We start from the raw sequence: 230,686 nt of genomic DNA on the forward strand, positions 1-230,686 counted from the left end.
TACACAGGAAATTCCACCACCCTCTACCATACTCTAGCTTGTCAGTTTTGAATGCAGTTCCCAGGTTGAGCCCGGGGATTTCACATCCAACTTAACAAACCACCTACGCGCGCTTTACGCCCAGTAATTCCGATTAACGCTTGCACCCTCTGTATTACCGCGGCTGCTGGCACAGAGTTAGCCGGTGCTTATTCTGTCGGTAACGTCAAAGCAGCAAAGTATTAATTTACTGCCCTTCCTCCCAACTTAAAGTGCTTTACAATCCGAAGACCTTCTTCACACACGCGGCATGGCTGGATCAGGCTTTCGCCCATTGTCCAATATTCCCCACTGCTGCCTCCCGTAGGAGTCTGGACCGTGTCTCAGTTCCAGTGTGACTGATCATCCTCTCAGACCAGTTACGGATCGTCGCCTTGGTGAGCCATTACCTCACCAACTAGCTAATCCGACCTAGGCTCATCTGATAGCGCAAGGCCCGAAGGTCCCCTGCTTTCTCCCGTAGGACGTATGCGGTATTAGCGTCCGTTTCCGAGCGTTATCCCCCACTACCAGGCAGATTCCTAGGCATTACTCACCCGTCCGCCGCTCGCCACCAGGTACAAGTACCCGTGCTGCCGCTCGACTTGCATGTGTTAGGCCTGCCGCCAGCGTTCAATCTGAGCCATGATCAAACTCTTCAGTTCAAACATCTTTGGGTTTTTAAGAAACCCTAAACTTGGCTCAGCAATCGTTGGTTACATCTTTGATTTCTCGCGGAGTAACTTGTGATGCTGATAATCTTGTTGACTATCAGTCTGACTCCACAAGCACCCACACGAATTGCTTGATTCAGTTGTTAAAGAGCGGTTGGTTAAGATCTTTCGTCTCAACCGAGGCGCGCATTCTACAGCAGCCTCTGTTGCTGTCAAGTGGTTATTTTCAGAAGTTTTCAAAGTTTCCTTTGCAACTTCAACCACTTGCGCTTCCGATCTCTCGTTAGCGGGAGGCGAATTCTACAGCGTTACTCGCTGCTGTCAACACCTCTTTTTCTCCGCTTTCGACCGAGAAGATCGAACCGTCAATCAAGCCCTACAACCTTGCCTGATCAACTCCTTCTGGGCTTCGATGACCTGAAGCAACTCGCTGTCGAAAACTGCGCAACCCTTTGTTTACCAAGGAGTTTTCCGTTTCGACTGCGCCGGAAGTGGGGCGAATTATAGACTTCCAGAATCTGCCGTCAACCCCTAATTTCAGCTTTACTCGGATTTGAGCGTAATACGCGCAAATGCCTTCTTTCCAGCCTGGCAAACATGGGTCGCGCCCAGTACGTATATAAAGGTGCGATCGACAACCTCACCATCTATACGCACACCACCGGAACCCAGAAGGTCTCGAGCGACAGCCGAGTTCTTGACCAAGCCCGCCTTATTAAGGACAGCAGCGATCGGCATATCTTCAGAAGCGGTCAATTCGATCTCTGGCAGGTCGTCCGGCAGCTCGCCTTCCTTCATACGATTGCCCGCCCCACGGTGAGCATTGGCCGCAGCCTCCTCACCATGAAAACGCGCAACAATCTCTTCGGCCAGCTTGATCTTGATATCTCGCGGATTGGCACCCGCCTCGACATCGGCACGGAATGCATTGATCTCATCCATGGAGCGGAAACTGAGCAGCTCAAAGTAGCGCCACATCAGCGCATCCGGAATAGAGACCAGCTTGCCATACATGACACCCGGCGCTTCCTGGATACCGACGTAGTTGCCCAAGGACTTGGACATCTTCTTCACGCCATCCAGACCTTCGAGTAGCGGCATCGTCAGGATGCATTGAGCCTCTTGACCATAACTGCGCTGCAGCTCACGCCCCATCAGCAGGTTGAACTTCTGATCGGTACCGCCCAACTCGACATCCGCGCGCAAAGCGACCGAGTCATACCCTTGAACCAGCGGGTAGAGGAATTCGTGAATAGCGATTGGCTGGTTGGTCGTGTAGCGCTTGTCGAAGTCGTCGCGCTCAAGCATGCGAGCCACGGTGTACTGCGAAGTCAGACGAATGAAGTCCGCCGGCCCCATCTGATCCATCCAGGTGGAGTTGAACGCCACCTCGGTCTTGGCCGGATCAAGAATCTTGAATACTTGGGTCTTGTAGGTCTCGGCATTATCGAGAACCTGCTCGCGGGTGAGCGGAGGACGTGTCGCGCTCTTGCCGCTCGGATCACCGATCATCCCGGTGAAGTCACCTATAAGGAAGATCACCTGGTGACCCAGTTCCTGGAACTGGCGCAGCTTATTAATAAGCACGGTATGACCCAGGTGCAAATCCGGCGCAGTCGGATCGAAGCCTGCCTTAATACGTAGCGGCTGGCCACGCTTGAGCTTTTCGATCAGCTCGGACTCGACCAACAGTTCTTCCGCACCACGTTTGATCAGCGCTAGCTGCTCTTCAACCGACTTCATAACAGACCCGCAAGGCTCGAATTCAAAGGGAACCAACCATACAAGATCACGCGTCAAATACAAAGTTTGGCCGGCGCAATGACGCCAATCCGCTGGCAGAGTGACCACGGACTTGCTTCAGAGATGATTTGGTTATATTTTATACAGTTATTTCATCTTCATCATGTCATTCATCTTTTCCAATTCATCTTTTTCAAAGTCAAAAATTACCTATGACCAAAGAATCGTCTAAAGCGCCACCGCTTTACCCGAAGACCCACCTGCTCGCAGCAAGTGGTATCGCCGCTCTTCTGAGCCTGGCGCTTCTGGTATTCCCTTCCAGTGATGTAGAAGCCAAAAAGACGACCCTGAGTCTTGAACTGGAAAGCCCTGCTGAACAACTGACACAAGATCAAGACGCTGCTGAAGCCGTTCAAGCCACAAATGAACCGGCAGCCTCCCCTTTTGCGCAGATCGAAAACAGCGCAGAAGAACCGCAAGAAACAGCCCAGGCCACTCCCGCGCCTGCGGCCGAAGAAAAGAAGGCCCCTAACCACAGGGAAGTGATAGTTTCCAAAGGCGATACCCTTTCCACACTATTTGCGAAAGTCGGCCTTCCAGCCACTTCGGTGCATGAAGTACTGGCCAGTGACAAGCAGGCCAAGCAATTCAGCCAACTCAAACACGGCCAGAAACTCGAATTCGAACTGGCCCCCGACGGCCAGCTGACCAACTTGCACAGCAAAGTCAGCGACCTCGAAAGCATCACTCTGACCAAGAGTGACAAGGGTTATACGTTCAATCGCATTACTGCCAAACCTACCGTGCGCTCCGCCTACGCTCATGGCGTGATCAACAGCTCACTGTCGCAGTCTGCCGCGCGTGCTGGCCTGTCCCACAGCCTGACCATGGACATGGCCAGTGTGTTTGGCTATGACGTCGACTTCGCCCAGGATATTCGCCAAGGTGACGAGTTTGATGTGATCTATGAGCAGAAAGTTGTCAACGGCAAGGCTGTCGGCAACGGTCCGATCCTTTCCGCACGCTTCACCAGCCGCGGCAAGACATACACCGCCGTGCGTTACACCAACAAGCAAGGCAACAGCAGCTACTACACCGCTGACGGCAACAGCATGCGCAAGGCGTTTATCCGCACGCCGGTCGACTTCGCCCGCATCAGCTCGAAGTTCTCCATGGGCCGCAAACACCCGATCCTGAACAAGATCCGCGCCCACAAAGGTGTGGATTACGCAGCACCACGCGGCACGCCGATCAAAGCGGCCGGTGACGGCAAGGTGCTGCTGGCCGGTCGCCGCGGCGGCTACGGCAATACCGTGATCATCCAGCATGGCAACACCTACCGAACGCTGTACGGCCACATGCAAGGCTTTGCCAAAGGCGTCCAGACTGGTGGCACCGTCAAACAGGGCCAAGTGATCGGCTACATCGGTACTACCGGCCTCTCCACCGGCCCGCATTTGCACTACGAGTTCCAGGTCAATGGCGTGCACGTCGACCCACTGGGCCAGAAGGTCGCGATGGCCGACCCAATCTCCAAAGCGGAGCGCGCACGCTTCCTCGCGCAGAGCCAGCCGCTGATGGCGCGCATGGATCAAGAGAAAGCCACCATGCTGGCTTCGAAGCGCTAATCCATGACGCTCTATATAGGTGTGATGTCCGGGACCAGCCTCGATGGGCTGGACATTGCGCTGATCGAGCTGACTCCGGCGATCAACCTGATCGCCACGCACTACACCCCAATGCCTGACTCCCTGCGCGCAGAGCTACTTGGCTTGTGCGCCAGCGGCTCGGACGAGATTGCCCGTTCCGCCATCGCCCAACAGAACTGGGTAAAACTGGCCGCGCAGGGCATTAACGCCCTCCTCCATCAACACAACCTGAAGCCCGAAGACATTCGCGCGATTGGCAGCCACGGCCAGACCATTCGCCATGAGCCGGCCCGCGGCTTCACGGTGCAAATTGGTAACCCTGCCCTGCTGGCCGAGATGACCGGCATCACAGTAGTCAGCGACTTCCGCAGCCGTGATGTTGCCGCTGGCGGGCAAGGCGCACCTCTGGTTCCAGCTTTTCACGAAGCCTTGTTTGAAGAACGTGCCGGCAATCGCGCAGTATTGAATGTTGGCGGTTTCAGCAACCTCAGCCTGATCGAGCCCGGCAAACCTGTCGCCGGTTTCGACTGCGGCCCAGGGAACGTCCTGCTGGATGCCTGGATTCATCAGCAACGCGGCGACAACTTTGATCGCGACGGCCAATGGGCTGCCAGCGGCAAGGTTGAACCGGTCCTGCTGCATGAATTGCTGAGTGATCCTTTCTTCGTCACCAAAGGCCCGAAAAGCACTGGCCGCGAAGTGTTCAACCTGCCATGGCTGACACAGCATCTATCGAAACTGCCACCCTTCGCCGCTGAAAACGTGCAAGCAACCCTGCTTGAGCTGACCGCATTGACCATCGTCGAGTCCCTGCAGCACGCCCAATCGGATACTCAGGAACTGCTTGTCTGCGGTGGCGGCGCACACAACGCCACACTGATGAAGCGCTTGGCCAGCCTGCTACCGAACGCGACGGTCAGCAGCACCGCCGCTTACGGCGTGGACCCGGACTGGGTCGAAGCCATGGCCTTCGCCTGGCTGGCCCATTGCTGCCTGGAAGGCATCGCCTCCAACCGCCCGAGCGTCACCGGCGCCCGCGGCCTGCGCGTACTCGGCGCCATCTACCCGGCCTGACTATCCAGATCAAATCCCACACAGCAAAACGCCGCAAAGCCCTGAAGCCATGCGGCGCTTGATAATGCGGTGAAACGCGATCAGATCGAGAACGAAGAGCCGCAGCCACAAGTGGTGCTGGCGTTCGGGTTCTTGATCACGAAACGCGAACCTTCCAGACCTTCCTGATAATCCACTTCAGCACCAGCCAGGTACTGGAAGCTCATTGGATCTACGACCAGACTCACACCTTCGCGCTCGACGATGGTGTCGTCATCGGCCACTTCTTCATCGAAGGTGAAGCCGTACTGAAAACCTGAACAACCGCCGCCCGTAACGAATACGCGCAGCTTCAAGCGATCATTCCCCTCTTCATCGACCAGGCTCTTCACCTTGTGCGCGGCACCGTGGGTGAATTGCAAAGCGGTGGGGGTGAAGGATTCGACGCTCATGCTGACTATCTCCCGGCGTTACGCCGCCATAATGCGTGATGACGCGCATTATCCGCTTCTCCTAGAAAATCGGTCAACTATTGTTACGGTATATCAATAAACCCGATTGCTGGCTCGAAACGCAAAAAGGCCCGTCAGACGGGCCTTTTTGCTGAGCGGACTATTGCCTTACGGCAGCATGCCGGCGTGGGACAGGCCCAGACGTTCATCCAGACCAAACAGGATGTTCAGGTTCTGCACCGCCTGACCCGACGCACCTTTGACCAGGTTATCGATCACCGACAACACCACCACCAGATCACCGTCCTGCGGACGATGCACGGCGATTCGGCAGACGTTGGCACCGCGCACACTGCGGGTTTCCGGATGGCTGCCGGCCGGCATCACGTCGACGAACGGTTCGTTGGCATAACGCTTTTCAAACAGCGCTTGCAGATCCACCGAGCGATCAACGACGGTCGCGTACAGCGTCGAATGAATGCCGCGAATCATAGGCGTCAGGTGCGGAACGAAAGTCAGACCGACGTCCTTGCCCGCTGCGCGACGCAGGCCCTGGCGGATTTCCGGCAAGTGACGGTGACCTTTGACGGAGTAGGCTTTCATGCTTTCCGACGTCTCGGAGTACAGCGACCCCACAGAGGCGCCACGGCCAGCACCGCTGACACCGGATTTGCAGTCAGCGATCAAACGGGTGGTATCGGCCAGACCGGCTTCGAGCAACGGCAGGAAACCCAACTGCGTCGCCGTTGGATAGCAACCCGGCACAGCGATCAGGCGTGCGTCCTTGATCTGCTCGCGATTGACTTCCGGCAAACCGTAGACCGCTTCTTCCAGCAGTTCCGGCGCACCGTGCGGCTGGCCGTACCACTTGGCCCACTCGACAGGGTCTTGCAGACGGAAGTCTGCCGACAGGTCGATGACCTTGGTCCCGGCCGCCAGCAGTTCGCCGGCCAGCGCATGGGCAACTCCGTGTGGCGTGGCGAAGAACACCACATCACAGGCGCCCAGAGTCTTGATGTCCGGAACGCTGAAGGCCAGGCCGTCGTAGTGGCCTCGCAGGTTCGGGTACATATCAGCCACGGCCAGACCGGCCTCGGATCGGGAAGTGATCACTACCACTTCAGCTTGCGGATGCTGTGCCAACAGACGCAGCAGTTCGACACCGGTGTAACCCGTGCCGCCGACGATACCGACCTTGACCATAAACCTGCCCTCAACGAACTCACTGGAAAGCCGTCGATAATAGGGCCCGCATCGTCCTGCGACAACCGCTTAGGTGACGTGCGGCCGCTCAAGCCTCTACTATTCGGGCTACCGTGAACCTGGGAATAACTAACAATGCTTTATCTGTGGCTCAAAGCGCTTCACATCGTCAGCATGGTCTGCTGGTTTGCCGGCCTGTTTTACCTGCCGCGCCTGTTCGTTTATCACGCCCAAAGCGAAGACACCGTCAGCAAGGAACGCTTCAGCATCATGGAGCGCAAGCTGTACCGCGGCATCATGGGCCCGGCGATGATCGCCACCCTGATTTTCGGTATCGCGCTGATCTGGCTTAACCCAAGCATTTTCAGTCAAGGCGCGTGGATTCACGCCAAACTGACCCTGGTGGTGATCCTGATCGGCTACCACCACATGTGCGGCGCACAGGTAAAGCGTTTTGCCCGTGGCGAAAACACCCGCCGCCATGTCTTTTATCGCTGGTTCAATGAAGTGCCGGTTCTGATATTGCTGGCTATCGTAATTCTGGTCGTCGTTCGGCCGTTCTAACTCCAATAGGCACAACTCACCGGGGTACTTCCAATGTCGCTGCCCGCTTTGCTCGAACAACGTTTGCGCCTGCCCGTGGTGGCAGCGCCGATGTTCCTGATTTCCAATCCGCAATTAGTGCTCGCCTGTTGCCGTAACGGCGTGGTCGGCAGCTTTCCTGCGCTAAACCAGCGTGAGAGCAGCGGCTTCAAGGCCTGGCTGGAAGAGATCGAAGCAGGACTGGCGTCACTGGAGAACCCGGCGCCTTACGCGGTGAACCTGATCGTCCACAACAGCAACCCGCGACTGCAAGCAGACCTTGCGATTTGCGTCGAGCATAAAGTGCCGATTGTGATCACCAGCCTCGGTGCCGTTAAAGAACTGGTCGATGCGGTCCACAGTTATGGAGGCCTGGTGTTTCATGACGTGACGACCCGTCGCCATGCCGAGAAAGCCGCCGAGGCCGGTGTGGACGGCTTGATTGCCGTGGCAGCAGGCGCCGGTGGACACGCCGGGACTTGGAGCCCGTTCTCGCTGATCGCCGAGATTCGCCAGTTTTTCGACAAGACCCTGCTGCTGGCAGGCTGCCTGAACCATGGCCACGAGATTCTTGCGGCGCAATTGCTTGGCGCGGATCTGGCCTACTTCGGTACGCGATTTATCGGCACCACTGAAAGCCATGCGCCTGACGCCTACAAAGAGATGTTGCTGACATCCAGAGCCGCGGACATCGTCCATACTCCGGCGGTCTCGGGTGTACCGGCGAGTTTCATGCGTCAAAGCCTGGAAGCTGCCGGTTTCGACATGAAGGCGCTGCAAGGCAAGGGCGAAGTCGACTTCGGCTCCAAACTCAAGCCCATCAGCGATGAAGCCAAAGCCTGGAAAACCGTGTGGTCCGCGGGCCAGGGTGTCGGGGAAATCGATGATTTGCCGAGCGTCGATCAATTGGTCGCACGGCTGGACGCGGAGTACCGCAAGGCCCTGGAACTGGCGGCACAGCTGCCTAAACGCTGGCCGCGCTGAGATGAAAGTTTGGCCAGCCCGCCCCGGCTGGCTTTACACTCCACGCCTGTAACATTTCCTCATTCAAAAACTCGCGACAAGGATGCCTCGCAATGAGCGACAACCGTTTCAAGATCGTGTTCGACGGCGCTCTGCTGCCAGGCGTTGACGTCACCACCGCCAAACAAAATCTGGCCGCGCTGTACAAAAGTGAGATCGCGGCTGTCGAGCGACTGTTCACTGGCAAGACGGTTACGCTCAAACAAGACCTGTCGCAGGTTGACGCGCAAACCTACCTTCAAGCGCTGAGGAAAACCGGCATCGATGCTCGCATCGAAAGCGAATCATCCATAGAGCTGAACCTGGCCGACGCCCGCGAACACGCGCCCGCCAACAGCCAACCGGTATTCGCCGACCCCGCATCTCCTTACGCACCGCCCCGGGCCACTGTCGGCGAAAGCCCGCCCGCGTATGCTCCACTCAAGCCATTCAGCGTCGATGGCCGCATCGGTCGTTTGCGCTATCTGGCCTGGACGATGTCCCTGACGCTGGTCACGCTGGCCGTCGGTTCGGTATTGGCCATTTTCGCCTTCGCCATCATCAGCGCCGATTCGACCGCAGGCCTGATTCTCGGTGGTCTGGTTGCGTTCATCCTGTTCATTGCCATGGCGGTCGTCAGCATTCAGATCAGCGTGCAGCGTCTGCACGACATCGGCTGGTCTGGCTGGCTCTGGTTGCTGAACCTTGTGCCGTTCGTGGGCAGCTTCTTCCCGTTTGTGATCATGATCGCTCCGGGCACCAACATTCCCAATCAATACGGCGCGCCGCCTCCGCCTAACACCACCGCAGTCAAGGTGCTGTCTTCGCTCTGGGTCGTGTTCATCGCGCTCGTTTTCATTGGCGCACTGGCCGGCGGCATTACTGCCATCCAGCAGGAATACGAAAGTGCTGCCGAAACCAGCTATGACAGCAGCTCGGTAACTACCGACGAAGTTGAAGTCGAGCCAGCGCAAGAGGCGGAGCAAGCAGCGGATTCCGCAGAGGAAGAAGCCGAATAAGCCCCGGCCCCTGTAGACTCTGCGAAAGAATGAACAGCGCTCCCCGCCCGTGACACCCGCGTCGCCGGCGCGGAGCTGTTGCGATGGAGAACTGCATGACCCGTTACGCTCTGATCACTGGTGCTTCCAGCGGCATCGGCCTGGCGATGGCCGAAGCGCTGGCCCGCCGTGGCCGTAGCCTGATTCTGGTGGCCCGACAACGTGATCAGCTGGAAAGTATTGCAATTGAACTGACCCAACGGTTTGGTGTGGAAGTCTTGTTCCGCGCCTGTGACCTCGGCGAGCCGTTGCGGCTGTCCGGGTTCCTGCTGGAACTGGAAGAAGGTGACCGGCAAATCGATTTGCTGGTCAACTGCGCCGGCATCGGCACCTGCGGGCCATTTCTGGCCCAGGACTGGATGACCGAGCAGGACCTGATCGAAGTGAACATCCTGGCCCTCACCCGCTTGTGCCATGCCATCGGCAACAGCATGGCCTTGCAGGGCGGCGGGCAGATTCTGAACGTCGCTTCAATGGCGGCCTTCCATCCTGGCCCGTGGATGAGCACGTATTACGCCAGCAAAGCTTATGTGCTGCACTTTTCCGAAGGGTTGCGCGTCGAGCTGAAGAAATGCGCGGTCAAGGTCTCGGTGCTTTGCCCCGGCCCGACACGCACCGGGTTTTTCCGCACCGCGCAATTGGACACCGGCAAACTGGCCGACAGCAAGCTGCTGATGAGCCCCGAAGAAGTGGCGCTGTATACCGTGCGGGCTATGGAGAAAAATCGCGCGATCATTATTCCGGGTCGCGGGAATCGCTGGCGCGCTGTTCTGCCGCGGCTCGGCTCTCGCTGGTTGATCCGGACAGTCGCAGGCATGGTCAACAAGGCCTACTGCCCGCGCTGACCAGACCTGAAGGTAAAAGGCTGGGCTCGGGGATAACCCATGAGTACACTCAGGCCAGCCCAAACAACGGAGAAAACAGCTGTGGATACTCTGTTCACCAAGATCATCAACCGGGAAATCCCGGCAAAGATCATCTACGAGGACGACCAGGTACTGGCCTTCCACGACATAAACCCACAGGCGCCGGTGCATTTTCTGGTCATTCCGAAAAAAGCGGTGCGCACCCTTAACGACCTTACCGAGGACGACAAGGCATTGGCCGGGCATATTCTGTTCACCGCCCAACGCCTCGCCCTGGAACTGGGCTGCGAAAAAGGCTTCCGCGTTGTCATGAACTGCAATGAAGAAGGTGGGCAGACTGTCTATCACATTCATATGCATGTGCTCGGTCAGCGCCAGATGCACTGGCCGCCGGGCTGATTGAGGCTCTGAGGGCTTTTGTGGCGAGGGAGCTTGCTCCCGCTGGGCTGCGTAGCAGCCCTGAAACCTGAGGACTCATTGGCCTTGATTGTGACTGCTTCGCAGTCCGACGGGAGCAAGCTCCCTCGCCACATGCCTCATTCTTGCAAATGACCCAGCGCAAACCTTCCCTCGGCCGATTGGGTTAAACTGGCCGCCGAGATTCTTCCCGGAGGTCAGCATGACTACCCAGCGTCACTACTCGCCGATTGACCGTCTTCTGCTGCAAGCCGATGCCGCGATGCGTACATTGCTGCCTTTCAGCGGCCAGCCGTACCGTCCGTCGCCCGCCATCGTGCAGCCGGATGCGCAAATGAGTGACGAAGACACCCGCCATGTTGCCGGTTTGATGCGCATCAACCATACCGGTGAAGTCTGCGCCCAGGCGCTGTATCAGGGTCAGGCCCTGACTGCCAAGCTGCCGCACGTGCGTGCCGCCATGGAACACGCTGCCGAAGAAGAAATTGATCACCTGGTTTGGTGCGAGCAACGCATCAAGCAGTTGGGCAGCCATACCAGCATTCTCAATCCACTGTTCTACGGCATGTCGTTCGGGATTGGCGCCGTGGCCGGATTGATCAGCGACAAGGTCAGCCTGGGTTTCGTGGCTGCTACCGAGCATCAGGTGTGCAAACACTTGAACGAGCACCTTGAGCAATTGCCGGCGGAAGACGAAAAGTCCCGGGCAATTCTTGAGCAGATGCGGGTTGATGAAGAACATCATGCCGAGAGTGCGCTGGAGGCTGGAGGCTTTCGTTTTCCGGCGCCGGTGAAATTCGGGATGAGTTTGATGGCCAAGGTGATGACCAAGAGTACCTATCGGATCTGATAGATGCACTGTCCGGGAGAGCCCTATCGCGAGCAGGCTCGCTCCCACAGTGACCGTGTTCAGGTAATAAAAAAGGCGACTGCCGTGAGGTAGTCGCCTTTTTTGTACCCGAAAATCTTAGGTCGGCATGTTGCGCGCGTAGAAGATTTCGAGCATTTCGTGTTTCACACGATCCGTCACTTGAGCACGCTGCTCAGGGGACAGGTTGTTGGTCGCGTCGCCGAACAGGTAGTTGTCCAGTTCGAAGTTCTTCAACAGCATTTTGGTGTGGAACAGGTTTTCCTGGTACACGTTCACGTCGGTCATCTGGTACGCGTCGCGGGTGTCGTCGGAGAGGTAGTTCTGGATCGAGTTGATCTCGTGATCGATGAAGTGCTTGTTGCCTTCAACGTCACGGGTGAAACCGCGCACACGGTAATCCACGGTCACGATGTCCGAATCGAACTGGTGAATCAGGAAGTTGAGCGCTTTAAGCGGTGAAATGACGCCACAGGTCGACACGTCGATGTCCACACGGAATGTCGCAATACCGTCGTCCGGATGGATTTCCGGGTAGGTGTGCACCGTGATGTGGCTCTTGTCGAGGTGGGCCAGGATAATCTCGGGCAACGGACCCGGCGACTCTTCGATCTGGCTGTCGGTCGGGGTTACCGGCTCTTCAGAGATCAGAATCGTTACGCTGGCGCCCTGCGGATCGTAGTCCTGACTGGCGATGTTCAGGATGTTGGCACCAATGATATCGACAACTTCTGTGAGGATCTGCGTCAGGCGCTTCGCGTTGTACTCTTCATTGATGTACTCAACGTAAGCCTGTTGGTCTTGCGGGGTTTCCGCATAGCAGATGTCATAGATGTTGAAGCTCAAGGTCTTTGTCAGGTTATTGAACCCGTGGAGCTTGAGTTTGCTTTTCACCGTTAAAAACTCTCTATGTATTGCGGCCCGGGCCGCGTGATCAAGCATGCCCGTCAGATGCGAACGACGCACCTGCGTAGGACGGTTAACACCTCTTCGCGATGGCGATTTTGGTTGTCTGTTCGGGTTCGCAGCCTGTCGATGACGGACCACGACCCTGAAAAAAGTGGCGCATTATGCAGACGTCAGCTTGGGATCGCCAGAGTCTGCACTGCTTTTATGATAGTTGAATGTCGATTCAACCGAGTTCGATGATCTCGTAGTCGTGGGTAATGGCCACGCCCGCCGCGCCCAGCATGATCGACGCCGAGCAATACTTCTCGGCGGACAGTTCGATAGCGCGTTTGACCTGGGCTTCTTTCAGGCCGCGGCCCTTGACCACGAAGTGCATGTGGATCTTGGTAAAGACTTTGGGATCTTCGGTCGCACGCTCGGCTTCGAGGAAGGCTTCACAGCTTTCGACGGCCTGACGGGACTTCTTGAGGATGCTGACCACGTCGAAATTGCTGCAACCGCCGACACCCAGCAGGACCATTTCCATCGGCCGGACACCCAGGTTGCGACCGCCTGCATCGGGCGGACCGTCCATGACCACGACGTGACCACTGCCGGATTCACCGAGGAACATGGCTTCACCAGCCCATTGGATGCGTGCCTTCATCGCCAGACTCCACTGCATAAAAAAGGGTCGCCAGCTTAGCACAGGGCCCCGGATTGACAGTGCCCGGCATTTGTAGGGCATAACCTTCCGAACCGTAGGTAAAGTCTCGAATATTGCAGGAAGTGTCTGTTAAGCTGGCGCCAATTCGCTGGCGCTTGGCCAGCCTTTGCCGCAACCGTCGTCTGCGACTCATAAAAAAACCAAACACACCGTGTAGTCTTTTCGGGATACAACCATGGTTGCTATTGCCCCAACCCCCAAAATCAAGAACCTCGACAAGCTGTTGATGCATTGCCAGCGCCGTCGTTATGCGGCCAAGAGCAACATCATTTGTGCCGGTGATCGCTCGGAAACGCTGTTCTTCATCATCAAAGGCTCGGTCACGATCCTGATCGAGGATGACGACGGTCGCGAAATGATCATCGCCTACCTGAACTCCGGGGACTTTTTCGGTGAGTTGGGTCTGTTTGAACAGGCTGGCCTGGAACAGGAGCGCAGCGCCTGGGTGCGCGCGAAGATCGAATGTGAAGTGGCGGAAATCAGCTACGCAAAATTCCGCGAGTTGTCCCAGCAAGATCCAGACATTCTTTACGTGCTCAGCGGACAAATCGCACAGCGTCTGCGTAATACCACGCGCAAGGTCGGTGACCTGGCCTTCTTCGACGTCACCGGTCGCGTGGCCCGCTGCCTGCTTGAGTTGTGCAAACAGCCGGATGCCATGACCCACCCGGACGGCATGCAGATCAAAGTGACCCGTCAGGAAATCGGCCGGATTGTCGGTTGTTCACGTGAGATGGTCGGTCGCGTGCTCAAGGATCTGGAAGAGCGCAACCTGGTAGACGTCAAAGGCAAGACCATGGTGGTCTTCGGCACGCGCTAAGCTCGAACACTCAAGCCCCGAGCATGTCTGCCAGCAACTGGCGATAAAGTGTGTCGAGCCGTTCCAACGCATCGGGGGCGGCATACTTTTCATGCAGGGCAATGTGGCTTTCGGCGCGTACCCGCTGTTCAAGACCGCACGCTTCATTGAAGCGATTAACCGCGGCGACCATCGATTCACGCTCGTTATCGAGTAACAAAGCACCGTGCACCAATCCCACCGGACGTTGGCCACCCTTGCTCTGGCGCCAGCGCTGAGCGGTGCCGACCATCTTGCGGCCGTCGAGGTTGACGTTGAAACGGCCATCGCAGAATGCGCCGTCGACTTCGCCCAAGGACGAAACACCGCCCAGCTCATCGAGTAACTGACAGATCGGGTCGCATAGACGGCGGTAAGCGGTTTCGATCCGATTCTGGTCGCCCTCGCGGCGTGGTGGCGCGTAGACCAGTGCGATGTTGATGGTGGAGGCCGATTGCGGCACTGGCTCACCGCCGGTTTCACGTAACAGCACTGGCCAACCGGCGGCGGCTGATACTTCACATGCAGCTTCGAAGCCTGGCAGACGGTTCAAGCGTCGGGGCATGACCAGTGCGCGGTCATTGGGTTGCCAGAACAGCAGACCAAATTCAGCGTCGCCGGCACAGACCGATGCCAGCAGATTCTGTTCGGCCTGTAGGCCGGCTTCGACAGTCAAAGAGACGATTGAGGTCATAAGGTAATCCATGGGGCATAAAGTCTGTGGTGCTACTTATGCCGCCATCGCGAGCAGGCTCGCTCCCACACTGGATCTGCGGTGCTAGTAGATCTCTTGTGGGAGCGAGCCTGCTCGCGATGGGGTCGACTCGGTCTGCGTTGAATCAGTCGAGCGTAGAACCGCTGACCGGACCGCCGCGTTCAGGGAAAAACAGACGTTGCAATTCGGTGCCCGGGCTCTCGGCGCGCATGAATGCCTCGCCCACCAGGAATGCGTACACGTCGCTGATTTCCATCAGTTCCACATCGGCCCGGTTGAGGATGCCGCTTTCAGTAATCACCAAACGATCACGTGGGATACGTGGCAACAGGTCAAGCGTGGTTTCCAGGCTGACGTCGAAAGTGTGCAGGTTGCGGTTGTTCACGCCGACCAGTGGCGTGTCGAGGGTTTTCAGGGCACGCTCCAGCTCGTTGCCGTCGTGGACTTCCACCAACACATCGAGACCGACGCTTTTGGCCACGGCCGCCAGCTCGGCCATTTTCACGTCATCCAGCGCGGAGACGATCAGCAGCACGCAGTCAGCGCCCAAGGCTCGGGCTTCGACGATCTGGTAAGGATCGATCATGAAGTCCTTGCGGATCACCGGCAGGCTGCACGCCGCCCGCGCCTGTTGCAGGTACGCATCGGCGCCCTGGAAATAATCGATGTCGGTCAGCACGGACAAGCAAGTCGCGCCGCCCTTCTCGTAGCTTTTGGCGATGTCGGCGGGAACGAAGTTCTCGCGGATCACGCCTTTGCTCGGCGAAGCTTTCTTGATTTCGGCAATGACGGCCGGCTGTTTCAGCTTGGCCTGAGCAATCAGTGCCTTGGCGAAACCACGGGGTGCATCGGCCGCCTTGGCCAGACTTTCCAGCTCCGCCAGACTCACACGAGCGCTACGCTCGGCGACTTCCTGGATTTTGCGGGCCAGAATGTTTTCCAGAACCGTCGGTACACTCATCCCTCATTCTCCACTTTGAATACCGCGGTAAATGCACCCAACTCCTCAAGTTTTTCCCGAGCGAGGCCTGTGTGCAGCGCATCGTGCGCCAGGGCAACGCCTTCTTTCAAACTGCTCGCCAGGTCGGCGGCGTACAGCGCCGCGCCGGCATTGAGCACGATCATCTCGGCGGCTTTCTGACCGCTCTCGGTCTTGCGCTTGCCCAGGGCATCGCGAATCAGCTCAAGGGACGCCGCCGGACTTTCCACTGCCAGGCCGTGCAGGCTCTGGCTCTTCATGCCCAGGTCTTCTGGCTCGACCCAATATTCGGTGATCTGGTCATTCTTCAGCTCTGCGACAAAGGTTGGCGCCGCCAGACTGAATTCGTCCAGGCCATCCTTTGAATGCACCACCAACACGTGCTTGCTGCCCAGTCGTTGCAAGACCTCAGCCAATGGCCGGCACAACGCCTGACTGAACACGCCCACCACCTGATGTTTCACACCGGCCGGATTCGTAAGCGGGCCGAGCATGTTGAACAGGGTACGCAGGCCAAGATCCTTGCGCGGGCCGGCGGCGTATTTCATGGCACGGTGATGGGTCTGGGCAAACATGAACCCGATGCCGACGTTGTCGATGCAGCGCGCCACCTGGATCGGGGTCAGGTTCAGGTAGATACCGGCCGCCTCCAGCAGATCGGCGCTGCCGCTTTTGCCCGACACCGCACGGTTACCGTGTTTGGCCACGGTGCAACCGGCTGCCGCCACCACGAAGGAGGAAGCGGTCGAGACGTTGAAAATGTTCGCACCATCACCGCCGGTGCCGACCACATCGACTACGCCGTCCAGGGTCTTGAGTTCGACCTTGTCCGCCAGCTCGCGCATGACCGACACCGCGCCGACGATCTCGTCGATGCTTTCGCTCTTCATGCGCATGGCCATCATGAACGCGCCGATCTGCGCATCCGTGCATTGCCCGGTCATGATTTCGCGCATCACATCGCGCATCTCATCGGTGCTGAGGTCGAGGTGGTCGACGATACGGCTCAGGGCTGTCTTGATATTCATGAAAAGTCCTTAGCGCGTGCCGCCGGTTTGTTTGAGGAAGTTAGCGAACAGCTCGTGGCCCTGCTCAGTGAGGATAGACTCGGGGTGGAACTGCACACCCTCGATGTTCAATGTCTTGTGGCGCAGGCCCATGATTTCATCGACCGAGCCGTCTTCGAGCTGGGTCCACGCGGTCAGCTCCAGGCAATCCGGCAGGGTTTCGCGCTTGACGATCAGCGAGTGATAGCGCGTTACCGTCAGCGGACGATTCAGACCTTCGAATACACCCTTGTCCTCGTGGAATACCGGGCTAGTCTTACCGTGCATGACTTGCCGGGCGCGGACCACATCACCGCCAAAGGCCTGGCCAATGGACTGGTGACCAAGGCAGACACCGAGAATCGGCAGCTTGCCGGCGAAATGCTTGATCACGTCGATCGAGACACCGGCTTCGGTCGGGGTGCAAGGACCGGGGGACACGACGATTCGCTCTGGGTTGAGCGCTTCGATTTCAGCAACGGTAAGTTCATCGTTGCGCACGACTTTGACCTGGGAGCCGAGCTCACCGAGGTACTGCACAACGTTGTAGGTAAAAGAGTCGTAGTTATCGATCATCAGCAACATGGCGTTTGGAACCTCTTGAATTCACTGACTTTTAAGACAGCCTTCGAATGATTACCCGCAGTGTCCTGCGCTTTGTCAGTCGCTGGGTGCGCCAGCAAAGCGGTATGTCGTACGGGTGAAGAAGGCAAAGCGGTACAGGTCCGGCGGGGCCGGCAAAAGAATTCAGGCGCGCCAACGCCAGCGGGCGTGTGCCTTGATGACTTGATCCAGAAGTTTGCTGATGATCAACACGGGGAAGGTCTCATTCATACGTCTTGGCACAGTAACTTAGCTGGGCAGAGCGTGCAATATGGCCGGCGTGACTGGCCGCGAAACAATTGAAGGGTTCGCGACCGATGGCAAAAGGCCGGAAGTTTTTGGTACTGTCGTTTCGTTCACTACAACAATAAATAAACGGACTTGCTCATGATCAAACAGACGTTGTTTGTACCGCTCGCAGGATGCTTGCTCGCCATGGCCTGCGCCCAGGCGATCGCCGCGCCCAATCCTTACACCAATTTCGTCGTCTTCGGCGACAGTCTCAACGATGCCGGGACCTTTGCCGACACGGGCGGACCGGCCGGTTCGACCCAGCGCTTTACCAACCGGACGGGGCCGGTTTACCTGGATGGCAGCGGCGAAGTCCGCTCGCTCAACTCCACGCAGATTCTCGGTGGAAAACTAGGGTTCTCGGCGGATCAGACCGCCTCATCGTCTTCGGCGGTACGCGCCAACAATGGCCAGCCCGATGGCAACAACTGGGCCGTCGGCGGTTATCGCACCGATCAGATTCTCGATTCGATCACCAGCACCTCCGCCACGGGCGATCGCACCCGCGCGGGCTACCTGCCGTCGAACAACTTCCGCGCCGACCCGAATGCGCTGTATTACCTGTCGGGCGGTGGTAACGATTTCCTGCAAGGTCGCGTGACCAGCCTGCCCCAGGCCAGCGCCGCCGCCGATCGCCTGGTCAGCAGCGTGCAAACCCTGCAACAGGCCGGTGCCCGCTACATCATGGTCTGGTTGCTGCCAGACATCGGCTTTACCCCGGCTTTCAACGGCACCCCACTGCAAGCATTCACTTCCCAACTCAGCACTCAGTTCAACACCGAACTGGTGAGCCAGCTGCAGAACGTCAATGCCAACGTCATCCCGCTCAACATTCCGGTTCTGCTCAAAGAGACGTTCGCCAACCCGGCCCAGTTCGGCCTGGCCACTGACCAGAATCTGAGCGCCACCTGCTTCAGCGGCAGCAGCTGCACCGAAAACGCCCGTTACGGCATCAATAGTGCTACGCCGGACCCGACCAAGCTGATCTACAACGACTCGGTGCACCCGACCGAGGCCGGGCAACGTCTGATCGCCGATTACGCCTACTCGCTGCTGTCTGCGCCATGGGAAGCGACCCTGCTGCCGCAAATGGCCCAAGGGACTTTGCGCTCCCATCAGGATGAATTGCGTAACCAGTGGCTGGCGGATTGGCAAAACTGGCAAGGCGTCGGCCAATGGCGCGCGATCGTCGCCGGCGGAGGCCAGCATCAGGATTTCGACAGCCAGCGCAGCGGCGCCAGTGCTGATGGTAATGGCGCCAACCTGAACATCGGTGGCAGCTACCGGCTCAACGATGCCTGGCGCGTTGGCCTGGCGGCAGGCTTCTACAACCAGAAGCTCGAAGCAGGCGATCACGACTCGGATTACAAGCTCAACACGTACATGGGTACGGCATTCGCCCAGTACCAGCAAGACCGCTGGTGGGGTGACGCGGCAGTGACCGCCGGGCATCTGGACTACGACAGTCTCAAACGCAAATTTCAGCTGGGGGTTAATGAACGCGGGGAGAAAGGTGATACCGACGGTTACCTGGTCGCTATCGGCGGCCGCGTGGGTTACGACATCGCGCCAGAAGCGTCCAGTCCTTGGCACCTGTCGCCGTTTGTCAGCGCTGACTTCGCCAAGGTTGAAGTCGACGGCTACTCGGAAGATGGCGCTGACTCCACCGCGCTGACCTTCGATGACCAGTCGCGCATCTCCCGGCGGCTGGGTCTCGGGATCCAGGGCAAGTACCAGATCACTACGCAGACCCAAGTGTTTGGCGAACTGGCCCACGAGCGCGAGTACAACGACGACACCCAAGACGTGACCATGAGCCTCAACAGCCTGCCGAACAACCGCTACGCCTTGGCCGGCTATACCCCACAAACCAACCTCAACCGTTTGAACCTGGGTGTGAGCCACAACCTCACCAAGGATTTGGCTTTGCGGGCCAGTTATGACATTCGCAAGGATGATGACTTTACCCAGCAAGGCATTAACGTCGGGGTTGCACTGGACTTCTAAATCGCAGGCAACAAAAAACGCGGCGCCCTCGCAGGCGCCGCGTTTTTTATGGTGAACACTTATTGTGGCGAGCGAGCTTGCTCGCGCTCGGCTGCGAAGCAGTCGTCGATTGGGCCTGCTACGCAGGCCAGCGGGAGCAAGCTCCCTCGCCACAAAGGCTCGCGCCCACAGGTTTTGTGTGAACTCAGGCGTCCGGGGTTTGTTCGGCCAGGGCCACGGCGCGGAACATGGCGCGGCGCTTGTTCAGGGTTTCCTCCCATTCCAGCGCCGGCACCGAGTCAGCGACGATGCCGCCGCCGGCCTGCACATGCAGTTCACCGTTCTTGATCACTGCGGTGCGGATCGCAATTGCGGTGTCCATGTTGCCGTTCCAGGCGAAGTAGCCCACCGCTCCGCCGTAGACGCCACGCTTGACCGGCTCCAGTTCGTCGATGATTTCCATCGCACGAATCTTCGGTGCGCCCGACAACGTGCCCGCTGGCAGGATCGCCCGCAGCGCATCCATCGCTGTCAGCCCGGCCTTCAATTGGCCAGTGACGTTAGAGACGATGTGCATCACGTTGGAATAACGCTCGATGACCATCTTCTCGGTGAGCTTCACCGAACCGATCTCCGAAACCCGACCGGTGTCATTACGGCCCAGGTCGATCAGCATCAAGTGCTCGGCGATTTCCTTGTGGTCCGACAGCAAGTCTTTTTCCAGCGCCAGATCCGCCTCTTCGTTGGCACCCCGTGGACGGGTGCCGGCAATCGGGCGCACGGTGATCAGGTTGTCTTCGACCCGCACCAGCACTTCCGGCGAACTGCCGACGACGTGGAAGTCGCCGAAGTTGAAGAAGTACATATAAGGCGTCGGATTGAAGCAGCGCAGCGCACGGTACAGATCGATCGGCGCAGCCTTGAAGTCGATCGACATGCGCTGGGACGGCACGACCTGCATGCAGTCACCGGCCAGGATGTATTCCTTGATGGTGTCGACGGCTTTTTCGTAATCGTCCTGGGTGAAGCTCGAACGGAAGACAGGATCAGCCGACTGTTGCTTGCTGAAATCCAGGCCACGACGCGGGGTGATCGGCTGACGGAGTTTTTCCAGCAGCTCTTCCAGGCGTGCCTGACCTTGTTCGAAGGCATCTGCCTGCGATGGATCGGCCAGCACAATGGCGTGCATCTTGCCGGCGAGGTTGTCGAACACCACCACCGCGTCGGACACCATCAGCAGAATGTCCGGCACGCCCAGCGGATCCGGGTTCGGGCACTTGCCCAGACGCTTCTCCACATAGCGCACGCAGTCGTAACCGAAATAACCCACCAGACCGCCATTGAAGCGTGGCAGGCCCGGGATGGTCGGCACGTTGTAGCGGGCTTTGAATTCTTCGACGAAGGCCAACGGATCTTCGGCTTCATGGCTTTCGATTTCGACGCCGTCGTGGGTCACGCTGACGTGATGATCGTGAACCCGCAGCACGGTGCGGCACGGCAGGCCGATGATCGAGTAACGGCCCCACTTCTCCCCGCCCTGTACCGATTCCAGCAGGTAGGAGTTCGGCTCGTCAGCCAGTTTCAGGTAGATCGACAGCGGCGTGTCGAAGTCGGCCAGGGTTTCGCAGGCCAACGGGATACGGTTATAGCCGGCAGCGGCCAAACGCAGGAATTCTTCGCGGATCATGGGGTAGCCTCGTGGCTTGAGGTGCTAACAGTCAGGTATGCAAACGCGCCGGAAAACCGGCCAGAATCGAGTCAGGCGCGCCAACGCCAGCGGGCCAGGGCCTTGATGACTTTCATCCAGAGTTTGCGAGTGACCACCACGATGGCGTTTCCAGAAGGGGGTTGGACAGCGTCGGGCAACGTTATCTCAGCGGCCGGATCCAGGCAACCGGGAATTAGCTTGCGCAGATCGTCGATCACCAGCGCCGGCGACTCTTCCGAAATCGGCCGGCCATGGTTGTAGCCGTAGCTGAGGGCCACGCACTTGACCCCCGCCGCTTTCGCCGCCAGCACATCGCTGCGCGAATCGCCGACAAACAGCGATTGCGAGGCCGGGATGTTGGCCATTTTCATCACGAAAAACAGCGCGGCCGGGTCAGGCTTCTTCTGCGGCAAGGTGTCGCCGCCGATGATCCACTTGAAGTAACGGCCGATTTTCATCTGATCCAGCAGCGGCGCGACAAAGCGCTCCGGCTTGTTGGTGATCAGCGCCATCTCGACACCCTGCTTGTGCAGCCACTTCAGGGTGTCACGCACGCCGGGATAGACCACGGTCAGATCATGGCTCTCGCTGTAAGCCTCCATGAAAATCTCCAGCGCGCCCTCGGCTTCACCGTCGTCGACCGTCGAATGGTCGATGCCACCGGCCAGCGCACGGCGAACCAGCACCGGCGCGCCATTGCCGACCCACTCACGCACCGACTCGATGCCGGCAGGGTCACGCCCCAGTTTGAGCAGCATGTTATCCACAGCCACCGCGAGGTCGGGGACCGAATCGACCAGCGTGCCATCCAGGTCGAACATCACCAGCCGCGGCAGACGCCCCGGGAACAGCTGCTCAAAGCCACTCATGGACGAGCCAACGCCAGTTCGGAACGCATCTTTTCAATCACCTCTTGGTAGTTCGGTGCATTGAAGATCGCCGAACCGGCGACGAAGGTGTCCGCACCCGCCGCAGCGATTTCACGAATGTTGTTCACGTTGACGCCGCCATCGATTTCCAGGCGGATGTCCCGGCCGGAGGCATCGATCAGCGCGCGTGCTTCACGCAGCTTGTCGAGGGTGCCGGGGATGAACTTCTGCCCGCCGAAACCCGGGTTGACGCTCATCAGCAAGATCATGTCGACCTTGTCCATCACGTACTTGAGTACGTCCAGCGGCGTCGCCGGGTTGAACACCAGGCCCGACTTGCAACCGCCCTCGCGGATCAGTTGCAGGGAGCGGTCGACGTGCTGCGTGGCTTCCGGGTGGAAAGTAATGTAGGTCGCGCCGGCCTCGATGAAGTCACCGACGATGCGGTCCACCGGGCTGACCATCAGGTGCGCGTCTATCGGCGCGGTCACGCCGTACTTGCGCAACGCGGCGCAGACCATCGGGCCGATGGTCAGGTTCGGCACGTAGTGGTTGTCCATGACATCGAAGTGCACGAAGTCGGCGCCGGCGGCCAGGACGTTGTCCACTTCTTCACCCAGGCGGGCGAAGTCGGCGGAGAGAATCGACGGAGCAATGACGAAGGGCTGCATGACGCACCTTTTTTGAGCAAAATCACGATGGCGCGCATTGTATACCTCATGCTTTGACGCGCGCACTGTGACCGCGATGATTGGGCCTGCCTTCGATCAATAAGTCACGAAAGGCTCTAGAACGCCGCTCGGTAGATTTTCTCGATATCGACGGCGCTCAATTTGCGAGGATTGTTGCGCATCAGGCGTTCGATCCCCGCGGCTTCCACGGCCATGGCCGGGATCGCATCCTCGGGCACACCGAAGCTGCGCAGGCCTGGCGGGATCTCTACCGCCGCACACAACGCGGTCATGGCCTCCACGGCTTTGTCCGCCGCTTCATTGGCGCTCAGGTGCGCAGTCTTGACCCCCATGGCTTCGGCAATATCCTGCATGCGCTCCACGCAAGCCATCTTGTTCCAGGTCATGACGTACGGCAGCAACAAGGCGTTGCTGACGCCGTGGGCGATATTGAAACGCCCGCCCAGGGGATACGCCAACGCATGCACCGCGCCGACCCCGGCATTACCGAATGCCATGCCGGCCATCAGGCTGGCGGTGGCCATGTCTTCCCGGGCTTGCAGGTTGGACGGATTGGCGTACGCCTTTGGCAGCGCGCTGGCGATCAGCTTGATGGCGCCGATGGCCAAGGCATCGGTGATCGGCGAGGCGTTCAGCGACAGGTAGGATTCGATGGCATGCACCAGCGCGTCGACGCCACTGGCCGCGGTGACACTGCGCGGGCACGTCAGGGTCATCTGCGGACTGACCAGCGCCACGTCCGGCAATAGATAGTCGCTGACAATGCCCTTCTTCAGTTGCGCAACCTTGTCGGAGAGGATCGCCACGTTGGTCACCTCCGAACCGGTGCCGGCCGTGGTCGGGATGGCGATCAGCGGCGGGCCTTTGCGCGGCACCTGATCGATGCCGAACAAATCCTCCAGCGCACCGTGGTAACCGGCGTAGGCCGCGACGCTTTTGGCGATGTCGATGGCACTGCCACCGCCGAGGCCAATCAGGCCGTCGTGCCCGCCCTCACGGTAAACCCGCATGCAGTCTTCGACGATGGCGATTTCCGGGTCTGGCAGCACACGGTCGAAAATCTCGTAGGTCCGATCTCCCAACTGCGCCAGCGCCAGCTCGACCGTGCCGGACTTGACCAGTGCAGCGTCGGTGACGATCAGCGGGTTGTCGACATCCAGACGCGTGAGTTCGGCCGCCAGTTGCTCGATGGCACCTGCGCCGGTGATCAGTTTGTGAGCGATTTTGAAAGAGGAAAGACTCATCGTGCGCAGCCTCTTATAAGTAGGGGAGCTGGGCACAATAGTAGCTGGGGATTGGGGTTTGTCTGCTATTCAGGTTGTGAATGACACAACATCCCGAAAACACCATAGCCCCCTGTTGCCGATCGTTCCCACGCTCCGCGTGGGAATGCAGCCAGGGACGCTCTGCGTCCCAAGAGCGGACGCGGAGCGTCCAGTGAGGCATTCCCACGCGGAGCGTGGGAACGATCATTGCGTGAGGGTCAGACCTGCGCGGTGCGCAGTTTTTCGCTGCGGCCACGCAGCCATTCCAGGGTCAGCAACAGGATCACCGAGAAGGCGATCAGCAGCGTCGCGGCGGCGGCGATGGTCGGGCTGAGGTTTTCGCGGATGCCGCTGAACATCTGCCGAGGCAACGTCGCTTGTTCGGGACCGGCGAGGAACAGCGTCACCACCACTTCATCGAACGACGTCGCGAAGGCAAACAGCGCACCCGAGATCACACCCGGCGCAATCAGCGGCAACGTCACCCGGCGGAACGCCGTCAGCGGCGAAGCCCCCAGACTGGCAGCGGCACGCACCAGGTTATGGTTGAACCCCTGCAAGGTCGCCGACACGGTAATGATCACAAACGGCACGCCCAACACCGCATGCACCACGATCAGCGAGAAGAAGCTGTTGCCCAGGCCCAGTGGCGCAAAGAACAGATAACTCGCCACACCGATGATCACCACCGGCACCACCATCGGCGAAATCACCAGCGCCATCACCAGCGCCTTGCCCGGGAAATCACCGCGAGTCAGGCCGATCGCCGCCAGCGTACCGAAGATCATTGCCAGCACCGTCGCCGCCGGGGCAACGATGATGCTGTTCTTCAGCGCCCGCATCCATTCCGCCGAGGCGAAAAAGTCGTGATACCACTGCAGCGAGAAGCCTTGCAGCGGATACACCAGGAAACTGCCTGAGTTGAACGACAGCGGAATGATCACCAGCACCGGCAAAATCAGGAACAACAGAATCAGGCCGCAGAGAATCCGCAAGCTGTAGAACCACACCCGTTCGATGGGCGACATATAAGGACTCAGCATTTCATTCTCCCCTTAGCTCAGGCGCAGGCGACTGGCGCCTACCAGCCAGCTGTAAATCAGATAAAGCACCACAGTCGCCAACAGCAGCAGCCCACCGAGTGCGGTCGCCATGCCCCAGTTGATGCTGGTGTTGGTGTAGAAGGCGACGAAGTAGCTGACCATCTGATCGTTCGGGCTGCCCAGCAAGGCCGGGGTGATGTAGTAGCCGATGGCGAGGATGAACACCAACAGGCAACCGGCGCCGACGCCGGCATAGGTCTGCGGGAAGTACACCCGCCAGAAACTGGCGAACGGATGGCAGCCCAGGGAAATCGCGGCACGCATGTAAGTCGGCGAGATGCCTTTCATCACGCTGTAGATCGGCAGAATCATGAACGGCAGCAGGATGTGCACCATGGAGATGTAAACCCCGGTGCGGTTGAACACCAGCTCCAGCGGTTTATCGATGATGCCCATCGCCATGAGGCCGCTGTTTATAAGCCCGCCGGATTGCAGCAACACAATCCACGCGGCCACCCGCACCAGGATCGAGGTCCAGAACGGCAACAGCACCAGAATCATCAGCAGGTTGCTTTGACGTGATGGCAGGTTCGCCAGCAGGTAGGCCAACGGATACGCCAGCAGCAGGCAGATCACGGTGATGATCAGGCCCATCCAGAACGTGCGGGCGAAGATGTCGAGGTAGATCGCCTGATCAGGGGTGGCCGGGGCGACTTCACCGAGGTCGTCGATGCGGTGATCGACGGCCGCCAGCAAGTAGTACGGCGTGATGCTGCTGGTGTTGCGGCGCACCGCTTGCCAATAGGCCGGGTCACCCCAGCGTTCGTCGAGGCCTTCCAGTGCTTCTTTATAGGAGGCCGGCTCGGTGGCGAACGGCAAGGCGCGGGCGGTTTTGGTCAGCAGGCTACGATAGCCGGCCAACTCCATGTTCAAGCGCTTGGACAGATCGCCCAGGGTCTGATTCTTGCGAGCCTCAGCGAGGTCTTCGCTGGCTGCCTTGTAAACCGGTTCAGCGGGCAGGCCTCGGCCGTCCCAACTGGCGATGGCCGCCACGGTGCGCGGCATGCCGCCGACCACTTCCGGGTTACCAACGCTTTTGTAGAGCAGCGCCACGATTGGCACCAGGAACACCAGCAACAGAAACAGCACCAGGGGCGCGATCAAGGCCTGAGCCTTCCAGCGGTTGATCCGCTCGGCGTGCTTGAGCCGCTGCTTCAAGGTGGGGTCAGTGCCCGCGTTCAGGGGAATGGCGGTGGCCATGGCGTACTCCGGAAATCTTTGATCGTTACAGAGGCGGAAAACTCCACCTCGAACTTTTGGTACTGATCGTTCCCACGCTCTGCGTGGGAACGCATCCAGTGACGCTCTGCGTCACAGGGACGCGGAGCGTCCCGGGCGGCATTCCCACGCGGAGCGTGGGAACGATCATCCGGCGAACCGTCGTCCTGTGTGACTTGCTTATTTGGCAGCCCAGGAATTGAAGCGCTGCTCCAGTTGCTCGCCGTTGTCAGCCCAGAAGCTGACGTCGATCTGCACCTGGTTGGCGATGTTTTCCGGGGTGGTCGGCATGTCTTTCAGGACATCCTTGGACAACAGCGGTACGGCTTGGGTGTTCGCCGGGCCGTAAGCGATGTTTTCCGAGTAAGTCTTCTGCTGCTGCGGAGCCACCGAGAATGCGATGAATTTCTTCGCCGCTTCGGCGCGCTTGGCGTCCAGACCTTTTGGAATGGCCCATGCGTCGAAGTCGTAGATGCCGCCGTTCCACACGACTTTCAGATTGCTTTCTTTCTGCACGGCAGCGATCCGGCCGTTGTAGGCCGAGCTCATGACCACGTCACCGGAAGCGAGGTATTGCGGCGGTTGTGCGCCGGCTTCCCACCACTGAATGCTTGGCTTCAGCTCATCAAGTTTCTTGAACGCACGGTCCTGACCGTCCTTGCCGGCCAGCACTTTGTAGACGTCTTTCGGCGCTACGCCGTCGGCCATCAGAGCGAATTCCAGGGTGTACTTGGCGCCTTTACGCAGGCCGCGCTTGCCCGGGAATTTCTTGGTGTCCCAGAAATCCACCCAGCTGGTCGGTGCGGAGGCCAGCTTGTCGGCGTTGTAGGCCAACACGGTCGACCACACGAAGAAACCTACGCCGCAGGGCTGAATCGCGCCTTTGACGTAATCTTCGGATTTGCCGAACAGCGCAGGGTCAAGTTGCTCGAACATGTCCTCGTCGCAACCGCGAGACAGTTCTGGCGATTCAACTTCCACCAGGTCCCAGGACACGCTTTTGGTGTCGACCATGGCTTTGACCTTGGCCATCTCGCCGTTGTATTCGCCAGCCACGATCTTGCCGTTGCCTGCCGCTTCCCACGGTGCGTAGAAGGCTTTGACCTGCGCTGCCTTGTTCGCCCCGCCAAAGGACACCACGGTCAAATCCGGGCCCGCCGCCATCGCGTGTGCCGCACCGATCATGCCCATGACCAAAGCGGTGAATTTCAGGGATCTCAACATTTATTGTTCTCTCCACGTGCAGGGTTGGTGTTGTTGAAGCCGGGGCGATCAATTCGCCTCTAGAAGTGGGTCGAGCGCGCGAACGTGTTCGACCTGCCAGCCAAGCGGTACCACATCACCGACGGCGAGCGCGGGATCGAGCTCGGCAATCGGTTGTTTCACGAAGAAGTCGGTCTTGCCGCAGACTTCCAGGCGAACCCGGACGTGGTCGCCCAGATAGATAAATTCCGCCACCCTCCCTGAGAAGCGGTTGACGCAGGATTCGCTGGAACCGTTGAGGCTCACGCGTTCCGGGCGAATCGACAGCGTGACGGGCTCGCCGGTCTTGCCAACATTGACCGCCAGGGCTTCAACCTTTTCACCACGACCGAGTTCGACGATGCAGCGGTCGCCGGTCTGACTGTGCAAGCGGCCATTGAGGCGGTTGTTCTCGCCGATGAAATTGGCGACGAAGGTGTTTTTCGGCTCTTCATAGAGGGTGCGCGGCGCGGCGATCTGCTGGATTTCGCCTTGGTGGAACACCGCCACACGGTCGGACATGGTCAGGGCTTCACCCTGGTCGTGAGTCACGTAGACCACGGTCACGCCGAGGCGCTGATGGAGGTGTTTGATCTCCATCTGCATGTGTTCGCGCAGTTGTTTGTCGAGTGCACCGAGGGGTTCGTCCATCAGCACCAGCTGCGGCTCGAACACCAGTGCCCGGGCCAATGCCACACGCTGTTGCTGACCGCCAGACAGTTGCGCTGGATAGCGTTGGGCGAAGGCGTCGAGCTGAACCATGCTCAGGACTTTCTTGACCTTGTCGCTGACATCGTTCTTGTTCAAACCGCGCACGGTCAGCGGGAACGCCAGGTTCTCGGCCACGGTCATGTGCGGGAACAGTGCGTAGTTCTGGAACACCATGCCGATGTCACGCTTGTGCGGCGGCACGTTGTTGATGGAGCGTCCGGCCAGCTGGATTTCGCCAGCGGTCGGCGTTTCGAAACCGGCGAGCATCATCAGACTGGTGGTCTTGCCGGAGCCGGACGGCCCGAGCAAGGTGAGGAACTCGCCTTTGCGAATCTCCAGGTTGAGGTCTTTGACGATCAGGTTCTCGCCGTCGTAGCTTTTTTGCACTCCACGAAAGCTGACCAGAATATCGCTGGCCCCTGCGTTTGAATCGACCTGGCTCATACCCACACCTTTTTTGTTGATGACTGCTGTGGACTAAGCCTAGTGGACACTGCTGGCCACGCAAATCGGGGCGCAGGAGAGAATCGCCTCAGCCGGATGGAAGGTTGGGGGTAGGGATTGCCCTACAAGGATGGCGGGGATGGATAGGGGCAGTGGCGAGTTTCAAGCTGCGACCTGCGAAACCGGACAAAAGCGAGGTTAGAGGGATGTCGCAAATGGATATGTCACCGAGATCCCTGTGGGAGTGAGCCTGCTCGCGATAGCGGTGAATCAGGCAAAGCCATACCGACTGATACACCGCTATCGCGAGCAGGCTCGCTCCCACAATCGGACGGTGGTGGTTTTTAGAGGAGTTTGTGTTCCATGGCGTACTTCACCAGTTCAGCCAGGGAGGTGATGTTGAGTTTCTGCATCAGCCGCGCCTTGTGGGTGCTGATAGTCTTGCTGCTCAGGGCCAGTTGCTGGGCGATGTCGTTGACGTTGGCGCCCTGGGCCAGACGTTCGAACACCGAAAATTCGCGCTCCGAGAGCAATGAATGCAACGGTCGCGAATCGGTCAGGCCAACTTCAAAGACCATGCGGTCGGCCAGGTCCGGGTCGATGTAACGCCCGCCCGCCGCGACCTTGCGGATCGCCGTCAGCAGCAGCGCCGGATCGCTGTCCTTGGTCGCGTAACCGGCAGCGCCGACCTTCAGCGCTCGGGCGGCCATTTGCGCTTCGTCGTGCATCGACAACACCAGGATGGCCGGCGGATTGTTCAGCGCGCGAATCCGCGGGATCGCTTCCAGGCCATTGACGCCCGGCATGGAGATATCCAGCAACACCACTTCGCAGGGTACATGCCGCAGGGTTTCGAGCAACTGCTCGCCATTGCTCGCCTCCCCCACCACCAGCAAGTCCTTGGCCAGGCCAATCAATTGCTTGATGCCTTCACGGACGATGGTGTGGTCTTCGGCTACCAGTACACGGATCACAGTCTTCTCCATTCTTCTTATGTCAGAGCCAAGATCTATCGTCGGAACGCCGCCCGGAGCAAGCCTGCTCCCACAGGGATTTCGGGTGTATCACTATCTGTGAATTTACCCAAGAACCTGTGGGAGCGGGCTTGCCCGCGAAGGCGTCAGTACAGACACCACAAATACCTCAGGCCTCATCTACCGGCACCCGCACACTCAACGTCGTGCCCTCCCCCGGCTCACTCTCCAGCGACAACTGCCCGCCCATGATCAACACCCGCTCACGCATGCCAACCACCCCGAAAGATGTTGCCCTACCGGTGGCAGGAACAAATCCTACGCCATCATCGCTGACCGTCAGACACAACTCGTCGCCTTCCAGCGCCAATGTCAGTTCGACAGTATGCGCCTGGGCATGCCGCATGACATTGGTCAGCGCTTCCTGAAGAATCCGGAACAGTCCAATCGCCTTGGCATCACTGAGCACCGGCAGATTCTCCGGCACCTGCACCAGACACGGAATCTGCGTGCGCGCCTCGAAACGCCGGGCCTGCCACTCGATGGCCGAGGCGATCCCGGCATCGAGAATCGGCGGTCGCAACGCGGTCGCCACATCACGCACCAGCTGGAACAGCTGAGCGATCAGGCGTTTCATGCTGTTCAAGCGTTCATTCAGACCGGGGTCGAGCTGGGCGTAGGCCAATTCGCACATGGAGGTTTCCAGCTTGAGCACGGTCAACATCTGACCCAACTCGTCGTGAACTTCCCGGGCGATGCGCGCTTTTTCCTCTTCCCGCACGCTCTCCAGGTGAGCGGACAGCTCACGCAGTTGCTCACGGGAACTGGCCAGTTCAAGTTCGATGCGCTTGCTCTCGCTGATGTCCCAGACAATCCCGTCCCAGACATAAGCGCCGTCTTCGAGCCGACGGGTGATGGCCTTGATCTCGGCCCAGCGTTGCTCGCCCGAACGCGTGAGTATCCGCCCCTGCCACGACCAGTCACTGTCCGTATCCAGCGCATGGTCCTGAGTCTGGTGATAACTGGCCTTGTCATCCGGATGCACCAGGCTGCGCAGGCCTTTGTCGCGATGGGCCAGGGTCGCCGGCGAGTAACCCACCAGACTCTCGCTGCCTTCACTGATGTAGGCAAAGTCGATCTGCCCTGTCACCGGCGCCCGCTCCAGGCGAAAGACTAATCCCGGGACGTTGGCGGCAATCCCCTGCAACCGGGCTTCGCTTTCCTGCAACGCAGCCAGGGCGCGACGACGCTCAGTGACGTCGTTGAGGTAGACCACCAGATACTCCCCTCCGCGAAAGCGCATAAAGCTCAACGAAACATCGGTTGGCAAGATGCTGCCATCCGCTCGCACGCAATTGGTTTCGAAACTTTGCGGCCCTTCTTCGCTGGCCCGGGCGCGCTTCCACAGGTTCAGCCAGCGGTCCATGTGCAGGCCCGGTTCGAAGTCGATCAACGGCCGATCAATGATTGCACCGGCCGGATAACCGAGCATGGTTTCAGCCGCGCGGTTGGCGTAGCGCACGTGACTGTCCCAGTTGACCCAAAGGATGCCGACGGTGCTCTGATCGATGGAAAACTGCGTCAGGCGCAACGCCTCTTCACTGGCCTCGCGCAGGGCAATGTCCTCACGCGCCGCCAATAGACGCTGCTCCAGGCTGTGCTGCTGGCGGCGTTGCCAGAACACGATGGCCATGCTGCTCAGCGTCACCACCACCATCAGCAGGCAGAGGTTTTGCCAGAATCCCGGGGATTCGGTCAGGCGCGGATACTTGGGTTGCAGCCATTGGTTGTGCAGGTGCTCCAGGTCCTTGGCCGGGATCGCCCGCAGTGCGCTTTCAACGATGCCGGCCAGTTCCGGCTGGTCCCGGCGCGTGGCCACACGCAGCAATTGCGGCAGGCCGATATCGCCCACCACGACCAGCCCGGCGAACTCAGGCTCTACGGACAAGCGCCCCAATTGCGCTTCATCGACCACGGCGTAACCGGCCTGCTGGCTCAGCAATAGCTGCAGTGCCTGGCGCTCCATCGGGACGCCTTGCAGGTTCAGATGGGGATAGTTGCCGCGCAGATAGTCGGCCGTCGCACTGGGCATGCGCACAGCGACGCGGGTTTGGCTGTCGAGTTTTTCCAGCTCCACTACACCAGTGCTTTTCTGATCGCTGACCACCAATTGCGGCACCCGCATGTAGGGGTCGGAGAATTGCCAGAGTCGCAGGCCGGCGGGAGTTTGGGTCAGCCCGGGGGCGATGTCGATTTCACCCTCGCGTGCGGCAGCTTCCAGTTGCTCAAGGTCAGGGAAATTACGCCAGCTCAGCTCGACCTTGAGGGCCTTGGCCAGCCATTTCATCAACTCGACGTTAACCCCGGACAAGCGCTGCAAGCGGCGATCGTATTGCGCGTAAGGCGCTTGCAACACCAGCCCCACGCGCAATTCGCCATGGTCTGCCAGCCACTGTTGTTGCTTGGGCGACAAGGGCGCGACGTGCGTCGGTGGCGCGGAAGCCGCCCAACTCATCAAGGGAAACCACAAACAGCCGATAACCCACAGGCAGCGAAAACGCATCATTGAAGTCTCACACACTGACAAATACTGACCAACCCATTAGGCTGCCGGAATAACTTCTGGCCTGGAATATCCGATGCCCCCTGTCTACCGCCTGGCACTGCCAGCATTGTGCCTGTCGCTGATCCTGCCTTGCGCCTTTTCCGTCGAGGCGGCCGACCCGGCACCTGCCGCTGCGGAAAAACCCGCGGAAGAAAAACCGGTCGAACGCCAGCCACTGCTTGAGCGTAGTCAGGAAGAAGCGACAGCACTTGAGCGACAAATCCCTGCGCAGGAACAGCAACAACTGCAAGCCGGCGCCGACACCTTTCTGGCTTTGTGGAAACCGGCCAATACCGCCGAGCCCAAAGGCGCGGTGATTATCATCCCGGGCGCCGGTGAAACCGTTGACTGGCCGCAAGCAATCGGCCCGTTGCGTAATAAATTGCCCGACGCGAAGTGGAGCAGCCTGAGTATCACCTTGCCGGACCTGCAAAGCGATGCCATTGCGCCCCGCGTCGTGGAAATGCCGCCAACGCTCAAGGCGCCGGAAACCGGCAGCAAGGACTCGACCACGGCAGCACCCATCGAGCAAGCGGCCGGTGGTGAAGCGGAAGTTGCCGACAAGGCCATCGCCGAAACCACCGAGGAGCAGTCCAAGGCCGACGCCGATCGTATATTTGCGCGCATCGATGCGGCCATCGCGTATGCCGAACAGCAAAGCGCTCGCAGCATCGTCGTGCTGGGGCATGGCACCGGTGCTTATTGGGCCGCGCGTTACCTGAGCGAGAAGCAGCCGTCGCAAGTGGAGAAGTTTGTGATGGTGGCGGTGCAGACGCCCGCTGCGGCGAAACCCGACCTGGCGCAATTGACGCCAACGTTGAAGCTGCCGACCGTCGATATTTTCTACATGGATAAGCCGCTGGATCGCAACGCAGCGCTGGAACGGATGCAGGCCAGCAAGCGCTTGAAGGCTTCGGCGTTCAGCCAGGTTTCGCTCAAGGCGTTGCCCGGCAATGCCAAGGCCGAGCAAGAGCAACTGGTGCGCCGGGTGCGCGGGTGGTTGAATCCGCAGAATGCGGCGGACTGATAGACCACATCACGGCCATCGCGGGCAAGCCACGCTCCCACAGGATTCGAGTCGTACGCAATTTATGCTACCGACACAAAATCTGTGGGAGCGTGGCTTGCCCGCGATGGCGGCCTGACAGGCCGCACAACACTCCCTATCGAAAATCCCGCCGCTCACGAATCAACGTGTAGGCCGTATGCAGTTCGCGAGTCTTGTCAGTCGCCTCACGCACCTGCAACGCCGTCGCCCCGGTTCCGGCAATCTTGTCCGGGTGATGGCGACTCAGCAGGCGTCGATAGGCACGCTTGATCTGCGCCGGCTCGCTGGTCGCCGACACGCCCAAAAGCCGCAGTGCCTCTTGATAAGTCAGCGCAGTGCTGACTTGCGGCCGCAGATGCGGCTCATAGTCCGCCGCCAGCGCCTGCACCTGATGCCGCGTCCAGCCCAGCCACTTGCCCCATTGCGCAATCAGTTCACGCTCGGCATTGCCCGCGCGGCCATCGGCCCAAACCATCCGCCAACACGCGCGCAGTACACCTTCCGCTGCATGCGGCTGAGCACTCAAGCGCCGCAGATAGCCGCGCAACCGGTCGTTGCCTGACTTGCCGCGATTGAATGCAGCAATCGCCCGACGCTTTGCCGGCTCGGTCATTTCCAGCGAATGCATTTCCTGACGTGCCTGCAGGATATGTCCCTCCCCCACTCGCCCATCGCTCTTGGCCAACCGCCCCAGCAACACGAACAACAGCTCATCGTTGCGCAGCATCGGGCGACCGCCGAGCTTTTCACGCAAATGCCCCCAGCTTTGCAGGTGCAATCGCCGATCCAGCGCCTGTCCCAACAAAGCGCCGAGCATGGCCCCCGGAATGCTGGCTATGGCAAAGCCCGCTCCGGCTCCAATCAGAGTCCCTGGCCACAGCATGTCAGCGTCTCGCTTCTATCAAGGTTTCAACTTCAGCCAGGCGTTCGTGCGTGCCGACATCCACCCAGTGTCCATTCAGGCGTTCGCCGGTTACTTGTCCATCGGCCATGGCTTTGCGCAGCAACGGAGCCAGCTTGAAGGCACCGGCCGAACAACCATCGAACAACTGCGGATGCAGCACGGCAATGCCGCTGTAGGTCAGATTTGCGGTGTCCGGCTGACCGTCACGCACTTGCCCGTCGGCCAGCGTGAAATCGCCGGTCGGGTGATGGGCCGGGTTGTCCGCCAGCACCAAGTGCGCCAACCCGGCGATGGGTTGATGCAGCACGCTGAAGTCGTAGTCAGTCCAGATGTCACCATTGACCACCAGAAAAGCCTCATCGCCCAGCAACGGCAAAGCACGGAAGATCCCTCCACCGGTTTCCAGTGGCTCACCTTCTGCTGAGTACTGGATACGCACGCCGTACTGCGAACCGTCACCCAGGTAACTTTCGATCTGCTGACCGAGCCAGGCGTGATTGATCACGATCTCGGTAAACCCGGCGATCGCCAGGGCTTTCAAGTGGTACTCGATCAGAGGCACGCCGCCGGCACGAACCAGCGGTTTTGGTGTGGTCAGGGTCAGCGGGCGCATGCGCTCGCCTTTGCCGGCCGCCAGAATCATCGCCTTCATGCATGGGCTCCAGCACGCAGACTCAGCAGCAACACATCCAGCTCAGCCAGTTCAGGGCGGCGGGCGACCACCGCTTCTATATAAGCAAAGAAGCGCGGCACATCGGCCAGGTAACGCGGCTTACCGTCGCGATGGCAGATACGGGCAAAGATGCCGATCACTTTCAGATGACGCTGCACGCCCATCAGGTCGCTGGCCCGCAGGAAGTCTTCAAGATCAGGCTGCACGGGAATACCGAGATCGCCGGCTTGCTGCCAGTAGTTTTCCAGCCATGCACGCACACGCTCCTCGGGCCAACTGAGGAAGGCGTCCTTGAACAGGCAGGTCACGTCGTACGTCACCGGGCCATAGACCGCGTCCTGGAAATCCAGCACGCCCGGGTTCGGTTCGCTGAGCATCAGGTTGCGCGGCATGTAGTCGCGATGCACCAGCACTTTTGGCTGGGCCAGGGCGCTGTCGATCAGCAGCTCGGTTACGTTCTGCCAGAGCATCTGCTGCGCCGAATCAAACTCGATGCCCAGCTCGCGTTTCACGTACCACTCGGGGAACAGTTCCAGCTCGCGACGCAGCAATGCCACGTCATAACTTGGCAGCGGTGCAACCATCGGCAACTGTTGAAAAGCCAGCAATGCTTGCAGGGCATCCTTGAACAAATCGTCGGCGTTTTCGCTGTCGATTACGTCCAGATAAGTCTTGTTGCCAAGGTCATTGAGCAAAAGAAAACCGCGCTCGAGGTCTTCGGCATAAATTTTCGGAACATTTATTCCGGATTTCGCCAGCAAAAAAGCGATATCCACGAAGGGTTTGCAGTTTTCCTGGGGCGGTGGAGCGTCCATCACGACGAAACTTCGGCCCTCGCCTTCCCATCGGAAATAGCGTCGAAAACTCGCATCGCTACTGGCCGCGGTCAATGTGGCCGGGGGTACGGCGCCCCAACCTTGTTCTGCAAAGAGGGTTGCCAATTGCTCATCGAGCCAAACTTTCAGGTGTTGCAAACGTACATCTTGGTCAGGCATTGCAAGGGTCTCCGACGGCGCTAGCCGTCAAGCGGGTCATGCTTTATTATCCAGCATCTTTTTCAGACCATCGAGAGGCGTGCGGCCCACACCGCGGGCAGATGGCACGCAGGAAGCCCGGACTAATAAGATGGCATTGAAATCCCCCGCGTTTCGTAAAAAATTTCCGTTGTTGGTTACCGGCAGTCTGCTGGCCCTTCAACCTCTAGCCACTTCATTCGTGGTCGCCGCGGAACAGTATGACTGCTCAGTCTCTGCTTCGGGTGCCTGGGACTGTGCGCCAAAAGCGCCAGCGGCGGCATTGCCACCGCGTCCCGTCCATGACGGCAGCGCAGTTTCCGCCACCGGCGAACCTGCGACCGAGAATGGCACCAGTGAAGACACCGGCGCCAAGCCTGTTCTGGTTACCGAGTCCAAAGGCCGCGGCCTGAAGTCGCGTAGTGCAGACTACAGTCACCTCGACTGGGTTCCGCGCGAGAACCTCACGGCGGCGCAACTGGCCGAGACCGGCCCTTACTGCTCTGGTTCCTATATCGAACCGATTCGTCCTGGCATGAATGACAAGACGGATAAAAGTGACGCACCGACCTTTATCGGCGCGAAAGCCTCCCGCTATAAGCAGGAAGAGCAAGTCGCGACCCTGGCTGGTGACGTCGTCATGCGCCAGGGCAGCATGCAGGTCGAAGCCGACGAAGCGAATCTTTACCAGGCCGAGAGCCGTGGCGAACTGAGCGGTAACGTGCGTATTCGTGACAACGGCGCGCTGATCGTGGGCGACCACGCCGACGTGCAGCTCGATACCGGTGAAGCCAAGGTTGATAACGCCGAATACGTGATGCACAAATCCCGTATCCGCGGTAACGCGCTGTATGCCAAACGTGCTGAGAACGCGATCATCCGCCTCAAGGATGGTACGTACACCACGTGCGAACCGAACAGCAACGCCTGGCAGCTCAAGGGCAACAACATCACCTTGAACCCGGCGACCGGCTTCGGTACCGCGACCAACGTGACACTGCGGGTCAAGGACATTCCTGTCCTGTACACGCCGTACATCTATTTCCCGATCGACGACCGTCGCCAGTCCGGCTTCCTGCCGCCGACTATCGGCACCGGCAGCGATACCGGCTTCATGCTGGTGACCCCGTACTACTTCAACCTGGCACCAAACTACGATGCCACGTTGTATCCGCGCTACATGGGCAAGCACGGCCTGTTGATGGAAGGCGAGTTCCGCTACCTGACCCCGTCCAGCGAAGGTCAGTTCGGTGCTGCGTACCTCAACGACGAAGACACCGATCGCAGCAAGCAGACCGACTACCAGAAAAACCGCTACATGTATAACTGGCAGCACAAGGGTGGCCTCGATTCGCGCGTTTACACGCAAGTCGATTACACCAAGATCAGCGATCCGTATTATTTCCAGGATCTGCAGACCGACCAGATTGGGGTGAAAGGCGAAGATTACGTGAACCAGCAGGGTTCCGTTACGTACCGTGGAGACAACTACACGGCTCGACTCAATGCCCACGCCTATCAGCTGGCGACCGTTTCCAACGTCACTCCGTACGACCGCCTGCCGCAGATCACCTTCAACGGTGCGCTACCGTACCACCCTGGCGGTCTTGATTTCTCCTATAACACGGAACTCGTGCGGTTTGACCGAGACCTGAAAAACGGGAATTTTACCGACGAAGATGGCAATGTAACGCCGCGACTCGACAGGAACGTTACCGGGTTGGCACGTGCTACCGGTGATCGCCTGAATGTCGCCCCAGTTGTCAGCTATCCGATGAATGCCAGTTATGGCTTCTTGAAGCCATCTCTGAAGTACCAGTACACGCAGTACCAACTGGATCTGGACGGGATCGGCAAAAGCCAGATCGCCGCACAGACCGCAGAGCAAAACAAGCTCAACGGAACCTTCGGTAGCAACCAAAACCGTGGTGTGCCGATTGCAAGTATTGATAGCGGCCTGTATTTCGACCGCAATACCCAATGGTTCGGTAAAAATTATCGCCAGACGCTCGAACCTCGCCTGTTCTACCTGTATGTCCCTGAAACAGATCAGGAAGACATTCCGGTTTTCGATACTAGCGAATACACCTTCAACTACTCGTCGTTGTTCCGTGACAACCGGTTCTCGGGCTCCGATCGCGTGGGTGATGAGAACAAGCTCTCCCTGGGCATCACCAGTCGCTGGATTGAAGACAACGGTTTCGAACGTCAAACCATCAGCGTCGGTCAGGCCTTGTACTTAAAGGATCGTGAAGTCCAGTTGCCAGGTATTGATGCAAAAACCCGCGACGATGCGCACTCCAATGTGTCGCCATATGCGCTGGAATATTCTTTCCGTTTCAACCGCGACTGGCGAGCCACGGCGGACTACAACTGGGACCCGGACAGCCGCAGCCCTCGTTCGGGCAGCGCAATGTTCCATTACCAGCCTGAAGATAATCCGAACAAGATCATCAACGCCGGCTATCGCTATCGCAACGACCAGGTCCGTTACGACCAGAACACGGGTAAATGGGCCGTGGGCGGTGGCGACTACGGGGTCGAAGGTCAACCTGGCTTCGTGAAGGACTACTACAAGATTCAACAGCACGACTTCTCGGTGATGTGGCCGATCGTGCCGCAATGGAACCTCATCAGTCGCTGGCAGTATGACTACAACCGTAACCGTACCCTGGAAGCCTTCGGTGGTTTCGAGTACGACAACTGCTGCTGGAAACTGCGCTTGATCAACCGCTACTTCGTCGATTACGACGAATTCAGCCAAGACGCCCCGGAAAACGAAAAAGGCGACCATGGCATCTTCCTACAAATCGTTCTGAAGGGACTCGGCGGCCTTACCGGCGCCAAAGTAGAGAGTTTCCTCGACAAAGGCATTCAAGGTTATCGTGCACGTGAAGACCAAGCTTTCTGATTGTCTGCGCCCGCTAGTGCTGGGCGCGCTGTTCCTGGGTACCGCGGCCAACGCCGCGGTACAGTCCATCGATAAAGTGGTGGCCATTGTCGACAACGACGTGGTCATGCAGAGCCAACTGGACCAGCGCGTTCATGAAGTTCAGCAAACCATCGCCAAACGCGGCGCTGCGTTGCCGCCGGCCGGCGTGCTGGATCAGCAGGTGCTTGAGCGCCTGATCGTCGAAAACCTGCAACTGCAGATCGGCGAGCGTTCCGGCATCCGCATTACCGATGAAGAACTGAACCAGGCCGTTGGCACCATTGCCCAGCGCAATAACATGTCGATTGAACAATTCCGTGCCGCCCTGACTCGCGACGGTCTGTCTTACGACGACGCCCGTGAACAGATTCGCCGCGAAATGATCATCAGCCGTGTGCGTCAGCGTCGTGTGGCGGAGCGCATCCAGGTGTCTGAACAGGAAGTGAAGAACTTCCTCGCTTCCGACCTCGGCAAAATGCAGCTGTCGGAAGAATTCCGTCTGGCCAACATCCTGATTCCTACGCCGGAAAGCGCCAACTCCGACGCGATTCAGAACGCAGCCAAACAGGCTGATGCGGTTTACCAGCAGCTCAAGCAAGGCGCTGACTTCGGTCAGTTGGCAATCGCCAAATCCGCCAGCGAAACCGCACTGGAAGGCGGCGACATGGGCTGGCGTAAAGCCGCTCAACTACCTCCTCCGTTCGATCGCATGCTGAGCACCATGACCGTTGGCGACATTACCCAGCCAATGCGTACGCCGGGCGGCTTCATCATCCTCAAGATCCTCGACAAGCGTGGCGGTGAAACCCAGACGCGTGACGAAGTGCACGTGCGTCATATTCTGGTCAAACCTAGCCCGATCCGCGACGAAGCAAAAACCAAAGCCCTGGCTGAATCGCTCTACACCCGAATCGAAGCGGGCGAAGATTTCAGCGAACTGGCGAAAAGCTTCTCGGAAGATCCGGGTTCCGCCCTCAACGGTGGCGACCTGAACTGGATCGACCCGAACGCATTGGTGCCTGAGTTCCGCGAAGTGATGGCCAAGACCCCGCAAGGTCAGCTGTCCAAGCCGTTCCAGACCCAATACGGCTGGCACGTACTGGAAGTCCTTGGCCGTCGCGCCACCGACAGCACCACCCAGGCCCGTGAGCAGCAAGCGATGACCGTACTGCGTAACCGCAAATACGACGAAGAGCTGCAAACCTGGCTGCGTCAGATCCGTGACGAAGCGTACGTAGAGATCAAACTCCCTGGTGCAGACCAGGCAGCGCAGTGAAACCCAAGCGTTTCGCGCTGACACCCGGCGAACCGGCCGGCATAGGTCCTGACCTGTGCCTGCTGCTTGCCTCGCAAGCCCAGCCACATCCCCTGATTGCCATTACCAGCCGCGACCTGCTCCTCGAGCGGGCCGCGCAGCTGGGCGTGGTCGTCGATTTACTCCCGGTTGCTCCGGACAGCTGGCCGGATGCTCCGGCACCCGCCAACAGCTTGTATGTCTGGGATACCCCGCTTAATGCACCGGTCACCGCCGGGCAACTGGACAAGGCCAATGCGGCTTTCGTTCTGGAAACCCTGACCCGTGCGGGCCAAGGCTGCCTCGACGGGCATTTCGCCGGCATGATTACCGCCCCTGTGCACAAGGGCGTGATCAATGAATCCGGAATTGCCTTCTCCGGGCACACCGAATTTCTTGCTGACCTGACCCATACCGCACAAGTGGTGATGATGCTTGCCACCCGCGGCTTGCGCGTGGCGCTGGTCACCACCCACCTGCCCCTTCGAGAGATTGCCGACGCGATCACGCCGGAGCGTCTGGAACGGGTCACACGTATTCTGCACGCAGACTTGCAACAAAAGTTCGGCATCGCCCAGCCACGTATCCTGGTTTGCGGGCTAAACCCGCACGCCGGTGAAGGCGGACACCTGGGCCATGAAGAAATCGACATCATCGAACCTACATTAGAGCGCCTGCGCAGTGAGGGCATGGACCTTCGTGGCCCCCTGCCCGCCGACACTCTGTTTACCCCCAAATATCTGGAGCACTGCGACGCGGTGCTGGCGATGTACCACGACCAGGGCCTGCCTGTGCTGAAATACAAAGGCTTCGGCGCGGCAGTCAACGTGACCTTGGGCTTGCCGATCATCCGCACGTCGGTCGACCACGGCACTGCCCTGGATCTGGCCGGCAGCGGCAAAATCGACACCGGCAGCCTCCAAGTCGCCCTGGAAACCGCCTACCAGATGGCCGAGACCCGTTTATGACCGAGCATTACCAACACCGGGCGCGCAAGCGTTTCGGCCAGAACTTTCTGCACGATGCTGGCGTTATCGACCGTATCCTGCGCTCCATCCACGCCAAGCCCGAAGACCGCCTGCTGGAAATCGGCCCGGGCCAGGGTGCATTGACCCAAGGCCTGCTGGGCAGCGGCGCGCAACTGGACGTGGTGGAGCTGGACAAGGACCTGATCCCGATCCTCAATCAGCAGTTTGCCGGCAAGAGCAACTTCAACCTGCATCAGGGTGACGCGCTGAAGTTCGACTTCAACAGCCTGAACGCAGCACCTGGCAGCCTTCGGGTTGTCGGTAACCTGCCGTACAACATCTCTACGCCGCTGATTTTCCACTTGCTGCATAACGCCAGCCTGATTCGCGACATGCACTTCATGCTGCAAAAGGAAGTGGTGGAGCGCATGGCGGCAGGTCCTGGCGGCGGCGACTGGGGTCGCCTGTCGATCATGGTTCAGTACCACTGCCGGGTTGAGCATCTGTTCAACGTTGGCCCGGGCGCGTTCAATCCGCCTCCGAAAGTCGATTCGGCTATCGTGCGCCTGGTGCCTCATACGGTGTTGCCGCACCCGGCCAAGGATCACAAGCTGCTGGAACGTGTCGTGCGCGAAGCCTTCAACCAGCGCCGCAAGACCCTGCGCAACACCCTCAAATTGCTGCTGAGCAATGACGAAATCACCGCCGCCGGTGTCGACGGCAGCCTTCGTCCAGAGCAGCTCGACCTCGCCGCCTTCGTGCGCCTGGCCGACAAGCTCAGCGAACAAGTCCTGCAATCCCCTGCCGCTGACTGACAGTTGGCGAGCGTGATCGGGTAGGACACCAGCCCTCATGTCTGGTTTACTACCCGATACTTGGCCTAGACTGATTCAATCAGCTACGCCCCGCGTCCCGCTTCGTTTTTAAGGCCTCTTGCATGTCCGATCCTCGTTATCAGGTCGACGTCAGCGTCGTCACCCGCTATCTGGCAGAACAATCGCAACCCGAGCACAACCGCTTTGCCTTCGCCTACACCATTACCGTGCACAACAATGGCGAGCTGCCGGCCAAACTGCTTTCCCGGCACTGGGTGATCACCGACGGTGACGGGCATGTCGAGGAGGTCAAGGGTGCGGGTGTCGTGGGCTTGCAGCCATTGATCCAGGCCGGTGAAAACCACACTTACAGCAGCGGCACCGTCATGACCACCAAGGTCGGCACGATGCAAGGCACTTATGAGATGGTCGCTGACGACGGCAAACATTTTGACGCCATCATCGCTCCTTTCCGCCTGGCGGTGCCCGGAGCCCTGCACTAATGGCGACGTACGCCGTCGGTGACCTTCAAGGCTGCCTTGAGCCGCTGCAGTGCCTGCTCAAACAAGTCTCCTTCGACCCTGCAAAGGATCATCTGTGGCTGGTGGGCGATCTGGTCAACCGTGGCCCGCAGTCGCTGGCAACTTTGCGCTTCCTCTATAGCATTCGCGAATCGCTGGTGTGCGTACTCGGCAACCATGACCTGCATTTGTTGGCGGCCGGGCAGAACATTGAACGCTTGAAGAAAGCCGATACCCTGCGCGAGATTCTCGACGCACCCGATCGCCCGGAACTGCTGGAGTGGATGCGTCAGCAAAAGCTCATGCACTACGACGAACAGCGCAACATTGCCCTGGTCCATGCCGGTATCCCGCCACAGTGGTCGCTGCGCAAAGCCTTGAAATGCGCAGCAGAAGTCGAAGAAGCCCTGCGCGACGACAACCGCTTCCCGGCCTACCTTGACGGCATGTACGGCAACGAACCGGTGAAATGGGACAACGACCTCAAAGGCGTGACCCGCCTGCGCGTGATCACCAACTATTTCACCCGCATGCGCTTCTGTACCAGCGAGGGCAAACTCGACCTCAAGGGCAAAGAAGGTATCGACACCGCCCCGCCGGGTTATGCGCCGTGGTTCAAGCACAAGGATCGCAAGACCAAGGGCCTGAAGATCATCTTCGGCCACTGGGCGGCACTCGAAGGCCAGTGTGATGAGCCAGACGTCTTCGCGCTCGACACCGGATGTGTCTGGGGGGGCTCCATGACCCTGATGAACGTCGACACCGGTGAACGCCTGCTGTGCAAATGCGACGAACATGGCAACACCCTACCGCCAGTCACCCCCTCCATCCCCGAACAAACGTCAGCCAGCGCCCAGCGCTAGACTGCGCTTTCAGCCGAGCCACAGGAGCCCGCCATGAGCGAATTCAAACGCATCCCCCCAGAACAGGCACAAGCCCTGCGCGAACAAGGCGCAGTGGTGGTCGATGTCCGCGACCCTGCTACTTATGCCGCGCTGCACATCAGCGGCTCCAAGCATCTGGACAACGTTTCCATTTCCGATTTCATCCGCGCCGCCGACCTTGATGCCCCTACGGTAGTGGTCTGCTATCACGGTAACTCCAGCCAGAGTGCCGCCGCTTACCTGATCAGCCAGGGCTTCTCCGACGTGTACAGCATGGATGGCGGTTTTGAGCTGTGGCGCACGACTTATCCTGCGGAAACGGCGCAAGGCACGTCCGAATAATTTTTTTGTAACGTGCAAGCCCCGGCCCCCGTGGGCTCGCGCGGTGGCAGACGAACGGTCTGCCACAACTAATTACGTATCTCGCCTTTACCTCCCGAATTCCCAACTATCCTTAAGCGCAGGCCATCCAAAACAGGGGAGAGCCGGTACACCGGCGCGCGGGTCATCGGGAGTAGCTTTCGGGGTAGTCAGCTCTGAAAGAGTTCTGGGGGGTAAACAGCAACTGCATATCCGGTTGCTGCCAGCATCGACTGAATGATCCGGCGTCGGCTCCACGTATCGAGCGAGGTGACGTCATGAGTATCTTTAGCCACTTCCAACAACGCTTCGAGTCCACACGCCAGGAAGAACTCTCGCTGCAAGAGTATCTTGAGCTGTGCAAACAGGACCGCAGCGCCTACGCCTCCGCCGCCGAGCGTCTATTGCTGGCCATCGGAGAACCGGAGCTGCTCGACACCTCGGCCAACTCGAGACTGTCGCGAATCTTCTCCAACAAGGTGATCCGCCGCTATCCGGCCTTTGAAGACTTCCACGGGATGGAAGAATGCATTGACCAGATTGTGTCGTATTTCCGCCATGCCGCTCAGGGCCTGGAAGAGAAGAAACAAATCCTCTATCTGCTCGGCCCCGTCGGTGGCGGTAAATCGTCCCTGGCCGAGAAGCTGAAACAGCTGATCGAGAAAGTGCCCTTCTACGCGATCAAGGGCTCGCCGGTATTCGAATCGCCGCTGGGTCTGTTCAACGCCACTGAAGATGGCGCGATCCTCGAAGAAGACTTCGGCATTCCACGGCGCTACCTCAATACCATCATGTCGCCATGGGCCACCAAGCGCCTGGCCGAATTCGGCGGCGACATCAGCCAGTTCCGCGTGGTGAAACTCTATCCATCGATCCTCAATCAGATCGCAGTGGCCAAGACCGAACCGGGCGATGAAAACAACCAGGACATCTCGGCGCTGGTGGGCAAGGTCGATATCCGCAAACTGGAGGAATACCCACAGAACGACGCCGACGCCTACAGCTACTCGGGCGCTCTGTGCCGGGCCAACCAGGGCCTGATGGAATTCGTCGAAATGTTCAAGGCGCCGATCAAGGTGCTGCACCCATTGCTGACCGCTACCCAGGAAGGTAACTACAACAGTACCGAAGGCCTCGGGGCGATTCCGTTTACCGGGATCCTGCTGGCTCACTCCAACGAATCGGAATGGCACACCTTCCGTAACAACAAGAACAACGAAGCCTTCATCGACCGGATCTACATCGTCAAAGTGCCGTACTGCCTGCGGGTCAGCGACGAAGTGAAGATCTACGACAAGCTTCTGTTCAACAGCTCCCTGGCCAAGGCCCATTGCGCGCCTGACACCCTGAAAATGCTCGCCCAGTTCACCGTGCTCTCACGCCTCAAGGAGCCGGAAAACTCCAACATCTACTCCAAGATGCGTGTGTATGACGGCGAGAACCTCAAGGACACCGACCCGAAAGCCAAGTCGATCCAGGAATACCGCGACAACGCCGGTGTGGACGAGGGCATGAACGGTCTGTCGACCCGGTTTGCGTTCAAGATCCTGTCCAAGGTCTTCAACTTTGATCCGCACGAGATCGCCGCCAACCCGGTGCACTTGCTCTATGTGCTGGAACAACAGATCGAACAGGAACAATTCCAGGCCGAGACCCGCGAACGGTATCTGCGCTTCCTCAAGGAATACCTGGCACCGCGTTATATCGAATTCATCGGCAAGGAGATCCAGACTGCCTACCTCGAGTCTTACAGCGAGTACGGCCAGAACATCTTCGATCGCTACGTGCTGTACGCCGACTTCTGGATTCAGGATCAGGAATACCGCGATCCGGAAACCGGCGAAATCCTCAACCGCGTTGCGCTGAACGAAGAGCTTGAGAAAATCGAAAAACCGGCCGGTATCAGCAATCCGAAGGATTTCCGCAACGAAATCGTCAATTTCGTCCTGCGCGCCCGGGCCAACAACAATGGCAAGAACCCGACCTGGCTCAGCTACGAAAAACTGCGGGTGGTCATCGAGAAGAAAATGTTCTCCAACACCGAGGACCTCCTGCCGGTCATCAGCTTCAACGCCAAGGCCAGCAAAGAGGATCAGCAGAAGCACAACGACTTCGTCACACGGATGGTCGAGCGGGGCTACACCGACAAACAGGTACGACTGCTGTCCGAGTGGTACCTGCGGGTCAGAAAATCCCAGTAACCCGCTGCCGGTCAGACCGGTTGTCGTCAGCCAGAGGCCTGTTTACGCATTTTCTGTTACACAGACCTCTGGAAGGTGTTCGAAAGTCGGTAGCGAGGTTCAGGCAGCATCCAAAGCGCTTGGGGGAGCGTGAACATCCCTTGGCACTCGGCACGATGCTGCATAACCGCTCGCCCCTTTCAGGACAGCTTCTAAGGAGCAGTCATGAGCTATGTGATCGACCGACGTCTCAATGGCAAGAACAAGAGCACGGTGAACCGTCAGCGGTTTCTGCGGCGTTATCGTGATCACATCAAGAAAGCCGTCGAAGAGGCGGTCAGTCGGCGTTCCATTACCGATATGGAACACGGCGAACAGATCAGCATCCCCGGCCGCGACATCGACGAGCCGGTGCTTCACCACGGACGCGGTGGCAAGCAGACGGTCGTGCACCCCGGCAACAAGGAATTCACCAGCGGAGAGCACATCGCGCGCCCACCCGGAGGTGGCGGCGGCAGAGGTCCAGGCAAGGCCGGCAATTCGGGCGAAGGAATGGACGAGTTCGTCTTCCAGATTACCCAGGAAGAATTTCTCGAATTCATGTTCGAGGACCTTGAACTGCCGAACCTGGTCAAGCGCAACCTGACCGGCACCGACACCTTCAAGACCGTGCGCGCGGGTATCAGCAACGAAGGTAATCCGTCGCGAATCAACATCATCCGAACCCTGCGCTCGGCCCATGCCCGGCGGATCGCCCTGTCCGGCAGCAGCCGGGCAAAATTGCGCGAAGCCAAAGACGAACTGCTGCGACTCAAGCGGGATGAGCCGGATAACTTCGGCGATATTCAGGAAATCGAAGCAGAAATCGAAAAACTCAGTGCGCGTATCCATCGCGTACCGTTTCTCGACACCTTTGACCTCAAGTACAACCTGCTCATCAAGCAGCCGAACCCAAGCTCCAAAGCAGTGATGTTCTGCCTGATGGACGTGTCCGGCTCCATGACCCAGGCGACCAAGGACATCGCCAAGCGCTTCTTCATCCTGCTGTACCTGTTTCTCAAGCGTAACTACGACAAGATCGACGTCGTGTTCATCCGCCACCACACCAGCGCCCGCGAAGTGGATGAGGAAGAGTTCTTCTACTCTCGTGAAACCGGCGGCACCATCGTCTCCAGCGCCTTGAAACTGATGCAGGAGATCATGGCCGAGCGTTATCCGAGCAATGAATGGAATATCTACGCAGCCCAGGCGTCCGACGGCGACAACTGGAACGACGACTCGCCGATTTGCCGCGATATTCTGATCAACCAGATCATGCCGTTCGTGCAGTACTACACTTACGTTGAGATTACCCCGCGCGAACACCAGGCCCTGTGGTTCGAGTACGAACGCATTGCCGAAGCCTTCTCTGACACTTTTGCCCAGCAGCAACTGGTCTCGGCCGGGGATATCTATCCGGTCTTCCGTGAACTCTTCCAGCGCAGGTTAGTGACATGACCGCCAAAGAGCAGAAGCGCCAACCCATTTCCACCGGCTCCGAATGGACGTTCGAGCTGATCCAGGCCTACGACAAAGAAATCAGTCGTCTGGCGGCTCGTTATGCCTTGGATACCTATCCCAACCAGATTGAAGTGATCACCGCCGAGCAGATGATGGACGCCTACGCCTCCGTCGGCATGCCGCTGGGTTATCACCATTGGTCCTACGGCAAACACTTCCTCAGCACGGAGAAGTCCTACAGCCGTGGGCAGATGGGGCTGGCCTACGAGATCGTGATCAACTCCGACCCGTGCATCGCGTACCTGATGGAAGAAAACACCATCTGCATGCAGGCGCTGGTGGTTGCTCACGCCTGCTACGGCCACAACAGTTTCTTCAAGGGTAATTACCTGTTCCGCACCTGGACCGATGCCAGTTCGATCATCGATTACCTGGTCTTCGCCAAGCAGTACATCATGCAGTGCGAAGAGCGCCATGGCATCGACGCGGTCGAGGATCTGCTGGATTCCTGCCATGCGCTGATGAACTACGGAGTCGATCGCTACAAGCGCCCCTATCCGATATCGGCTGAAGAAGAACGCCGTCGGCAGAAGGATCGGGAAGAGCATTTGCAGAAGCAGATCAACGATCTGTGGCGGACCATTCCAAAAGGCGCGGACAAATACAGCGACAAAGACAACGCGCGCTTCCCCGCCGAACCTCAGGAAAATATCCTGTATTTCATCGAAAAACACGCGCCGCTGCTGGAGCCATGGCAGCGGGAAATCGTGCGGATAGTGCGCAAGATCGCCCAGTACTTTTATCCACAGCGTCAGACGCAGGTGATGAACGAAGGGTGGGCCACGTTCTGGCACTACACGCTAATGAACGACCTGTATGACGAAGGCCTGGTCACCGACGGCTTCATGATGGAGTTTCTGACGTCTCATACCAGCGTGGTCTATCAACCCGGCTTCGACAGCCCCTACTACAACGGCATCAATCCCTACACCCTGGGTTTTGCCATGTACCGGGACATCCGGCGCATGTGTGAACACCCAACCGAAGAGGACTACCGCTGGTTCCCTGAGATTGCCGGCACCGACTGGCTATCGAGCATCAAGTTCGCCATGAGCAGCTTCAAGGATGAGAGTTTCATCCTCCAATACCTGTCACCCCAGGTGATCCGCGACCTGAAGCTGTTCAGCATTCTCGATGACGACCAGAAGGACGATCTGCTGGTGCCGGCCATTCACGATGAGCCGGGCTACCGGACTATCCGTGAAACCCTGGCGGCCCAGTACAACCTCGGCAATCGCGAACCCAATATTCAGATTTACAGCATCGATCGACGCGGCGACCGCTCTCTAACCCTGCGTCATCAGCAACATGACCGCAAACCACTGGGCGAGTCCACCGAGGAAGTGCTCAAACACCTGCATCGCCTCTGGGGCTTCGACATTCACCTGGAAACCCTGCAAGGCGACCAGATCATGAAAGTCCATCACGTTCCACCCAGAAGTGAACACGCCGAGGGGGATTACGGCCGGTTGGACTTGGCTGTCATCCATCTTTGATCCTGTTTCTGCCTCCGCAAGTTCGACGCAACGGTTATTCTGTCGGACTAATGGAGGTTTTTTATGCGGATTTATAAAGTCGGCGGTGCGGTACGCGATCGCCTGCTGGGCAAGCCTGTCACCGATATCGACTGGGTCGTGGTTGGTGCGACCACTGAAGAAATGCTCTCCTTGGGCTATCGCCCCGTGGGTGCTGACTTCCCGGTATTTCTTCACCCCAAGAGCGGTGAGGAATATGCCCTCGCCCGTACCGAACGCAAAAGCGGACGCGGTTACGGCGGCTTTACCTTTCACGCCAGCCCTGAAGTCACCCTCGAAGAAGACCTGATCCGTCGCGACCTGACGATCAACGCCATGGCCGAAGACGATCAGCAAAACCTGACCGATCCTTATCACGGCCAGCGCGACCTTGAAGCTCGCCTGCTTCGCCACGTTTCCCCCGCGTTCGCCGAAGATCCGCTCAGAGTTTTGCGCGTTGCCCGCTTTGCAGCCCGCTATGCCGGACTGGGTTTCACCGTCGCGCCTGAAACAATGGAGCTCATGCGCCAACTCAGTGAGTCAGGCGAACTGGAGGCATTGACGGCGGAACGCAGCTGGAAAGAGATTTCCCGTGCGCTGATGGAAGATCAGCCACAGGTGTTCATCGAGGTGCTGCGTGAATGCGGAGCGCTCAAGGTGTTGATGCCGGAAGTCGACGCCCTGTTCGGCGTGCCACAACCGGAAATCCATCACCCGGAAATCGACACGGGCGTGCACACCCTGAGCGTGCTCGAACAAGCCGCGCTGCATAAACAACCGCTGACCGTGCGCTGGGCGTGCCTGCTGCATGATCTGGGCAAAGGATTGACCCCCGAGGAAGAGTGGCCACGGCACATCGCCCATGAACACACGGGCCTGAAGCTGATCAAAGCGGTCAACGAACGCTTCAAGGCACCGAAGGATTGTCAGGAGCTGGCATTACTGGTGGGCCAATATCACACGCATGGCCACCGTGCCCTGGAGCTGAAGCCCTCGACGTTGCTGGAGTTGCTGCAGAGTTTTGACGTTTACCGTCGACCACAGCGGTTTGAAGAGTTCATTGCGGCGTGTGAGATGGACGCGCGGGGACGGAAAGGGCTGGAAGAGAGAAGTTATCCACAGGCGGGTTATTTGCGCGGGGCGGCGACGGCGACCCGGAGCGTAGCGGTACAGCCGTTGCTGGAGAAAGGATTCAAGGGGCCGGAGCTGGGTGAGGCGATCAAGCGCGAGCGGCTGAAGGCGCTGAAGGTCTACAAAGAGGCGTCGTCAGCCTGAAAAGCTTCGCGGGCAAGCCTCGCTCCTACAAGGTCCAGGTCGCCTGCCGATGGAGTGAACGACGCAAAACCTGTGGGAGCGGGCTTGCCCGCGAAGGCGTCATCCGCCTCACAACAAATTCGAAGGGGTCAGCTGCTCTCCGCGCCACTCAAACGCCACAGGCGCCAACACCTGATCAATCTGCGCCTCACGCCACAACGTCGCAAAGCTTTTGCCTACGCCTGGATGCACTCTGTCCGGCGCAATCAGCGACAGCGGCCACAGCACAAAGGCATTTTTCAGAATCTCTGCCCGCGGCAGGATCAATCCGTCGAAATTGCCCACCAGATCACCAAACAGCAGCACGTCGATATCCAGCGGCAAGCCCTTGCGGTCGGGCGCATAACGGCCATTGTCCGCTTCGATGAATTTCAATCGACGGTCCAGCTCCATCAGCGGTAGATCGGTGTAAGCCGAGACCACGAAATTGAAGAACGGGCCGCTCTTGATCCCCACTGGCTGGCTTTCGAACACCGCCGAGCAATGAATATCCACCAGGAAACCCGCAAGGGCTTCGAGGCCAGCCTGCAAATGGGTTTCGCGCTCGATATTGCTACCGAGCCCGAGATACACCTGAGTCAGCGACATCCGCGCTCGATCTCCACGCCCACACCACCGGTGGCCGCCGGGACGGCGCCAGGCTTGGTCAGCTTGAGGCGCATCCAGGTGATCTTGAATTCGCTCATCAACACTTCAACCAGACGCTCGGCGAAAGTCTCGACCAGCTGGAACTGCGCCTGCTCGGCAAACGCCTGAATACGTGACGAAACGCTCGCGTAGTCGAGCGCCAGGGTCAGGTCATCCCCGGCAGCTGCCGGGCGATTATCCCAGGCGAAGCTCAGATCAAGTCGCAGGCACTGTCGGATGCCTCGCTCCCAGTCGTAGGCACCAATCACGGTGTCGACTTCCAGGCCCTCGATAAACACTCTGTCCAAGCACTTTTCTCCGCTGCACGACAAGGGCGCAATGCGCCGTTAGAATCAGGGCGTCCTCGCCCGGAATAGTTAGCATGTTTTGGTTACTGGCGACTCTCGCCTACCTGCTCGGCTCGCTGTCCTTCGCCATTTTGCTCAGCCGCCTGACCGGTAACCCCGATCCGCGAATGAGTGGCTCGGGCAATGCCGGTGCCACCAACATGTTGCGTCTGGCCGGCAAGAAACTCGCCATCCTGACCTTGATCGGCGACCTCTGCAAAGGCCTGCTGCCGGTACTGATCGCAGGCCTTGCGGGGCTTTCGCTGCAGGAACAGGCCTGGATCGGCGTCTGCGCCGTCATCGGCCACCTGTTCCCGCTGTACTTCCGCTTTCGCGGTGGCAAGGGTGTCGCCACCGCTGCCGGAATGCTGCTGGGCCTGTACCCGCCTGCGGCTTTGCTGGCGGTCTGCGCCTGGCTGCTGACATTTTACCTGACCCGCACCAGCTCACTCGCCGCGCTGATCGCCACGCCGTTGACCCTGCCACTGCTGGCCTGGCAGGAACCGGCGGCACTGCTGCCCATGAGCGCACTCACGGGGCTGATCGTCTGGCGTCATCGCGGCAATCTACGCGACCTGTTTGCCGGGCGCGAACGGCATTTTTAAATACCGGACATGAGCACCGCTCATCACAGTGCCGACAATTGCTCCATCGGCCAGCGCGCCTGCACGCTGATTGCCAGGCTTTCGTGCTGACCGGCCTGCAAGCGCTGGCAACCGGCAAACGCAATCATCGCGCCATTATCGGTACAGAACTCAGGACGGGCATAAAACACATCGCCTTTCATGTCGCCGAGCATTTTTTCCAGGGACGTGCGTAACGCCTTGTTGGCGCTGACGCCCCCTGCGATCACCAGACGCTTCATGCCTGCCTGCTTCAGGGCGCGCTTGCACTTGATGGTCAAAGTCTCCACCACGGCCTGCTGGAACGCCAGCGAGATGTCGCAACGGGCTTGCTCGCTGTCGTCCCCGGCGCTGACGCTCTGTTGCCAGGTGTTGAGGGCGAAGGTTTTCAAGCCACTGAAGCTGAAAGCCAGGCCCGGACGGTCACACATCGGACGCGGAAAGGTGAAACGTCCTGCAACGCCCCGCTCGGCCAGTTTTGCGATTTCCGGACCGCCCGGATAATTGAGGCCCATCATCTTCGCGGTCTTGTCGAACGCTTCACCGGCGGCATCGTCGAGGGTCTCGCCCAAAAGCGTGTAGTGACCGATCCCGTCGACCTGAACCAGCTGCGTATGTCCGCCCGACACCAACAAAGCGACGAACGGGAATTCCGGCGGTTGCGCCTCCAGCATGGGCGCCAGCAAGTGACCTTCCATGTGGTGCACACCCAGCGCCGGAATGCCCCAGGCGAAGGCCAGTGCCTGAGCGCAGGAAGCGCCCACCAGCAAGGCACCGACCAGGCCAGGACCCGCGGTATAAGCGATGGCGTCGATCTCGGTCGGCACACAGTCAGCTTCGGCCAACACCTGACGGATCAAGGGCAGCATGCGTTTGACGTGGTCGCGCGAGGCCAGCTCCGGCACCACGCCGCCATAGGCGCGATGCAGGTCGATCTGGCTGAACAGCGCGTCGGCCAGCAGGCCGCGTTCACTGTCATATAATGCGACACCGGTTTCGTCGCAGGAGGTTTCTAATCCCAGTACTAGCATGGGTTTGCGCCTTGTTTAGGCTGAATTCGAAGGCGCGCATAATAGTCGCCATGGGATGCCCCGACTAGCGGTTTTCGATCAGAGGCTTTGCATTCCGGTCGATGAGGAGTTAACATCCGCAACCCTTAAAAACCGACGTCTTCAAGTGCTCTTTTGCCACGAGGATGTTGACCCCGGTAATGAATGAAGGTAGCTCTGGATGCCAGCCGTCAAAGTAAAAGAGAACGAACCCTTCGACGTAGCTCTGCGTCGTTTCAAGCGCTCCTGCGAAAAAGCCGGTGTACTGGCTGAAGTTCGTAGCCGCGAATTCTACGAGAAGCCTACTTCTGAGCGTAAACGTAAAGCAGCAGCCGCTGTTAAGCGTCACGCCAAGAAAGTACAGCGCGAACAGCGCCGCGCCGTTCGTCTGTACTAATACACAGACGTTCGTAGCAAGCTTCTGCCAAGCCCGGCCCTCAGCCGGGCTAATGGCATTTGCGGAAAACGCTTGATGCTTCACCGTCAAAGCCGCAGACGCGACCAAGACAAACCTGCTTCACAGCGTCAGACCTGGCTCTTTTGCCAGCGGTGCACGTCTTTTCTGACGAGCCTTCCAAGGCTACTGACGAGCACACCCACTGATTCCTCTCACGACGATCAGCCCAAGGCACCTTCTTGCGTGCCCGCTTATGAGCTATCCGAGGCCCTCGACTGGCCGCAGCCGGATTCAGCGAAACACTTTCATATAGTCGAATACTGATTGGTACTAACGTCAGTGGATTTTCGGCAGATACACTTCCCGACAGCGATTACGCAGACGACACCGGTCGAGCCGCACATTTTGCGCGCCTCAAACAACGACCCGCGTTCGGCCGCTCTTCGTTTTGGGTCCATTTAAGCGCAGATGACGAGAACGCCATGGCCGGGCTAATTCCCCAGAGCTTCATTGACGACCTTCTGAACCGCACCGACATCGTCGATGTGGTCAGCTCGCGCCTGCAAATGAAAAAGGCCGGCAAGAACTACACCGCCTGCTGCCCTTTTCATAAAGAGAAAACCCCGTCCTTCAGCGTCAGCCCCGACAAACAATTCTATTACTGCTTCGGCTGCGGCGCTGGTGGCAACGCCCTCGGCTTCATGATGGACCACGACAACCTGGATTTCGTCCAGGCTGTCGAAGAACTGGCCAAAGCCGCCGGCATGGAAATCCCCCGCGAAGAAAGCGGCCGGCCGCACAAACCGCGGCAGCCGACCGATTCGCCGCTGTACCCGCTGCTGACTGCGGCCGCCGACTTTTACCGCCAAGCCCTCAAAAGTCATCCATCGCGCAAAGCCGCTGTGGATTACTTGAAAGGTCGCGGCCTGACCGGCGAGATTGCCCGGGATTTCGGCCTCGGCTTCGCCCCGCCCGGCTGGGATAACCTGTTCAAGCACTTGAGCAGCGACACCCTGCAACAGAAAGCCATGGTCGATGCCGGCCTGCTGATCGAGAACGCCGAAACCGGCAAACGCTATGACCGCTTTCGCGATCGCGTGATGTTCCCGATACGCGACAGCCGCGGGCGCATCATTGCTTTTGGCGGCCGGGTACTGGGCGATGACAAACCGAAATACCTGAACTCACCGGAAACCCCGGTATTCCATAAAGGCCAGGAACTCTACGGCCTTTATGAAGCACGCAAGAACAACCGCAACCTCGACGAAATTATCGTCGTCGAGGGCTATATGGACGTCATCGCCCTCGCCCAGCAAGGCCTGCGCAATGCCGTCGCGACCCTGGGCACCGCCACCAGCGAAGAGCACTTGAAGCGGCTGTTTCGCGTCGTGCCCAACGTGCTGTTCTGCTTCGACGGCGACCAGGCCGGCCGCAACGCGGCGTGGCGCGCACTGGAAGCGGCGCTGCCATGCCTGCAGGACGGACGGCGCGCGCGCTTTCTGTTCCTGCCCGAAGGCGAAGACCCGGACACGCTGGTCCGCTCCGAAGGCACTGACGCGTTCCGCGCGCGAATCAACCAGCACGCCCAGCCATTGGCGGATTACTTCTTTCAGCAGCTGACCGAGGAATCGGACCCGCGCTCGCTCGAAGGCAAGGCCCACATGGCCACCCTCGCTGCGCCGCTGATCGACAAGGTCCCGGGCGCGAACCTGCGCATCCTGATGCGTCAACGCCTGACCGAAATTACCGGGCTTAGCGGCGAAGCCGTGAGCCAGTTGGTGCAAAGCGCTCCTCAGGATGCGCCACCCGCCTACGACCCGGGCGTCGATTACGACGCCATGCCGGATTACAGCGACTACCATCAGCAGCAGGCACAAGAGATGTATGTGCCGCAGCAGGAATGGACGCCGAAGAAACCCGGCGCCGGCGGCAAGAAATGGGACAAGAAGCCGTGGGACAAGAACAGCAAGCGCGGTGGTGATCGCGACCAGCAAAGCGCACCACGCACACCTATCGCTGTCGAAGCGCCAACGCTGATAGCACTGCGCACTCTCATTCATCACCCGGAACTGGCGGGTAAGGTAGAAACCGCCGATCACTTCGCGAATGAGAGCAACACATACGCGCAACTGCTGGTAGCCCTCATCGGGGCGGTGCAGAAAAATCCTAAGCTAAACTCTATTCAGTTGATGGCCCGATGGCACGGGACTGAACAGGGCCGATTGCTCAGGGCTTTGGCAGAAAAGGAATGGCTGATTGACGGCGACAACCTTGAACAACAGTTTTTAGACACCATTACTAGGTTATCGGCAAGTCAACATACGGATAGCCTGGAAGTACTTATCAGGAAAGCAAGGCAGCCAGGATTGACTGCGGAGGAAGCAAATCAGATCGCAAATCAGATGCGCGACCTATTAAAACGCAATATGGCTGTATCAACCCCGACCTCAACTGGCGCGTGAGGTCATAGCTCAGGTATAATCCTCGGCTTGTTTTTTGCCCGCCAAGACCTTCAGTGGATAGGGTGTTATGTCCGGAAAAGCGCAACAGCAGTCTCGTATCAAAGAGTTGATCACACTTGGTCGTGAGCAGGGTTACCTGACTTACGCGGAGGTCAACGACCACCTGCCGGAGGATATTTCAGATCCGGAACAGGTGGAAGACATCATCCGCATGATCAATGACATGGGGATCAACGTATTCGAGGTTGCGCCAGATAAGGATTCCCTTATGCTGGCCGACGCCGATACCGACGAAGCCGCGGCCGAAGAGGCAGCAGCAGCGTTGGCAGCGGTCGAGACCGACATTGGTCGCACCACCGACCCAGTGCGCATGTACATGCGTGAAATGGGTACGGTAGAGCTCCTCACTCGTGAAGGCGAAATTGAAATCGCCAAACGTATTGAAGAGGGTATCCGTGAAGTGATGGGCGCAATCGCGCACTTCCCTGGCACGGTTGACCACATTCTGTCCGAGTACACTCGCGTCACCACCGAAGGTGGCCGCCTGTCCGACGTCCTGAGCGGTTATATCGACCCGGACGACGGCATTGCGCCGCCTGCTGCAGAAGTGCCGCCGCCTGTCGATCCGAAAGCCGTGAAAGCGGACGACGATACCGACGACGATGACGCCGAAGCGACGACTGATGACGAAGAAGAAGCCGAAAGCGGTCCGGATCCGGTCATCGCAGCTCAGCGCTTTGGCGCTGTCTCCGATCAGATGGAAATCACCCGCAAGGCGCTGAAAAAGCACGGTCGTGGCAACAAGCTGGCAATTGCCGAGCTGGTGCTGCTGGCTGAGTTGTTCATGCCGATCAAACTGGTTCCGAAGCAATTCGAAGGCCTGGTCGAGCGTGTTCGCAGTGCCCTGGATCGTCTGCGTCAGCAAGAGCGCGCGATCATGCAACTTTGCGTTCGTGATGCCCGCATGCCGCGTGCCGACTTCCTGCGCCAGTTCCCGGGCAACGAAGTTGACGAAAGCTGGACCGATGCACTGGCCAAAGGCAAAAGCAAATACGCTGAAGCCATTGGTCGCCTGCAACCGGACATCGTTCGTTGCCAGCAAAAGCTGACCGCACTGCAAACCGAAACCGGTTTGACGATCGCCGAGATCAAGGACATTAACCGTCGCATGTCGATCGGTGAGGCCAAGGCCCGCCGCGCGAAGAAAGAGATGGTTGAAGCGAACTTGCGTCTGGTGATCTCCATCGCCAAGAAGTACACCAACCGTGGCCTGCAGTTCCTCGACCTGATCCAGGAAGGCAACATCGGTTTGATGAAAGCGGTAGACAAGTTCGAATACCGCCGCGGCTACAAATTCTCGACTTATGCCACCTGGTGGATCCGTCAGGCGATCACTCGCTCGATCGCCGACCAGGCCCGCACCATCCGTATTCCGGTGCACATGATCGAGACGATCAACAAGCTCAACCGTATTTCCCGCCAGATGTTGCAGGAAATGGGTCGCGAACCGACCCCGGAAGAGCTGGGCGAACGCATGGAAATGCCTGAGGACAAAATCCGCAAGGTATTGAAGATCGCTAAAGAGCCGATCTCCATGGAAACCCCGATCGGTGATGACGAAGACTCCCACCTGGGTGACTTCATCGAAGACTCGACCATGCAGTCGCCAATCGATGTCGCCACTGTTGAGAGCCTTAAAGAAGCGACTCGCGAAGTTCTGTCCGGCCTCACTGCCCGTGAAGCCAAGGTTCTGCGCATGCGCTTCGGTATCGACATGAATACCGACCACACCCTCGAGGAGGTTGGTAAGCAGTTCGACGTGACCCGTGAACGGATTCGTCAGATCGAAGCCAAGGCGCTGCGCAAGCTGCGCCACCCGACGAGAAGCGAGCATTTGCGCTCCTTCCTCGACGAGTGATCACAGAACCCCCGGCCCAGGCCGGGGGTTTTGCTTTGTGCAGATTAAATCCCCCGCACCTCCCCCCCGCCGAATTGCCCGTCTACACTCGAAACATTCCCCCGAGCCATAACGAGACCGTTATGCCCAGACTGCCGACCGTGCTTTTTTTGCTGTCGCTGATGACCTGGACCGCAACGGCTGGCGCGCTGACTCTGACCGACGAAGAACGTAGCTGGCTGGCGGCTCACCCGGACTTGCGCCTGGGTGTCGACGCGTCCTGGCCGCCGTTTGAATTTCGTGACGACCAGGGCCGTTACCAGGGCCTGGCGGCGGACTATATCAACGTGATCCGTCAACGGCTGGGCACCAAACTGACGCCTATCGAGCCGGTCAGTTGGACCGAAGTCCTGCAGCAGGCCAAGCAAGGAAAACTCGATATCCTACCGGGCATCATGTCGACCCCGGAGCGCCAGTCGTACCTGTCGTTCACTCGCCCCTACCTGGACTTTCCCATTGTCATCCTCGCCCATGTCGGAGGCCCACAGCCGCACAAACTCGAAGAGCTCTACGGACTGAAGATCGCCGTGGTGGAAAACTATGCGCCCCACGAACTGCTGCGCACACACCACCCTGATCTGAACCTGGTGGCGATGCCCAATGTCAGCTCGGCCTTGCAGGCGCTGGCCACCGATGAAGTGGACGCGGTCGTGGGCGATCTCGCCTCCAGCGTCTGGAGCCTTCGTCAGCTCAAGCTTGACGGCCTGTATGTCAGCGGTGAAACGCCCTATCGCTATCAACTGGCGATGGCCGTGCCCCCGAACAACAAGATGCTGGTCGGTATCCTGGACAAAGTCCTGGCGGACATGACCACCAGTGAAATCAACGCCATCCAGGAACACTGGGTCGGTAATGTCCTGGATCATCGAACCTTCTGGTCGGATTTGCTGGTTTACGGTCTGCCAGGGCTGCTGTTTCTGATGATCATGCTGGCGGTGGTCATCCGGATTAACCGCCGCTTGAGTTCGGAAATTGCCCGGCGAGTCGATCTGGAGCAAGAACTACGCAGCAGCGAATACCATTACCGCGGGCTGGTAGAGAGCCTTTCCGCGATTGCCTGGGAAGCGCGGATCAGCGATTTCACCTACAGCTATGTGTCACCGCATGCCGAAGACCTCCTTGGCTATCCTCTGTCCCACTGGCTGATTCCGGGCTTCTGGCGCAACATCATCCACCCTGCGGACCTGACCCGGGCCCAGACTTTCTGCGACCACGAAGTGTTGGCCGGGCGCGATCACAGTATCGATTACCGGGTGATCACCGCCGATGGCCGCTGTTTGTGGGTGCGCGATATCGTCAGCCTGATCGAGCATGGTCATGAGCCGGTGATGCGCGGATTGATGATCGACATCAGCGAAGCCAAGCGCACTGAAGAGGCGCTGAGCCTGTCCGAGCAAAAATTCGCCTCCGTATTTCAGCAATGCCCGGACATCCTGGTGATCGCGCGGCTTTCCGATGGCTGCCTGATGGAAGTCAACAAGGCGTTCGAAGAACAAATTGGTCTCAAGGCCGAAGACGTTATTGGCCAGACCGCCACCGACCTGAACATCTGGGGTATCCCCGGCGTGGGTCCGGGTTTGCTCCAGCGCTTGCAAGCCGGCAGCATCCGCAACCTGGAGATGCCCTTTCGCCGCAACAATGGCCAAGTGTTTACCGGCCTGATTTCCGCCGAGCCGTTCGACCTCGATACGACCCCCGCCCTGGTCGTCGTGGTGCGCGATATCAGTCAGCTCAAGGAGACCCAGCAACAACTGCAAACCTCCGAAGAAAAATTCGCCAAGGCCTTCCACGCCTCCCCGGACGGCTTGCTGTTGTCCCGGCAGAGCGACGGGTTGCTGCTGGAGGTCAACGAGGGTTTCAGCCGCATCACAGGCTTCAACAGCGCGATGTCCGTGGATCGTTCCGCCCTGGAACTGGGGATATGGGTCAATCTCAACGAACGTAAGCAAATGCTCGATTTGCTGCACCGGGACGGGTTCGTTCGCGACTTCAGCTGCCACATTCGCCGCAGTGACGGGCAGATCCGACTCTGCGAGGTTTCAAGCCGTCCGCTGCCCATCGGCGATGAGGACTGCATGCTGACCATTGCCCGGGACATCACCGAGCGGCACCTGATGCAGGAGAAACTGCAACAGGCCGCCACGGTCTTCGAGAGCACCGCCGAGGGGGTGTTGATCACCGATACCCAACAACACATCAGCGCGGTCAACCGAGCGTTCACCGAGATCACCGGCTACAGCGAGAGCGAAGCACTGGGCCACACCCCTCGTCTGCTCGCCTCCGGCCTGCACGACAGCGCGTTCTATGCGGCGATGTGGCATCAACTGACGGATGAAGGTCACTGGCAAGGCGAGATTTCCAACCGACGCAAGAATGGCGAGCTCTACCCGAGCTGGCTGACCATCAGCGCCGTGCGCAACCGGGAGAAGTTCATCACCCACTTCGTGGCCGTGTTCGCGGACATTTCCAGTCTCAAACACGCTCAAGCCAAACTCGACTATCAGGCGCATCACGATCCGCTGACCGGCCTGCCAAACCGCACGCTGTTCGAGAGCCGACTGCAGACCGCGCTCAACACCCAACAGGAAAACGGCGGCCAGGGCGCAGTGCTGTTCCTCGACCTGGACCGTTTCAAACACATCAACGACAGCCTTGGCCACCCGGTGGGCGACCTGCTGCTCAAAGGCATCGCCGTGCGCCTCAAAGAGCAGCTTCGCGATATCGATACCGTTGCGCGCCTGGGTGGCGACGAATTCATCATCCTACTGCCCGGCCTTCAACAATCCAGCGATGCCGACAACATTGCCACCAAGCTGCTCAATTGCTTCGCCGCACCTTTCCAGGCCGGCGAGCACGAGTTTTTCATCAGCGCCAGCATCGGCACCAGCCTGTATCCCAAGGACGGCTGCGACGTCGCCACGCTGGTCAAGAATGCCGATGCCGCGATGTATCGCTCCAAGGCCAAGGGCCGCAACCGGGTGGAAAGTTACACCCGCGACCTCACCGCCCAGGCCAGCGAGCGCGTGGCGCTGGAACATGAATTGCGGCGCGCCATTGAGCGCAATGAACTGTTTCTCTATTACCAACCGAAAATCAGCCTCGCCGACCATCGACTGGTCGGCGCCGAAGCACTCATTCGCTGGCATCACCCGACCTTCGGTGCGGTGCCACCGGAACACTTCATTCCCTTGGCAGAAGAAAACGGCATGATCCTGCAAATCGGCGACTGGGTGCTTGAGACGGCCTGCCGGCAGATGTTTGAGTGGAATCAACTCTACGAAAGCCTGGGGCCGTTGTCGGTCAACCTTGCAGGGGCCCAATTGCGCCAGCCGAATCTGCTGGGCCGGATCGAACAATTGCTCAAGGACAACGGCCTCAGACCCGATTTTCTGCAACTGGAAATTACCGAAAACTTCATCATGAGCCAGGCCGAAGAAGCGCTGGCAGTGCTGCACCAACTCAAACAACTGGGCGTGCAGTTGGCGATCGACGACTTCGGTACGGGCTACTCGTCCCTGAGCTACCTCAAGCGTCTGCCGCTGGACATCCTCAAGATCGACCAGTCCTTCGTCCGCGGCCTGCCTGACGATCCCCACGATGCGGCCATTGTTCGCGCCATCATCGCACTGGGGAGCAGCATGCAATTCACCATCATTGCAGAGGGCGTCGAGACCCTGGCACAGCAACAATTCCTTGCCGAAGAAGGCTGCGAACAGATCCAGGGCTACATCGTCAGCCTGCCTCTTCCCCCCGATGAATTCGCCGCGACGTTTCTTCGTATAGCCGTATCGGATTTTTCGGATAGCACAGCCGAGAAACCATCGCTATAATCCGCGGCCTACTGAGGGCCTATAGCTCAGTTGGTTAGAGCAGAGGACTCATAATCCTTTGGTCCACGGTTCAAATCCGTGTGGGCCCACCAAACAAGAAAGCCGCGCTGATGCGCGGCTTTCGTGTATCTGGCAGTTAGGTTTCCGAGGGGGTTTTTCTTTAGACGCAGCCGAAGTGTCCAAAACGTGTCCACCTCGATTCGCCACCGCCCCTCGGGTAAGCCTTGCGTCACTAGAGGCACGACCCTTTCCAAGCCTCCCGATCAGCTGTGCGAAGTAGGTGACAAAACAACTGTACGTCTATACAGTAAAAATAACAAAGCGTGCTAGCCATGGTCCTACCGGAGAGGATGCAAGGAGAGCGTATCGGGAATATATGCGCTATACATTCCCCTATATGGATTTGTGCGAGGTATAGTCGCCTCGCAATGCTCATGGAGGTATACATGACCGTGAAACACACCCCTGTCAATGCCGCGGACGTTGCAGCCTTTGTCCTTGAGAAACAGGGAGAAATTACTGCGATGAAGCTGCAAAAGCTTGTCTATTACAGTCAGGCATGGTCCTTGGTTTGGGATGAGGCACCGTTGATCCACGAGAAAATTCAGGCCTGGGCGAATGGCCCGGTTGTCCCAGAACTCTACTTTGCACACAAGGGCAAATACACGGTGGCTCCTGGCGAAATAGAAGGGAACCCTGCCGCTCTCGATGAAGATCAGCGTGAAACTGTTGAGGCAGTCCTTAGCCACTACGGTGATAAGCACTCTCAATGGCTGAGTGATCTCACGCATGCAGAAGACCCTTGGAAGTATGCTCGCAAAGAAGCTGGTCTTCCCGATGGCGCACGTGGAACCACAGAGATCACCCAAGCGGCGATGGCTGAGTATTACAGCTCACTGTGAGGCTACATGGCTAAGGGAAATGGCAAAAAGATAGCTAAACACAAACCATCTCAGACTCCAGCCGAAAAACCAGCCAAACAACCTCATTCCCGTCAAATCCCTGCCAGCGGCATATCCTGGAGATTCAGTCGTGCAGATAAGGGGGGGCCCTTTGCTTGGAGTGGTTTGGCGGATGCTGCTGACTACAAAGCTGTAATGGAGCGACTTCACTGCTTTGAAACGATGAGCCTTGAAGAGATAGCCAAAAGCGGATCCCATGACATTGAGCTGAGTAGACTTTCAAGAGATGCCCAGCAGCGTCTTCAAGAGATACAACAAGACGATATCGATTCTCTTATGTCATTTCGAGTGACTGGCCCCAAGAGGGTCTTCTGTATACGGGAAAGAGAGGTAATGCGGGTACTTTGGTTTGACGCGGACCATCAAGTTTGCCTTGCTCCGAAAAAACATACCTAATGCCCCTCCATCCTAGCTACAAATCCAGCCGTAGAAAAATCTCTCTGTAATTAGAAAGAGTGTCTAGCCCTGAAACGGGTGTAAACACTATTCAGGACGAGTCACACCAAGCAAAAAGCCGCGTAAATACGCGGCTTTTTGCTTACTGAGATTGGCAAAGAAATTAGGCCAGCGGAAGCACCAAGGTAACGACAACATAGGCCACCAGGGCCAGCGCGGCATCGAGCCCAAACGGCAGTAGGATCGCACGGGTGGCAGTCGGAGCTGGGCACCGCATGTCTTCGGCCCAGGCGGCCACGTCACGGTGCAACTGTTCAATGCTGGCTTGAGTCGTGGGTGGTGTGGACATATTGCGTCTTCCAGTGTGGATCACGGGTCGTGCCGTATGCGCGGCTCCGCAGCAGGCGTACGTCATTTTTCTTGTCTGCTGCCTAGGTTAAATTTTACGCACACATCGGTTTATCGGATGACGTCCGTCAAGGTTGTAGGCAAACTCCGAGAATTGCGTAGTGGGTACTTTTGGGCACTTTGCCGCCTTGTTGGCATTCTCTTCGACGGGATACTCTCCGGACATCGCTGCAAATGTAGCGATCGGGTGTGGTAACTCGGTGAGGCTAAGCGCAACAGCGAGCAAAAAAATGAACAAAACAAATCCATCCGCAATTTCAGACCTGAAAACCATCGGTTTTACCCCACTCATCTACTGCTCGGATCAGACGTTGTTCAACGTCCGCGCTGGCGTCCCCATCGTCGAAGCATTGGCACAGGCCTCCGATCTGCTGTTCCTCGCCAAATCATTTGCCGAGGACGCAGCCTACGCAAGAGACACAGACCGACACGCCTGGGCTGCGCACTATCTGACGGCGATGGGTAAGGCGGTGATTGATGATGTGGTGAAGGTGCTGACACCGCGACCCGCTCGGACTGCGACGGAATCCGAGGAATAGCAACGAATGATTCCTGATGGGCGCCCCGTTTTACGGGGCCCCATCGCTGAGGGATACCTGCTGGAGGTTTTTTGTAGATCTGTACCGCCCTTACCTTGACGGATTCCCGCTTATCCCGCGCCGCGCAAATGCGCGGCTTTTTCGTTTCTGGAGTTCAGGTTTTCCAAGCGATTTTTCCGTCAGAAGCATCTGAATTACCCAAACCCAGTTCACCTCGACTTGCCAGCAAACTAAAGTCGAGGGCCAAAAAGAAAAGGTGGATTTTATGTACCACTACGTAGAAAGCAGCCTACCGAACGTATGGCTTAGCAACGGCTTCGTGGTGAAACAGACCGCATTTTGCGAGTCTGTCGCCATCACGGATGTTAAGGGCCTACATGACGTAATCGGTAAGGCTATCGCTGAGAAGCCTTCAGTGCTGACGGGGGCTGAGTTTAGATTTCTGAGAAAAGAGCTTGGACTGTCTCAGGAAAGCCTCGCCGAGATTGTCGGCTTGACGAGCCAGGCCGTAGCGACTTGGGAGAAAACGGACAAAATCCCAATGGTGAACGACCGCTATTTTCGAGGCCTTTATCTTGAAGCCAAAACTGGCGAAGCGGATCTGATGGCGGCGATCAATACCATCAACAAATTGGACCACGGCCTCTACAAACTGAATCTAGAGTTTGAAGGCAAATGGCACAATCAAGCGAAAGCATTCGCTTGAGCCTGAATGCTGCAATTAAGCCCGGCAAAGAGGTCGGGCTTAATGATCCCTGGCACTCAACACAGGAATCCCCTGCACCAACCCCATCCGCTCAAGCTCCTCCCTCGTCAACACCCCCTCATACGTATCCGCCGCCCTGCCCCATTGCTCGACGATACCCATGGCATCTACCAACGCCTCGCCCAATCCGGTAATCGTATCGGCCAATGCCTCGACGATTGTTTGAGTCCGGCCCCACAGGCTATCCGTAATCTCTTTCAGCTCGGCCGTTACGCGTTCAGACGAGTCCGGATTCGTATCGGGGTAGGTGATGTTGCGCAGCAAGTGCCGTAACTCCCTGATTTTTGCGTAGTCCTGTTCCGCCCCAAGCTCTCCCCTCAGGATGGCGGCCGCTTTCGGCTTATCGACGCGTTTGCCGGGCGAACGCTTTGAAGCCAATGCCTGCGCCATGGCGCCCGCAAAGAGGACCATGATCCGGGCTTGCAGATGCTCCCTCATCGCCTCAATCGTCGTAATTGAACGCGCCAAGGTAATGGAAGCGCCCGCTTGATGCCTCAAGTCCATGGTCACTGTCAGGCTCACATCACCCGTTTCAAACCCCAGGGCTCGGGCAACGACGTAATGCCCCATTTCGTGACGGGCAATCTGCACTGCGTGATCCCGGACAGCGGGAAGCATCTTCTTCGTCATTTTGATCACCTCGCATCCCTCGATTTCTCATTCGACTATGACTGACGGCTGGTGTCCATCCTGTCTTCCGCACGCCATCTGATGTTCTGAAAACAGATCAGACATCTGCTGTGCCAGCCGTGCTGTAACATGCCAACTCACTGATTTGTGTTGCCGGAGACGCCCCTTGCCTGACACCCGCCCGCCCGTTCTTGACGAGATCGACCGCCAATTGATCGCGGCCTTGCAGATCAATGCCCGCGAGAGCGTGGCCATGCTTGCTCGCCAATTGGGGATCGCACGGACCACGGTGACTTCACGTCTGGCGCGACTGGAGAAGGCCAAAGTCATCACCGGTTACGGCGTGCGTCTGGGTCAACGGGTGGTGGACGGCGGATTGCAGGCGTACGTCGGGATCACCGTGCAACCACGGTCGGGCAAGGAAGTGCTGCGTCGGCTCAGCGCCATGGCCCAGGTGCAGCAGTTGTGTGCCGTGAGTGGCGAATTTGATTATGTGGCGTGGTTGCGCACGGAGTCGCCGGAGCAGCTGGATCAGTTGCTTGATCAGATTGGCAGTGTGGATGGGGTGGAGAAGACGACGACTTCGATCATCTTGAGTAGCAAGATTGATCGGGGGCAGCCGGTTTGAGTTTTGGCCGCGAGCTATGCGGTGCCTGGACGGACCTCATCGCGGGCAAGCCCGCTCCCACATGGACAGTGTGTAATGCTAGATCGTCATATTGATCGTTTAATTGGCAAAACGACGACACATTGCGTCTTATTAACGTGTTCTACGCTCTCTAGAATGGCTGCCATCTTTTCCTATACTCAGATGCGCATTCCGCGTCGGGTCGCCAGTAAGGTCAGCCATGAACAAGAACAATCGCCATCCTGCAGACGGTAAAAAACCAGTCACCATTTTCGGTCCGGACTTTCCTTTCGGCTTTGACGACTGGATCGAACACCCGGCCGGCCTGGGCAGCATTCCTGCGCACAATCATGGTGCTGAAGTGGCGATTGTCGGCGCGGGTATTGCTGGCCTGGTGGCGGCTTACGAGTTGATGAAACTGGGCCTCAAGCCCGTCGTCTACGAAGCCTCGAAAATGGGTGGCCGTCTGCGCTCCCAGGCGTTCAACGGGACCGATGGCATCGTCGCCGAACTGGGCGGCATGCGCTTCCCGGTGTCGTCCACGGCGTTTTACCACTATGTCGACAAGCTCGGTCTCGAGACCAAACCTTTTCCCAATCCGCTGACGCCGGCCTCTGGCAGCACCGTGATCGACCTGGAAGGCAAAACCCACTACGCACAGAAACTGGCGGATCTTCCTGCACTGTTCCAGGAAGTGGCTGACGCGTGGGCGGATGCGCTGGAGGCCGGCTCGCAGTTCTCCGATATCCAGCAAGCGATCCGCGACCGTGACGTGCCGCGTCTCAAAGAGCTCTGGAACACGCTGGTTCCGCTGTGGGACGACCGCACCTTCTACGACTTTGTCGCCACCTCCGAAGCCTTCGCCAAGCTCTCGTTCCATCACCGCGAAGTGTTCGGCCAGGTCGGTTTCGGCACGGGCGGCTGGGACTCGGACTTCCCGAACTCGATGCTGGAAATCTTCCGCGTCGTGATGACCAACTGCGACGATCACCAACATCTGGTCGTCGGCGGCGTCGAACAAGTGCCACAAGGCATCTGGCGCCATGTGCCGGAACGTTGCGTGCACTGGCCTGAAGGCACCAGCCTCAAGTCGCTTCACAGAGGCGCGCCACGCTCCGGGGTCAAGAAAATCGCTCACGCCCCGGACGGCCGTTTTGCAGTAACCGATAACAACGGCGACACCCGCGAGTACGCCGCAGTACTGACTACCTGCCAGAGCTGGCTGCTGACCACCCAGATCGAATGCGACGAAACCCTGTTCTCGCAAAAGATGTGGATGGCCCTCGACCGCACGCGCTACATGCAATCGTCGAAAACCTTCGTGATGGTCGACCGGCCATTCTGGAAGGACAAGGATCCGGAAACCGGCCGCGACCTGATGAGCATGACCCTCACCGATCGCCTGACTCGCGGCACCTACCTCTTCGATAATGGCGACGACAAGCCGGGGGTGATTTGCCTGTCGTACTCGTGGATGAGCGATGCGTTGAAAATGCTGCCGCACCCGGTGGAGAAACGCGTTGAACTGGCGCTGAACGCGTTGAAAAAGATCTACCCGAAAGTCGACATCGCCGCGCGGATCATCGGCGATCCGATCACCGTGTCGTGGGAAGCCGACCCGCATTTCCTCGGCGCGTTCAAAGGCGCCCTGCCCGGCCACTACCGCTACAACCAGCGCATGTACGCGCACTTCATGCAGGACGACATGCCGGCCGAGCAACGCGGGATATTCATCGCAGGCGACGACGTTTCGTGGACGCCGGCGTGGGTTGAAGGCGCGGTGCAGACCTCGCTCAATGCGGTGTGGGGCATCATGAAACACTTCGGCGGTGAAACTCACGCCGAGAACCCGGGTCCAGGTGATGTGTTCAATGAGATCGGTCCGATCGCCCTGCCCGAGTAAGAGGAATCCTAAATGCGCGTAGCCCTTTACCAATGTCCGCCGCTGCCCCTGGACGTCGCCGGCAACCTGCAACGCTTGCATCAACTGGCGCTGGAGGCCAAGGGCGCAGACTTGCTGGTGCTGCCGGAGATGTTCCTGACCGGCTACAACATCGGCCTCGATGCCGTCAGCGTGCTGGCAGAAGTGCATAACGGTGAATCGGCGCAGCAGATCGCGCGCATTGCCAAGACGGCCGGGATCGCCATTTTGTATGGCTACCCCGAGCGCACCGATGACGGGCAAATCTACAACGCCGTGCAGTTGATCGACGCCAACGGCGAGCGCCTGTGCAACTACCGCAAGACTCACCTGTTCGGCGACCTCGATCACTCGATGTTCAGCGCCGGGCAGGGAGAGTTTCCGTTGGTGGAACTCAATGGCTGGAAACTCGGCTTTTTGATCTGCTACGACCTGGAGTTCCCGGAAAACGCCCGACGCCTGGCCCTGGCCGGCGCCGAGTTGATCCTGGTGCCGACGGCGAACATGATTCCCTTCGACTTCGTTGCCGACGTCACCGTCCGTTCCCGGGCCTTCGAAAACCAGTGTTATGTGGCCTACGCCAACTACTGCGGGAATGAAGGCGAAATCAATTACTGCGGCCAAAGCAGCATCGCCGCGCCGGATGGCAGCCGCATCGCCCAGGCTGGCCTGGATGAAGCGCTGATTGTCGGTGAGCTGGATCGTCAGTTGATGGTCGATTCCCGTGCCGCCAATCGTTACTTGATCGATCGCCGCCCAGAGCTTTACGGCGACCTTAACAAGCGCTGATCCATCGTTATCCGCTAGCATTGGCACTTCTCTGTTCTGGAAGTGCTCATGCCTGCGCTGAATCACCCTAGCCCCCACACTGAAACCCTGGCCAACGGCCTGCGGGTGACGCTGCGTCACGCTCCCGATTTGAAGCGCTGCGCTGCGGCGTTGCGGATTTTCGCGGGCAGCCACGACGTGCCGCTGGCGTGGCCCGGCCTCGCGCATTTTCTTGAACATTTGCTGTTTCTCGGTACGGAGCGTTTTCCCACAGGGCAAGGGCTGATGGCCTACGTGCAAGGTCACGGCGGACAGGTCAATGCACGCACCAGTGAACGCACGACCGACTTCTTCTTCGAACTGCCGCCTCAAGCATTCACCGATGGGCTGGAGCGTCTGTCAGACATGCTCGCTCATCCACGTCTGAATCTGGACGATCAGCGGCGGGAACGGGAAGTGCTGCACGCTGAATTTGTCGCTTGGTCCCGGGATGCCACGGCTCAGCAGCAGTTTGCGTTGTTCGACGGGCTCTCGGCCGTTCACCCGCTTCGGGCGTTTCATGCGGGCAACCGGTACAGCTTGCCGGTGCCGCAGCCGGAGTTTCAAAACGCGCTGAAGGATTTCCATCAGCAGTTTTATCAGACCGGGCAGATGACATTGAGCCTGGCCGGCCCGCAAAGCCTCGATGAGTTGAGGGCAATGGCTCAGCGCTTTGGCGCGGCTATTGCCGTCGGGGAAAAGGTCGCGCAACAAGCGCCTGCACCGCTGATGGATTCTTCCGGAAAAAGTTATCAACAGGCTGGCGAGCGTCAGCTCGATCTTTTGTTCGCGTTCGAAGCGTTGCCCGACTCATCGCGTGAAGCTTTAGCGTTTCTGTGCCATTGGCTGAACGCCGCGAAACCTGGTGGTCTGCTGGCTGAATTGCGCACACGCGGGCTGGCGGAAAGCCTGAAGGCCGCACCGTTGTATCAATTTGCCGGGCAAGCCTTGCTGCACATTGAACTCACCACAGTTCAACCGGGGAACGCGATCCGCGAGCAGCTTTTGGATTGGCTGGGTTTTTTCGCCACTCAGCAAAACTGGGCCGAGTTGCGCAAAGAGTACGCCGCCCTGCTCGACCGTCAGCAACAAGTCAGCAGCGCCCTGCAACTGGCCCGACTGGACAGCGAGCAGCTCGAAGCCGGCTTATCCGAACAGGGCGTTCTAGCGCTCAACGACATCCTGAAGAAAATCGGTGCTGTGGATAACTTCACCGGCGAATGGCAATTGCCGACGCCCAACCCGTTTTTACGTGCTGAAGCACCTGCGGCCAATGCCGGGCTGATTCGCGGCCAGACCAGCAAACACCGAGGTCTGCGGACATTTGCCCAGGATCGCTCGCGCAGCCGTCGCGAAAACTCCCCGATGCAGTTCAGCCAGGCATTGCCGGACAACACGGACGAAGGCGCGATTTATCTACGTTGGCGACTGCTGGCCAAACCTCATCCCCGTCTTCGGTCGAGTCTGGAAAATCGCCTGTCGCCTCTGCGTGAGGACGCCCGTCAGGCAGGCGTCGACTTTTCTTTCAGTGCATCAGGCAACGAATGGTTGCTGAAGATGACAGGACTGCAGGAGCCGATGCCGACCGTCCTCGAACATGCGCTGAAAGAGCTGACAACACCTGATGCTGGTTTCCCACAGGAAGAAACGACCAGCGTGCCGTTGATGCCGATAAAACAGCTGCTGAAGACGCTGCCCGAGCAATGCCTTGAGCGCACCGCTGACACCAATGACGTGCAGCAGTTGTGGGCGAGCGCACGCTGGCAAGGACTGGCGACAGGCCTGTCAGCGCAGACTCAAGCGGCGATGGGCCTGGCACTGAGCCGCGTGCCCGGAGTTGCGGACGACCAGCCGTCACCGCCCACCCCGATAAACTCGCTGCACCTCTGGAGCGCTATCGAAACGGGCTCCAGCGAACACGCGTTGTTGCTGTTTTGTCCGACGGCCACACGGGACATCGCGGACGAAGCCGCGTGGCGTTTACTCGCCCATCTGTCCCAAACGCCGTTTTATCAGCGCCTGCGGGTTGAGCTGCAGTTGGGTTATGCCGTGTTCAGCGGCTTGCGTCAGATCCATGGGCAGACCGGGCTGCTGTTCGGCGTTCAATCACCGAGCGTTGCCCCGCAGGATTTGCTGGAACACATAGAACGCTTCTTGAGCGAACTGCCCGCCATGATTGAAGGCATCGCTGACGCGACCTTCATCGCCCAGCGCCAGGCCCTGGCCGATCAATTCCACAGCAACGCACTGCCCCACGCACAGGCAGCTGAACTGCTTTGGCAGGGCAAACTGGCCGGCCACTCGTCGGATTATCTGGAACGTCTGCCTGAAGCGATCCTGATGATCGATCGCGAAGCGTTAAAAGCCACAGCCCGACAACTGAATCAAGCCGAAGGAGGATGGCGCTGCCTGGCCAGCAGTGCTTGCGCAAAGACTCCTTGGCAAGCGGCAAAATGATCATTACCGACGCTGCAATTAGCTTTCTCAAAGATTCGCGGCCAATCGCTCGGAAATTTTGAGTAACATAGCCACCTAACTATCTGAACATCTCCGGCTGGAGGTGGACTATATGTATAGATCTCAACTGTTTTATCACCTGAAGGAGCGCTCCCATGTCCTGGTCCAAACCTGCTTACACCGACCTGCGTATCGGCTTTGAAGTCACCATGTACTTCGCAAGCCGCTAAGGTTGTCGTGTGGTTCAGCGCCTCGGTATTGCCGAGGCGTTTTTATTTTCAGCGTTGAAATGATGGAGCGCCCATGTTTGTCCAGATTCTAGGTTCCGCCGCCGGCGGCGGTTTCCCCCAGTGGAACTGCAACTGCGTGAACTGCGCAGGTTTTCGCGACGGCAGCCTGAACGCCAAGGCGCGGACCCAGTCGTCCATCGCAATTTCCGATGACGGCGTGAACTGGATCCTGTGCAACGCGTCGCCGGACATCCGTGCCCAACTCCAGAGCTACACCCCGATGCAACCGGGCCGCGCCCTGCGCGACACCGGCATCAGCGCGATCATCCTGATGGACAGCCAGATCGATCACACCACCGGCCTGCTCAGCCTGCGCGAAGGTTGCCCGCATCAGGTCTGGTGCACCGACATGGTCCACGAAGACCTGAGCACCGGTTTTCCGCTGTTCAAAATGCTCACCCACTGGAACGGCGGGCTGACCTGGAACCGCATCGAACTCGACCGCAGCTTCACCATCCCGGCCTGCCCGAGTCTGCGCTTCACCCCGCTGCCCCTGCGCAGCGCGGCGCCGCCGTACTCGCCGCACCGCTTCGACCCGCACCCGGGCGACAACATCGGCCTGATCGTCGAAGACCTGAACACCGGCGGCAAACTGTTCTATGCGCCGGGCCTGGGCAAAGTCGATGCGCCGCTGCTGGAAATCATGGCCGGCAGCGATTGCCTGCTGTTGGACGGCACGATGTGGGATGACGACGAAATGCAGCGCCGTGGCGTCGGCACGCGTACCGGACGGGAAATGGGCCATCTGGCGCAAAACGGCCCCGGCGGCATGCTCGAAGTGCTGGAGCAGTTGCCCAAGCAGCGCAAGGTGCTTATCCACATCAACAACACCAACCCGATACTTGATGAGGATTCGCCGGAGCGGGCTGAGTTGGCTCGGCGCAATGTTGAAGTGGCCTACGACGGCATGAGTCTTGTGTTGTAAGCAGCTGAGACCGCTGCGCGGTCTATCGCCAGCAGGCTGGCTCCCACAGGTGAATGCGATCACCTGTGGGAGCCAGCCTGCTGGCGATGAGGCCGGTCCAGACACCACAGAATCCACCGGTTGTACCCGGAGAACCGCAATGACTGACACCCCAATGTCCCCCGCCGAATTCGAAGCGGCCCTGCGCGCCAAGGGCGCCTACTACCACATCCATCACCCCTATCACGTGGCGATGTATGAAGGCCGGGCGACCCGCGAGCAGATCCAGGGTTGGGTCGCCAACCGTTTCTACTATCAGGTGAACATTCCCCTGAAGGATGCCGCGATCCTCGCCAATTGCCCGGACCGCGAGATCCGTCGCGAGTGGATTCAGCGCCTGCTGGATCACGACGGCGCCCCCGGCGAAGACGGCGGTATCGAAGCCTGGTTACGTCTGGGCCAGGCGGTCGGCCTCGACCCGGATCATCTGCGCTCGCAGGAACTGGTATTGCCCGGCGTACGTTTCGCCGTGGACGCCTACGTCAACTTCGCCCGCCGGGCCAGTTGGCAGGAAGCCGCCAGCAGCTCGCTGACCGAGTTGTTCGCGCCGCAGATCCACCAATCGCGCCTGGACAGCTGGCCGCAGCATTACCCGTGGATCGACCCGACCGGTTACGAGTATTTCCGTACGCGCCTCGGCCAGGCACGCCGGGATGTGGAGCACGGTCTGGCGATCACGTTGCAGCATTACACGACGCGTGAAGGCCAGGAGCGCATGCTGGAAATTCTCCAGTTCAAACTGGACATCCTTTGGAGCATGCTCGATGCCATGAGCATGGCCTACGAATTGAACCGCCCGCCGTATCACAGCGTGACCGAAGAACGGGTCTGGCATAAAGGAATCACCTTATGAGTTTTGATCGCAGCAAGACCCCGACCTGGCGTCAGGGCTACCGCTACCAATACGAACCGGCGCAGAAAGGTCATGTGCTGCTCTACCCGGAAGGCATGATCAAACTCAATGAAAGCGCCGCGCTGATTGGCGGTTTGATCGACGGAGAACGCGATGTCGCGGCGATCATCGCCGAACTGGACACGCAGTTCCCCGGCGTGCCCGAGCTCGGTGAAGACATCGAGCAATTCATGGAGGTTGCCCGTGCTCAGCACTGGATCGAACTTGCCTGATTCTGCGTCAGACAAGTTACCGCCCAAACCAGAAATCGGACTGCCCTTGTGGCTGCTGGCCGAGCTGACCTATCGCTGCCCCCTGCAATGCCCGTACTGCTCAAACCCGCTGGATTTCGCCGAGCAGGGTAAAGAACTGAGCACCGAACAGTGGATCAAGGTGTTCCGGGAAGCGCGGGAGATGGGCGCGGCGCAACTGGGCTTTTCCGGCGGTGAGCCGCTGGTGCGCCAGGACCTCGCCGAGTTGATTGCCGAGGCGCGAAAGCTGGGCTTCTACACCAACCTGATCACCTCCGGCATTGGCCTCACCGAGCAGAAAATCAGCGACTTCAAGAAGGCCGGTCTGGACCACATCCAGATCAGTTTTCAGGCCAGCGACGAGCAAGTGAATAACTTGTTGGCCGGTTCGAAAAAGGCCTTTGCGCAGAAGCTTGAAATGGCTCGCGCGGTGAAAGCCCACGGTTATCCGATGGTGCTGAACTTCGTGACCCATCGGCACAACATCGACAAGATCGACCGAATCATCGAGCTGTGCATCGCCCTTGAGGCCGACTTCGTCGAACTCGCGACGTGCCAGTTTTACGGTTGGGCACAGCTCAATCGTGTCGGCCTGCTGCCAACCAAGGAACAATTGGTCCGCGCCGAGCGCATCACCAATGAATACCGCGCAAAACTTGCAGCCGAAGGACATCCGTGCAAGCTGATTTTCGTCACACCGGACTACTACGAAGAACGCCCGAAAGCCTGCATGAACGGCTGGGGCAGCATTTTTCTTACGGTCACGCCGGACGGAACCGCACTGCCCTGTCACGGCGCCCGACAGATGCCAGTGAAATTTCCCAACGTACGCGACCACAGCATGCAGCACATCTGGTACGACTCGTTCGGCTTCAACCGCTTCCGCGGTTACGACTGGATGCCCGAGCCGTGCCGTTCCTGCGACGAGAAAGAAAAAGACTTCGGCGGCTGTCGCTGCCAGGCATTCATGCTCACGGGGGACGCGAGCAATGCCGACCCGGTGTGCAGCAAGTCGGAACATCACGGCGTGATTCTCAAGGCCCGCGAAGAAGCCGAGCACGCGACCCAGACCATCGAACAACTGGCCTTTCGCAATGAACGAAATTCACGACTCATCGCTAAAAGCTGAACCCTTCAGCGCCTCCCGGGCCGTCGCGGCCGGTATCGACTTCGCCGAATTGCTGGTCGGCAAGCATGGCCTGTTCTGGAACGAATACCGACCCGAGGATGCTGCTTGCAGGATCTGGCATTGGCGCGATGGTCAGGCCCATTGCCTGACGCCGGTAGGCTTCAGCGTGCGCAGTCGAGTGTACGAATATGGCGGTGGCGCGTTTTGTCTGACCGATGACGGGATTGTGTTCGTCAACGAAGCAGATCAACAACTCTATCGACAATCGCTGGCGGGCGAGGCGCCTGAGGTACTGACCTCAGGGGAATGCCGTTACGGCGATCTGCAGTTTGCCAATGGCCAGGTGCTCGCGGTTGAAGAGAACCGTGATAGGCATCGACTGGTCGCCATCGACGTGGCTGACGGCAGGCGTCATCTGCTGGCCGAAGGCGCCGATTTCTACGCCGCGCCGACACTGAGCCCTGACTCGCAACGATTGGCGTGGATCGAATGGAGCCGCCCGGATCAGCCATGGACCGCAACTCGCCTGATGGTTGCCGAACGCCAGAACGATGGGGGCTTTGCTCGACCGCATTGTGTGGCTGGTGAGGGTGTTCAAGAGTCGCTGCAACAACCTCGTTTCGATGGCGGCCAACTGTTTTGCCTGACGGATCGCGGCGGCTACTGGCAGCCATGGGTGGAATCCGCAGAGGGCCTTAGCCCATTGGCGAGTGCCGCCGCTGATCACGGGCCGGCACCGTGGCAGTTGGGTGGCAGCACGTGGTTGCCGCTGGGCGAAGACAGCTTCCTGGCCAGTTGGACCGAAGGCGGGTTTGGCAAGTTGGGGCTTTGCGGTGACGCCGCTGAAGATTTCACCGGTGATTACAGCCGCTTTCGACATATCGCGCTCGATGAACAATACATTTACTGCATCGCGGCATCGCCGGTCAGTTCTTCGGCGGTCATTGCCATCGACCGCGAGACCCGACAGGTCACGGTATTGGCCGGCGGGCTCGCACCGTTACCGGCTGAGAAGATCAGCGTCCCGCAAACCCTGCGCTACCCGAGCGGGTCGGGCGAGGCTCATGGCTTCTTTTATCCGGCGATGACCGGCGAGGCGAAACCGCCGCTGGTGGTGTTCATCCACGGCGGTCCGACCTCGGCCTGCTACCCGATGCTTGATCCACGCATTCAATACTGGGCGCAACGCGGCTTCGCCGTGGCCGATCTCAACTACCGCGGCAGCAGTGGCTATGGCCGGGCTTATCGCCAGGCGTTGCATTTGAGTTGGGGCGACGTCGATGTGGAGGACGCCTGCGCAGTCGTCGCGCATCTCACAGAACGGGGCTTGATCGACGGCGACAAGGCGTTTATTCGCGGTGGCAGTGCCGGTGGTTACACCACCCTTTGTGCGCTGGCCTTTCAGCAGGTGTTCCGCGCCGGCGCCAGCCTTTACGGTGTCAGCGATCCCGTTGCACTGGGCCGGGCGACCCATAAGTTTGAAGGCGATTATCTGGATTGGCTGATTGGCGATCCGCTACAGGACGCCGAGCGCTACGCCGCGCGCACTCCGTTGCTACATGCGAGCAACATCAGTGTTCCGGTGATTTTCTTTCAGGGCGAACTGGATGCCGTAGTGGTGCCGCAACAGACCCGGGACATGGTCAAGGCGCTACAGGACAACGGCATTCTGGTTGACGCGCATTACTACGCGGACGAACGCCATGGCTTTCGCAAGGCCGGTAACCAGGCCCATGCGCTGGAACAGGAGTGGTTGTTTTATCGGCGGGTGATGGAGTTCGCGGACTGAAGGCTGCGTTCCGTGCGGAAATTGCGGCGCCGCATTCGCGAGCAAGCCCTCTCCCACAGGGATTTCTGTACACCACAGATCCAATGTGGGAGTGAGCCTGCTCGCGATTTCGATCTATCTGGCGACGCGAACCTCAGCGCTTGGCAATGATGTACACCGCATGCACGATCCCCGGAATGTAACCGCACAACGTCAGCAGAATATTCAGCCAGAACGCGCCGGCAAAACCGACTTGCAGAAACACACCCAGTGGTGGCAACAGAATGGCGATGATGATGCGAATGAAATCCATGGGGCAGCTCCTGATTGAAGTGGACTCGTGTGAGCCCTACTGCTAATCGACACGCGCCGTTCGTCAGGGTTCAGCGCGGTTCTTCACGCCAGTATCTCTAGACCGTGTTTCTGAACGATGCTCAGCAACTTGAGCGCCATACCACTGGGCAGTCTGTCACCGGCCTCCCATTTTTTAACCGTCGAAGCGCTGGTGTTCAAATAACAGGCGAAAACCGGTTGGCTGACATTGTTGCGCTCGCGCAGCTGTTTGATCTGCTCCGCATGAATGGCCTCCGGTACAGGAGCCAGACAAAGTTCCTCGAACTCGCGCAAGGTAGTCTTGCTAATTGCACCGATGGAAAACAAGGCACTGGCAGACTCGTATACAGATTCCGATACCTCACTTCTAAATTTCTTACTCATAAGGGATCTCCACAAACTCCTGATATCCGGGAAGTAGTGGACTTGCACCTAAAAAGCCACTGATCGCGAAATCACTCAAGCGCTGATTGCATGTGGCAAAACGCAGAGACAAAAAAACGCCCCACGCGAAAAGAATCAAACGTGGGGCGATGCGTTATTACCGCGAGACGGTTCGGGAATTCGTGTGAGAAAGGTCTGATCAGACCGCAATCCCTTTGCGGCACTGCAGTTGCGCGGTGCGTACGCGGGAAAAGGCGCGGGACAGGCGCAGGAGCATTTCGTCGATGTTGGCTTTGCTGACAGTGAGGGCCGGGGTAAAGCGCAGGCAATCGGGTTGCGGGGCGTTGAGCAACAAGCCTTCGTACAACGCTGATTTGACGACGGCATCAGCCGAATCGTCGGACAGGGTCAGTCCCCAGAGCAGCCCTTGCCCGCGCAATTCGCCGTGGCCATAGCGATGGGCCAGACGACTCAGGCCTTCGCGCAGGTGCTGACCGGTTTCGCCCACATGCTCGAGAAAACCCTTGTCGTGAATCGTATTGAGCACGGCAAGACCGGCCGCTGTCATCAGTGCATTGCCATGATGAGTCCCAGTCAGATCGCCCACCTCGAAACAGCAGGCCTTGCCGCGCGCCAACAACGCGGCCAATGGCACACCACCGCCCAGCCCTTCGCCGAGGACGACGATATCTGCCCGAACGCCATAGGATTGCTCGGCAATCAAGGTGCCGCAGCGACCGAAACCCGTTTGTACTTCGTCTAGGATCAACAAAATGCCCAGGTCCCGGCACAGGCGTTCGACACCCTTGAGGTAGGACGCGGTGGCCGGAATCACCCCGGCTTCGCTCTGGATCGGTTCGAGCATGATTGCCACCGTCCGGGCATCGACCGCTGCGTGCATCGCTGCAAGATCATTGAAGGGAACGTGGTGGAAGTCCGACAGTGAAACCGTCCCGGGACTACGGCCATGGCAGCCGTTACTCGCAACGATGATCCGTGAAGCCCCGCCGCGATGTCGTTGTCCCCATTTACGTGCCAGTTTGATCGCGGCTTCACAGGCTTCGGTGCCACTGTTGAGCAGGTACGCCTGATCACTGCCGGTGCTGGTGCAGAGCCGCTCGGCAAGGTTGAGCATGCCGCGGTTATGCAGACCAAAACCGGGGTTGATTAGCGATTGAGCCTGTTCCGAGATCGCGTTGACCAGCACTGAAGGGCTGTGGCCCAGGCTATTGGCGCCGCCACCCTGCGAGAAATCCAGGTAAGCGCGGTCATCGCTGTCCCACAACCATGAGCCTTGGCCGCGGACAAAAATCTGTTTCGGCCGCTCGACACTGGGCATCAGGCACTCGCTGGAAAGGTTGTCGCTTCTGGACGACTGGAAAGTGTCTGCGACCAAGTCATCGAGGCTCGGTGGAGTGCGACGCAAGTTGAACAGAGTCATCGGGACAAATCTCGCTTGAGGTTTTTTGCCTTACCTATGCAAACACCATCGACGTAAACGGTATTCATCGTGCGCTCTGGCCCTGTAAGCCTTGTGAATGCGGTTAGACTAGGCTCAGGCAAGGCGTTGAGCCATTTCGATTTCCCAGCATTTTCGATAAGCGCACCTTATGGATTTCAAGCAACTGCGTTATTTCGTCGCGGTCTACGAAGAAGGCCATGTGGGCCGGGCGGCCGAGCGACTGTCAATCTCCCAACCGGCACTGTCCCAGCAGATCCGCCAGCTCGAACAAAACCTCGATGTGAGCCTGTTCGAACGCAGCAGCAAGCGTCTGCTGCCCACGCTGGCTGCCCATACTTTGTACAACCACGCCCTGCCCTTGCTCGATGGCCTGCAGCGGGCGCGCGAAGCCTTGGGCAACTTCAAGGGTCAGGCTTTGCGCACCTTGGCCATTGGCGTGTTGCAGACGGTTCACACCAGCCTGGTGCCGCAAATGCTCGAACGCGTGCGCAAGGCCCAGCCACATCTGGTGGTGCAGATCTATGAATTGACGGGCCTGGAAATCGAGCGAAGGCTGCTCAATGGCTCCCTCGACATCGGCATCAGCTACCTGCCGCCCCGTCAGCCGGGTTTACATGGTGTCTTGCTGTACGAAGATGAACTGACCCTGGTCATCCCGGCGGACCATCCGCTGCGTGAATTCAAGAAGGTCTCGATGAGTCAGGCCGCCGAATTGCCCATGCTGTTGCTGGGTGAAGAATTCCAGATACGGCAGATCTGGCAGACACAACTGGCCAATCTGGGACGGCGTCCGCAGGTGCAGGCAGAACTGAACAACATGGCGGGGATTCTCGACAGCCTGCCCCACACTCGGTTGGCCACCGTCCTGCCTGGGCGCTCACAAAAGGCGCTCGGCAATAACGAACTGCTTTGGAAACCGCTGACCGAGCCGCGAGTGCCGCTGAAAGTCGGATTGGTGTGTCGGGATGTGCAACGGCAACAAGCCTCGCTGGCCTTATTGCGTACGCTGTTGGAAGAAGTGATGAACCGGCCGGACGAGCGCTTGAACAGCTCGACTACGCTCGACGGGCTGAGCTGACTACTTTTCTGCAGGCAAAAGAAAACCCCGCCGAAGCGGGGCTTTGCAGACTGTTTCCCTGACATCCATTTCACTCCGCCGTCCTGGCAGAATCCTACGTGTCCGTGTTGTTGCTTTGCGCTTCCTGCGCGACGTCCATGTGAAGTAGATTAGCTCTGGATCCAATCGACGCCTATGGGAAAACAGCAGCACGTCACGTAAGAGAATGCTTACATGGCGCGGCTTCGTCAGAACTGTGCAGCGTCCAGCAGGAACAGCGACTCGCTACCTGCCTTCACCGAAGCACTCAACGAGTGAATACGCGGCAGCAGACGTGCGAAATAGAACCGCGCCGTGCCCAACTTGCTTGCGTAGAAATCGTCCTGCGCTTCTTTGCCGATAGCCGCCTTGGCCATCAATGCCCACATGTACGCGTACGCCACGTAACCGAAGGTTTGCAGGTACTCGACCGATGCGGCGCCGATTTCGTTCGGGTTGTTTTTCGCCCGGTCCAGCAACCACGAGGTCAGTTCGTCGAGGGTGGTGACGGCATCGTTCAGCGGCTTGGTGAATTCAGCCAGATCATCGCTGGCGGTGGCGGTGAAGTGACGGATCTCGTCAGCAAACAGGTTATAGAACGCCCCGCCGGTACCCACGATCTTGCGTCCTACAAGGTCCAGCGCCTGAATGCCGTTGGTGCCTTCGTAGATCTGGGTGATGCGCACGTCGCGCACCAGTTGCTCCTGGCCCCACTCACGGATGTAACCGTGGCCGCCGAAAACCTGCTGGCCGTGAACGGTGGTTTCCAGACCGAGGTCGGTCAGGAACGCCTTGGCCACCGGCGTCAGCAGTGCAACCAGATCTTCCGCTCGTTTGCGGGTGGTCGCGTCTTCGCTGAACTTGGCGGTGTCCAGTTGCATGGCCACGTAAGTGGAGAATGCACGGCCGCCTTCGTTCGAGGCTTTCATGGTCAGCAGCATGCGACGCACGTCCGGATGGACGATGATCGGGTCGGCAACCTTGTCTTTGTTCTGCGCGCCGGTCGGCGAACGGCTTTGCAGGCGATCGCGGGCGTATTCGACGGCGTTCTGGTACGAGCGCTCGCCGGTGGCCAGGCCTTGGATACCGACGCCGAGACGCTCGTAGTTCATCATGGTGAACATCGCCGCCAGGCCTTTGTTCGGCTCGCCGACCAGGTAACCCACGGCTTCGTCGAAGTTCATCACGCAGGTCGCGGACGCCTGGATGCCCATCTTGTGTTCGATCGAACCGCAGTTCGCCGGGTTGCGCGCGCCCAGGCTGCCATCGGCATTGACCATGAACTTCGGCACCAGGAACAGCGAAATGCCCTTCGGCCCCGCCGGCGCGTCCGGCAGTTTGGCCAGTACCAGGTGGATGATGTTTTCGGTCAGGTCGTGCTCACCGCCGGTGATGAAGATCTTGGTGCCGCTGACCTTGTAGGAACCGTCGGCCTGAGGATCGGCCTTGGTGCGGATGATCCCCAGGTCCGTGCCGGCGTGCGGCTCGGTCAGGCACATGGAACCGGCCCAGACCCCGGCGTACATGTTTGGCAGGTACGCGGCTTTCAGCTCTTCGCTCGCGTGGGCGTTGATCGACAGGCAGGCGCCGGCGGTCAGCATCGGGTACAGACCGAATGACAGGCTGGCGGAGTTGACCATTTCTTCGACTTGCGCCGAAACAGCCTTGGGCATGCCCATGCCGCCGTAAGTCGGATCGCCACCGACACCGACCCAACCGCCTTCGGCATAAGTCTGATAAGCCTGTGGGAATCCTGCCGGCGTGGTGACGGCACCGTCCGCCCAATGGCAACCTTCTTCGTCAGCCGCACGGCTCAGGGGTGCGATGCTCTTGCTGGTGACCTTGCCGGCTTCTTCGAGAATGGCCTCGACCGTTTCCGCATCGACGGTTTCGGCCAGCGCAGGCAGCTCGGCCCAGAGTTTGGCGACCTCGAAAACTTCATTGAGGACGAAGCGCATATCGCGCAGGGGCGCTTTGTAGTCAGCCATGGCAAACCTCGCAAGATCTAAACAGGTGAATCGTGGGAATGATTTTTTCGTTGGGTTCGAGTGTAACCCAACAACTTTTGCGACACATAGGGTCAGCCAGTGACCGTTTTGTAATGTTTAGTCACTGACTATTCAGTCATGAAAAAGCCCGCAACAACGCGGGCTCCTTTGTCACTGGATTTAGAGACTAAAGCGCAAACATCTCCGCCGGCAGCTGCATCAAGCAATCACTCCCCGCCTCAATAGCCGCCCGATGAGCGGCGGTGCGCGGCAGCAAACGCTTGAAGTAAAACTCGCTGGTTGCCAGTTTGCCCCGGCAGTAATCCGCATCGCCGCTGCCCGCGTCGAGTTGTGCCTGGGCCACCAACGCCATGCGCAGCCACAGATAGCCGAGGATGATGTAACCGCTGTACATCAAGTAATCCACCGACGCAGCACCGACTTCATCCGGATTCTTCATCGCGGCCATGCCGACCTTGGTGGTCAACTCGCCCCACTGCTGATTCAGGCCATTGAGTTGCGCCACATAGCTGGCAAGTTGTGGGTGCTCGGCATTCGCCGCGCAGAACTTGTGGACGATTTTGGTGAAGCCACGTAGCAGTTTGCCCTGGCTGCCAAGCACTTTGCGCCCGAGCAAATCCAGCGCCTGAATGCCGTTGGTGCCTTCGTAGATCGGCGCGATCCGGCAGTCGCGAACCAACTGCTCCATGCCCCATTCACGGATAAAGCCGTGACCGCCAAACACTTGCATCCCGAGGTTGGTGACTTCCAGACCGGTGTCGGTCATGAAGGCTTTGCAGATCGGCGTCAGGAACGCCAGCAGGTCTTCGGCGTCCTGGCGCGCGGTTTCATCCGGGCTCAGATGCGCCACGTCCAGCAGCTGCGCGGTGAAATACGTCAGCGCGCGGTTGCCTTCGTTGAAGGCTTTCATGGTCAGCAGCATCCGGCGCACGTCAGGATGCACGATGATCGGGTCGGCAGCTTTTTCCGGCGCTTTCGGGCCAGTGAGCGAACGCATTTGCAGGCGATCGTTGGCGTATTTGATGGCGCCCTGGAAACTCGCCTCACCCAGACACAAACCCTGCATGCCGGTCCCGAGCCGCGCGTGGTTCATCATGGTGAACATGCAGTTCAGGCCCTTGTTCGGCTCGCCGATCAAGAAGCCTTTGGCCTCGTCGAAGTTGAGCACGCAGGTGGCCGAGGCCTTGATGCCCATTTTGTGTTCGATCGAGCCGCAGGAAACGCCGTTGCGCTCGCCGGCTTCACCCTGGGTATCGGGTAGGAATTTGGGAACGATGAACAGGGAAATGCCCCGGGTGCCTGCCGGAGCGTCCGGCAGTTTGGCCAACACCAAATGAATGATGTTGTCGCTCATGTCGTGTTCGCCGGCCGAGATGAAGATCTTGCTGCCGGAAATCGCGTAGCTGCCATCAGCTGAAGGCACGGCGCGGGTTTTGATGATGCCCAGGTCAGTGCCGCAATGAGCCTCGGTCAGGCACATGGTGCCGGTCCATTGGCCGGCGGTCAGTTTGCTCAGGTAGGTATTCTTCTGCGCTTCGGTGCCGTGGGCGTGGATGGCCGACATCGCGCCGTGGGTCAGACCGGGGTACATGCCCCAGGACGTATTGCTGGAGCCGACCATTTCACTGATGACCAGGCCCAGGGAGCTTGGCAAACCCTGGCCGCCGTAAGCCGGATCAGCTGCCAGACCGTGCCAGCCGCCTTCCACGTATTGTGCGAAGGCCTGCTTGAAACCTGTAGGAGTGGTCACCACGCCATTGTCGAAATGGCAGCCTTCTTCGTCGCCGCTGCGATTCAGCGGCGCCAGAACGTTCTCACAGAACTTCGCGCCTTCTTCGAGGATCGCATTGACCATGTCCGGGCTGGCATCGGTGGCGCCCAGCGCGGCGTAGTTGGTGTGGAAGTCGAAGACGTGGTCGATCAGAAAGCGCATGTCGCGCAGGGGGGCTTTGTACTCAGGCATGGTCGTTTCTCCGTCAGCAGATCGTTCAAACCTACTGCCGCCCACCCTGCCTCACAATCACAGTCCAGACGCTGAATGCGCCATCATCACTCAACCCGCAGCGGCGTCCATCCGCACCGCGCCACGGCGAGTCTGACCGAATGCCACCACACAATTTCGCCCCGCGCCTTTGGCGCTGTAGAGCGCTTCGTCAGCGGACTTGAGCACTTTTTCCGGGGTTCGCTGCTCCACGCGTTCGGCGACGCCGATGCTCACGGTGACCGACACACTTGAAGCGCCCGGGCCGGCGCGCCGCTGGCGACCTTGCTGGTCGTCCTGCGGTCGGGCGTCTTGGTTGCGCAGTTGAATGTTGTACGTCGCGATGGATTCGCGGATGACTTCCAGGTGCGGCATGCACTCTTCAAGGGTTTTGCCCGCAAATACCAAGGCAAATTCCTCACCGCCATAGCGATACGCCCTACCGCCTCCGCCGATTTTCGACAGCTTACTGGCGACAAGTCGCAGTACTTGGTCGCCCACATCGTGACCGTGGGTGTCGTTGAATTTCTTGAAGTGGTCGACGTCGCTCATGGCCAGCACGTAATTGCGCCCCAAGCGTTGCATCCGCTCGTTCAAGGCGCGGCGCCCCGGCAGGCCAGTTAACTCGTCGCGGAAGGCCATTTGATAGGCCTCGTGGGCGACCGCCGCCGCAATCATCAACATCACCTGACTGCACATGATGTTCAGGGTGAACGGCAGGATGAACGTTTTCGGCAGCGCCCAGAACAACCCGAGCAAACCCACCAGTTGTGCGGCGTGCAAAGGTCTCGGGTTACGCCAGTATTGCCAGCTCAGCAGCAGGAACGAAGCGATGAATACGGGATAGGACAGCTGGATCAGGCTCATCCAGGCGCCATGCAGCGCCGGCCAACGGATTTCCGACAGCCACATCAGCAAGGCTTGTGGGTAACTTTGCTCCAGCCCCAACGCGACACTGCCGACGGCCAGCAACACCGCGAAGCGCGCCACCATGTCTTGAAACAAGTGCGTGCGTTCCTGCCAGGCAGCGAACACGCCGAATAACAGCGGCAACAAAAGACAACACAGATGGAAAACCACGGCTGCGTCATCACGGACCTTGCCGTTGTCGCGGTAATAATCGGTCTGGGTATCGAGCAGAAAGTAGGCGATGTACACCGTCACCATCAGAAACAGCTCGCGCTGTCGTCGGTAAACCGCACAGTACGCCCCGCCGAGCAACAGCACCAGGGTTGGCAGCACGTTGAACAGCGAGGTGAAGAAGACGTTGAGATCCTTGATGTAGGCGGCCGCAAGCCCCGCAAGTAAAAGCAGTAACGACGGTAGGAAATGGCTGAAACGTACAGCGGAAGAACGCGGCAAGGGTAAAGCTCCGACCGTCATGACAATAGATGGCATTGTGCCCACCTACTGTAACGGCAGAAATGCGGACTTACTGAGTCAATTGTCAGGTTTTTTTATCGGCTGCGTCAGTGGCTACAGACCAGATGGGCAGTGCCTGGATCCCATCAAAGATCGCGGGCGACAGCTTTTACTTTTCCCAAGAACAAAAAAGCCGCTACCCCCGAAGGGATAGCGGCTTTGTGAGGAACGGCGTTAAGACTTAGTAGCCCAACGCGAAGTTTTCTTCTTTCATGTCCATCAAGTTATTGGCACCCGACAGCATGGTTGCAACGTGAGTGCGGGTACGCGGCAGGATGCGCTGGAAGTAGAAGCGCGCAGTCTGCAGCTTGGCGGTGTAGAACGCCTCTTCGGAAGTGCCGGCAGCCAGTTTCTCGGCAGCCAGGCGCGCCATGTCAGCCCAGAAGTAGGCCAGGCAGGCGTAACCGGAGTACATCAGGTAGTCCACCGACGCCGCACCGACTTCTTCACGGTCCTTCATGGCCGCCATACCGACCTTCATGGTCAGCTCGCCCCATTCTTTGTTCAGCGCAGCCAACGGCTCGACGAACTCTTTGACGGCTTCGTTGCCTTCGTTGGTCTGGCAGAACTTGTGGACGATCTTGGTGAAACCTTTCAGGGCCTCGCCTTGAGTCATCAGCACTTTACGGCCCAGCAGGTCGAGTGCCTGGATACCGGTGGTGCCTTCGTACAGCATCGAAATGCGGCTGTCGCGAACGTTCTGCTCCATGCCCCACTCGGCGATGAAGCCGTGGCCGCCGTAGATTTGCACGCCGTGGTTAGCGGATTCGAAGCCGACTTCAGTCATGAAGGCTTTGGCGATTGGAGTCATGAACGCCAGCAGTGCGTCGGCTTTCTTCTTCTCTTCTTCGTCTACGCCGTATTTGACGACGTCGACTTGCTTGGCGGTGAAGTAAACCATCGCGCGGTTGCCTTCGGCGAACGCTTTCATGGTCAACAGCATGCGACGTACGTCAGGGTGCACGATGATCGGGTCAGCGGCTTTTTCCGGCGCTTTCGGGCCAGTCAGCGAACGCATTTGCAGACGATCACGAGCGTACTTCAGGCCGCCCTGGAAGCCGATCTCGGCGTGGGCCAGACCTTGCAGCGCGGTACCCAGACGTGCGGTGTTCATGAAGGTGAACATGCAGTTCAGGCCTTTGTTCGCCGGGCCGATCAGGAAACCGGTGGCCGCGTCGAAGTTCATCACACAGGTGGCGTTACCGTGGATACCCATTTTGTGTTCCAGGGAACCACAGGTCACGGCATTGCGAGCGCCGATCGAACCGTCAGCGTTCGGCATGAACTTCGGAACGATGAACAGCGAAATGCCTTTGGTGCCAGCTGGTGCATCCGGCAGGCGTGCCAGCACGATGTGGACGATGTTGTCGGCCATGTCGTGTTCACCGGCCGAGATGAAGATCTTGGTGCCGGAGACTTTGTAGGAACCGTCGGCCTGAGGTTCAGCCTTGGTGCGCAGCATGCCCAGGTCGGTGCCGCAGTGCGGTTCGGTCAGGCACATGGTGCCGGTCCATTCGCCGGAAACCAGTTTGGTCAGGTAAGCCTCTTGCTGCTCAGGCGTGCCGTGCTCGGAAATGGTGTTCATCGCGCCATGCGACAGGCCCGGGTACATGCCCCACGACCAGTTGGCTTCGCCAACCATTTCGCTGACAGCCAGACCCAGAGACTCCGGCAGGCCTTGGCCGCCGTGCTCTACGTCGTGGGCCAGGCTTGGCCAGCCGCCTTCAACGAATTGCTTGTAGGCTTCTTTGAAGCCAGTCGGGGTTTTAACGCCGGACTCGCTCCAGGTGCAGCCTTCGGTGTCACCCACGCGGTTCAGCGGAGCCAGCACCTGCTCACAAAACTTGGCGCCTTCTTCGAGAATGGCGTCAACCATGTCTGGAGTTGCGTCTGCACAAGCCGGAAGGCTCTGATAGTGCGCTTCGTAGCCGAGCAGTTCGTCACGAACGAAGCGAATATCACGCAAGGGGGCCTTGTAGTCAGGCATAGCGATAAACCTCTGCTGATGTAACCGGGAATGAACGACCGTGTTGATTTGTTGTGACGGTCAAACAGTTGTTTGAAACATACGTTTACGACCAAATCTTGTCAAGCGCCGATCTTTTGCCGTTCGTCATCACGTTGCGAAAATTCCAGACACGCAGCCGCGCAGCCACCGTTGACAACGCAACAGGCCATGCAGAAAAGATTAGTTGAGGGAGAAGGACTTACGCACAAAAACGCCGCGAATATTCGCGGCGTTGGCAGGGCGGATTCAGCGTGGGATCAAGCGAAAGTATCGATCAACGTGCCCAGCATTTCATCGGAAGCCTTGGCGACTTTGGCGCCAGCCTCAACCTGAAACTTGCCCTGTGCCATCTCGACCATATTGCTGGCCAGGTCCGATTGCTGGCTGCGGTCGACCGAACGCAGGCGGTCCACCTGAAACTCGGAAGACTGGCTGGTTACCGAACGCTCAATGGTGCTGCTGGCGATCTGGCTGGAAGCCTGATCGACACGGTTCTGCCCTGTCTGAATAGTGCTCAGACCGGCATAGAAAGCGGTGTTTCCTGAGATTTCCATAGGGGAACTCGTCCTACAAGGGATCAATGACGGCCATTGAACCAGACCTGATGGCAAAAGGCCCGACAAAAACACTAATGGCACAGTGCCTTGTCATAGGCAAAACCTCAATCCAGCAAATCCAGTTGCAGATGTTCCGCCACCGCTTCTGCGCTCACCAACTTGAGTTTCGGCACTCGTCCAAGGCAAGGCGCGGGAATCCGTTCGGCGAGGGTCGCGAGGTTTTCTTCCAGCCGCGAGGTCTTCGGATCGATGATATTGGCCACCCACCCCGCCAACTGCAAACCGTCCTGAGCAATCGCCTCGGCCGTCAGCAGCGCATGATTGATGCAACCCAGGCGCACCCCGACCACCAGGATCACCGGCAGACCCAGCGCCATCGCCAGATCCGACAGATTGTCTTGATCCGCCAACGGTACGCGCCAGCCGCCCGCCCCTTCAATCAGAGTGAAATCCGCCTGCATATCGAGAATCTCGAGCATCGGCGCCAACAGTGATTGCACCGTCAGCACCACGCCCGCTTCCCGTGCAGCCAGGTGCGGTGCGATCGGCGGTTCGAACGCCACCGGATTGACCTGGGCATAAGTCAAAGGCACCGAGCATTCGGCCAGCAGCGCAAGCGCATCGGAATTGCGCAAACCCTTGGGTGTCACATCACAGCCGGAAGCGACCGGCTTGCCCGCCGCCGTGCTCATGCCCGCCGACCGCGCGGCATGCAACAAGCCAGCAGCAATGGTGGTCTTGCCGACATCAGTGTCTGTGCCGGTGATGAAATAGGCAGCGCTCATACGGGTTTCTCCAACACGGCGTAGACCACCTGATAAGTCGCTGGCAATCCATTGGCCTGACGAAACTGCTCATAAGCCTCGATCAAGCCGAGGATTCGCGCCCGACCGGTCAACCCACCCGGTCGACCGGGGTTCAAGTTGTGCGCGCCCAGCGCCTTGAGTTCATGCGTCAGGCTGCGCACGTCCGGGTAATGCAACACATGCGGACGGGTTTGCAGGCTGACAACCTTCAAGCCGCTGGACGCGCACAACTGTTGATAAACACCCAGCTCGCGGAAGCGGTTGACGTGCACCATGCCATCCACCTGACGCCAGCTGTCACGCAACTCAAACAACGTCCCTACACAAAGACTAGCAAACGCGAAAATCCCGCCCGGTTTCAGTGCCCGATACGCCTCACTGAGTACCGATTCAAAATCCGCGCACCACTGCACCGCCAGGCTGGAGAAGATCAAATCACAAGTCGAATCCTGCAGTGGCAAACGCTCCGCATCCCCTGCGATGAAATGGGTGGCGCCACCCAATGGCCGGGCGTGATTGAGCATGCCTTCGGCGATGTCCATTGCCAGTCCGTTACTTGCAGAAAACCGCTCGCCCAATGCCCGACTGAAATGCCCGGTGCCGCACCCCAGGTCCAGCCAGACACCCGGCACAAAATCACCCGGCAAACGGCTCAACAACTGGCTGCCGACATCGCGCTGCAATTCGGCCACGCTGTCGTAGCTCGCCGCCGCGCGGGAAAAGGAAGCCGCCACCTGGCGCTTGTCGGGCAAACCGCCGGGTAAAACGGGAAGGGATAAATCAGTCATCACCGGACTCGTGCAAAAAGGCCTGAATCGCTCCCGCCACACCGTGGGGGTCTTCCAGAAGAAACGCGTGGCTGGCCTGTTCAATCAGGCCGATTTCGACGTCCGGCAGCAAGGCCAGAAGCTCGCCCGCCGCTTCGGCCGGGACCAGGCCGTCGAGCCCGGCGAACAAATGCAGTTGCGGACCGCGAAATGCTTGCAACGCTTGACGAGTATCCAGTTGGGCGAGCACTTCCAGACCGCTCATCAGCACCGTTTCAGAGGTGTGCGGCGCGCCACCGAGCAACAAGCGCGACAGTCCGCGCGGGTCTTCTGACCCTTGAGCGCAGAGAAGTGAAAAGCGCTTCAACGTCATCCGCGGATCGGCTTTGCAACCGGCGAGAAACGCGTCGAAGGTTTCGCCGGGCATCGCGCTCGGCCATTGCTCCTGGGCAACAAAAGAAGGATTGCTGGCCAAGGTCAGCAAGCCGCAGCACCGATCACCGCGACGCGCCGCCAGCTCAGACGCGAGCATGCCGCCGAGGGACCAGCCACCGAGCCAGGCGTCTTGCGGGATCGTCGAATCCAGCTCATCGAGCCATTCTTCAAAGTCGCTCGATTCCAGTTCCGGCAACGGTTCGATCTCGACCCGCAGATGCTCATCCAGCCCCTGCAAGGCGGCCGCTAACGGTTCCAGCGGCGAGATTCCGAGGCCCCAACCGGGTAGCAGAATCAGTCGATCACGCATGGCTTGGCTCCGGTCCAAGTTGTTGGAAACAATCGGCCAGTCCATTCAACAATAGCTGCACCTGCGCCTCGCTGTGGGCGGCGGTCAGGGTCACGCGCAGACGGGCACTGCCGGCGGGCACGGTCGGCGGACGAATCGCCGTAACCATCAGCCCCCGCTCGCGCAGCATCTGCGACAGTCGAACCGCACGCCCGGCATCGCCGATCATGATCGGCTGGATGGGCGTGAAGCTGTCCATCAACTCAAGCCCGATCTGCTCGGCGCCATGACGGAACTGGCGGATCAGCGTCTTCAGGTGATCCCGTCGCCAATGTTCGGTGCGCAGCAGTTCGAGGCTTTTCAGCGTCGCGCAGGCCAAGGCCGGTGGCTGGCTGGTGGTGTAGATGTAGGGGCGAGCAAACTGGATCAGGCTTTCGATCAGCTCTTCGCTACCGGCCACAAAGGCACCTGCCGTGCCGAACGCCTTGCCAAGGGTGCCGACCAGTACCGGGACGTCTTCCTGGCTCAGGCCGAAATGCTCGACGATCCCGCCGCCATTGGCGCCCAGCGGACCGAAGCCGTGGGCGTCGTCGACCATCAACCACGCGCCTTTGGCCTTGGCTTCCCGGGCCAGCGCAGGCAAGTCGGCAATATCGCCGTCCATGCTGAACACGCCGTCGGTGACCACCAGCGTATTGCCGATGGCCTTCTCCAGACGCTTGGCCAGACTGGCCGCGTCGTTGTGCAGATAACGATTGAAACGCGCACCGGACAACAAACCGGCATCCAGCAACGATGCGTGATTGAGGCGGTCTTCCAGCACCGTATCGCCCTGCCCGACCAGCGCGGTGACCGCGCCGAGGTTGGCCATGTAACCGGTGGTGAACAGCAACGCACGCGGGCGTCCGGTCAGGTCGGCCAGGGCTTCTTCCAGCGCGTGATGCGGGGTGCTGTGGCCGATGACCAGGTGCGACGCCCCGCCACCGACGCCCCAACGGGCAGCGCCGGCGCGCCAGGCTTCGATCACTTGCGGGTGATTGGCCAGGCCCAGATAGTCGTTGTTGCAGAACGCCAGCAACGGCTGACCGTCAACCACCACTTCCGGGCCTTGAGGGCTTTCGAGCAGTGGGCGCTGGCGGTAGAGGTTTTCGGCACGACGGGCAGCAAGGCGTGCGGCGAGATCGAAAGACATGCAGGCCTCGTGGATCAGAATTCAGTAGCGATCGCAGTACCTGTGGGAGCGAGCTTGCTCGCGATAAGGCCATGACATCCAACATCTTTGTTGAATGTAAAATCGCTATCGCGAGCAAGCTCGCTCCCACAGGGTTTTGCATTCCTTCAGAAGGATCAGTGGAGCTTTAAACAGCCGCGTTGTAGAACTGCTCGCTGCTCTTCTGCTCGACCAACGCTTGTTCGATCGCGGCTTGATGCACTTCGTCCGCATGCTCTTCCCGCGCTTCCGGCAGGATCCCCAGGCGCGAGAACAGTTGCATGTCCTTGTCGGCCTGCGGGTTGGCGGTGGTCAGCAGTTTGTCGCCGTAGAAAATCGAGTTGGCACCGGCGAAGAACGCCAGGGCCTGCATCTGCTCGTTCATCGCTTCGCGGCCGGCGGAAAGGCGCACGTGGGATTGCGGCATCAGGATGCGCGCGACCGCGAGCATGCGGATGAAATCGAACGGGTCAATGTCTTCGGCATTTTCCAGCGGCGTACCGGCGACTTTCACCAGCATGTTGATTGGCACAGACTCCGGATGCTCCGGCAGGTTGGCCAGCTGGATCAGCAGGTTGGCGCGGTCATCAAGGGACTCGCCCATGCCGAGGATGCCACCGGAGCAGATCTTCATCCCCGACTCACGCACGTAGGCCAGGGTTTGCAGGCGCTCGCTGTAGGTGCGGGTGGTGATGATGCTGCCGTAGAACTCCGGCGAGGTATCGAGGTTGTGGTTGTAGTAATCGAGGCCAGCGTCGGCCAGCGCAACGGTCTGGTCCTGATCGAGACGACCGAGGGTCATGCAGGTTTCCAGGCCCATGGCTTTCACGCCTTTGACCATTTCCAGCACGTAAGGCATGTCTTTGGCCGATGGGTGTTTCCACGCCGCGCCCATGCAGAAACGGGTAGAACCGATGGCCTTGGCGCGAGCGGCCTCTTCGAGGACCTTCTGCACTTCCATCAGTTTTTCTTTTTCCAGGCCGGTGTTGTAGTGACCGGACTGCGGACAATATTTGCAATCTTCCGGGCATGCGCCGGTTTTGATCGACAGCAGGGTGGACACCTGGACGCGGTTGGCGTCGAAATGCGCGCGGTGCACCGTCTGCGCCTGGAACAACAGGTCGTTGAATGGCTGTACGAAGAGTGCTTTGACTTCGGCCAAAGACCAGTCATGACGCAGGGTTGCAGAGGTGCTGGCGCTCATGGGTGTTTCCTTTGTTTTATGCTTTGCACGCGGCTGGGGAATGGAATACCCACAGACGCGACACGGATGTTCGGCATATTTAAGGAAGAGCGATGCGCTGTCAACCTCGATACGTAGGACTGGTTTACAACTGGTTAAACAATAACCAACACTGCTTACTCTGCAACGAAGCCACCGAAGAAGTCAGGCCCATCTGCATGGCCTGCGAAACCGACCTGCCCTGGCTGGGTGATCACTGCCAAACATGCGCCCTGCCCTTGCCTTCGGCAGGCCTGACGTGTGGCCAGTGTTTAAAGCTACCGCCGGCCTTCGAACGGGTCGCCGCGCCGTGGTCTTACAGTTTCCCCGTGGACACGTTGATCACGCGCTTCAAACACAGCGCCAAGTGGCCGTTTGGCCGCTTGCTCGCCGAACTTCTCGCTCAGTTCCTGCAACATCGCTTCGATGAGGATCTTGATCGGCCTGACGCTCTGATTCCTGTTCCGCTGGCCGCCAAACGCCTGCGCCAACGGGGTTTCAACCAGGCCGCGATGCTTGCCCGCTGGCTCAGTAGCGGCCTCGACATTCCTTGCGAGGAAAAACTGCTGCTGAGGATTCAGGACACCAGCGCGCAGCAGGACCTGAATGCCGACGCGCGCAAAAAGAACCTGCGTGGTGCCTTTGCCTTGGTGCCTGATGCACCAATCAAGGGGCGACATCTGGCGATCGTGGACGATGTGCTGACAACCGGCGCCACGGCTCAGGCCTTGGCCCGGCTGTTAATGGACGCCGGAGCGGCACGGGTCGACGTCTATTGCCTTGCCCGCACGCCAAAACCCGGCGACGCGGTCTGACTCAAGAACAAAAAACCTGTGGGAGTGAGCCTGCTCGCGATGAGGTCATTACAGGCAACATTGATGTGACCGATGCATCGCCATCACGCCCTGAGCCTTTCCGTCAACGCGATTTTGCTGTGTTCAGCTCGCTGGTCAACGGCGAGCCGTGCCGGAGCAAGGCCTGTAAATAAACCTTTTCGTCGTACACGGTGCTGGTCTTCCAGCACCGATAAACGATCCGGATCCACTTGAACGCCAAGGCCCTGAGGGCGGCTTGGTAAGAGCAGCCTTTGGCCCTTTGCTGGCGATAATAAGCTTCTGCCCACACCGATTGATTGATGCTGTGTGCAGCCCACTCAACAAAGGTCTGGCGCAAAAAAGTTGCGCATTGATAGCGCCAATGAACGACTTTTTTCTTGCCGCTACGTTCGGTAACCGGTGCGATCCCGGCGTATCGCTGCATCGAACTGGCATCCTTGAAGCGATCTCGCTGCTCACCAAAAGCCACCATCAACCGTGGCGCAAGCTGCTGCCCCGCGCCGGGCAAGGCCTGGAAGAGGCGGTAGTCGGCCAGGGTATTGGCGGTTTTTTCGATCTCCCGATCAAAGTCTTTGATCGCCGTGATGACCCCTTTCAGTTGCGAGACCAGGGCCAGCACATACAGCGCTGAAGGACTGACCACGCCTGGATCTTCAGTCAACGGCATGGCTTTGGTGATCAACGCCAAACGCTGCTGATTGAGTTCAGCATGGCGAACATTATGCGCGTGAAGGAACTTCAAAACGCTGGCCGGCCGAGCGCGCTTAAGCACTTCAAATGTCGACCAGCGCGCCAAAAACTCACAGAAAACCAGCGTGTCATGGTCATGAAACAGCTCAAGAGCCAACGGATAATACTGTTTGAGCATGCAGACCAGACGGTTGCTGATCTTGACCCGGTCATCGACCAGCCCACGGCGATGTTCGGTCAGACTGGCGAGCGAACGCATGGCGGAGCTTTGCTGGACCAGTTGAGGAAACCGTTCTGGGTGATTCAGCAACAGCTCAAGCGCCCATTGAGCATCCGTTGGATCATCCTTGGCGCCACTGGGGACGAAGGTTTTACGGTGCCGGGCCAAGGTGCTCGGATTGATCGGAAAGATACAAAAAAACTCATATTTTTGCAGAGCCGCTATCAGTGGCCCTTTGTTCAGCTCCACGGCGACCGCGATCGGGCCACCGTAACGTTGATGCAGCGACTTGGCCCAGCGATCAATCGACTCGGGCTTGTGGTCGATGACCTCGAAACTCCGCTGAGCCTCTCCAGTTATCTGCAAACAGATGTCGTGCTTGGCATCTGCCCAATCAATTCCGATATAAGCAGTGAACCTCTGAGACAGGAGCGTTTGCATGGAACACCTCCACAGGCGCTAAAGTACATGCAGGGACATGCATGCTTGCGTCCAGCGAAGGCGATATAGAGAGCCGTGTCGGGCTTTCCCTGAGAATTCGTTAGAGGGCGCAAGCGCACCTGTGGGCTCGAAGGTGATGGCGTAATCATCGAGTGCTTCGCGAGCATATTCGTAGCCCGCAGGTGCATGTTCCTTCCTCGCCGACAGCGAACTTCCAGCGAAGTCAGTATGGAAGAGAAAGGAACGGACTACCTATATCGCGAGCAGGCTCACTCCCACAAGGACGTGGCCTGACTTGACTCACAGGCTTCCAGCCGCCAACGTCCTCCCATCGCCACAGCCCAAAGCCTCTTGCCATGTCCCTGCCTACTTTGTTGTCCCAGCACATTGTCCGTCGCCCGCAGCGCATCGCGTTGCTGCAGCACATCGCCGAACAAGGCTCGATCACCCGCGCCGCCAAAAGCGCGGGGCTGAGTTACAAGGCGGCATGGGACGCCATTGATGAGCTGAACAACCTCGCGCAGAAACCACTGGTGGAACGCAGCGTCGGCGGCAAGGGTGGCGGTGGGGCCAAGCTGTCCAGCGAAGGTGAGCGCGTGCTGCGCCTATATCAAAAACTGCAAGCCTTGCAGGCCCAGGTTCTGGAAGCCGCTGAGGATGCCAGCGACCTTGACCTGCTCGGTCGGCTGATGCTCCGAACCAGTGCGCGTAATCAATTGCACGGCAAGGTCGTGGCGATCGACAACCAGGGGCACAACGATCGGGTCCGTCTTGAACTGGCCGAAGGCTTGACCCTCGATGCGCAAATCACTCACGACAGCACCCTGCGCCTGGAGCTGGACACTGGCACCGAAGTCGTGGCCCTGATCAAGGCCGGTTGGCTGGAGTTGCTGGGCATCGACCAACAAGCAACACCCGGCAACAACTGCCTCAAGGGCATCATCGAAGCCATTCTCGATGCCGAAGACGGCCCCAGCGAAGTGCGCATCGGCCTTCCCAACGGCCAGACCCTCTGCGCATTGGCCGAGCCGCTGCACTTGAGGACCCTGGGTCTTGCCGCTGACAAACCGGTGCTGGTGCAGTTCGCGCCGTCCAACGTTTTGCTCGGCACTCCGCTCTGAAACAAAAGCTTCATCGACGCTCTTTAAGGTGGCTGCAAAACCAGCAGGGAGCCTGATGTGAGCCTATTAGAAGAAAACCAGTCCACCGACCTCGAAAAAATGGTCGGCCTCAGCCGTCGTGGCTTCATCAGCGCCGGCGCCCTCTGCGGTGCCGCAATGTTCCTCGGCGGCAACCTGCTGAGCCGCAGCGTGCTGGCCGCGAGTGTCAGCGCAGGCTCCAGCAAACTGTTGGGTTTTGACAGCATCCCCGCCGCCACCAGCGACGCCATCAGCCTGCCGCCAGGCTACAAGTCCTCGGTGCTGATCAGTTGGGGCCAGCCGTTGCAGAAAAACGGCCCGGCGTTCGACCCGAGTGGCAACGGCACCGCCGCGCAGCAGGAAGTCCAGTTCGGCGACAACAACGACGGCATGAGCCTGTTCGAATTTCCCGGTGAAAAAGACCGGGCGCTGATGGCGATCAACAACGAATACACCAATTATCGCTACCTCTACCCCCACGGCGGCATGCCGCAATCGGCCGATGACGTGCACAAAGCCTTGGCTTGCGAAGGCGTGTCGGTGATCGAAGTGCAGCGCAAGAACGGGCAGTGGCAATTCGTCCAGGGCTCGCGCTTCAACCGCCGCATTCACGGCAACGCGCCGATCAGCCTCAGCGGCCCGGCCGCCGGTCACGCCCTGGTGAAAACCAGCGCCGACCCCCAAGGCAAGAATGTGCTCGGCACCTTTCAGAACTGCGCCAACGGCAAGACGCCGTGGGGCACTTACCTGACCTGCGAAGAGAACTTCACCGATTGCTTCGGCAGCAACAATGCCGAGCAGAAGTTCGACGCCGCGCAGAAGCGCTACGGTGCAGTAGCGACCAGCAAAGAGATCAACTGGCATCAACACGATGAGCGGTTCGACCTGGCGAAGAATCCGAACGAGCTCAATCGTCACGGCTGGGTCGTGGAAATCGACCCGTTCGATCCGCAATCGACCCCGGTCAAACGTACTGCTCTGGGTCGCTTCAAACATGAAAACGCTGCCCTGGCCGAAACCAAAGACGGTCACGCCGTGGTGTACATGGGCGACGATGAGCGCGGCGAATTCATTTACAAGTTCGTCAGCCGCGACAAGATCAATCACAAAAACCCCAAGGCCAACCGCGACTTGCTGGACCACGGCACCTTGTACGTGGCGCGCTTCGATGCGGGCGACAGCAACGCCGATCACCCGAAAGGCCAGGGCGAGTGGATCGAACTGACCCACGGTAAAAACGGCATCGACGCCAGCAGCGGTTTTGCCGATCAGGCCGAAGTACTGATCCACGCGCGTCTCGCGGCCAGCGTGGTGAAGGCCACCCGCATGGACCGTCCGGAATGGATCGTCGTCAGCCCCAAGGATGGCCAGGTCTATTGCACGCTGACCAACAACGCCAAGCGCGGTGAAGACGGTCAACCCGTGGGTGGGCCGAACCCGCGTGAGAAGAACGTCTACGGGCAAATCCTGCGCTGGCGCACCGACCGTGACGATCACGGCTCGAAAAGCTTTGCCTGGGATCTGTTTGTGGTCGCTGGCAACCCGGGCCTCCACGCTGGCACGCCGAAGGGCGGCTCGTCGAATATCACGCCGCAGAACATGTTCAACAGCCCGGATGGCTTGGGCTTCGACAACGCTGGGCGGCTGTGGATTCTCACCGATGGCGATTCGAGCAACGCGGGCGACTTCGCGGGCATGGGCAACAACCAGATGCTGTGTGCCGATCCGGTGAGCGGGGAGATTCGCCGGTTCATGGTCGGGCCGGTGGGTTGCGAGGTCACGGGGATCAGCTTTTCGCCGGATCAGAAGACCTTGTTTGTGGGGATTCAGCATCCGGGGGAAAACGGTGGATCGACGTTCCCTGAGCATCTGCCGAATGGCAAGCCGCGGTCTTCGGTAATGGCGATTTCCCGGGAGGATGGCGGGATCGTCGGCGCCTGATCGGGCCCCATCGCTAGCAGGCTAGCTCCCACAGGGGATTTGCAGAGTGTCGCAGATCCAGTGTGGGAGCTAGCCTGCTAGCGATGGCAACACCACTCATCTCAAGCCTTAACACTAAAGATGCCCCGTCTGCGCTACCATGCTTGGCCGGACGCGGCAGCCTGCTGCGCGCAGGAGTCAGCATGGCCCACCCGTTTGCAACCCTCACCCCAGACCTCGTGCTCGATGCCGTCGAAAGCATCGGCTTTCTCAGCGACGCGCGCATTCTGGCGCTCAACAGCTACGAGAACCGTGTCTACCAAGTCGGCATCGAAGACTCCGAGCCGCTGATCGCCAAGTTCTACCGTCCGCAGCGCTGGACCAACGAAGCGATTCTCGAAGAACACCAGTTCACCTTCGAGCTCGCCGAGTGCGACGTCCCCGTGGTCGCGCCGATGATTCACAACGGCGCCAGCCTGCACGAACACGCCGGTTTTCGTTTCACCCTGTTCCCCCGCCGTGGCGGCCGCGCGCCGGAGCCGGGCAATCTCGACCAACTGTATCGCCTTGGCCAATTGCTTGGCCGCCTGCACGCCGTCGGTGCGACCAAACCGTTCGAACACCGCGAAGCGCTGGGCGTGAAGAATTTCGGTCATGACTCGCTGACCACCTTGCTTGAAGGCAATTTCGTACCCAAAAGCCTGCTGCCGGCCTACGAGTCCGTGGCCCGCGACCTGCTCAAGCGGGTGGAAGAGGTTTACAAGGCCACCCCGCACCAGAACATCCGCATGCACGGCGATTGCCACCCCGGCAACATGATGTGTCGCGATGAGATGTTCCACATCGTCGACCTCGACGACTGCCGCATGGGCCCGGCGGTGCAGGACATCTGGATGATGCTGGCAGGGGACCGTCAGGAATGCCTCGGTCAGTTGTCAGAGTTGATGGACGGTTACAACGAGTTCCACGACTTCGACCCACGGGAATTGGCCCTGATCGAACCGCTGCGCGCCTTGCGCCTGATGCACTACAGCGCCTGGCTCGCGCGCCGCTGGGACGACCCGGCGTTCCCGCACAGTTTTCCGTGGTTCGGCAGTGAACGGTATTGGGGTGATCAGGTGTTGGCGTTGCGCGAGCAATTGGCTGCGCTCAACGAAGAACCGCTGAAACTGTTCTGACCCTTTGTAGGAGCCGGCTTGCTGGCTCCTACACAAGATGTGACACATCTATACAATCCCCTCTTTGTTAGCTGCCTAAGCAAGGATTCTGCATGCAAGCTGCCAACCCGCGTCGCGGGTACATCCTGGGCCTGAGTGCCTACATCATCTGGGGCCTGTTCCCGATCTACTTCAAAGCCATCGCCAACGTGCCCGCCGTGGAGATCATCATCCACCGCGTGCTTTGGTCCGCGCTGTTCGGCGCCTTGCTGCTGATGGTGTGGAAGCATCCGGGCTGGTGGCGCGAGTTGCGTGACAACCCGAAACGGCTGGCGATTCTGGCCCTGAGCGGCACGCTGATTGCGGCCAACTGGCTGACCTACGTCTGGTCGGTGAACAACGGGCGCATGCTTGAGGCCAGCCTCGGTTACTACATCAACCCACTGGTAAACGTGCTGCTGGGCATGTTGATCCTCGGCGAGCGGCTACGGCGCATGCAGTGGATTGCCGTGGCACTCGCGGCGGTCGGCGTCGCGCAACAGGTTTGGCAAGTCGGCAGTCTCCCTTGGGTGTCGTTGGTGCTGGCGTTGACGTTTGGCTTCTACGGCCTGATCCGCAAGCAAGCGCCCGTTAAAGCGCTGCCCGGCCTGGTGGTGGAAACCTGGATGCTGGTGCCGATTGCCATTGCCTGGCTGCTGTTCAATCAGACCGCCACAAGCGCTCAGCCCGAGTTCTGGACCACATCCGAAGCCTGGTGGCTGGTGGCGGCCGGGCCGGTGACGCTGGTGCCACTGGTGTGTTTCAACGCTGCCGCACGGCATTTGCCTTACACGACACTGGGATTTCTCCAGTACCTGGCGCCGACGCTGGTGCTGCTGCAAGCCGTTCTGCTGTTTGGCGAACACCTGTCTTCCAGCACACTGGTCGCATTCATCTTTATCTGGGCGGGCCTGGCGGTTTACAGCGTTGATGCGTGGATAAGTCTGCGCCGCCGCAACTGATCAAAAAACGTACAAAACTCTGCAGGCCACGTTGTTCGTGGCCTGCATTGATCCTTCCCAAGGTTATCCACAGCGTGATCCCCGCCGTTTGTGTGCAACTTGTTGAAACTGCTGGTTTTTTGATCAGATCCTGAAGAAGCCCGGCCGGCGTGGGCTGGCGGGCTGTCTCTACAGGTTATCCACAGGCAGGTGCACGTATAACTTGGATAACCCTGTCACGGTTCGCTGCGCAGTACCAATTCGACCATCAAATCGTCGGCCAGGGTTTCCAGTCGTGACTGCAACACGTCCAGGGACAAGGTGAGCGGCACCGCCAGAATCGCTTCGGCATGGAACAAAGGTTCGCTGCTCATTGGCGCCGGCCGTACTTCGGTCACCAGGCGCTCCAGGTTCACCCCTTGCTCACTCAGCAGGCGAGTGATGTCACGGACGATCCCCGGGCGATCATTGCCCACCAATTCCATGGCAATCGGTTTCCAGGTGCAGGATTGCTCGATGCCGCTTTCTGCGATCAACACGCGAATACCGTGGGCAGATAACGCCTTCAAAGCATCGACCAGCTCATCGTAGGCCTCGGCCGGCACGCCCACCCGAAGAATCCCGGCGAACTGACCCGCCATGCGCGACATGCGGCTCTCAAGCCAGTTGCCGCCGTGCTCGGCAATGCACTGGGCAATGCGCTCGACCTGTCCTGGCTTGTCCGGAGCGAATACAGTGAGTACGAGGTGGTCCATGGCGCAGCCCTCTAGTCATGACTTTTGTTATAGAAGACCAAGTATAGGCAGGGGTTCAATTCAGCGCGGTACTGCTTTCATGTGGCGAGGGAGCTTGCTCCCGCCGGGGCGCGGAGCGGCCCCCTGCATTATTCAGACAAACCGCATTGGCTGATTTTACGACTGCTTCGCAGTCGAGCGGGAGCAAGCTCCCTCGCCACAAAAACCACAGCCCATAGCAGTGCAAGGAAGATTATGTGTACAACTTCTTATATTTAACTGGAACAATCTCATACTTTTTTGAGAACATCCCTATCCCCGACGTGACCGCAATGCGTCATGGGGTCGCAGAACGACGTAATTAGTCTAATTTTCACAAGCGCAATTCATCATGTAGTATGCCGCAGCGCGCACTACATAACGTTGGATCGATGTCTGCCACCGGCATAGTCGCAGCCCTGAAAGCCCTATCAGCAAGGCCTCAACGCCGTTGATCGGTTCCATTCCAGCCGCCCGAAATGGCATGTACTGGTGGAAGGGGTTTGTGGTTTAAATAGCCAGAGGCTTCATTGTTAATTTGAAGAGCTGAAAAGCGAAATAGCTGAGCAGAGTGAGGCAAGCAATGACTGAACACGTTCAAGTCGGTGGCCTGCAGGTCGCCAAAGTCCTGTTCGACTTCGTGAACAACGAAGCCATTCCCGGTACCGGCCTCACCGCCGATAAGTTCTGGGCCGGTGCCGACAAGGTCATTCATGACCTGGCGCCGAAGAACAAAGCCCTACTCGCCAAACGCGATGATTTCCAGGCTCGTATCGATGGCTGGCACCAATCCCGTGCCGGTCAACCACACGACGCCGTGGCTTATAAAGCCTTCTTGCAAGACATCGGTTATCTGCTGCCAGAAGCGGCCGATTTCCAGGCAACGACGCAAAACGTCGATGACGAAATCGCCCGCATGGCCGGTCCACAGCTCGTGGTGCCGGTAATGAATGCCCGCTTCGCGCTCAACGCCTCGAACGCCCGCTGGGGTTCGCTGTATGACGCGCTCTACGGCACCGACGCCATCAGCGAAGCCGACGGCGCGGAAAAAGGCAAAGGCTACAACAAGGTCCGTGGCGACAAGGTCATTGCCTTCGCCCGCGCCTTCCTCGACGAAGCGGCGCCATTGGCGGCCGGCACTCACGTCGACTCCACCGGCTACAAGATCGTTGACGGCAAACTGGTGGTCGCCCTTAAAGGCGGCAGCAGCTCGGATTTGAAGAGCACGGGCCTGCGCAACGACGCTCAGTTGATCGGTTTCCACGGCGATGCGGCTGCACCGACCGCGATCCTGCTGAAAAACAACGGCCTGCACTTCGAAATCCAGGTCGACGCCAGCACCCCGGTCGGTCAGACCGACGCTGCCGGTATCAAAGACATTCTGATGGAAGCCGCGCTGACCACCATCATGGACTGCGAAGACTCCGTCGCCGCCGTCGATGCCGATGACAAAGTGGTGATCTACCGCAACTGGCTCGGCCTGATGAAGGGCGACCTGTCGGAAGAAGTCTCCAAGGGCGGTCAGACGTTTACCCGCACCATGAACGCTGATCGCACTTACACCGGCGTCGACGGTAAAGAGCTGAGCCTGCACGGTCGTTCGTTGTTGTTCGTGCGCAACGTCGGTCACCTGATGACCATCGACGCGATCGTCGATAAAGACGGCAACGAAGTGCCGGAAGGCATTCTCGACGGCCTGATCACCAGCCTTGCGGCGATCCACAGCCTCAACGGCAACAGCTCACGCAAGAACAGCCGTACCGGTTCGGTCTACATCGTGAAGCCGAAAATGCACGGTCCTGAAGAAGCCGCGTTCACCAACGAGCTGTTCGGTCGCATCGAAGAAGTGCTCGGTCTGCAACGCAACACGCTGAAAGTCGGGATCATGGACGAGGAGCGCCGGACCACGGTCAACCTCAAGGCGTGCATCAAGGCAGCCAGCGAGCGCGTGGTGTTCATCAACACCGGTTTCCTCGACCGTACCGGCGATGAAATCCACACCTCCATGGAAGCCGGCCCGATGGTGCGCAAGGCCGACATGAAGGCTGAGAAGTGGATCGGCGCCTACGAGAACTGGAACGTCGATATCGGTTTGAGCACTGGCCTGCAAGGTCGCGCCCAGATCGGTAAAGGCATGTGGGCGATGCCCGACCTGATGTCTGCGATGCTCGAACAGAAAATCGCTCACCCGCTGGCCGGTGCCAACACAGCGTGGGTTCCATCGCCAACGGCGGCTGCGCTGCACGCGCTGCATTACCACAAGGTCGATGTATTCGCCCGCCAGGCCGAGCTGGCCAAGCGCACTCGCGCTTCGGTTGACGACATCCTGACCATCCCGTTGGCCGTGAACCCGAGCTGGACCGCGGAACAGATCAAGAACGAACTGGACAACAACGCCCAGGGCATTCTCGGTTACGTGGTGCGCTGGATCGACCAGGGCGTCGGTTGCTCGAAAGTGCCGGACATTAACGACGTCGGCCTGATGGAAGACCGTGCGACGCTGCGTATTTCCAGCCAGCACATCGCCAACTGGCTGCGTCATGGCATCGTCACCGAAGATCAGGTCATGGAAAGTCTCAAGCGCATGGCGCCGGTGGTTGACCGTCAGAACGCCAACGACGCGCTGTACCGCCCGCTGGCCCCGAACTTCGACAGCAACATCGCCTTCCAGGCGGCGGTCGAACTGGTGGTCGAAGGCACCAAGCAGCCGAACGGCTACACCGAGCCGGTCCTGCACCGTCGCCGTCGCGAGTTCAAGGCTGCCAATGGCCTGTAACTGAGCGTTTGCGCCGGACAAAAAAAGGCCCTGATCGAAAGATCAGGGCCTTTTTGTTTCAAATCGGTTCTTGCTCTTCCATTATTCCCAACTCATGTTTGACCAGCTCCAACAGCTTGCCGGTATCGACAGGTTTGAGCAGGAAGTCGACCACGCTTAGATGCATCGCGGCGATCGCATCCTTCACGTCGGCGTCCCCGGAAACAATGATGAACGGCATCGCCGCCCGAGCTGACTCTCGCACCTGGCGGATCAGGTCCAGGCCATCGATGTGGCCCATACGCAGATCAGTAATCACCAGGCCAATCGAAGGTTTTTCGCTCAACATCTTGAGTGCAGTCTCGCCACTGGCCGCCGTCATGCAACGAATACCGTCCAACGCAAGAATCTCTGACAACAGCTCCCGCGCGTCTTTATCGTCATCAACGATCAGCACCCGCTGCGCCGGCAGGTCAGGTTCCAGCATGACGGCACTCAGCGCCTCGCGCTCGGCGTCACTCAAAATATCGTGGTCGGACATGGCTTTCTCTACGTTTTCATTTCAATTCCCTAGCACATCCGTCAGACATCGCTAAGCAGACCTTCAATGTGCACTTCGTCGGAAAGTTTTCCTATAGCCAATGTAGGAGGTTTTTCCTGCATTTGCGTCAGACATTTCCTAACTTCCGACGCCTGCAACGCCCGACCTAGACAAACGTCCAATGGGCACCCTGCGCGCAGGGGCCGACCATGGCTGAGTCATCCGACAACAACAATTCAAAAAAGACTGCGGTCATGGTTATGAGTAAAGCGGACGCCTTCACACAGGCAGGGAAAACCGCGGTGTTGCAGAACATCCAGGGCACTTTGCAATTCCTTCAGCGCTTCCCGCCCTTCAATCAAATGGAACACGCCCACCTGGCGTACCTGGTTGAACAATGCCAGATGCGTTTCTACGGCCCCGGCGAGAGCATCATCAAACCTGCCGATGGGCCGGTTGAGCACTTCTACATCGTCAAACAAGGCCGGGTCGTGGGTGAACGCCCGCATACGGCCAAGGGCGGCACCGAAACCACCTTCGAAATCACCACCGGCGAGTGTTTCCCCCTCGCCGCGCTGCTGGGCGAGCGCGCGACACGCACCGAACACCTGGCCGCCGAAGACACCTTTTGCCTACAGCTGAACAAGCTGGCGTTCATCAAACTGTTCGCACTTTCCACCACGTTTCGCGACTTTGCCCTACGCGGTGTCAGCAGCCTGCTGGATCAGGTCAATCAGCAAGTCCAGCAAAAAGCCGTGGAAACCCTCGGCACTCAATATTCGCTGAATACGCGACTGGGCGAATTGGCCATGCGCCATCCGGTGACCTGCAGCCCCGCCACGCCGTTGCGTGAAGCCGTGACCCAGATGCACGAGCAGCAGGTCGGCAGCATCGTGATTGTCGACGAGCAGAAAGCCCCGCTGGGTATTTTCACCCTGCGCGACCTGCGCCATGTGGTGGCCGAGGGCACTAACGACTTCAACGAAGCGATCGAGCGCCACATGACCCAGGCGCCGTTTTTCCTGTCGCCGGACCACAGCGCCTTCGATGCGGCGATCGCCATGACCGAGCGACACATCGCCCACGTCTGTCTGGTGAAAGACCATCGCCTGTGTGGCGTGGTGTCCGAGCGGGATCTGTTTTCCCTGCAACGGGTCGACCTGGTGCACTTGGCGCGGACCATTCGCAGCGCGCAGAAACTGGAAAACCTGGTGGCGATGCGTGGCGAGATCGGCCAACTGGTCGAGCGCATGCTGGCGCACGGTGCCTCTTCGACCCAGATCACCCACATCATCACGCTGCTCAACGACCACACCGTGTGCCGGGTGATCGAACTGACCCTTGCCGAGAAAGGTGACCCCGGCATTGCGTTCAGCTGGCTGTGCTTTGGTAGCGAAGGCCGCCGCGAACAGACGCTGCACACCGATCAGGACAACGGCATTCTGTTCGAAGCCCGGGACGCGGCCCATGCGGCGGAAATTCGCGGCAAACTGCTGCCCATCGCCCAGCAGATCAACCAGAGCCTGGCGCTCTGCGGCTTCACGCTGTGCAAGGGCAACATCATGGCCGGCAACCCCGAACTGTGTTTGTCCCGGGCCGAATGGGCGCGGCGTTTTGCAGCGTTTATTCGTGAGGCGACGCCGGAGAACCTGCTGGGTTCGAGCATCTATTTCGACCTGCGCGTGGTCTGGGGCGACGAGCAAGGTTGCGATCAGCTGCGTCAGGGCATTCTCGATCAGGTGAATGACAACCGGCTGTTCCAACGGATGATGGCTGAGAACGCCTTGCGCAACCGTCCACCGGTAGGACGTTTCCGTGAATTCGTGCTAGCGCGCAAGAATGGCGAGAAAGCCACGCTGGATCTGAAGGTCCAGGGGCTGACGCCGTTCGTTGACGGCGCGCGATTGCTGGCCCTGGCCCATGGCATCGAGGCCAACAATACCCTGGAGCGCTTTCGAGAATTGGTGGCCAAAGAGGTCATTGAACGGCTGGACGGTGCCGCGTACGAAGAGGCTTATCACTTCATCCAGCAAACCCGCATGCAGCAACATCAGCTACAGACCCGTGAGAACTTGCCCTACTCCAACCGGGTCGATCCGGACAGCCTCAATCATCTGGATCGACGGATCCTGCGTGAATCCCTGCGCCAGGCTCAACGCCTGCAAAGCAGCCTGACCCTGCGGTATCAGCTATGAGCCTGTTTTCATGGCTACGCCCGGCCATTCCCATCCTGCCCGGCGAGCTGCAACAACGCCTGGAACGCTTGCCTGTAGTAGCCGAGCTGAGCGAATGCAGCTTGCGCGAGCAGCGCTGGGTGGTGCTCGACCTGGAAACCACCGGGCTGAACCTGAACAAGGACCGGGTGTTGTCGATCGGCGCGGTGGTGATCGAGGACGGAGCGATTGATTTCAGCCAGCAGTTCGAACGCACGCTGCAATGCGTCGATATGAAGGTGGGCCCCAGCGTGTTGATTCATGGCCTGGGGCCGAGCGCGATTGCCGCCGGCAGCGATCCGGGGCTGGCGCTACTCGAACTTATGGAATTCGTGGGCGACAGTCCGGTGCTGGCGTTTCATGCGCCGTTCGATCAACACATGCTTGGGCGCTCGCTGAAAGACCATTTGGGCTACAAATTGCAGCATCCGTTTCTGGACGTGGCGGACATCGCGCCGCTGCTGTGTCCTCAGGCGCACATTCGCGATGCCGGGCTGGATGAGTGGATTGACTGGTTCAAGCTGGAAGTCTTTGAACGCCACAATGCCAGTGCTGATGCGCTGGCGACGGCGGAGCTGGCGTTGATTTTGTTCAGCCGGGCGCGGCAGCAGCAGATTCATAGTCCGTTGAATCTGCAGCAGCGGATCAATAAGTGGAAACGCAGACAGCGCGCGCCTTCCTTTTAGCCCTCACAAAAATCCCTGTGGCGAGGGAGCTTGCTCCCGCTGGGGCGCGAAGCGACCCCTTGCATTTGTCCAGACAGCCCGTATCGCCGGTTTTACGACTGCTGCGCAGCCGAGCGGGAGCAAGCTCCCTCGCCACAGGTTCACTTTACGCATGCCCTGATATCCACCTGACCAGTGGCCAATTGCTTACATCCCCCGCCTCTGCCACAATCGCGAACAATTCTCGTTAGTTAACACTTCCCAATCGGTGATGCTGCGTGTCGTCAGTCCAAAGCCCCCAAAGTGAGCTCGTTGGTGCGTTGTATCGCGACCATCGCGGTTGGCTATTGGCTTGGCTGCGACGCAATGTGGCCTGCCCGCAACGGGCCGAAGACCTGAGTCAGGACACTTTCTTGCGTCTGCTGGGCCGTGATGAACTGAAGGAGCCTCGCGAACCGCGGGCGTTTCTGGTGGCAATCGCCAAGGGCTTGTTGTTCGACTATTTCCGTCGCGCAGCGCTGGAACAGGCCTACCTCACCGAATTGATGCTGATCCCCGAAGGCGAACAACCGTCGGTGGAAGAACAGCAGCTGATCCTCGAAGACCTGAAAAACATCGACCGCCTGCTCAGCAAGCTTTCAAGCAAGGCCCGAGCAGCGTTTCTCTATAACCGTCTCGACGGGCTCGGCCATGCGGAAATCGCCGAGCGTCTGGGCGTGTCGGTGCCTCGGGTTCGTCAGTATTTGGCCCAAGGCATTCGTCAGTGCTACATCGCGTTGTACGGTGAGCCGGTATGAGCCCGGTCAGTTCCAAACCGGTATCAGCCCAAGTGCTGGATGCCGCAATTGCCTGGCAATTGTCCCTGGATTCCGGCAACCCGGTGGAGCGCGAAGAATTCGCCAAATGGCACGCCGCCCACGAGGAACACGCTCGGGCGTGGCGTCAGTTGGGCATGCTCGACCAACGTTTCAGTGTCGCCAGCGGCCCGGCTCGCACGGCGTTGCTGCAATCGCGCGAAAGCATTCGCCGACGGGTACGCAAGCTCGGCAGCGGCCTGGCCAGTATCGTCGCGGTGATCGGGTTGGCGCTGTTCGCCGGTGATCGTTATCTGCCCATCGACTATTGGCTGGCCGACCAGCGCACCGCCACCGGCGAGCAGCGCACCCTGCGCCTGACCGACGGCACGCTGATCAACCTCAACACCCACAGCGCTGTGGACGTGCGCTTCGATGAGAAGCAGCGGCTTATCATCCTTCAGGAAGGGGAAATTCTCGTCGAAACCGGTCATGGCGATGCCCGGCCGTTTATCGTCGAAACCCGCGAAGGCCGCATGCGCGCGCTGGGCACGCGGTTCCTGGTCAAGCGCGAGGATGAAGGCACGCGACTGAGCGTGTTGCAGTCAGCGGTGGCCGCCCATCCGCAGTCGAGTCCTGAAGAGCAGATCCTGCGTGAGGGCCAGCAAGTGCTGATGCGCAGCAATGGCTTGGGGCCAATCGTCGCGCTGAACCTCGGCGCCGATGCCTGGACTCGCGGCATGCTGGTGGTGGACAACGCACGACTGGAAGATCTGGTGCACGAACTCGGTCGTTATCGACGCGGGCACTTGGGGGTTGCACCTGAGATCGCCGACCTGCGGATCACCGGCAGCTTCCCGCTGCACGACACCGACAAGGCTCTCAGTGCGCTGCTGCCGACCCTGCCGGTACAGATCGAACAGCACACGCCGTGGTGGGTAACGGTAGCGAAGGCTGAAATCAAGCCCTGAGATGATCGTTCCCACGCTCTGCGTGGGAATGCAGCCCGTGACGCTCCGCGTCACATGCCGAAACGGACGCAGAGCGTCCATTGAGGCATTCCCACGCAGAGCGTGGGAACGATCATCATAGAAATTCATCTTGTTTACTGAATCGAAATTATTTTCATCCAGCCCTATCACTTTTGGATTCTCGTTCGGCACCTAGGCAATTGAGAAATATTTCCATTCAGGAGCCGCTGTATGTCCCGTTCGCTAGACACCTTGTTGCGCCCCAGCTTGTTGGCAGTCGCCATTGCCCTTTGCACGCCGTTGGCCAGCACCCAGCTGATCGCCGCTGAACAAGCGTCCAGCGTTCGCGCCTACAACCTGCCGTCCGCACCATTGGCCAGCACCTTGAACCAGATCGCCAGCCAGGCGGGCCTCGCGCTGTCGCTGAATCCATCGCTGGCAGCGGGCAAGACCTCCGCGCCGGTCAAGGGTCAGTTCGACGCGCCCGGCGCACTGCGTGAAGCCTTGCGCGGCACCGGTCTGCAACTGGAACAGAGCAGCGCCGGCACCTACAGCCTGGTCGCCATTCCCGAGGGCACGCTGGCCCTGCCGGAAACCGCCGTCATCGGCGTCGAGAATACTGAAAGCGCCTGGGGCCCGGTGGAAGGCTACGTTGCCACGCGCACCGCCGCCGGCACCAAGACCGACACCGCGCTGGTCGAAGCGCCGCGCTCGATTTCGGTTGCGACCCGCCAGCAAATGGAAGATCGCAATGTGCAGAACCTCGATGACGCCGTGCGCTACATGCCCGGCATCGTCGCCAGCAGCTACGGCAGCGACACCCGCGCCGACTGGCTGCGGGTACGGGGTTTCGAACCGACCCAGTTCCTCGATGGCCTGCCTCTGCCAAAAGGCACGTACGCCAACCCGAAACAGGAAACCTGGAACCTCGATCGCCTCGCCCTGCTGCGTGGCCCGGCTTCTTCGGTTTACGGCCAGACCCCGCCAGGCGGCCTGCTCGACATGGTCAGCCGCCGTCCGACTGCCGAAGACAGCCATGAGATCCAGCTGCAATACGGCAGCGACAATCAGCGCCAGATCAACTTCGCCAGCACCGGCAAGATCGATGACGAAGGCCAGTTCCTCTACAGCCTGAGCGGCGTGGTGCGCGACAGCGGCACGCAGATCGACCACGTCGACAACAAGCGCTACAACATCGCGCCGAGCCTGACCTGGAACATCGACGAAGACACCAGGTTCACCTTGCTCACGCAATTCACCCGCGACGATACCGGCATTACCAGCCAGTTCCTGCCGGTGCAAGGCACCAAGATCGACATGCCGTTCGGCAAGGTTTCTCATCACAAGAACCTCGGCGACCCGGACTGGGAATACTACGACCGCACCTACTACGCGCTGGGTTATGCGTTCGAACATCGCTTGAACGACGTCTGGCAGTTCAAGCAGAACCTGCGTTACACCAAATCCGATCTGTCGTTCCAGGGGCTCACTGTCGGCTCGTATCCGTTCACCCAGGTGGATAACGAAGGTAACGTCGGACGCACCAGCACCATCGTCGATGAAGACATCAGCCAGTTCGCTGTGGATAACAATTTCCAGGCCGACTTCGCCACCGGCGATGTCCGTCACACCCTGCTGCTGGGTCTCGACCACCAGCGCAGCAACACCAACTACACCTCGATTTTCGGCGACGGGTTGACCACCAACGTCAACAACCCGATTTATGGCCAGCCAATCGTTCGTCCGCCGCGCTCCACCGCGTTCTACGACTACAACCAGAAGACCTACCAGACCGGCCTGTACGTGCAGGATCAAATGGCCCTCGACCAATGGCGCCTGACCGTCGGCGGACGTGAGGATTGGGTCCACACCAGCACCGAGTTCTTCAACAAGGGCGACGCCACCAACACCGAGCGCGACAAGGCCTTCAGCGGCAACGCGGCGATCAGCTATGTGTTTGACTCGGGCTTCGTGCCGTACTTGTCGTACGCCGAATCCTTCCAACCCACCACCGGCGCATCAGCCTCGACCACCGAATCGTTCAAGCCAACCGAAGGCAAGCAGTGGGAATTGGGCATCAAGTACCAGCCACCGGGCAGCAATACCCTGCTCAGTGCGGCGGTGTATGACCTGACCCAGAAAAACGTCTCGGTCACCACCACTGTCGGCGCCACACCGATCACCAGCCAGACCGGCGAAGTGAAGGTCAAGGGCCTGGAGCTGGAAGCGGTGTCCGACGTCACCGAAAACCTGAAGATCATCGCGGCCTACACCCTGGCCAAGTCCGAAGTGCAGAAAGGCGACAACAAGGGCAACCGGCTGCAATTGATGCCTAATCAACAGGCTTCGTTGTGGGCCGATTACACCTGGCACGCCGGCGTGCTGGATGGCTTCGGGATTGGTGCCGGCGCTCGCTACACCGGCAACACCTACGGCGATCAGGCCAACACCTGGCTGGGCAAGGCCGATGCCTATACCGTGTTCGATGCCGCCGTCCATTACGACCTCGGCCGTCTGGACAACAGCCTCAAAGGTGCGTCGCTGGCACTGAACGCCACCAACCTGCTGGACAAGGATTACATTTCCACCTGTGACAGTTTCTACTGCTACTACGGCGACCAGCGCAGCGTCGTCGCCAGTGCAACTTACAAGTGGTAATTGCCTGAGCTGAAACGCTCCAAGACCCAAGCCGTCCTTCGAGGACGGCTTTGGTATTTCTAAGGGCCATGAAATGAAAAGTAAAACAATTCGCCGCTGGTCGTTCGTCCATACCTGGACCAGCCTGATCTGCACGGTGTTCCTGCTGATGCTCGCGCTGACCGGCCTGCCGTTGATCTTTAGCCACGAGATCGACCATCTGCTGGGCGATGCCGCCGAGTTGAAGCACATGCCGGCGGACACCCCGCAACTGAATTTGCAGCAGTTGGTGCAGGCGGCTGAAAAACATCGCCCCGGCGAAGTCATGCAGTATTTCGGCTTTGACGAGGAAGAGCCCAACGCAGCGATCGCCATCATGGCGGCCACCGCCGGTACCGAACCCAATTCGTCCCACACCTTCATGCTCGACGCCCGCACCGGCGAAGCGCTGGAGATGCCGTCGGCCAACGGCGGCTTCATGATGGTGATGCTGCGCCTGCACGTGGACATGTTCGCCGGACTGCCGGGCAAATTACTGCTGGCGTTCATGGGGCTGATGTTTGTCGCGGCCATTGTTTCCGGGACGGTGCTGTACCTGCCGTTCATGCGCCGCTTGAAATTCGCCACCGTGCGCCAGGACAAGTCCACTCGCCTGCGCTGGCTCGACCTGCATAACCTGATCGGCGTGGTTACCCTGACCTGGGCGCTGGTGGTCGGCGTCACTGGCGTCATCAGTGCCTGCGCGGATCTGCTGATCGCCGCCTGGCGCAACGACGCCCTGAGCGCGATGATCGCGCCGTACCGCGACGCACCGCCGCTGACGCACCTGGCGCCCGCGACCCGTTTGCTCGACATCGCCAAGGAAGTCGCGCCGGGGATGCAACCCGATTTCATTGCCTTCCCCGGCACCCGGTTTTCCAGCGAACACCATTACGCCGTGTTCATGAAGGGCAGCACCCACCTGACTTCGCACTTGCTGACGCCGGTGTTGATCGACGCCAGTACCCTGCAAGTCACGGCGGTGGCCGAACGACCGTGGTACATGGACGCCATGGGCATGTCGCAACCCCTGCACTTCGGTGATTACGGCGGCATGCCGATGAAAATCCTCTGGGCGACTTTGGATGTGCTGACCATCATCGTGCTGGGCAGTGGGGTTTATCTGTGGGTGGTGCGGCGCAGGGCGGCGAAAAAACCTGAGCTCGAACATGCGGAGGCGCAAGCATGAGGCCGCGACAGTCGAACTTCTGGAAGGTCTTCGCCACGCCCACCGTGATCGCCCTGCTCAGCGCCGCAGGGTTGTTCGCCGCGCTGCTGGGCGATGGCGTGTGGGATGCCTTGAGCTGGCTGGGCCTGGGCGTCCCTGCCGTCCTTGCCCTGCGCGGCCTGCTGCAACGCTGCTGATTTACATCGCTTCGCGGACCACCGCTGCTTCAAAGAAATTCGCAAATCCTTGTAGCAGCTGTCGAGCCCCAGCGAGGCTGCGTTCGGTCGCGCAGCGGCCGCAGTCCGGCAAACGCGGTGCGCCTGAAAGATCACTGTTGCAGGATTTACGACTGCTTCGCCCGAACGCGGACCGAGCCGGACGCAGCCTCGCTGGGGCTCGACAGCTGCTACAGAACTCCGACCAACACGGCAGTTATACGACAACACGCAGCCAACTGCCTGAACCTGCTCCCACAGGTTTTTGAACCTTCGCTGGTCGTCTTGAGCTATTGCTTCAACGCGCTATGCTGCCCAGCACTGCCCAATACCGAGACGCTGCCATGTCCGCCCCCAGCATGACCCTGTTCCACAATTCGTTATCGCCCTTCGTTCGCAAAGTCATGGTGCTGTTGCACGAAACCGGTCAGACCGACCGCGTGGCGCTGCAAGACTGCGTACTCACGCCGGTGAGCCCGGATCAGACGCTCAACGAAGACAACCCGCTGGGCAAGATCCCGGCCCTGCGTCTGGCCGACGGCAACGTCATCCATGACAGCCGGGTGATCCTCGATTACCTCGACCATCAACACGTCGGCAACCCGCTGATCCCCCGCGAAGGCTCGGCCCGCTGGCGCCGTTTGACCCTGGCCTCCCTGGCCGACGGGATCATGGATGCTTCGGTGATGGTTCGTTATGAAGTGGTCCTGCGCGCGCCCGAGAAGCATTGGGACGAATGGCTCGACGGCCAGCGCGACAAGATTCGTCGCGCGCTGGCGCTGTTGGAAAAGGACGCAATTGCCGAGCTGACCAGCCATTTTGACGTGGCGGCTATCAGCGTGGCGTGTGCGTTGGGTTACCTCGACTTGCGCCATCCGGATCTGGGATGGCGCGAGGCGAATCCGCAGTTGGCGGCCTGGTATTTCGAGGTGAGTCAGCGGCCTTCGATGGTGGCGACGATGCCGAAGGTTTAGATCTTCGCTGACTGTTCCGGCCTCATCGCGGGCAAGCCCGCTCCCACAGGGTCCTTGGCGTGCGCGAAATTCGTGTTCGCAGAAGATCCCTTGTGGGAGCGGCGGCGGTGCGGCGATCCGACTTGCTCGCGATGGCGGCACACCGGATCCACAGGAAACAACACCGCAATCAACGTCGCCAATACCTCTCCTTCCCGCTGATCCTCACGCAACCCCAGCGACCGGCTCATTCCACCGCTCCAATATCAAACGCCAGCGGTTTGGCCGGCTTCGGCCCGATCCCGTACCAGTCCAGCTTGCGGGTCAGCACCATGAACACGCCGAGCAAGCCAAACAGCAACAACGAGCCCATCAACAGCGCGTAATCCTCTGCACTCAGCAGGCCATAGAGCAAGCCATACAACGCCGCCAACCCCGCCGAAAAGCTCAAGCCGTGGCGCACGCTGCGCAGCACATGGCAGACATAGAACCCGATCAGCAACACGCAACCGCCCGCCGACAACAGATAGGCCAGGGCAAAACCGATGTGCTCCGACAGCGACAGCAGCAATAGGTAGAAGAACGCCAGCGCCACGCCCACCAATGCATATTGCACCGGGTGCACCGCGAGGCTTTTCAGCACTTCGAAGAGGAAGAAGCCAGCGAAAGTCAGGACGATGAACAGCAACGCATATTTGATTGCCCGATCGCTCTTCAGGTACTGGTCCACCGGATCAATGAAACTCACGCCAAAGCTGCGGCCGTTGTACGCCTCGCAACCACCACCGGACACGCAACTGCTCAGCGCTTCTTGCAGGTTGGTGGAGAAAAACGAGGTCTGCCAGTTAGCGGTAAAACCCTGATCGGTGACTTCACGCTGGGCCGGCAGGTAATTGCCGATGAAGCTTGGGTGCGGCCAGTTGGCGCTCAGCGACACTTTGCTGGTCTTGCCCACCGGCAGGATCTGCAACTGACCGGTGCCTTGCAGACGCAAGTCGAAACCGAAGGTCAATTCCGTGGCTTGCTTCGCATCCAGCGCCGGCAACGTTACGTGCACGCCTTCGCCTAACCAGCCCACCTGACTGCCCGGTACAAAGTCCAGACGCTGGTCGTCGAGTTCGAGTTTCAGGGCGTTTTCGATACCGCGAATGTCGCTGATACCGACGGCCAAAAACGGCTGATCGAACTGGTAATCGGCGAAGTCTTCCTTGATGCCCAGTTGTGCCGGGACCGAGAAATGCCCGCTGATGCGGTTGTCGGCGTGGAACAGCCGCGCCTCATAAATGCCTCGGGAACGCAGTTCGGTCTGCACCTGGCCGTCGAGCTCGAAGCGTTCCGGAAGGAAATACAGTCGACCGCGTTCTTCACCGACTTCCTGGTAGCGCTCGTTGGTTTTCTCGTTGAGTTTCCAGGTGCGCACCACTTTGCGGTACGGCACCACCATCAGCGGCCCGCTCAATTGCTGGCTGTAGCTGGAACTGCGGGCAATGTCTTCGAGCACACCGTCGCGCAGTTGCTGGCGGTCCTGGATGACGCCGTTGATCATCAGCAACGGGATGAGCAATAACAGAATCAGAAGGGCAATGGCCCCGAGTTTTATGGTCAGGCTGCGGTTCATGGGACTCTCCCTGTTTGGATGGGCAGAGTCTGGAATGGGTGTGTGGGGAATTTATGAGGAGAATATGGAGATTTGTGGAGACTGGGCTGGCCCCATCGTCGGAGCGCCGCCCGGAGCCGGCTCACTCCTACACTGGAGCTGCAGTGTTCGCAGATGTTGTGTTCACCATAAATCCCCTGTGGGAGTGAGCCTGCTCGCGATGGCGGCGACTCGGTCCTAAGCCAAGCGCAATACGACTTCCACCCCACCCTCGACATTGCCAATGCTCAACGACCCGCCATGCAACTTGACCACTTCTTCCACAAAGTTAAGCCCCAACCCGGTGCTCTTGCGCCCACTGTCCGGACGCGGCAGCGAGTAAAAACGCTCACTTAAACGCGGCAACGCATAATCGGGAATCGCCTCGGCCTGGTTGAACAGCCTGAACTCGATCTGCTCCCCAACGCGGTCGGCGCTGAACCGCAGCACACCGTTGGCAGGTGTGAAATCCAAAGCATTCTCCAGCAGATTCCCCACCGCCTGGCGCAACAGAAACGGCTCGCCATGCAGATTCATGTCCGGAGAAATCTGCTGTTCCACACGCAACTTTTTACCTTCGATCCGCGCAGCTTGGGCGTTCAGCAACTCATCGACCAAACCCGCCAACGGCACCGCCACCCGCTCTTCCAGCCCTTGGCGCTGTTCAACCTGGGCCAGGTTCAGCAGCCGTTCAATCAACTGCTGCATCCGCACACTTTCGCTGTCGATGTTGCTGACGAAACGCTGCTGTTGAGCCAGCGGCATTTCACCTTGCAGCAATTCCGCCGCCCCCCGAATCGCCGCCAACGGGCTTTTCAATTCATGGGTCAGGGTGTGCACATAACGCTCGACGTAGGCTTTGCCTTCCAGCTGGGTTCGCATCTGCTCCACCGCCGTCGCCAGTTGCTCCAGCTCCCCGCCACGATAATGCGGTACCTCAACGCGCCGCCCTTCACTCACCGCCTGCGCATAAGCCGTCAACCGCCGCAGCGCCGCGCTCAACCACCACGACAACAGCGCGCCGAACAGCAGACCCAGACCGATCAGCCCCGCGCCATAGGCGAGCAATCGACGCTCTGTGCGATCAACGTAAGGCTGCAGTGAACTGTTGGGCTTGGCCACGGTGACCACGCCGATGATCTGACCGTTGTCGCGAATCGGCGCGCCGACGTGCATCACTGAGGAGTTCGCATCGTTCGGATCGCTGCGGGTGGAACGCGCGCCATATTCACCGCGCAACGTCAGGTAGACGTCGTTCCAGCGCGAGTAATCCTGCCCCACTGCTGCGCCACTGGAGTCCAGCACCACGATGCCTTTGGCGTCGGTGACGTAGATGCGGTGGTTGACCTGATTCTTCGGCAACCCCCAGATGCTTGCCTTCGGCTGCCGTTCGCCGTAGGCCCTGAGCAGTTCGGGCCAGCGGTTCTGATTGAGGGTGCCGGCCTTGAAGTCGTCGCGCAGGATCTCGGCCATCAGGTTGGCGGTGTCGACCAGTGTTTCTTCCGTGGACTGACGCACGCCGGGGCGGATTTCTTCCATCACGGTGTTGAGCACGAAGTAACCGGTCAGGCCGATGAACAGCACGTAGACCAGGAAAATCCGGATCCCCAGCGGCATCAGCTGCTCCCCGGGCTGTAGCTGTAACCGAGGCCGCGGTGGGTCTGGATCGGCTCGGCATCGGCCTTCACCAGACGCAATTTGGCACGCACGCTTTTGATGTGGCTGTCGATGCTGCGTTCATAACCGGCATCGGCGGCGACACCCAGCGCATCGAGTAATTGTTCGCGGCTGAAAATGCGTTCGGGTTGTTCCAGCAAGCATTGCAGGAGTCGAAATTCGTGGCGGGTCAGGCTCAGTGGCTGATTGCGATAGCTGATCTGCACGCGTTCGCTGTCAATACGAAACAACGCCGATGAGGCTTCAGTCACTGGTCTTGGCGCCATACGCTTGAGAATCGCCCGGACCCGCGCCGCGACTTCCCGGGGGCTGAACGGCTTGACCACGTAGTCGTCGGCGCCAATTTCCAGACCCACCACGCGGTCGATTTCCGCATCACGGGCGCTGAGGAAGATCACCGGCACTTCGCTGAAACGCCGCAGTTGCTTGCAGGTTTCGAAGCCGCTGATGTCCGGCAGACCAATGTCGAGAATGATCAGGTCGGCCGGGGTCTGGCGCTGATGCTCCAGCGCAGCCGCGCCGAGGCTCAACCAGGTGGTGGTGAACCCCTCGCCCTGCAACGCGAATATCAGGGTGTCGGCAATCGCCGCTTCGTCTTCGACTATCAGGATATGAGGCATGGCGTCCGAGCCCGGCAGTTAAGTGGGCGAACGGTGCCCCAAGCCTCACATTCCGTCAATCAGCAGTCAGGTTTGTCTGCTGTGAAACGTCGCGCTGGGTTTACCGCTGCGCCGAATTCACGCAAGGCCTTGGCACCGATCAGCAACGGATAATTGAAGCTGCTGCGGTCGGTGAGGTTGACCTCGACAGTGCGCTTGACGTTGCCCAGGCACAGTTCCAGATCGACCACTGGACGCTTGGTGGGCTCGATGGCTTCCTTGTCATCCTCGTCTTCTTCGGAGCGGGTCTTGATCTTGCTGATCCGCGCGACCTTGTGCTCGTAGACCTTGTTGCTCGCATCTTTGGTGGCGAGGCGGAAACGCACCCACTCGTCGCCGTCGCGGGTGAAGGTTTCGATGTCCTTGGCCGACAGCGATGCCGTCAGGGCGCCGGTGTCCATTTTGGCTTTAAGGACTTCGCCGCCGATTTCCGGCAGCGCAATGTATTCGTAACGCCCGTACAGCGTCGGCTCAGCGGCCAAGACCGGCAGGGCCACGAGGGAAAGCAGTGCAAGGAGGGATTTCACGTAATGGGCATCCATAAGGAGTGGGCAGCAGGATTTTAGACCGTTGTACGCATGATCGTTCCCACGCTCTGCGTGGGAATGCCTCATGTGACGCTCTGCGTCACGCTTCTGGGACGCAGAGCGTCCCGGGCTGCATTCCCACGCGGAGCGTGGGAACGATCAATTCGCTCAAGCATAGCTACGCAAAGGTGAAACATTCGTCACCGCCGATTTGGCCTGTCGCCCGAAGCTGCTTATCATTGCGCGCCCAAATGCTTTCAAGAGTTACTTATGCGCCGCCTCCTCACCGGCTGTTTCGTTACCCTGCTGCTGTTACTCAACACCCTGGTCCTGTTCGGGCCGCTGATGGTGTTTGCCCTGCTCAAACTGATCCTGCCCGGGCGTTTTCGCGACTACGCCTCATGGTCGGTGATGTGGATCGCTGAAACCTGGGCCGAGATCGACAAGCTGATATTCCGGCTGTGCATCCCCACCCAATGGGACATCCGTGGCGGTGATGACCTGCGCCGCGATACCTCGTACCTGGTGATCAGCAACCATCAATCCTGGGTCGATATCCCGGCGCTGATCCAGACACTCAACCGCCGCACGCCGTTCTTCAAATTCTTCCTCAAGAAAGAACTGATCTGGGTGCCGTTTCTGGGCCTGGCGTGGTGGGCCCTGGACTATCCGTTCATGAAACGCTACACCAAGGCATTCCTGGCGAAGCACCCTGAGCTGGCTGGCAAGGACCTGGAGATCACCAAAGCGGCGTGCGAGCTGTATAAGCGTCAACCGGTGACCGTGGTCAACTACTTGGAAGGCACCCGATACACCGCAGCGAAAAGCGCTCAACAGCAATCACCGTTCACTCACTTGCTCAAGCCCAAGGCTGGCGGCGTGGCATTCGTACTGGCAGCGATGGGCGAACAGCTGGACGCCGTTCTCGATGTGACGGTGGTGTATCCGCAGCAGCAGATTCCGGGGTTTTGGGACTTGATCAGTGGCAATGTGCCGAGGGTCATCATCGATATCAAGACCCGCGAACTCGACCCGGCGCTGTGGCAAGGCGATTACGAAAACGATCCGCAGTTTCGCGAAACGATCCAGAACTGGGTCAACCAACTCTGGATCGAGAAGGATCAACGCATCGACGCCTTGCGCGCCGGGCGCCGCTGAATCAACTGCCGGTGCCGGCGCCCCAGATCCCGCCAAGGCTTTCCAGCAGCGAACCGCCGACGCCCTGCTGACCGAGGTATTGCAGAAGCACCGGGGCAAACTGGCCGATCATGCCGCTGTCCATGCCCAATGCGCTGAAAGCATTGTTCAGATCATTAGTGTTCTTTACGGCGCCCAGGGCATTGTCCAGACCCGCCGCCTTGCCGGAAGACCCGAGCAAGCCCGCGAGGGCACCCAGCTCACCGCCGCCAGACAACTTGTCGATCCCCGGAACGCTTTTGGCCAGTTCCGAGTAATCGGTCGAGCTCAATTGATTTTTTGCCAGCCCCAGCATCGCTCCTGTTCCGCCAACGGCCTGTTGTGGCGTTACGTTCAATTGGCTTAGCGCGCTCAGCAAACCGGCTGTTTCTGAAGTTGGCGCAGCCGCTGCGGCCGCATCCCCGCCCTGCATGCTCGAGGCCGCTTTGGTCACATCTTCCAGGCTGAAACCGGCGAAGACCGGGCTGGCCGCGAGGGTCATCAGCGAAGCCAGTGCAAAACCGCGTGAAATCTTCATCGAGACAACCTCTTTAGGCATAAACCGCCCACCCATGGGCGGCGAAAAACTGTGCGTTCGACTGGCATCCCCGGGGATTGTTCCCAACTCCCACAAGGATCATGTTCGTCAAAAAAAGTTTTCCCTGAGGCTGCATCCAGTCTAACCCCGCCTGCGTATATCAAGCACGGACAGACTTTCCTGGCCGATTCCCTGCACAAGGATCATCACCATGAAATGCACTTCGATCAAAATGCCGTTGATTGCCAGCCTGCTGACCCTGGCCCTTGGCGGCGGATTCGCCCTGAACACCGTGCAAGCAGCCACCATGAGCCACGACTCGGTCATGGTAGGCGGCCAGAGCATGCTGCCGAGTAAGGACATCATCGATAACGCCGTGAACTCGGCCGATCACACCACCCTGGTCGCCGCCGTGAAAGCCGCAGGCCTGGTCGACACCCTCAAGGGTAAAGGCCCGTTCACCGTGTTCGCCCCCGTCAATTCGGCCTTCACCGCCCTGCCCGCCGGCACCGTCGACACTCTGCTCAAACCCGCCAACAAGGCAACCTTGAGCCACCTCCTCACCTACCACGTGGTCGCCGGGAAACTCGACATGATGACCCTGGCCGAGAAGATCAAGGCCGGTGGCGGGAAAGCCGAACTGACCACCGTCGCGGGCGGCAAGCTGTGGGTGATGATGAACGGCCCGCATAACATCACGGTCAAGGATGAAAAAGGTGACGTCGCCGACATCACCACCTATGACGTGTACCAGTCCAACGGCGTGATTCAGGTCATCGACAAAGTGCTGATGCCCAAAAGCTGAGCCGTGCCGCCGGCTCTGCGCATCAGGGCCGGCAGTTTTGTGAGGTGTCCACCGTGAATGGAACAACAGCGCGCCGTGAACTAACCTCTGCCTGCAACCGGCACCATGCGCAGTCCACGTCGACTGTCTGGAGAACCGTTATTCCCATCGCCGACGCCGATCAGCTCAGGCAGCTTCTGGCCCAGTGTTCTCTGGGCGACCGCCGCGCTTTCGAGACGCTTTACCGCAGCGTCGGTCCACGGCTGCATGGCGTAGCACTGCGTTTCATGAAGCGCCCCGACCTGGCGGAAGAAGTCCTGCAGGAAAGCTTCGTACGCATTTGGAACAACGCCTCGCGCTACGAACCGCACCTGTCGGCACCGTTAACCTGGATGATCAACATCACCCGCCATCAAGCCATCGACCAGTTGCGAAAACATCGCGACCGATCGTTGAGCGAACTCGAAGAACAGGCGCTGGTGGATGAAAGCCCATCGGCCCATGAACAATTGAGCAGCGCCCGCGAGGCCAGCGCCTTGAACCGCTGCCTGGAAAGCCTCGAAGGCATGCAGCGCCAATCCATCACCGTGGCGTACTTTCAGGGGTTGTCGTGCTCTGAACTGGCCGAATATCTGGCCGCGCCCCTGGGCTCGGTGAAATCCTGGATCCGCCGCGGTATGGAGCGCCTGCGCAGGTGCCTTGAGTCATGAACTATCAAACCCCGACCCTGCGCCGCGCCCTCGCTGCCGACTACGCCATTGGCTTGATGCCTTCGGCCGCTCGCCGACGTTTCGAACAGTTGCTGCTGGAGGATGCGGCCCTTCGCGCAGAACTGGCGCAGTGGCAGGAAAGCCTGGCCACGTTGACCGATGCATTGCCCGAACAACCGGTACCGGATCGCGTCTGGCAGGCCATTACGGCGCGGATTGAGCCGCAAGTACTGCATGTGCCAGAGAAACGTCCGTTCTGGAATTGGCTGCGAGTGACGGCGGCGGTATGTTCGCTGGTGATCGCAGTGACGCTGGGCGTGCTCTACAACCGCGACAATGCGCGTTACAGCGCCACATTGCTGAGCGCCGACGCGCAGCCTGCACTGAAGGTCGAAGCGCATGAGGATTATCTGAAAGTCGAACCGCTGACGCTGGCAGCGCTTGATCCGGGTCGCAGTCTGGAGTTGTGGGCAATCCCGGCGGACGGCAAGCCGATTTCTCTTGGGGTGATCCCGGCGGGCGGCAAGGGTCGCGTAGAACTGAGCGATGCGCAGAAGGGGCTGATTGGCAAATCGATTGCGTTGGCGGTGAGTCTTGAACCGAAGGGCGGTTCACCGACCGGGCAACCGACGGGGCCGGTGTTGTATCAAGGGGCGTTGGCGGCTCTGTAAACCACCCACCCTGGCTTCTCCCTACAGCCAGGGGTGGCTCTCAGACTCACCAACAATTCCAGCCCAAAAAATCATTTTCTCGTTACACCTGTCAGATCTGACAGTAGCCAACGTGAAACACCAGCGCGACTATGGAGAGCCGAAAAATGTAAAGGAATACGCACAATGTTGATTAAGACAATCGCCTGTGTTTTCGCGGTTATGGCTTTGGCAGGCCACGCCTATGCGGACTCCTGTCCTGATGCTGGCAACATTTATCAGACAGATAAAGGTTTTGCTGCCAAGGATAAGTCTGGCCGCATCTGGGAAGGCGAAGATCCGGGACAACCCGTCGACGTTAAGACTTTGGTTTTTGAAGACGCGGCGTATATCACCGAAGACGAAACCGAAAACGGGCCAGTAAAAGTCAGTCAGTTGAGTTGCCGTTATCAAGACCTGGCTTTGGTTCTGGACAAAGTGGTCAATTGGAAAGCGACATCGACTGCCTGGGACGAATCGAATCGCTGTTCGAAATCCATCAATGACTGCTCATTCTCTCTAAGCAAATAGGCGTCACCGGACAGTGTCGATTCCTGAAATAGGTTTACACCTGTTTCACCCCAACGCCCGATGCATCACATCGGGCGTTTTGTATTTCAAAGACAGGTGCGGCCAAACTGCCGGTTTGACCGGGTATAGGTCTGCATGCTCAGTCAGTAGGAGACCTGTGTCCTTGCACAATGCGTCTCTCTTTAGCGCACTTTCATCTGAGCCAGCAGCGCATTATTTCTAACCGAGCTAAAAAACTGTCATTTATGTCAGTTGGATACGGAAGCAAGAGAAAGGAACATCTGAATTCAAATCAAGTAATGGAGTACAAACGATGAAGCTGAAAATTGCCGCCGGCGCCCTGGTTTACCTGGCTATGGCGAGTACCACCTTTGCCGCGACTTGTCCGACTCTCTCGGTAACCCATTCTCAAAATGCCGAAGATCTGACATTCACCTCTGCACGCATAAAAGACAAAAGCAGTCCCAATTCCGTTGTCATTTGCCGATATGAAGGTAAAGACGATCTTGGAGCCTCAACCGGCTTCAGGGCCGGCACTCCGGTTCAAGGCACTGGAAGCAATTGGAAAGGCGATGATTGTGCAGTCACCGACGGTGACGCCGCTAAGTGCGCATTCAAGTAGTCAGTTTGATTTAAAAAAAAGAGCAACCCGACGGGTTGCTCTTTTTTATGGGTGCAACTTACGCCGCACTAAACAACTTATGCGGATCAATCACAAACTTCTTCGGCACGCCCGCATCGAACTCGCCATACCCACGTGGCGCATCATCAAGGCTGATGACTTCCACGCCAACAATGTCGGCGATGTGAATGCGATCCCACATGATCGCCTGCATCAGCTGGCGGTTGTACTTCATCACTGGCGTCTGGCCGGTGTGGAAGCTGTGGGATTTGGCCCAGCCCAGACCGAAGCGGATGCTCAGGCTGCCCATTTTTGCCGCGGCGTCGACTGCACCTGGATCTTCGGTCACGTACAGGCCCGGGATACCGATTTTACCGGCCACACGGACCACGCCCATCAACGAGTTGAGCACGGTGGCCGGAGCCTCGTGTTTCACGCCGTCATGGCCGTGGCCGCGCGCTTCGAAGCCTACGGCGTCGACGGCGCAATCCACTTCTGGCTCGCCCAGCAGTGCAGCGATTTGTTCATGCAGCGGGGTGTCCAGGGACAGGTCGGCGATTTCGAAACCCTGGGCCTTGGCGTGTGCCAGGCGGACGGTGTTGACGTCGCCGATGATCACCACCGCAGCGCCCAACAGGCGAGCGGAAGCGGCAGCGGCCAGGCCGACCGGCCCGGCACCTGCAATGTACACGGTGCTGCCTGGGCCAACGCCGGCCGTCACTGCGCCGTGGTAGCCGGTTGGCAGGATGTCGGAGAGGCAGGTCAGGTCGCGGATTTTTTCCATCGCGCGATCGCGATCAGGCAGTTTCAGCAGGTTGAAGTCGGCGTACGGCACCATCGCGTATTCGGCCTGGCCGCCGGTCCAGTCGCCCATGTCGACATACCCGTAGGCACCGCCCGGACGCGCCGGGTTAACGCTCAGGCAAACGCCGGTGTGCATCTCTTTGCAGGAACGGCAGCGCCCGCAAGCCACGTTGAACGGTACGGAAACCAGGTCGCCGATTTGCAGGTTCTCGACGTCGCTGCCCTTCTCGATCACTTCACCGGTGATTTCGTGGCCCAGCACCAGACCGGTCTGAGCGGTGGTACGACCGCGCACCATGTGCTGGTCCGAACCACAGATGTTGGTGGAAACCACGCGCAGGATGACAGCATGGTTAATCTTCCTGCCGCGCGGGTCCTGCATTTTCGGATAGTCGATTTTCTGTATTTCGACTTTGCCATTGCCGAGATACACCACACCACGATTGCCAGACATGCTTTCACCTCGCTGTTGTTTTTATGTAGCGGTCGCGTCGCCATGGAGCGGCGGCGCGTTGATTGCTCTGGGTATTGCCTGTGTGTCTTTGTGTTGTCTGTCAGGGCCTCATCGCGGGCAAGCCCGCTCCCACAGTGATTTGGGTGAACACAAGGTCTGTAAACGACAAAGAACCCTGTGGGAGCGGGCTTGCCCGCGAAGGCGATCTAAAGAACGACGGTACGATTGGCGTTCAAAAACACCCGTCGCTCAATGTGATAACCAACCGCTCTGGCCAACGTCAACCCCTCGATATCCCGCCCCTTGGCGATCAAATCTTCCGGGTAATGACTGTGATCCACCACCTCTACGCCTTGGGCGATGATCGGGCCTTCATCCAGGTCGTTGTTGATGTAGTGCGCCGTGGCGCCGACCAGTTTCACGCCCTTGTTGTAGGCCTGGTGATAAGGCTTGGCGCCTTTGAAACCCGGCAGCAGGGAGTGATGGATGTTGATCGCCTTGCCGTCGAGTTTGCGGCACAGCTCCGGCGACAGGACTTGCATGTAACGGGCAAGAATCACTAGCTCGGCGCCGGACTCTTCGATCACCTGCAACACCTGGCGCTCCTGCGACGGCTTGTCGTTCGGGTCCAGCGGGAAGTGGTGATACGGAATCTGGTGCCAGTCGGCCAACGGTTTGAGGTCCGGGTGGTTGGAGACCACGGCGGCGACGTCCATCGACAACTGGCCGATGCGCTGGCGGTAGAGCAAATCGTTGAGGCAGTGATCGGCCTTGGAGACCATGATCACCACTTTTGGCCGATGGTGCGGCGGGGTCAGTTCGAAGATCATGCCGAAGGCCTGACCACGTTCTTCGAGGCCCGCGCGGAAGGCTTGTTCGTCAAAGCCGTCGGGCTGGCGGAATTCCACGCGAATGAAGAAACGGCCCGAGAGCCGATCATCGAAGGAATGGTGCTCGGTGACGTAGCAGCCCTGCTCGAACAGAAAGCGGGTCACCGCGTCCACGGTGCCGAGGACGCTTGGGCAGTCGGCGGTCAGAATCCATGTGTCTGGGGCGCGGCTCATAGTGCGGTGACTCCTGTTGATCGTTCCCACGCTCTGCGTGGGAATGCCGCCATGGACGCTCTGCGTCCGCTCTTGGGACGCAGAGCGTCCCGGGATGCATTCCCACGCAGAGCGTGGGAACGATCATCCGTGTCAGGCCTGAACACTCAGGCCGTATTCGGCAGCAGCATCCTGCAACCACAACCACCAGTAATCCGAGAAGCTGCGACGGATCAACAGTTCCCAGGTGTCCTCTGCGGTATGGCGGATCACCAGTTGCGACTTGGCGAAGACGGTGCCCACAGCCTTGCCCACCGGGAAGCTGTTGGGGTGCACGTCGTAGCTGGTGGACTTCATCAGCACCTGGCGCACGTTCGGGCCGCTCAGTTCGAGGAGCTGCTGTCCGCCGCTGACGTTGGTGATCGCGATGTGCAGATCGCCCAGCGCTTCACGCAACTTTTGCTCGGCGGCGAATTCTTCGCCGGTCGGCACAATCAGCAACCATTCATCCGGCCCCATCCATTGCAGGCTGGTTTCGCCTTTGACGACGACGGTCAGCGCGCCCGGCAATTCGATACCGAGGGCTTTGTGCACGCCGGCAGCAAACGCAGCATCATGGCCATCACCACGAATGGTCAGATGGCCGAGGAGTTTTTTCTCACGCACGGTCACGCCGGCGCTTTTGCGGCCCTTGCCCACCAGGCTGGCGAGGTCGGCGTGATGCAGCGACGACTCGGCCTTGGCCCCAGTGGTTGGGCGTTGTTGGTAAACATTGGCTGTGGTCATAAAGCACCTTTCCTGAATTCTTGATCGTTCCCACGCTCTGCGTGGGAATGCCGCCATGGACGCTCTGCGTCCGCTCTTGGGACGCGGAGCGTCCCGGGATGCATTCCCACGCGGAGCGTGGGAACGATCAGTGTCAGATATTCTGGCGATCACCCTTCGGATCGAAGAACACCGAAGAAACGATTTCCGCCTCGATCACGCTGCCATCCGCCAGCGGTGCGAACACTCGCTCACCGATGCGCTTCAAACCGCCCTTCACCACGCCCATGGCAAACGAATAGCCGAGGGAGTTGTGCAGGTAGCTGGAGGTGACGTGACCGACCATGGTCATCGGGATCGTCTGCTTGGTGTTGAACACCAGTTGCGCACCTTCCGGCAGCCATTTGGTCGGATCGATCGGCTTCAGGCCCACCAGCTGTTTGCGCTGGTCACGCACGCAGTCTTCACGGTTCATGCCACGCTGGCCGATCCACGAGAACGGTTTGGTGCGACCGACACACCAGCCCATGTTCAGGTCGTCCGGGGTCATCGAGCCGTCGGTGTCCTGACCGACGATGATGAAGCCCTTCTCGGCCCGCAGAATGTGCATGGTTTCAGTGCCATACGGCGTCAGGTTGTACTGCTTGCCGGCCTCGACGATTTTCTCGAGCACGCCCATGGCGTAGTCGGCTTGCACGTTGACTTCGTACGACAGCTCACCGGTAAACGAAATCCGGAATACCCGCGCCGGCACTCCGCCGACCAGGCCTTCTTTCCAGGTCATGAACGGGAAAGCTTCGTTGCTCAGATCGATGTCGGTGACTTCGCTGAGCAGCTTGCGGCTGTTCGGCCCGGACAGGGTCATGGTTGCCCAGTGATCCGTCACGGAAGTGAAGTACACCTTCAGCTCTGGCCATTCGGTCTGGGAGTAGATTTCCAGCCATTGCAGCACACGTGCCGCGCCGCCGGTGGTGGTGGTCATGACGAAGTGGTTGTCGGCGAGACAGGCGGTTACGCCGTCGTCGAAGACCATACCGTCTTCTTTGCACATCAGGCCATAACGGGCCTTGCCCACATCGAGCTTGGTCCAGGCGTTGGTGTAGATGCGGTTGAGGAACTCGCGCGCATCCGGGCCTTGAATGTCGATCTTGCCGAGCGTCGAGGCGTCCAGCAGGCCGACACTGTCGCGCACGGCTTTGCATTCGCGTTTGACGGCGGTGTGAATGTCTTCACCGTTTTTCGGGAAGTACCAAGGGCGTTTCCACTGACCGACGTCTTCAAACTCGGCGCCGTTCTTCACGTGCCAGTGATGCAGCGCGGTGTGACGCACAGGTTCGAAGATATGCCCACAGTGACGGCCGGCCACGGCGCCGAAAGTAACCGGCGTGTAGTTCGGACGGAACATGGTGGTGCCCATCTGCGGGATGGTCACGTTCAGCGAACGGGCGGCGATGGCCAGACCGTTGACGTTGCCGAGCTTGCCCTGATCAGTACCGAAGCCCAATGCGGTGTAGCGTTTGACGTGCTCGACCGACTCGAAGCCTTCGCGGGTCGCCAGTTCGATGGCGGCCGCGGTGACGTCGTTTTGCAGGTCGACGAATTGCTTCGGCGCACGTGCGGTGTTCTTTTCGTGTGGCACCTGAAACAGTGCCAGAGTCGGCTCTTCGAGACGGCTCAGGGCTTTCGGCAACGTGCCTTCGACCACACTGAAACCGGCTTCGCTGGCTGCGCGAGCGCCGCCCTCAAAACCATCGGCCAACGAATCGCCGAGGCCATAGACGCCGTTGATGCCACCGACGCACACGCGTTTCTGCGGTGCTTCGCCCGGTACGAAACCGAGGATGTCTTCACGCCAGATCGGCTTGCCACCCAAGTGCGAAGCCAAGTGAACCACCGGACTGTAACCGCCGGAACTGGCGACCAGGTCGCATTCAAGCCACTCACCAGGACTGGTCACGGCGTGGGCTTTGACATCAATCGCGGCGACGCGAGCGGCGGTCACGTGCTTGCTGCCACGGGCCTCAATCACGGCGCTGCCAGTCAGGATACGAATGCCTTTGGCGCGTGCTTCTTCAACCAGCGCACCGCGCGGATTGCTGCGCGCATCGGCGATGGCCACGACTTGCAGGCTGGCGTCGAGCCAATCCAGAGCAACGCGATAGGCGTGATCGTTGTTGGTCGACAGCACCAGTTTTTTGCCCGGTGCCACGCCGTAGCGACGAACGTAAGTCGACACTGCGCCGGCGAGCATGTTGCCCGGCACGTCGTTGTTGCCGTAAACCAGTGGACGCTCGTGAGCGCCGGTCGCCAGCACCACACGTTTGGCGCGAACCCGGTGGATGCGCTGACGCACCTGGCCAATCGGTGCGCGGTCGCCGAGGTGATCGGTGAGGCGCTCGTGAATGGTCAGGAAGTTATGGTCGTGGTAGCCGTTGACCGTGGCGCGCGGCAACAGCAGCACGTCCGGGGTGTCTTTCAGTTCGGCGATGACGCTGGCGACCCACTCGGCCGCTGGCTTGCCGTCGAGGCTTTCGCGGGAGTCGAGCAGGCTGCCGCCGAACTCTTCCTGCTCATCGGCGAGGATGACGCGAGCACCGCTGCGAGCTGCTGCCAATGCGGCGGCGAGGCCTGCGGGGCCACCGCCGACGATCAGCACGTCGCAGTGCTGGTTCATGTAGTCGTAGGTGTCCGGATCGTTCTCGGTCGGCGAGCGGCCAAGACCGGCGGCCTTACGAATGTACTTCTCGTAAGTCATCCAGAACGATTGCGGGTACATGAAGGTTTTGTAGTAGAAGCCCGGTGGCATCAGCTTGCCGCCGACCTTGCCGAGAATCCCCATCATGTCGTTGTTTACGTTCGGCCAGCCGTTGGTGCTGGTGGCGACCAAACCTTGATACAGCGCTTGTTGGGTGGCGCGGACGTTCGGGATCTGCGTGGCTTCGGTGGCGCCAATCTGCAACACGGCGTTCGGCTCTTCGGCGCCCGCAGCAAAGATGCCGCGCGGACGGGAATACTTGAAGCTGCGACCGATGATGTCGACACCGTTGGCCAGCAAGGCAGCGGCCAGCGAATCACCTTCAAAGCCTTTGTAGACCTGGCCGTTGAAAGTGAAGCTCAGCACTTTGTTGCGGTCGATCCGTCCGCCGTTGGACAGGCGATTGATCTGGCTCATACCTTCTCTCCCAGAGCCGTCGTGGCCGCTTTCGGGCTATCGGTCTTGTCGGTGAACTGCGGCTTGGCGCCGATCTTGTAGGTCTCGAGAATCTCGTAGGTCACGGTGTCGCGGGTGGCGTTGAAGTACTGACGGCAACCGGCGACGTGATCCCACAGCTCGTGGTGCAGACCGCGAGGGTTATCGCGGAAGAACATGTAGTCGCCCCACTCCTCGTCGGTGCAGGTCGTCGGATCCAGTGGACGCGGGATGTGCGCCTGGCCGGATGCGTGGAATTCCTCTTCGGAGCGCAGTTCGCCGCAGTGAGGACAGAAGATATGCAACATGGGGATTTCTCCTGTTAGTGGGCAACCGCAGCAGCGCCGTGTTCATCGATCAACGCACCGTTGTGGAAACGGTCGATGGAGAAAGGTGCGGCCAATGGGTGCATTTCGCCCTTGGCCAGGCTCGCGGCAAATACGTTGCCCGAGCCAGGTGTTGCCTTGAAGCCACCGGTGCCCCAACCGCAGTTGAAGAACATGTTCGGTACCGGGGTTTTCGAGATGATCGGGCAAGCATCCGGGGTGGTGTCGACGATGCCGCCCCACTGACGGTTCATGCGTACGCGGGACAACACCGGGAACATCTCGACGATGGCCTGGATGGTGTGCTCGATCACCGGGTACGAACCACGCTGGCCGTAGCCGTTGTAGCCGTCGATACCGGCGCCGATCACCAGGTCGCCCTTGTCGGACTGGCTGATGTAACCGTGTACGGCGTTGGACATGATCACGCTGTCGATAATCGGCTTGATCGGCTCCGACACCAGCGCTTGCAACGGGTGGGATTCGATCGGCAGACGGAAACCGGCCAGTTTGGCCATGTGCCCGGAGTTACCGGCGGTCACCACACCAACGCGCTTGGCGCCGATGAAGCCTTTGTTGGTTTCAACGCCGATGCACACGCCGTTTTCCTTGCGGAAGCCGATCACTTCGGTCTGCTGAATCAGGTCCACGCCCAGTGCGTCGGCAGCACGGGCAAAGCCCCACGCCACGGCATCGTGACGGGCGACGCCGCCGCGACGCTGGACGGTTGCGCCCATCACCGGGTAGCGGGTGTTTTTCGAGCAGTCGAGGTACGGGATCTCGTCGGCCACTTGCTTGGCATCGAGCAGTTCACCGTCCACGCCGTTGAGGCGGTTAGCGCTGACCCGACGCTCGGAATCACGAATGTCCTGCAGGGTGTGGCACAGGTTGTAAACGCCGCGCTGGGAGAACATCACGTTGTAGTTCAGGTCCTGGGACAGGCCTTCCCACAATTTCATCGCGTGTTCGTACAGGTGCGCCGACTCGTCCCACAGGTAGTTGGAGCGAACGATGGTGGTGTTGCGCGCGGTGTTACCGCCGCCCAGCCAGCCTTTCTCGACCACGGCCACGTTGGTGATGCCGTGCTCTTTGGCCAGGTAGTAGGCGGTCGCCAGACCATGCCCGCCACCGCCGACGATGACCACGTCATAGACCTTTTTAGGGGTCGGCGTGCGCCACATTTTCTGCCAGTTTTCGTGATGGCTGAGGGAGTGTTTGAAGAGGCCGAAGCCCGAGTACCGTTGCATAGTCATTTACTCCAAAACCGCGCTCAGCGATAAACCGGGAAGTCCGCGCACAGGGCCGAAACTTGCTGCGCAACATTGGCCTCTACGTCGGCGTCGCCGAGGTTGTCGAGGATGTCGCAGATCCAGCCGGCAAGCGTGACGCACTGGGTAACCTTAAAGCCGCGAGTGGTCACCGCCGGGGTGCCGATGCGCAGGCCGGAGGTCACGAACGGCGACTGTGGATCGTTCGGGACAGCGTTCTTGTTCACGGTGATGTGGGCGCGACCGAGTGCTGCATCCGCCTCTTTGCCGGTGAGGCCCTGACGGATCAGGCTGACCAGGAACAGGTGGTTATCGGTGCCGCCGGACACTACATCGTAGCCGCGTTTGATAAATACGCCGGCCATGGCCTGGGCGTTGTCGATCACTTGTTGCTGGTAGGCCTTGAAACCAGGCTCCAGCGCTTCCTTGAAGCACACCGCTTTACCGGCAATCACGTGCATCAGCGGACCGCCCTGGGCACCCGGGAAGACTGCCGCGTTGAGCTTCTTCTCGATTTCTTCGTTGGCCTTGCACAGGATCAGGCCGCCACGCGGACCGCGCAGGGTCTTGTGGGTGGTGGTGGTGACCACGTCGGCGTACGGCAGCGGGTTCGGGTACAGGCCGGCAGCAACCAGACCTGCAACGTGAGCCATGTCGACGAACAGCAGCGCACCGACCTTATCGGCGATCTGACGGAAGCGTGGGAAGTCGAGGGTCTTGGAGTAGGCCGAGAAACCGGCAACGATCATCTTCGGCTTGCACTCGACGGCCAGGCGCTCGACTTCGTCGTAGTCGATCAGCCCGGTTTTGGTGTCGATGCCGTACTGCACGGCGTTGTACAGCTTGCCCGAGGACGACACTTTGGCGCCGTGGGTCAGGTGACCACCGTGGGCCAGGCTCATGCCGAGAATGGTGTCGCCGGCTTGCAGGAGGGCCAGGTAAACGGCGCTGTTGGCCGAGGAACCGGAGTGCGGCTGCACGTTGGCGTAATCGGCGCCGAACAATTGCTTGGCGCGTTCGATGGCCAGGGCTTCAACCTTGTCGACGTGCTCGCAGCCACCGTAGTAGCGCTTGCCCGGATAACCTTCGGCGTATTTGTTGGTCAGGCCACTGCCTTGCGCTTCCATGACGCGTTTGCTGGTGTAGTTCTCGGACGCGATCAGCTCGATGTGATCTTCCTGGCGTTGCTCCTCGGCATTCATCGCCGCCAGCAGTGCATCGTCGTAACCCTGGATCTGGTCTTGCTTGCTGAACATCGCGTCTCTCCCAGCGGCATCTATGCGCCATTCGTCTCGGTAAGGCACCGGTGTTTCGGCAGTGCCCTTTGATGCGATGGTATGACCGGCGCAGACAGGCCAAATGCCTACGGACGCCACGCAAAGGTGCGTTTACGACATGGAGGGAAATGACAGGCCAAGCCCCGTTCTCAAATCAGCGAGAAACCCTGTGGGAGCTGGCTTGCCAGCGATGACGGCGTCACATACAGCATTGATGGTGGCTGGCCCACCGCTATCGCTGGCAAGCCAGCTCCCACAGGGGTCAGGTGGTGATCTGGCGGACGAGTAATAGCAGCAGGAAATGCAGTGGATAAAGGGCGTACGCCCAACGCCGCATCGGAGGTGGCTTCAGATGTCGGGCATGTCGCAACAAGACCAGCCCCAGCAATGGCGCAATCAGACAAGTGGCAATGCCAAGGACGGCCGCACTGTTACCCAACCGGGCGGAGTAAAACAGCACTTCCCACTGATTCGCCGCCAGGCACACCAGCCCCGGCAACAAGCTGAAATACCAGGGCCGCCTGATCACCACCAGCATTGCCAGCGGCAACAGGACGCCGAAGAAACCAAACATCAGCCACTCCGGAAACAGCGCCGCCAGCGTCAGGGATCCGACTGCGAGCAGACGCGATTGCAGCGTCTTGTCCTGCCAGCCACGCGCCACCAACAAACCCAGGGCCAACGTGGGCATCACGTTCAAGGTGTCGGGGTCTGGAATGTACATCCGATACGGAATTTCACTGATGGCGCTGAACAACAGCAACCAACCCAGATAACGCCACTGGCCGTCGGTCGTCACTGCACGACTCCGCGACAGATTGGCCGCCATCGCCAGGCAGAACCACGGGAATGCCAACCGTCCCGGCACATACAGCAGATCGACGGAATAACCGATATATCGCAGGTGATCGAGCACCATGCTCAACAGCGCCAGCCACTTGAGCAGATCCAGTGCCCCATCCCTTTGCGTCATGTGCATAATTGCCCGTCGTCTTTGTATTTTTCTGTCAGACACATCGCGTGTGCTCACCGGATGATCTTCGGTAAAGTGCGCACCATCATTGACCACGAGGCTCTTCACCATAGGAGTCTCGACCACGGAAAGCAGGGCCATGACCGATAAGAGCCAACAATTCGCCAGCGACAACTATTCCGGTATCTGCCCTGAAGCCTGGGCTGCCATGGAACAGGCCAACCACGGCCACCAACGCGCTTACGGCGACGATGAATGGACCGCGCGCGCGTCCGATGATTTCCGCAAACTGTTCGAAACCGACTGCGAAGTGTTCTTCGCCTTCAACGGCACCGCGGCCAACTCACTGGCCCTGTCGTCGCTGTGCCAGAGTTACCACAGCGTGATCTGCTCGGAAACCGCCCACGTCGAAACCGATGAGTGCGGCGCGCCGGAATTCTTCTCCAACGGTTCCAAGCTGCTGATTGCCCGTACCGAAAACGGCAAGCTGACCCCGGAATCGATCCGCGAAGTCGCCCTCAAGCGCCAGGACATCCACTACCCGAAACCCCGCGTCGTGACCCTGACCCAGGCCACCGAAGTCGGCAGCGTCTACACCCCGGAAGAAATCCGCGCCATCAGCGCCACCTGCAAAGAGCTGGGCCTGAACCTGCACATGGACGGCGCACGCTTCTCCAACGCCTGCGCATTCCTCGGCTGCTCCCCGGCCGACCTGACCTGGAAGGCCGGCGTCGACGTACTGTGCTTCGGCGGCACGAAAAACGGCATGGCGGTGGGTGAGGCGATTCTGTTCTTCAACCATAAACTGGCTGAAGACTTCGATTACCGCTGCAAACAGGCCGGGCAGCTTGCGTCCAAGATGCGCTTCCTCTCAGCCCCCTGGGTCGGGATCCTGGAAAACGACGCCTGGCTCAAATACGCCCGCCACGCCAACCACTGCGCGCAGCTGCTGGCTGAACTGGTCAGCGACATCAAGGGCGTGGAACTGATGTTCCCGGTGCAAGCCAACGGCGTATTCCTGCAACTCTCGGAACCGGCCATCGCAGCACTGACTGCCAAGGGCTGGCGCTTCTACACCTTCATCGGCAACGGCGGCGCACGCTTCATGTGCTCGTGGGACACCGAAGAAGAACGCGTGCGGGAACTGGCTCGGGATATCCGCGAAGTGATGTCCCACTAATCCCCCGACATGATCGTTCCCACGCTCCGCGTGGGAATGCCTCTCGGGACGCTCCGCGTTCCTGCCTCACCGCTGATGTAATGCCGAGCACCGTTGTGACGCGGAGCGTCACGGGCTGCATTCCCACGCGGAGCGTGGGAACGATCATAAGTGGCGCGTCGTAATTTCCCACTGACTCCTCAGCGCTTTCCGCTAGCACCAACACATTACCCCGCTCACCCTAGTCATTCCCCTGCAAAGGAATGCATCCATGGGCCGAAGCCGCTACACCATCACTGACCCCGACAAACCGCACTTCCTGACCTGCACGATCATGGAATGGCTTCCACTGTTCATCCGCCCCTACATCGTCGATCACTTGCTCAATTGCTGGCGTTATCAACAAACCCATCAGGCGTTACAGCTATATGGCTATGTAGTGCTGGAAAACCATCTGCACTTTGTCGCGCAAGCACCAGACCTGAGCAAATGCCTCAGCCAATTCAAATCCTTCACCGCACGACAAATCATCGACGACCTTCAAAGCAAGGGAGCTGAACGCGCGTTGCAGCGCCTGCGTTTCAGCAAACGTGCGCACAAACAAGACCGGGTGTACCAGCTATGGCAGGAAGGTTCGCATGCGGAAATGGTTTACAGCGAAACAGTGATGCGCCAGAAGCTGGATTACATTCATTACAACCCGGTGAAACGTGGGTATGTGGATTCTCCGGAGCACTGGAGGTATTCAAGCGCCCGAAATTACGCGGGTATGGAAGGACTGATTGAAATTCAGCGCTGGTATTGAGGTGCAAGCCCCCCAACTGATCGTTCCCACGCTCCGCGTGGGAATGCCTCTCGGGACGCTCCGCGTTCCTGCCTCACCGCCGATGCAATGCCTGACACCGTTGTGACGCAGAGCGTCACGGGCTGCATTCCCACACGGAGCGTGGGAACGATCACTGGTGACAAGTTGGTCTACATTGATTGGCGAGCCGCTTCTATCCGCTCAGATAACAATAATCAGGAGCGTACGCATGTCATTACATGGCAAAACCCTGTTCATCACCGGCGCCAGCCGCGGGATTGGTCGCGAGATCGCGCTGCGGGCTGCGCGGGACGGGGCCAATATTGTGATAGCCGCCAAAAGCGCCGAGCCCCATCCAAAATTGCCGGGGACGATTTTCAGCGTGGCACAGGAAGTTGAAGCCGCGGGAGGCAAGGCCCTGGCGTTGCAGGTGGATGTACGCGATGAGGTCGCGGTGCGTGAAGCGCTGGCCCAGGCCAACGAACATTTCGGCGGTATTGATGCGCTGATCAACAATGCCGGGGCGATCAAGTTGACCGGGGTGCAACACATCGAGCTCAAACGCTTCGACCTGATGCACCAGATCAACACCCGCGCCGTGTTGCTGTGCAGCCAGGCGGCGCTGCCTTACCTGAAGAAGAGCAACGGCCATATTCTCAACCTGTCGCCGCCGCTGAATCTGGCGAGCAAATGGTTCGCCCAGTACAGCCCCTACACCGTGACCAAATACGGCATGAGCATGCTGACGGTGGGCATGAGCGAAGAATTTGCCAGTTACGGCATCAGCGTCAACTCCCTGTGGCCGCAGACGATGATTGCTACCGCTGCCATCGAGTTTCAGCTGGGGTCACGGGAGTCCTTCAAGCATGCGCGTACGCCCGCGATCATGGCCGATGCTGCACACGTCATTCTGGACAGCAGCGGTCGCAGCATTACCGGGCGGTTGCTGATTGATGAGGAAATTCTGCGGGAGCACGGCGTGACCGAGTTTGATCATTACCGCTTCGAGCCCGGCAGCAGCGACAAGCTGATGCCGGATCTGTTTATCGATTGAGATATCCACAACCTTTGTAGCCGCTGTCGAGTGAAACGAGGCTGCGATCTTTTGACCTTGAAACTTGAAGTCAAAAGAACGCAGCCTCGTTTCACTCGACAGCTGCTACAGGGTCATTGTGCGACCATTAAAACTCGATGCGAACATCACCCTTCGGCACGCTGCAGCACGACAGGATGTAGCCCTCAGCTTCGTCTTCCTCGGTAATCCCGCCGTTGTGGTCCATCTCGACCTCGCCTCCCAGCTTCAACACCTTGCACGTGCCGCAGATGCCCATCCCGCAGGCCTTCGGAATCAGCAAGCCGAGCTTGGCCGCCGCCGCATGCACGGTTTCACCCGGGGCCACGCGAATGCTCTTGCCGGATGAGATAAATTCGACTTGATGCAGATCCGCCAGATCGACTTCCGGCGCGTCGGCTGCAATTTCGGCCTGCTCCACCGCATCCGCACGGGCTTCCGGCGGCGTGGCACCGAACGATTCCTCGTGATAACGCGACATGTCGAAGCCGACCGCTTCGAGCATGCGCTTGACCGCGTTCATATACGGCGTCGGGCCGCAGCAGAACACTTCGCGCTCCATGAAGTCCGGCGTCATCAGTTCGAGCATCTTGTGATTCAGGTAACCACGATAACCGGCCCACGGCTCGCCCAGGCCATGCTTTTCGCAGATCAGGTGCAGGCTGAAGTTTTCGATCCGCGACGCCATGTGCTCCAGCTCGCGGTGGTAAATGATGTCTTTGGGCGAGCGGGCGCTGTGGATAAACACCATGTCGACGTTGCCGTTGGTGTCGTAGAACCAGCGCGCCATGGACATGACCGGCGTAATGCCGACGCCACCGCTGAGGTACAAAACCTTCGGCGCAGTGAAGTCCATGGCGTTGAACAGCCCGACCGGCCCGTGTACCGCCAGTTCCTGACCTTCATGCAGGGTGTCGTGCAGCCAGTTCGAGACCTTGCCGCCCGGCACACGTTTGATCGTGACCGAAAAGCTGTACGGCACCGACGGCGAGCTGGAAATGGTGTAGGAGCGCATGATCGGCACGCCTTCGATTTCCAGCTCCAGGGTGACGAACTGCCCAGGTTTAAAGAAGAACAGGATCGGCTGGTCGGCCATAAAGCAGAAGGTGCGCACATCCCAGGTTTCCTGGATGACTTTGACGCAACGGACGATGTGTCGACCGTTGGCCCAGGTCTGGGTGGTTACCGGATTCAGGAAGCTGTTGGACATGCTGTTCTCCACCGCCGATGGTCGGCCTTATGTTGGCGATTCTGCGTATAGCGCGAGCCACCCATTTACCTATCTGCGACATTCACATACTTATCGCGACCAGCCCCCAACTACCGGGGGTTGCGCGTCGGGAACAGATTGGGCCATGTCGCCCATGGATAAGGTTCTGGCAAGCGCCGGCCCCACACTCGCTCCACACAACGACAGATTCTTTACACCTTGCGTAGCAAACCTGATTAGCCACTTTTCGCCGGCCACACAGAATGGCCTTGAGGATCAAATCGATGGACGTCACCGCAAAAATCAGCCTGGGCGATCCGCTGGAACCCGCACGCAAGGCCACCGCGCAGATGCTGCAAGAACGCGAGCGTACTTTCTCGCTGCCGCAGCCGTTTTACTCTGACGAGCGGCTGTTTGATATCGACATGCAGGAGATCTTCCAGAAAGAGTGGTTGATCGCCGGCATGGCTTGCGAAATACCGACCAAGGGCAACTACCTGACCCTGCAAGTCGGCAAGAACCCGATCATCGTGATTCGTGGCGCCGAAGGCGTAATTCATGCTTTCCACAACGTCTGCCGTCACCGCGGTTCACGGCTGTGCACCAGTGAAAAAGGCAAGGTCGCCAAACTGGTCTGCCACTACCACCAGTGGACCTACGAGCTGGACGGTCGCCTGCTGTTCGCCGGCACCGAAATGGGCGCCGACTTCGACATGAAGGAGTACGGCCTCAAACCGGTGAACGTGAAAACTGCCGGCGGCTACATCTTCATCAGCCTGTCGGAGAACCCGCCGGCCATTGATGACTTCCTGTCGACGCTGAACCATTACATGGAACCGTACGACATGGAGAACACCAAGGTGGCGATTACCACCACCTTGATGGAAAAGGCCAACTGGAAACTGGTGCTGGAAAACAACCGCGAGTGCTACCACTGCAACGCGTCGCACCCGGAATTGTTGAAAACCCTGCTGGAATGGGACGACGTCACCGACCCGCGTGCCGACCAGGCCTTCAAGGATCACGTCGCCGCCTCCGCCGCTTCCTGGGAAGCCGAGAAGATTCCTTACGCCCACGCCAGCTTCGGCCTGCGTAACCGCATCGTGCGCATGCCGCTGCTCAAGGGCACCGTGTCGATGACCCTCGATGGCAAACAGGGCTGCGCCAAACTCATGGGTCGCATCAAGAACCCGGACCTGGGCTCGATGCGCATCCTGCACCTGCCGCACTCGTGGAACCACTGCATGGGCGACCACATCATCGTCTTCACGGTGTGGCCGATCAGCGCCCAGGAAACCATGGTCACCACCAAGTGGATCGTCCACAAGGACGCGGTTGAAGGCGTGGACTACGACGTGGACCGTATGCGTCAGGTCTGGGATGCGACCAACGATCAGGACCGTCGCCTGGCGGAAGAGAACCAGCGCGGGATCAACTCCACGGCGTATCAGCCAGGGCCTTACTCCAAGACCTATGAGTTTGGGGTGGTGAACTTTGTGGACTGGTACAGCGAGCGTCTGCTGAACAACCTTGGGGCAGAACCTGCGCCTTACCTCAAAGGCGTGCCGGTTCAGGGCTGACCGATCCGCCGAGACAAAAAACCGCGAACATGTTTCGCGGTTTTTTATTGTTCAAATTTCGATCAATCGCTTTAGAGCTGCCGCTGGCTAGGGGCTGTAGAGATTCGCGAACAAGTTATCCACACCTCCACCCACAGCTAATGGGGACAACTCTGCTTTTACTGAAAACTTTCGTCTCGAAAAGTGAATAAAATTCGTGACTTATCCAGAAGCAGGGTTTTCAACAGCGATTGATCGTTTTTTGATCGAAGACCTGTAAGGCACGTAATACGTGGCTTGTAGCGGATGGCGAACACCTTATCCACAGAAGCGCCAACAGACTTTGGGGGCAACTATTGCAGATCTGTGGAAAACCCTCGGAAACCGCGATACATCAGGGTTTTAGAGTGATTTATCGCGGTAAACCGGTGATTTGATCGTTTTTTGATCACGCACCTGATAAGCCCATTTTATAAGGCCTGTAGAGGACAGCGAACATATTATCCACAGATGCGCTAACAGAGATTGGGGGCAAGTATTGGTACGCGCGCAAAGTTATCCTCTGGAAAAAGCTTGAAAAAACCGTGAGTTAGCCTGGTTGTTTTTTGTACGAAGGGTTGCAGGGCTTGATTTGTATGGGGTGTAGCGATGGGTGAACATGTTATCCACAGAAGCGCTAACAGGGATTGTGGGTAACCCGATCAGATTAAGTGGCCGATGTGCTTTTCTGCAATCGGTCACCGCTAGACACTCTCGTCAAGGACGGCCTACGTTCGTTTTGGGGCAGCGATTACGACCAACCCAATTACACCAAAATAAAGGCTTATGCCCGCGATTCCAGAAAACGTTCCGAGAGCATACGAGCCAATTACAAAAATACCCATTAACGAGGCAAGCAAAAGGAGGAGGTTCGAGATAAAAAAAACAGAAAGCCCTATACCAAACGATTTCGGCTTTATCTTCGGCGCGACAAGCATTCCCAGCCCTGTAAATATGATAGCTAACAGGCCTATGACTTGAAGAGCCACCGTGTAAATTATTATTGCGGGCAAACCTCTCGTGTCAGAAAGGTCATCCACGTTTTCTGGAGAGTCAACCCCTGCCGACAACAAGCAGAACCAAGCACCAATGAATAATAAAATCGCAATTAATAATTGTCGATATTGGTGCATGAACAGTACCTCTTCCAAAGAAAATTTAACTGGTCGCCAGGGTATGCACGACCAATACAGATTCATAATACTAAACGATTAGCTATTCTGCGAACGCCTTCATTAATGACTAACGCTCAATGAATATCAAATTTGTTCCTTTAAGGGAAATCTCATACGGGGTAGCATTCAAATATTTCTCGACAGCAGAAAGCACGCTAGTCGCATTTTCACCCACCGCACTCCTAAAAGTGCTTGGATTCGCATCGTAGATGTCATTATATGCTCTTGCACCCCCATTAAAGTTCATCCTTCCGTTTTCTTGTTTGATCATTGTCCCTTCTATTTTTAAAGTAATATTTCCTAGCCAGGATGCAGTCATCCATGAATCCGAAGACGTATTGTAAGGCACCTTATCCAAGGTAATTACAGTTCTCCCTATGGGTGCCGCAGCAAATGCAGCCTCCAGCATCGGGATTGGTGTTCTAGACAGATTTAGCCCTAGGCTATTGATGTTGGCCTCAGCAGATGCCCCGTTGCCATAAAGAAAATGCCCCAAGGCAGCAATTGGAGTTATAACGCCACCCGATAAGCCAGTGGACTCAGGTACAGAACCCGCCTTGAAGTAACGCGAGGTATAATGCAAAGCTTGTGCTGGCGACATATTAGGGTTCAAACAAATGTAGTTATCCGCAAAGGGAATAGCCTGCATGTCTCGCACAACGGAAGCGACAAGACTGACAGCAACTCCATTTCTAATAGAAGCCTGTTGCTCATTAGTGATCTTTATGATCATCTCTCGCCACAAACCTTGACTGTAAAATTGGTTCCGCTCTTGTTGCTGAGCAACAAAAATCAATGCGGGGTTAGGAGCGGGCCATGCGCCGCCAGCTGCTGGCGGAGTGTAACCAGGCGCGGTTGCAGTAATATCAAGAGGTGGGAGTACGATTCCATTCATATATAACTCCTACGAAGTTTGATGATCTTTCACAGCAGATGCTGTATGTATTTCGCTCGTAGGCGATCGCTCGAGACTCTGGGCCTTCACATGATTCAATGTGCCACATCGAGAACACTTTATCTGGAGCTCGGTAAACTCCCCGATTTTTACAAGAAGTCGTTTGCAATTACCACATCTGCATTCCTTCAACATCGGCAAAGCCTTATGGTTTCTGTATACACACGAATCTTCGAACAACTTATTCAGCACACTTTAAAAGCTGATTCAATAGCCACCATGTAACAGCGCTCGAAAAAATATAGCTCAACAAAAATCATTGAACAAGCCCTCAATTATCTAATCCGCAGGTCCACTCCGGGGCATTGTAGGACGCTATCAGATTGAATTTAAACAGCTGCAAACTCTGACAAAACAAAGGCAAGTCATTGATATATAAACAAGTAAACGTCAAAGAAACCGAAGATAATTAGCAATACTTGCGCCCAATAAATATCTGAAGACATGCACTATAAGAAAGGAGTTACGCCAATAACCAATAGAGCTGACAGATAATATTCTTTTTTCCTACGAAAAAATCTTAGCCATAATCAGCTCCTGTTGAAACACGACCGGCCCGAGTCGATGTCCAGATTGAGCTCATAGTCGTCGAATGCCCGCCACCCGAACAAAATCGAAGGCACGTACCGCCCCGCCAATATCGACGATGGGATCGTAAAGCTCGGATAGTGTTTATAAGTGACCGTTGCTGTATGCCCTGACAGATTCAACTCGCCCTGGAAGGTTTGGGAGTGGGGCTTGGTGGCGACGTGAATGGGTGTGTTGCCCGGCGCGGCGGATGTCAAGTAATCAACGTTGCCGGTATCAATAATCGCCAGGGTTGCCCGACGATCCAGTCGTGCGGCGATGGTCAATCGTTGATTGATGTCCATGCGCGTGTGCGTGATCGGCGAATCACATCGGGCGGGAGGCTGGGCGTTAAGCTCCAGGGTTTTCTTCGTTATTTTCAGGCGCCCCAACTTGCCGATCAGGTCCAGCCCCAACAGGTTGTCCCGGTCACTGACAAACACCAGCACATTCCTGAATTCACTTTCGCCGATCTTTAACGACTTGAGTATCCCGAGTTTGGCCGACAGGTCGCGCTCACCATAAAACGTGCTGTAGCCGTAATGAGAGTCGGATAACAACTTGATCCCCATTCGCTTCGCGGTTGCGGCGTTGACTCGGGTTTGAGGGGCACCCGTGTCCAGGATGAAGCGTGACGAGAAACCATTGGCCGCCGAGACATCGATGTAGGGCAGGACCTCCTCAATCACGTAACCGTCACTGGCGTAAGGGTAAATCGCCAGGACTTCGTGACGCTTCGTTCTCTCCACGGAAAAATCGGCGACCTTGCGCAACGTCGCGATCGACTGGCTGCCGAACATGGAAAATAACACGTTGAGTTCGGGGTCGATCGCGATTGCCCGGGCATGACGACGCTTGATCGCCATATAGTAGTCGGGAAGCTGGTTGGCGGCTTTGGCCTCGAATATTCGGGCGAACACGGACACCGAACAATTGAGGTTTTCAGCAGCCGCCAACACCTTGTCGCACTGTTGCTGCATCTGCGCCAGGGAGGCTGTTTGTCCCTGTTCCGACGCCAGCCAACGGTAAAAATCCGGTTCTTCTTTGCTGGCGCCAGCTGTCGAACACGTGGACATAAGCACCATCACGGCACAGATCAGACATGTCTCACGCTGACTGACCGCGTTCATGGTCAACCCATTGTTGAACACGCGTTTTATGAATTAGCGCTGCTGCCGCGTTGGGCAACTCATAGTGAAATGTAGCTCACTAGGGCCGATACATCAGGTAGGCCTCGCCCGTGACTCGAATCATCGGATGGGGTGTGATCTGGCAGGTGTCGACGATTCGGAAGCCATGGCGCTCGTAAAACCGGCGAGCGCCGGTGTTGGCGGCGTAGTCGATCAGGCTCAAGCCATTGAGCCCAAGCTCGCTGGCACGGTCGTAAGCGTAGGCGAGGAATTGCTTGCCCAGGCCCTGGTTCCGCCAGCCCTCATGCAGCGCCAGGCTGGAGATGTAGAGAGTGTCGGGGATTTCCATCTTTGCGTAGGGCGCCAGGACCGGATCGGTCGTCGGTTCTGCCAGGGGATCGTGACGCATCACGTAGCTGTGCAGCATGCCAATGACGTTGCCATCGGACTCGGCGATCAGGCAGTTCTGCCATGAAAAATCCACATCGTCGCGGGCGTAACGGATGGCGCCGACGTCCAGCAGATCCTGCCCGGGCTGCGCCAATTGGCTCCAGATGTAATCGGCAGCCCCCTCTGATGTGATTTGAAACAGACGCGCAATCTCACGCGCATCCGCGCGCACTGCCGAACGAAATTCAACTGCCATTGTTTCCCCATAAATGTCGGTAACACCCGCCCCTGTGGGAGCGAGCTTGCTCGCGATAGCGGTCTTTCATTCAGCATTTATGTTGACTTATACACCGCCATCGCGAGCAAGCTCGCTCCCACAGTGGATAGTGGTGAAATTGAGTTAGCGGACCACGCCTTCTTCGACCAGCAACTTGAGGATCGCCTCAGCCCCCGCTTCAGCGCTCAACCCCTTGAGCACCTGCCCGCCACCGCCACTGGCCTTGGCCGTCGCGGCTTTCATCCGGTCCGCGCCGCTCTTGGCCTTGATCACTTTCAAGCGTTTAGGCCGTGGCTTGGCCGGTTGCAGCGTGGCGACGGCCAACAATTCATCGTCAATCACTTCGACTTCATCAGCCTGCAAAACACCACGACGGGCCGGCCCATAAGCGCTCTGCCGAGGCTTCGGCGCGGCGTTATCCACCGTCGCGAGAAACGGCAGCCGAACCTTCAAACGACGACGCTGACCACGGGGCAAAGCTTGCAGCACCAGCGCCGAACTGCCATCGATGGATTCCACCTGAGCGAGCCCGACCACCAACGGCCAGCCGAGGCTTTCCGCCAGCAGGAACGGCAACATGCCCGAGCCTTCACCGGTTTCCGCCTGGCTGCCGGTCAGCACAACCTGAGCTCCGGCGTCGCGCAAATACGCGGTCAATGCCGGCAATGCATCGGCGCCTGAAGGTTGCTCCAGCACATGCAACTGCTCCAGGCCCATGCCCAGATAAGCGCGCAGCGCCGGTTCCGCGACGTCGCCGGCATGCAGCACTTGCAGGTTATCCCCAGCCAGTTGCAGGCCCAGTTCCACCGCGCGCGCATCCTGCTCCGCGCGACGTGGCCGGCCAGAGGTCGGGTGGGCGCCGATGGACACCAGGCTGATGATTTTCGTGCTCATAACCCTTTCCTTTCCTTAAGCCGCATCGCGCTTGGCTTCGTTGCGGTAAGCCTCTACCGCCACGATCAAGGCTTGAAGAATCTCGGCACTCTCGCCGATCACCGACAGGTCGGCCCGTTTGATCATGTCGCAGCCCGGATCGAGGTTGATCGCCACCACCTTGTCGCAGGCACCGATGCCTTGCAGGTGCTGGATCGCCCCGGAAATCCCCACGGCCACGTAGACCCGTGCGGTGACCCAGGTGCCGGACGCGCCGACCTGACGGTCACGAGCCATGAAGCCATCGTCCACCGCCACACGAGATGCGCCTTCGGTAGCGCCCAGCGCTTCGGCCGTCCTGTGGAAAAGTCCCCAGTCCTTGACCCCGTTGCCGCCGGAGAAGATGAATTCGGCTTCGGCCATCGGAATCGCCGCCGGGTCCACTGCCACCGCGCCCAAATCTTCGATCCGCGACAAACTGCGCGCGACCGCTGTGGATAACTCCACCGGCAAGGCTTCGTGACGGGTTTCGCTGACCGGTTCGGCGCATTCGACGGCGGCCAGAATCAACCGCGCAACCGGCCGCGCAAGGTCCTGTAACCCGGCACCGGCGCGGCCGATGCATTCCTGATCCTTGACCTGCCAGACCCGCGTAGCCGGACGCTCGCCCAGTGCAGCGGCAAAGCGCCGACCCAGTTCACCGCCACCGCTGCGGCTATCGGGCAGCAGCCAATGACGCGGGCTGAACTGGTTATCCACAGCCCGCAGGCCCTGAACCCGTTGTTCCGGTGCATAACCGCTGAATTCGTCGCCATCCAGTGCCAGCAAGCGATCGACACCCGCGGTGGCGAAGGCGTTTTCCTTGTGTTCGCCGAAGACCACGGCCAATACCGCACCGTCCTTGCCGGCCAACTGGTGGGCCAGGCCCAGCAAGTCCTTGTCGTGGCTGCTCAAGCGGCCGCCGACCATGTCCGGCACCACGCTGATGTAGAACGCCGGTGCAGGCACTTGATGCAGCGGCAATTGCACTTCAACGGCGGCCGAGCGTTTGGTCGCCCCGCCCTGCTGAGCACCGCTGCGGTCAATCCGCTTGATGCCGTTGGGACCGATAAAACCGATGCCATGCAGGTTCTTGCGGATGACGCCATTCGGCCCCATCCAGCTGTGTTGCGCCGGTTGCATGGCCGCGTGCAGCGGGTGCAGGCGGTTACGGGCAATCCATTCAGCGCGGGGGTCGCGGCGGATAATGTCGCTCATCAGTGGGCCTCCGCAGGTTCACGTTGGGCCGGTGTTGATGGTTTGCTTGGCGCTGCGTCTTCAAGCAACGCGTCGGCCACCAGCTCGGCGATGTCCTTGATCAGCGGACGGGGTTCGACCACGCCTTCAAGCATCGCGGTGCATTGTGGACAACCCACGGCCACCAGTTCGGCGCCGGTTTCGCGGATGTCTTCCATGCGCATGTCGGGGATCCGTTGCTTGCCGGGAATGTCGGTGATCGGCGCGCCGCCACCGCCGCCACAGCAGCGCGAGCGGAAACCGGAACGTTGCATTTCTTTCACTTCAATTCCGAGGGCGCGCAGCACTTCACGCGGCGCCTCGTATTCGCCGTTGTAACGGCCGAGGTAGCACGGGTCGTGATAGGTCACGCTGCTGCCTTTGTGCTGGCCGAGGTTCAGGGCGCCAGCGCCGATGATTTCGGCCATGTAGGTGCTGTGGTGCTGCACGAGGTAGTTGCCGTCGAAGGCACCGTATTCGTTTTTCAGCACGTGGAAGCTGTGCGGGTCGCAGGTGACGATGCGGTTGAAGCTGTACTTGGCCAAGGTCTGGATGTTGCGTTTGGCCAACAACTGGAAGGTCGCCTCGTCGCCCAGACGTCGGGCTACGTCACCGCTATCGCGCTCTTCAAGACCCAGCACCGCGAAGTCGACCTTGGCCGCTTTCAGCACTTTGACGAAGGCGCGCAACGTGCGCTGGTTGCGCATATCGAAGGCGCCGTCGCCGACCCAGAACAGCACGTCGACAGACTTCTTCTCGCTGAGCAGATTGAGATTCAAGTCCGCCGCCCAGTTCATCCGTCCGCCCGGCGCGAAACCGCCCGGGTTGTCGGTGGCGATCAGGTTTTCCAGGACTTCGGCACCCTTGTTCGGGGTCGCGCCTTTTTCCAGGGTCAGATGGCGGCGCATGTCGACGATGGCATCGACGTGCTCGATCATCATCGGGCATTCCTCGACGCAGGCGCGGCAAGTGGTGCAGGACCACAGGGTTTCGGCGTCCACCAGACCGTTGACGATCGGTTGATGCGGATTGCCGGCGTGTTCGCCGATGGCTTTGCCCGGATACGGGCTGCCGGCAAACTTCGCATCGGTGCCACCGGCCAGGCCGACGACCATGTCTTGAATCAGTTTTTTCGGGTTCAGCGGCTGGCCGGCGGCGAACGCCGGGCACGCGGCTTCGCATTTACCGCACTGCACGCAGGCGTCGAAACCGAGCAGCTGATTCCAGGTGAAATCCTTGGGTTTTTCCACGCCCAGTGGCGCGGTCGGGTCGTTCAGGTCCAGCGGTTTCAAACCGGTGGAACGGCCGCCACCAAAACGCTCGGCGCGTCGGTGCCAGGCCAGATGCAAAGCACCGGCGAAGGCGTGCTTCATCGGTCCGCCCCAGGTCATGCCGAAGAACAGTTCGCTGACGCCCCACAGCACACCGACGAAGAGGATCGCTGCCACCACCCAACCGCCGAAGTTTTCCGGAAGGATGCCGGCGACCGGCAGGGTCAACAGGAAGAAGCTCGCCGAGAACGCCAACAGGCTTTTCGGCAGGCGCATCCACGGCCCTTTGGACAGGCGAGCCGGCGGATTGCGACGACGCAGGTACACAAAGATCGCACCGACGAACATCACCACCGTCATCAACAACAGCGCGTAACCGAGAATGCGGTTATGCAGGCCAAACCCGTGAACCAGAATCGCCAGCACGATGGACGCCACCGCGCCACCGGCCGTAGCCACGTGGGTGTTGGCGATGTATTTGTCCCGCGCGACGACGTGGTGCAAATCGACCATGTAACGCTTGGGCATGGCGAACAGGCCGCCGATCAGGTCGACTTTCGAAGCCCGGCCTCGACGCCACATGGCCACCCGCCGCAACGCGCCGAGGACAGCGAGGCCCAGGGCTGCGAACAACAGGATTGGAAGAAGGGTGTTCAACATGGTGGAGCTCCCAAAGACCTCGGGGTCATGTGCGCGCCGATGAGAGCGACGCACCTACTTGTGGCGAGGGAGCTTGCTCCCGCTGGAGCGCGAAGCGCTCCCAAAACAGTCCAGGTGCATACCTGATACACCTCGACTGCAGGTTTTGGGGCTGCTTCGCATCCCAGCGGGAGCAAGCTCCCTCGCCACAGGTGATGGTGGTGATCTGTTAGAAATCCTTGCACAACCGCAGGGCGTCGTAGATCGCCGCGTGTGTGTTGCGTTGCGCCACGCAGTCGCCGATGCGGAACAGCAAATAGCCATCGCCCGCCTGACTCAACGAAGGTTGCGGCTTGATCGCGAACAGGGCTTCGATGTCCATCTGGCCTTTGTTGCGTGAGCCTTCCTTCATGGCGTAGTAGATTTCTTCGTCCGGACGCACGCCGTTTTCGACGACGACCTGGTCCACCACCCGCTCCTCTTTGGCGCCGGTGTATTCGTTTTCCAGCACCGCCACCAGCTTGTCGCCTTCGCGGTAGACCTTCTCCAGCATCATGTCCCCGGTCATGATCACTTCTTTCGGGTACATGCTGCGGTAGTACGTCGGGAACGAGGTGCCGCCAATCGCTACGCCCGGCTTGATGTCGTCAGTGACGATCTCGACCTGGCTGCCCTTGTCGGCGAGGAAGTCGGCGGTCGACATCCCGGTGAATTCGCAAATGGTGTCGTAGACCAGCACGTTCTTGCCCGGTGCGACCTTGCCATCGAGGATGTCCCAGCTGCTGACCACCAGGCCTTCAGCCGCGCCCCAGTGCTCGTTCTGCTCCAGGAATGGATGACCGCCGACGGCGAGTACCACCACGTCCGGACGCAGGTCGAGAATGGTCGCCGCATCGGCCGCCACGCCCAGACGCAGATCGACTTTCAGACGCGCCAGTTCCAGCTGAAACCAGCGAGTGATACCAGCGATCTGGTCACGCTGCGGGGCTTTCGAAGCGGTGGTGATCTGCCCGCCGATGAATTCTTTCTTCTCGAACAGGGTCACGTCGTGGCCACGTTCAGCCGACACGCGAGCCGCTTCCATTCCGGCAGGGCCGGCACCGACCACCACGACCTTGCGCTTCACACCGGTCGATTTCTCGATGATGTGCGGCACGCCCATATATTCACGGGACGTCGCGGCGTTCTGGATGCACAGCACGTCCAGGCCCTGGTACTGACGGTCGATGCAGTAGTTGGCGCCGACGCATTGTTTGATCTGGTCGACTTGGCCCATTTTGATCTTGGCGATCAGGTGCGGGTCGGCGATGTGGGCGCGGGTCATGCCGACCATGTCCACGTAGCCGCCTTCCAGAATACGGGTCGCCTGGTTCGGGTCCTTGATGTTCTGGGCGTGCAGCACCGGCGCCTTGACCACTTCCTTGATACCGGCCGCCAAATGCAGGAACGGCTCCGGTGGATAACTCATGTTGGGGATAACGTTGGCCAGGGTGTTGTGGGTGTCGCAACCCGAACCGACCACGCCGATGAAGTCGATCATGCCGGTGTCGTCGTAGTACTTGGCGATCTGCTTCATGTCTTCGTGGGACAAACCGTCCGGGTGGAACTCGTCACCGCACAGACGGATGCCGACGCAGAAATCCGGGCCGACTTCAGCCCGCACAGCCTTGATCACTTCCAGGCCGAAACGCATGCGGTTTTCGAAGCTACCGCCCCATTCGTCGGTACGTTTGTTGACGCGCGGGCTCCAGAACTGGTCGATCATGTGCTGGTGTACGGCGGACAGTTCGACGCCGTCGAGGCCACCGGCCTTGGCCCGTGCCGCAGCGCTGGCGTAGTTGCCGATCACCCGCCAGATTTCTTCCGGCTCGATGGTTTTGCAGGTCGCACGGTGCACCGGTTCACGGATGCCCGACGGCGACAGCAGGGTTGGCCAATGCTCGCCGTCCCAGCGGGAACGACGACCCATGTGGGTAATCTGGATCATGATCTTGGCGCCATGCTTGTGCATGGCATCGGCCAGGTTCTGGAAGTGCGGAATGATCCGGTCGTCGGCCAGGTTGACCGACTTCCACCAGCCTTGCGGGCTGTCGATGGCCACGCTGGAGGAACCGCCGCAAATCGCCAAGCCGATCCCGCCCTTGGCTTTCTCTTCGTAATACTTGACGTACCGGTCGGTGGTCATGCCGCCGTCGGTCGCGTAGACCTCGGCGTGCGCGGTGCTGAGCACGCGGTTGCGGATGGTCAGTTTGCCGATCTGGATCGGCTGGAACATTGCTTCGAAAGCCATGGCGGGTTCCTCGACTTACAACGGCTTGACGGTGAACAAACCGTCGTCGTGGCCTTCTTCGGAGCCACCGTAAACCTGTTCGGCAACGGTGCGGATCTTGCTGCCGCGGGCCTGCAGAATCTGGTCCATGGCACCGGCAAACCAGCCAGTGAACATGTAGTCGACCTTGCGCCCGACCTTGCCGTACACGTAGACGAACGCCGAGTGTTCGAGTTTGACGCTGGCGGTGCCTTTGTCGAGGTCAATGTCCTGGATCTTGAACAGCCCCCAGCCGCGCTGCGACAGGCGCTTCATGTAGTGCTCGAACACCGCGACGCCTTCCAGACCGTGGCATTCAGCTTCTTTTTCACACCAGTGCCAGGCGGATTTGTAGCCGGCCTTGTAGAGAATCTCGGCGTAGGCTTCCGCGCCCAAAACCTCTTCGATGCCCATGTGGTTGTTGACGAAGAAGTGACGCGGTACGTACAGCATTGGCAGGGCGTCGGAGGTCCAGACACCGGTTTCGCTGTCGACTTCGATTGGCAATTGCGGGGCGATCTTGGCCATGGGTAAAACTCCGGAATTCATAATGTTGAGGCGATAGGTAGCCGTAGCAGCTGTCGAGCCTGCGAGGCTGCGTTGGGCGGCGAAGCGGCCCCCGAGGGCGGTCCTGCGGACCGCAACGCAGCCTCGTGCCTCGGCAGCTGCTACAGGAATCGTTGTTTCAAAGGGGTTTATTCGCCCCAGACGTCCTTGAGAACGTTGACCCAGTTCTCGCCCATGATCTTGCGGACCACGCGCTCGGAGTGGCCGCGCTTGAGCAGGGTTTCGGTCAGGTTCGGGAACTCGCCGACGGTGCGGATGCCCAGCGGGTTGATGATCTTGCCGAAGCTGGTCAGACGGCGGGCGTAGCCCTTGTCATGGGTCAGGTATTCGAAGAAGTCCTGGCCATGGCCCTGGGTGAAGTCGGTGCCGATGCCGATGGCGTCTTCGCCGACGATGTTCATGGTGTATTCGATGGCTTCGGCGTAATCGTCGATGGTCGAGTCAATGCCCTTGGCGAGGAACGGCGCGAACATGGTCACGCCGACGAATCCGCCGTGATCGGCAATGAACTTCAGTTCTTCATCGGATTTGTTGCGCGGGTGGATTTTCAGGCCCGACGGCAGGCAGTGGGAGTAGCAGACCGGCTTCTTGGATTCGAGGATGACTTCTTCGGAAGTTTTCGAACCGACGTGGGACAGGTCGCACATGACCCCGACGCGGTTCATCTCGGCAACGATTTCGCGACCGAAACCCGACAGGCCGCCGTCGCGCTCGTAGCAACCGGTGCCCACCAGGTTCTGGGTGTTGTAGCACATCTGCACGATACCGACGCCGAGCTGCTTGAACACCTCGACATAGCCGATCTGGTCTTCAAAGGCGTGAGCATTCTGGAAGCCGAAGAGGATGCCGGTCTTGCCCTGCTCCTTGGCCTTGCGGATATCGGCGGTGGTGCGCACCGGAATCACCAGGTCGCTGTTTTCGCGGATCAGTTTCTGGCTGGCAGCGATGTTGTTGACGGTGGCCTGGAAGCCCTCCCACACCGACACGGTGCAGTTGGCCGCGGTCAGACCGCCCTTGCGCATGTCTTCGAACAGCTCACGGTTCCACTTGGCAATAATCAGCCCGTCGATAACGATGCTGTCGGCGTGCAATTCGGCTGGGCTCATCAGGCTGTCCCCTATTAGCGATTCATGCGCCGAATCGTGTGCCGGCGCTTTGGGGCCAGCATATGCCTGAGTACCGGTGCAGCCGGGTGCAAAAACGACAGGGGGTTTGCCGAAAGCGTCAATCCGCGACAAAGGGTCGTCGATGGGCGCAATCGCCCACCTGTTCAAGGGCTGCTGCATGGGCCAGAATTCGCTGTATTACTGAATAGGCACTGAAAAATAGGGGCTGCGTCGCAATGAGAACGATCTTCCTGGCTTTGGCACTGATAGCGACCGGCGTACACGCGGTTGAAGAGGCCGACGACAACCCCTGCGACAAGGTCGAAAACGAGGTCCAGACCCTGGAATGCTCCGCCTACAGCCGAACCACCGCCGAAGACCTGCTCAAAGACAACTACCAAAGCCTGAACGAGCGGATGCAAATGGCCTACGGCAAGAATCAGGCGCAATTGGCCGACATCACCGCCAAGCTCAAGGCTGCACAACAGCAGTGGCTGAAGACCCGGGATGCGGATTGCGCGGTTGAAGCGTTTCCGGCGACCAGTGGGAGCAAGGCGTTTACGATTGCGCAGAATGATTGCGTGGCGCGGATGAGTGATGAGCGGTCGGAGTTTTTGGAGTCGATTGGGCAGGAATAAGGCGTTAGAGCGCCTGCCACACTGACTCAAGCGCGGTCAGCAGTTTTTTGCTCGCCGCTTTATCGATCTCCAGATCGGCGCAACAGATACTCCACTCGGAAAAAGCATTCAGTGTTTGTTCGATGTAACGTTCGGGCTCAAGGAAACTGAAAGGTTTGCACACCTCAACAAGCACCTTGCGTGTGGGCATGCCTTTTCCCGCGAATGCCGTGGTGTGTTCGTTGCCACGCCCTGCAGTGCTGGAAAAGGTCAGGTCGTAGGCCGGCGCCATTGTCCAGCCGTCCTTGTCGCCAAAAAACGAGAAGTTCTTCGCATGATCGTCGTGGTTATGAGCGAGCGCGTTAAAGACCATCAACCGGGCCATTTTCTCGACCTCGACCGCGTTCTTGGTCATTGCCCAAGTCGCTCGCAGTAAATCGCTGTAATCGAGGCTCGGCGCACGGAAATCGGCGTATAGAATCGCCGCAGCGGTAAGCATGTGGCGCTTGGAACCGTCTTGCCGATCGAAGCGTTTCGTGGCGAAGAATTGTTCTGCACCTTTGGTGGTATCTACCTGAAACAACTTTGACTCGGAAATTTCGACCCCGGCCCGACGAGCCATCAGTGCATATGCCTGCTCAATAGCACCGCTATCACGATGCTCTTCTTCACAGCGGAATTTGATCAACCAGTGCTCATACCCCTCGGGCATTTCACCGAATGACGAAACGGCGCGCCGCTTGTCCGGCGAAAGACCAATGACCGCTTTGGGCCGGGCACCACCGGGGGAGCCGCCCGCCAGTCGCAGAGAATTGATGACCTCGTCAGCGCTGCCTGAAAGTATCGTTTGTGATGCCTCGTAGAGGGCGGCCAGATCGAGGTCTTCGTCTGTTTCAACGGTTTCGAACATCGGCACGTATTCAAGCGCACCCATGCTGCGATTGCCCATGTAGGCCAGGCGATCCAGCGGTCCGATTGCGTGTCGCTCGATTCTCAACTGACTTAGGAAGAATCGATCCATGAGCAGCAATCCCCAGCCATCGGGCAGCGAATCGCTGAAGGCACCGTGCAGGCCGTCAAACAGCAGCGGGTCAGCCGCCCTTTGGGGTTTGACCGAGAAATCCATATGAAACGGCGCAAGGTTGAATCCTTTCGCCAACCAGCCCGGGTCATAGGAAAAGAACACACCCTGACGAGGAATCGCGACCAGTTCACCGACCCGTGATCCTTGAAGCATGACGCTGAGTGCGTTGACGGATTTCATTGTCGGCCACGAGCCCTTTCGTAGTTTTTCAGTTCTTGAAGCGTCAGCGACTGGGTCGAGGCGAACAAATTGGTCAGCGGCCCTTCTGCCCCGAGGCAGATCGAGATCAGTAACAACCCATCCAGCGAAATCTTCCCGGTCGTTTCAAAGCGCTTGATATTCGACTCAGGGACACCTGATTTTTGCGAGAGCGTACGTCGCGAAAGGTTCTTGCTGAGTCTCAGACGCTTGGCATTCCCGGCAATCTGCAAAGCGATCTCTCCGGGGGAATAGAGGATATGGGTAAGGGCCATGAGTCGACCTCATTTGGAGTGTGAGCAAGTGTAGCAGTGCGAGATAATCATTAGATTTAATAGACTATATTTAATCTTTTATTAGACAAATTACTTATTAAAAGACAACATTTTATCTTTTATGTATAAATTTTTCCTACCCGCTCTACCGGACAAGCGCCTCGGCCAAGCCGTAAACAATCGCGGTCAGAAAATCATCGGGGCTTTTTGCATCAGGGCGGATCAACTTAAGCTGTAAGCTGCACATCACCATTCGGGGAAGGATTGAAAATGAAAATCTGCGGCATCGAAATCAAAGGCAGCGAAGCGATCATCGCCGTGGCTTCCCTGGACGGTCAGACGCTTGGCCATGTCGCCCTGGCCACCAAGAAAATCGCCCTCGACGATGACGACGAAGCCGCGAACGTCAAAGTGTTTGCCGCTCAGGTTGCGTCGTTTGTGCGCGAGAATTCCATCGACCGGATCGCGATCAAGAAACGCAGCAAGAAAGGTGAGTTCGCCGGCGGGCCGACCACGTTCAAGATCGAGGGCGTTTTTCAGTTGCTGGAGAGTTGCGAGGTGACGTTGCTGTCGCCGCAGACGATTAATGCGCAGAACAAGAAGTTTGATTTCGCACTGCCGGAGACGCTGAACAAGTATCAGCATGAGGCTTATAAAGCGGCGTGTTCGGCCCTGATGAAGAAGTAACTCAATTATCGCCGACACATAGAACCTGTGGGAGCCGGGCTTGCCCGCGATTGCGGTGTGTCAGTCAACACCAATGTTGAAAGTGCCGGCCCCATCGCGGGCAAGCCCGGCTCCCACAGGTTTCTCTGCTGTTCATGCTTTCGCAGTACGCCGGTCTTCCCTTGGACACCGTTCAAACCGCGCCCGATAACTGCGGGTGAAATACGACGGCGATTCAAACCCGCAAGCAATGCTCACTTCCAGCACACTCATGTCCGTTTGCCGCAACAACTGCCGCGCCTTCTCCAGCCTTAACCGCAGGTAGAAATTGCTCGGTGTGTCGTTCAAATGCAGGCGAAACAGGCGCTCCAGCTGCCGCCGCGTCACCTTGATCGATTCGGCTAACTCAAGCGTGCTCAGCGGCGGTTCGCTGTGCTGTTCCATCTCGCCGATCACGTGAACGAGTTTCTTGTTGCTGATGCCATACCGCGTGGCGACTTCCATGCGCTGGTGGTCTTTGCGTGGGCGGATGCGGCCGAGTACGAATTGTTCGCTGACCTGGATCGCCAGTTCCGGGCCGTGGGCCTGGGCGATGAGGTCGAGCATCAGGTCGATGGATGCTGTGCCGCCCGCAGAAGTGATGCGGCGGCGGTCGATCTCGAACAGTTCCTGGGTAACGCTGAGCTGTGGATAAGACTCCTTGAACGCGTCGATGGCTTCCCAGTGCAGGGTCAGGCGATGGCCGTCGAGCAGGCCGGCTTCGGCGAGGACGAAACTGCCGGTGTCGATGGCGCCGAGGGTCACGCCTTCGTTGTCCAGGCGGCGTAGCCAGTGTTCCAGCGCAGGAGTGGCGAACTTCAGCGGTTCGAAACCGGCGACCACCAGCAGGGTTGCACCTTTCTTCAGCGGCTCCAGCGCCGCATCGGCGTTGACCGACATGCCGTTGCTGGCCAGCACTGCCCCGCCGTCCGCGCTCAGCACATGCCAGCGATACAACTCGCCGCGAAAGCGATTGGCGACCCGCAGCGGCTCGATGGCCGAGATGAATCCGATGGCCGAGAAACCCGGCATCAACATGAAGTAGAAATCCTGGGACATGGTGCGCACTCGATTGGCAGGTAGCGAGAGGGCGGGGAGCGTGTGGACGTTGATACGCCACTTGCCGACGGCATTCAAGAGCGCAGGTCGCTGCAGTGCAAGAGCTGGTCGCCGTAGTGCGCTTTGACGGGCTTCAAGCTGCGTAACTTGGGCATCACCGGCGCACGAAGACGACCGGACCCACAATAACGAACTGCCGAGGAAACCTGAGATGAAACGACTGATCAGCAGCTGTGTTCTTGCACTCAGCGGTACCGCTTTCCTGAGCGCCAGCGTCATGGCCGCCGAACCTGCCTCATGCCAGAACGTGCGCATGGGTGTAGTGAACTGGACCGACGTAATCGCCACCAGCGCCATGACCCAGGTCCTGCTCGATGGCCTCGGCTACAACACCAAACAAACCAGCGCTTCCCAGCAAATCATCTTCGCCGGGATCCGCGACCAGCGCCTGGACCTGTTCCTGGGCTACTGGAACCCGCTGATGACCCAGACCATCACGCCTTTCGTCGACGGCAAGCAGGTCAAAGTCCTTGAAGCGCCAAGCCTGAAAGACGCTCGCGCCACTCTTGCCGTACCGACCTATCTCGCCGACAAGGGCCTGAAAACCTTCGCCGACATCGCCAAGTTCGAAAAAGAACTGGGCGGCAAGATTTACGGCATCGAGCCGGGTTCCGGCGCCAACACCCAGATCAAGGCGATGATCGCCAAGAATCAGTTTGGCCTCGGCAAATTCCAGCTGGTCGAATCCAGCGAGGCCGGCATGCTCGCCGCGGTAGATCGCGCCGTGCGCCGCAAAGAGGCTGTGGTGTTCTTCGGCTGGGCGCCACACCCGATGAACGTCAACGTGCAGATGACTTATCTCACTGGCAGCGAAGACGCGCTGGGCCCGAACGAAGGTATGGCCACGGTCTGGACCGTCACCTCGCCGAACTACGCGCAGCAATGCCCGAACATTGGCAAATTGCTGAGCAACCTGACCTACACCGCCGAAGACGAGAGCCGGATGATGCAGCCGCTGCTCGATCACAAAGACGCCTTCGAATCGGCCAAGCAATGGCTGAAAGATCACCCGCAAGACAAGCAACGCTGGCTCGAAGGCGTGACCACCTTCGATGGCAAACCGGCGGCCGAAAACCTGAAACTGACCACCAAATAAAACCCGATTGAACCACCGAATCGCAGCCCGACCGGGCTGCGAACGGAATCATCACGCCTGCAAGGAAACCGCCCCATGAACCACGACGTCATCATCACCTGCGCACTTACCGGTGCTGGCGACACGACCAGCAAGAGCCCACACGTGCCGGTCACCCCGAAACAAATTGCCGCCGCCGCGATAGAAGCCGCCAAGGCCGGCGCCACCGTCGTTCACTGCCACGTGCGCAACCCCGAAACCGGCAAGTTCAGCCGTGACGTGGCGCTGTACCGCGAAGTGATGGAGCGCATCCGCGAAGCCGACGTCGACATCATCGTCAACCTCACTGCCGGCATGGGCGGCGACCTGGAAATCGGCGCGGGCGAGAACCCGATGGAGTTCGGCCCGAACACCGATCTGGTCGGCCCGCTGACCCGTCTGGCCCACGTTGAAGAACTGCTGCCGGAAATCTGCACCCTCGATTGCGGCACCCTGAACTTCGGCGACGGCGACACCATTTACGTGTCCACACCGGCCCAACTGCGGGCTGGCGCCAAACGCATTCAAGAGCTGGGCGTGAAGGCCGAGCTGGAAATATTCGACACCGGTCACCTGTGGTTCGCCAAACAGTTGATCAAGGAAGGCCTGCTCGACAACCCGCTGTTCCAGCTGTGCCTGGGCATCCCGTGGGGCGCCCCGGCCGACACCACCACCATGAAAGCCATGGTCGACAACCTGCCAGCAAACGCAGTATGGGCCGGCTTCGGCATCGGTCGCATGCAGATGCCAATGGCGGCGCAAGCAGTACTGCTCGGCGGCAACGTGCGGGTCGGTCTGGAAGACAACATCTGGCTGGACAAGGGCGTGCTGGCGACCAACGGCCAACTGGTCGAACGCGCCTCGGAAATTCTCAGCCGCCTTGGCGCCCGCGTTCTGACGCCGGCGGAAGGCCGGGCAAAAATGGGCCTGACCAAGCGCGGCTGACCCCACCACACTTTCCCCCTGTAGGAGCGAGCCTGCTCGCGATGGCGGTATTCCTGCCGCAGATGATGCATCGGATGTACCGGCGCCATCGCCGGCAAGCCGGTTTCGCTCCCACAGTTTTTCCGAGCTAAATTCAGGAAATCGCCATGAGCTTTATCACCGAAATCAAAACCTTCGCAGCGTTAGGCAGCGGTGTCATCGGCAGCGGCTGGGTATCTCGCGCCCTCGCCCACGGCCTCGACGTTGTCGCCTGGGACCCGGCGCCAGGCGCCGAAGCCGCGCTGCGCAAACGCGTCGCCAATGCCTGGGGTGCGCTGGAGAAACAAGGCCTGGCGCCTGGCGCCTCGCAGGATCGGTTGCGCTTTGTCGCGACGATTGAAGAGTGCGTTCGCGACGCGGATTTCATTCAGGAAAGCGCCCCGGAACGCCTCGATCTGAAACTGGAACTGCACAGCAAAATCAGCGCAGCGGCCAAGCCCAATGCCTTGATCGGTTCCAGCACCTCGGGCCTGTTGCCGAGCGAGTTTTACGAGAGCTCGACGCACCCGGAACGCTGCGTGGTCGGGCACCCGTTCAACCCGGTTTACCTGCTGCCGCTGGTGGAAGTGGTCGGCGGCAAAAACACCGCACCTGAAGCGGTTCAAGCGGCGATGAAAGTGTATGAATCCCTGGGGATGCGTCCGCTGCATGTGCGCAAGGAAGTGCCGGGCTTTATCGCCGACCGTTTGCTCGAAGCGCTGTGGCGTGAGGCGCTGCACCTGGTCAACGACGGTGTGGCAACCACCGGCGAAATTGACGATGCAATCCGCTTTGGCGCGGGTTTGCGCTGGTCGTTCATGGGTACGTTCCTGACCTACACCCTGGCGGGCGGCGATGCGGGGATGCGGCACTTCATGGCGCAGTTCGGCCCGGCATTGCAGTTGCCGTGGACATACCTGCCGGCACCGGAACTGACCGACAAGTTGATTGATGATGTGGTGGACGGGACAAGTGATCAGCTGGGCAAACACAGCATTTCTGCGCTGGAGCGCTATCGTGATGATTGCTTGCTGGCGGTGCTGGAGGCGGTGAAAACCACTAAAGAGAAGCATGGGATGACCTTCAGCGAATAACCCTCCCCCCTGATCGTTCCCACGCTCTGCGTGGGAATGCAGCCCGGGACGCTCCGCGTCCCAAGAGCGGACGCAGAGCGTCCATTGAGGCATTACCACGCGGAGCGTGAGAACGATCATGCCCGATCATGCCTGGAGAGAATCATGCCCACCCTCACCACCTACCAAACCCGAATCATCCCCGACTGGGTCGATTACAACGGCCATCTGCGCGATGCCTTCTACCTGCTGATTTTCAGCTACGCCACCGACGCGCTGATGGATCGGCTAGGCATGGACAGCAACAACCGCGAAGCCAGCGGCAATTCGCTGTTCACCCTCGAACTGCACCTCAATTACCTGCACGAAGTGAAGCTCGACGCCGACGTCGAAGTGCACACCCACATCATCGGTCACGACAGCAAACGCCTGCACCTCTATCACAGCCTCCATCTGGTGGGCGATGACAAGGAACTGGCGGGCAACGAGCAAATGCTGCTGCACGTCGACCTCGCCGGGCCAAGCTCCGCACCGTTCAGCGAACAAACCCTGGGCAAGTTGCAAGCCATCATCGCCGAGCAAACTGACCTGCCCGCCCCCGCCTACATCGGCCGAGTGATCGCATTACCCCCTAAAAAATAACAAGGAGATCGCCATTGAACACCGCCGCTTTTGCCGACTTCCGTACCTACCCGTTGATCAGCGCGTTGACCGCCGTGCAAACCCTGGCAGATCGCATTCAAGTGAAGTGGGCCGACGGTCGGGTCAGTCCCTTTCATCATCAATGGCTGCGGGACAACTGCCCTTGCCAGCAATGCGTCTACACGGTGACCCGCGAGCAAGTGCTGGAAATCGTCGATGTCGCAGAAGACCTGACGCCGGCAGCGGCAAACGTCGATGCCGAAGGTTGCCTCAGCGTCGAATGGCAGGACGGCCACCTCAGCCGCTTCGATCCGGGCTGGCTGCGGGCTCACGCCTATGACGATGAATCCCGCGCCGAACGTCGGGCAGGCAAGCCAAAGTCCAGGTTGTGGAAAAGCGATTTACAGCTTCCGGTATTCGAATACCAGGCGTTGATGAACGACAACGACGCCTTGCTGCAATGGCTGCTGGCAGTGCGCGATATCGGCCTGACGCAAGTGCGCGGCGTGCCCACCGAACCCGGTTCACTGAAGCTGATCGCCCAGCGGATTTCCTTCATCCGCGAGAGCAATTTCGGCGTGTTGTTCAACGTGCAATCCAAGGCTGATGCCGACAGCAACGCCTACACCGCTTTCAACCTGCCGTTGCACAGCGACTTGCCGACCCGAGAGTTGCAACCGGGGCTGCAGTTTTTGCATTGCCTGGTCAATGACGCCGACGGTGGCGAAAGTATATTCGTCGACGGCTTTGCCATCGCCCACGCGTTGCGCGAGGAAGATCCCGAGTCATTCAAAGCCTTGAGTGAAATCCCCGTGGAGTTCCGCAACAAGGACCGCCACAGCGACTACCGCTGCCTGGCACCGATCATCGCCCTGGATGCATTGGGGCAGGTCTCGGAAATCCGCATGGCGAACTTTCTGCGTGGGCCGTTTGATGCGTCGATCGAGGACATGCCCAAGCTGTACCGGGCTTATCGCCGCTTTATTGCCATGACCCGTGAAGCGCGATTCCGGGTGATGACGCGGCTCAATCCCGGTGAGTTGTGGTGCTTCGACAACCGCCGCACCCTCCACGCCCGCAACGCCTTCGACCCCACCAGCGGCGCCCGGCATTTCCAGGGGTGCTATGTCGATCGGGATGAATTGTTGTCGCGCATCCTCGTATTGCAACGCTAGACCGCGTCATCGTTCTTCGCGGGCAAGCCCGCTCCCACAGGGATATGCGATCACTGTGGGAGCGGGCTTGCCCGCGATGGCGTCGGCACAGGCAACACAAAAAACACGATTCACAGACAAAAAAAACCCCGATCAAGCCGTGACAAGATCGGAGCTGAGGAGGGTACTGTTGAGGAGCCGTTGCGCGAGGGTGACCAAACCTTCGTGAAGCCAGCTGAATCCAGTGTGCCCACTCTCACCTCCGGCAAGTTAGCCGAAAACGACCTGTTCATAGGTATCGCGGCCATTGCGACAAATCGTCCTTGCCGACGCTAACGGCCCCTACGAGAATCGAACCACGACACCGTTCCCTGAAGAAGGATTGCGTCATGATGTACGCCGATTTGATAGACCAGGAAGACCTGCTGGGCCAACTCAAGGCGTTGGGATTTGCCGTGCCCCCAGGCGCCACCGCTGAGCAGGCCTGCGAATGCGCGGTACGGGGTTTGAACAACGAACGGGCAATGGAACTGCGGACCATGGTCAAGCAGATGTACACCAGTAGCGCGACCATCCTGCCGGCCGTGCGCCAGGCCATTGACAGGCAGTTGCTGCCTGCGTTGGCGGAGTATCAGCAGAGTCGTAGCGCCTGACAGTGATCGTTCCCACGCTCTGCGTGGGAATGCAGCCCGGGACGCTCCGCGTCCCTGCCGAAGCGGACGCAGAGCGTCCATTGAGGCATTCCCACGCAGACGGTTCGACGCCTCGACGTGGGAACGATCAGAGCATTAGAGCCTTACGCTGGCAAACGTCGATTCATTACGCGCCTGACTCAACGCCGACAACGGCCCGGACAGCGGCGACAGCACCAGCGCTTGCGGCAGCGGCATCATCGCCACCTGTTGCGTGGTGTTGGAACCTACGCGCTCGTCACGTGGCGGAATGCCGAAGTATTCGCGGTAGCACTTGGAGAAGTGCGGCGTGGACACGAAGCCACAGACCGACGCCACTTCGATGATCGACATCGGCGTTTGCTTGAGCAACTGCCGGGCACGGATCAGGCGCAGTTTGAGGTAGTAACGCGACGGCGAGCAGTGCAGATACTTCTGGAACAGGCGCTCCAGTTGACGGCGCGAAACAGCGACATACACCGCCAGTTCATCGAGGTCGATCGGCTCTTCCAGGTTGGCTTCCATCAGCGCGACGATTTCCTGCAATTTCGGCTGGTTGGTACCGAGCATGTGCTTGAGCGGCACGCGCTGGTGATCCTGCTCATTGCGGATGCGCTCGTAGACGAACATTTCCGAGATCGCGGCGGACAGTTCACGGCCGTGATCGCGGCTGATCAGGTGCAGCATCATGTCCAGCGGTGCTGTACCGCCAGAACTGGTGAAACGGTTACGGTCCAGGGTGAACAAGCGTGTGCTCATGGCCACACGCGGGAACGCTTCCTGCATCGAGGCCAGGCATTCCCAGTGCACGCTGCAATCAAAACCGTCCAGCAGGCCGGCGCAGGCCAGGGCCCAGCTGCCGGTGCAGACCGCACCGAGACGGCGGGACTGACGCGCCTGGCTTTGCAGCCACGACACGTGTTCGCGGGTAACGGTGCGCTGGATGCCGATGCCGCCGCAGACAATGATGGTGTCCAGAGGGGGCGCTTTGTGCATGGAGCAATCGGGGGTGATCTGCAGACCGTCACTGGCCCAGACTTGACCGCCATCCACGGTGAGTGTGGTCCAGCGATACAGCTCGCGACCGGACAATTGGTTGGCCATGCGCAGGGGTTCGACTGCGGAGGCCAGAGAAATAAGCGTGAAATTGTCCAACAGCAGAAAGCCGATGGATTGAGGCGCACGGTTCTGGGGTTGGGCCCCGGAGTTGGACGTCGTCATCGCGGTATCTCCTCACACAAAGCGGGTGATGGCCTCAGGCGGAGGCTCTTGTTATTGCCATCGTTCTCGCGTGGGAGACGGGCTTTGTAATGACAGAGCAATTGCCATGCCTAAAGTTGAATGGCCATTCAATAACTCCTGAAAACGACGTCGCGGCGTGTCTATATAAGCCACGTCGCGAGTGGGGGTTATAGGTGCCATTATCGACTGGAGGCGCTCTGCCCTGTTGGGCTTGAGCAAATCGGTAGCACTTGTGGGAACAGGGCTACAGCGACCTGGCGGAGAGTGTCACCGCAAGCACAGGTGACAGGCGGTAATGGCCAACCTGGATCCCTGATCTGGGAGAGGGCGCTTATCTGTAAGCGACGCGCTAAAAGGTGGCGCGTTTCGATTCGGGTGTTCACTTAGCGCGCAGTTTTGACTGGTCTTCTCTGGCAGATGATCATTCTGTGGCGAGGGAGCTTGTCGGGGCGCCGCATCGTCCCGCTGGGGCGCGAAGCGACCCTAAAATCTTTACGACTGCTGCGCAGCCGAGCGGGAGCAAGCTCCCTCGCCACAAGGTCAACCCGGTATCAGCACTCAACCGCGCTAACCGCCAACCCACCCCGCGATGTCTCTTTATATTTGTCATGCATATCGGCGCCGGTATCACGCATGGTGCGGATCACCCGGTCAAGCGAGATAAAGTGCTGACCATCCCCGCGCAGCGCCATCTGCGCCGCGTTGATGGCTTTCACCGCAGCAATCGCATTGCGCTCGATGCACGGCACTTGCACCAGCCCGCCCACCGGATCGCAGGTCAAGCCGAGGTTGTGTTCCAGACCGATTTCCGCGGCGTTGCATAGTTGCTCGGGCGTGGCACCAAGAATCTCCGCCAAGCCGGCCGCGGCCATCGCGCAGGCCGACCCGACTTCACCCTGACAACCAACCTCCGCACCGGAAATCGAAGCGTTCTTCTTGCACAGAATCCCCACCGCTGCGGCGCTGAGGAAATAGTCGACGACATTGGCGTCCGTCACCACCTCGCTGAACTTCATAAAGTAATGCAGCACTGCCGGAATGATCCCCGCCGCGCCGTTGGTCGGCGCCGTAACCATACGCCCGCCGGCAGCGTTCTCTTCGTTGACGGCCAGGGCGAACAGGTTGACCCACTCCATGGCGCTCAAGGTCGAGCCGATCACGTTTGGCTTGCCCAACTCTTGCAGGCTGCGGTGCAACTTGGCCGCACGACGGCGCACGTTCAACCCGCCGGGCAAGATGCCCTCGTGCTTGAGGCCTTGCTCCACGCAATCCTGCATGGCGCGCCAGAGTGTCATCAGGCCTGCGCGGATTTCCTCTTCGCTGCGCCAGACTTTCTCGTTGGCCATCATCAACTCTGCAACGCGCAAGTTGTGCTGCTTGCAGAGGCTGAGCAGCTCGACGGCGCTGGAGAAATCGTAAGGCAGCACGGTGCGATCCAGATCGACCACACCGCTTGAAGCCTGTGCCTCATCGACGACAAAACCGCCGCCGATGGAATAGTAGGTGTCGCGATGCAGCTCACCGTCATCGCCTTCGGCAATCAGGGTCATGGCGTTGGGGTGGAATGGCAGGTTTTCGTCGATCAGGCGCATGTCGCGAGCCCAGATAAACGGCACCGACAGGCGACCGTCGAGCAACAGCGTGTGGGTCTCGCGCAGGGTTTCGATGCGAATGCCGATTTGCGACGGATCGATCGCGTCCGGCCACTCGCCCATCAGGCCCATGATCACCGCGTTGTCGCTGCCGTGACCGATGCCGGTGGCCGACAGCGACCCATAAAGCTGAACTTCGACGCGCCGCACTTGTTCCAAAAGACCCTGCTCACGCAAACCTTGCACGAACAGCGCGGCGGCCCGCATCGGTCCCACGGTGTGCGAACTGGAAGGGCCGATGCCGATTTTGAACAGGTCGAAAACACTGATAGCCATTACTGCCGAACTCCTGGATGTGCCAACTCCAGGCGCAAAAGCGCCCAGTGACGGAGCTGCTACGCTCAAGCTGCAATCCGCCGAGATGGCCGCATCATCAGGCTTTTGCGGTGTCGTTCGACGTCTCACACCGACGCACTCATGCTCACCAACGCCGCGGGCGTTTTACGCTGCGTTTTCGCCGTTTTTTTGCGGATCAGAGGGATAAAGGGGGCTGAAAAAAGCTGTAAACGACGTCACCGACACTGGATGCGACCATCCCTGTACTGGTTACGACGCACCCTGTAGGCGTCAGATTTTCACTGGTACATGATCGTATCGACTCGATTGCAAGGCGCCGTGGTAGAGCTGTCTCCAAAACGCCATCCAACCGCAACCTATAAGTGCGGTGGTCCAGTCGGAACACTGCCAAAAAAAACACCAAGGAGTCCATCCATGAAAGGTTCCCCGTCGTTGTTGTTGGCCGCCATGCTGAGTCTGCCGTTACTGGCTCAAGCTGCAGATCCCGCTCAGTGCAGCACCGTAAACTTCTCCGATGTCGGCTGGACTGACATTACCGTCACCACCGCCACCACCAGCGTCGTTCTCGATGCCCTGGGCTACAAAACCAAAACCACGATGATTTCCGTTCCGGTGACCTACAAATCCCTGGCCGACGGCAAGAACATGGACGTGTTCCTGGGTAACTGGATGCCGACCATGGAAAACGACATCAAGGCCTACCGCGATGCCGGCACCGTGGAAACCCTGCGCGCCAACCTGGAAAACGCAAAATACACACTCGCCGTGCCCGAAGAGTTGTATAACAAGGGTCTGAAGGATTTCGCCGACATCGCCAAGTTCAAGAAAGAACTCGACGGCAAGATCTACGGCATCGAACCAGGCAACGACGGTAACCGCCTGATCCAGAGCATGATCGACAAGAACGCCTTCGGCCTGAAAGACGCCGGCTTCAAGGTGGTCGAGTCCAGCGAGGCAGGCATGCTCTCGCAAGTCGATCGCGCCCAGCGCCGCAACACCGCCGTGGTGTTCCTGGGCTGGGAACCACACCCGATGAACACGCGCTTCAAGATGAAATACCTGACTGGCGGCGACGACTTTTTCGGCCCGAACTTCGGTCAGGCGACCATCTTCACCAACACCCGCAAGGGCTACGCACAGGAATGCAGCAACGTTGGACAGTTGCTGAAAAACCTGGTGTTCACCCTCGACATGGAAAGCACGCTGATGGGCAACGTCCTGGACGACAAAATGAAGCCTGACGCGGCCGCCAAGGCCTGGCTGAAAAAGAATCCACAAGTCCTCGATACCTGGCTCGCTGGCGTGACCACCATTGACGGTAAACCAGGCCTGGAGGCCGTGAAAGCCAAGCTCGCCGAGCCTTTGAAACAGTAAGATCGGTTATGCCGGGCGGGTGCGCCCGCCTGGCTGTTTATTTCCTTGCATGCGGACGTTCACTACCATGCTGATTGATCAGAAAATACCTCTAGGCCAGTACATCGCGGGCTTCGTTGAATGGTTGACGCAACACGGCGCCAACACCTTCGACGCAATCGCTGTGTCACTGGAAACGATGATCCACGGCGTGACTTTCGCGCTGACCTGGTTCAACCCGCTGGCATTGATCGGCCTCATCGCGCTACTGGCACACTTCATTCAACGAAAGTGGGGCCTGACTGTTTTTGTCATCGCCTCCTTCCTGCTGATCCTCAATCTGGGGTACTGGCAGGAAACCATGGAAACCCTCGCCCAGGTGTTGTTCGCCACCCTGGTCTGCGTGGTCATCGGCGTGCCGTTGGGCATCGTCGCCGCGCACAAACCGATGTTCTACACACTGATGCGGCCGGTGCTCGATCTGATGCAGACCGTGCCGACCTTCGTGTACCTCATTCCTACCCTGACCCTCTTCGGTCTGGGTGTGGTCCCGGGACTGATCTCGACGGTAGTGTTCGCGATTGCCGCGCCTATCCGCCTGACTTACCTGGGTATCCGTGATGTTCCCGCAGAACTGATGGACGCCGGCAAAGCCTTCGGCTGCTCACGCCGTCAACTGCTCGCACGCATCGAACTGCCCTACGCCATGCCAAGCATCGCGGCCGGTATCACCCAGTGCATCATGCTGTCGTTGTCGATGGTGGTGATCGCGGCACTGGTGGGCGCCGACGGCCTGGGCAAACCCGTGGTCAACGCACTGAACACTGCTGATATCGCCTTGGGCTTCGAAGCCGGCCTGGCGATCGTATTGCTGGCGATCATGCTCGACCGTATCTGCAAACAACCCGACGCTAAAGTAGGGGGTGACGCATGAGCATTATTCGCTTCGAAGACGTCGACGTAATCTTTTCCAAAGACCCGCGAGAGGCGCTCAAGCTTCTTGACCAAGGCATGACCCGCGACCAGATCCTGAAAAAGACCGGGCAGATTGTCGGCGTTGAAAAAGCCAGCCTGGACGTCGAAAAAGGTGAAATCTGCGTATTGATGGGCCTGTCCGGCTCCGGCAAATCGAGCCTGCTGCGCTGCATCAACGGCCTCAACACCGTCAGCCGCGGCAAGCTGTTCGTCGAGCACGAAGGCAAGCAGATCGATATCGCTTCCTGCACCCCGGCAGAACTGAAAATGATGCGCACCAAGCGCATCGCGATGGTGTTCCAGAAGTTCGCCCTGATGCCTTGGCTGACAGTGCGCGAGAACATCAGTTTCGGTCTGGAAATGCAGGGTCGCCCGGAAAAAGAACGGCGCAAACTGGTGGACGACAAGCTTGAGCTGGTGGGCCTGACCCAGTGGCGCAACAAGAAACCCGACGAGCTCTCCGGCGGCATGCAGCAACGTGTGGGCCTGGCCCGCGCGCTGGCGATGGACGCCGACATTCTGCTGATGGACGAACCGTTCTCGGCACTCGACCCACTGATCCGCCAGGGCCTGCAAGACGAACTGCTGGAACTGCAAAGCAAGCTGAACAAAACCATCGTGTTCGTGAGCCACGACCTCGATGAAGCCCTGAAGCTGGGTAGCCGTATCGCGATCATGAAAGACGGCCGGATCGTCCAGTACAGCAAGCCGGAAGAGATCGTGCTGAACCCGGCGGACGACTACGTGCGCACCTTCGTCGCGCACACCAATCCGCTGAATGTTCTGTGCGGTCGCAGCCTGATGCGCACCCTGGACAACTGCAAACGCATCAACGGCTCTGTGTGCCTCGATCCGGGTGGCGATTCGTGGCTGGACCTGGCCGAGGGCAACACCATCAAAGGCGCCCGCCAGAACGGCGCGAGCCTGGACCTGCAGAACTGGATTCCGGGGCAAGCGGTTGAAGGTTTGGGTCGTCGGCCGACGCTGGTGGACTCGAACATCGGCATGCGCGATGCGCTGCAGATTCGTTATCAGACGGGCAACAAGCTGGTGCTGCACGACAACAACAAGGTTGTCGGGATTTTGGGTGACAGCGAGCTGTACCACGCGTTGCTCGGCAAGAACCTGGGGTAAGGCAGCAGACACAAAAACGCCGCGAGAGGATCGCGGCGTGATCGTTCCCACGCTCCGCGTGGGAATGCATCCGGTGACGCTCCGCGTCACGATTCAAAAGCGGACGCAGAGCGTCCGGGGCGGCACTCCCACGCAGAGCGTGGGAACGATCAACGAGGCACAAAAAAGGGGCTCAACTTGAGCCCCTTTGCGTTCCTACGCAGAGCGCAGGAACGATCATCGCGTTACTCAGCTATAAACCCGGCCAAGGAGCTGCCGATGGCTTTCAAACTGATCGAGCACGTCACGGGTGATCTGATCCTGAGTGAAGCCCATCAAGTCATAGTCCTGGCTGCCGTTGTGCAGGTACACCTCGGCGCGGTAGTAACGTGCGCGCGGTTCATCAGCACTTTCAGCCGAAACCGTGTCGCTCGCCGCCGCCAGATAGCCATCCAGGCTCACTTCGTAGACAAAAGGGTTGCCCTCTTCCATCTCGATCCGCACGCCCATGCAACGCTTGGACTTGCCCAGCAACGTTTGCACGTCCAGACCCTGGGTACGCAATTGCACGGCCGCATCTTCCAGCGCCGGGCTGACTTGTTTGTCCATGAAACGCTGGACGATCGACTGGTTCGGTTGCAGGTCCAGCTGCGTCAGACGCTCACTGAAACCACGACGACCGCGTGCCGCCAGTTCCGCTTGCTCCTGTTCGATCTGCACGTCCTGGCGCATCGCCTTGTGCAAGCCGAACATAAAGAACACCAGCACCACCGAGAACGGCAGACCGGCCAGCACCACCATGGTTTGCATGGCTTCGAAGTTACCGGCGAACAGCAGGCCGATGGTCACCAGCGTGATCACCGCCGACCAGAAGATCCGCAGCCAGTGCGGAGCGTCTTCGTCGACGTTACCGCCCTTGCACGAAAGGTTGGCCATCATCACCGCGCCGGAATCCGCCGGGGTCAGGAACAGCACGAATCCGACGAAGATCGACACGCCGATCACAATCTTCGACGCCGGGTAATGCTCAAGCAATTGGTAAATCGCCATCGACGGCTGTTCGAGCGCCGTCTTCCCGAGCTCCACCGCCCCATGGTTCATCACCAGGTCCAGGGCCGAGTTACCGAAGATCGACAGCCATGCCAGGGTGAAGCCCAGCGGAATCAGCAGCACGCCGGCCACCAGTTCACGCACGGTGCGACCGCGGGAAATACGCGCGATGAACATGCCTACGAATGGAGCCCAGGAAATCCACCAGGCCCAGTAGAACAGAGTCCACAGGCCCATCCAGCGCTCGCTCTTCTCGCCACTGCCTTCGTACACATAGAGGTCGAAGGTTTTCAGCACGATACCGTTGAGGTAGTCGCCGACGTTCTGCACGAAGCCGTTCAGCAAGTGCAGCGTCGGGCCGAACAGCAGCACGAAAATCAGCAGGCCGCTGAACAGCACGATGTTGAGGTTGGACAGACGGCGAATGCCGTTTTCCACGCCGGACACGGCGGCGATGGTCGCCACGGTGCTCATCACGATGATCACGATCAGCAGGTTGGTGTTGTTGTGCTCCATGCCGAACAGGTTTTCAAGGCCCGAGGACACTTGCAGCGAACCAATCCCCAGGTTCGTCACCAGACCCAGCAGGGTCACGAACATGCCGAAGCCGTCCACGGCGTGACCGGCCGCGCCTTTGACCCAACGCTCGCCTACCAGCGGATACAACGCCGAACGCAACGCCAGCGGCTGGTTATGACGGTAAGCAAAGTAAGCCACGGCCAGGCCGACCAACGCGTAGATCGCCCAGCCATGCAGGCCCCAGTGCAGGAACGTCAGCTGTACCGCCTGACGTGCGGCAAGGTTGCTGCCGGCCACGCCTTCCGGCGGATTGAAGTAGTGATCCAGCGGCTCGGAAGCACCGAAGTACAGCAGCGAGATGCCGATACCCGACGAGAACAGCATCCCCGCCCAGGCGCCGTAGCTGAAGTCCGGGGTGTCATCCTTGCTGCCCAGCTTGAGTTTGCCGTAGGACGAAAACGCCAGGCCAACGACAAATACCAGGTAGGCGGCGATCACCACCATGTAGTACCAGCCGAAGCTGCGGGACAACCAGGCCTGGGCGATGCCGAGCAATCTGCCGGCCTCTTGCGGGGCGATGATCAGAATGGCGGTCAACAACAGGATCAGCGCGGTAGAGGTGTAGAACACCCAACCGTTGACCGTCACCTTCTCGGGTGGGGTCTTTATAAGAGAGGCAGAACTCATGGCACAGATGCTCCAGGCAGTGCGAGAGAAGAACACAAGGCAACGCGGTACCCGACTAATCGGTTAGTTGGCAGCCGACCGACGGGTGATATAAAGACACCCCGAAAAAAGCCCGAAGCCCGGGAGCGCCATTGCGCGTGGGTTTCGAGCGATTTCGGATGTCGTTTTTCCGCCCACTACACGTAGGAAAAACCTGTAGGCAGCGACGATTTGTCGCAGATCTTATTCTTTGTTGATTGAACGTTCAATCAAAACAAAATAGACTGGCCCTCAATCCGATAGACGTTTGACGCCCATCGGAAGGCCTAAGGAGATGTGCAAGATGCCCAAGGTCGGTATGCAACCCATCCGCCGCCAGCAATTGATCGAAGCCACATTGCAGGCCGTCGATCAGGTCGGAATGGGGGACGCCAGCATTGCGCTGATCGCCCGTTTGGCCGGTGTCTCGAATGGCATCATCAGTCACTATTTTCAGGACAAGAACGGCCTGATCGCTGCCACGGCGCAGTACCTGATGAGTGTCCTCAGCGAGAACGTCACCGCGCGCCGTCAGGCGCTGACAGATGACAGCCCGCGGGCGCATCTGCAGGTGATCATCGAAGGCAACTTCGACGCCAGCCAGGTCAATGGCCCGGCAATGAAAACCTGGCTGGCCTTCTGGGCCACCAGCATGCACCACCCGTCTTTGCACAGGTTGCAGCGGATCAACGATCACCGCCTGTATTCCAACCTGTGCTGCCAGTTCCGCCGCGTATTGCCGCTCGATGATGCGCGCAGTGCAGCCCGGGGCCTGGCAGCCCTCATTGACGGTTTGTGGTTGCGCGGCGCGCTGTCGGGAGATGCTTTCGACACCGGGCAAGCGCACCAGATCGCTTACGAATACATGGATTTTCAACTGGCCAAGCAGGTGAGTTAGAGCACACATAACCGCTCAACCCCTGAACCGCCACTGATCAGCGTTGCCCAAAGCTATAGGGCACGCCCGGTGGCCAACGCCAACCACTTATGCACTTGCGAGGACTTTATGGCCCGTTTCGAACTGCAAAAACTCTACATCGATGGCGGCTACAGCGACGCCAGCAGCGACGCCACTTTCGAAGCCATCAACCCGGCTAACGGTGAAGTCCTCGCAAAAGTACAACGTGCGACCAAAGAAGACGTCGAGCGCGCCGTTGTCAGCGCCGAAAAGGGCCAGAAAATCTGGGCCGCGATGACCGCCATGGAGCGTTCGCGCATCCTGCGCCGTGCCGTGGACATCCTGCGCGAACGCAACGATGAACTGGCCGCCCTGGAAACCCTGGACACCGGCAAGTCGTACTCCGAAACCAAGTACGTCGACATCGTCACCGGTGCTGACGTGCTGGAATACTACGCAGGCCTGGTCCCAGCCATCGAAGGCGAGCAAATCCCTCTGCGCACCACTTCGTTCGTCTACACCCGTCGCGAGCCGTTGGGCGTTGTGGCCGGTATCGGCGCGTGGAACTACCCGATCCAGATCGCCCTGTGGAAATCCGCCCCTGCCCTGGCAGCCGGTAACGCGATGATCTTCAAGCCAAGCGAAGTCACTTCCCTGACCACGCTGAAACTGGCCGAGATCTACACCGAAGCAGGCCTGCCAGCCGGCGTGTTCAACGTCCTGACCGGCAGCGGCCGCGAAGTCGGCACCTGGCTGACCGAGCACCCACGCATCGAAAAAATCTCCTTCACCGGCGGCACCGACACCGGCAAGAAGGTCATGGCCAGCGCTTCCGCGTCTTCGCTGAAAGACGTGACCATGGAACTGGGCGGCAAATCCCCGCTGATCATCTTCGACGACGCCGACCTCGATCGCGCCGCCGACACCGCGATGATGGCCAACTTCTACAGCTCCGGTCAGGTCTGCACCAACGGCACACGCGTATTCGTGCCGAGCCACCTGAAAGCGGCTTTCGAAGCCAAGATCGCTGAGCGCGTTGCCCGCATCCGTATCGGCAACCCGGAAGACGAAAACACCAACTTCGGCCCACTGGTCAGCTTCGCCCACATGGAAAGCGTGCTGGGTTACATCGCCAAAGGTAAGGAAGAAGGCGCTCGCGTTCTGTGCGGCGGCTCCCGCCTGACCGAAGGCGAATTCGCCAAAGGCGCATTCGTGGCACCAACTGTGTTCACCGACTGCACCGACGAGATGACCATCGTTCGCGAAGAAATCTTCGGCCCGGTGATGGCGATCCTGACTTACGACACCGAAGAAGAAGTGATCCGTCGTGCCAACGACACCGACTTCGGCCTGGCCGCTGGCGTCGTCACCAAGGACCTGAACCGCGCTCACCGCGTGATTCATCAACTGGAAGCCGGTATCTGCTGGATCAACGCCTGGGGCGAGTCCGACGCGAAGATGCCGGTTGGCGGCTACAAGCAGTCGGGCGTGGGCCGTGAGAACGGCATCAGCTCGCTGAACAACTTCACACGCATCAAATCGGTACAGGTCGAACTGGGCGATTACGCCTCGGTGTTCTAAGCCCCGAGTTTTGTATTGCCTGTAAGGCCGCCTTCGCTGGCAAGCCAGCTCCCACAGGTTTGGTGTCGCCCACCAAATCTGTGGCATCCCCAATCCCTGTGGGAGCTGGCTTGCCAGCGATTCGAGTGCGCAGCACTCGCCGAGGCCCGACCTGGACCACTATCAAAGAGGGTGCATTTAATGTCCCAAGAATTCGATTACATCATCATCGGTGCCGGCTCGGCCGGTAACACCCTGGCGACCCGTCTGACTGAAGACGAAGGCGTCACCGTCCTGCTGCTCGAAGCAGGCGGCCCGGACTACCGTTTGGATTTCCGCACGCAAATGCCAGCGGCATTGGCGTTCCCGCTGCAAGGTCGTCGCTACAACTGGGCCTACGAAACCGATCCAGAGCCACACATGGACGGTCGCCGGATGGAGTGCGGTCGCGGCAAGGGCCTCGGCGGTTCTTCGCTGATCAACGGCATGTGCTACATCCGCGGCAACGCGATGGACTACGACAACTGGGCCAAATTGCCAGGTCTGGAAGACTGGGATTACCTGAACTGCCTGCCGTATTTCCGCAAGGCCGAAACCCGCGACATCGGCCCTAACGACTACCACGGTGGCGACGGTCCGGTCAGCGTGACCACCCCGAAAGCGGGCAACAACCCGCTGTTCCACGCGATGGTTGAAGCAGGCGTGCAAGCCGGTTACCCGCGCACCGAAGACTTGAACGGTTACCAGCAAGAAGGCTTCGGCCCGATGGACCGTACCGTGACGCCGAACGGCCGTCGCGCCAGCACCGCTCGCGGTTACCTGGACACGGCCAAGAAGCGTTCGACCCTGACCATCGTCACTCACGCCCTGACCGACAAGATCTTGTTCGACGGCAAGCGTGCAGTCGGCGTGCGTTACTTGATCGGCGCCGCTGAAGAGCGCGTTGAAGCCCGCGCCCGCAAAGAAGTGCTGCTGTGCTCCGGCGCCATCGCTTCGCCGCAGATTCTGCAACGCTCCGGTGTCGGCCCGGCCGAACTGCTGAACAAGCTCGACATCCCGGTGGTCCATGACCTGCCAGGCGTCGGCGAAAACCTGCAGGATCACCTCGAGTTGTACCTGCAGTACGCCTGCACCCAACCGGTCTCGCTGTACCCGTCGCTGCTCTGGTACAACCAGCCAGCCATCGGTGCCGAGTGGCTGTTCAACGGCACCGGCATCGGCGCCAGCAACCAGTTCGAAGCCGGCGGTTTTATCCGTACCCGCGAAGAATTCGATTGGCCAAACATCCAGTATCACTTCCTGCCGGTTGCGATTAACTACAACGGCAGCAACGGTGTGAAAGAGCACGGCTTCCAGGCGCACATGGGTTCCATGCGTTCGCCGAGCCGTGGTCGCATCCAGGCCAAGTCCAAGGATCCGCGCGAGTACCCGAGCATCCTGTTCAACTACATGGCCACCGAGCAGGACTGGCAGGAATTTCGCGATGGCATCCGCCTGACCCGTGAAATCATGCAACAGCCTGCACTGGACGCTTTCCGTGGCCGCGAAATCAGCCCGGGCATCGATGTGCAAACCGATGAGCAGCTGGACAAGTTCATCCGCGAGCACGCCGAAACCGCGTTCCACCCGTCCTGCTCGTGCAAGATGGGCACCGACGACATGGCCGTGGTCGATGGCGAAGGTCGTGTGCATGGCATGCAAGCCTTGCGTGTGGTCGATGCCTCGATCATGCCGATCATCACCACCGGCAACCTGAACGCGCCAACGATCATGATCGCCGAGAAAATCGCCGACAAGATCCGTGGTCGCCAGCCGTTGCCGCGTAGCAAGGCTGACTACTTCGTGGCCGGCGATGCGCCGGTGCGTGGCAAGCCGTTGCGGGATGTGAGCCTGACTGCCCAGTAACCTCCTCTGATCGTTCCCACGCTCTGCGTGGGAATGCATCCCGTGACACTCTGCGTCACAAAGCGGACGCAGAGCGTCCATGGCGGCGTTCCCACGCAGAGCGTGGGAACGATCACCACACCTTCGTAATCCCTTCCTACACCGCTCCGCCCTTGATCCTACCCCCCGCCCAGGCCTAATCTAGCGCCACGCAAACGTTTCACCCCCCCTTCGCAACACCGTTACACCGCCACTCCATACCAAGGAGGTTCCCGAATGTTCGATTTCCACCCCCAGCTCAAGCAGCGCTTCGCTGCCTTGCGCACGGGCGCTGAATTCTTTTCGCTGCGTTATGTGCGCGAGTCCGGCCAGTACCTGTCGGTGCGCAAGAATGTCGCCGAACCTCCAAGCCTGAGCCGTGACGAAGGCGCGATGCTGACCGTGCGCGTCAACGGCGTCGAAGCCTACGCCGCGACTAACGACCTGTCGCAACAAGGCCTGCAAGCCGCGCTGGAAAAGGCCGAGCAACAAGCCCGCCGACTCAAGCCTCACGCATTGCTCGACCTGAGCGCGCAGATCGTCTCCAGCGATCGCGCCGACTACTTCTCGCCGAACTTCGACCAGCCCTTCCCGTCCCTGAGCGATTGCTACCAACTGCTCGGCGCCGAATCCGCGTCCGTGCCAAAGGACGAGCGGCTGGTGAACTGGCAGGTCAGCATCGGCATCACCAACGTCGAGCAGATTTACCTCAGCAGCGCTGGCGCCGAACTGCGTCAGGCCCAGCGTTTCGTCTACCCGAGTCTGGAAGTCACCGCCTACGACGGCAGCGACAGCCAGACTCGCACCCTCGGCCGCGAGAACTTCGGCCAACAGGGCGGTTTTGATGTGATCAGTCGCTGCGGCCTGGTAGGTGCCGGCCCGAAAATCGCCGATCAGGCGCTGCAATTGCTGTTGGCACCCAACACTCCACAAGGTCCGCGCGACCTGTTGCTGATGCCCGACCAGATGATGCTGCAGATCCACGAGTCCATCGGCCATCCGCTGGAACTCGACCGCATCCTCGGCGATGAACGCAATTACGCCGGCACCAGTTTCGTCAAGGCAGAAGACTTCGGCCATCTGCAATACGGCTCCAAACTGCTGAACGTGACCTTCGACCCGGACATCCCCGAGCAGCTCGCCAGCTACGGCCATGACGACGACGGCACCGCTGCGAGCAAGCAATTCCTGATTAAAGAAGGCCTGCTGCTGCGTCCGTTGGGCGGCGCGCTGTCGCAATTCCGAGCCGGCATGGACGGTGTCGCCAACAGCCGCGCCTGTGGCTGGAATCGCCCGCCGATCGACCGCATGGCCAACCTGAACATCGAGCCCGGCGATCAGCCGCTGGAGCAACTGATCGGCAACATCGAGCACGGCATCATGATGTCGACCAACCGCTCGTGGTCCATCGACGATGCGCGCAACAAGTTCCAGTTCGGTTGTGAATGGGCTCAGTTGATCGAAAACGGCGAGCTCAAAGGTGTGGTGAAAAACCCGAACTACCGGGCGATTTCCGCGCACTTCTGGAAGAGCCTCAGCGCCGTCGGCGACGCCAGCACCTCCAAGGTGCTGGGCACGCCGAACTGCGGCAAGGGCGAACCGAATCAGGTCATCCGCGTCGGCCATGCCTCGCCGGCCTGTGTGTTCAGCAACGTGGATGTATTTGGGGGAGACGCCTGATGAGTACTTCGAACAATCAGGCCGAGTCGTTCAAGGCTTTGGTCAACTGGTTGCGCGATGCGATTCGCGAGCCTGAACAGTTCACCCTCAGCTACGCCGCCGAGTCCTCGGCCTTCGTGCGCTTCAACCACGCCAAGGTGCGCCAGGCCGGCCAGGTGCAGCAAGCGAGCGTCGGTTTGAAATTGATCAACGATGGCCGGCACGCCGACCTCAACATCACGCTGGCCGGCGATGCAGAAGTCGACCTTCAGCGGCTGGCCGAAGGTCTGCAACAGCTGCGCGAGACCTTGCCATTGCTGCCGCAGGATCCCTACCTGCTGCTCAACCACAATGGCTGGCAGAGCAAGAACGTGCAGGATCATCCGCTACCGGACACCGAGCAGGTGGTGGCCGAAATCACCCAGGCGGCCGAAGGGCTGGATCTGGTCGGCTTCTACGCCGCCGGCCCGATCAGTCGCGGTTTCGCCAGTTCTTCGGGCGCGTTCGGATGGCATCAAGCCAACAGCTTCAATTTCGATTTCAGTCTGTTCCACGAAAATGGCCAAGCGGTGAAGGCCAGCTACGCCGGGCACGACTGGAACAGCGAAGGGTTTGCCAAGCGCTTTGCGCAGGCGCGCGAGCAGTTGGCATTCCTGGGCAGACCGCAACACACCTTGGCGCCGGGTCAGTACCGCGCCTATCTGGCACCGGCAGCCTTGGGAGAAATCATGGACATGCTGGGCTGGGGCGGTTTCTCGGCGCAGTCGATTGCCAGCAAAAACAGTCCGCTGCAGAAGCTTTACGCGGGCGACAGTGCGTTCAGCCCGTTGGTATCGGTCGATGAAAAGGTCAGCGGTTCGTTGAGCCCGGCGTTTTCGGGCGAAGGGTATCCGCGCAGCGATCTTGGCTTGATCGTCGACGGCAAGGCCGGCGCGCAGATGGTCAGCTCACGCAGTGCCGCCGAGTACGGCCTGACCGCCAACGGCGCCAGCGGTGGTGAAATGCCGAGCGCCGTGAACATGGCGGCGGGTGCGTTGCCTGACGCAGAGATTCTCAAGCAACTGGGCACCGGTTTGTACATCAGCAACCTCTGGTACCTGAACTACTCGGACCAACCGGCGGCACGTCTGACCGGCATGACGCGGTTTGCGACCTTCTGGGTCGAGAACGGCGAGATTCAGGCGCCAGTCAGCACGATGCGCTTTGATGACAGTGCTTACAGCTTGCTGGGTTCGCAGCTGGAAGCGTTGACCGAAGAGCGCGAGCTGATGTTGTCGGCCAGCACGTACAGTCAGCGGGCAACGGCGTCGGCGTTGCTGCCTGGAGCGCTAGTCAGCCGACTGACCTTGACCCTCTGACCCGATCGTTCCCACGCTCCGCGTGGGAATGCAGCCCGGGACGCTCCGCGTCCCTGCCGAAGCGGACGCGGAGCGTCCATTGAGGCATTCCCACGCGGAGCGTGGGAACGATCATCTCCGACAACAAGAGGTTCCATGCCCAACCGCCCGCCTCTCGACGCTGTCACTGCCCGCTGGGTGCCGTGGGTCGTCGCCATCGCTTTTTTCATGCAATCCCTCGACGGGACCATCCTCAACACCGCCCTGCCCGCCATGGCCCGGGACCTGGCCGAAGATCCGCTGCGCATGCAGGGCGTGATCATTGCCTACATGCTCACCGTCGCATTATTGATCCCCGCCTCGGGCTGGATCGCCGATCGTTTCGGCACCAAGAAAATCTTCTTCGGCGCCATTCTGCTGTTCAGCCTCGGCTCATTGCTCTGCGCGTTGTCGAGCACCCTGAGCATGCTGATCGGCGCGCGGGTGATCCAAGGCCTGGGCGGTGCGCTGATGCTGCCGGTCGGGCGGTTGGTGGTGCTGCGCGCCTACCCGCGCTCGGAGCTGGTGCGAATCATGGGCTTCATTACCATTCCCGGATTGCTCGGCCCGTTGATCGGCCCGACCATGGGCGGCTGGATGGTCGAATACCTGACCTGGCACTGGATCTTCCTGATCAACCTGCCGGTGGGCGCTGTCGGCTGCTACGCCGTGTGGAGGTTCATCCCCGACCTGCGCGGCAGCGAACGCACGCGTTTCGACAGCCTCGGCTTCTTGCTGTTTGGCGCGGCGATGGTGCTGATCACCATCGCCATGGAAGGCCTCGGCGAACTGCACCTGCCGCACTTGCGCGTGATGCTGTTGCTGTTCGGTGGCATGGCGTGTCTGGCGGCGTATTGGTTGCGGGCCGGGCACATCGATAATCCGCTGTTCGCGCCGTCGCTGTTCAAGACCCGAACGTTTGCCGTGGGCATCCTGGGCAACCTGTTCGCCCGTTTGGGCAGCGGTGCCTTGCCGTTCCTCGTGCCGTTGCTGCTGCAAGTGGCGCTGGGTTACTCGCCGTCACAGGCCGGGATGAGCATGCTGCCGCTGGCGGCTGCGGCGATGGTCGCCAAGTCGGTGGCGCGGCCGTTGATTGAACGCCTGGGTTATCGCATCGTGCTCACCGGTAACACTTTGGCGCTGGGACTCATGCTGGCGAGCATGGGCCTGGTCAGCGAACAGACACCGTACTGGCTACTGCTGGGGATGCTGGCGATTCTCGGCGCGATCAACTCCTTGCAGTTCACCGCAATGAACACCGTGACCCTGATCGACCTCGACGACGCCAGCGCCAGCAGCGGCAACAGCCTGCTGTCGGTGGTCGCGCAATTGTCCCTGAGCCTCGGCGTTGCCTGTGCCGGCGCCTTGCTCGGCGGCTTTACCGCAGAGATCGGCAACGACGGTGTGGACACGGTTCTGAGGGCCTTCCAGCTGACGTTTGTGACGGTCGGAATCATGGCAATGCTGGCCGCGACGATCTTCTCGCAGCTTTCACCAAAGGATGGCCGACGGACGGTCAGCCGCGAGCACGATATAGAGCACTGACTTGTAGCAGCTGCCGAGGCACGAGGCTGCGTTGCGTGTCCGCAGGACCGCCCGGGGTCCTCGGGGGCCGCTTCGCAGCCCAACGCAGCCTCGTGCCTCGGCAGCTGCTACAGGGCTACTCGTCCAGAAGTTGCAGGTGGAGCGCGCGGGACTGATACACTGCGCGACATTTTGTTTTGCAGGCCAGTCCCGTGACCACCATCGCCACCGCTTTTAATACTTTGCCGCTGTCCGCCGCCATGCTGGCTAACCTCGACTCCCTCGGTTATGCCCAGATGACGCCGATCCAGGCGCAAAGCTTGCCGGTGATCCTCAAGGGGATGGACCTGATCGCCCAGGCCAAGACCGGCAGCGGCAAGACCGCCGCCTTCGGTATCGGCCTGTTGAACCCGATCAATCCGCGCTTCTTCGGTTGCCAGGCACTGGTCATCTGCCCGACTCGCGAGTTGGCTGACCAGGTCGCCAAGGAACTCCGTCGTCTGGCCCGCGCCGAAGACAACATCAAGATCCTGACCCTGTGCGGCGGCGTGTCCTTCGGCCCACAGATCGGCTCGCTGGAACACGGCGCGCACATCATCGTCGGCACCCCGGGCCGCCTGCAGCAACATTTGCGCAAAGGTTCGCTGGTGCTCCATGGCCTGAACACGCTGATCCTCGACGAAGCCGACCGCATGCTCGACATGGGTTTCTACGATTCCATCGAAGAAATCATCGCCCAGTGCCCGGAGCGTCGCCAGACCCTGCTGTTCTCCGCCACGTACCCGACGGGCATCAAGCAGTTGGCCGCGAAGTTCATGCGCAACCCTCAGATCGTGAAGGCCGAGGCGTTCCATGACGACACGCAGATCGAGCAGCGTTTCTACGAAATCTCTCCGGAAGAACGCATGGACGCCGTGGTCAAAGTCCTTGCGCATCACCGTCCGGCGTCCTGCGTGGCTTTCTGCTTCACCAAGCAGCAGGTTCAGGAAACCGTCGATCACCTGACCGCCAAAGGCATCTCCGCCGTCGGCCTGCATGGCGATCTGGAACAGCGTGACCGTGACCAGGTGCTGGCCATGTTCGCCAACCGCAGTACTTCTGTGCTGGTTGCCACCGACGTCGCCGCGCGCGGTCTGGACATTGATGCACTGGACATGGTGATCAACGTCGAGCTGGCCCGTGATTCGGAAATCCACATTCACCGTGTCGGCCGTACCGGTCGTGCGGGCGAGAAAGGCATCGCGATCAGCCTCGTTGCGCCGTCCGAAGCGCACCGCGCCCAAGCCATCGAGCAACTGCAGAATTCGCCGTTGAGCTGGGATCAGCTGGACAACCTCAAATCCCAAGGCGGCGGTCCTCTGCTGCCGGTGATGAGCACGCTGGTCATCGGCGCTGGGCGTAAAGACAAGGTGCGTCCGGGCGACATTCTTGGCGCACTGACGGGCGATGCCGGCATTCCGGGTGCGCAGGTCGGCAAGATCGCGATTTTCGATTTCCAGGCTTACGTGGCTGTTGAGCGCGGAATCGCCAAGCAAGCCTTGCAGCGCCTGAACGACGGCAAGATCAAAGGCCGTTCGCTGCGCGTTCGTATCCTGTAAGGATCTTTCTGATCGTTCCCACGCTCTGCGTGGGAATGCATCCCGTGACGCTCCGCGTCACATAACGGCGGACGCAGAGCGTCCATGGCGGCATTCCCACGCAGAGCGTGGGAACGATCATTGTGTGAGGACACCGTTTTGCGCTCTACCGAAGTCGTGATCATTGGCGCTGGCGCCGCAGGGTTGATGTGTGCGCTGACCGCCGCCGGGCGTGGGCGCAAGGTGATGCTGCTCGACCATGCGAACAAGGCCGGCAAGAAAATCCTGATGTCGGGCGGTGGCCGCTGCAATTTCACCAACATGTACACCGAACCGGGCAATTTTCTCTCGCAGAACGAACACTTCTGCAAATCCGCACTGGCGCGCTACACCCAGTGGGACTTCATCGGGATGGTCGCCAAGCACGGCGTGCCGTACCACGAGAAAAAACTCGGCCAGTTGTTCTGCGATAACAAATCCAGCGACATCCTTGAGATGCTGCTCAATGAATGTGATCAGGTTGGCGTGAGCCTGCACCTGGACACGTCGATCCAGACCATTGAGAAGCTCGAAAGCGGTTACTTGCTGGACACCACGCTCGGTCAATTGACCTGTGAATCCTTGGTGATCGCAACGGGCGGTCTGTCGATCCCGACGCTGGGTGCGACGGGTTTCGGTTATCAGGTCGCCAAGCAATTCGGCCACGACTTACTGCCGACCCGCGCCGGCCTGGTACCGTTCACCATCACCGATCAGCTCAAGGAGCTTTGCACCGAGCTGTCCGGGACTTCGGTGGATTGCCTGGTGAGCTGCAACGACCAGAGTTTCCGCGAAAACATCCTGTTCACCCATCGCGGCCTCAGCGGGCCGGCAATTTTGCAGATTTCCTCGTTCTGGGAATCCGGCGACACGGTAGAGATCAACTTGATGCCGGACCACGACGCGTCGACCTGGCTGCAACAGCAGCAAGCCGAACGTCCGAACAGCGAGTTGAAAACCCTGCTGGGGGAAATCTTCACCAAGAAGATGGCCAACCTGCTGGCGGACAACTGGTTCGTCTCCAAACCGATGAAGCAGTACACCCACGCAGAAATCGCCGACATCGCCGAGAAACTGGCGAGCTGGAAAGTGGTTCCTGCCGGCACCGAAGGCTATCGCACTGCCGAGGTGACGCTGGGCGGCGTGGATACCAACGAGGTGTCGTCCAAGACCATGGAATCGCTGAAAAGCCCTGGCTTGTACTTCATCGGCGAAGTGCTCGACGTGACCGGGCATCTGGGCGGCTTCAACTTCCAGTGGGCCTGGGCCTCCGGTTACGCTGCCGCGCAATTCGTCTGATCCCACAGTTCTCTAATGTGAAATGCAATCACTGTGGGAGCTGGCTTGCCAGCGATGAGAGCACTGCATCCAACATTTTTGTTGACTGTCAGACCGCTATCGCTGGCAAGCCAGCTCCCACAGGGTTCTTTGCCAATCTCAAAGATTGCGGTCGGCACAGGCAGTCAAAGGAACAGATTTTGCTGTCAGATGTGATCGACGCCATTGCGTCGGCGTCATTACTGGCTCAATTTAGCGGCATTGCCTCGGAAGGCCTTCGCACTTCATGTCATCGACCTCATTTCGTCAGTCTCTGCGCCGCCTCTGGGCGCTGGATAAATTCAGCTACAGCGTGCGGGTGTTCATCGCCCTGACCGGCAGCATGGCCGTCTGTTGGTATCAGGATGAAATGGGGCTGCTGATCCCGTTGTTCCTTGGGATTATCGCCAGCGCCCTGGCCGAGACCGACGACAGTTGGCAGGGCCGCCTCAACGCATTGGCCGTGACGCTGGTGTGTTTCCTGGTCGCCGCGCTCTCGGTCGAACTGCTGTTCCCATATCCCGTCTTTTTCATCATCGCCTTCGCCCTGGCCGCGTTCTGCCTGACCATGCTCGGCGCATTGGGCGAACGCTATGGCGCGATTGCCTCTGCCACGTTGATTCTGTCGGTCTACACCATGATCGGCGTGGACCAGCGCGGCGGCGCGGTCACCGACTTCTGGCACGAACCGGTGCTGCTGGTGGCCGGCGCCGCCTGGTACGGCTTGCTCTCGGTGCTATGGCAGGCGATGTTTTCCAACCAGCCAGTGCAGCAGAGCCTGGCGCGGTTGTTCCGTGAATTGGGTTTTTACCTGAAACTCAAAGCGTCTCTGTTCGAGCCGATCCGGCAGATGGACGTGGAAGCGCGCCGACTGGAACTGGCCCAGCAAAACGGTCGGGTGGTGGCGGCACTCAACGCCGCCAAGGAAATCATCCTGCACCGGGTCGGCAACGGTCGGCCGGGCTCGAAAGTCAGCCGTTACCTCAAGCTGTATTTCCTCGCCCAAGACATCCACGAGCGCGCCAGTTCTTCGCACTACCCCTATAACGCGCTGGCCGAGGCGTTTTTCCACAGCGACGTGCTGTTCCGCTGTCAGCGCCTGCTGCGGCAACAAGGCAAGGCCTGCCGGGCACTGGCCGAGTCGATCCAGATGCGTCAGCCGTTCATCTATGACGCCAGCTTCGCCGAAGCGTTGAACGACCTGCACGCCTCCATCGAACACCTGCGCACCCAGAGCAACCCGGCCTGGCGCGGTTTACTGCGTTCTTTACGGGCACTGGCGGCCAACCTCGGCACCCTCGACCGCTTGCTCAGCGACGCCAGCAACCCTGATGCCCTGGCCGACGCCACAGATAGCAGCCTGCTCGACCGCTCGCCGCGCAGCCTCAAGGATGTGTGGACTCGCTTGCGTACGCAGTTGACGCCGACGTCGCTGCTGTTCCGCCATGCACTGCGCCTGCCCCTGGCGCTGAGCATCGGCTACGGCATGGTGCATTTGATTCACCCGTCGCAGGGTTACTGGATCATCCTCACCACACTGTTCGTCTGCCAGCCGAACTACGGCGCCACCCGGCGCAAACTCGGGCAGCGGATCATCGGCACCGCGATTGGTCTGACAGTGGCGTGGGCGCTGTTCGATCTGTTCCCCAATCCCTTGGTCCAGTCGTGTTTCGCGATCGCCGCCGGGGTGGTGTTCTTTATCAACCGCACCACCCGCTACACCTTGGCCACCGCCGCGATCACCCTGATGGTGCTGTTCTGCTTCAATCAGGTCGGGGATGGTTATGGACTGTTCCTGCCGCGGCTGTTCGATACCTTGCTCGGCAGCCTGATTGCCGGGCTCGCGGTGTTCCTGTTCCTGCCGGACTGGCAGGGCCGACGCCTAAACAAAGTGCTGGCAAACACCCTCACCTGCAACAGCATTTACCTGCGCCAGATCATGCAGCAATACGCCGCCGGCAAAAGTGACGACCTTGCGTATCGCCTGGCCCGACGCAACGCGCACAATGCTGACGCGGCACTGTCGACGACGCTGGCCAATATGCTCATGGAGCCGGGGCATTTCCGTAAGGAAGCGGATGTCGGGTTTCGATTCCTGGTGCTGTCGCACACCTTGCTCAGCTACCTGTCGGGATTGGGTGCGCACCGTGAAACCCAGTTACCGCAAGACATTCGTGAGCATTTGATCGACGGCGCGGGTGTTAGCCTGGCGGCGAGCATCGATGAAATAGCCCAAGGCTTGGCGAGCAAACAGCCGATTGCGATTCAGAGCGATGCGGAAGAGACGCTGGCCAATACGCTTGAGCAGATGCCGGATGAAATCGATGAAGGGCAGCGGTTGGTGCAGACGCAATTGGCGTTGATTTGCCGGCAGTTGGGGCCGTTGCGGACGTTGGCAGCGCACCTCATCAAGGACACCAGCGAGGCCTGAGTATCTGTGGTGACCGGGCCGGCCTCTTCGCGAGCAAGCCCGCTCCCACATTTGGAATGCGTTCCCCTGTGGGAGCGGGCTTGCTCGCGAAGGGGCCATCAGCCTCACCACAAAAACCGATCCTCACATCCCATGCTGCTTCATCAACCGCGCATAACTCCCGTCAGCCTTCATCTCGGCAATCTCGCGATCGAAATTGGCGACGATTTGCTTATGCTGCGGATTCTTCAGGCTAACCAAGATATGCAGGCTGTTCTCGCTCAACGCCTTGGGCAGGAACTCCACGGCATTGCGCACCTTGGAGGATTCCCGAGCCAGGTAATAGCGGGCGACGTACTCGTCTTCCAGCGTCAACTTGACCCGGTCTGCCGCGACCATGCGCACGGCCATGGCGAAGTTATGCACAGGGACTTTTTGCAGCGACACATCATCGTCGAAAGCCGGTGAGTAGGCATAACCTCGCACCACCGCAATCGGATAGGTGTGCAGTTGCTGCAGATTGTTGAACTCGATCGGCGCGTCCTTGCGCTTGAGAAAGCGCACGCGGTTGAGCAGATATTCGCCGGAGAATTGCCCCAGTTTGGTGCGTTCGTCGGTGTACCAGGCGTTGACCAGCACGTCATAACGGCCCTCGCCGACGCCGAGCAACGCTCGCGCCCAAGGCACCTGTTCGAAATCACTGGCATAACCGGCCCGGGCCAGCGCGGTGCTTACGATGTCGGTGGCCAAGCCGCCGTTGACCAGCGTGGCGTCGGTAAAGGGTGGCCACGCGTCCGCGACCAGACGCAGCTTTTCTGCTGCCGCGCTCTGTGTCAGCAACAGCAATCCAATCAAAGCAAACGCTCGATGCAATCGCGGCATGCTAGAAAATCCTTAGCGGGCGGGCTGCCCGGCGCATTTTTCTGCCAAAACTCCAAGACTCACGTACCGACACTCAGGTACTCAACATTAGCTCATTGGAGACACTGCACAGCGCTTCATCGCAGATTACACAAAGAAGACAGCGCCGCGCGAAATGAATGATGGCATTTTGGCCTTTGTCACAGATTTCTCCGCCATAAAGACATATTTCGCCGGGGCGCTTAGTATCGGAACGACGTTGCTCAAGGAAAGTGAAGATGACAATCGATTGGGTCTGCAAACACCACAGCGATCTGGGGAAAGAGCAGCTGTACGCCATTCTGCAGTTGCGCGCGGAAGTGTTCGTCGTCGAACAGAGATGCGCTTACCAGGATGTCGATGGCCAGGATCTGGAAGGTGACACGTGCCATTTGATGGCGTGGGACGGGGATCGGCTGGTGGCTTATCTGCGCTTGCTCGACCCGGAGCTACAGGGCGGCGACGTGGTGATTGGGCGGGTGATTATTGCGCCCGGAGCGCGTGGCACCGGGCTGGGGCATGAGTTGATGGCTCAGGCGTTGAAACAGGCCGGGAAGCATTGGCCGGAAATGCCGATCTATCTCTCGGCCCAGGCGCATTTGCAGGGGTATTACGGGCGGTACGGGTTTGTTGTGACAGGTGAGGAATACCTTGAGGATGACATTCCGCATATCGGGATGCGTCGCCCGTAATGATCGTTCCCACGCTCTGCGTGGGAATGCCTCAATGGACGCTCTGCGTCCGCTCTTGGGACGCGGAGCGTCCCGGGCTGCATTACCACGCGGAGCGTGGGAACGATCAGGGGTGAGAGCTAAGGATATTCCAGCACCGCTTTTATCTGCCGCAAATTGCGCTCGATCCACCCGCGATCAATCGCCCCCCATTCGCGAATCCGATAGCGCCCCGCATGGTTGCGTGCGCCCTCTTCCTGCTCGAACTCGCAAATAATGTCCAGATCCGCCAACGCCGCAATCGTGTCTTGCGCCGTGCGCCGGGGCATGCCGGTGACTTCGGTCAGGGCCGGGACGCTGCTGGCCAAGCCACTGTCGATAAGGTACGCCACGTACAACCGGCGATAAAAACTGGTCTTGGTCTTGCTCACATCCACCTGTGCACTCCTTGTTCTTTTTATTGCATATCCCGCCACGTCAGGTACACCCGCAGATCAAACTCCACCTGGTGATACCCCGGCAACATGTGTTCGCAAAGCTTGTAGAACGCCTTGTTGTGATCCGACTCCTTAAAGTGCGCCAGCTCATGCACCACGATCATTTTCAGAAATTCGGAGGGCGCTTCCTTGAACAACGAGGCCACGCGAATTTCCTTCTTGGCCTTGAGCTTGCCACCCTGCACCCGCGAGATCGTCGTGTGCAGACCAAGGGCGCGATGGGTCAGGTCGAGGCGGTTGTCGAATAACACCTTGTCGATGGCCGGCGCGTTACGCAGGTATTCCTGCTTGAGATCCAGGGCAAAGGTATACAGCGCCTTGTCGCTCTGCACGGCGTGTTGTTCCGGGTAGCGTTTGCTCAGGTAGTCGCCCAGCCGACCTTCGGCGATCAGCTGGCGCACCTGGTCCTGCAACGCTGCGGGATAGGCCTGGAGGTATTTCAACGCGGTCATCAGGGGCGGCAACACAATCACGGAAAAGGTCGCCAGTGTAGCGAATTCAGCGGGTCAGCGCGCTCCAGTCAAACGGCGCGACAAAGTCACCGGCGTCCTCGGCCATCATCGGCCGCCCTACCAGAAAACCTTGCACGTACTGACAACCATTGGCTTGCAGCCATTCATATTGCGCAATGGTTTCAACCCCTTCGGCAATCACCAGCATTCCGTATTGCTTGCACAGGTCGATCACATTGCGCACCAGCGCCGCATCCCGTTCGGACGTCGGCAAGCGGGCGATCAGATGCCGATCGAACTTGAGCGTGTCCAGCTCAAGATCGCGCAGGTGAGACAGCGAGCACGGCCCGGAGCCGAAGTCATCCAGCGCCACCCGCACCCCGAGATTGCGCAGCAAGCGCAGCGTCTTGCGGGTTTCCTCGGGGTTTTGCATCAACGCTTCTTCCGTCACTTCGACTTCCAGATAACGCGGTTGCAAGCCGTGACGTTCCAGCACCTGGCGCAATTCCGTGACCAGGTTGGGCATGCCGAATTGAGTGCTGCTCAAGCTGACACCCAGCACCAGATCCTCGGCAAACAAGGTTTCCCAGGCTTTGCGCTGGCCGGCCCCGCGATGGTAAATCCAGCTGCCCAGACGACTGATCAGCCGCGCCTCTTCCAGCAACGGCAAAAACAGCCCCGGCGGTACGTCGCCGACACTCGGGTGCTGCCAACGCAACAGCGCTTCAAAGCCACGAATCTGTCCGGTGTTGATCGCCACCTGCGGTTGATACACGAGGTTGAAATCACGGTTTTCAATGGCCGTGCGCACGCTCTCTTCGAGCATCAGCCGCGAGCGCGCCCGGCCATTCATGTCGTGATCGTAGAAACGGTATTGCTGCCGGCCGGCACGTTTGGCTTCGTACATCGCAATGTCCGACGCACGCAGCAGACCATCAAGATTCGAACCGCAATCCGGGTATGTGGCGATGCCGATGCTGGCGCCCAAAGCGATGTCCAGACCATCAATCTGCTGACAGATCGACACCCGCTCAATGAGCTTCTCGGCAATCTTCGCTGCTTGCTCGGGGAATTCCAGATCCAGCAGCGCCGTGAATTCGTCGCCGCCCATGCGCGCCAGAATGTCGAAGGGCCGCAGACAGGCTTTCAATTGCTCGGACACCCAGCGCAGCACCCGGTCGCCGGCATCGTGACCGAGGGAATCGTTGACGCGTTTGAAGCCGTCGAGGTCCAGGTACAGCAGCACCCAGGCGCCGTCGGAACGTTCGCCACGCAACAGCAGATTTTCAACCGTCTGGTAAAAGCCGCGACGGTTGAGCAGCCCGGTCAGCGGATCGGTCACCGCCTGGAATTCCAGTTGCTGATGCAGGTGGCGCACCACCGACATGTCCAGCACCGTCACCACCATCGCATGTTGTTCACTGGGCAACGGCGCGCAGGACAGCGCCACCGGCACTTGTTGCCCGGGCGCCGTTCGCAGCAGAGCGTCGTGCAGGCGCAGGGTTTCGCCGCGTCTGTAACCGGTATAAAAATCGGAGTCCGCCCAGACCGGGATATGCGGCTTTTGCAGGAAATCCAGAAACTCCCTGCCTTGCAGGTCTTGCACCGTGGCATTGAGCAACCGCGACATCGCCGGGTTGGCAAAGCGGATCAGACCGTCCTCACCCACCACCAGGATGCCCTCGGCGGCGTTGTCCAGCACCGAGGCATTAAACGCGCGCGCGACCTCCAGATCGTGGCTCAGGCGCTGCAACGCACGACGATTGCGCTGATGCTCCAGCAACGCCTGTACCTTGGGCTTGAGAATTTGCGGGTCGAACGGCTTGAACAGGTAATCCACGGCACCACTGGCGTAGCCCTTGATCACGGCGTCCTGGGACTGTTCATTGGCGGTGAGGAAAATAATCGGTGTGAGACGGGTGCGCTGACTGCCGCGCATCAGGCGCGCCACTTCAAAACCGTCCATGCCCGGCATCTGCACGTCCAGCAGCACCAGGTCGACATCGTGTTCGAGTAAAAGACTGAGCGCTTCAAAACCGGAAGCCGCGGTCATCACCTGCCAATCCTGGCGCTGGAGCAACGCGCGCATGCTGATCAGGTTTTCAGGGTAATCATCGACGATTAAAAGGATCGAGCTGCCTTCAGCTGGCGTAGGTTGCGCGCATTCCATGCTGCTTCTCATATTCGGGGCGTCAGGCCGGTTTCTCGTGAAAACCGGACAAATACTGAGACTTCACTCTAGACCGGGATCCGCAAAAGCAGAAGCTATCAGTGAGCCATCATTTAACCATCACGTACATTTGCCGACTAACGGTCGCTTCTACAGCCCCCTGAAACCGGGAAAGATGGCCTTTTAACAGGATTTTGACGCCATCCGTTTGTCATTTACGCATTAACAAATTGAACTTCTGCGCTTATAAGGATTGCCCCAAGGCGCGAGCCAGAGCTTCTGGCACGCGCGTGCAGTAAAAAATTCGTGGAAGCTTTTGTCTATGATCGATCTCGCAACCTGGAACCTGAGCGTTCCTGTCGGCAATCCGCCGTACACCGTTGACACTCCAAAACTGGTGAAAGGCTTCAAGGATCAATACTTCCACTCCAACACTGGCACCCTGTTTTTCTGGGCTCCGGTCACCGGCTCCAAAACTGAAAACGCAAAGTACCCCCGCACCGAACTGCGCGAAACCTACAGCAACGGCACCCTGAAAAACTGGCTCTACCCGGACGCCGACAACTCTCTGCGCGCCACCCTCGCAGTCAACCAGGTACCGAGCTCAGGCAAAATCGTCATTGGCCAGATCCACGCCTATGAAAGCCAGAAGCCCATGGTGAAGCTTGAGTATCAATACAAAACCAGCACCGCCACCGGCAACATCGTCGCCAAGGTACGCATGCACCCGGATGACGGCGAAGGCCGGGTCATCACCATCGCCACCGGGGTGAAACTCGACCGGGAGTTTTCCTACCTCATCCACCTGAGCCCTGGCGGAGCGCTGGGCATCAGTGCGGCGGGCTACCAGTGGGACACCGACATCAGCAAGACATGGCGCGACAAGCCGCTGTATTTCAAGGCTGGGGTTTATGTGCAGGACCACACCGGGTACACCAGTGAAGGCGGGAAAGTGACGTTCAGCAAGCTGGATATTGATCACGATAAGTAATCCCCTTCACCCCGATCGTTCCCACGTCGAGGCGTCGAACCGTCCGCGTGGTAACGCATCCCGGGACGCTCCGCGTCCCAACCCTCTCAAGAACACCACATCCCCTGTAGCAGCTGTCGAGCCTGCGAGGCTGCGTCCGACCGCGTAGCAGTCGCAACACACCAAACACCGTATTCCTGAAAAACACGGTGATCGGTTTCACGACTGCTGCGCAGCCGTACGCAGCCTCGCAGGCTCGACAGCTGCTACAAACCAATCATCTACGCGTCCGAAAAACTCGTAGGACGCCTCTGACCGTGGCGAGAGAGCTTGCTCCCGCTGGACGACGAAGCAACCCCAAATCCTGCCATCAATTTCCGATGACTCCCCACAGCGCCTTGTTTTACTGCGGTCACGCCGTAAACCAAAACCACCCCACCTAACTAAAAGGCCAGGCAGGCGTCCTACAGGTCGGTTGCGGGAGCCTGAATTGCTGCCTAACGTTGGCCTGTCGCTGACACCGTTGGCGATAGGGTTTCGCAGCCCTAACGATACGTGTAGTAACCTAGCGCCTCGAAAATGACGGGCGCATCAGCACTCGTCCTCCTTTTTATGGTGGCTGTGTGTGGGAGACCTTCGGGTCTGCCGGGTTCCTCGTATCCTCGGTCTGCGAACCCGCACACAGCTACCGCCCAATTCGTTTCGCAGCGAACGGTAGTAGCTCTTCTTTTTCGATTCGAGGAGTTTTACTTATGACAATGAACAACCCGACACGCCGCTTCACCCCTATGTCCCAATTCGCCACCGACTACCCCGTCCTGCTCATCGACAGCGACGCCCCGCTACGCGAACTCCACAACTGCGTCAGTGAACGCCTGAACGCCGTTCTCAAATACCTCAACCTCATGGCCTGCACCAGCCTGCCGGACTATGCGGAACACGACATCAACACCGTCACCAACGTTGCCCGGATCATGATTCAGGACATTGCTGATGTATTTGGGGTGATTGAACAGCGCGGGTTTGATACACCTAAAGCCAAGTAGCCGATTTTCTGACAATAAAAACCCGCTTATGCGGTTTTTTTGTTTGTACGCTTGCTCTGCATTCGCTAAGCGCAAGTTCGTTCCCCTATAGCAAAACGATATTAAAAACTGTCAGAACTTACAGGTTCAACAAACGATACATCTATCTAGTCTCTTCTATGCAATAACAGAGCAATGGAAAGAGTAGCCAGCCGTCCACCTACCGCACTCTTTTATACATAAAATTGGAATAATAATTATTCAAAGCCCCACAAGAGAGAGGTGAAAAAATGAAAACCTTAACGGCGTATTTGATTACTTTAATGATGACGATATTCTCCATACCTAGCCAGGCTGAATCGACCTTAAAGAACCCAATAGAAAGCTGCAAATCTAACATTGAGCCCTCTAGCGAGCAGCATAGAGAAATACTAGTCCCAAAAGACCAGTTCGAACTTTTCAAAGCATGCATACTAAAAGTACAAAGCTTAAATTTTATGCACAGCAACGGTGTCAGCTGTGAAAAAATAATTCCAGCATACGAAGAAATTTTGGCCAAAAGCAGCAAAGTGAATTTTTTTATATCAGATTATGATCGCAACAAGATCTTCAAAAGCTATGACCTACAAGAAGTCGAGAGTATCGGCACCGAGATTGATAATTATTATATGGGTTGCAAGGGCGACACGTATGATTCAAAAAATGAACTCCCAGACAAGGGGGACGTGTATGACATACAAGTAGTACACAACCGTGATAACTACCCAACATACGTCGACAAAATTAGTGGATTGAGTTACGCCGCAGCACCATAAAAACCTACAAAGGGGACACCCATTAGTATTTTGGCGACGTGTAGTAACCTAGCGCCTCGAAAAGACGGGCGCCTCAGCACTCGTCCTCCTTTTTTATGGTGGCTGTGTGTTGAATAGCAGTTTTTCAGGGGAATAAAAAACCCGCGTTATCGCGGGTTTTTTCAGACTATTTAGATTCTTTAGGAATCGTCATAGGGGCAGGCTTTTTGCCGTTTTCTAAATCACCAAAGTTCTTTTCAACAGGAATGGTGTAAGGGGCCGGCTTTTTACCGTCTTTCTTTAAGTCCTTTGTACTCATGATTGCGTACTCCATTACATATTTTTGGGGAACAAGGGGCGATATGGTTTTACGCCTCTTTGTCTTTTTTCTTGTTACACGCTAGAGAATATGGCAATACAAACTTGCCAGCACCTGTAGGAAATGACAGTTTTTTATACGTTTTGGCGATTAATATATCGTTTCTTATAAAAACACTGAAAAGACATAAACAGATTACTCAATTCGATTCTTTATATGCACCCCAAAAAAAACCCGCCTCTCGGCGGGTTTTTTATGCGGCTAAAACGCTGAAGTCTTAGTTAACCTTAGCGTTCAACTCACCCTTCAAATACCGCTGATACATCGCTTCCAACGAGATCGGCTTGATCTTCGAAGCATTACCAGCAGTACCAAAAGCCTCATAACGAGCAAAGCAAACAAAGGGGACAGATTTGAATGGCACTTACTTAACATGTTTTGGGTGCCCGTTTTTTCTGACATCTGCCCTTGCTGACCGACGTGGTTTGGTCAGCAAGGGGTAGGCTTGAGGTCTTCGTTTTATGGCTCGCGGCTCGATACGACCAGGCCGATTCCCGACGCGCCTCTGAGCAATCAGCATCAATAAATTCGACAGGCCATCCTCGTCTTCGGGGCTGCCATATTGTCGCAACGCCAGCCATAGCTGAAGACTGTGTTTGAAGCTCAGTTCGCGAGGTAAACAGTCCGCTAACAGCGCCGATTGCGCCATCAGCATTCGGATCAGATTGTGTGCCAACAGGTAGACCCACAACTCCTTGACTGCCATGCCTGGGGTTTTGCAGCTTAACTTTCCAAGCCCCAGCGTAGCTTTGAGATTGCGCAGATCCAGTTCAACATGCCATCGACCCTTGTACAGCGATTTCAGGGCTGTTTTAGGTGTCTGCTTTGGGCAATGCAACGTGGTGACCAAAGTTTTCCCACCCGCCTTCAACTCTCGCACGGTCAGTCTTTCAGGCGCCTTTTCGTAATGCGTTTGACTCATCCACAGCGGTCTTCTTGCAGGCTTTTTCAATTCGATCAGGTGATCTTCCGAACCGAGACTCTGCCCTAGGCGAAAGTCCGTGCTGCGCCGTCGAGCACCGTATTGTTCGAACACGCCATCGATACCTCTTCGTTGCAACTCGCACAGCAAGAAATAGGTAGCGTAGTAAGCGTCGCCTAACAAAATGTCACCTGTTTTCAACGTGTCGAGCATTGATCTGAGCAGCGTCTGTTCATCGCCGCCCTTGCCTCGGAAACGCCCAAGGGCAGCATCTAAAACGGCGCCGCTGGAGAGGCAGACGATGCCCACCACTCGACACAACGGAAAACCAAGACCGACTTTCTGGCCGCGAGATTGCGGATAGGCGCCCTGATTGGCCGCTGTGTCGGGCATGCTGACCGTCGTGCCATCCACCAGCCGCACAGGCCGTCCCATCCAGCGCCACGACGAGGGTGCGTTATCACTTATTGAAGCACCGGTGTGCCTGACCAGCGTGGAAACCATTTCCACAGGCAGGCGTTTTCTGGCTTTGCAGTAGGCGCCCGTGCGAGTGCTATTGGGCTTCATGCCGCCACATGACCGTTTAATCGACAGGTCGTTCACGGCGTTCTGGCAGGAGCGGTCGGCGCTCATTGCTTGAGCCAGGAACATAGACAACGTTTCAGTTGGCGGAAACAGGCGTTCCCGATGTTCTGGCAGTGCAGACTCGACGAGTTGTAAGAGATCGGGAGACGTGAGGAGATTGAAAAACGCATAGGCATCGCAGTCCAACGCGTGTCGATGAAAACGTTGCTGTTGATGCTGAAGAATTTCACGTCTACGATCCATTTGGGGCTGTGTCCTTGGTTTGTCGGGGTGTGTTCGCAACTATCACCGTAGACCAAGACCAGCCCTTCTTCATTTTTTGCTTTCAGCTCAAGTGGTTAGCTGTTAAGTAAGTGCCATTCAGATCTGTCCCCTTTTGCCCTGCTCTTTTGCCCTGGATCATGATTCAGGACATTGCTGATGTATTTGGGGTGATTGAACAGCGCGGGTTTGATACACCTAAAGCCAAGTAGCCGATTTTCTGGCAATAAAAACCCGCTTATGCGGGTTTTTTGTTTGTACGCTTGCTCTGCATTCGCTAAGCGCAAGTTCGTTCCCCTATAGCAAAACGATATTAAAAACTGTCAGAACTTACAGGTACAGACAGACAAATCCACGCCTACTATCTCCCCATGCAACACTGATAAAGAAAAATTAACGAGAAAACAAATTAGCTTTCCTTTCTTTTCAGAAAGAAAGAAATACGGGAAATCACGCTCCATTTTTATAACAACTAGCCAAGGAAGCTTTAAAATGTCTACAAGTCATGCAAAATATTTAATACTGCAACAACTACAAGGAAATTTGGCACAACTACCTCAAGATGACAAATCTTTTGAAGAGTTTCACAACCAATTTCTCAATAAATTCATACAAGACCACCCGGAAGAGGTATCAAACGGACTACGCAGCTGCATCTTAAAAAATGACAGACATCAAGATTTTCAAGCAATCTATTCACGCGTATTTGATACCGAACAACTTAAAGCGTTTTTATTTATCGGAAGTCTCTCTCTACAACAGGTAAAGAGCACAGTGCCGGAGCTTTATGAGGCGGCGCTGGCAGTAATCCGTGGGATTGGAGCGATGCAATATAACATTGACATCCCGCCTATCCGTGATGAGACCTTGCGAGAATTTAAATCTATCGATGAAGCAGCCTCATATTTAATCGCCAAACGAAGAGAGTGGGGGGCAGAATCAACAATTTAAATTCCGATTTGAATTTAACAGTTCCCCTCCAACACTATTTTGTGCAAAAAACCCGCCTCTCGGCGGGTTTTTTATGCAACTCAAACGCGAAAGGCTTAGTTCACCTTAGCGTTCAACTCACCCTTCAAATACCGCTGATACATCGCTTCCAACGAGATCGGCTTGATCTTCGAAGCATTACCGGCAGTACCGAAAGCTTCATAACGCGCAATACAAACATCCCGCATCGCCGTCACAGTCGCACCAAAGAACTTACGCGGATCAAACTCGCTAGGATTGGTCGCCATCAACCGACGCATCGCACCGGTAGAAGCCAAACGCAGGTCAGTATCAATGTTGACCTTACGCACGCCGTGCTTGATGCCTTCAACAATCTCTTCAACCGGCACGCCGTAGGTTTCTTTGATGTCGCCGCCGTACTGGTTGATGATCGCCAGCCAGTCTTGCGGAACCGAAGACGAGCCGTGCATCACCAGGTGGGTGTTCGGGATGCGTTTGTGGATTTCTTTGATGCGGTCGATGGCCAGCACGTCGCCGGTAGGTGGCTTGGTGAACTTGTACGCGCCGTGGCTGGTGCCGATGGCGATGGCCAAGGCATCAACTTGGGTGCGTTTGACGAAGTCAGCGGCTTCTTCCGGGTCGGTCAGCATTTGGCTGTGATCCAGAACGCCTTCGGCGCCGATGCCGTCTTCTTCACCAGCCATGCCGGTTTCCAGCGAACCCAGGCAGCCCAGCTCGCCTTCTACCGATACGCCGCAGGCGTGAGCCAGGGCCACAGTTTGTTGGGTGACGCGGATGTTGTAGTCGTAGTCGGTCGGGGTCTTGCCGTCTTCGCCCAGGGAGCCGTCCATCATCACCGAGCTGAAGCCCAGTTGGATGGAGCGCTGGCAGACGTCAGGGCTGGTGCCGTGGTCCTGGTGCATGCACACCGGGATGTGCGGGAATTCTTCGATGGCGGCCAGGATCAGGTGACGCAGGAACGGTGCGCCGGCGTATTTGCGAGCACCGGCCGAAGCCTGGACGATCACCGGGGAGTCAGTCTTGTCAGCGGCTTCCATGATGGCGCGCATCTGCTCAAGGTTGTTGACGTTGAAGGCTGGAACGCCGTAGCCGAACTCGGCTGCGTGGTCCAGCATCTGGCGCATGCTGATAAGTGCCATTGTGTGTGTCTCTCCCGGTTTGGGTCGTTAATCGTGCCAGCCTGCCGTAGCGGCGGCGGCTATTCAAGTTATTGCAGATCGGGGGTTGGCCCGGGCTGCGAATTCGGTACAACATAAATCCTGAGTGTGACGAAGAACCTGTGGCGAGGGAGCTTGCTCGCGTTCGGCTGCGAAGCAGTCGTAAACCGGTCAACTCGGTCTTTCTCAAACACGGTGTCGACTGACTTTGGGAGCGCTTCGCACTCCAGCGGGAGCAAGCTCCCTCGCCACAAAAGCCCTGCGATCGGCTCTTACTGCGCTTTACAACCGCGGCCAATCAAATCATTGGTGGCGACCCAGTAAACCAGGCCTTCCTCACCTTTTACGTGAAACGCCAGCATGTCGTTGCTGTACAGCGATCCTTCGGCGCCCGGCTCAAGTTTCAAGCGGTAGACCTGATCGGCCCCGCCGAGGCGTACGTCGACTTCCTTGCGGCTGTCGTCGGTGTAGCGCCAGAGCACTTTGGCCTGGCTGTCGCAGGTCCAGGTGGTCCAGTTGTCCGTGGATTCGGCAGGCTTGAACAGGTTGAAATTCGAGCAACCGGCCAGCAATGCCAACGCCATAACGGCGATAAAACCTTTCATCCATGTTCCTCGACTGACGGCGCACGCCGCCAGCCCTGAGTAATGTGTCAGACCCGTCAAGGGCAACCATGTTCCTTGGCCGGGGTCTGTGTCTCGTATTTTTCCAGGCCATCAGGCCCGGAGCGCTTGTTGATCACCGGGTTGGTTTCCGCTTGCCAGTCGGCCTGGTAACAGCCTTTTTCCACAGACTGCGGCGCAGGTTCCGGCTTGGCTTTCGGGTTACTCCCGCAAGCCACCAGCATTCCCGCAGCGATCAACAGCGCTAACGGCTTGACCATGAGAACACTCCTTTGCGTGGTCAAATGGACGACCTCAGGCCTTGGCACGGCTTTCCAGGACTTCAACGGCTGGCAACACCTTGCCTTCCACGAACTCAAGGAACGCGCCGCCGCCGGTAGAAATGTAGGAGATCTTATCGGCAACGCAATATTTATCGATGGCGGCCAGGGTGTCGCCGCCGCCAGCGATGGAAAACGCCGAGCTTTCTGCGATGGCCTGGGCCAGGACTTTGGTGCCGTTACCGAACTGGTCGAATTCGAACACGCCGACCGGACCGTTCCACAGGATGGTCTTGGACGACTTCAGCAGCTCGGCGAAATTCGCCGCGGTCTGTGGGCCGATATCCAGAATCATGTCGTCTGCGGCTACGTCGGCGATCAGTTTGACGGTGGCAGTGGCGCTTTCAGCAAATTCCTTGGCGACGACAACGTCGACCGGCAACGGCACGCTGACTTTGGCAGCGATTTCGCGAGCGGTGTCCAGCAGGTCCGGTTCGTACAGGGACTTGCCGACCGGGTGACCGGCAGCAGCCAGGAAGGTGTTGGCAATGCCGCCGCCGACGATCAACTGGTTGCAGATCTGGCTCAGGCTGTTCAGTACGTCGAGTTTGGTCGACACCTTGGAGCCGGCAACGATGGCAGCCATTGGCTGGGCCGGGGCGCCGAGGGCTTTGCCCAGTGCGTCCAGTTCAGCAGCCAGCAGCGGGCCGGCGGCAGCGACTTTGGCGAACTTGGCCACGCCGTGGGTCGAACCCTCGGCACGGTGAGCGGTGCCGAAGGCGTCCATCACAAACACGTCGCACAGGGCGGCGTATTGCTGGGCCAGTTCGTCAGCGTTCTTTTTCTCGCCTTTGTTGAAGCGCACGTTCTCGAACAGAACGATGTCGCCAGCCTTCACGTCGACGCCGCCCAGGTAATCGGCAACCAGCGGCACTTCGCGGCCCAGGGCCTTGCTCAGGTAGTCAGCGACTGGCTTGAGGCTGTTCTCGGCCGAGAACTCGCCTTCGGTCGGACGGCCAAGGTGCGAGCAGACCATCACGGCCGCGCCTTTTTCCAGGGCCAGCTTGATGGTCGGCAGCGAAGCCAGGATTCGCGCATCGCTGGTGACTACACCGTCCTTGACTGGGACGTTGAGGTCTTCGCGGATCAGTACGCGCTTACCTTGCAGATCGAGGTCGGTCATCTTCAACACGGTCATGGGTCGCAATTCCTGGTTTACGGTTTTGGAGAGGCTGTTTGCAGGTAATGCTCTGCAACATCCAGCATTCGGTTGGCAAAACCCCATTCGTTGTCGAACCAGGCCAGGATATTCACCAGCCGTGGGCCGGAAACTCGGGTCTGACTGGCATCGACGATGGCCGAATGTGGGTCATGATTGAAATCACAGCTTGCGTGCGGGAGCTCGGTGTAGGCCAGCAAGCCTTTGAGCGGGCCGCTGGTGGCGGCCTCGCGCAGAATCCGGTTGACCTCGGTGGCGTCGGTGTCGCTGACGGTCTGCATCGTAATGTCGAGGCAAGACACGTTAACCGTCGGCACCCGCACGGCTTTGGCCTGAATTCGCCCGGCAAGTTCCGGCAACAGGCGTTCGATGCCACGCGCCAGACCAGTGGACACCGGAATCACCGACTGGAACGCCGAACGTGTGCGGCGCAGGTCCTCGTGATGATAGGCGTCGATGACCGGCTGATCGTTCATTGCCGAGTGGATGGTGGTGATCGACACGTATTCCAGACCAATGGCCTGATCCAGCAGGCGCAACAGCGGCACGCCGCAGTTGGTGGTGCAGGACGCGTTGGACACCAGCAACTCGTCGCCGGTCAGGCAATCCTGGTTCACACCGTAGACGATGGTGGCGTCGACATCCGCCTCGCTGGCCATCGGCTGGGAAAACAGCACACGCGGTGCGCCGGCGTCGAGGAACCGCTGGCCATCGGCACGCGTGTGGTAAGCGCCGGAGCACTCCAGCACCAGATCGACGCCCAACGACGCCCAATCGATGCCTTCGGGGGTGGCACTGCGCAGGACCTTCACGCAGTTGCCTTGAATATGCAGACAATCGTCCTCAACCCGCACTTCGCCGGGAAAACGCCCGTGCGTGGAGTCGAAGCGTGTCAGGTATTCGATGCTGGCCATGTCAGCCAGATCGTTGATCGCGACAATTTCAAACCCGGCCTTATCGCCTCGCTCAAACAACGCACGCAAGACGCAACGACCAATCCGGCCGTAGCCGTTGAGTGCAACTTTGTAAGGACGCGGTTGAGGCATGGGGTTCTCGATTACCGTGGTGAATCCTTCAATCCAGCGCTGCCTGACCGACCGCTATCGCGGGCAAGCTCGCTCCCACAGGACCGATGGAGATCCTTGTGGGAGCGGGCTTGCCCGCGATGGCGTCGGCCCGGACACCGCAACTGTCGGACTTAGTCTTCCAGCAGCTCTTCAGCCTGACCCAGGATGTTTTCCAGGGTAAAGCCGAACTCTTCGAACAAGGCTGGCGCAGGCGCCGACTCGCCGAAGGTGGTCATGCCGATCACGCGGCCTTCCAGGCCCACGTACTTGTACCAAAAGTCCGCGTGAGCGGCTTCGATAGCGATACGAGCGCTGACCTGCAACGGCAGAACTGCTTGCTTGTAGCCGGCGTCCTGAGCATCGAACACGCTGGTGCAAGGCATCGAAACAACGCGCACTTTGCGACCTTGTTCCGTCAGCTTGTCGTAAGCCTGAACCGCCAGACCGACTTCGGAACCGGTAGATATCAGGATCAGCTCAGGCTCGCCTGCGCAGTCCTTCAACACGTAACCGCCTCGGGCGATGTCGGCGATTTGCAGCGCGCTGCGTTCCTGATGCTGCAGGTTCTGACGCGAGAAGATCAGCGCCGAAGGGCCGTCCTTGCGCTCGATGGCCTCTTTCCAGCAAACGGCCGATTCAACGGCATCGGCTGGACGCCAGGTGTCGAGGTTCGGGGTGCTGCGCAGGCTGGTCAGTTGCTCGATCGGCTGGTGAGTCGGGCCGTCTTCGCCCAGACCGATGGAGTCGTGGGTGTAGACGAACACCACACGCTTCTTCATCAGCGAAGCCATGCGCACAGCGTTGCGCGCGTATTCCATGAACATCAGGAAGGTCGCGCCGTAAGGCACCAGACCGCCGTGCAAAGCCACGCCGTTCATGATCGCGCTCATGCCGAATTCGCGAACACCGTAGTACATGTAGTTGCCGCTGGCGTCTTCAGCCGAAACACCTTTGCAACCTTTCCACAGGGTCAGGTTGGAACCGGCCAGGTCAGCAGAGCCGCCGAGCAGTTCAGGCAACAGCGGGCCGTAGGCATTCAGTGCGTTCTGGCTGGCTTTACGGCTGGCAATGGTTTCGCCCTTGGCCGCGACTTCAGCAATATAAGCCGAGGCTTTTTCCGCGAAGTCTTCCGGCAGATCGCCGCCCAGGCGACGGACCAGTTCGTTGGCCAGCTCAGGGAACGCAGCGGAGTACGCAGCGAAACGCTGATCCCACTCGGCTTCGGCCGCGCGGCCGGCTTCCTTGGCGTCCCATTCGGCATAGATGTCAGCCGGGATTTCGAACGGGCCGTGGTTCCATTTCAGTGCAGCACGGGTCAGAGCGATTTCCGCGTCACCCAATGGGGCGCCGTGGCAGTCTTCTTTACCTTGCTTGTTCGGCGAACCGAAACCGATGGTGGTCTTGCAGCAGATCAGGGTTGGCTGATCGCTTTTGCGCGCGGTTTCGATCGCGATCTTGATCTCTTCCGGGTCGTGACCGTCGACGTTGCGGATCACCTGCCAGTTGTAGGCTTCGAAACGCTTCGGGGTATCGTCGGTGAACCAGCCTTCGACTTCGCCGTCGATGGAGATGCCGTTGTCATCGTAGAAGGCGATCAGTTTGCCCAGGCCCAAAGTACCGGCCAGGGAGCCGACTTCGTGGGAAATGCCTTCCATCATGCAGCCATCACCCAGGAACACGTAGGTGTGGTGGTCGACAACGTTGTGGCCAGGACGGTTGAACTGCGCTGCCAGGACTTTTTCAGCCAGGGCGAAACCTACAGCGTTGGCCAGGCCTTGGCCCAATGGACCGGTGGTGGTTTCAACGCCCGGCGTGTAACCGAATTCCGGGTGGCCCGGAGTGCGGCTGTGCAGTTGGCGGAAGCTTTTCAGGTCATCGATCGACAGGTCATAGCCGGTCAGGTGCAGCAGCGAGTAGATCAACATCGAGCCGTGACCGTTGGACAGCACGAAGCGGTCACGGTCGGCGAACGATGGATTGCTCGGATTGTGCTTCAGGTAGTCACGCCAAAGTACTTCGGCGATATCCGCCATACCCATAGGGGCACCGGGATGGCCGCTGTTGGCTTTTTGCACGGCATCCATGCTGAGGGCACGAATGGCGTTGGCACGCTCACGACGGCTTGGCATCGCTGATCTCCTGGGGGCTGAATAAAACGAAACGGAAAAAAGGCGAGCATTTTCCCTCACCCACCCGCCTCGGGGCAATGACAGATAGTCATCTGGAGGCGTTTTTCCAATTGTTAACAGCGGTTTCGACTGATGAAACCTTTCCGCTGTTCGTTTGTTGACTGAACCTAACGCCGAGAAGTGCCATCTATCGAGCAATATCAAAACTTTTTGATATTGCTCTTGCGGGGATTTCTGACCATCACTAGACTGCTGGCCCTATGAATTTACGCGTGCCTTCCATTCAACATGACGAGTGCGATGAGCTGGCGGCCCTGTGCAAGGCCGGCGGCGATCCTCTGCGGCTGAATGTATTGCGCGCGCTGGCCAACGATTCGTTTGGCGTACTGGAACTGGCGCAAATCTTCGGGATGGGTCAGTCGGGCATGAGTCACCACCTCAAGGTCCTGGCCCAGGCCGACCTGGTGGCGACTCGCCGTGAAGGCAACGCGATTTTCTACCGTCGCGCCCTGCCCCACACCGATCTGTTGGGCGGCAAGCTGCACGCCGCCTTGCTCGAAGAAGTGGACAACCTGACCCTGCCGGCCGATGTGGAATCGCGGATCGCTCAGGTCCACGGGCAACGAGCCGCCGCCAGCCAGGACTTTTTCTCACGGGTGGCGGAGAAGTTTCGCGCCCAGCAAGACTTGATCGCCGGCCTGCCGCAATACCGCGAAAGCGTGGTGGCCTTGCTCGACAAGCTGAGTTTCAGCGAAGGCGCGACGGCCATCGAAGTCGGCCCCGGCGACGGCGAATTTCTGCCGGAACTGGCGCGCCGCTTCACCCAGGTCACGGCGCTGGACAACAGCCCGGCGATGCTCGAACTGGCGCGCCAGGTCTGCGAACGTGAAACGCTGGCTAACGTCAGCCTGCAATTGGCCGATGCATTGAATGGCGTCAGCCTTAAGGCCGATTGCGTAGTACTGAACATGGTGCTGCACCATTTCGCCGCGCCGGCCGAAGCGCTCAAGCACATGGCTGACTTGCTGCAACCGGGCGGTAGCCTGCTCGTGACAGAGTTATGTAGCCACAACCAGAGTTGGGCCAGGGAGGCCTGCGGTGATCTTTGGTTGGGGTTTGAACAGGACGATTTGGCCCGTTGGGCCACCGCTGCGGGACTCGTTCCCGGGGAAAGCCTCTATGTAGGCTTACGTAATGGTTTCCAGATCCAGGTCCGCCATTTTCAGCGACCGGCTGGCGACACTCACCATCGGTAAATTCAGGAAAAAATCGAGATGAGCGAATACTCCCTCTTCACCTCCGAGTCCGTGTCCGAAGGGCATCCGGACAAAATCGCCGACCAGATTTCCGATGCGGTGCTGGACGCCATCATTGCTGAAGACAAGTTCGCCCGCGTAGCGTGCGAGACTCTGGTTAAAACCGGCGTGGCAATCATCGCAGGTGAAGTCACCACGTCGGCCTGGGTCGATCTGGAAGAAATCGTGCGTAACGTCATTCTGGACATCGGCTATAACAGCTCCGATGTCGGCTTCGACGGTGCCACTTGCGGCGTGATGAACATCATCGGCAAGCAGTCCCCTGACATCAACCAGGGTGTCGACCGTGCCAAGCCTGAAGATCAGGGCGCCGGCGACCAGGGCCTGATGTTCGGCTACGCCAGCAACGAAACCGACGTGCTGATGCCAGCACCGATCACGTTCTCGCACCAGCTTGTGCAAAGGCAAGCCGAAGCCCGTAAATCCGGCCTGCTGCCTTGGCTGCGCCCGGACGCCAAGTCGCAAGTGACTTGCCGTTACGAAGGCGGCAAGGTTGTCGGTATCGACGCCGTTGTTCTGTCGACCCAGCACAACCCTGAAGTGTCGTACAAAGACCTGCGCGAAGGCGTGATGGAGCTGATCGTCAAGCACGTGCTGCCTGCCGAACTGCTGACCAAAGATACCCAGTTCCACATCAACCCGACTGGCCAGTTCATCATCGGTGGCCCGGTAGGTGACTGCGGTCTGACCGGTCGCAAGATCATCGTCGACAGCTACGGCGGCATGGCCCGTCACGGCGGCGGCGCGTTCTCCGGTAAAGATCCATCGAAGGTTGACCGCTCGGCGGCCTACGCCGGTCGTTATGTTGCCAAGAACATCGTCGCTGCCGGCCTGGCCGAGCGCTGCGAGATTCAGGTTTCCTACGCGATCGGTGTTGCCCAGCCGACTTCGATCTCCTTGAACACTTTCGGCACCGGCAAAATCAGCGACGACAAAATCGTCAAACTGGTTCGCGAAATTTTCGACCTGCGTCCATACGCGATCACCACCATGCTCGACCTGCTGCACCCGATGTACCAGGAAACCGCTGCGTACGGCCACTTCGGTCGCACCCCGGCGACCAAGACTGTGGGCGAAGACACTTTCACCACCTTCACCTGGGAAAAGACCGACCGCGCCGACGACCTGCGTACTGCAGCCGGCCTGTAAGACTTTCCTGGCGGTACCAAAAGCCCTGCACGGTTCGCCGTGCGGGGTTTTTTATTGCGCGCAATTCGATAGAACGCAGCTACAGAGATTCCTGTAGCAGCTGTCGAGTGAAACGAGGCTGCGTTCTGTTGTCTAGAAACACACCGAAAAACATCCTCGCTGCCAATGTCCGAAAGCTGACTAACCTTCAAACATTACCCCTGAGCAAGGACGCTCACGATGCTTCTGCGCCTGTTTTCCGCTTTGTTCCTGACCTTGTTTTGCCTGAACTCAAATGCCAACGACTGTCCCGATTGGCCACCCGCTCGCGCCTTGGACGAAATCACGGCCCTGCAAAAACAGATCGACTTCTGGGACGACAACTACCACCGCAACGGACGCTCACTGGTCGCCGACGAAATCTATGATCAATCTCGCGAGCGATTGAGCGAATGGCGTGAGTGTTTTGACTTGAGTCTCGCGCCAGACCCCTTGCGCACGGTGGGCGGCAAGATTGCCCATCCCATCGCCCACACGGGTCTGGAAAAACTGCGTGACGGTCGTGCGGTCGAGCATTGGCTGCGCGAGCGCAATGACCTTTGGATACAACCCAAGGTAGACGGCGTGGCCGTGACGTTGATTTATCGCAACGGCGCGCTGCATCAGGCGATTAGTCGAGGTGATGGGGTAAACGGCCAGGACTGGACCGCTTCGGCCCGACTGATCGAAGCTATCCCCCGACAACTGGCACAACCATTGGATTTGCTGGTGCAAGGCGAACTCTATTGGCGCCTGACCGATCATGTGCAAGCCAAGGCAGGCAGCCTCAACGCCCGCTCCACGGTGGCTGGATTGATGGCTCGCAAAGAGCTGAACGCCGAACAGGCCGGTGGTATCGGGTTGTTTGTCTGGGATTGGCCACAAGGTCCGGCAAGCCTGCCCGCCCGGGCGGCGGCTCTCGATGAAATGGGTTTCCCGAGCACAGCGCACTACAGCCAGCCAATCAAGGTATTTGCCGACGCTGAACGATGGCGCGATCACTGGTATCGCACGCCCCTGCCCTTCGCCAGCGATGGCGTTGTTTTGCGTCAGAGCCAGCGTCCACCGGCCGAGCGCTGGCAGGCGCGACCGCCCTTCTGGAGTGTTGCCTGGAAGTATCCGTTTGCCCAGGCACTGGCCGAAGTGCGTAAGGTCCACTTCAAAATCGGGCGGACCGGCCGGATTACACCGGTGCTGGATCTGAGACCAGTGAAGCTCGATGACCGACAGATCAAACGCGTGAGTGTCAGCTCTCTGCGACGTTGGGAGGAACTGGATATCCGCCCTGGGGATCAGGTGTCCGTCAGTTTGGCCGGACTGACCATTCCAAGGCTCGACGGTGTCGTGCTGCGCAGTACTGAACGCGCTGAACTGGACGTGCCATCGGCAGCAGATTTTCATCATCTGAGTTGCTGGCAACCGACATCAGGATGCGAGAGCCAATTCCTCGCGCGCCTGACCTGGCTCAGCAGCAAGCAGGGACTGGCCTTGGCCCACCTCGGTCCCGGCACCTGGGAGAAACTTTTCGAAACAGGCCGCCTCAACAGCCTGCTGGATTGGTTGACCCTCGATGCTCAAGAGCTTGCTAACATTGATGGCTTCGGTGAGCGCAGCACGGCTCGCCTGTTAAACAGCTTCAACATCGCCCGGCAACGCCCGTTTGCTCGCTGGCTCAAAGCCTTGGGGTTGCCGCCGACCGGCCAGGCACGGCTTGCCGATTCATGGCAGGAACTGGCGAATCGAAACACCGAACAATGGCAGGCAGAAACTGGTATCGGCCCGGGACGCGCGGCGCAATTGAGCGCATTTTTCCGCGACCCGCACGTCCTGGCACTGAGCCAAACTTTACGCATGGCCGGGATCGACGGCTTTTAAACACCACCGACACCCGGCAGCCCGGGAACCCAAAGGTGCCGACGGGCTCAAACGCCCATCGCCACATCGACCCGATTGTCTTTGCACATGGAGCTTTTATGAAATTTCTTTCACCGCTCGCCTTGTTGACCCTTTGCAGCGTGATGGCCGCTCCCCTGATGGCCGCCGAAGAAGCCCCTGAGCTGACCGGTTGCGCCGCCAAAAAACAGGGGATCATCAATCAGATCGAACTGGCCAAATCTCACGGCAACGCCGATCAACAGGCAGGCCTCGAAACGGCCCTGAGCGAAGTCACCGCCCATTGCACCGACGCCTCGCTGAAGAAGGAACGGGAAAACAAGGTGCTCGACGCCAAGCATGAAGTCAGCAGGCGTCAGGCGGACCTGGACAAAGCCATGAAGAAAGGTGATCCGGAGAAGATCGACAAGCGCAAAAACAAACTTGCCGAGTCGCGCAAGGAATTGCAGGACGCGCTCGACGAGCTGGATAAGTAAGTTTCAGGATAATTGATCGTTCCCATGCTCCTGCGTGGGAATGCAGCCCGTGACGCTCTGCGTCACTGGACGCGGAGCGTCCCTTGAGGCATTCCCACGCGGAGCATGGGAACGATCGACGTCAGCCAGAACACCGAAAATCAATGATCCCGAAACTCTTTATGGCAGGCACTACACGCATCTTCGACTTTCTGCACCGCCGGGCCCAGGTTACTGGCCTTGTAAGGCTGAACCTTGCTGGCAATCACCAAATCACCGGTGGCGGTTTCAAGGGTGCGGACCATTTCCTGGAAACGTGCCTGCTGCTGCCACACATTGTCCTTGGCGCTGGTGTGATCTTCTTCGCGCACCTGCGGAAAATGTTTCCACGGCTCACGGGACAGGGCGTCAAGTTTCACAGCACCTTCCGCGAATTTAGGACCGTCGAACGGGATACGACCACGCAACATGCCGCCCAGGTCTTCGCCGGTCTTGAGCATCTGTTTGAAGATCGCCTTGCGTTGGCCCAACGGCGAATTCGGATCGACGCCTCCACAGGCAGACAAAGTCAGGCAGGCCAGCAATACAACAGAAAGTCTTTTAAGAGTCATGGTGGCTTCAGGTCACGGGAAACGGCGGCCAGTATCCTCGCGTCATCGGCAAAGACCAATAGCCCTATTATCAATACGGGTTGTTTGAGCGCATGGAGCACTCAGGCAACCGGCAAAGGAATTACTCCATGAACAGCCGTTTCAAGGCATGGCGTCACCACCTCGCGTGGACTCTTCCAATGGTGGCCGTGCTCGCTGGCTGCACCGGCGGCGATAAAAACACCCCTAAAACCCACGCGCTGGCGACCTACTCCAGTGCCACTTGGGAAGCGCTGCCGGCAGTGTCCGACAACGATCTGGTGGCAGGCTTCGGCTCGTGGCGCAGCGCCTGCACCCGACTCAAGGCCGACCCGGTCTGGGGTTCGACCTGTGCGGCTTCCGCCAATGTGCCGCAAACCGCCAACGACATCCGTGGCTTTCTCAAACAGAACCTCGACGTCTACGGCCTACGCGCCGCCAATGACAATCCCAACGGGTTAATCACCGGCTATTACGAACCGGTCTACCCCGGCAGCCTGACGCAGACCGAAGTGGCGAATATTCCGGTGTACGGTGTGCCCGAGGACATGATCATCGTCTCTCTGGACAGCATCTATCCGGAACTCAAGGGCAAACGCCTGCGCGGTCGCCTCGAAGGTCGCGTTCTCAAACCTTACGACGATGCGGCAACAATTAAGACCAAAGGGGTCAAGGCGCCGGTGGTTGCCTGGCTGACCGACCCGATGAACCTGCAATTCCTGCAAATCCAGGGTTCGGGTCGTATCCAGCTCGACGACGGTCGCCAACTGCGCATTGCCTATGCCGACCAGAACGGCCATCCGTATCGGCCGATCGGGCGCTGGCTGGTGGAGCAAGGCGAGCTGAAGAAAGAAGACGTGACCATGGGCGCCATCAGCACGTGGGCCAAGGCTAATCCATCACGCATCCCGGAACTGCTGGGCAGCAACCCGAGCTATGTGTTCTTCACTCGCAACCCGGACAGCAACGAAGGGCCTCGTGGCTCGCTGAATGTTCCGCTGACGGCTGGTTACAGCGCGGCAGTGGATCGCAAAGTGATTCCGCTGGGCAGTCTGTTGTGGTTATCCACCACTAAACCGGACGGCACCGCACTGGTAAGGCCCGTGGCAGCGCAAGACACCGGCGGTGCGATTGCCGGCGAAGTGCGAGCGGATCTGTTCTGGGGCACCGGCGAGGCCGCCGGGCAATTGGCCGGGGACATGAAACAGCAAGGGCAGATCTGGATGCTGTGGCCTAAAGGCGCGGCGTTGCCACAAGTGCCACAGGTGGCTGATGCGGTTAAAACCAGCCCTTGAATTTTGCTGCGATTGAAAGATAGCAATCGCGGGCAAGCCCGCTCCCACAGGGATTGCGCATAACCTGTGGGAGCGGGCTTGCTCCGGGCGGCGTTCCGACGATGAGACCAGTAAATTCACCAAAGTTCTTTCAGACCGACACCACAAAGAAACTGACAATCAACCCGATCCCCACAAACCACACCAACGACCGCAAAATATGCCAGTCCGCCAGGTAGCAAATGATGTAGAGCAACCGGCTGGTGATAAACAAAACCGAAAGCACATTGATCGTCACCAGCTCGGCATTGCCCGCCAGATGTGCAACGATCACCGCCGCAGCAAACGCGGGGGTCACTTCAAAACTGTTCAGTTGCGCTGCGTGTGCGCGTCGCCCCAAACCATTCAGCGACTCGAGAAAGTCCCGGGGGTCATGGTTGTCAGCCAGCCTGTACCCGCCAACGACCTTGGCGATGCCCGTGCAGATATAGGGCAGGAAGATCGCAATCAAAATGCACCACAGAGCAACCGTCATAAAGCAGTCCTTTCTTCAGTTTTAGAATGTTGAGCAGCCGTCAGAACTTCATTACCAAAATACCGACCAGCACCAGCCCACAGGCTAAGAGCCTTGGCCTGCCGAAAGGTTCTTTCAGGTAGCGCATGCCGAACAGCACCACCAGGATCACGCTGATCTCGCGCAACGCCGCCGCTTCGGCAATCGACCCCAGCTGCATGGCCCACAGCACCAGAGCGTAGCTGAACAACACGCAGAACCCGACCGCCAGCCCCAGTCGCCACTGCTCACGCCAGAACAGCATGAACGCCGGGCGCTTGCGCACCCACGCCAGCAACGGGAACGGCCAGGCGCTGAGCAACGTGACCCAGACCAGGTAGTCCAGAGGGTGCGACCAGCGTCGTAAAGCCTGGCCATCGATAAAGGTGTAGCAGCCGATGCACAGGCCGATCAGCGCCACCACCGGCAACATCGACCACGGCAATCGCGCACCGCCGCCGCCCTGCCAGAGCAGGCACAGCATGCCAAACGGGATTAACAGAATTCCGAAGATCTGCTGATTCGTCAGTACTTCACCGGCGAAGATCAGCGTCAGTGCCAGTACCACCAGCGGTGACAGTCCACGCATCAGCGGATAGACCAACCCGAGGTCGCCGACCCGATAGGCCTGGATCAGCAGATAGCGATAGAGCAATTCGAACGCCGCCGACGCCAGAATCCACGGCCATATTTCAATCGGCGGCAGCGCCACGAACGGCAGCATCAGGGCGACAAACAGCATCGCGACGCTGTCCATGCACGCCACCACCAGCAGCCGTTCGGCGCTGAATTTGATCAGGGTATTCCACGCCGCGTGCAACAGCGCCGCCACCAACACCAGAGCCGTCGCAAGCACGGCACACTCCTAATTTTGTCCCGCCTTCTGTAGCAGCTGTCGAGTGAAACGAGGCTGCGATCTTTTGATCCTGGAAAATCAAGATCAAAAGATCGCAGCCTCGTTTCACTCGACAGCTGCTACGGAGTTCAGCGGGATAATTGATTCGCCATATGTCAGCAGCTGTTTATACTGCAAGCGACCACGCCGCACTCAGTTGCGCACAGACTAATTCCAATAATTTTTGCCCCTGCCCGCGCTCATCGAGAACGGGCATCGGCATGCGTATGCCTGATCAGAGCGTCAAGACTACCGACAGAGACCTTGCGCATGCCACTCGCCTTGCTTGCCCTCGCTGTTGCCGCGTTCGGCATCGGCACCACTGAATTCGTCATCATGGGCTTGCTGCCCGACGTCGCCCGCGACCTCGCAGTGAGCATTCCCCACGCCGGCCTGCTGATCACCGGCTACGCCCTGGGCGTGGTGTTCGGCGCGCCGATCCTCGCGATCGGCACCGCTAACATGCCGCGCAAAGCCACGCTGCTGGGGATGACGCTGATGTTCATCCTCGGCAACGTGCTGTGCGCATTGGCGCCGAACTACGCCACGTTGATGGCCGCGCGGGTGGTCACCGCATTGTGCCACGGTGCATTTTTCGGCATCGGCTCGGTGGTCGCTGCGGGCTTGGTCGCACCGAACAAACGGGCGCAGGCCATTGCCATGATGTTTACTGGCCTGACGCTGGCCAACGTGCTCGGCGTGCCATTGGGCACCGCGCTCGGGCAATACGCCGGCTGGCGTTCGACGTTCTGGGCGGTCTCGGTGATCGGCGTCATTGCAGCGATCGCGCAATGGGTCTGGTTACCGAAGGACATCGCAATGGACAAGGCCAACCTCGCCAGCGAGTTCAAAGTGCTGGGCAAGGTCAATGTTCTGTTGGCGTTGGGCATGAGCGTGCTGGCGTCGACCAGTCTGTTCAGCGTGTTCACCTACATCGCGCCAATCCTGCAGGACATTACCGGCGTCAGCCCCCATGGCGTGACGATCATGCTGCTGTTGTTTGGCGTGGGATTGACGGCGGGCAGCATGCTCGGTGGTCGCCTGGCCGACAGTCGATTGCTGCCTTCATTGGTCGGCATGGCGCTGGCCGTCGCGGTGGTATTGGCTGCCTTCAGCCAGACCAGCCATTCGGTGATTCCGGCGGCGATCACTCTGGTGCTGTGGGGGATTTTCGCGTTTGCCCTGTGCCCGATTCTGCAATTGCTGATCATCGACCAGGCGCATGAAGCCCCGAACCTCGGTTCGACGCTGAACCAGAGCGCTTTCAACCTCGGTAACGCGGCGGGGGCGTGGATCGGCGGGCTGGTGGTTGCCAGCGGTGCGGATCTGGCAGACCTGCCGTGGACCGGCGCCCTAGTCAGTGGCCTGACGGTGATGACTGCGTTGTTCTACATCTATCTGCAACGTCGCGGTGCGGCTGCGGTCAATGTGTCCGGCTGAATTGCTGCATCGCTGCTGACACCGCTATCGTCGGAACGCCGCCCGGAGGCTTGAATTTGTCGCTGCCTTTATCTGCCCCACCACCCTCCTCACCTACGTCAATTTCCGCTTCATCGGCCTGCCCGCACGTGCCCCGGATGAGCCTGCACCAGCGGCACAGGCCGAGCATCACTGATTATTTTTTGCGCTTCTGCGGATCGGGCTCCGAGCCCTGATCCGCAGTCTTCTTCGGCGGTCCGCTCTCGCTGCGGATTTGCGCGTGGCTGATCAGCGCAAAGATGAAGCTGCCACCGATGATGTTCCCCGCCAGCGTCGGCCCGGCGAACACCAGCCAGAAATCCTTCCACGGCAGCTCGCCGGCAAACACCAGGTACGAGACCTCGGCCGAACCGACCACGATGTGGGTGAAATCCCCCAGCGCCATGAGGTAGGTGATGAGGATGATGATCCACATCTTGGCGCTCTCCATGGACGGGATCATCCAGACCATGGTGGCGATCATCCAGCCCGAAACGATGCCTTTGGCAAACATCTGGCTGGCGTCGTTCTCCATGATCTTGCGCCCGATATCGAGGAAAGCCAGGTCGGTCTTGCTGTCGAAAATTGGCAGATTCAACATCACGTAGGCCACCAGCAACGTACCGCAGAGGTTGCCCACCAGCACCACCGACCACAGGCGCAGCAACCGGCCGAAATTGTTCAGTGTGGGTTTGGTCATGATCGGCAGTACGGCCGTCAGGGTGTTCTCGGTGAACAATTGCTGACGGGCGAGGATTACCGCGAGAAAGCCTGCGCAGTATCCGAAGCTGGCGATGACCTTGAAGCCTTCACCGTCCGGCAGTCGGGAGTTGAGCAACCCCATGGCCATCAGCGACAGGCCCATGGTCAGGCCGGCGGCCAGCGCCGACCACCACAACGCGGCGACACTGCGCTCGAGTTCCTGATCGCCCTGGGTACGGATGATTTCGTGCAGCACCGCGGCGCGCGGTGGCTGGTTCTTGTCGACCTCGTGCCTTTCTTCCGGCGACAGGTTTGGGGTCTTGCCGTCTTTTTGCGTGTCCATAAAGGTCCTGAACCGGTGGCGTGTCATGTAGGTACGACACGCGCGGATCGGAGCTGTTCACTACCCTCAACAGATCGTTCCCACGCTCTGCGTGGGAATGCCTCAATGGACGCTCTGCGTCCGCTCTTGGGACGCGGAGCGCCCCGGGCTGCATTCCCACGCGGAGCGTGGGAACGATCATTACCGCGAATATCACTCGCTGGCGATATCATCCTGAAACTGGTCTTTGACGTACTTGATCTCGGTCCGCCCGTGCGGCGCCGGCAAGCCGTCTTCACCCAAATTCACGAAGACAATCTTCTCCACCGTCAGGATGCTTTTGCGGGTGATCTTGTTGCGCACTTCGCACTTCAGGGTGATGGAGGTGCGACCGAATTCGGTGGCGGTGATGCCCAGTTCGATGATGTCGCCCTGGCGCGAGGCGCTGACAAAGTTGATTTCGGAAATGTACTTGGTGACCACGCGCTGATTGCCCAACTGGACGATGGCGTAGATCGCCGCTTCTTCGTCGAGCCAGCGCAACAGGCTGCCGCCGAACAGCGTGCCGTTGGGGTTGAGGTCTTCGGGTTTTACCCATTTGCGGGTGTGGAAATTCATATTCACTCCTGAGCGTCTTGCCGAATGATGGGGGGCATCATGGCAGAGCCCGGCCTAGAGCTCTATTGGGCATCGCCTATGGACTCGATTACCGTTCGGACATTGATCAACAGAAACGCTTTGGAAGATAAGAATAGCCCGCTATAATCGCCACCGTTTCAAAACGGTAACGATGCACTGATACCGTTTTCCCGCCACCTGTCCGAGGGGCGCTGCAGCAGGTTCGACCTGTCAGGCTCGGATGGGGCGTTGACTGGCCATTGTCGGCCGGACACTAAACGCACAACGGCGCCCATTCGCATACATTACGAATGGAGGCTCATCATGAGCGCTGTTATCACGCCTGCAGATTTTAACGATTACAAAGTTGCCGACATGTCCCTGGCTGCCTGGGGCCGTCGCGAAACCATCATCGCCGAATCCGAAATGCCAGCCCTGATGGGTCTGCGCCGCAAATACGCTGGTGAGCAACCGCTCAAAGGCGCCAAGATTCTCGGCTGCATCCACATGACCATTCAGACTGCCGTGCTGATCGAAACCCTGGTTGCCCTGGGTGCCGAAGTGCGTTGGTCGTCCTGCAACATTTTCTCGACTCAAGACCAGGCCGCTGCCGCTATCGCTGCTGCCGGTATCCCGGTTTTCGCCTGGAAAGGCGAGACTGAAGAAGAGTACGAGTGGTGCCTGGAGCAAACCATCCTCAAAGATGGCGCGCCTTGGGATGCCAACATGATCCTCGACGACGGCGGTGACCTGACCGAGCTGCTGCACAAGAAGTACCCGGCGATCCTGGACCGCGTCCACGGCGTTACCGAAGAAACCACCACCGGCGTTCACCGCCTGCTGGACATGCTGGCCAAGGGCGAACTGAAAATCCCGGCCATCAACGTCAACGACTCGGTAACCAAGAGCAAGAACGACAACAAGTACGGCTGCCGTCACAGCCTGAACGATGCGATCAAGCGCGGCACCGACCACCTGTTGTCCGGCAAGCAAGCGCTGGTCATCGGTTACGGCGACGTGGGCAAGGGCTCCGCTCAGTCCCTGCGTCAGGAAGGCATGATCGTTAAAGTCTCCGAAGTCGACCCGATCTGCGCCATGCAAGCCTGCATGGACGGCTACGAGCTGGTTTCGCCGTTCATCGACGGCATCAACGACGGCACCGAAGCCAGCATCGACAAAGCCCTGCTGGGCAAGATCGACCTGATCGTGACCACCACCGGTAACGTCAATGTTTGCGACGCAAACATGCTCAAAGCTCTGAAGAAGCGCGCTGTTGTCTGCAACATCGGTCACTTCGACAACGAAATCGACACCGCTTTCATGCGCAAGAACTGGGCATGGGAAGAAGTGAAGCCACAGGTTCACAAGATCCACCGTACCGGTCCTGGCACGTTCGACGCCCAGAACGACGACTACCTGATCCTGCTGGCCGAAGGCCGTCTGGTTAACCTGGGTAACGCCACCGGCCACCCAAGCCGCATCATGGACGGTTCGTTTGCCAACCAGGTTCTGGCGCAGATCTTCCTGTTCGGCCAGAAGTACGCCGACCTGTCGCCAGCCCAGAAAGCCGAGCGCCTGACGGTTGAAGTACTGCCGAAGAAACTCGACGAAGAAGTGGCCCTGGAAATGGTCCGCGGTTTCGGCGGCGTTGTGACTCAACTGACCAAGACCCAGGCCGACTACATCGGCGTGACCGTCGAAGGCCCGTTCAAGCCGCACGCTTACCGCTACTGATTCGACCTGCAGCCTGCTCTCCCTTGTGGGTGCGGGCTTTTTGTGGGAGCTGGCTTGCCTGCGATGCAGGCGCCTCGGTGTTTCAGTTACACCGAGGTGATGCCATCGCGGGCAAGCACCGCTCCCACAAAAGCCCGCCCTTTCATGGGATGTGCAAGCCTCTGGCTTACGCGTTTTCAAGGGTATTCCCATGTCCCAAGACCGTCGCTACAGTTTCGAGTTCTTCCCTACGAAGACCGACGCTGGGCATGAAAAGCTACTCGCCACTGCTCGTCAGCTGGCCACGTACAACCCCGATTTCTTCTCCTGCACCTACGGCGCTGGCGGTTCGACCCGTGATCGCACGCTCAACACCGTGTTGCAACTCGAAAGCGAAGTCAAAGTCCCGGCCGCACCGCACCTATCCTGCGTTGGTGACAGCAAGGACGACCTGCGCGGCCTGCTGACTCAATACAAGGCTGCCGGCATCAAGCGTATCGTTGCCCTGCGCGGTGACCTGCCTTCGGGTATGGGCATGGCCAGCGGCGAATTGCGCCACGCCAACGACCTGGTTCAATTCATCCGTGAAGAAACCGGCGATCATTTCCACATCGAAGTTGCTGCTTATCCGGAGATGCATCCGCAAGCGCGCAATTTCGAAGACGATCTGAACAACTTCGTGCGCAAGGCCAACGCTGGCGCCGACAGTGCTATCACCCAGTACTTCTTCAACGCCGACAGCTACTTCTACTTCGTCGAGCGTGTACGGGCGATGGGTGTGAATATCCCGATCGTGCCGGGGATCATGCCGATCACCAACTACAGCAAGCTCGCGCGTTTCTCCGACGCTTGCGGCGCGGAAATCCCGCGCTGGATCCGCAAACAGCTGGAAGCCTACGGCGACGACACCCAGAGCATTCAAGGCTTTGGTGAGCAAGTCATCACCGAAATGTGCGAACGCCTGCTGCAAGGCGGCGCACCGGGGCTGCACTTCTACACACTGAATCAGGCTGAAGCGAGCCTGGCGGTGTGGAACAACCTGAAGCTGCCGCGCTGAAACAGTGCAGCACTCCGATAAGGCTCTGGCGCAATCCAGGGCCTTTTTTATGGATTGCGCATTGGGCCAGAGCTTCTGGATCCAGTTTCTGGCTCTTTATGATTTCTCGTCGTAATCTCAAGCCATGCCTCTAATCGCACAGTTACTGACCGTGTTTCTTTTCACTTGCCTGAGCTTTGCCGCTCGGGGCGAGAAGCTGCGCATTGTCACCGAGCCGTGGGCGCCTTATGTCTATGAGCAAGACGGCAAATCCCTGGGCCTGGATTACGAAACCACGGACATCGTCTTCAAACGCCTGGGCATCGAGGTGGACTGGCAGTTCCTGCCGTGGAAACGCTGCCTGTCGATGCTTGAAACGGGCCAGGCGGATGGCGCGCTGGACATCTTTCACAGCGATGAACGCGACGCCACCTTGCTCTACCCCAGCGAACCGCTGTCGGAAGTCGAGTTCGTGATGTTCTACGCCAACGAGCACCCCCATCCATTCCGCACCTTGGACGATCTCAAAGGCCTGACCGTCGGCACCTCGCCGGGCTATCTCTACAGCAAGGACTTCAGCGAATCGCCCTTGTTCACCCGGGAACCGGCGCCGACCCATGAAGCCAACTTCGGCAAACTGGTACGCGGGCGAATCGACCTGCTGATCACCGATCGCCGAGTTGGGCAGCACTTGCTCGACGAACTGGGTATCCGCGACAAGATCACCGAAAACCCGACCGTCATCAGCCACCAGAGCCAGTTTTTGGCGGTACGGCGCAACGCCGGCATGGATTTGCTGGTGCAGCGTTTCGGTGCCGAGCTCAAACGCTTCAAGCGCGAGCCCGCCTACGCGGAGCTCAGCGCCCGTTATGGCGCGGGTCCCGGCACCGGGGGGCAAGCCACCACCGCCACAACCGCCACTGTAAAAACCGTTGAGCAGCAGGAAAGCGGCGCGCAGTGATTGCTCTGTTATACTCCGGCGTTCCCGCCAGGCTCACGCCCGGACGCTCGGACTTGTTCAAGGCATCTCGATCCGCTACAGCGCAGCTTTTCAGCCCGCGCGAGCGCTCCAGACGAGCCTTCGAGGCCCAGCAGGACCGGACGGGATTGCGTTCTTCTTAAACGCCATTCGCGCCAGGCAAGACTCCCATTGGGCCAAGCCCTAACTAAAACAGGATTACTCATGTCCTTTGCTTCCCTCGGTCTCTCCGAGGCTTTAGTCCGCGCCATCGAGGCAGCGGGCTATACCGAGCCTACTCCGGTGCAACAGCGGGCTATTCCCGCCGTGTTGCAAGGTCGCGACCTGATGGTTGCGGCTCAGACAGGTACTGGTAAAACCGGTGGCTTCGCCCTTCCGATTCTGGAGCGGTTGTTTCCGGGCGGTCACCCGGACAAATCCCAGCGTCACGGCCCGCGCCAACCACGCGTACTGGTCCTGACCCCTACCCGCGAACTCGCGGCCCAGGTACACGAGAGCTTCAAGGTCTATGCTCGCGACCTGAAGTTCGTCAGTGCCTGCATCTTCGGCGGCGTCGGCATGAACCCGCAGGTTCAGGCCATGTCCCGTGGTGTTGACGTGCTGGTGGCCTGCCCTGGCCGCCTGCTCGACCTCGCCGGTCAAGGCAGTGTCGATCTGTCCCACGTGGAAATCCTCGTGCTGGACGAAGCCGACCGCATGCTCGACATGGGCTTTGTCCATGACGTGAAGAAGGTCCTGGCTCGTCTGCCGAGCAAACGCCAGAACCTGCTGTTCTCGGCGACGTTCTCCAAAGACATCACCGACCTCGCCGGCAAGCTGCTGCACAACCCGGAACGCATCGAAGTCACGCCGCCGAACACCACGGTCGAGCGCATCGAGCAACGCGTCTTCCGTCTGCCAGCCAACCACAAGCGTTCGCTGCTGGCGCACTTGATCACCGCTGGCGCCTGGGAACAGGTCCTGGTGTTCACCCGCACCAAGCACGGCGCCAACCGTCTGGCCGAGTACCTGGACAAACACGGCCTCACCGCCGTCGCGATCCACGGCAACAAGAGCCAGAACGCCCGCACCAAAGCCCTGGCCGACTTCAAGGCCGGTGAAGTGCGCATCCTGGTCGCCACCGACATCGCCGCTCGCGGCCTCGACATCGACCAGTTGCCACACGTGGTCAACTTCGAACTGCCGAACGTCGACGAAGATTACGTTCACCGTATCGGCCGTACTGGCCGGGCCGGTCGTTCGGGCGAGGCGATCTCGCTGGTCGCTCCGGACGAAGAAAAGCTGCTGAAAAGCATCGAGCGCATGACCAAGCAGAAGATTGCCGACGGCAACCTGATGGGCTTCGACTCCAGCGCAGTAGAAGCCGAGAAACCAGAAGTCCGCGAGCGTCCGGATGTGCGTAACCCGCGCAATCCACGTGGCCCGCGCGGCGACGGTCCAACCGGCACCGGCGGTGGCGGCGGTCGTAAAGACAAGGGCAAGGACAAGGGCGGCAAGGAAAAACCGGCAGCCACTGGCCGTGGCGATCGCCCGGCGCGTGAACACAAGCCACGCGAAGGCACCCCGGCTCGCGAGCAACAGCGCCCGGCTCCTCGCGCCGCTGCTGACCGTGCTCCGGACGAGTTTCTGGACGACGACGTCGATAACTTCGGTAACCGCGTCGACTACGTGCCTCAAGCCAAACCGGCTCAGGGCCGTGGCCGCCGCCCGGGGGCTCCGGCACAAGGTTCGGCTGCTGGCGCCGGCGCAGGTGCTCCGCGCACCGGCGGCAAGCCTCAGGGTCGCCAAAGTGGTCCGCGCAGCAGCGACGGCGCCACCACCGGCACGCCGCCGGCCAAGCGCAGCGGTCCACGCAACGGCGCTCCACGTGACGGCCAGGCCCGTCGCGAAGAGCCGCGCAACCGTCGCCCGGCCCGCACCGACGACCAGCCGCGTTCGGAACCCGCCGTGCAAAACCCGCGCGGCCCGGCACCGAAGATCATCCATAAAGAGTCGAAGACCGATCGGTTCCCGACTCCTGAGCAACTGGATCAACTGCCAGGCCGTCCACGCGGTGAGAAGCCAGCGTTGCTGACCCGCAATCGCTGATTAGCGCTGCAATGAAAAATGCCCCTGATCTCACGATCCGGGGCATTTTTTCTGGATTGGCGAAGGACCCTGTGGGAGCGGGCTTGCCCGCGATTGCGTCAGCCCAGCAAACATTGATATTGCCTGACCCAGCGCTATCGCGGGCAAGCCCGCTCCCACAGGGATCTACGGTGTCGGTGCAGGTTTTACCAGGCAATAAAAAACGCCCCGGATCGTGAGATCGGGGGCGTTTTTGTGTCAGGCGCGAATATTACTTCGCTTTCACACCTTCAAACGAAACGTACAGCTCGACCGCATCGGACGCTGGGCCCAGGTCTTTCTGCTTGCCGAAGTCGGAACGCTTGATGCTGGTAGTGCCTTCGAAGCCGGCACGGTAGCCACCCCATGGATCCTTGCCTTCACCCAGGAACGTGGCCTTGACCACGACTGGCTTGGTCACGCCAAGAATGGTCAGGTCGCCGGTCACGTCGGCAGTGTCTTTGCCAGCGGCGTTTTTGCCGGTGGATTTGACGCTGGTGGAGACGAACTTGGCTTTAGAGCCGTTCAGGAAGTCTTTGCTGGCGATGTGCTTGTCGCGCTCGGCATGGTTGGTGAACACGCTGGCGGTATTCACGTTGAACTCGATCTTGCTGTCTTCTGGCTTGGCAGCGTCGAAGCTGAACGTGCCGTCGATATCCTTGAAGGTACCGGTGATGAAGCTGTAGCCCAAGTGGCTGATCTTGAAGTCAACGAAGGCGTGCTGGCCTTCTTTGTCGACGACGTAGTCAGCCGCCATCACGTTAGCGGACAGCAGAGCCGAACCGATTGCCAGAGCAGCGAGTGTTTTTTTCAACATGCTTTCTATTCCTTTGGAGTCGAGGTTGAACTTCAGGCTTTGCGGCCCAGCATTCGAGTGAGGGTCGCATCACGATCGATAAAGTGGTGCTTCAATGCTGCCAACGCATGGAGACCGGAAAAAATTACCAGCACCCACGCCAGGTACAAATGGATCACACCGGCGGTGTCTGCCTGGTCCGGTAGTCCGGAAACCAGCGCAGGAACTTCAAACAGGCCAAACACCGAAATCCCGACACCGTCTGCGGTGGAAATCAGGTATCCGGCAATCATCACAGCAAACAGACTGAGGTAAAGAAACGAATGACCGAATTTGGCGCCAAGACGCGTCATGCGGCTATACGTTTCCAGTGTCGGCGGTGGCGGGCTGACAACGCGCCACAACACCCGCAGGACCATGACAGCCAACAACACCAGGCCAATGCTTTTGTGCAATTCCGGCGCGTCTTTGCGCCAGGTGCTGTAGTAGTCGAGACCGACCATCCACCAGCCCAGCGCAAACAAACCAACCACCGCCAGCGCCACGCCCCAGTGCATGAAGATGCTGACCCAACCGTAGCGGGAAGAAGAGTTACGTAGCTGCATTGCCCAAATCCTGTGAGAACTGCGACCAAGACTATCGAGTTACCTATCGAATTAAAGCGGAAAATTTCGCTTTGAAATATCGAGAAATACGATCAAGAGTCTGAAATCGATGAGTTAAGGAAAGATTAAAGACCAATGTGTGAAAAAAAATGACGTCCAAATCAAGAACACCTGCCCCATGAGGTTTATTCGGTTCTTTTCTTCAGGCATAAAAAAACGCGGCATGTGCGCCGCGTTTCTTTAATCCCAAAGCTTACTGCGCTTTGGTATCTGTTGCCGGAGTCGCAGCGGGTTTGGCCGCTGGCTTCTTCGCAGGTTCAGCTTTCTTCGCCGGAGCCTTTTTGGCTTCGGCTTTAGCCGCTGGCTTCTTCGCCGCAGGCTTGGCCGCTGCCTTTTTGGCAGGCTCGGCTTTTACCGGTGCAGCAGGTTTCGGTGCCTCAACTGGCGCAGGGGCCGGCGTTGGCACTGGAGCAGGAGCCGGTGCAGGCGGAGTGACAGGCTCTGGTGCCTTGACCGGTTCCGGCTTCTTGTCGTCATCGGACGAACCGCCGAACAGGTTGGTGAAGAAGTTACCTTTCTTCGCCGCCACCGCGCCAGCCGCCACAGCGGTCGCTGCCGGAACAACCTTCGCCGGTTCAAACGACTTGCCCGCCGCCAGGTCTTCAACCTGACTGGCCGCGCGCTGACCGGTGCGCAATGCGCCTTCCAGCGTGCCCGGGTACAAGGTGTCGGTGTGTTCGCCAGCGAACGCTACACGTTGCAGCGGACGCTCCCACAAGCGCCAGTACTTGCTGATCTGGCCCGGGCCGAAAGCCAGGTAAGCGCCACCCATCGACGGGTCGGTGCTGTAGCGGCGGATTTCATAACCGGTGAACGAACCGCGTGCCTGCGGATAAAACGCGTGCAGACGAATCAGCACCTGGTCGACCATCTGCTTGTCGCCGAACGCCTGCATCACGCGCGCGTTGTCGCCAGACAGGTTGATCACCACGTTGGCGCCGCCCTTCAGCGCCGGCTCGACCCACAACATGCCCAGCCCGGTGTTGCTGTAGATCTCGCCGGACATGCGCGCCTTGCTTTCCCACACTGGCGTCTTGAACTTCAGCATGATCTGGTCGCGCCAGCCGTAGTTGGTGCCCTTGATGGCGCCGAGGTGCTGGGCATCCAGCGCCGGGGTCATCTGGATCTTGTTCAGGGCGCGCAACGGCACGGCCACAACCACGTAGTCAGCCTGATAGCCAACGCTGCCGACTTTGACGGTCACGCCGTCCTTGTCCTGGGTGATGGACGACACCGGGGAGCTGGTCTTGATCGTTTTTAGCTGTTTGACGAAGGCCTGTGCCAGCACCGGGCTACCGCCGAGCAGACGCGAAGCGCGCAGGTCACGGTCGGAAACGCCACGGTAAACACGGCTCTGCTGTGCGAAATACAGCAGCGACAGACGCGAAGGCTCGTCGTAACGGGTACGAATCTGCTGGTTCACCAACTGACGTGCAGTGGCTGGCAAGCTCAGACGGTCGAGCCAGTTGGAGACGTTGATCTGATCCAGTGCGTGCAGCGTACTGTTGGCCGCCGGGTTCTGAGGATCTTCGATCGAGCGCGCCAGATCATCCACGGTCTTTTCGAAGCGCTTGAGCGCTTCAGCGGTGGCGGGCTCTTTGGTGGCTAGGTCGGCGGCGGTGTAATACACGCCATCGATCAGGTAGCTCGGGGTCCGCACGAATTCAGGGGCTGGCGTGGTGCTCAGCTTGAAGGTCGAAACGTATTTGTTCAGCACCGGTTGAGTCTTGTCGTTGCCGATCCACTCGCTGGTGGCCATGCCGGAGCGACCGCCCAGGCTCGGTTTGGCTTCCAGCAGGGTCACCTGCCAGCCTTTATTCTGCAGTTCGTAAGCCGCCGTCAGCCCCGAGAGCCCGCCGCCGATCACGATCGCTGTTTTATCCTTGGCCAGCGCAGACACGCTGAACAGCCCCAACATCACCAGCGCACAGGCGCGCAGCCAACCAGCAGACATTCAGCGAACTCCGGAAATACACGAGGAAATAGCGGTTTTGCGAGTCAGACGACTCAAAGAACCGCGAAGAATACGTCAGCCATCAAAAGGCCGCCAGCAACGTCTATCGACCTATACAAAGTAGCTCAATCGACACAATGGGTTGTCCCCGTGCGATGCATTGCATAGGCTTGCGCGATTGTTTGCCCGCGAAACCAGCGAGCCGCCTCGAGGAGACTGAACATGGGCCTGAATAATCAGTGGATGCAACGCGATCTCGCGGTTTTGTGGCATCCCTGCACCCAGATGAAAGACCACGAACAGCTGCCGCTGATCCCGATCAAGCGCGGTGAAGGCGTGTGGCTTGAAGACTTCGAAGGCAAACGCTACCTCGACGCCGTCAGCTCCTGGTGGGTCAACGTGTTTGGCCACGCCAACCCGCGCATCAACCAGCGCATCAAGGATCAGGTCGATCAGCTGGAACACGTGATCCTCGCCGGTTTCAGTCATCAGCCGGTGATCGAGTTGTCCGAGCGCCTGGTGAAGATGACGCCGGAAGGCCTGACCCGCTGCTTCTACGCCGATAACGGTTCGTCCTGCATCGAAGTCGCGCTGAAAATGAGCTTTCACTACTGGCTCAACCGCGGCCAGCCGAACAAGAAGCGCTTCGTCACCCTGACCAACAGCTACCACGGCGAAACCATGGCGGCGATGTCGGTGGGCGACGTGCCGCTGTTTACCGAAACCTACAAGGCGTTGCTGCTGGACACCATCAAGGTGCCGAGCCCTGACTGCTACCTGCGCCCCGACGGCATGAGCTGGGAAGAACACTCGCGCAACATGTTCGCCGCCATGGAACAGACCCTGGCGGAGAACCACGACACCGTCGCTGCGGTGATCGTCGAGCCGTTGATCCAGGGCGCCGGCGGCATGCGCATGTATCACCCGGTGTACCTGAAATTGCTGCGCGAAGCCTGCGACCGTTATGGCGTACACCTGATCCACGACGAAATCGCCGTCGGCTTCGGCCGCACCGGGACGATGTTCGCCTGTGAACAGGCCGGCATCCGCCCGGACTTCCTTTGCCTGTCCAAGGCCCTGACCGGCGGTTACCTGCCGCTGGCGGCCTGCGTCACCACCGAAGATGTCTACAGCGCTTTCTACGACGACTACCCGACCCTGCGCGCCTTCCTGCATTCGCACAGCTACACCGGCAATCCGCTGGCGTGCGCGGCGGCCTTAGCGACGCTGGATATCTTCGAAGAAGACAACGTCATCGAGAACAACAAGGCCCTGGCGCAGCGCATGGCCAGTGCCACTGCGCACCTGGCTGATCACCCGAATGTCTCGGAAGTGCGCCAGACCGGCATGGTGCTGGCTATCGAGATGGTCAAGGATAAGGCGACGAAAGAAGCTTATCCGTGGCAGGAACGTCGCGGCTTGAAGGTGTTCCAGCATGCGTTGGAGCGCGGTGCTTTACTTCGACCGTTGGGCAGCGTGGTGTACTTCCTGCCGCCGTACGTGATTACACCGGAGCAGATCGACTTCCTGGCCGAAGTGGCCAGTGAAGGCATCGACATCGCGACGCGTGATGGCGTCAGCGTATCGGTGCCGAAAGACTTCCACCCCGGCTTCCGCGATCCGGGCTAAAAATCACGAGAAACCCTGTGGCGAGGGAGCTTGCTCCCGCTGGGTCGCGAAGCGGCCCCAAAAGTGGGACTGCTGCGCAGTCCAGCGGGAGCAAGCTCCCTCGCCACAAAAGCAACTCCGATCCAATTTTTCGAGACCCAGCATGAGACTGTCCCGCTTCTTCATCGACGCCCCCCTGAGCATCGGCCAACACGAGTTGCCGGAAGCCCAGGCCCATTACATCAGCCGCGTGCTGCGCATGGCCGAGGGTGATGCGCTGCAACTGTTCGACGGCTCGGGTCATGAGTTTCGCGCCACGCTGGTGGAGGTCGGCAAGAAACGCGTCGTCGTGCAGATCGACGAAAGCTTCGCCGGGCAGATCGAATCGACGCTGGCGATCCATCTCGGCCAGGGCTTGTCCCGTGGCGAGCGCATGGATTGGGCGATTCAGAAAGCCACCGAACTGGGCGTCACCGAAATCACCCCGATTTTCAGCGACCGCTGTGAAGTCCGGCTGAAGGACGAACGCGCCGACAAACGCCTGATGCATTGGCGCCAGGTTGCGATCAGCGCGTGCGAGCAATGCGGGCGTTCACGGGTGCCGGTGATTCATCCACCGCTGTTGTTGGCGGACTGGTTGAAGCAGACCGAAGCTGAGTTGAAACTGGTGCTGCATCCGGTGGCGGAGCCGTTGGTGAGTCATGAGAAGCCTGGGACGCTGGCGTTCTTGATCGGGCCGGAAGGTGGGTTGTCGGATGCTGAAGTGGAGCAGGCTAAAGGGGCTGGTTTTCATGCTGCCCGGCTGGGTCCCCGGGTGTTGCGCACCGAGACCGCGCCGGTGGTGGCGCTGGCGGTGGCCCAGCAGCTTTGGGGTGACTTCTAGGGCCCCATCGCTGGCAAGCCAGCTCCCACAGGGTTTAGTGTTGAACATGAATTTTATGTTCCACACGTAACCCTGTGGGAGCCGGCTTGCCGGCGATGGCCGCAACACGGTTCAAAGGACGTAAAACATGATCGCCACGAAGTGCAGCAAGCTCCCCGCAATCACGAACAAATGCCAGATCCCGTGCGCATGCCGCAACCGATGATCCAGGGCAAAAAAGATGATCCCCACGGTGTACAACACCCCACCCGACGCCAGCCAGGCAAACCCCGTACTGCCCAGCGCAGCGAGTAACGGCTTGACCGCCACCAGCACAATCCAGCCCATCACCGCATAAATCACGATCGACAGAATCCGCGCTTCCGACCGCGGCTTGATCTCTTGCAGGATGCCGATCAGCGCCAGCCCCCAGACAATCCCGAACAGCGTCCAGCCCCAGGGCCCGCGCAAGGTCACAAGGCAAAACGGCGTGTAGCTGCCGGCGATCAGCAGGTAGATCGAAAAGTGATCGACCTTCTGCATGATCGCTTTCTTGCGCCCGCGCACGCTGTGGTAAACGGTCGATGCGCTGTAAAGCACCATCAAAGTAAAGCCGTAGATCGCCACGCTGACGATCTTCCACGGGCTGCCGTCCATACTGGCAATCACCAGCATCCACACCACCCCGACCGTGGCCGCCACCGCCCCGACCAAATGCGTCCAGGCGTTCAATCTTTCCCCGTGATACATGTATTGCTCACCTCAAAATTCGTTACAACATCGCGCAAGGCTCAGCCCTTGAGATTAAAAGCGCAATGTTTCAGATCACAATTCCCCTCATGCGTGCACAATCGAGCCATTCGAATAAGAGTCCACGCCATGCTGATCGACGAAGAGTTGACCCTGAAAAAACTCGAGGTGTTCCTGGCCTTCATGCGCACCGGCAACCTGGCCCGGGCCGCCGCCGAGTTGCAGACCAGCAACGTCAGCGTGCACCGGGCGATTCACTCCCTGGAAAGCGCCCTGCGCTGCCCGCTGTTCAAACACGAAGGCCGCAATCTGACGCCGCTGGAAAGCGCTTATGTGCTGGAAGAACGGGCGCAAAAACTGATTCAGGACGTGGTCGAAACCGTGCGCCTGACCCGCGAAGCGGCCGGGTTCTCGGCTGAACGCTTCAAGCTCGGCTCGTTGTATTCGTTGACGGTAAAGACAGTGCCGCAGCTGATCATGGGCCTGAAGATTCGCCGCAGCGAACTCAACATCGACCTGATTCTCGGCTCGAATTTCGACTTGCTGTACAAGCTCAAGAACATGGAAGTCGACGCGATCCTGGTGTCCCTCGACGAGAGCGTCAACGACCCGGACTGCGAGCAGATTCCGCTGTTTTCCGATGACATCTTCCTGGCCACGCCGGCGGATTCGAAGTTTGCCCAACGGGCGGAAGTTGACCTGGCCGAAGTGCGCGACGAAACGTTTATCACCCTGACCCAGGGTTTTGCTACGCACCAGGATGGGAACCGGGTGTTCAAGCAGGCGGGGTTCGAGCCGAAGGTGGCGATGCAGGTCAACGACATCTTCACCCTGCTGAGCATGGTCAGCTCGGGGGTCGGTTATGCGCTGCTGCCGGGGCGGATTGCGGCGGTGTATGAGAATCGGGTGAAGCTGATTCCACTGCAGGAACGGTATCGGTTGCAGCAGCACATTGGTGTGGTGTTCTTGAAGGCCAAGGAGCGTGATCCGAATTTGTTGGCGTTGTTGGCGGAGTGTCGGATGTATGCCAATCGCAATGCCACCCAATGATCGTTCCCACGCTCTGCGTGGGAATGAATCAATGGACGCTCTGCGTCCGCTTTGGGACGCGGAGCGTCCCGGGCTGCATTCCCACGCAGAGCGTGGGAATGATCAGTCAGCCCACAATCCCGCGAACAATGAAGTACAACAACGAAGGCCCCAGCAAGCACCCAAGCCCGGTGTGGAACGTCGCGGTCAATGCGCCATAAGGCACCAACCGCCGATCCGTCGCCGCCAACCCGGCCGTCACACCACTCACAGTGCCCGCCAATCCGCCAAACACCATCGCCGAACGCGGGTTATCCAGGCCCATCCAGCGTGCAGCCATCGGCGTGCCGACCATCACCAGAATCGCCTTGATCAACCCGGTGGCAATCGACAACGCCACCACATCCGAACTCGCGCCAATCGCCGCACCGGTCACCGGCCCGACGATGTACGTCACGGCGCCCGCGCCAATGGTGGTCATGCTGATCGCATCGCGATAACCGAACACCCAGGCCATGCTCGCGCCGACAATGAATGGCAGGACCGTGCCCAGCAGCAGCGCAATCACGCCAATCAACCCGGCCTTTTTCGCTTCGGTGGCCTGCACTTCGAACGCGGTGGCGACGATGGCAAAGTCCCGCAACATAGCACCGCCCATCAAACCGATACCCGAGAACAGCGTCAGGTCCGCCAGGCCTTTTTGCCCACCGGTCATGGTGCCGCCAACCCAGGCCAGAACAAGCCCGATAACAATGGCAATCGCCGAGCCGTGAATCCGTCCGAACGTCAAACGCTTGGACAACACCACCGACACCCACATGATCACGCCAACGAATGCGAACGCCGTGACCAAACCGTTATGTTCCAGGCCTTTCTCGATGAGATCCCACATATCAGCGACCTCCTACTGGCGTGCCAACCGGGATGACTTCCTCGGGCTCATCGGGCAAGGGTTCGCCCTTGTGAGTGCGGCTGATCAGCGCAATCGTGCAACCGCAAATCACCACCGATCCAATCGCCGCCAGCACCGCCACCGGGCCGCCGTGCAGCGCAGTCACAACGTTCTGTTGCGCAGCCATCGCGACCACCACCGGAATGTACATCGCGCCCCAGAAGCCGACGCCCATCTCGCAATCCTTGGTCATGCCGCCGTGCCTGTGCATCCACAACCGTGCGCAGATCAACAAGATCATCGCGATCCCGACCCCGCCCACGTTAGATTTCACACCCAGCAACACGCCGAGCATGTCTCCCAGGATCACCCCTGCCAGCGTACAAATCGCCAACAGCGCCACACCGTAAATAATCATTGTTGTTGTCCTCAAAGTGCATCGTCGAATGTTGTTTTTGTTGTTCGAAGGCCTGAGTCGGTGGTCTAGGGTTGGCGGCTTCCCTCCTCAAGCAACAGCGCCTGCAAGGTATCGAGGCGAGCACCGTCGAAAGCAATCACGGTGCCTTGCTCGAACACCCGGCGCGCCAGCCCGGTCAGCACCGCACCGGGCGGCAGTTCGATCTGTAGACGCACGCCACGCTCGTAAGCGCTTTGCACGGTGCCGCGCCAATCCACCACGCGGCACATGTTGAAAGCCAGGTCGTCGCGCAAGGCTTCAATGTTGATGACGGGCCGGGCGCGACTGCCGCTCAGGTAGCCCACTGTCGGGGTTTTCAGTTGCACCTTGGCGAAGGCTTCGGCCAGGGTTTTCGCTGGCGTTTCCAGCAACGGGCAATGGGACGGCACGCTGACGGCCAGCCGCTTGGCCAGACCCGCACCGCGAACCCGGGCCAGTTCGGCGACGGCTTTCATCGCAGCATCGCTGCCAGCGATGACCACCTGGTTATCGGCATTGATGTTGGCCAGATAAACCGGGGTGTCGACGCTATGAACCTGCGCCAGCAATCCTTCCACTGTGGATAAATCAAGACCGATGATCGCGGTCATGCCGAAGCCTTGTGGATAAGCCTGCTGCATCAATTCACCACGCAGGCTGACCAGATGCAGCGCATCGCTGAAGCTCAAGGCACCAGCCACCACCGCTGCCGGGTAGGCACCGATGGAGAGACCGGCGACGTAATCCGGTGTCATCAACAACTGGCATGAAGCGGCAACTCCGGCAATCAGCAGACAAAGCTGAACGGCCCTCGTCGACTTGAGCGCCTCGGCAGAATCCAGCAGCAACACATCTTCGCCGAGCACATCACTCGCCTCGATCACCGTTTCGCGAGGCAAACGATGGAGCATGCCCGGCTGCTGCGCGCCTTGGCCGGGGAACACCAGCAAACTGCTCATGCTGCTTGCTCCCACGGATCAACGACCAAGCAGGCTTCGCGGGTGTTTTTCAGCAACACCCGGCGGGCAGGACCGGCCCATTCGCGCAAGGCGACGGCGCCGAAAGGCGTCTGCAACTGCATGTCTACCTGGCACGCAGCCGTGTCCAGAATCTTCACCAGCGCCAGCGCTTTCAATCGGTCCAGCGGTTGCGGCGTGCGCAGGATCAAGTCGAGATCGCTGCGCTCATGCAAGGCCTGAATACCACTGGCCAGTTCAAACCCGGCGCTGCCGCTGACGCCCCACACCCAACCACAACCATCGAGCAGCGGCCGCAGTTGATCGAGGGCATGCACTGCCGGCAAATCCCGGTCGATCAAAACATGACAAAGCGCTTCCGGCCGCACCCGACGCGAAATCGCATCGATTGACATCGAGGTCGCATAACGCTGCTCACGCAAACGTCCACGCACGCCGACCGCGATGTGATCCGGTGCACTCAACGCACGCCGAACCACAACCGGTTGCCCTGCACTGATCGAGTCGATCACCCACGATGGTGCGTCCACAGGTAGCTGCTCCGAGGTCATGCCCCAGAGCAGGTCGTGGGCCAGAAACGTATTCACCACTGTGCTCTCAGCAGTTGGCGGACCTTGCTCGATGCCGCGCGGTTGGTCGCGCCCAAGCGGCTGCTCAGGTCGCGACCGTTGGCGGCAACATCGCCAATCGCCTGGTTCAGGCATTCAGTCACCCGTGCCAGATCCGCCGCCGTCGGCTGCTCGATCTGTTCCACCGACAAGGTTTCCCAAAGCAATCCAAGGCTCGCGTAACTGTCGATGTCATACGCCATCGGCGGCACGCTGGCGGCCAGCGCTTCGAGTTCCTCGACACTGCGCAAGGTCACTCGCGCTGCAGACGCTTTACCCATCGCGTGCACCATCACGCCCGGGTCACGCAAGGCAATCAAGCGATTGGCCTGATACCCATGAGCGAGAAACGCCCCGGACATTGCCTTGCCCACCAGCAAGCCGATCACGGCATGGCCGGCCAGTCGGGCGCGGGCATAACTGTCCGCTGCACCGGCCAAGGCCTGATGAATGCCGAGCGCTTCTTCGCGCCGACCGTAGGCCTGACTCGGCACGTCGACGATGGCGATCAGGGCGCGCTTGTGTGGTTTATCCGCGTCTGCGGCGATGACCTCTTCCACAGCCTTGGCCAGGCCCCAGCCTTCCAGCAGACCGACCTCACCATTGCGGGCACGGACGAAGCGGTTATCGGGATCAGCCACCACCGCGATAAAGCGCACAGGCTGATCACCCAACACACCGTCGGCCACCTTCAATGAAGCGGGCAAACCATCGACCGGTTTCGCGCCTGCACTCAAGGCATTGAACCAGCTCAAACCTCTCAGGGAATTCGTGTTCATGAGCGCTCTCCTTGATACAAATCGCGAACCGTCGCCGGTTCGATTTGCGGCGTAGCGTCCAGACGAGCCAGCCGTTGCAGGAACAGGTCGGCCTGACGGCTGCGTTGTTGCTCCGGCAAACCTTGCTTGAGCAATTCACTGATCTGCTGCTGAATCTGCGCCACATCGTCGGCGACATAACGGTCCACCAAACCACTGGCAAACCGTTGCTCGCCACCGGTCAGGCTCCAGATGAAAGGACGGTCGCGAGAGTCGTACTCCTCAAGCCCCGCTTCCTGTTCGATCACTTGCGGACCGTTCAAACCGAGGCGTGCTTCCTGAGTCACCAGCAAATAGCTGCACAACCCGGCGGCAATCGACATCCCACCGAAACAGCCAACGCTGCCGGCCACTACGCCAACAACTGGCTGGTACTGGCGCAGGTCGACAATCGCCGCATGAACATCGGCAATCGCGGCCAAACCGAGGTTGGCTTCCTGCAAGCGCACGCCACCGGTTTCCAGCAGCAACACGGCGCGGGTCGGAATGCCGTTGCGGTTATCTTCGGCGGCCAATTCCAGCGCGCCGGCCATTTTCGCGCCGCCGACCTCGCCGAGACTGCCACCCTGGAATGCGCCTTCAATCGCAGCAATCACCACCGGCAAACCACCGATGCTGCCCTTGGCGATTATCAC

205 protein-coding genes, 1 tRNA gene, 1 rRNA gene, 1 pseudogene and 1 riboswitch (2 of these 209 running past the window's edge) are annotated in these 230,686 nt (G+C 59.1%); of the genes and pseudogenes, 104 read left to right on the forward strand and 104 right to left on the reverse strand.

The window, feature by feature from the left end; translation table 11 throughout:
* Positions 1 to 683, reverse strand: a 16S ribosomal RNA gene (locus ACYZT8_RS26810); it reaches 856 nt to the left of the window's first position.
* Between the two features lie 552 nt (positions 684 to 1,235).
* The gene (tyrS, locus tag ACYZT8_RS26815; RefSeq protein WP_461977181.1) at positions 1,236 to 2,435 is read right to left on the reverse strand and encodes a tyrosine--tRNA ligase; all 1,200 of its coding nucleotides are present in this window, start codon (positions 2,433 to 2,435) and stop codon (positions 1,236 to 1,238) included.
* Between the two features lie 212 nt (positions 2,436 to 2,647).
* On the opposite strand from tyrS, the gene ACYZT8_RS26820 reads away from it, so the two are divergent.
* Both ACYZT8_RS26820 and ACYZT8_RS26825 read left to right on the forward strand, forming a co-directional pair.
* Positions 2,648 to 4,063 (forward strand): peptidoglycan DD-metalloendopeptidase family protein, encoded by a 1,416-nt coding sequence (locus ACYZT8_RS26820; protein ID WP_461977183.1) that lies wholly within the window; start codon positions 2,648 to 2,650, stop codon positions 4,061 to 4,063.
* A gap of 3 nt (positions 4,064 to 4,066) precedes the next feature.
* Complete coding sequence (locus tag ACYZT8_RS26825; protein WP_461977185.1) at positions 4,067 to 5,158, forward strand: anhydro-N-acetylmuramic acid kinase; 1,092 nt, start codon at positions 4,067 to 4,069, stop codon at positions 5,156 to 5,158.
* An 80-nt stretch (positions 5,159 to 5,238) separates the two neighbouring features.
* Here ACYZT8_RS26825 and erpA read toward each other — a convergent pair whose 3' ends face one another.
* Both erpA and argC read right to left on the reverse strand, forming a co-directional pair.
* Positions 5,239 to 5,589 carry an iron-sulfur cluster insertion protein ErpA gene (gene erpA, locus ACYZT8_RS26830; protein WP_007947969.1) on the reverse strand — a complete coding sequence of 117 codons (351 nt, stop codon included), beginning with the start codon at positions 5,587 to 5,589 and terminating at the stop codon, positions 5,239 to 5,241.
* A gap of 168 nt (positions 5,590 to 5,757) precedes the next feature.
* Positions 5,758 to 6,792: an N-acetyl-gamma-glutamyl-phosphate reductase gene (gene argC / locus ACYZT8_RS26835; protein WP_461955955.1), complete on the reverse strand. Its 1,035-nt coding sequence runs from the start codon at positions 6,790 to 6,792 to the stop codon at positions 5,758 to 5,760.
* A gap of 135 nt (positions 6,793 to 6,927) precedes the next feature.
* On the opposite strand from argC, the gene hemJ reads away from it, so the two are divergent.
* The 6 genes from hemJ (at position 6,928) to coq7 (ending at position 11,567) form a co-directional block, all read left to right on the forward strand.
* The gene (hemJ, locus tag ACYZT8_RS26840; RefSeq protein ID WP_461977187.1) at positions 6,928 to 7,356 is read left to right on the forward strand and encodes a protoporphyrinogen oxidase HemJ; all 429 of its coding nucleotides are present in this window, start codon (positions 6,928 to 6,930) and stop codon (positions 7,354 to 7,356) included.
* Positions 7,357 to 7,389: 33 nt separating this feature from the next.
* Positions 7,390 to 8,358 carry an NAD(P)H-dependent flavin oxidoreductase gene (locus ACYZT8_RS26845; protein ID WP_461977189.1) on the forward strand — a complete coding sequence of 323 codons (969 nt, stop codon included), beginning with the start codon at positions 7,390 to 7,392 and terminating at the stop codon, positions 8,356 to 8,358.
* A 92-nt stretch (positions 8,359 to 8,450) separates the two neighbouring features.
* The gene (locus tag ACYZT8_RS26850) at positions 8,451 to 9,395 is read left to right on the forward strand and encodes a DUF805 domain-containing protein (RefSeq protein WP_461977191.1); all 945 of its coding nucleotides are present in this window, start codon (positions 8,451 to 8,453) and stop codon (positions 9,393 to 9,395) included.
* Positions 9,396 to 9,490: 95 nt separating this feature from the next.
* Positions 9,491 to 10,279: an SDR family NAD(P)-dependent oxidoreductase gene (locus tag ACYZT8_RS26855; protein WP_461977193.1), complete on the forward strand. Its 789-nt coding sequence runs from the start codon at positions 9,491 to 9,493 to the stop codon at positions 10,277 to 10,279.
* 81 nt (positions 10,280 to 10,360) lie between these two features.
* Entirely contained in the window at positions 10,361 to 10,699 is a 339-nt protein-coding gene (locus tag ACYZT8_RS26860) for a histidine triad nucleotide-binding protein (RefSeq protein ID WP_461977195.1), read from the forward strand.
* Between the two features lie 220 nt (positions 10,700 to 10,919).
* Positions 10,920 to 11,567, forward strand: a complete 648-nt coding sequence (coq7, locus tag ACYZT8_RS26865; protein ID WP_461955961.1) for a 2-polyprenyl-3-methyl-6-methoxy-1,4-benzoquinone monooxygenase — start codon at positions 10,920 to 10,922, stop codon at positions 11,565 to 11,567.
* Between the two features lie 117 nt (positions 11,568 to 11,684).
* On the opposite strand, the gene speD is transcribed toward coq7, so the two are convergent.
* Positions 11,685 to 12,479 (reverse strand): adenosylmethionine decarboxylase, encoded by a 795-nt coding sequence (gene speD / locus ACYZT8_RS26870; RefSeq protein ID WP_131061017.1) that lies wholly within the window; start codon positions 12,477 to 12,479, stop codon positions 11,685 to 11,687.
* Positions 12,480 to 12,717: 238 nt separating this feature from the next.
* Positions 12,718 to 13,140, reverse strand: coding sequence for an OsmC family protein (locus tag ACYZT8_RS26875; protein ID WP_461977197.1), 423 nt, complete (start codon positions 13,138 to 13,140; stop codon positions 12,718 to 12,720).
* 235 nt (positions 13,141 to 13,375) lie between these two features.
* Between ACYZT8_RS26875 and crp the strand changes: the two genes are divergently transcribed.
* Positions 13,376 to 14,020, forward strand: a complete 645-nt coding sequence (gene crp / locus ACYZT8_RS26880) for a cAMP-activated global transcriptional regulator CRP (protein WP_008027103.1) — start codon at positions 13,376 to 13,378, stop codon at positions 14,018 to 14,020.
* Between the two features lie 10 nt (positions 14,021 to 14,030).
* Here crp and ACYZT8_RS26885 read toward each other — a convergent pair whose 3' ends face one another.
* From ACYZT8_RS26885 to ACYZT8_RS26900, 4 genes are all read right to left on the reverse strand, one after another.
* A complete protein-coding gene (locus tag ACYZT8_RS26885; protein ID WP_461977200.1) occupies positions 14,031 to 14,732 on the reverse strand; it encodes a lipoate--protein ligase family protein in 702 nt (233 codons plus the stop codon).
* A 145-nt stretch (positions 14,733 to 14,877) separates the two neighbouring features.
* On the reverse strand, positions 14,878 to 15,714 hold the full coding sequence (trpC, locus tag ACYZT8_RS26890; protein ID WP_461977202.1) for an indole-3-glycerol phosphate synthase TrpC: 837 nt from the start codon (positions 15,712 to 15,714) through the stop codon (positions 14,878 to 14,880).
* On the reverse strand, positions 15,711 to 16,760 hold the full coding sequence (trpD, locus tag ACYZT8_RS26895) for an anthranilate phosphoribosyltransferase (protein WP_461977204.1): 1,050 nt from the start codon (positions 16,758 to 16,760) through the stop codon (positions 15,711 to 15,713). The genes trpC and trpD overlap by 4 nt, the downstream gene beginning before the upstream one ends.
* Before the next feature lie 9 nt (positions 16,761 to 16,769).
* Positions 16,770 to 17,363: an aminodeoxychorismate/anthranilate synthase component II gene (locus ACYZT8_RS26900; RefSeq protein WP_109635289.1), complete on the reverse strand. Its 594-nt coding sequence runs from the start codon at positions 17,361 to 17,363 to the stop codon at positions 16,770 to 16,772.
* 405 nt (positions 17,364 to 17,768) lie between these two features.
* On the opposite strand from ACYZT8_RS26900, the gene estP reads away from it, so the two are divergent.
* The gene (gene estP / locus ACYZT8_RS26905) at positions 17,769 to 19,679 is read left to right on the forward strand and encodes an esterase EstP (RefSeq protein ID WP_461977206.1); all 1,911 of its coding nucleotides are present in this window, start codon (positions 17,769 to 17,771) and stop codon (positions 19,677 to 19,679) included.
* Between the two features lie 184 nt (positions 19,680 to 19,863).
* Here the strand turns inward: estP and trpE are convergent, their stop codons facing one another.
* The 10 genes from trpE to ACYZT8_RS26955 all read right to left on the reverse strand — a co-directional run bounded on the left by trpE (position 19,864) and on the right by ACYZT8_RS26955 (position 32,450).
* Positions 19,864 to 21,345 carry an anthranilate synthase component I gene (gene trpE / locus ACYZT8_RS26910; protein ID WP_461977208.1) on the reverse strand — a complete coding sequence of 494 codons (1,482 nt, stop codon included), beginning with the start codon at positions 21,343 to 21,345 and terminating at the stop codon, positions 19,864 to 19,866.
* A 71-nt stretch (positions 21,346 to 21,416) separates the two neighbouring features.
* Positions 21,417 to 22,235, reverse strand: coding sequence for a phosphoglycolate phosphatase (locus ACYZT8_RS26915; protein ID WP_461977210.1), 819 nt, complete (start codon positions 22,233 to 22,235; stop codon positions 21,417 to 21,419).
* Positions 22,232 to 22,906 (reverse strand): ribulose-phosphate 3-epimerase, encoded by a 675-nt coding sequence (gene rpe, locus ACYZT8_RS26920; protein WP_008035979.1) that lies wholly within the window; start codon positions 22,904 to 22,906, stop codon positions 22,232 to 22,234. Before rpe ends, ACYZT8_RS26915 begins: the two co-directional genes overlap by 4 nt.
* Before the next feature lie 116 nt (positions 22,907 to 23,022).
* On the reverse strand, positions 23,023 to 24,171 hold the full coding sequence (locus ACYZT8_RS26925; protein WP_461977212.1) for an iron-containing alcohol dehydrogenase: 1,149 nt from the start codon (positions 24,169 to 24,171) through the stop codon (positions 23,023 to 23,025).
* A gap of 239 nt (positions 24,172 to 24,410) precedes the next feature.
* Positions 24,411 to 25,235: an ABC transporter permease gene (locus tag ACYZT8_RS26930; protein ID WP_008084123.1), complete on the reverse strand. Its 825-nt coding sequence runs from the start codon at positions 25,233 to 25,235 to the stop codon at positions 24,411 to 24,413.
* Positions 25,236 to 25,247: 12 nt separating this feature from the next.
* Positions 25,248 to 26,495 (reverse strand): ABC transporter permease, encoded by a 1,248-nt coding sequence (locus tag ACYZT8_RS26935; RefSeq protein ID WP_134420430.1) that lies wholly within the window; start codon positions 26,493 to 26,495, stop codon positions 25,248 to 25,250.
* A gap of 198 nt (positions 26,496 to 26,693) precedes the next feature.
* Positions 26,694 to 27,737 carry an ABC transporter substrate-binding protein gene (locus tag ACYZT8_RS26940; protein ID WP_461977214.1) on the reverse strand — a complete coding sequence of 348 codons (1,044 nt, stop codon included), beginning with the start codon at positions 27,735 to 27,737 and terminating at the stop codon, positions 26,694 to 26,696.
* A gap of 48 nt (positions 27,738 to 27,785) precedes the next feature.
* Entirely contained in the window at positions 27,786 to 28,910 is a 1,125-nt protein-coding gene (locus tag ACYZT8_RS26945; protein ID WP_461977216.1) for an ABC transporter ATP-binding protein, read from the reverse strand.
* Between the two features lie 344 nt (positions 28,911 to 29,254).
* Positions 29,255 to 29,884 (reverse strand): response regulator, encoded by a 630-nt coding sequence (locus ACYZT8_RS26950; RefSeq protein WP_003210977.1) that lies wholly within the window; start codon positions 29,882 to 29,884, stop codon positions 29,255 to 29,257.
* Positions 29,885 to 30,053: 169 nt separating this feature from the next.
* Entirely contained in the window at positions 30,054 to 32,450 is a 2,397-nt protein-coding gene (locus ACYZT8_RS26955; RefSeq protein WP_461977218.1) for a PAS domain-containing sensor histidine kinase, read from the reverse strand.
* A gap of 73 nt (positions 32,451 to 32,523) precedes the next feature.
* Here ACYZT8_RS26955 and ACYZT8_RS26960 point away from each other — a divergent pair, with 73 nt between their 5' ends.
* Positions 32,524 to 33,516, forward strand: coding sequence for an alpha/beta hydrolase family protein (locus tag ACYZT8_RS26960; protein ID WP_461977220.1), 993 nt, complete (start codon positions 32,524 to 32,526; stop codon positions 33,514 to 33,516).
* A 136-nt stretch (positions 33,517 to 33,652) separates the two neighbouring features.
* Here ACYZT8_RS26960 and ACYZT8_RS26965 read toward each other — a convergent pair whose 3' ends face one another.
* The 3 genes from ACYZT8_RS26965 to ACYZT8_RS26975 are packed head-to-tail and all read right to left on the reverse strand — an operon-like array spanning position 33,653 to position 36,109.
* On the reverse strand, positions 33,653 to 34,420 hold the full coding sequence (locus ACYZT8_RS26965; protein WP_461977222.1) for a TerB family tellurite resistance protein: 768 nt from the start codon (positions 34,418 to 34,420) through the stop codon (positions 33,653 to 33,655).
* Between the two features lies 1 nt (position 34,421).
* On the reverse strand, positions 34,422 to 35,093 hold the full coding sequence (gene murU, locus ACYZT8_RS26970) for an N-acetylmuramate alpha-1-phosphate uridylyltransferase MurU (protein WP_461977224.1): 672 nt from the start codon (positions 35,091 to 35,093) through the stop codon (positions 34,422 to 34,424).
* Positions 35,090 to 36,109 carry an aminoglycoside phosphotransferase family protein gene (locus ACYZT8_RS26975; RefSeq protein WP_461977226.1) on the reverse strand — a complete coding sequence of 340 codons (1,020 nt, stop codon included), beginning with the start codon at positions 36,107 to 36,109 and terminating at the stop codon, positions 35,090 to 35,092. The genes murU and ACYZT8_RS26975 overlap by 4 nt, the downstream gene beginning before the upstream one ends.
* Before the next feature lie 130 nt (positions 36,110 to 36,239).
* On the opposite strand from ACYZT8_RS26975, the gene ACYZT8_RS26980 reads away from it, so the two are divergent.
* From ACYZT8_RS26980 to ACYZT8_RS27030, 11 genes are all read left to right on the forward strand, one after another.
* Positions 36,240 to 39,038, forward strand: coding sequence for an LPS-assembly protein LptD (locus ACYZT8_RS26980; protein WP_461977228.1), 2,799 nt, complete (start codon positions 36,240 to 36,242; stop codon positions 39,036 to 39,038).
* Positions 39,019 to 40,335, forward strand: coding sequence for a peptidylprolyl isomerase SurA (gene surA, locus ACYZT8_RS26985; protein ID WP_461977230.1), 1,317 nt, complete (start codon positions 39,019 to 39,021; stop codon positions 40,333 to 40,335). The genes ACYZT8_RS26980 and surA overlap by 20 nt, the downstream gene beginning before the upstream one ends.
* Complete coding sequence (pdxA, locus tag ACYZT8_RS26990) at positions 40,332 to 41,321, forward strand: 4-hydroxythreonine-4-phosphate dehydrogenase PdxA (protein WP_461977232.1); 990 nt, start codon at positions 40,332 to 40,334, stop codon at positions 41,319 to 41,321. The genes surA and pdxA overlap by 4 nt, the downstream gene beginning before the upstream one ends.
* A complete protein-coding gene (rsmA, locus tag ACYZT8_RS26995; protein ID WP_461977234.1) occupies positions 41,318 to 42,136 on the forward strand; it encodes a 16S rRNA (adenine(1518)-N(6)/adenine(1519)-N(6))-dimethyltransferase RsmA in 819 nt (272 codons plus the stop codon). The genes pdxA and rsmA overlap by 4 nt, the downstream gene beginning before the upstream one ends.
* A 122-nt stretch (positions 42,137 to 42,258) precedes the next feature.
* Positions 42,259 to 42,639 (forward strand): Co2+/Mg2+ efflux protein ApaG, encoded by a 381-nt coding sequence (gene apaG, locus ACYZT8_RS27000; protein WP_461977236.1) that lies wholly within the window; start codon positions 42,259 to 42,261, stop codon positions 42,637 to 42,639.
* Positions 42,639 to 43,520, forward strand: coding sequence for a symmetrical bis(5'-nucleosyl)-tetraphosphatase (locus ACYZT8_RS27005; protein ID WP_461977238.1), 882 nt, complete (start codon positions 42,639 to 42,641; stop codon positions 43,518 to 43,520). The genes apaG and ACYZT8_RS27005 overlap by 1 nt, the downstream gene beginning before the upstream one ends.
* A 33-nt stretch (positions 43,521 to 43,553) precedes the next feature.
* Positions 43,554 to 43,883 carry a thiosulfate sulfurtransferase GlpE gene (glpE, locus tag ACYZT8_RS27010; protein WP_461977240.1) on the forward strand — a complete coding sequence of 110 codons (330 nt, stop codon included), beginning with the start codon at positions 43,554 to 43,556 and terminating at the stop codon, positions 43,881 to 43,883.
* A gap of 296 nt (positions 43,884 to 44,179) precedes the next feature.
* Complete coding sequence (locus tag ACYZT8_RS27015; RefSeq protein WP_140671623.1) at positions 44,180 to 46,102, forward strand: PrkA family serine protein kinase; 1,923 nt, start codon at positions 44,180 to 44,182, stop codon at positions 46,100 to 46,102.
* A 204-nt stretch (positions 46,103 to 46,306) separates the two neighbouring features.
* Positions 46,307 to 47,578 (forward strand): YeaH/YhbH family protein, encoded by a 1,272-nt coding sequence (locus ACYZT8_RS27020; RefSeq protein WP_149416529.1) that lies wholly within the window; start codon positions 46,307 to 46,309, stop codon positions 47,576 to 47,578.
* The gene (locus tag ACYZT8_RS27025) at positions 47,575 to 49,137 is read left to right on the forward strand and encodes a SpoVR family protein (RefSeq protein WP_461977243.1); all 1,563 of its coding nucleotides are present in this window, start codon (positions 47,575 to 47,577) and stop codon (positions 49,135 to 49,137) included. The genes ACYZT8_RS27020 and ACYZT8_RS27025 overlap by 4 nt, the downstream gene beginning before the upstream one ends.
* A gap of 63 nt (positions 49,138 to 49,200) precedes the next feature.
* Complete coding sequence (locus ACYZT8_RS27030) at positions 49,201 to 50,430, forward strand: multifunctional CCA addition/repair protein (RefSeq protein ID WP_461977245.1); 1,230 nt, start codon at positions 49,201 to 49,203, stop codon at positions 50,428 to 50,430.
* Between the two features lie 108 nt (positions 50,431 to 50,538).
* Here ACYZT8_RS27030 and folK read toward each other — a convergent pair whose 3' ends face one another.
* A complete protein-coding gene (gene folK, locus ACYZT8_RS27035; RefSeq protein ID WP_461977247.1) occupies positions 50,539 to 51,057 on the reverse strand; it encodes a 2-amino-4-hydroxy-6-hydroxymethyldihydropteridine diphosphokinase in 519 nt (172 codons plus the stop codon).
* Positions 51,048 to 51,404, reverse strand: a complete 357-nt coding sequence (gene folB, locus ACYZT8_RS27040; protein ID WP_008051601.1) for a dihydroneopterin aldolase — start codon at positions 51,402 to 51,404, stop codon at positions 51,048 to 51,050. The genes folK and folB overlap by 10 nt, the downstream gene beginning before the upstream one ends.
* 74 nt (positions 51,405 to 51,478) lie before the next feature.
* Between folB and plsY the strand changes: the two genes are divergently transcribed.
* Positions 51,479 to 52,048 (forward strand): glycerol-3-phosphate 1-O-acyltransferase PlsY, encoded by a 570-nt coding sequence (gene plsY, locus ACYZT8_RS27045; RefSeq protein WP_461977249.1) that lies wholly within the window; start codon positions 51,479 to 51,481, stop codon positions 52,046 to 52,048.
* A 23-nt stretch (positions 52,049 to 52,071) separates the two neighbouring features.
* On the opposite strand, the gene tsaD is transcribed toward plsY, so the two are convergent.
* Positions 52,072 to 53,097, reverse strand: a complete 1,026-nt coding sequence (tsaD, locus tag ACYZT8_RS27050; protein ID WP_461955990.1) for a tRNA (adenosine(37)-N6)-threonylcarbamoyltransferase complex transferase subunit TsaD — start codon at positions 53,095 to 53,097, stop codon at positions 52,072 to 52,074.
* Positions 53,098 to 53,296: 199 nt separating this feature from the next.
* Here tsaD and rpsU point away from each other — a divergent pair, with 199 nt between their 5' ends.
* From rpsU to ACYZT8_RS27080, 6 genes are all read left to right on the forward strand, one after another.
* The gene (gene rpsU, locus ACYZT8_RS27055) at positions 53,297 to 53,512 is read left to right on the forward strand and encodes a 30S ribosomal protein S21 (protein WP_002551877.1); all 216 of its coding nucleotides are present in this window, start codon (positions 53,297 to 53,299) and stop codon (positions 53,510 to 53,512) included.
* A 482-nt stretch (positions 53,513 to 53,994) separates the two neighbouring features.
* Positions 53,995 to 55,974 (forward strand): DNA primase, encoded by a 1,980-nt coding sequence (dnaG, locus tag ACYZT8_RS27060; protein WP_461977251.1) that lies wholly within the window; start codon positions 53,995 to 53,997, stop codon positions 55,972 to 55,974.
* A 67-nt stretch (positions 55,975 to 56,041) separates the two neighbouring features.
* Positions 56,042 to 57,892 carry an RNA polymerase sigma factor RpoD gene (rpoD, locus tag ACYZT8_RS27065; RefSeq protein WP_461955992.1) on the forward strand — a complete coding sequence of 617 codons (1,851 nt, stop codon included), beginning with the start codon at positions 56,042 to 56,044 and terminating at the stop codon, positions 57,890 to 57,892.
* 122 nt (positions 57,893 to 58,014) lie between these two features.
* Positions 58,015 to 61,761: a bifunctional diguanylate cyclase/phosphodiesterase gene (locus ACYZT8_RS27070; protein WP_461977253.1), complete on the forward strand. Its 3,747-nt coding sequence runs from the start codon at positions 58,015 to 58,017 to the stop codon at positions 61,759 to 61,761.
* Positions 61,762 to 61,776: 15 nt separating this feature from the next.
* Positions 61,777 to 61,853: transfer RNA gene (locus ACYZT8_RS27075), tRNA-Ile, on the forward strand.
* Positions 61,854 to 62,207: 354 nt separating this feature from the next.
* Complete coding sequence (locus ACYZT8_RS27080) at positions 62,208 to 62,663, forward strand: Panacea domain-containing protein (protein ID WP_461955994.1); 456 nt, start codon at positions 62,208 to 62,210, stop codon at positions 62,661 to 62,663.
* Between the two features lie 619 nt (positions 62,664 to 63,282).
* Here ACYZT8_RS27080 and ACYZT8_RS27085 read toward each other — a convergent pair.
* The gene (locus ACYZT8_RS27085; protein ID WP_461977255.1) at positions 63,283 to 63,468 is read right to left on the reverse strand and encodes a hypothetical protein; all 186 of its coding nucleotides are present in this window, start codon (positions 63,466 to 63,468) and stop codon (positions 63,283 to 63,285) included.
* 289 nt (positions 63,469 to 63,757) lie between these two features.
* Here ACYZT8_RS27085 and ACYZT8_RS27090 point away from each other — a divergent pair, with 289 nt between their 5' ends.
* Entirely contained in the window at positions 63,758 to 64,066 is a 309-nt protein-coding gene (locus ACYZT8_RS27090; protein ID WP_461977257.1) for a DUF3077 domain-containing protein, read from the forward strand.
* 265 nt (positions 64,067 to 64,331) lie between these two features.
* Positions 64,332 to 64,772: a helix-turn-helix domain-containing protein gene (locus ACYZT8_RS27095; protein ID WP_461977259.1), complete on the forward strand. Its 441-nt coding sequence runs from the start codon at positions 64,332 to 64,334 to the stop codon at positions 64,770 to 64,772.
* Between the two features lie 39 nt (positions 64,773 to 64,811).
* Here ACYZT8_RS27095 and ACYZT8_RS27100 read toward each other — a convergent pair whose 3' ends face one another.
* Positions 64,812 to 65,462, reverse strand: coding sequence for a peptidase M41 (locus ACYZT8_RS27100; RefSeq protein WP_461977261.1), 651 nt, complete (start codon positions 65,460 to 65,462; stop codon positions 64,812 to 64,814).
* 166 nt (positions 65,463 to 65,628) lie between these two features.
* Between ACYZT8_RS27100 and ACYZT8_RS27105 the strand changes: the two genes are divergently transcribed.
* The 10 genes from ACYZT8_RS27105 to ACYZT8_RS27150 all read left to right on the forward strand — a co-directional run bounded on the left by ACYZT8_RS27105 (position 65,629) and on the right by ACYZT8_RS27150 (position 76,590).
* Positions 65,629 to 66,090 carry an Lrp/AsnC family transcriptional regulator gene (locus tag ACYZT8_RS27105; RefSeq protein WP_109635345.1) on the forward strand — a complete coding sequence of 154 codons (462 nt, stop codon included), beginning with the start codon at positions 65,629 to 65,631 and terminating at the stop codon, positions 66,088 to 66,090.
* Between the two features lie 220 nt (positions 66,091 to 66,310).
* A complete protein-coding gene (locus ACYZT8_RS27110; protein ID WP_461955998.1) occupies positions 66,311 to 67,993 on the forward strand; it encodes a flavin monoamine oxidase family protein in 1,683 nt (560 codons plus the stop codon).
* 12 nt (positions 67,994 to 68,005) lie between these two features.
* Complete coding sequence (locus ACYZT8_RS27115) at positions 68,006 to 68,800, forward strand: carbon-nitrogen hydrolase family protein (protein ID WP_461977263.1); 795 nt, start codon at positions 68,006 to 68,008, stop codon at positions 68,798 to 68,800.
* A 48-nt stretch (positions 68,801 to 68,848) separates the two neighbouring features.
* On the forward strand, positions 68,849 to 71,275 hold the full coding sequence (gene pqqF / locus ACYZT8_RS27120) for a pyrroloquinoline quinone biosynthesis protein PqqF (protein WP_461977265.1): 2,427 nt from the start codon (positions 68,849 to 68,851) through the stop codon (positions 71,273 to 71,275).
* Positions 71,276 to 71,430: 155 nt separating this feature from the next.
* Positions 71,431 to 71,505, forward strand: coding sequence for a pyrroloquinoline quinone precursor peptide PqqA (gene pqqA / locus ACYZT8_RS27125; protein ID WP_009045898.1), 75 nt, complete (start codon positions 71,431 to 71,433; stop codon positions 71,503 to 71,505).
* Positions 71,506 to 71,578: 73 nt separating this feature from the next.
* Entirely contained in the window at positions 71,579 to 72,490 is a 912-nt protein-coding gene (pqqB, locus tag ACYZT8_RS27130; RefSeq protein ID WP_461977267.1) for a pyrroloquinoline quinone biosynthesis protein PqqB, read from the forward strand.
* A 139-nt stretch (positions 72,491 to 72,629) separates the two neighbouring features.
* Positions 72,630 to 73,382 (forward strand): pyrroloquinoline-quinone synthase PqqC, encoded by a 753-nt coding sequence (pqqC, locus tag ACYZT8_RS27135; RefSeq protein ID WP_461977269.1) that lies wholly within the window; start codon positions 72,630 to 72,632, stop codon positions 73,380 to 73,382.
* Entirely contained in the window at positions 73,379 to 73,654 is a 276-nt protein-coding gene (pqqD, locus tag ACYZT8_RS27140; RefSeq protein ID WP_461977271.1) for a pyrroloquinoline quinone biosynthesis peptide chaperone PqqD, read from the forward strand. Before pqqC ends, pqqD begins: the two co-directional genes overlap by 4 nt.
* Positions 73,647 to 74,801: a pyrroloquinoline quinone biosynthesis protein PqqE gene (gene pqqE / locus ACYZT8_RS27145; RefSeq protein WP_461977273.1), complete on the forward strand. Its 1,155-nt coding sequence runs from the start codon at positions 73,647 to 73,649 to the stop codon at positions 74,799 to 74,801. The genes pqqD and pqqE overlap by 8 nt, the downstream gene beginning before the upstream one ends.
* Positions 74,767 to 76,590: a S9 family peptidase gene (locus ACYZT8_RS27150; protein ID WP_461977275.1), complete on the forward strand. Its 1,824-nt coding sequence runs from the start codon at positions 74,767 to 74,769 to the stop codon at positions 76,588 to 76,590. Before pqqE ends, ACYZT8_RS27150 begins: the two co-directional genes overlap by 35 nt.
* Positions 76,591 to 76,723: 133 nt before the next feature.
* Here the strand turns inward: ACYZT8_RS27150 and ACYZT8_RS27155 are convergent, their stop codons facing one another.
* From ACYZT8_RS27155 to ACYZT8_RS27165, 3 genes are all read right to left on the reverse strand, one after another.
* Positions 76,724 to 76,882 (reverse strand): YqaE/Pmp3 family membrane protein, encoded by a 159-nt coding sequence (locus tag ACYZT8_RS27155; RefSeq protein ID WP_007904205.1) that lies wholly within the window; start codon positions 76,880 to 76,882, stop codon positions 76,724 to 76,726.
* Between the two features lie 83 nt (positions 76,883 to 76,965).
* Entirely contained in the window at positions 76,966 to 77,286 is a 321-nt protein-coding gene (locus ACYZT8_RS27160; protein ID WP_461977276.1) for a helix-turn-helix domain-containing protein, read from the reverse strand.
* A 199-nt stretch (positions 77,287 to 77,485) separates the two neighbouring features.
* Positions 77,486 to 78,727 (reverse strand): aspartate aminotransferase family protein, encoded by a 1,242-nt coding sequence (locus ACYZT8_RS27165; protein WP_461977277.1) that lies wholly within the window; start codon positions 78,725 to 78,727, stop codon positions 77,486 to 77,488.
* A gap of 169 nt (positions 78,728 to 78,896) precedes the next feature.
* Here ACYZT8_RS27165 and ACYZT8_RS27170 point away from each other — a divergent pair, with 169 nt between their 5' ends.
* A complete protein-coding gene (locus ACYZT8_RS27170) occupies positions 78,897 to 79,826 on the forward strand; it encodes a LysR family transcriptional regulator (protein ID WP_461977279.1) in 930 nt (309 codons plus the stop codon).
* A gap of 227 nt (positions 79,827 to 80,053) precedes the next feature.
* Here ACYZT8_RS27170 and ACYZT8_RS27175 read toward each other — a convergent pair whose 3' ends face one another.
* The 10 genes from ACYZT8_RS27175 to bioB form a co-directional block, all read right to left on the reverse strand.
* Complete coding sequence (locus tag ACYZT8_RS27175; protein WP_461977281.1) at positions 80,054 to 81,832, reverse strand: acyl-CoA dehydrogenase C-terminal domain-containing protein; 1,779 nt, start codon at positions 81,830 to 81,832, stop codon at positions 80,054 to 80,056.
* A gap of 187 nt (positions 81,833 to 82,019) precedes the next feature.
* On the reverse strand, positions 82,020 to 83,816 hold the full coding sequence (locus tag ACYZT8_RS27180; RefSeq protein ID WP_461977283.1) for an acyl-CoA dehydrogenase C-terminal domain-containing protein: 1,797 nt from the start codon (positions 83,814 to 83,816) through the stop codon (positions 82,020 to 82,022).
* A 90-nt stretch (positions 83,817 to 83,906) separates the two neighbouring features.
* Positions 83,907 to 85,196: a GGDEF domain-containing protein gene (locus ACYZT8_RS27185; protein ID WP_461982626.1), complete on the reverse strand. Its 1,290-nt coding sequence runs from the start codon at positions 85,194 to 85,196 to the stop codon at positions 83,907 to 83,909.
* A gap of 241 nt (positions 85,197 to 85,437) precedes the next feature.
* The gene (locus ACYZT8_RS27190) at positions 85,438 to 87,243 is read right to left on the reverse strand and encodes a phenylacyl-CoA dehydrogenase (protein WP_461956010.1); all 1,806 of its coding nucleotides are present in this window, start codon (positions 87,241 to 87,243) and stop codon (positions 85,438 to 85,440) included.
* Between the two features lie 278 nt (positions 87,244 to 87,521).
* Positions 87,522 to 87,818: a pyrroloquinoline quinone biosynthesis protein PqqE gene (locus ACYZT8_RS27195; RefSeq protein WP_461956011.1), complete on the reverse strand. Its 297-nt coding sequence runs from the start codon at positions 87,816 to 87,818 to the stop codon at positions 87,522 to 87,524.
* A 107-nt stretch (positions 87,819 to 87,925) separates the two neighbouring features.
* On the reverse strand, positions 87,926 to 88,606 hold the full coding sequence (bioD, locus tag ACYZT8_RS27200) for a dethiobiotin synthase (RefSeq protein ID WP_461977285.1): 681 nt from the start codon (positions 88,604 to 88,606) through the stop codon (positions 87,926 to 87,928).
* The gene (gene bioC / locus ACYZT8_RS27205) at positions 88,603 to 89,415 is read right to left on the reverse strand and encodes a malonyl-ACP O-methyltransferase BioC (RefSeq protein ID WP_461977286.1); all 813 of its coding nucleotides are present in this window, start codon (positions 89,413 to 89,415) and stop codon (positions 88,603 to 88,605) included. Before bioC ends, bioD begins: the two co-directional genes overlap by 4 nt.
* Positions 89,408 to 90,139, reverse strand: a complete 732-nt coding sequence (locus ACYZT8_RS27210; protein WP_461977288.1) for an alpha/beta fold hydrolase — start codon at positions 90,137 to 90,139, stop codon at positions 89,408 to 89,410. The genes bioC and ACYZT8_RS27210 overlap by 8 nt, the downstream gene beginning before the upstream one ends.
* Entirely contained in the window at positions 90,132 to 91,310 is a 1,179-nt protein-coding gene (gene bioF / locus ACYZT8_RS27215) for an 8-amino-7-oxononanoate synthase (RefSeq protein WP_461977290.1), read from the reverse strand. Before bioF ends, ACYZT8_RS27210 begins: the two co-directional genes overlap by 8 nt.
* 166 nt (positions 91,311 to 91,476) lie before the next feature.
* Positions 91,477 to 92,532: a biotin synthase BioB gene (bioB, locus tag ACYZT8_RS27220; RefSeq protein WP_438658123.1), complete on the reverse strand. Its 1,056-nt coding sequence runs from the start codon at positions 92,530 to 92,532 to the stop codon at positions 91,477 to 91,479.
* A gap of 92 nt (positions 92,533 to 92,624) precedes the next feature.
* Here bioB and ACYZT8_RS27225 point away from each other — a divergent pair, with 92 nt between their 5' ends.
* Positions 92,625 to 93,365, forward strand: coding sequence for a ComF family protein (locus tag ACYZT8_RS27225; RefSeq protein ID WP_461977293.1), 741 nt, complete (start codon positions 92,625 to 92,627; stop codon positions 93,363 to 93,365).
* A 103-nt stretch (positions 93,366 to 93,468) separates the two neighbouring features.
* Here ACYZT8_RS27225 and ACYZT8_RS27230 read toward each other — a convergent pair whose 3' ends face one another.
* Positions 93,469 to 94,737, reverse strand: a complete 1,269-nt coding sequence (locus ACYZT8_RS27230; protein WP_461973989.1) for an IS110 family RNA-guided transposase — start codon at positions 94,735 to 94,737, stop codon at positions 93,469 to 93,471.
* Positions 94,738 to 95,093: 356 nt separating this feature from the next.
* Here ACYZT8_RS27230 and ACYZT8_RS27235 point away from each other — a divergent pair, with 356 nt between their 5' ends.
* The 4 genes from ACYZT8_RS27235 (at position 95,094) to rarD (ending at position 99,954) form a co-directional block, all read left to right on the forward strand.
* The gene (locus ACYZT8_RS27235; protein WP_461977295.1) at positions 95,094 to 95,858 is read left to right on the forward strand and encodes a TOBE domain-containing protein; all 765 of its coding nucleotides are present in this window, start codon (positions 95,094 to 95,096) and stop codon (positions 95,856 to 95,858) included.
* A gap of 57 nt (positions 95,859 to 95,915) precedes the next feature.
* Positions 95,916 to 97,817: a PhoX family protein gene (locus ACYZT8_RS27240; protein WP_461977297.1), complete on the forward strand. Its 1,902-nt coding sequence runs from the start codon at positions 95,916 to 95,918 to the stop codon at positions 97,815 to 97,817.
* A gap of 182 nt (positions 97,818 to 97,999) precedes the next feature.
* Positions 98,000 to 98,974 (forward strand): serine/threonine protein kinase, encoded by a 975-nt coding sequence (locus ACYZT8_RS27245; protein ID WP_109635384.1) that lies wholly within the window; start codon positions 98,000 to 98,002, stop codon positions 98,972 to 98,974.
* A gap of 92 nt (positions 98,975 to 99,066) precedes the next feature.
* On the forward strand, positions 99,067 to 99,954 hold the full coding sequence (gene rarD, locus ACYZT8_RS27250) for an EamA family transporter RarD (RefSeq protein WP_461977299.1): 888 nt from the start codon (positions 99,067 to 99,069) through the stop codon (positions 99,952 to 99,954).
* Positions 99,955 to 100,169: 215 nt separating this feature from the next.
* On the opposite strand, the gene ACYZT8_RS27255 is transcribed toward rarD, so the two are convergent.
* Entirely contained in the window at positions 100,170 to 100,688 is a 519-nt protein-coding gene (locus ACYZT8_RS27255; protein WP_094470306.1) for a glycine cleavage system transcriptional repressor, read from the reverse strand.
* Positions 100,689 to 101,289: 601 nt separating this feature from the next.
* Between ACYZT8_RS27255 and ACYZT8_RS27260 the strand changes: the two genes are divergently transcribed.
* Positions 101,290 to 103,482, forward strand: coding sequence for a malate synthase G (locus tag ACYZT8_RS27260; protein ID WP_461977302.1), 2,193 nt, complete (start codon positions 101,290 to 101,292; stop codon positions 103,480 to 103,482).
* Positions 103,483 to 103,540: 58 nt separating this feature from the next.
* On the opposite strand, the gene ACYZT8_RS27265 is transcribed toward ACYZT8_RS27260, so the two are convergent.
* Complete coding sequence (locus tag ACYZT8_RS27265) at positions 103,541 to 104,002, reverse strand: response regulator (protein ID WP_461977304.1); 462 nt, start codon at positions 104,000 to 104,002, stop codon at positions 103,541 to 103,543.
* 254 nt (positions 104,003 to 104,256) lie between these two features.
* Here ACYZT8_RS27265 and ACYZT8_RS27270 point away from each other — a divergent pair, with 254 nt between their 5' ends.
* The 8 genes from ACYZT8_RS27270 (at position 104,257) to ACYZT8_RS27305 (ending at position 113,678) form a co-directional block, all read left to right on the forward strand.
* Positions 104,257 to 106,197, forward strand: coding sequence for a putative nucleotidyltransferase substrate binding domain-containing protein (locus tag ACYZT8_RS27270; RefSeq protein WP_461982628.1), 1,941 nt, complete (start codon positions 104,257 to 104,259; stop codon positions 106,195 to 106,197).
* Positions 106,194 to 106,901, forward strand: a complete 708-nt coding sequence (locus ACYZT8_RS27275) for a 3'-5' exonuclease (RefSeq protein WP_461977306.1) — start codon at positions 106,194 to 106,196, stop codon at positions 106,899 to 106,901. Before ACYZT8_RS27270 ends, ACYZT8_RS27275 begins: the two co-directional genes overlap by 4 nt.
* A gap of 257 nt (positions 106,902 to 107,158) precedes the next feature.
* Positions 107,159 to 107,677, forward strand: a complete 519-nt coding sequence (locus ACYZT8_RS27280; protein ID WP_461956025.1) for an RNA polymerase sigma factor — start codon at positions 107,159 to 107,161, stop codon at positions 107,675 to 107,677.
* The gene (locus tag ACYZT8_RS27285) at positions 107,674 to 108,645 is read left to right on the forward strand and encodes a FecR domain-containing protein (protein WP_461977308.1); all 972 of its coding nucleotides are present in this window, start codon (positions 107,674 to 107,676) and stop codon (positions 108,643 to 108,645) included. Before ACYZT8_RS27280 ends, ACYZT8_RS27285 begins: the two co-directional genes overlap by 4 nt.
* A 231-nt stretch (positions 108,646 to 108,876) precedes the next feature.
* Complete coding sequence (locus ACYZT8_RS27290) at positions 108,877 to 111,303, forward strand: TonB-dependent siderophore receptor (RefSeq protein WP_461977310.1); 2,427 nt, start codon at positions 108,877 to 108,879, stop codon at positions 111,301 to 111,303.
* Positions 111,304 to 111,376: 73 nt separating this feature from the next.
* On the forward strand, positions 111,377 to 112,510 hold the full coding sequence (locus ACYZT8_RS27295) for a PepSY-associated TM helix domain-containing protein (protein ID WP_461977312.1): 1,134 nt from the start codon (positions 111,377 to 111,379) through the stop codon (positions 112,508 to 112,510).
* Positions 112,507 to 112,686, forward strand: a complete 180-nt coding sequence (locus ACYZT8_RS27300) for a hypothetical protein (RefSeq protein ID WP_461977314.1) — start codon at positions 112,507 to 112,509, stop codon at positions 112,684 to 112,686. Before ACYZT8_RS27295 ends, ACYZT8_RS27300 begins: the two co-directional genes overlap by 4 nt.
* Before the next feature lie 362 nt (positions 112,687 to 113,048).
* Complete coding sequence (locus ACYZT8_RS27305; RefSeq protein ID WP_461977316.1) at positions 113,049 to 113,678, forward strand: glutathione S-transferase; 630 nt, start codon at positions 113,049 to 113,051, stop codon at positions 113,676 to 113,678.
* Here the strand turns inward: ACYZT8_RS27305 and ACYZT8_RS27310 are convergent.
* The 5 genes from ACYZT8_RS27310 to rloA2 form a co-directional block, all read right to left on the reverse strand.
* Positions 113,675 to 113,908, reverse strand: a complete 234-nt coding sequence (locus ACYZT8_RS27310; RefSeq protein WP_461977318.1) for a hypothetical protein — start codon at positions 113,906 to 113,908, stop codon at positions 113,675 to 113,677. The genes ACYZT8_RS27305 and ACYZT8_RS27310 overlap by 4 nt on opposite strands.
* Positions 113,905 to 115,275, reverse strand: coding sequence for a cell envelope integrity protein CreD (gene creD / locus ACYZT8_RS27315; RefSeq protein WP_461977320.1), 1,371 nt, complete (start codon positions 115,273 to 115,275; stop codon positions 113,905 to 113,907). The genes ACYZT8_RS27310 and creD overlap by 4 nt, the downstream gene beginning before the upstream one ends.
* A 216-nt stretch (positions 115,276 to 115,491) precedes the next feature.
* The gene (gene creC / locus ACYZT8_RS27320) at positions 115,492 to 116,910 is read right to left on the reverse strand and encodes a two-component system sensor histidine kinase CreC (RefSeq protein WP_461977322.1); all 1,419 of its coding nucleotides are present in this window, start codon (positions 116,908 to 116,910) and stop codon (positions 115,492 to 115,494) included.
* Positions 116,910 to 117,590 carry a two-component system response regulator CreB gene (gene creB, locus ACYZT8_RS27325; protein WP_461977324.1) on the reverse strand — a complete coding sequence of 227 codons (681 nt, stop codon included), beginning with the start codon at positions 117,588 to 117,590 and terminating at the stop codon, positions 116,910 to 116,912. Before creB ends, creC begins: the two co-directional genes overlap by 1 nt.
* Before the next feature lie 59 nt (positions 117,591 to 117,649).
* On the reverse strand, positions 117,650 to 118,156 hold the full coding sequence (gene rloA2, locus ACYZT8_RS27330) for a retropepsin-like aspartic peptidase RloA2 (RefSeq protein WP_176457736.1): 507 nt from the start codon (positions 118,154 to 118,156) through the stop codon (positions 117,650 to 117,652).
* A gap of 270 nt (positions 118,157 to 118,426) precedes the next feature.
* Here rloA2 and ACYZT8_RS27335 point away from each other — a divergent pair, with 270 nt between their 5' ends.
* Entirely contained in the window at positions 118,427 to 119,314 is an 888-nt protein-coding gene (locus tag ACYZT8_RS27335; RefSeq protein ID WP_461977326.1) for an acyltransferase, read from the forward strand.
* Position 119,315: 1 nt separating this feature from the next.
* Here the strand turns inward: ACYZT8_RS27335 and ACYZT8_RS27340 are convergent, their stop codons facing one another.
* Positions 119,316 to 119,870, reverse strand: a complete 555-nt coding sequence (locus tag ACYZT8_RS27340; RefSeq protein ID WP_461977328.1) for a DUF2780 domain-containing protein — start codon at positions 119,868 to 119,870, stop codon at positions 119,316 to 119,318.
* Between the two features lie 211 nt (positions 119,871 to 120,081).
* Here ACYZT8_RS27340 and ACYZT8_RS27345 point away from each other — a divergent pair, with 211 nt between their 5' ends.
* The 5 genes from ACYZT8_RS27345 (at position 120,082) to ACYZT8_RS27365 (ending at position 123,206) form a co-directional block, all read left to right on the forward strand.
* On the forward strand, positions 120,082 to 120,675 hold the full coding sequence (locus ACYZT8_RS27345) for a fasciclin domain-containing protein (RefSeq protein ID WP_461977330.1): 594 nt from the start codon (positions 120,082 to 120,084) through the stop codon (positions 120,673 to 120,675).
* Between the two features lie 53 nt (positions 120,676 to 120,728).
* Positions 120,729 to 121,364, forward strand: a complete 636-nt coding sequence (locus tag ACYZT8_RS27350; RefSeq protein ID WP_461977332.1) for a sigma-70 family RNA polymerase sigma factor — start codon at positions 120,729 to 120,731, stop codon at positions 121,362 to 121,364.
* Positions 121,361 to 122,035: an anti-sigma factor gene (locus ACYZT8_RS27355; protein ID WP_461977334.1), complete on the forward strand. Its 675-nt coding sequence runs from the start codon at positions 121,361 to 121,363 to the stop codon at positions 122,033 to 122,035. The genes ACYZT8_RS27350 and ACYZT8_RS27355 overlap by 4 nt, the downstream gene beginning before the upstream one ends.
* Positions 122,036 to 122,200: 165 nt before the next feature.
* On the forward strand, positions 122,201 to 122,584 hold the full coding sequence (locus tag ACYZT8_RS27360) for a hypothetical protein (RefSeq protein ID WP_461977336.1): 384 nt from the start codon (positions 122,201 to 122,203) through the stop codon (positions 122,582 to 122,584).
* Between the two features lie 313 nt (positions 122,585 to 122,897).
* Positions 122,898 to 123,206 carry a hypothetical protein gene (locus ACYZT8_RS27365; protein WP_461977338.1) on the forward strand — a complete coding sequence of 103 codons (309 nt, stop codon included), beginning with the start codon at positions 122,898 to 122,900 and terminating at the stop codon, positions 123,204 to 123,206.
* Between the two features lie 58 nt (positions 123,207 to 123,264).
* Here ACYZT8_RS27365 and fdhA read toward each other — a convergent pair whose 3' ends face one another.
* The 8 genes from fdhA to ACYZT8_RS27405 all read right to left on the reverse strand — a co-directional run bounded on the left by fdhA (position 123,265) and on the right by ACYZT8_RS27405 (position 133,312).
* Positions 123,265 to 124,464 (reverse strand): formaldehyde dehydrogenase, glutathione-independent, encoded by a 1,200-nt coding sequence (fdhA, locus tag ACYZT8_RS27370; protein WP_007947729.1) that lies wholly within the window; start codon positions 124,462 to 124,464, stop codon positions 123,265 to 123,267.
* A gap of 206 nt (positions 124,465 to 124,670) precedes the next feature.
* A complete protein-coding gene (purU, locus tag ACYZT8_RS27375) occupies positions 124,671 to 125,528 on the reverse strand; it encodes a formyltetrahydrofolate deformylase (RefSeq protein WP_461977340.1) in 858 nt (285 codons plus the stop codon).
* Between the two features lie 132 nt (positions 125,529 to 125,660).
* Complete coding sequence (locus ACYZT8_RS27380) at positions 125,661 to 126,293, reverse strand: sarcosine oxidase subunit gamma (protein WP_461977342.1); 633 nt, start codon at positions 126,291 to 126,293, stop codon at positions 125,661 to 125,663.
* 133 nt (positions 126,294 to 126,426) lie between these two features.
* Complete coding sequence (locus ACYZT8_RS27385; RefSeq protein WP_461977344.1) at positions 126,427 to 129,444, reverse strand: sarcosine oxidase subunit alpha; 3,018 nt, start codon at positions 129,442 to 129,444, stop codon at positions 126,427 to 126,429.
* A complete protein-coding gene (locus ACYZT8_RS27390) occupies positions 129,441 to 129,770 on the reverse strand; it encodes a sarcosine oxidase subunit delta (RefSeq protein ID WP_131060659.1) in 330 nt (109 codons plus the stop codon). Before ACYZT8_RS27390 ends, ACYZT8_RS27385 begins: the two co-directional genes overlap by 4 nt.
* A 14-nt stretch (positions 129,771 to 129,784) precedes the next feature.
* Entirely contained in the window at positions 129,785 to 131,035 is a 1,251-nt protein-coding gene (locus ACYZT8_RS27395; RefSeq protein ID WP_007947735.1) for a sarcosine oxidase subunit beta, read from the reverse strand.
* 23 nt (positions 131,036 to 131,058) lie between these two features.
* Entirely contained in the window at positions 131,059 to 132,312 is a 1,254-nt protein-coding gene (gene glyA / locus ACYZT8_RS27400; RefSeq protein WP_017341183.1) for a serine hydroxymethyltransferase, read from the reverse strand.
* Positions 132,313 to 132,595: 283 nt separating this feature from the next.
* Positions 132,596 to 133,312, reverse strand: coding sequence for a TraX family protein (locus ACYZT8_RS27405; RefSeq protein ID WP_461977346.1), 717 nt, complete (start codon positions 133,310 to 133,312; stop codon positions 132,596 to 132,598).
* Between the two features lie 133 nt (positions 133,313 to 133,445).
* On the opposite strand from ACYZT8_RS27405, the gene ACYZT8_RS27410 reads away from it, so the two are divergent.
* The 3 genes from ACYZT8_RS27410 (at position 133,446) to ACYZT8_RS27420 (ending at position 136,324) form a co-directional block, all read left to right on the forward strand.
* Positions 133,446 to 134,486 (forward strand): threonine aldolase family protein, encoded by a 1,041-nt coding sequence (locus ACYZT8_RS27410; protein ID WP_461977348.1) that lies wholly within the window; start codon positions 133,446 to 133,448, stop codon positions 134,484 to 134,486.
* Positions 134,487 to 134,736: 250 nt separating this feature from the next.
* Positions 134,737 to 135,270 carry an REP-associated tyrosine transposase gene (locus ACYZT8_RS27415; RefSeq protein ID WP_461977350.1) on the forward strand — a complete coding sequence of 178 codons (534 nt, stop codon included), beginning with the start codon at positions 134,737 to 134,739 and terminating at the stop codon, positions 135,268 to 135,270.
* A 229-nt stretch (positions 135,271 to 135,499) separates the two neighbouring features.
* Entirely contained in the window at positions 135,500 to 136,324 is an 825-nt protein-coding gene (locus ACYZT8_RS27420) for an SDR family oxidoreductase (protein ID WP_461977352.1), read from the forward strand.
* Between the two features lie 127 nt (positions 136,325 to 136,451).
* Here the strand turns inward: ACYZT8_RS27420 and gbcB are convergent, their stop codons facing one another.
* Entirely contained in the window at positions 136,452 to 137,552 is a 1,101-nt protein-coding gene (gene gbcB, locus ACYZT8_RS27425) for a glycine-betaine demethylase subunit GbcB (protein ID WP_461977354.1), read from the reverse strand.
* A 284-nt stretch (positions 137,553 to 137,836) separates the two neighbouring features.
* Between gbcB and gbcA the strand changes: the two genes are divergently transcribed.
* Positions 137,837 to 139,132 (forward strand): glycine-betaine demethylase subunit GbcA, encoded by a 1,296-nt coding sequence (gene gbcA, locus ACYZT8_RS27430; protein ID WP_461977356.1) that lies wholly within the window; start codon positions 137,837 to 137,839, stop codon positions 139,130 to 139,132.
* A 746-nt stretch (positions 139,133 to 139,878) separates the two neighbouring features.
* Here gbcA and ACYZT8_RS27435 read toward each other — a convergent pair.
* The 11 genes from ACYZT8_RS27435 to ACYZT8_RS27485 all read right to left on the reverse strand — a co-directional run bounded on the left by ACYZT8_RS27435 (position 139,879) and on the right by ACYZT8_RS27485 (position 151,683).
* Positions 139,879 to 140,283, reverse strand: coding sequence for a hypothetical protein (locus tag ACYZT8_RS27435; protein WP_461977358.1), 405 nt, complete (start codon positions 140,281 to 140,283; stop codon positions 139,879 to 139,881).
* A gap of 109 nt (positions 140,284 to 140,392) precedes the next feature.
* The gene (locus tag ACYZT8_RS27440; RefSeq protein ID WP_461977360.1) at positions 140,393 to 141,220 is read right to left on the reverse strand and encodes a lipid II-degrading bacteriocin; all 828 of its coding nucleotides are present in this window, start codon (positions 141,218 to 141,220) and stop codon (positions 140,393 to 140,395) included.
* A 9-nt stretch (positions 141,221 to 141,229) separates the two neighbouring features.
* Entirely contained in the window at positions 141,230 to 141,415 is a 186-nt protein-coding gene (locus tag ACYZT8_RS27445; RefSeq protein ID WP_461977362.1) for a Com family DNA-binding transcriptional regulator, read from the reverse strand.
* Positions 141,416 to 141,810: 395 nt separating this feature from the next.
* Positions 141,811 to 142,977 carry a retropepsin-like aspartic protease gene (locus tag ACYZT8_RS27450; RefSeq protein ID WP_461977364.1) on the reverse strand — a complete coding sequence of 389 codons (1,167 nt, stop codon included), beginning with the start codon at positions 142,975 to 142,977 and terminating at the stop codon, positions 141,811 to 141,813.
* Between the two features lie 79 nt (positions 142,978 to 143,056).
* Complete coding sequence (locus ACYZT8_RS27455; RefSeq protein WP_461977366.1) at positions 143,057 to 143,623, reverse strand: GNAT family N-acetyltransferase; 567 nt, start codon at positions 143,621 to 143,623, stop codon at positions 143,057 to 143,059.
* Between the two features lie 144 nt (positions 143,624 to 143,767).
* Positions 143,768 to 144,538, reverse strand: a complete 771-nt coding sequence (gene etfB / locus ACYZT8_RS27460; protein WP_461977368.1) for an electron transfer flavoprotein subunit beta — start codon at positions 144,536 to 144,538, stop codon at positions 143,768 to 143,770.
* 15 nt (positions 144,539 to 144,553) lie between these two features.
* Positions 144,554 to 145,774: an electron transfer flavoprotein subunit alpha gene (gene etfA, locus ACYZT8_RS27465; protein ID WP_461977370.1), complete on the reverse strand. Its 1,221-nt coding sequence runs from the start codon at positions 145,772 to 145,774 to the stop codon at positions 144,554 to 144,556.
* A complete protein-coding gene (dgcB, locus tag ACYZT8_RS27470) occupies positions 145,774 to 147,723 on the reverse strand; it encodes a dimethylglycine demethylation protein DgcB (RefSeq protein WP_461977372.1) in 1,950 nt (649 codons plus the stop codon). Before dgcB ends, etfA begins: the two co-directional genes overlap by 1 nt.
* Positions 147,724 to 147,931: 208 nt before the next feature.
* Positions 147,932 to 149,992, reverse strand: a complete 2,061-nt coding sequence (dgcA, locus tag ACYZT8_RS27475; protein ID WP_008151900.1) for a dimethylglycine demethylation protein DgcA — start codon at positions 149,990 to 149,992, stop codon at positions 147,932 to 147,934.
* A gap of 15 nt (positions 149,993 to 150,007) precedes the next feature.
* Positions 150,008 to 150,538, reverse strand: a complete 531-nt coding sequence (locus ACYZT8_RS27480; RefSeq protein ID WP_007947752.1) for a DUF5943 domain-containing protein — start codon at positions 150,536 to 150,538, stop codon at positions 150,008 to 150,010.
* A gap of 167 nt (positions 150,539 to 150,705) precedes the next feature.
* A complete protein-coding gene (locus ACYZT8_RS27485; RefSeq protein WP_008033250.1) occupies positions 150,706 to 151,683 on the reverse strand; it encodes a dipeptidase in 978 nt (325 codons plus the stop codon).
* Positions 151,684 to 151,919: 236 nt separating this feature from the next.
* Here ACYZT8_RS27485 and ACYZT8_RS27490 point away from each other — a divergent pair, with 236 nt between their 5' ends.
* Positions 151,920 to 152,321: a lysozyme inhibitor LprI family protein gene (locus ACYZT8_RS27490; RefSeq protein WP_461977374.1), complete on the forward strand. Its 402-nt coding sequence runs from the start codon at positions 151,920 to 151,922 to the stop codon at positions 152,319 to 152,321.
* 4 nt (positions 152,322 to 152,325) lie between these two features.
* Here ACYZT8_RS27490 and ACYZT8_RS27495 read toward each other — a convergent pair whose 3' ends face one another.
* A complete protein-coding gene (locus ACYZT8_RS27495) occupies positions 152,326 to 153,564 on the reverse strand; it encodes a type II toxin-antitoxin system HipA family toxin (RefSeq protein WP_461977376.1) in 1,239 nt (412 codons plus the stop codon).
* Positions 153,561 to 153,857, reverse strand: a complete 297-nt coding sequence (locus ACYZT8_RS27500; RefSeq protein ID WP_461977378.1) for a helix-turn-helix domain-containing protein — start codon at positions 153,855 to 153,857, stop codon at positions 153,561 to 153,563. The genes ACYZT8_RS27495 and ACYZT8_RS27500 overlap by 4 nt, the downstream gene beginning before the upstream one ends.
* Before the next feature lie 270 nt (positions 153,858 to 154,127).
* Between ACYZT8_RS27500 and ACYZT8_RS27505 the strand changes: the two genes are divergently transcribed.
* The gene (locus tag ACYZT8_RS27505) at positions 154,128 to 154,544 is read left to right on the forward strand and encodes a DUF3010 family protein (protein WP_461977380.1); all 417 of its coding nucleotides are present in this window, start codon (positions 154,128 to 154,130) and stop codon (positions 154,542 to 154,544) included.
* 132 nt (positions 154,545 to 154,676) lie between these two features.
* On the opposite strand, the gene ACYZT8_RS27510 is transcribed toward ACYZT8_RS27505, so the two are convergent.
* Positions 154,677 to 155,621: a GlxA family transcriptional regulator gene (locus tag ACYZT8_RS27510; RefSeq protein ID WP_461977382.1), complete on the reverse strand. Its 945-nt coding sequence runs from the start codon at positions 155,619 to 155,621 to the stop codon at positions 154,677 to 154,679.
* A 211-nt stretch (positions 155,622 to 155,832) separates the two neighbouring features.
* Here ACYZT8_RS27510 and ACYZT8_RS27515 point away from each other — a divergent pair, with 211 nt between their 5' ends.
* The 6 genes from ACYZT8_RS27515 (at position 155,833) to ACYZT8_RS27540 (ending at position 161,280) form a co-directional block, all read left to right on the forward strand.
* The gene (locus ACYZT8_RS27515) at positions 155,833 to 156,777 is read left to right on the forward strand and encodes a choline ABC transporter substrate-binding protein (RefSeq protein ID WP_461977384.1); all 945 of its coding nucleotides are present in this window, start codon (positions 155,833 to 155,835) and stop codon (positions 156,775 to 156,777) included.
* Positions 156,778 to 156,852: 75 nt separating this feature from the next.
* A complete protein-coding gene (locus ACYZT8_RS27520) occupies positions 156,853 to 157,740 on the forward strand; it encodes a beta-keto acid cleavage family enzyme (protein WP_461977386.1) in 888 nt (295 codons plus the stop codon).
* A 146-nt stretch (positions 157,741 to 157,886) separates the two neighbouring features.
* Complete coding sequence (locus tag ACYZT8_RS27525; protein ID WP_461977388.1) at positions 157,887 to 158,852, forward strand: L-carnitine dehydrogenase; 966 nt, start codon at positions 157,887 to 157,889, stop codon at positions 158,850 to 158,852.
* A gap of 144 nt (positions 158,853 to 158,996) precedes the next feature.
* A complete protein-coding gene (locus ACYZT8_RS27530; protein ID WP_461977390.1) occupies positions 158,997 to 159,473 on the forward strand; it encodes a thioesterase family protein in 477 nt (158 codons plus the stop codon).
* 14 nt (positions 159,474 to 159,487) lie between these two features.
* Positions 159,488 to 160,648, forward strand: a complete 1,161-nt coding sequence (locus ACYZT8_RS27535) for a gamma-butyrobetaine dioxygenase (protein WP_461977392.1) — start codon at positions 159,488 to 159,490, stop codon at positions 160,646 to 160,648.
* Positions 160,649 to 161,016: 368 nt separating this feature from the next.
* The gene (locus tag ACYZT8_RS27540; RefSeq protein WP_046045296.1) at positions 161,017 to 161,280 is read left to right on the forward strand and encodes a hypothetical protein; all 264 of its coding nucleotides are present in this window, start codon (positions 161,017 to 161,019) and stop codon (positions 161,278 to 161,280) included.
* A 135-nt stretch (positions 161,281 to 161,415) separates the two neighbouring features.
* On the opposite strand, the gene gbdR is transcribed toward ACYZT8_RS27540, so the two are convergent.
* A complete protein-coding gene (gbdR, locus tag ACYZT8_RS27545; RefSeq protein ID WP_438658982.1) occupies positions 161,416 to 162,519 on the reverse strand; it encodes a choline metabolism transcriptional regulator GbdR in 1,104 nt (367 codons plus the stop codon).
* Positions 162,520 to 163,091: 572 nt separating this feature from the next.
* Complete coding sequence (locus tag ACYZT8_RS27550; protein ID WP_461956066.1) at positions 163,092 to 164,468, reverse strand: L-serine ammonia-lyase; 1,377 nt, start codon at positions 164,466 to 164,468, stop codon at positions 163,092 to 163,094.
* 435 nt (positions 164,469 to 164,903) lie between these two features.
* Between ACYZT8_RS27550 and ACYZT8_RS27555 the strand changes: the two genes are divergently transcribed.
* From ACYZT8_RS27555 to choV, 3 genes are all read left to right on the forward strand, one after another.
* Positions 164,904 to 165,863 (forward strand): choline ABC transporter substrate-binding protein, encoded by a 960-nt coding sequence (locus ACYZT8_RS27555; protein WP_461977394.1) that lies wholly within the window; start codon positions 164,904 to 164,906, stop codon positions 165,861 to 165,863.
* A 67-nt stretch (positions 165,864 to 165,930) separates the two neighbouring features.
* Positions 165,931 to 166,776 carry a choline ABC transporter permease subunit gene (gene choW, locus ACYZT8_RS27560; protein WP_109635476.1) on the forward strand — a complete coding sequence of 282 codons (846 nt, stop codon included), beginning with the start codon at positions 165,931 to 165,933 and terminating at the stop codon, positions 166,774 to 166,776.
* Positions 166,773 to 167,951, forward strand: coding sequence for a choline ABC transporter ATP-binding protein (gene choV, locus ACYZT8_RS27565; protein WP_131060629.1), 1,179 nt, complete (start codon positions 166,773 to 166,775; stop codon positions 167,949 to 167,951). The genes choW and choV overlap by 4 nt, the downstream gene beginning before the upstream one ends.
* 228 nt (positions 167,952 to 168,179) lie before the next feature.
* Here choV and ACYZT8_RS27570 read toward each other — a convergent pair whose 3' ends face one another.
* Positions 168,180 to 170,129 (reverse strand): BCCT family transporter, encoded by a 1,950-nt coding sequence (locus ACYZT8_RS27570; protein ID WP_461982630.1) that lies wholly within the window; start codon positions 170,127 to 170,129, stop codon positions 168,180 to 168,182.
* A 379-nt stretch (positions 170,130 to 170,508) separates the two neighbouring features.
* Between ACYZT8_RS27570 and betI the strand changes: the two genes are divergently transcribed.
* From betI to yccS, 9 genes are all read left to right on the forward strand, one after another.
* Positions 170,509 to 171,102, forward strand: coding sequence for a transcriptional regulator BetI (gene betI, locus ACYZT8_RS27575; protein ID WP_461956068.1), 594 nt, complete (start codon positions 170,509 to 170,511; stop codon positions 171,100 to 171,102).
* A gap of 108 nt (positions 171,103 to 171,210) precedes the next feature.
* Positions 171,211 to 172,683, forward strand: a complete 1,473-nt coding sequence (betB, locus tag ACYZT8_RS27580) for a betaine-aldehyde dehydrogenase (protein ID WP_461977396.1) — start codon at positions 171,211 to 171,213, stop codon at positions 172,681 to 172,683.
* A gap of 180 nt (positions 172,684 to 172,863) precedes the next feature.
* Positions 172,864 to 174,567: a choline dehydrogenase gene (gene betA / locus ACYZT8_RS27585; protein WP_461977398.1), complete on the forward strand. Its 1,704-nt coding sequence runs from the start codon at positions 172,864 to 172,866 to the stop codon at positions 174,565 to 174,567.
* Positions 174,568 to 174,822: 255 nt separating this feature from the next.
* Complete coding sequence (locus tag ACYZT8_RS27590; RefSeq protein WP_461977400.1) at positions 174,823 to 176,265, forward strand: TldD/PmbA family protein; 1,443 nt, start codon at positions 174,823 to 174,825, stop codon at positions 176,263 to 176,265.
* Positions 176,265 to 177,602 carry a TldD/PmbA family protein gene (locus ACYZT8_RS27595; RefSeq protein ID WP_461977402.1) on the forward strand — a complete coding sequence of 446 codons (1,338 nt, stop codon included), beginning with the start codon at positions 176,265 to 176,267 and terminating at the stop codon, positions 177,600 to 177,602. Before ACYZT8_RS27590 ends, ACYZT8_RS27595 begins: the two co-directional genes overlap by 1 nt.
* A gap of 135 nt (positions 177,603 to 177,737) precedes the next feature.
* A complete protein-coding gene (gene mdtD / locus ACYZT8_RS27600; RefSeq protein ID WP_461977404.1) occupies positions 177,738 to 179,165 on the forward strand; it encodes a multidrug transporter subunit MdtD in 1,428 nt (475 codons plus the stop codon).
* 239 nt (positions 179,166 to 179,404) lie between these two features.
* On the forward strand, positions 179,405 to 180,742 hold the full coding sequence (dbpA, locus tag ACYZT8_RS27605) for an ATP-dependent RNA helicase DbpA (protein WP_461982632.1): 1,338 nt from the start codon (positions 179,405 to 179,407) through the stop codon (positions 180,740 to 180,742).
* A 138-nt stretch (positions 180,743 to 180,880) separates the two neighbouring features.
* Positions 180,881 to 182,059, forward strand: a complete 1,179-nt coding sequence (locus tag ACYZT8_RS27610) for a BaiN/RdsA family NAD(P)/FAD-dependent oxidoreductase (protein ID WP_461977406.1) — start codon at positions 180,881 to 180,883, stop codon at positions 182,057 to 182,059.
* Between the two features lie 265 nt (positions 182,060 to 182,324).
* Positions 182,325 to 184,508: a YccS family putative transporter gene (gene yccS / locus ACYZT8_RS27615; RefSeq protein WP_461977408.1), complete on the forward strand. Its 2,184-nt coding sequence runs from the start codon at positions 182,325 to 182,327 to the stop codon at positions 184,506 to 184,508.
* A gap of 123 nt (positions 184,509 to 184,631) precedes the next feature.
* Here yccS and ACYZT8_RS27620 read toward each other — a convergent pair whose 3' ends face one another.
* The gene (locus ACYZT8_RS27620; RefSeq protein WP_461977410.1) at positions 184,632 to 185,369 is read right to left on the reverse strand and encodes a substrate-binding periplasmic protein; all 738 of its coding nucleotides are present in this window, start codon (positions 185,367 to 185,369) and stop codon (positions 184,632 to 184,634) included.
* 257 nt (positions 185,370 to 185,626) lie between these two features.
* On the opposite strand from ACYZT8_RS27620, the gene ACYZT8_RS27625 reads away from it, so the two are divergent.
* Complete coding sequence (locus ACYZT8_RS27625) at positions 185,627 to 186,079, forward strand: GNAT family N-acetyltransferase (RefSeq protein ID WP_461977412.1); 453 nt, start codon at positions 185,627 to 185,629, stop codon at positions 186,077 to 186,079.
* A gap of 119 nt (positions 186,080 to 186,198) precedes the next feature.
* On the opposite strand, the gene ACYZT8_RS27630 is transcribed toward ACYZT8_RS27625, so the two are convergent.
* Genes ACYZT8_RS27630 through ACYZT8_RS27640 form a run of 3 tightly spaced genes read right to left on the reverse strand, consistent with a single transcriptional unit; the run spans position 186,199 to position 189,177 of the window.
* Positions 186,199 to 186,495 carry a winged helix-turn-helix domain-containing protein gene (locus tag ACYZT8_RS27630; RefSeq protein WP_461977414.1) on the reverse strand — a complete coding sequence of 99 codons (297 nt, stop codon included), beginning with the start codon at positions 186,493 to 186,495 and terminating at the stop codon, positions 186,199 to 186,201.
* A gap of 20 nt (positions 186,496 to 186,515) precedes the next feature.
* On the reverse strand, positions 186,516 to 187,007 hold the full coding sequence (locus ACYZT8_RS27635) for a M48 metallopeptidase family protein (protein WP_461982634.1): 492 nt from the start codon (positions 187,005 to 187,007) through the stop codon (positions 186,516 to 186,518).
* A 46-nt stretch (positions 187,008 to 187,053) separates the two neighbouring features.
* On the reverse strand, positions 187,054 to 189,177 hold the full coding sequence (locus ACYZT8_RS27640; protein WP_461977416.1) for a putative bifunctional diguanylate cyclase/phosphodiesterase: 2,124 nt from the start codon (positions 189,175 to 189,177) through the stop codon (positions 187,054 to 187,056).
* A 322-nt stretch (positions 189,178 to 189,499) separates the two neighbouring features.
* Here ACYZT8_RS27640 and ACYZT8_RS27645 point away from each other — a divergent pair, with 322 nt between their 5' ends.
* The 3 genes from ACYZT8_RS27645 (at position 189,500) to ACYZT8_RS27655 (ending at position 191,987) form a co-directional block, all read left to right on the forward strand.
* A complete protein-coding gene (locus ACYZT8_RS27645) occupies positions 189,500 to 190,168 on the forward strand; it encodes a polysaccharide lyase family 7 protein (RefSeq protein ID WP_461977418.1) in 669 nt (222 codons plus the stop codon).
* A 731-nt stretch (positions 190,169 to 190,899) separates the two neighbouring features.
* A complete protein-coding gene (locus ACYZT8_RS27650) occupies positions 190,900 to 191,193 on the forward strand; it encodes a fructose-bisphosphate aldolase (RefSeq protein WP_461977420.1) in 294 nt (97 codons plus the stop codon).
* Positions 191,194 to 191,462: 269 nt separating this feature from the next.
* Positions 191,463 to 191,987, forward strand: a complete 525-nt coding sequence (locus tag ACYZT8_RS27655; protein ID WP_461977422.1) for a hypothetical protein — start codon at positions 191,463 to 191,465, stop codon at positions 191,985 to 191,987.
* Between the two features lie 166 nt (positions 191,988 to 192,153).
* On the opposite strand, the gene ACYZT8_RS27660 is transcribed toward ACYZT8_RS27655, so the two are convergent.
* From ACYZT8_RS27660 to ACYZT8_RS27670, 3 genes and pseudogenes are all read right to left on the reverse strand, one after another.
* Positions 192,154 to 192,285 (reverse strand): hypothetical protein, encoded by a 132-nt coding sequence (locus ACYZT8_RS27660; RefSeq protein ID WP_461977424.1) that lies wholly within the window; start codon positions 192,283 to 192,285, stop codon positions 192,154 to 192,156.
* A gap of 277 nt (positions 192,286 to 192,562) precedes the next feature.
* Positions 192,563 to 192,685: pseudogene (locus tag ACYZT8_RS27665) on the reverse strand (fructose-1,6-bisphosphate aldolase); the annotation flags it as partial.
* A gap of 24 nt (positions 192,686 to 192,709) precedes the next feature.
* A complete protein-coding gene (locus ACYZT8_RS27670; protein ID WP_461977426.1) occupies positions 192,710 to 194,095 on the reverse strand; it encodes an IS4 family transposase in 1,386 nt (461 codons plus the stop codon).
* Between the two features lie 510 nt (positions 194,096 to 194,605).
* On the opposite strand from ACYZT8_RS27670, the gene ACYZT8_RS27675 reads away from it, so the two are divergent.
* Positions 194,606 to 195,064 carry a hypothetical protein gene (locus ACYZT8_RS27675; protein WP_461977428.1) on the forward strand — a complete coding sequence of 153 codons (459 nt, stop codon included), beginning with the start codon at positions 194,606 to 194,608 and terminating at the stop codon, positions 195,062 to 195,064.
* Positions 195,065 to 195,159: 95 nt separating this feature from the next.
* On the opposite strand, the gene fba is transcribed toward ACYZT8_RS27675, so the two are convergent.
* The 6 genes from fba to tkt form a co-directional block, all read right to left on the reverse strand.
* Entirely contained in the window at positions 195,160 to 196,224 is a 1,065-nt protein-coding gene (gene fba / locus ACYZT8_RS27680; RefSeq protein ID WP_046045276.1) for a class II fructose-bisphosphate aldolase, read from the reverse strand.
* A 290-nt stretch (positions 196,225 to 196,514) separates the two neighbouring features.
* The gene (locus ACYZT8_RS27685) at positions 196,515 to 196,847 is read right to left on the reverse strand and encodes an MliC family protein (RefSeq protein WP_131060609.1); all 333 of its coding nucleotides are present in this window, start codon (positions 196,845 to 196,847) and stop codon (positions 196,515 to 196,517) included.
* Between the two features lie 56 nt (positions 196,848 to 196,903).
* Positions 196,904 to 197,125: a hypothetical protein gene (locus ACYZT8_RS27690; RefSeq protein WP_010466937.1), complete on the reverse strand. Its 222-nt coding sequence runs from the start codon at positions 197,123 to 197,125 to the stop codon at positions 196,904 to 196,906.
* Between the two features lie 34 nt (positions 197,126 to 197,159).
* Positions 197,160 to 198,323 carry a phosphoglycerate kinase gene (locus ACYZT8_RS27695; RefSeq protein ID WP_461977431.1) on the reverse strand — a complete coding sequence of 388 codons (1,164 nt, stop codon included), beginning with the start codon at positions 198,321 to 198,323 and terminating at the stop codon, positions 197,160 to 197,162.
* 17 nt (positions 198,324 to 198,340) lie between these two features.
* On the reverse strand, positions 198,341 to 199,390 hold the full coding sequence (gene epd / locus ACYZT8_RS27700) for an erythrose-4-phosphate dehydrogenase (RefSeq protein WP_461977432.1): 1,050 nt from the start codon (positions 199,388 to 199,390) through the stop codon (positions 198,341 to 198,343).
* A gap of 152 nt (positions 199,391 to 199,542) precedes the next feature.
* Entirely contained in the window at positions 199,543 to 201,540 is a 1,998-nt protein-coding gene (gene tkt, locus ACYZT8_RS27705; RefSeq protein WP_461977435.1) for a transketolase, read from the reverse strand.
* A gap of 260 nt (positions 201,541 to 201,800) precedes the next feature.
* Between tkt and ACYZT8_RS27710 the strand changes: the two genes are divergently transcribed.
* The 4 genes from ACYZT8_RS27710 (at position 201,801) to ACYZT8_RS27725 (ending at position 206,392) form a co-directional block, all read left to right on the forward strand.
* The gene (locus tag ACYZT8_RS27710) at positions 201,801 to 202,796 is read left to right on the forward strand and encodes an ArsR/SmtB family transcription factor (RefSeq protein ID WP_461977437.1); all 996 of its coding nucleotides are present in this window, start codon (positions 201,801 to 201,803) and stop codon (positions 202,794 to 202,796) included.
* A gap of 18 nt (positions 202,797 to 202,814) precedes the next feature.
* On the forward strand, positions 202,815 to 204,005 hold the full coding sequence (gene metK / locus ACYZT8_RS27715; protein ID WP_010466931.1) for a methionine adenosyltransferase: 1,191 nt from the start codon (positions 202,815 to 202,817) through the stop codon (positions 204,003 to 204,005).
* 219 nt (positions 204,006 to 204,224) lie between these two features.
* Entirely contained in the window at positions 204,225 to 205,898 is a 1,674-nt protein-coding gene (gene ligB, locus ACYZT8_RS27720; RefSeq protein WP_461977439.1) for an NAD-dependent DNA ligase LigB, read from the forward strand.
* 98 nt (positions 205,899 to 205,996) lie between these two features.
* Positions 205,997 to 206,392, forward strand: coding sequence for a DUF1090 domain-containing protein (locus tag ACYZT8_RS27725; RefSeq protein WP_461977441.1), 396 nt, complete (start codon positions 205,997 to 205,999; stop codon positions 206,390 to 206,392).
* 140 nt (positions 206,393 to 206,532) lie between these two features.
* Here ACYZT8_RS27725 and ACYZT8_RS27730 read toward each other — a convergent pair whose 3' ends face one another.
* A complete protein-coding gene (locus ACYZT8_RS27730; protein ID WP_461977443.1) occupies positions 206,533 to 206,982 on the reverse strand; it encodes a c-type cytochrome in 450 nt (149 codons plus the stop codon).
* 128 nt (positions 206,983 to 207,110) lie between these two features.
* On the opposite strand from ACYZT8_RS27730, the gene mltA reads away from it, so the two are divergent.
* Positions 207,111 to 208,295: a murein transglycosylase A gene (gene mltA / locus ACYZT8_RS27735; protein ID WP_461977445.1), complete on the forward strand. Its 1,185-nt coding sequence runs from the start codon at positions 207,111 to 207,113 to the stop codon at positions 208,293 to 208,295.
* A gap of 130 nt (positions 208,296 to 208,425) precedes the next feature.
* On the opposite strand, the gene ACYZT8_RS27740 is transcribed toward mltA, so the two are convergent.
* Both ACYZT8_RS27740 and ACYZT8_RS27745 read right to left on the reverse strand, forming a co-directional pair.
* Complete coding sequence (locus tag ACYZT8_RS27740; RefSeq protein WP_461977447.1) at positions 208,426 to 208,809, reverse strand: MAPEG family protein; 384 nt, start codon at positions 208,807 to 208,809, stop codon at positions 208,426 to 208,428.
* Between the two features lie 40 nt (positions 208,810 to 208,849).
* Positions 208,850 to 209,683: an EamA family transporter gene (locus ACYZT8_RS27745; RefSeq protein ID WP_461977449.1), complete on the reverse strand. Its 834-nt coding sequence runs from the start codon at positions 209,681 to 209,683 to the stop codon at positions 208,850 to 208,852.
* Positions 209,684 to 209,992: 309 nt separating this feature from the next.
* Between ACYZT8_RS27745 and ACYZT8_RS27750 the strand changes: the two genes are divergently transcribed.
* Positions 209,993 to 211,162, forward strand: coding sequence for an MFS transporter (locus ACYZT8_RS27750; protein ID WP_461977451.1), 1,170 nt, complete (start codon positions 209,993 to 209,995; stop codon positions 211,160 to 211,162).
* Positions 211,163 to 211,337: 175 nt separating this feature from the next.
* Here the strand turns inward: ACYZT8_RS27750 and ACYZT8_RS27755 are convergent, their stop codons facing one another.
* Both ACYZT8_RS27755 and ACYZT8_RS27760 read right to left on the reverse strand, forming a co-directional pair.
* Positions 211,338 to 212,225: a formate/nitrite transporter family protein gene (locus tag ACYZT8_RS27755; protein WP_461977453.1), complete on the reverse strand. Its 888-nt coding sequence runs from the start codon at positions 212,223 to 212,225 to the stop codon at positions 211,338 to 211,340.
* Between the two features lie 192 nt (positions 212,226 to 212,417).
* Positions 212,418 to 212,822: an acyl-CoA thioesterase gene (locus tag ACYZT8_RS27760; protein ID WP_461977455.1), complete on the reverse strand. Its 405-nt coding sequence runs from the start codon at positions 212,820 to 212,822 to the stop codon at positions 212,418 to 212,420.
* Between the two features lie 198 nt (positions 212,823 to 213,020).
* Positions 213,021 to 213,123, forward strand: a riboswitch (S-adenosyl-L-homocysteine riboswitch).
* A 23-nt stretch (positions 213,124 to 213,146) separates the two neighbouring features.
* Between ACYZT8_RS27760 and ahcY the strand changes: the two genes are divergently transcribed.
* The 4 genes from ahcY (at position 213,147) to ACYZT8_RS27780 (ending at position 218,638) form a co-directional block, all read left to right on the forward strand.
* A complete protein-coding gene (ahcY, locus tag ACYZT8_RS27765; RefSeq protein ID WP_461977457.1) occupies positions 213,147 to 214,556 on the forward strand; it encodes an adenosylhomocysteinase in 1,410 nt (469 codons plus the stop codon).
* A 190-nt stretch (positions 214,557 to 214,746) separates the two neighbouring features.
* Positions 214,747 to 215,592 carry a methylenetetrahydrofolate reductase [NAD(P)H] gene (gene metF, locus ACYZT8_RS27770; RefSeq protein ID WP_461977459.1) on the forward strand — a complete coding sequence of 282 codons (846 nt, stop codon included), beginning with the start codon at positions 214,747 to 214,749 and terminating at the stop codon, positions 215,590 to 215,592.
* A gap of 124 nt (positions 215,593 to 215,716) precedes the next feature.
* A complete protein-coding gene (locus ACYZT8_RS27775; RefSeq protein WP_461977461.1) occupies positions 215,717 to 216,532 on the forward strand; it encodes a substrate-binding periplasmic protein in 816 nt (271 codons plus the stop codon).
* A gap of 222 nt (positions 216,533 to 216,754) precedes the next feature.
* Entirely contained in the window at positions 216,755 to 218,638 is a 1,884-nt protein-coding gene (locus tag ACYZT8_RS27780) for a DEAD/DEAH box helicase (protein ID WP_461977465.1), read from the forward strand.
* Positions 218,639 to 218,888: 250 nt separating this feature from the next.
* Here ACYZT8_RS27780 and ACYZT8_RS27785 read toward each other — a convergent pair whose 3' ends face one another.
* The 3 genes from ACYZT8_RS27785 to ACYZT8_RS27795 all read right to left on the reverse strand — a co-directional run bounded on the left by ACYZT8_RS27785 (position 218,889) and on the right by ACYZT8_RS27795 (position 222,071).
* Positions 218,889 to 219,473: a YceI family protein gene (locus ACYZT8_RS27785; protein WP_461977467.1), complete on the reverse strand. Its 585-nt coding sequence runs from the start codon at positions 219,471 to 219,473 to the stop codon at positions 218,889 to 218,891.
* Positions 219,474 to 219,505: 32 nt separating this feature from the next.
* Positions 219,506 to 220,057: a cytochrome b gene (locus ACYZT8_RS27790; RefSeq protein WP_461977469.1), complete on the reverse strand. Its 552-nt coding sequence runs from the start codon at positions 220,055 to 220,057 to the stop codon at positions 219,506 to 219,508.
* A gap of 253 nt (positions 220,058 to 220,310) precedes the next feature.
* Positions 220,311 to 222,071 carry a flavin monoamine oxidase family protein gene (locus ACYZT8_RS27795; RefSeq protein ID WP_461977471.1) on the reverse strand — a complete coding sequence of 587 codons (1,761 nt, stop codon included), beginning with the start codon at positions 222,069 to 222,071 and terminating at the stop codon, positions 220,311 to 220,313.
* A gap of 222 nt (positions 222,072 to 222,293) precedes the next feature.
* Between ACYZT8_RS27795 and ACYZT8_RS27800 the strand changes: the two genes are divergently transcribed.
* Positions 222,294 to 223,700, forward strand: coding sequence for an adenosylmethionine--8-amino-7-oxononanoate transaminase (locus tag ACYZT8_RS27800; RefSeq protein WP_461977473.1), 1,407 nt, complete (start codon positions 222,294 to 222,296; stop codon positions 223,698 to 223,700).
* A gap of 142 nt (positions 223,701 to 223,842) precedes the next feature.
* Positions 223,843 to 224,562 carry a 16S rRNA (uracil(1498)-N(3))-methyltransferase gene (locus ACYZT8_RS27805; RefSeq protein WP_461977475.1) on the forward strand — a complete coding sequence of 240 codons (720 nt, stop codon included), beginning with the start codon at positions 223,843 to 223,845 and terminating at the stop codon, positions 224,560 to 224,562.
* Between the two features lie 111 nt (positions 224,563 to 224,673).
* Here ACYZT8_RS27805 and trhA read toward each other — a convergent pair whose 3' ends face one another.
* A complete protein-coding gene (gene trhA / locus ACYZT8_RS27810) occupies positions 224,674 to 225,291 on the reverse strand; it encodes a PAQR family membrane homeostasis protein TrhA (RefSeq protein WP_461977477.1) in 618 nt (205 codons plus the stop codon).
* 129 nt (positions 225,292 to 225,420) lie between these two features.
* On the opposite strand from trhA, the gene ACYZT8_RS27815 reads away from it, so the two are divergent.
* On the forward strand, positions 225,421 to 226,341 hold the full coding sequence (locus tag ACYZT8_RS27815) for a LysR family transcriptional regulator (RefSeq protein WP_461977479.1): 921 nt from the start codon (positions 225,421 to 225,423) through the stop codon (positions 226,339 to 226,341).
* 106 nt (positions 226,342 to 226,447) lie between these two features.
* Here the strand turns inward: ACYZT8_RS27815 and madM are convergent, their stop codons facing one another.
* The 6 genes from madM to ACYZT8_RS27845 form a co-directional block, all read right to left on the reverse strand.
* Entirely contained in the window at positions 226,448 to 227,212 is a 765-nt protein-coding gene (gene madM / locus ACYZT8_RS27820) for a malonate transporter subunit MadM (RefSeq protein ID WP_461977481.1), read from the reverse strand.
* Between the two features lies 1 nt (position 227,213).
* A complete protein-coding gene (madL, locus tag ACYZT8_RS27825) occupies positions 227,214 to 227,630 on the reverse strand; it encodes a malonate transporter subunit MadL (RefSeq protein ID WP_461977483.1) in 417 nt (138 codons plus the stop codon).
* Between the two features lie 65 nt (positions 227,631 to 227,695).
* Positions 227,696 to 228,607: a malonate decarboxylase subunit epsilon gene (gene mdcH, locus ACYZT8_RS27830; protein ID WP_461977485.1), complete on the reverse strand. Its 912-nt coding sequence runs from the start codon at positions 228,605 to 228,607 to the stop codon at positions 227,696 to 227,698.
* Positions 228,604 to 229,215, reverse strand: coding sequence for a malonate decarboxylase holo-ACP synthase (locus ACYZT8_RS27835; protein ID WP_461977487.1), 612 nt, complete (start codon positions 229,213 to 229,215; stop codon positions 228,604 to 228,606). The genes mdcH and ACYZT8_RS27835 overlap by 4 nt, the downstream gene beginning before the upstream one ends.
* The gene (gene mdcE, locus ACYZT8_RS27840) at positions 229,209 to 230,012 is read right to left on the reverse strand and encodes a biotin-independent malonate decarboxylase subunit gamma (RefSeq protein ID WP_461977489.1); all 804 of its coding nucleotides are present in this window, start codon (positions 230,010 to 230,012) and stop codon (positions 229,209 to 229,211) included. Before mdcE ends, ACYZT8_RS27835 begins: the two co-directional genes overlap by 7 nt.
* A protein-coding gene (locus ACYZT8_RS27845) for a biotin-independent malonate decarboxylase subunit beta (protein WP_461977491.1) crosses the window boundary here: on the reverse strand, positions 230,009 to 230,686 show its 3' portion. It continues 177 nt past the right edge of the window; the window shows 678 of its 855 coding nt (coding positions 178-855); its start codon lies beyond the right edge, outside the window — the gene reads right to left on this strand; its stop codon occupies positions 230,009 to 230,011. The genes mdcE and ACYZT8_RS27845 overlap by 4 nt, the downstream gene beginning before the upstream one ends.

Source organism: Pseudomonas sp. LB3P93, from assembly GCF_054898025.1.

Bases quoted from the DNA above. Each gene is read 5' to 3' on its own strand.
- tyrS (WP_461977181.1), bottom strand. From the start codon at position 2,435: ATGAAGTCGGTTGAAGAGCAGCTAGCGCTGATCAAACGTGGTGCGGAA.
- ACYZT8_RS26820 (WP_461977183.1), top strand. From the start codon at position 2,648: ATGACCAAAGAATCGTCTAAAGCGCCACCGCTTTACCCGAAGACCCAC.
- ACYZT8_RS26825 (WP_461977185.1), top strand. From the start codon at position 4,067: ATGACGCTCTATATAGGTGTGATGTCCGGGACCAGCCTCGATGGGCTG.
- erpA (WP_007947969.1), bottom strand. From the start codon at position 5,589: ATGAGCGTCGAATCCTTCACCCCCACCGCTTTGCAATTCACCCACGGT.
- argC (WP_461955955.1), bottom strand. From the start codon at position 6,792: ATGGTCAAGGTCGGTATCGTCGGCGGCACGGGTTACACCGGTGTCGAA.
- hemJ (WP_461977187.1), top strand. From the start codon at position 6,928: ATGCTTTATCTGTGGCTCAAAGCGCTTCACATCGTCAGCATGGTCTGC.
- ACYZT8_RS26845 (WP_461977189.1), top strand. From the start codon at position 7,390: ATGTCGCTGCCCGCTTTGCTCGAACAACGTTTGCGCCTGCCCGTGGTG.
- ACYZT8_RS26850 (WP_461977191.1), top strand. From the start codon at position 8,451: ATGAGCGACAACCGTTTCAAGATCGTGTTCGACGGCGCTCTGCTGCCA.
- ACYZT8_RS26855 (WP_461977193.1), top strand. From the start codon at position 9,491: ATGACCCGTTACGCTCTGATCACTGGTGCTTCCAGCGGCATCGGCCTG.
- coq7 (WP_461955961.1), top strand. From the start codon at position 10,920: ATGACTACCCAGCGTCACTACTCGCCGATTGACCGTCTTCTGCTGCAA.
- ACYZT8_RS26875 (WP_461977197.1), bottom strand. From the start codon at position 13,140: ATGAAGGCACGCATCCAATGGGCTGGTGAAGCCATGTTCCTCGGTGAA.
- crp (WP_008027103.1), top strand. From the start codon at position 13,376: ATGGTTGCTATTGCCCCAACCCCCAAAATCAAGAACCTCGACAAGCTG.
- ACYZT8_RS26885 (WP_461977200.1), bottom strand. From the start codon at position 14,732: ATGACCTCAATCGTCTCTTTGACTGTCGAAGCCGGCCTACAGGCCGAA.
- trpC (WP_461977202.1), bottom strand. From the start codon at position 15,714: ATGAGTGTACCGACGGTTCTGGAAAACATTCTGGCCCGCAAAATCCAG.
- trpD (WP_461977204.1), bottom strand. From the start codon at position 16,760: ATGAATATCAAGACAGCCCTGAGCCGTATCGTCGACCACCTCGACCTC.
- ACYZT8_RS26900 (WP_109635289.1), bottom strand. From the start codon at position 17,363: ATGTTGCTGATGATCGATAACTACGACTCTTTTACCTACAACGTTGTG.
- estP (WP_461977206.1), top strand. From the start codon at position 17,769: ATGATCAAACAGACGTTGTTTGTACCGCTCGCAGGATGCTTGCTCGCC.
- trpE (WP_461977208.1), bottom strand. From the start codon at position 21,345: ATGATCCGCGAAGAATTCCTGCGTTTGGCCGCTGCCGGCTATAACCGT.
- ACYZT8_RS26915 (WP_461977210.1), bottom strand. From the start codon at position 22,235: ATGAGTGGCTTTGAGCAGCTGTTCCCGGGGCGTCTGCCGCGGCTGGTG.
- rpe (WP_008035979.1), bottom strand. From the start codon at position 22,906: ATGCAGCCCTTCGTCATTGCTCCGTCGATTCTCTCCGCCGACTTCGCC.
- ACYZT8_RS26925 (WP_461977212.1), bottom strand. From the start codon at position 24,171: ATGAGTCTTTCCTCTTTCAAAATCGCTCACAAACTGATCACCGGCGCA.
- ACYZT8_RS26930 (WP_008084123.1), bottom strand. From the start codon at position 25,235: ATGCTGAGTCCTTATATGTCGCCCATCGAACGGGTGTGGTTCTACAGC.
- ACYZT8_RS26935 (WP_134420430.1), bottom strand. From the start codon at position 26,495: ATGGCCACCGCCATTCCCCTGAACGCGGGCACTGACCCCACCTTGAAG.
- ACYZT8_RS26940 (WP_461977214.1), bottom strand. From the start codon at position 27,737: ATGTTGAGATCCCTGAAATTCACCGCTTTGGTCATGGGCATGATCGGT.
- ACYZT8_RS26945 (WP_461977216.1), bottom strand. From the start codon at position 28,910: ATGAGCCAGGTCGATTCAAACGCAGGGGCCAGCGATATTCTGGTCAGC.
- ACYZT8_RS26955 (WP_461977218.1), bottom strand. From the start codon at position 32,450: ATGATGCGTTTTCGCTGCCTGTGGGTTATCGGCTGTTTGTGGTTTCCC.
- ACYZT8_RS26960 (WP_461977220.1), top strand. From the start codon at position 32,524: ATGCCCCCTGTCTACCGCCTGGCACTGCCAGCATTGTGCCTGTCGCTG.
- ACYZT8_RS26965 (WP_461977222.1), bottom strand. From the start codon at position 34,420: ATGCTGTGGCCAGGGACTCTGATTGGAGCCGGAGCGGGCTTTGCCATA.
- murU (WP_461977224.1), bottom strand. From the start codon at position 35,093: ATGAAGGCGATGATTCTGGCGGCCGGCAAAGGCGAGCGCATGCGCCCG.
- ACYZT8_RS26975 (WP_461977226.1), bottom strand. From the start codon at position 36,109: ATGCCTGACCAAGATGTACGTTTGCAACACCTGAAAGTTTGGCTCGAT.
- ACYZT8_RS26980 (WP_461977228.1), top strand. From the start codon at position 36,240: ATGGCATTGAAATCCCCCGCGTTTCGTAAAAAATTTCCGTTGTTGGTT.
- rsmA (WP_461977234.1), top strand. From the start codon at position 41,318: ATGACCGAGCATTACCAACACCGGGCGCGCAAGCGTTTCGGCCAGAAC.
- apaG (WP_461977236.1), top strand. From the start codon at position 42,259: ATGTCCGATCCTCGTTATCAGGTCGACGTCAGCGTCGTCACCCGCTAT.
- ACYZT8_RS27005 (WP_461977238.1), top strand. From the start codon at position 42,639: ATGGCGACGTACGCCGTCGGTGACCTTCAAGGCTGCCTTGAGCCGCTG.
- glpE (WP_461977240.1), top strand. From the start codon at position 43,554: ATGAGCGAATTCAAACGCATCCCCCCAGAACAGGCACAAGCCCTGCGC.
- ACYZT8_RS27015 (WP_140671623.1), top strand. From the start codon at position 44,180: ATGAGTATCTTTAGCCACTTCCAACAACGCTTCGAGTCCACACGCCAG.
- ACYZT8_RS27020 (WP_149416529.1), top strand. From the start codon at position 46,307: ATGAGCTATGTGATCGACCGACGTCTCAATGGCAAGAACAAGAGCACG.
- ACYZT8_RS27025 (WP_461977243.1), top strand. From the start codon at position 47,575: ATGACCGCCAAAGAGCAGAAGCGCCAACCCATTTCCACCGGCTCCGAA.
- ACYZT8_RS27030 (WP_461977245.1), top strand. From the start codon at position 49,201: ATGCGGATTTATAAAGTCGGCGGTGCGGTACGCGATCGCCTGCTGGGC.
- folK (WP_461977247.1), bottom strand. From the start codon at position 51,057: ATGTCGCTGACTCAGGTGTATCTCGGGCTCGGTAGCAATATCGAGCGC.
- plsY (WP_461977249.1), top strand. From the start codon at position 51,479: ATGTTTTGGTTACTGGCGACTCTCGCCTACCTGCTCGGCTCGCTGTCC.
- tsaD (WP_461955990.1), bottom strand. From the start codon at position 53,097: ATGCTAGTACTGGGATTAGAAACCTCCTGCGACGAAACCGGTGTCGCA.
- rpsU (WP_002551877.1), top strand. From the start codon at position 53,297: ATGCCAGCCGTCAAAGTAAAAGAGAACGAACCCTTCGACGTAGCTCTG.
- dnaG (WP_461977251.1), top strand. From the start codon at position 53,995: ATGGCCGGGCTAATTCCCCAGAGCTTCATTGACGACCTTCTGAACCGC.
- rpoD (WP_461955992.1), top strand. From the start codon at position 56,042: ATGTCCGGAAAAGCGCAACAGCAGTCTCGTATCAAAGAGTTGATCACA.
- ACYZT8_RS27070 (WP_461977253.1), top strand. From the start codon at position 58,015: ATGCCCAGACTGCCGACCGTGCTTTTTTTGCTGTCGCTGATGACCTGG.
- ACYZT8_RS27080 (WP_461955994.1), top strand. From the start codon at position 62,208: ATGACCGTGAAACACACCCCTGTCAATGCCGCGGACGTTGCAGCCTTT.
- ACYZT8_RS27085 (WP_461977255.1), bottom strand. From the start codon at position 63,468: ATGTCCACACCACCCACGACTCAAGCCAGCATTGAACAGTTGCACCGT.
- ACYZT8_RS27090 (WP_461977257.1), top strand. From the start codon at position 63,758: ATGAACAAAACAAATCCATCCGCAATTTCAGACCTGAAAACCATCGGT.
- ACYZT8_RS27095 (WP_461977259.1), top strand. From the start codon at position 64,332: ATGTACCACTACGTAGAAAGCAGCCTACCGAACGTATGGCTTAGCAAC.
- ACYZT8_RS27100 (WP_461977261.1), bottom strand. From the start codon at position 65,462: ATGACGAAGAAGATGCTTCCCGCTGTCCGGGATCACGCAGTGCAGATT.
- ACYZT8_RS27110 (WP_461955998.1), top strand. From the start codon at position 66,311: ATGAACAAGAACAATCGCCATCCTGCAGACGGTAAAAAACCAGTCACC.
- ACYZT8_RS27115 (WP_461977263.1), top strand. From the start codon at position 68,006: ATGCGCGTAGCCCTTTACCAATGTCCGCCGCTGCCCCTGGACGTCGCC.
- pqqF (WP_461977265.1), top strand. From the start codon at position 68,849: ATGCCTGCGCTGAATCACCCTAGCCCCCACACTGAAACCCTGGCCAAC.
- pqqB (WP_461977267.1), top strand. From the start codon at position 71,579: ATGTTTGTCCAGATTCTAGGTTCCGCCGCCGGCGGCGGTTTCCCCCAG.
- pqqC (WP_461977269.1), top strand. From the start codon at position 72,630: ATGACTGACACCCCAATGTCCCCCGCCGAATTCGAAGCGGCCCTGCGC.
- pqqD (WP_461977271.1), top strand. From the start codon at position 73,379: ATGAGTTTTGATCGCAGCAAGACCCCGACCTGGCGTCAGGGCTACCGC.
- ACYZT8_RS27150 (WP_461977275.1), top strand. From the start codon at position 74,767: ATGAACGAAATTCACGACTCATCGCTAAAAGCTGAACCCTTCAGCGCC.
- ACYZT8_RS27155 (WP_007904205.1), bottom strand. From the start codon at position 76,882: ATGGATTTCATTCGCATCATCATCGCCATTCTGTTGCCACCACTGGGT.
- ACYZT8_RS27160 (WP_461977276.1), bottom strand. From the start codon at position 77,286: ATGAGTAAGAAATTTAGAAGTGAGGTATCGGAATCTGTATACGAGTCT.
- ACYZT8_RS27165 (WP_461977277.1), bottom strand. From the start codon at position 78,727: ATGACTCTGTTCAACTTGCGTCGCACTCCACCGAGCCTCGATGACTTG.
- ACYZT8_RS27170 (WP_461977279.1), top strand. From the start codon at position 78,897: ATGGATTTCAAGCAACTGCGTTATTTCGTCGCGGTCTACGAAGAAGGC.
- ACYZT8_RS27175 (WP_461977281.1), bottom strand. From the start codon at position 81,832: ATGGCTGACTACAAAGCGCCCCTGCGCGATATGCGCTTCGTCCTCAAT.
- ACYZT8_RS27180 (WP_461977283.1), bottom strand. From the start codon at position 83,816: ATGCCTGAGTACAAAGCCCCCCTGCGCGACATGCGCTTTCTGATCGAC.
- ACYZT8_RS27190 (WP_461956010.1), bottom strand. From the start codon at position 87,243: ATGCCTGACTACAAGGCCCCCTTGCGTGATATTCGCTTCGTTCGTGAC.
- ACYZT8_RS27195 (WP_461956011.1), bottom strand. From the start codon at position 87,818: ATGGAAATCTCAGGAAACACCGCTTTCTATGCCGGTCTGAGCACTATT.
- bioD (WP_461977285.1), bottom strand. From the start codon at position 88,606: ATGAGCGCTGCCTATTTCATCACCGGCACAGACACTGATGTCGGCAAG.
- bioC (WP_461977286.1), bottom strand. From the start codon at position 89,415: ATGACTGATTTATCCCTTCCCGTTTTACCCGGCGGTTTGCCCGACAAG.
- ACYZT8_RS27210 (WP_461977288.1), bottom strand. From the start codon at position 90,139: ATGCGTGATCGACTGATTCTGCTACCCGGTTGGGGCCTCGGAATCTCG.
- bioF (WP_461977290.1), bottom strand. From the start codon at position 91,310: ATGTCTTTCGATCTCGCCGCACGCCTTGCTGCCCGTCGTGCCGAAAAC.
- bioB (WP_438658123.1), bottom strand. From the start codon at position 92,532: ATGAGCGCCAGCACCTCTGCAACCCTGCGTCATGACTGGTCTTTGGCC.
- ACYZT8_RS27225 (WP_461977293.1), top strand. From the start codon at position 92,625: ATGCGCTGTCAACCTCGATACGTAGGACTGGTTTACAACTGGTTAAAC.
- ACYZT8_RS27230 (WP_461973989.1), bottom strand. From the start codon at position 94,737: ATGCAAACGCTCCTGTCTCAGAGGTTCACTGCTTATATCGGAATTGAT.
- ACYZT8_RS27235 (WP_461977295.1), top strand. From the start codon at position 95,094: ATGTCCCTGCCTACTTTGTTGTCCCAGCACATTGTCCGTCGCCCGCAG.
- ACYZT8_RS27245 (WP_109635384.1), top strand. From the start codon at position 98,000: ATGGCCCACCCGTTTGCAACCCTCACCCCAGACCTCGTGCTCGATGCC.
- rarD (WP_461977299.1), top strand. From the start codon at position 99,067: ATGCAAGCTGCCAACCCGCGTCGCGGGTACATCCTGGGCCTGAGTGCC.
- ACYZT8_RS27255 (WP_094470306.1), bottom strand. From the start codon at position 100,688: ATGGACCACCTCGTACTCACTGTATTCGCTCCGGACAAGCCAGGACAG.
- ACYZT8_RS27260 (WP_461977302.1), top strand. From the start codon at position 101,290: ATGACTGAACACGTTCAAGTCGGTGGCCTGCAGGTCGCCAAAGTCCTG.
- ACYZT8_RS27265 (WP_461977304.1), bottom strand. From the start codon at position 104,002: ATGTCCGACCACGATATTTTGAGTGACGCCGAGCGCGAGGCGCTGAGT.
- ACYZT8_RS27270 (WP_461982628.1), top strand. From the start codon at position 104,257: ATGGTTATGAGTAAAGCGGACGCCTTCACACAGGCAGGGAAAACCGCG.
- ACYZT8_RS27275 (WP_461977306.1), top strand. From the start codon at position 106,194: ATGAGCCTGTTTTCATGGCTACGCCCGGCCATTCCCATCCTGCCCGGC.
- ACYZT8_RS27285 (WP_461977308.1), top strand. From the start codon at position 107,674: ATGAGCCCGGTCAGTTCCAAACCGGTATCAGCCCAAGTGCTGGATGCC.
- ACYZT8_RS27290 (WP_461977310.1), top strand. From the start codon at position 108,877: ATGTCCCGTTCGCTAGACACCTTGTTGCGCCCCAGCTTGTTGGCAGTC.
- ACYZT8_RS27295 (WP_461977312.1), top strand. From the start codon at position 111,377: ATGAAAAGTAAAACAATTCGCCGCTGGTCGTTCGTCCATACCTGGACC.
- ACYZT8_RS27300 (WP_461977314.1), top strand. From the start codon at position 112,507: ATGAGGCCGCGACAGTCGAACTTCTGGAAGGTCTTCGCCACGCCCACC.
- ACYZT8_RS27305 (WP_461977316.1), top strand. From the start codon at position 113,049: ATGTCCGCCCCCAGCATGACCCTGTTCCACAATTCGTTATCGCCCTTC.
- ACYZT8_RS27310 (WP_461977318.1), bottom strand. From the start codon at position 113,908: ATGAGCCGGTCGCTGGGGTTGCGTGAGGATCAGCGGGAAGGAGAGGTA.
- creD (WP_461977320.1), bottom strand. From the start codon at position 115,275: ATGAACCGCAGCCTGACCATAAAACTCGGGGCCATTGCCCTTCTGATT.
- creC (WP_461977322.1), bottom strand. From the start codon at position 116,910: ATGCCGCTGGGGATCCGGATTTTCCTGGTCTACGTGCTGTTCATCGGC.
- creB (WP_461977324.1), bottom strand. From the start codon at position 117,590: ATGCCTCATATCCTGATAGTCGAAGACGAAGCGGCGATTGCCGACACC.
- ACYZT8_RS27335 (WP_461977326.1), top strand. From the start codon at position 118,427: ATGCGCCGCCTCCTCACCGGCTGTTTCGTTACCCTGCTGCTGTTACTC.
- ACYZT8_RS27340 (WP_461977328.1), bottom strand. From the start codon at position 119,870: ATGAAGATTTCACGCGGTTTTGCACTGGCTTCGCTGATGACCCTCGCG.
- ACYZT8_RS27345 (WP_461977330.1), top strand. From the start codon at position 120,082: ATGAAATGCACTTCGATCAAAATGCCGTTGATTGCCAGCCTGCTGACC.
- ACYZT8_RS27355 (WP_461977334.1), top strand. From the start codon at position 121,361: ATGAACTATCAAACCCCGACCCTGCGCCGCGCCCTCGCTGCCGACTAC.
- ACYZT8_RS27360 (WP_461977336.1), top strand. From the start codon at position 122,201: ATGTTGATTAAGACAATCGCCTGTGTTTTCGCGGTTATGGCTTTGGCA.
- ACYZT8_RS27365 (WP_461977338.1), top strand. From the start codon at position 122,898: ATGAAGCTGAAAATTGCCGCCGGCGCCCTGGTTTACCTGGCTATGGCG.
- fdhA (WP_007947729.1), bottom strand. From the start codon at position 124,464: ATGTCTGGCAATCGTGGTGTGGTGTATCTCGGCAATGGCAAAGTCGAA.
- purU (WP_461977340.1), bottom strand. From the start codon at position 125,528: ATGAGCCGCGCCCCAGACACATGGATTCTGACCGCCGACTGCCCAAGC.
- ACYZT8_RS27380 (WP_461977342.1), bottom strand. From the start codon at position 126,293: ATGACCACAGCCAATGTTTACCAACAACGCCCAACCACTGGGGCCAAG.
- ACYZT8_RS27385 (WP_461977344.1), bottom strand. From the start codon at position 129,444: ATGAGCCAGATCAATCGCCTGTCCAACGGCGGACGGATCGACCGCAAC.
- ACYZT8_RS27390 (WP_131060659.1), bottom strand. From the start codon at position 129,770: ATGTTGCATATCTTCTGTCCTCACTGCGGCGAACTGCGCTCCGAAGAG.
- ACYZT8_RS27395 (WP_007947735.1), bottom strand. From the start codon at position 131,035: ATGCAACGGTACTCGGGCTTCGGCCTCTTCAAACACTCCCTCAGCCAT.
- glyA (WP_017341183.1), bottom strand. From the start codon at position 132,312: ATGTTCAGCAAGCAAGACCAGATCCAGGGTTACGACGATGCACTGCTG.
- ACYZT8_RS27405 (WP_461977346.1), bottom strand. From the start codon at position 133,312: ATGCACATGACGCAAAGGGATGGGGCACTGGATCTGCTCAAGTGGCTG.
- ACYZT8_RS27410 (WP_461977348.1), top strand. From the start codon at position 133,446: ATGACCGATAAGAGCCAACAATTCGCCAGCGACAACTATTCCGGTATC.
- ACYZT8_RS27415 (WP_461977350.1), top strand. From the start codon at position 134,737: ATGGGCCGAAGCCGCTACACCATCACTGACCCCGACAAACCGCACTTC.
- ACYZT8_RS27420 (WP_461977352.1), top strand. From the start codon at position 135,500: ATGTCATTACATGGCAAAACCCTGTTCATCACCGGCGCCAGCCGCGGG.
- gbcB (WP_461977354.1), bottom strand. From the start codon at position 137,552: ATGTCCAACAGCTTCCTGAATCCGGTAACCACCCAGACCTGGGCCAAC.
- gbcA (WP_461977356.1), top strand. From the start codon at position 137,837: ATGGACGTCACCGCAAAAATCAGCCTGGGCGATCCGCTGGAACCCGCA.
- ACYZT8_RS27435 (WP_461977358.1), bottom strand. From the start codon at position 140,283: ATGCACCAATATCGACAATTATTAATTGCGATTTTATTATTCATTGGT.
- ACYZT8_RS27440 (WP_461977360.1), bottom strand. From the start codon at position 141,220: ATGAATGGAATCGTACTCCCACCTCTTGATATTACTGCAACCGCGCCT.
- ACYZT8_RS27445 (WP_461977362.1), bottom strand. From the start codon at position 141,415: ATGTTGAAGGAATGCAGATGTGGTAATTGCAAACGACTTCTTGTAAAA.
- ACYZT8_RS27450 (WP_461977364.1), bottom strand. From the start codon at position 142,977: ATGAACGCGGTCAGTCAGCGTGAGACATGTCTGATCTGTGCCGTGATG.
- ACYZT8_RS27455 (WP_461977366.1), bottom strand. From the start codon at position 143,623: ATGGCAGTTGAATTTCGTTCGGCAGTGCGCGCGGATGCGCGTGAGATT.
- etfB (WP_461977368.1), bottom strand. From the start codon at position 144,538: ATGAGCACGAAAATCATCAGCCTGGTGTCCATCGGCGCCCACCCGACC.
- etfA (WP_461977370.1), bottom strand. From the start codon at position 145,774: ATGAGCGACATTATCCGCCGCGACCCCCGCGCTGAATGGATTGCCCGT.
- dgcB (WP_461977372.1), bottom strand. From the start codon at position 147,723: ATGTTGAACACCCTTCTTCCAATCCTGTTGTTCGCAGCCCTGGGCCTC.
- dgcA (WP_008151900.1), bottom strand. From the start codon at position 149,992: ATGGCTTTCGAAGCAATGTTCCAGCCGATCCAGATCGGCAAACTGACC.
- ACYZT8_RS27480 (WP_007947752.1), bottom strand. From the start codon at position 150,538: ATGGCCAAGATCGCCCCGCAATTGCCAATCGAAGTCGACAGCGAAACC.
- ACYZT8_RS27485 (WP_008033250.1), bottom strand. From the start codon at position 151,683: ATGAGCCCAGCCGAATTGCACGCCGACAGCATCGTTATCGACGGGCTG.
- ACYZT8_RS27490 (WP_461977374.1), top strand. From the start codon at position 151,920: ATGAGAACGATCTTCCTGGCTTTGGCACTGATAGCGACCGGCGTACAC.
- ACYZT8_RS27495 (WP_461977376.1), bottom strand. From the start codon at position 153,564: ATGAAATCCGTCAACGCACTCAGCGTCATGCTTCAAGGATCACGGGTC.
- ACYZT8_RS27500 (WP_461977378.1), bottom strand. From the start codon at position 153,857: ATGGCCCTTACCCATATCCTCTATTCCCCCGGAGAGATCGCTTTGCAG.
- ACYZT8_RS27505 (WP_461977380.1), top strand. From the start codon at position 154,128: ATGAAAATCTGCGGCATCGAAATCAAAGGCAGCGAAGCGATCATCGCC.
- ACYZT8_RS27510 (WP_461977382.1), bottom strand. From the start codon at position 155,621: ATGTCCCAGGATTTCTACTTCATGTTGATGCCGGGTTTCTCGGCCATC.
- ACYZT8_RS27515 (WP_461977384.1), top strand. From the start codon at position 155,833: ATGAAACGACTGATCAGCAGCTGTGTTCTTGCACTCAGCGGTACCGCT.
- ACYZT8_RS27520 (WP_461977386.1), top strand. From the start codon at position 156,853: ATGAACCACGACGTCATCATCACCTGCGCACTTACCGGTGCTGGCGAC.
- ACYZT8_RS27525 (WP_461977388.1), top strand. From the start codon at position 157,887: ATGAGCTTTATCACCGAAATCAAAACCTTCGCAGCGTTAGGCAGCGGT.
- ACYZT8_RS27530 (WP_461977390.1), top strand. From the start codon at position 158,997: ATGCCCACCCTCACCACCTACCAAACCCGAATCATCCCCGACTGGGTC.
- ACYZT8_RS27540 (WP_046045296.1), top strand. From the start codon at position 161,017: ATGATGTACGCCGATTTGATAGACCAGGAAGACCTGCTGGGCCAACTC.
- gbdR (WP_438658982.1), bottom strand. From the start codon at position 162,519: ATGACGACGTCCAACTCCGGGGCCCAACCCCAGAACCGTGCGCCTCAA.
- ACYZT8_RS27550 (WP_461956066.1), bottom strand. From the start codon at position 164,468: ATGGCTATCAGTGTTTTCGACCTGTTCAAAATCGGCATCGGCCCTTCC.
- ACYZT8_RS27555 (WP_461977394.1), top strand. From the start codon at position 164,904: ATGAAAGGTTCCCCGTCGTTGTTGTTGGCCGCCATGCTGAGTCTGCCG.
- choW (WP_109635476.1), top strand. From the start codon at position 165,931: ATGCTGATTGATCAGAAAATACCTCTAGGCCAGTACATCGCGGGCTTC.
- choV (WP_131060629.1), top strand. From the start codon at position 166,773: ATGAGCATTATTCGCTTCGAAGACGTCGACGTAATCTTTTCCAAAGAC.
- betI (WP_461956068.1), top strand. From the start codon at position 170,509: ATGCCCAAGGTCGGTATGCAACCCATCCGCCGCCAGCAATTGATCGAA.
- betB (WP_461977396.1), top strand. From the start codon at position 171,211: ATGGCCCGTTTCGAACTGCAAAAACTCTACATCGATGGCGGCTACAGC.
- betA (WP_461977398.1), top strand. From the start codon at position 172,864: ATGTCCCAAGAATTCGATTACATCATCATCGGTGCCGGCTCGGCCGGT.
- ACYZT8_RS27590 (WP_461977400.1), top strand. From the start codon at position 174,823: ATGTTCGATTTCCACCCCCAGCTCAAGCAGCGCTTCGCTGCCTTGCGC.
- ACYZT8_RS27595 (WP_461977402.1), top strand. From the start codon at position 176,265: ATGAGTACTTCGAACAATCAGGCCGAGTCGTTCAAGGCTTTGGTCAAC.
- mdtD (WP_461977404.1), top strand. From the start codon at position 177,738: ATGCCCAACCGCCCGCCTCTCGACGCTGTCACTGCCCGCTGGGTGCCG.
- dbpA (WP_461982632.1), top strand. From the start codon at position 179,405: ATGCTGGCTAACCTCGACTCCCTCGGTTATGCCCAGATGACGCCGATC.
- yccS (WP_461977408.1), top strand. From the start codon at position 182,325: ATGTCATCGACCTCATTTCGTCAGTCTCTGCGCCGCCTCTGGGCGCTG.
- ACYZT8_RS27620 (WP_461977410.1), bottom strand. From the start codon at position 185,369: ATGCCGCGATTGCATCGAGCGTTTGCTTTGATTGGATTGCTGTTGCTG.
- ACYZT8_RS27625 (WP_461977412.1), top strand. From the start codon at position 185,627: ATGACAATCGATTGGGTCTGCAAACACCACAGCGATCTGGGGAAAGAG.
- ACYZT8_RS27635 (WP_461982634.1), bottom strand. From the start codon at position 187,007: ATGACCGCGTTGAAATACCTCCAGGCCTATCCCGCAGCGTTGCAGGAC.
- ACYZT8_RS27640 (WP_461977416.1), bottom strand. From the start codon at position 189,177: ATGGAATGCGCGCAACCTACGCCAGCTGAAGGCAGCTCGATCCTTTTA.
- ACYZT8_RS27645 (WP_461977418.1), top strand. From the start codon at position 189,500: ATGATCGATCTCGCAACCTGGAACCTGAGCGTTCCTGTCGGCAATCCG.
- ACYZT8_RS27650 (WP_461977420.1), top strand. From the start codon at position 190,900: ATGACAATGAACAACCCGACACGCCGCTTCACCCCTATGTCCCAATTC.
- ACYZT8_RS27655 (WP_461977422.1), top strand. From the start codon at position 191,463: ATGAAAACCTTAACGGCGTATTTGATTACTTTAATGATGACGATATTC.
- ACYZT8_RS27660 (WP_461977424.1), bottom strand. From the start codon at position 192,285: ATGAGTACAAAGGACTTAAAGAAAGACGGTAAAAAGCCGGCCCCTTAC.
- ACYZT8_RS27670 (WP_461977426.1), bottom strand. From the start codon at position 194,095: ATGGATCGTAGACGTGAAATTCTTCAGCATCAACAGCAACGTTTTCAT.
- ACYZT8_RS27675 (WP_461977428.1), top strand. From the start codon at position 194,606: ATGTCTACAAGTCATGCAAAATATTTAATACTGCAACAACTACAAGGA.
- fba (WP_046045276.1), bottom strand. From the start codon at position 196,224: ATGGCACTTATCAGCATGCGCCAGATGCTGGACCACGCAGCCGAGTTC.
- ACYZT8_RS27685 (WP_131060609.1), bottom strand. From the start codon at position 196,847: ATGAAAGGTTTTATCGCCGTTATGGCGTTGGCATTGCTGGCCGGTTGC.
- ACYZT8_RS27690 (WP_010466937.1), bottom strand. From the start codon at position 197,125: ATGGTCAAGCCGTTAGCGCTGTTGATCGCTGCGGGAATGCTGGTGGCT.
- ACYZT8_RS27695 (WP_461977431.1), bottom strand. From the start codon at position 198,323: ATGACCGTGTTGAAGATGACCGACCTCGATCTGCAAGGTAAGCGCGTA.
- epd (WP_461977432.1), bottom strand. From the start codon at position 199,390: ATGCCTCAACCGCGTCCTTACAAAGTTGCACTCAACGGCTACGGCCGG.
- tkt (WP_461977435.1), bottom strand. From the start codon at position 201,540: ATGCCAAGCCGTCGTGAGCGTGCCAACGCCATTCGTGCCCTCAGCATG.
- ACYZT8_RS27710 (WP_461977437.1), top strand. From the start codon at position 201,801: ATGAATTTACGCGTGCCTTCCATTCAACATGACGAGTGCGATGAGCTG.
- metK (WP_010466931.1), top strand. From the start codon at position 202,815: ATGAGCGAATACTCCCTCTTCACCTCCGAGTCCGTGTCCGAAGGGCAT.
- ligB (WP_461977439.1), top strand. From the start codon at position 204,225: ATGCTTCTGCGCCTGTTTTCCGCTTTGTTCCTGACCTTGTTTTGCCTG.
- ACYZT8_RS27725 (WP_461977441.1), top strand. From the start codon at position 205,997: ATGAAATTTCTTTCACCGCTCGCCTTGTTGACCCTTTGCAGCGTGATG.
- ACYZT8_RS27730 (WP_461977443.1), bottom strand. From the start codon at position 206,982: ATGACTCTTAAAAGACTTTCTGTTGTATTGCTGGCCTGCCTGACTTTG.
- mltA (WP_461977445.1), top strand. From the start codon at position 207,111: ATGAACAGCCGTTTCAAGGCATGGCGTCACCACCTCGCGTGGACTCTT.
- ACYZT8_RS27740 (WP_461977447.1), bottom strand. From the start codon at position 208,809: ATGACGGTTGCTCTGTGGTGCATTTTGATTGCGATCTTCCTGCCCTAT.
- ACYZT8_RS27750 (WP_461977451.1), top strand. From the start codon at position 209,993: ATGCCACTCGCCTTGCTTGCCCTCGCTGTTGCCGCGTTCGGCATCGGC.
- ACYZT8_RS27755 (WP_461977453.1), bottom strand. From the start codon at position 212,225: ATGGACACGCAAAAAGACGGCAAGACCCCAAACCTGTCGCCGGAAGAA.
- ACYZT8_RS27760 (WP_461977455.1), bottom strand. From the start codon at position 212,822: ATGAATTTCCACACCCGCAAATGGGTAAAACCCGAAGACCTCAACCCC.
- ahcY (WP_461977457.1), top strand. From the start codon at position 213,147: ATGAGCGCTGTTATCACGCCTGCAGATTTTAACGATTACAAAGTTGCC.
- metF (WP_461977459.1), top strand. From the start codon at position 214,747: ATGTCCCAAGACCGTCGCTACAGTTTCGAGTTCTTCCCTACGAAGACC.
- ACYZT8_RS27775 (WP_461977461.1), top strand. From the start codon at position 215,717: ATGCCTCTAATCGCACAGTTACTGACCGTGTTTCTTTTCACTTGCCTG.
- ACYZT8_RS27780 (WP_461977465.1), top strand. From the start codon at position 216,755: ATGTCCTTTGCTTCCCTCGGTCTCTCCGAGGCTTTAGTCCGCGCCATC.
- ACYZT8_RS27785 (WP_461977467.1), bottom strand. From the start codon at position 219,473: ATGTTGAAAAAAACACTCGCTGCTCTGGCAATCGGTTCGGCTCTGCTG.
- ACYZT8_RS27790 (WP_461977469.1), bottom strand. From the start codon at position 220,057: ATGCAGCTACGTAACTCTTCTTCCCGCTACGGTTGGGTCAGCATCTTC.
- ACYZT8_RS27795 (WP_461977471.1), bottom strand. From the start codon at position 222,071: ATGTCTGCTGGTTGGCTGCGCGCCTGTGCGCTGGTGATGTTGGGGCTG.
- ACYZT8_RS27800 (WP_461977473.1), top strand. From the start codon at position 222,294: ATGGGCCTGAATAATCAGTGGATGCAACGCGATCTCGCGGTTTTGTGG.
- ACYZT8_RS27805 (WP_461977475.1), top strand. From the start codon at position 223,843: ATGAGACTGTCCCGCTTCTTCATCGACGCCCCCCTGAGCATCGGCCAA.
- trhA (WP_461977477.1), bottom strand. From the start codon at position 225,291: ATGTATCACGGGGAAAGATTGAACGCCTGGACGCATTTGGTCGGGGCG.
- ACYZT8_RS27815 (WP_461977479.1), top strand. From the start codon at position 225,421: ATGCTGATCGACGAAGAGTTGACCCTGAAAAAACTCGAGGTGTTCCTG.
- madM (WP_461977481.1), bottom strand. From the start codon at position 227,212: ATGTGGGATCTCATCGAGAAAGGCCTGGAACATAACGGTTTGGTCACG.
- madL (WP_461977483.1), bottom strand. From the start codon at position 227,630: ATGATTATTTACGGTGTGGCGCTGTTGGCGATTTGTACGCTGGCAGGG.
- mdcH (WP_461977485.1), bottom strand. From the start codon at position 228,607: ATGAGCAGTTTGCTGGTGTTCCCCGGCCAAGGCGCGCAGCAGCCGGGC.
- mdcE (WP_461977489.1), bottom strand. From the start codon at position 230,012: ATGAACACGAATTCCCTGAGAGGTTTGAGCTGGTTCAATGCCTTGAGT.